The sequence below is a fragment of the Cupriavidus metallidurans CH34 genome, from assembly GCF_000196015.1.
Classification (GTDB): Bacteria; Pseudomonadota; Gammaproteobacteria; order Burkholderiales; family Burkholderiaceae; genus Cupriavidus; species Cupriavidus metallidurans.
On sequence record NC_007973.1, the window covers coordinates 914,554 to 1,142,360 of the forward strand.

General features: G+C 63.8%; 212 protein-coding genes, 5 tRNA genes and 1 riboswitch (2 of these 218 only partly in view). Of the genes, 135 read left to right on the plus strand and 82 right to left on the minus strand.

What is annotated here, in order from left to right; translation table 11 throughout:
* From RMET_RS04190 to RMET_RS04205, 4 genes are all read left to right on the plus strand, one after another.
* Positions 1–135: the 3' end of a YXWGXW repeat-containing protein gene (locus tag RMET_RS04190; protein ID WP_011515664.1), read on the plus strand. Its footprint begins 459 nt before the window's first position; only the last 135 of its 594 coding nucleotides appear in the window; its start codon lies off the left edge, out of view; its stop codon occupies positions 133–135.
* 450 nt (positions 136–585) lie between these two features.
* Positions 586–2,865: a TonB-dependent receptor gene (locus tag RMET_RS04195; protein ID WP_011515665.1), complete on the plus strand. Its 2,280-nt coding sequence runs from the start codon at positions 586–588 to the stop codon at positions 2,863–2,865.
* 79 nt (positions 2,866–2,944) lie between these two features.
* Entirely contained in the window at positions 2,945–3,631 is a 687-nt protein-coding gene (locus tag RMET_RS04200) for a Fe2+-dependent dioxygenase (RefSeq protein ID WP_011515666.1), read from the plus strand.
* A 5-nt stretch (positions 3,632–3,636) separates the two neighbouring features.
* On the plus strand, positions 3,637–4,722 hold the full coding sequence (locus RMET_RS04205; RefSeq protein ID WP_011515667.1) for an alpha-hydroxy acid oxidase: 1,086 nt from the start codon (positions 3,637–3,639) through the stop codon (positions 4,720–4,722).
* Positions 4,723–4,724: 2 nt separating this feature from the next.
* On the opposite strand, the gene RMET_RS04210 is transcribed toward RMET_RS04205, so the two are convergent.
* A complete protein-coding gene (locus tag RMET_RS04210) occupies positions 4,725–5,495 on the minus strand; it encodes an IclR family transcriptional regulator (protein ID WP_017516142.1) in 771 nt (256 codons plus the stop codon).
* Positions 5,496–5,654: 159 nt separating this feature from the next.
* Between RMET_RS04210 and RMET_RS04215 the strand changes: the two genes are divergently transcribed.
* The 7 genes from RMET_RS04215 (at position 5,655) to RMET_RS04240 (ending at position 12,673) form a co-directional block, all read left to right on the plus strand.
* Entirely contained in the window at positions 5,655–6,473 is an 819-nt protein-coding gene (locus RMET_RS04215; RefSeq protein ID WP_011515669.1) for an enoyl-CoA hydratase, read from the plus strand.
* 1 nt (position 6,474) lies between these two features.
* Positions 6,475–8,577 (plus strand): acetate--CoA ligase family protein, encoded by a 2,103-nt coding sequence (locus tag RMET_RS04220; protein WP_011515670.1) that lies wholly within the window; start codon positions 6,475–6,477, stop codon positions 8,575–8,577.
* A 59-nt stretch (positions 8,578–8,636) separates the two neighbouring features.
* Positions 8,637–9,608, plus strand: a complete 972-nt coding sequence (locus tag RMET_RS04225; RefSeq protein ID WP_011515671.1) for a tripartite tricarboxylate transporter substrate binding protein — start codon at positions 8,637–8,639, stop codon at positions 9,606–9,608.
* Positions 9,609–9,611: 3 nt separating this feature from the next.
* On the plus strand, positions 9,612–10,820 hold the full coding sequence (locus RMET_RS04230; protein WP_011515672.1) for an acyl-CoA dehydrogenase family protein: 1,209 nt from the start codon (positions 9,612–9,614) through the stop codon (positions 10,818–10,820).
* Entirely contained in the window at positions 10,820–12,016 is a 1,197-nt protein-coding gene (locus tag RMET_RS04235) for an acyl-CoA dehydrogenase family protein (RefSeq protein ID WP_011515673.1), read from the plus strand. Before RMET_RS04230 ends, RMET_RS04235 begins: the two co-directional genes overlap by 1 nt.
* A 226-nt stretch (positions 12,017–12,242) precedes the next feature.
* Positions 12,243–12,416: a hypothetical protein gene (locus tag RMET_RS33495; protein WP_155877841.1), complete on the plus strand. Its 174-nt coding sequence runs from the start codon at positions 12,243–12,245 to the stop codon at positions 12,414–12,416.
* Positions 12,416–12,673: a hypothetical protein gene (locus RMET_RS04240; protein WP_011515674.1), complete on the plus strand. Its 258-nt coding sequence runs from the start codon at positions 12,416–12,418 to the stop codon at positions 12,671–12,673. Before RMET_RS33495 ends, RMET_RS04240 begins: the two co-directional genes overlap by 1 nt.
* 246 nt (positions 12,674–12,919) lie before the next feature.
* Here RMET_RS04240 and RMET_RS04245 read toward each other — a convergent pair whose 3' ends face one another.
* The 3 genes from RMET_RS04245 to RMET_RS04260 all read right to left on the minus strand — a co-directional run bounded on the left by RMET_RS04245 (position 12,920) and on the right by RMET_RS04260 (position 15,367).
* Positions 12,920–13,810 carry a trypsin-like peptidase domain-containing protein gene (locus tag RMET_RS04245; protein ID WP_011515675.1) on the minus strand — a complete coding sequence of 297 codons (891 nt, stop codon included), beginning with the start codon at positions 13,808–13,810 and terminating at the stop codon, positions 12,920–12,922.
* Between the two features lie 508 nt (positions 13,811–14,318).
* Positions 14,319–15,242, minus strand: a complete 924-nt coding sequence (locus RMET_RS04255; protein WP_011515677.1) for an STM4504/CBY_0614 family protein — start codon at positions 15,240–15,242, stop codon at positions 14,319–14,321.
* A 35-nt stretch (positions 15,243–15,277) separates the two neighbouring features.
* Positions 15,278–15,367, minus strand: a tRNA-Ser gene (locus RMET_RS04260).
* Positions 15,368–15,606: 239 nt separating this feature from the next.
* On the opposite strand from RMET_RS04260, the gene RMET_RS04265 reads away from it, so the two are divergent.
* On the plus strand, positions 15,607–16,125 hold the full coding sequence (locus RMET_RS04265) for an outer membrane lipoprotein (RefSeq protein WP_011515678.1): 519 nt from the start codon (positions 15,607–15,609) through the stop codon (positions 16,123–16,125).
* A gap of 108 nt (positions 16,126–16,233) precedes the next feature.
* Here the strand turns inward: RMET_RS04265 and hemW are convergent, their stop codons facing one another.
* From hemW to RMET_RS04290, 5 genes are all read right to left on the minus strand, one after another.
* Positions 16,234–17,493 (minus strand): radical SAM family heme chaperone HemW, encoded by a 1,260-nt coding sequence (gene hemW / locus RMET_RS04270; RefSeq protein WP_008646062.1) that lies wholly within the window; start codon positions 17,491–17,493, stop codon positions 16,234–16,236.
* Complete coding sequence (gene rdgB, locus RMET_RS04275) at positions 17,490–18,104, minus strand: RdgB/HAM1 family non-canonical purine NTP pyrophosphatase (RefSeq protein WP_011515679.1); 615 nt, start codon at positions 18,102–18,104, stop codon at positions 17,490–17,492. The genes hemW and rdgB overlap by 4 nt, the downstream gene beginning before the upstream one ends.
* Before the next feature lie 18 nt (positions 18,105–18,122).
* On the minus strand, positions 18,123–18,839 hold the full coding sequence (gene rph / locus RMET_RS04280; protein WP_011515680.1) for a ribonuclease PH: 717 nt from the start codon (positions 18,837–18,839) through the stop codon (positions 18,123–18,125).
* Between the two features lie 81 nt (positions 18,840–18,920).
* Positions 18,921–19,835, minus strand: coding sequence for a PP2C family protein-serine/threonine phosphatase (locus RMET_RS04285; protein ID WP_011515681.1), 915 nt, complete (start codon positions 19,833–19,835; stop codon positions 18,921–18,923).
* A gap of 41 nt (positions 19,836–19,876) precedes the next feature.
* Positions 19,877–20,938 (minus strand): serine/threonine protein kinase, encoded by a 1,062-nt coding sequence (locus RMET_RS04290; RefSeq protein ID WP_008647046.1) that lies wholly within the window; start codon positions 20,936–20,938, stop codon positions 19,877–19,879.
* Between the two features lie 219 nt (positions 20,939–21,157).
* Here RMET_RS04290 and RMET_RS04295 point away from each other — a divergent pair, with 219 nt between their 5' ends.
* The 4 genes from RMET_RS04295 to RMET_RS04310 all read left to right on the plus strand — a co-directional run bounded on the left by RMET_RS04295 (position 21,158) and on the right by RMET_RS04310 (position 25,746).
* Entirely contained in the window at positions 21,158–22,093 is a 936-nt protein-coding gene (locus tag RMET_RS04295) for a YicC/YloC family endoribonuclease (RefSeq protein WP_008647044.1), read from the plus strand.
* Positions 22,094–22,097: 4 nt separating this feature from the next.
* Positions 22,098–22,748, plus strand: coding sequence for a guanylate kinase (gmk, locus tag RMET_RS04300; RefSeq protein WP_011515683.1), 651 nt, complete (start codon positions 22,098–22,100; stop codon positions 22,746–22,748).
* An 84-nt stretch (positions 22,749–22,832) separates the two neighbouring features.
* Positions 22,833–23,036 carry a DNA-directed RNA polymerase subunit omega gene (rpoZ, locus tag RMET_RS04305; RefSeq protein WP_006578656.1) on the plus strand — a complete coding sequence of 68 codons (204 nt, stop codon included), beginning with the start codon at positions 22,833–22,835 and terminating at the stop codon, positions 23,034–23,036.
* A 289-nt stretch (positions 23,037–23,325) separates the two neighbouring features.
* On the plus strand, positions 23,326–25,746 hold the full coding sequence (locus RMET_RS04310) for a RelA/SpoT family protein (RefSeq protein WP_029308276.1): 2,421 nt from the start codon (positions 23,326–23,328) through the stop codon (positions 25,744–25,746).
* Here RMET_RS04310 and greB read toward each other — a convergent pair.
* Entirely contained in the window at positions 25,743–26,303 is a 561-nt protein-coding gene (gene greB / locus RMET_RS04315) for a transcription elongation factor GreB (protein ID WP_011515686.1), read from the minus strand. The two genes, RMET_RS04310 and greB, sit on opposite strands and share 4 nt — an antisense overlap.
* A 124-nt stretch (positions 26,304–26,427) precedes the next feature.
* Here greB and RMET_RS04320 point away from each other — a divergent pair.
* The 4 genes from RMET_RS04320 to RMET_RS04335 all read left to right on the plus strand — a co-directional run bounded on the left by RMET_RS04320 (position 26,428) and on the right by RMET_RS04335 (position 27,555).
* A tRNA-Arg gene (locus RMET_RS04320) sits at positions 26,428–26,504 on the plus strand.
* Positions 26,505–26,701: 197 nt separating this feature from the next.
* Positions 26,702–26,968, plus strand: a complete 267-nt coding sequence (locus RMET_RS04325; RefSeq protein ID WP_029308275.1) for a hypothetical protein — start codon at positions 26,702–26,704, stop codon at positions 26,966–26,968.
* A gap of 163 nt (positions 26,969–27,131) precedes the next feature.
* A complete protein-coding gene (locus RMET_RS04330) occupies positions 27,132–27,371 on the plus strand; it encodes a hypothetical protein (protein ID WP_011515688.1) in 240 nt (79 codons plus the stop codon).
* A gap of 107 nt (positions 27,372–27,478) precedes the next feature.
* Positions 27,479–27,555: transfer RNA gene (locus RMET_RS04335), tRNA-Met, on the plus strand.
* A gap of 178 nt (positions 27,556–27,733) precedes the next feature.
* On the opposite strand, the gene RMET_RS04340 is transcribed toward RMET_RS04335, so the two are convergent.
* Positions 27,734–27,994: a hypothetical protein gene (locus RMET_RS04340; RefSeq protein ID WP_011515689.1), complete on the minus strand. Its 261-nt coding sequence runs from the start codon at positions 27,992–27,994 to the stop codon at positions 27,734–27,736.
* Positions 27,995–28,044: 50 nt separating this feature from the next.
* Positions 28,045–28,335 carry a hypothetical protein gene (locus RMET_RS04345; protein WP_011515690.1) on the minus strand — a complete coding sequence of 97 codons (291 nt, stop codon included), beginning with the start codon at positions 28,333–28,335 and terminating at the stop codon, positions 28,045–28,047.
* A gap of 244 nt (positions 28,336–28,579) precedes the next feature.
* Here RMET_RS04345 and RMET_RS04350 point away from each other — a divergent pair, with 244 nt between their 5' ends.
* The 3 genes from RMET_RS04350 to lpxO all read left to right on the plus strand — a co-directional run bounded on the left by RMET_RS04350 (position 28,580) and on the right by lpxO (position 31,351).
* Positions 28,580–29,992: a DUF2252 domain-containing protein gene (locus RMET_RS04350; RefSeq protein WP_008649736.1), complete on the plus strand. Its 1,413-nt coding sequence runs from the start codon at positions 28,580–28,582 to the stop codon at positions 29,990–29,992.
* A 26-nt stretch (positions 29,993–30,018) separates the two neighbouring features.
* On the plus strand, positions 30,019–30,330 hold the full coding sequence (locus tag RMET_RS04355; RefSeq protein WP_008649737.1) for a hypothetical protein: 312 nt from the start codon (positions 30,019–30,021) through the stop codon (positions 30,328–30,330).
* A gap of 118 nt (positions 30,331–30,448) precedes the next feature.
* On the plus strand, positions 30,449–31,351 hold the full coding sequence (lpxO, locus tag RMET_RS04360; protein ID WP_011515693.1) for a lipid A hydroxylase LpxO: 903 nt from the start codon (positions 30,449–30,451) through the stop codon (positions 31,349–31,351).
* Between the two features lie 59 nt (positions 31,352–31,410).
* Here the strand turns inward: lpxO and RMET_RS04365 are convergent, their stop codons facing one another.
* Together RMET_RS04365 and RMET_RS04370 are read right to left on the minus strand one after the other, a co-directional pair.
* Positions 31,411–32,889 carry a sensor domain-containing diguanylate cyclase gene (locus RMET_RS04365; protein WP_011515694.1) on the minus strand — a complete coding sequence of 493 codons (1,479 nt, stop codon included), beginning with the start codon at positions 32,887–32,889 and terminating at the stop codon, positions 31,411–31,413.
* A 114-nt stretch (positions 32,890–33,003) separates the two neighbouring features.
* Entirely contained in the window at positions 33,004–34,503 is a 1,500-nt protein-coding gene (locus RMET_RS04370; protein WP_231138495.1) for an aminotransferase-like domain-containing protein, read from the minus strand.
* Between the two features lie 178 nt (positions 34,504–34,681).
* Here RMET_RS04370 and RMET_RS32035 point away from each other — a divergent pair, with 178 nt between their 5' ends.
* Genes RMET_RS32035 through RMET_RS04385 form a run of 3 tightly spaced genes read left to right on the plus strand, consistent with a single transcriptional unit; the run spans position 34,682 to position 37,294 of the window.
* Positions 34,682–35,101, plus strand: a complete 420-nt coding sequence (locus RMET_RS32035) for a hypothetical protein (protein ID WP_029309924.1) — start codon at positions 34,682–34,684, stop codon at positions 35,099–35,101.
* Positions 35,085–36,704, plus strand: coding sequence for an NAD(P)/FAD-dependent oxidoreductase (locus RMET_RS04380; protein ID WP_011515696.1), 1,620 nt, complete (start codon positions 35,085–35,087; stop codon positions 36,702–36,704). The genes RMET_RS32035 and RMET_RS04380 overlap by 17 nt, the downstream gene beginning before the upstream one ends.
* Positions 36,701–37,294: a DUF1415 domain-containing protein gene (locus tag RMET_RS04385; RefSeq protein WP_011515697.1), complete on the plus strand. Its 594-nt coding sequence runs from the start codon at positions 36,701–36,703 to the stop codon at positions 37,292–37,294. The genes RMET_RS04380 and RMET_RS04385 overlap by 4 nt, the downstream gene beginning before the upstream one ends.
* A gap of 48 nt (positions 37,295–37,342) precedes the next feature.
* On the opposite strand, the gene RMET_RS04390 is transcribed toward RMET_RS04385, so the two are convergent.
* A complete protein-coding gene (locus tag RMET_RS04390) occupies positions 37,343–38,173 on the minus strand; it encodes a class I SAM-dependent methyltransferase (protein ID WP_029308270.1) in 831 nt (276 codons plus the stop codon).
* Between the two features lie 216 nt (positions 38,174–38,389).
* Here RMET_RS04390 and RMET_RS04395 point away from each other — a divergent pair, with 216 nt between their 5' ends.
* Both RMET_RS04395 and RMET_RS04400 read left to right on the plus strand, forming a co-directional pair.
* The gene (locus RMET_RS04395; protein WP_011515699.1) at positions 38,390–40,015 is read left to right on the plus strand and encodes a DUF342 domain-containing protein; all 1,626 of its coding nucleotides are present in this window, start codon (positions 38,390–38,392) and stop codon (positions 40,013–40,015) included.
* Positions 40,016–40,253: 238 nt separating this feature from the next.
* Complete coding sequence (locus RMET_RS04400; protein WP_011515700.1) at positions 40,254–40,667, plus strand: response regulator; 414 nt, start codon at positions 40,254–40,256, stop codon at positions 40,665–40,667.
* A gap of 466 nt (positions 40,668–41,133) precedes the next feature.
* On the opposite strand, the gene RMET_RS04405 is transcribed toward RMET_RS04400, so the two are convergent.
* The 3 genes from RMET_RS04405 to pepN form a co-directional block, all read right to left on the minus strand.
* A tRNA-Thr gene (locus RMET_RS04405) sits at positions 41,134–41,209 on the minus strand.
* 350 nt (positions 41,210–41,559) lie between these two features.
* Positions 41,560–42,576 carry a class 1 fructose-bisphosphatase gene (locus RMET_RS04410; RefSeq protein ID WP_008649749.1) on the minus strand — a complete coding sequence of 339 codons (1,017 nt, stop codon included), beginning with the start codon at positions 42,574–42,576 and terminating at the stop codon, positions 41,560–41,562.
* A gap of 66 nt (positions 42,577–42,642) precedes the next feature.
* A complete protein-coding gene (gene pepN, locus RMET_RS04415) occupies positions 42,643–45,336 on the minus strand; it encodes an aminopeptidase N (protein ID WP_011515702.1) in 2,694 nt (897 codons plus the stop codon).
* Positions 45,337–45,584: 248 nt separating this feature from the next.
* Here pepN and RMET_RS04420 point away from each other — a divergent pair, with 248 nt between their 5' ends.
* Positions 45,585–46,196 (plus strand): DUF4136 domain-containing protein, encoded by a 612-nt coding sequence (locus tag RMET_RS04420; protein WP_029308267.1) that lies wholly within the window; start codon positions 45,585–45,587, stop codon positions 46,194–46,196.
* A gap of 187 nt (positions 46,197–46,383) precedes the next feature.
* Complete coding sequence (locus RMET_RS04425) at positions 46,384–48,705, plus strand: NADP-dependent malic enzyme (protein ID WP_011515705.1); 2,322 nt, start codon at positions 46,384–46,386, stop codon at positions 48,703–48,705.
* Between the two features lie 152 nt (positions 48,706–48,857).
* Here the strand turns inward: RMET_RS04425 and RMET_RS04430 are convergent, their stop codons facing one another.
* The 6 genes from RMET_RS04430 to RMET_RS04455 form a co-directional block, all read right to left on the minus strand.
* Complete coding sequence (locus RMET_RS04430; protein WP_011515706.1) at positions 48,858–49,103, minus strand: hypothetical protein; 246 nt, start codon at positions 49,101–49,103, stop codon at positions 48,858–48,860.
* Between the two features lie 241 nt (positions 49,104–49,344).
* Positions 49,345–50,430, minus strand: a complete 1,086-nt coding sequence (locus RMET_RS04435; protein WP_011515707.1) for a porin — start codon at positions 50,428–50,430, stop codon at positions 49,345–49,347.
* 196 nt (positions 50,431–50,626) lie between these two features.
* On the minus strand, positions 50,627–51,148 hold the full coding sequence (gene uraD, locus RMET_RS04440; protein WP_011515708.1) for a 2-oxo-4-hydroxy-4-carboxy-5-ureidoimidazoline decarboxylase: 522 nt from the start codon (positions 51,146–51,148) through the stop codon (positions 50,627–50,629).
* Entirely contained in the window at positions 51,145–52,089 is a 945-nt protein-coding gene (puuE, locus tag RMET_RS04445; protein WP_008649761.1) for an allantoinase PuuE, read from the minus strand. Before puuE ends, uraD begins: the two co-directional genes overlap by 4 nt.
* Positions 52,090–52,270: 181 nt before the next feature.
* On the minus strand, positions 52,271–53,677 hold the full coding sequence (locus RMET_RS04450) for a nucleobase:cation symporter-2 family protein (RefSeq protein ID WP_011515709.1): 1,407 nt from the start codon (positions 53,675–53,677) through the stop codon (positions 52,271–52,273).
* A gap of 211 nt (positions 53,678–53,888) precedes the next feature.
* On the minus strand, positions 53,889–54,632 hold the full coding sequence (locus RMET_RS04455; protein WP_011515710.1) for a GntR family transcriptional regulator: 744 nt from the start codon (positions 54,630–54,632) through the stop codon (positions 53,889–53,891).
* A gap of 343 nt (positions 54,633–54,975) precedes the next feature.
* Between RMET_RS04455 and uraH the strand changes: the two genes are divergently transcribed.
* Positions 54,976–55,329 (plus strand): hydroxyisourate hydrolase, encoded by a 354-nt coding sequence (gene uraH, locus RMET_RS04460; protein WP_011515711.1) that lies wholly within the window; start codon positions 54,976–54,978, stop codon positions 55,327–55,329.
* A gap of 31 nt (positions 55,330–55,360) precedes the next feature.
* A complete protein-coding gene (locus RMET_RS04465; protein ID WP_011515712.1) occupies positions 55,361–56,569 on the plus strand; it encodes a urate hydroxylase PuuD in 1,209 nt (402 codons plus the stop codon).
* 166 nt (positions 56,570–56,735) lie between these two features.
* Here RMET_RS04465 and RMET_RS04470 read toward each other — a convergent pair whose 3' ends face one another.
* The 7 genes from RMET_RS04470 to xdhA form a co-directional block, all read right to left on the minus strand.
* Positions 56,736–57,311: a TMEM165/GDT1 family protein gene (locus RMET_RS04470; RefSeq protein ID WP_017512374.1), complete on the minus strand. Its 576-nt coding sequence runs from the start codon at positions 57,309–57,311 to the stop codon at positions 56,736–56,738.
* Between the two features lie 28 nt (positions 57,312–57,339).
* Positions 57,340–57,562: riboswitch (yybP-ykoY riboswitch) on the minus strand.
* 91 nt (positions 57,563–57,653) lie between these two features.
* Positions 57,654–58,835 (minus strand): fatty acid desaturase, encoded by a 1,182-nt coding sequence (locus RMET_RS04475; RefSeq protein ID WP_011515714.1) that lies wholly within the window; start codon positions 58,833–58,835, stop codon positions 57,654–57,656.
* Between the two features lie 210 nt (positions 58,836–59,045).
* Complete coding sequence (gene guaD / locus RMET_RS04480; RefSeq protein WP_029308265.1) at positions 59,046–60,380, minus strand: guanine deaminase; 1,335 nt, start codon at positions 60,378–60,380, stop codon at positions 59,046–59,048.
* Between the two features lie 83 nt (positions 60,381–60,463).
* On the minus strand, positions 60,464–61,528 hold the full coding sequence (locus tag RMET_RS04485) for an adenosine deaminase (protein WP_011515716.1): 1,065 nt from the start codon (positions 61,526–61,528) through the stop codon (positions 60,464–60,466).
* 44 nt (positions 61,529–61,572) lie between these two features.
* Positions 61,573–62,568 carry a xanthine dehydrogenase accessory protein XdhC gene (xdhC, locus tag RMET_RS04490; protein ID WP_011515717.1) on the minus strand — a complete coding sequence of 332 codons (996 nt, stop codon included), beginning with the start codon at positions 62,566–62,568 and terminating at the stop codon, positions 61,573–61,575.
* Positions 62,569–62,587: 19 nt separating this feature from the next.
* Entirely contained in the window at positions 62,588–64,939 is a 2,352-nt protein-coding gene (gene xdhB / locus RMET_RS04495) for a xanthine dehydrogenase molybdopterin binding subunit (protein WP_011515718.1), read from the minus strand.
* Between the two features lie 11 nt (positions 64,940–64,950).
* Complete coding sequence (gene xdhA / locus RMET_RS04500; RefSeq protein WP_011515719.1) at positions 64,951–66,447, minus strand: xanthine dehydrogenase small subunit; 1,497 nt, start codon at positions 66,445–66,447, stop codon at positions 64,951–64,953.
* A gap of 277 nt (positions 66,448–66,724) precedes the next feature.
* Between xdhA and RMET_RS04505 the strand changes: the two genes are divergently transcribed.
* Entirely contained in the window at positions 66,725–67,675 is a 951-nt protein-coding gene (locus RMET_RS04505; protein ID WP_011515720.1) for a LysR substrate-binding domain-containing protein, read from the plus strand.
* Between the two features lie 64 nt (positions 67,676–67,739).
* Here the strand turns inward: RMET_RS04505 and RMET_RS04510 are convergent, their stop codons facing one another.
* Positions 67,740–68,594, minus strand: coding sequence for an ABC transporter substrate-binding protein (locus RMET_RS04510; RefSeq protein ID WP_011515721.1), 855 nt, complete (start codon positions 68,592–68,594; stop codon positions 67,740–67,742).
* Positions 68,595–68,736: 142 nt separating this feature from the next.
* On the opposite strand from RMET_RS04510, the gene RMET_RS04515 reads away from it, so the two are divergent.
* From RMET_RS04515 to RMET_RS04545, 7 genes are all read left to right on the plus strand, one after another.
* Entirely contained in the window at positions 68,737–69,834 is a 1,098-nt protein-coding gene (locus tag RMET_RS04515) for a substrate-binding domain-containing protein (protein ID WP_011515722.1), read from the plus strand.
* A gap of 96 nt (positions 69,835–69,930) precedes the next feature.
* The gene (locus RMET_RS04520; protein WP_011515723.1) at positions 69,931–70,527 is read left to right on the plus strand and encodes a DUF4126 domain-containing protein; all 597 of its coding nucleotides are present in this window, start codon (positions 69,931–69,933) and stop codon (positions 70,525–70,527) included.
* A gap of 57 nt (positions 70,528–70,584) precedes the next feature.
* Positions 70,585–73,140, plus strand: coding sequence for an ABC transporter permease (locus RMET_RS04525; RefSeq protein WP_011515724.1), 2,556 nt, complete (start codon positions 70,585–70,587; stop codon positions 73,138–73,140).
* A gap of 15 nt (positions 73,141–73,155) precedes the next feature.
* Positions 73,156–73,599, plus strand: coding sequence for a group II truncated hemoglobin (locus tag RMET_RS04530; RefSeq protein WP_011515725.1), 444 nt, complete (start codon positions 73,156–73,158; stop codon positions 73,597–73,599).
* Positions 73,586–74,188 carry a DUF924 family protein gene (locus RMET_RS04535; protein WP_011515726.1) on the plus strand — a complete coding sequence of 201 codons (603 nt, stop codon included), beginning with the start codon at positions 73,586–73,588 and terminating at the stop codon, positions 74,186–74,188. The genes RMET_RS04530 and RMET_RS04535 overlap by 14 nt, the downstream gene beginning before the upstream one ends.
* Positions 74,189–74,289: 101 nt before the next feature.
* Positions 74,290–75,000, plus strand: a complete 711-nt coding sequence (locus RMET_RS04540) for a TetR/AcrR family transcriptional regulator (protein WP_011515727.1) — start codon at positions 74,290–74,292, stop codon at positions 74,998–75,000.
* The gene (locus RMET_RS04545) at positions 74,997–75,581 is read left to right on the plus strand and encodes an LOG family protein (RefSeq protein ID WP_011515728.1); all 585 of its coding nucleotides are present in this window, start codon (positions 74,997–74,999) and stop codon (positions 75,579–75,581) included. Before RMET_RS04540 ends, RMET_RS04545 begins: the two co-directional genes overlap by 4 nt.
* A 59-nt stretch (positions 75,582–75,640) precedes the next feature.
* Here the strand turns inward: RMET_RS04545 and RMET_RS04550 are convergent, their stop codons facing one another.
* From RMET_RS04550 to RMET_RS04585, 8 genes are all read right to left on the minus strand, one after another.
* On the minus strand, positions 75,641–76,138 hold the full coding sequence (locus tag RMET_RS04550) for a diacylglycerol kinase (protein WP_080672710.1): 498 nt from the start codon (positions 76,136–76,138) through the stop codon (positions 75,641–75,643).
* Positions 76,065–77,183 carry a glycosyltransferase family 4 protein gene (locus RMET_RS04555; RefSeq protein ID WP_011515730.1) on the minus strand — a complete coding sequence of 373 codons (1,119 nt, stop codon included), beginning with the start codon at positions 77,181–77,183 and terminating at the stop codon, positions 76,065–76,067. The genes RMET_RS04550 and RMET_RS04555 overlap by 74 nt, the downstream gene beginning before the upstream one ends.
* Before the next feature lie 99 nt (positions 77,184–77,282).
* Positions 77,283–78,320: a UDP-2,3-diacylglucosamine diphosphatase gene (locus tag RMET_RS04560; RefSeq protein WP_029308259.1), complete on the minus strand. Its 1,038-nt coding sequence runs from the start codon at positions 78,318–78,320 to the stop codon at positions 77,283–77,285.
* A gap of 72 nt (positions 78,321–78,392) precedes the next feature.
* The gene (locus RMET_RS04565) at positions 78,393–79,427 is read right to left on the minus strand and encodes an esterase/lipase family protein (RefSeq protein WP_011515732.1); all 1,035 of its coding nucleotides are present in this window, start codon (positions 79,425–79,427) and stop codon (positions 78,393–78,395) included.
* Entirely contained in the window at positions 79,424–79,969 is a 546-nt protein-coding gene (locus tag RMET_RS04570; protein ID WP_011515733.1) for an RDD family protein, read from the minus strand. The genes RMET_RS04565 and RMET_RS04570 overlap by 4 nt, the downstream gene beginning before the upstream one ends.
* 95 nt (positions 79,970–80,064) lie before the next feature.
* Complete coding sequence (locus tag RMET_RS04575) at positions 80,065–80,871, minus strand: DUF3106 domain-containing protein (protein ID WP_011515734.1); 807 nt, start codon at positions 80,869–80,871, stop codon at positions 80,065–80,067.
* 3 nt (positions 80,872–80,874) lie between these two features.
* The gene (locus RMET_RS04580) at positions 80,875–81,312 is read right to left on the minus strand and encodes a DUF3619 family protein (RefSeq protein ID WP_011515735.1); all 438 of its coding nucleotides are present in this window, start codon (positions 81,310–81,312) and stop codon (positions 80,875–80,877) included.
* Positions 81,309–81,875, minus strand: a complete 567-nt coding sequence (locus tag RMET_RS04585) for an RNA polymerase sigma factor (RefSeq protein WP_011515736.1) — start codon at positions 81,873–81,875, stop codon at positions 81,309–81,311. The genes RMET_RS04580 and RMET_RS04585 overlap by 4 nt, the downstream gene beginning before the upstream one ends.
* A 378-nt stretch (positions 81,876–82,253) precedes the next feature.
* Here RMET_RS04585 and RMET_RS04590 point away from each other — a divergent pair, with 378 nt between their 5' ends.
* The 7 genes from RMET_RS04590 to RMET_RS04620 all read left to right on the plus strand — a co-directional run bounded on the left by RMET_RS04590 (position 82,254) and on the right by RMET_RS04620 (position 89,887).
* A complete protein-coding gene (locus RMET_RS04590) occupies positions 82,254–84,017 on the plus strand; it encodes an acetolactate synthase 3 catalytic subunit (protein WP_008643327.1) in 1,764 nt (587 codons plus the stop codon).
* A complete protein-coding gene (gene ilvN / locus RMET_RS04595; RefSeq protein WP_008643328.1) occupies positions 84,017–84,508 on the plus strand; it encodes an acetolactate synthase small subunit in 492 nt (163 codons plus the stop codon). The genes RMET_RS04590 and ilvN overlap by 1 nt, the downstream gene beginning before the upstream one ends.
* 137 nt (positions 84,509–84,645) lie before the next feature.
* Positions 84,646–85,662 carry a ketol-acid reductoisomerase gene (gene ilvC, locus RMET_RS04600; protein ID WP_011515738.1) on the plus strand — a complete coding sequence of 339 codons (1,017 nt, stop codon included), beginning with the start codon at positions 84,646–84,648 and terminating at the stop codon, positions 85,660–85,662.
* Positions 85,663–85,874: 212 nt separating this feature from the next.
* A complete protein-coding gene (locus RMET_RS04605) occupies positions 85,875–86,528 on the plus strand; it encodes a phosphatidylserine decarboxylase (protein WP_029308257.1) in 654 nt (217 codons plus the stop codon).
* A gap of 25 nt (positions 86,529–86,553) precedes the next feature.
* Entirely contained in the window at positions 86,554–87,447 is an 894-nt protein-coding gene (gene pssA / locus RMET_RS04610; RefSeq protein WP_008643331.1) for a CDP-diacylglycerol--serine O-phosphatidyltransferase, read from the plus strand.
* A gap of 88 nt (positions 87,448–87,535) precedes the next feature.
* Positions 87,536–88,036 (plus strand): peptidoglycan-binding protein LysM, encoded by a 501-nt coding sequence (gene lysM, locus RMET_RS04615; RefSeq protein WP_011515741.1) that lies wholly within the window; start codon positions 87,536–87,538, stop codon positions 88,034–88,036.
* Positions 88,037–88,345: 309 nt separating this feature from the next.
* Positions 88,346–89,887 carry a 2-isopropylmalate synthase gene (locus RMET_RS04620; protein WP_008643333.1) on the plus strand — a complete coding sequence of 514 codons (1,542 nt, stop codon included), beginning with the start codon at positions 88,346–88,348 and terminating at the stop codon, positions 89,885–89,887.
* A 96-nt stretch (positions 89,888–89,983) separates the two neighbouring features.
* On the opposite strand, the gene RMET_RS04625 is transcribed toward RMET_RS04620, so the two are convergent.
* Positions 89,984–90,517: a hypothetical protein gene (locus RMET_RS04625; RefSeq protein WP_011515742.1), complete on the minus strand. Its 534-nt coding sequence runs from the start codon at positions 90,515–90,517 to the stop codon at positions 89,984–89,986.
* A gap of 213 nt (positions 90,518–90,730) precedes the next feature.
* Here RMET_RS04625 and RMET_RS04630 point away from each other — a divergent pair, with 213 nt between their 5' ends.
* The 45 genes from RMET_RS04630 (at position 90,731) to ureG (ending at position 134,846) form a co-directional block, all read left to right on the plus strand.
* A complete protein-coding gene (locus tag RMET_RS04630; RefSeq protein ID WP_029309926.1) occupies positions 90,731–92,008 on the plus strand; it encodes a branched-chain amino acid ABC transporter substrate-binding protein in 1,278 nt (425 codons plus the stop codon).
* 165 nt (positions 92,009–92,173) lie between these two features.
* Positions 92,174–92,443 carry a 30S ribosomal protein S15 gene (gene rpsO, locus RMET_RS04635; protein ID WP_008643336.1) on the plus strand — a complete coding sequence of 90 codons (270 nt, stop codon included), beginning with the start codon at positions 92,174–92,176 and terminating at the stop codon, positions 92,441–92,443.
* 465 nt (positions 92,444–92,908) lie between these two features.
* Complete coding sequence (gene pnp / locus RMET_RS04640; RefSeq protein WP_011515744.1) at positions 92,909–95,086, plus strand: polyribonucleotide nucleotidyltransferase; 2,178 nt, start codon at positions 92,909–92,911, stop codon at positions 95,084–95,086.
* 168 nt (positions 95,087–95,254) lie between these two features.
* Positions 95,255–96,259, plus strand: a complete 1,005-nt coding sequence (locus RMET_RS04645) for an NAD(P)H-quinone oxidoreductase (RefSeq protein WP_011515745.1) — start codon at positions 95,255–95,257, stop codon at positions 96,257–96,259.
* Positions 96,260–96,386: 127 nt separating this feature from the next.
* Positions 96,387–97,124: a triose-phosphate isomerase gene (gene tpiA / locus RMET_RS04650; RefSeq protein WP_011515746.1), complete on the plus strand. Its 738-nt coding sequence runs from the start codon at positions 96,387–96,389 to the stop codon at positions 97,122–97,124.
* 50 nt (positions 97,125–97,174) lie between these two features.
* A complete protein-coding gene (gene secG, locus RMET_RS04655) occupies positions 97,175–97,543 on the plus strand; it encodes a preprotein translocase subunit SecG (RefSeq protein WP_011515747.1) in 369 nt (122 codons plus the stop codon).
* 197 nt (positions 97,544–97,740) lie between these two features.
* Positions 97,741–97,825 (plus strand) — tRNA-Leu (locus RMET_RS04660).
* A 168-nt stretch (positions 97,826–97,993) separates the two neighbouring features.
* Positions 97,994–98,353, plus strand: coding sequence for an NADH-quinone oxidoreductase subunit A (locus RMET_RS04665; protein WP_008643341.1), 360 nt, complete (start codon positions 97,994–97,996; stop codon positions 98,351–98,353).
* A 6-nt stretch (positions 98,354–98,359) separates the two neighbouring features.
* Complete coding sequence (locus tag RMET_RS04670) at positions 98,360–98,842, plus strand: NuoB/complex I 20 kDa subunit family protein (protein ID WP_008643342.1); 483 nt, start codon at positions 98,360–98,362, stop codon at positions 98,840–98,842.
* Between the two features lies 1 nt (position 98,843).
* Positions 98,844–99,443 (plus strand): NADH-quinone oxidoreductase subunit C, encoded by a 600-nt coding sequence (locus RMET_RS04675; RefSeq protein WP_008643343.1) that lies wholly within the window; start codon positions 98,844–98,846, stop codon positions 99,441–99,443.
* 9 nt (positions 99,444–99,452) lie between these two features.
* The gene (locus RMET_RS04680) at positions 99,453–100,706 is read left to right on the plus strand and encodes an NADH-quinone oxidoreductase subunit D (protein ID WP_011515748.1); all 1,254 of its coding nucleotides are present in this window, start codon (positions 99,453–99,455) and stop codon (positions 100,704–100,706) included.
* A 211-nt stretch (positions 100,707–100,917) separates the two neighbouring features.
* On the plus strand, positions 100,918–101,418 hold the full coding sequence (gene nuoE, locus RMET_RS04685) for an NADH-quinone oxidoreductase subunit NuoE (RefSeq protein ID WP_008643345.1): 501 nt from the start codon (positions 100,918–100,920) through the stop codon (positions 101,416–101,418).
* Position 101,419: 1 nt separating this feature from the next.
* A complete protein-coding gene (nuoF, locus tag RMET_RS04690) occupies positions 101,420–102,715 on the plus strand; it encodes an NADH-quinone oxidoreductase subunit NuoF (RefSeq protein WP_008643347.1) in 1,296 nt (431 codons plus the stop codon).
* A 13-nt stretch (positions 102,716–102,728) separates the two neighbouring features.
* Positions 102,729–105,101, plus strand: a complete 2,373-nt coding sequence (gene nuoG, locus RMET_RS04695; RefSeq protein WP_011515750.1) for an NADH-quinone oxidoreductase subunit NuoG — start codon at positions 102,729–102,731, stop codon at positions 105,099–105,101.
* A gap of 18 nt (positions 105,102–105,119) precedes the next feature.
* Positions 105,120–106,184, plus strand: coding sequence for an NADH-quinone oxidoreductase subunit NuoH (gene nuoH / locus RMET_RS04700; RefSeq protein WP_008643351.1), 1,065 nt, complete (start codon positions 105,120–105,122; stop codon positions 106,182–106,184).
* A 71-nt stretch (positions 106,185–106,255) separates the two neighbouring features.
* Positions 106,256–106,747, plus strand: coding sequence for an NADH-quinone oxidoreductase subunit NuoI (gene nuoI / locus RMET_RS04705; RefSeq protein ID WP_008643353.1), 492 nt, complete (start codon positions 106,256–106,258; stop codon positions 106,745–106,747).
* A gap of 163 nt (positions 106,748–106,910) precedes the next feature.
* The gene (locus RMET_RS04710; protein ID WP_017512778.1) at positions 106,911–107,552 is read left to right on the plus strand and encodes an NADH-quinone oxidoreductase subunit J; all 642 of its coding nucleotides are present in this window, start codon (positions 106,911–106,913) and stop codon (positions 107,550–107,552) included.
* Positions 107,553–107,569: 17 nt separating this feature from the next.
* Positions 107,570–107,875, plus strand: coding sequence for an NADH-quinone oxidoreductase subunit NuoK (gene nuoK / locus RMET_RS04715; RefSeq protein WP_008643358.1), 306 nt, complete (start codon positions 107,570–107,572; stop codon positions 107,873–107,875).
* 61 nt (positions 107,876–107,936) lie between these two features.
* Positions 107,937–110,015: an NADH-quinone oxidoreductase subunit L gene (nuoL, locus tag RMET_RS04720; RefSeq protein ID WP_008643359.1), complete on the plus strand. Its 2,079-nt coding sequence runs from the start codon at positions 107,937–107,939 to the stop codon at positions 110,013–110,015.
* A 28-nt stretch (positions 110,016–110,043) separates the two neighbouring features.
* Positions 110,044–111,510 carry an NADH-quinone oxidoreductase subunit M gene (locus RMET_RS04725; protein ID WP_011515752.1) on the plus strand — a complete coding sequence of 489 codons (1,467 nt, stop codon included), beginning with the start codon at positions 110,044–110,046 and terminating at the stop codon, positions 111,508–111,510.
* Between the two features lie 19 nt (positions 111,511–111,529).
* Positions 111,530–113,005 (plus strand): NADH-quinone oxidoreductase subunit NuoN, encoded by a 1,476-nt coding sequence (gene nuoN, locus RMET_RS04730; RefSeq protein ID WP_011515753.1) that lies wholly within the window; start codon positions 111,530–111,532, stop codon positions 113,003–113,005.
* Between the two features lie 21 nt (positions 113,006–113,026).
* Positions 113,027–113,335, plus strand: coding sequence for a DUF2818 family protein (locus RMET_RS04735; protein ID WP_008643366.1), 309 nt, complete (start codon positions 113,027–113,029; stop codon positions 113,333–113,335).
* A gap of 48 nt (positions 113,336–113,383) precedes the next feature.
* The gene (locus tag RMET_RS04740) at positions 113,384–114,019 is read left to right on the plus strand and encodes an NUDIX domain-containing protein (protein WP_011515754.1); all 636 of its coding nucleotides are present in this window, start codon (positions 113,384–113,386) and stop codon (positions 114,017–114,019) included.
* Between the two features lie 206 nt (positions 114,020–114,225).
* Entirely contained in the window at positions 114,226–114,693 is a 468-nt protein-coding gene (locus RMET_RS04745; protein WP_011515755.1) for a DUF1178 family protein, read from the plus strand.
* Positions 114,694–114,784: 91 nt separating this feature from the next.
* Complete coding sequence (locus RMET_RS04750; RefSeq protein ID WP_008643372.1) at positions 114,785–115,987, plus strand: acyl-CoA dehydrogenase family protein; 1,203 nt, start codon at positions 114,785–114,787, stop codon at positions 115,985–115,987.
* 13 nt (positions 115,988–116,000) lie between these two features.
* Positions 116,001–117,119 (plus strand): acyl-CoA dehydrogenase family protein, encoded by a 1,119-nt coding sequence (locus RMET_RS04755; RefSeq protein WP_011515756.1) that lies wholly within the window; start codon positions 116,001–116,003, stop codon positions 117,117–117,119.
* A 65-nt stretch (positions 117,120–117,184) separates the two neighbouring features.
* Positions 117,185–117,634: a MaoC family dehydratase gene (locus tag RMET_RS04760; RefSeq protein WP_011515757.1), complete on the plus strand. Its 450-nt coding sequence runs from the start codon at positions 117,185–117,187 to the stop codon at positions 117,632–117,634.
* An 87-nt stretch (positions 117,635–117,721) separates the two neighbouring features.
* Positions 117,722–118,195: a MaoC family dehydratase gene (locus tag RMET_RS04765; RefSeq protein WP_011515758.1), complete on the plus strand. Its 474-nt coding sequence runs from the start codon at positions 117,722–117,724 to the stop codon at positions 118,193–118,195.
* Between the two features lie 602 nt (positions 118,196–118,797).
* Positions 118,798–119,766: a ubiquinol oxidase subunit II gene (gene cyoA / locus RMET_RS04770; protein WP_011515759.1), complete on the plus strand. Its 969-nt coding sequence runs from the start codon at positions 118,798–118,800 to the stop codon at positions 119,764–119,766.
* Positions 119,767–119,774: 8 nt separating this feature from the next.
* On the plus strand, positions 119,775–121,748 hold the full coding sequence (gene cyoB, locus RMET_RS04775) for a cytochrome o ubiquinol oxidase subunit I (RefSeq protein ID WP_011515760.1): 1,974 nt from the start codon (positions 119,775–119,777) through the stop codon (positions 121,746–121,748).
* A gap of 5 nt (positions 121,749–121,753) precedes the next feature.
* Positions 121,754–122,398, plus strand: a complete 645-nt coding sequence (gene cyoC, locus RMET_RS04780; protein WP_008643394.1) for a cytochrome o ubiquinol oxidase subunit III — start codon at positions 121,754–121,756, stop codon at positions 122,396–122,398.
* Positions 122,399–122,749 (plus strand): cytochrome o ubiquinol oxidase subunit IV, encoded by a 351-nt coding sequence (gene cyoD, locus RMET_RS04785; protein ID WP_008643397.1) that lies wholly within the window; start codon positions 122,399–122,401, stop codon positions 122,747–122,749.
* Positions 122,750–123,067: 318 nt separating this feature from the next.
* Positions 123,068–124,327 (plus strand): urea ABC transporter substrate-binding protein, encoded by a 1,260-nt coding sequence (gene urtA, locus RMET_RS04790; RefSeq protein ID WP_008643399.1) that lies wholly within the window; start codon positions 123,068–123,070, stop codon positions 124,325–124,327.
* A 100-nt stretch (positions 124,328–124,427) separates the two neighbouring features.
* Positions 124,428–126,065, plus strand: a complete 1,638-nt coding sequence (urtB, locus tag RMET_RS04795) for an urea ABC transporter permease subunit UrtB (protein ID WP_011515762.1) — start codon at positions 124,428–124,430, stop codon at positions 126,063–126,065.
* A gap of 1 nt (position 126,066) precedes the next feature.
* Positions 126,067–127,269, plus strand: a complete 1,203-nt coding sequence (gene urtC, locus RMET_RS04800) for an urea ABC transporter permease subunit UrtC (protein ID WP_011515763.1) — start codon at positions 126,067–126,069, stop codon at positions 127,267–127,269.
* On the plus strand, positions 127,266–128,114 hold the full coding sequence (gene urtD / locus RMET_RS04805) for an urea ABC transporter ATP-binding protein UrtD (protein WP_011515764.1): 849 nt from the start codon (positions 127,266–127,268) through the stop codon (positions 128,112–128,114). Before urtC ends, urtD begins: the two co-directional genes overlap by 4 nt.
* A gap of 2 nt (positions 128,115–128,116) precedes the next feature.
* Positions 128,117–128,809, plus strand: coding sequence for an urea ABC transporter ATP-binding subunit UrtE (gene urtE, locus RMET_RS04810; protein ID WP_008643406.1), 693 nt, complete (start codon positions 128,117–128,119; stop codon positions 128,807–128,809).
* A 108-nt stretch (positions 128,810–128,917) separates the two neighbouring features.
* Positions 128,918–129,799 (plus strand): urease accessory protein UreD, encoded by an 882-nt coding sequence (locus tag RMET_RS04815; protein ID WP_011515765.1) that lies wholly within the window; start codon positions 128,918–128,920, stop codon positions 129,797–129,799.
* Between the two features lie 34 nt (positions 129,800–129,833).
* Positions 129,834–130,136 carry an urease subunit gamma gene (locus RMET_RS04820; RefSeq protein ID WP_011515766.1) on the plus strand — a complete coding sequence of 101 codons (303 nt, stop codon included), beginning with the start codon at positions 129,834–129,836 and terminating at the stop codon, positions 130,134–130,136.
* 44 nt (positions 130,137–130,180) lie between these two features.
* Positions 130,181–130,816, plus strand: coding sequence for a HupE/UreJ family protein (locus tag RMET_RS04825; RefSeq protein ID WP_011515767.1), 636 nt, complete (start codon positions 130,181–130,183; stop codon positions 130,814–130,816).
* A 23-nt stretch (positions 130,817–130,839) separates the two neighbouring features.
* The gene (locus RMET_RS04830; protein ID WP_011515768.1) at positions 130,840–131,145 is read left to right on the plus strand and encodes an urease subunit beta; all 306 of its coding nucleotides are present in this window, start codon (positions 130,840–130,842) and stop codon (positions 131,143–131,145) included.
* Positions 131,145–132,863 carry an urease subunit alpha gene (ureC, locus tag RMET_RS04835; RefSeq protein ID WP_008643414.1) on the plus strand — a complete coding sequence of 573 codons (1,719 nt, stop codon included), beginning with the start codon at positions 131,145–131,147 and terminating at the stop codon, positions 132,861–132,863. Before RMET_RS04830 ends, ureC begins: the two co-directional genes overlap by 1 nt.
* 3 nt (positions 132,864–132,866) lie before the next feature.
* Positions 132,867–133,487, plus strand: coding sequence for an urease accessory protein UreE (gene ureE, locus RMET_RS04840; protein ID WP_011515769.1), 621 nt, complete (start codon positions 132,867–132,869; stop codon positions 133,485–133,487).
* Between the two features lie 33 nt (positions 133,488–133,520).
* Entirely contained in the window at positions 133,521–134,213 is a 693-nt protein-coding gene (locus tag RMET_RS04845) for an urease accessory protein UreF (RefSeq protein ID WP_011515770.1), read from the plus strand.
* A gap of 9 nt (positions 134,214–134,222) precedes the next feature.
* Positions 134,223–134,846, plus strand: a complete 624-nt coding sequence (gene ureG, locus RMET_RS04850; RefSeq protein ID WP_008643417.1) for an urease accessory protein UreG — start codon at positions 134,223–134,225, stop codon at positions 134,844–134,846.
* A 70-nt stretch (positions 134,847–134,916) separates the two neighbouring features.
* Here ureG and RMET_RS04855 read toward each other — a convergent pair whose 3' ends face one another.
* A complete protein-coding gene (locus RMET_RS04855; RefSeq protein WP_008643418.1) occupies positions 134,917–135,312 on the minus strand; it encodes a helix-turn-helix domain-containing protein in 396 nt (131 codons plus the stop codon).
* A gap of 270 nt (positions 135,313–135,582) precedes the next feature.
* On the opposite strand from RMET_RS04855, the gene RMET_RS04860 reads away from it, so the two are divergent.
* The gene (locus RMET_RS04860; RefSeq protein ID WP_011515771.1) at positions 135,583–136,272 is read left to right on the plus strand and encodes a hypothetical protein; all 690 of its coding nucleotides are present in this window, start codon (positions 135,583–135,585) and stop codon (positions 136,270–136,272) included.
* A gap of 8 nt (positions 136,273–136,280) precedes the next feature.
* Here RMET_RS04860 and RMET_RS04865 read toward each other — a convergent pair whose 3' ends face one another.
* Entirely contained in the window at positions 136,281–136,973 is a 693-nt protein-coding gene (locus RMET_RS04865) for a glutathione binding-like protein (RefSeq protein WP_008643421.1), read from the minus strand.
* A 165-nt stretch (positions 136,974–137,138) separates the two neighbouring features.
* On the minus strand, positions 137,139–138,401 hold the full coding sequence (locus RMET_RS04870) for an acyl-CoA dehydrogenase family protein (RefSeq protein WP_011515772.1): 1,263 nt from the start codon (positions 138,399–138,401) through the stop codon (positions 137,139–137,141).
* A 249-nt stretch (positions 138,402–138,650) separates the two neighbouring features.
* Between RMET_RS04870 and RMET_RS04875 the strand changes: the two genes are divergently transcribed.
* Positions 138,651–139,592 carry a LysR family transcriptional regulator gene (locus RMET_RS04875; RefSeq protein ID WP_011515773.1) on the plus strand — a complete coding sequence of 314 codons (942 nt, stop codon included), beginning with the start codon at positions 138,651–138,653 and terminating at the stop codon, positions 139,590–139,592.
* Between the two features lie 89 nt (positions 139,593–139,681).
* On the plus strand, positions 139,682–141,643 hold the full coding sequence (gene ggt, locus RMET_RS04880) for a gamma-glutamyltransferase (RefSeq protein ID WP_011515774.1): 1,962 nt from the start codon (positions 139,682–139,684) through the stop codon (positions 141,641–141,643).
* A gap of 141 nt (positions 141,644–141,784) precedes the next feature.
* On the opposite strand, the gene RMET_RS04885 is transcribed toward ggt, so the two are convergent.
* The 4 genes from RMET_RS04885 to RMET_RS04900 all read right to left on the minus strand — a co-directional run bounded on the left by RMET_RS04885 (position 141,785) and on the right by RMET_RS04900 (position 146,570).
* Positions 141,785–142,786 (minus strand): Bug family tripartite tricarboxylate transporter substrate binding protein, encoded by a 1,002-nt coding sequence (locus RMET_RS04885; RefSeq protein WP_011515775.1) that lies wholly within the window; start codon positions 142,784–142,786, stop codon positions 141,785–141,787.
* 295 nt (positions 142,787–143,081) lie between these two features.
* Positions 143,082–144,158: a phosphotransferase gene (locus RMET_RS04890; protein WP_011515776.1), complete on the minus strand. Its 1,077-nt coding sequence runs from the start codon at positions 144,156–144,158 to the stop codon at positions 143,082–143,084.
* A gap of 42 nt (positions 144,159–144,200) precedes the next feature.
* Positions 144,201–144,980: an oxepin-CoA hydrolase, alternative type gene (locus RMET_RS04895; RefSeq protein ID WP_011515777.1), complete on the minus strand. Its 780-nt coding sequence runs from the start codon at positions 144,978–144,980 to the stop codon at positions 144,201–144,203.
* 66 nt (positions 144,981–145,046) lie between these two features.
* The gene (locus tag RMET_RS04900; protein ID WP_011515778.1) at positions 145,047–146,570 is read right to left on the minus strand and encodes a 3-hydroxyacyl-CoA dehydrogenase; all 1,524 of its coding nucleotides are present in this window, start codon (positions 146,568–146,570) and stop codon (positions 145,047–145,049) included.
* 176 nt (positions 146,571–146,746) lie between these two features.
* Between RMET_RS04900 and RMET_RS04905 the strand changes: the two genes are divergently transcribed.
* A complete protein-coding gene (locus RMET_RS04905; RefSeq protein ID WP_011515779.1) occupies positions 146,747–147,388 on the plus strand; it encodes a glutathione S-transferase in 642 nt (213 codons plus the stop codon).
* 60 nt (positions 147,389–147,448) lie between these two features.
* Here RMET_RS04905 and RMET_RS04910 read toward each other — a convergent pair whose 3' ends face one another.
* Together RMET_RS04910 and RMET_RS04915 are read right to left on the minus strand one after the other, a co-directional pair.
* Positions 147,449–148,618, minus strand: a complete 1,170-nt coding sequence (locus RMET_RS04910; RefSeq protein WP_011515780.1) for a pyridoxal phosphate-dependent aminotransferase — start codon at positions 148,616–148,618, stop codon at positions 147,449–147,451.
* Positions 148,619–148,666: 48 nt separating this feature from the next.
* Positions 148,667–149,206, minus strand: coding sequence for a putative toxin-antitoxin system toxin component, PIN family (locus RMET_RS04915; protein WP_011515781.1), 540 nt, complete (start codon positions 149,204–149,206; stop codon positions 148,667–148,669).
* A gap of 40 nt (positions 149,207–149,246) precedes the next feature.
* Between RMET_RS04915 and yaaA the strand changes: the two genes are divergently transcribed.
* Both yaaA and RMET_RS04925 read left to right on the plus strand, forming a co-directional pair.
* The gene (gene yaaA / locus RMET_RS04920) at positions 149,247–150,032 is read left to right on the plus strand and encodes a peroxide stress protein YaaA (protein ID WP_011515782.1); all 786 of its coding nucleotides are present in this window, start codon (positions 149,247–149,249) and stop codon (positions 150,030–150,032) included.
* Between the two features lie 18 nt (positions 150,033–150,050).
* The gene (locus RMET_RS04925) at positions 150,051–151,193 is read left to right on the plus strand and encodes a M14 family metallopeptidase (protein WP_011515783.1); all 1,143 of its coding nucleotides are present in this window, start codon (positions 150,051–150,053) and stop codon (positions 151,191–151,193) included.
* Positions 151,194–151,288: 95 nt separating this feature from the next.
* On the opposite strand, the gene RMET_RS04930 is transcribed toward RMET_RS04925, so the two are convergent.
* The 3 genes from RMET_RS04930 to RMET_RS04940 all read right to left on the minus strand — a co-directional run bounded on the left by RMET_RS04930 (position 151,289) and on the right by RMET_RS04940 (position 154,214).
* Complete coding sequence (locus RMET_RS04930) at positions 151,289–152,083, minus strand: BspC domain-containing protein (protein WP_375199021.1); 795 nt, start codon at positions 152,081–152,083, stop codon at positions 151,289–151,291.
* Between the two features lie 251 nt (positions 152,084–152,334).
* Positions 152,335–153,207: an N-formylglutamate amidohydrolase gene (locus RMET_RS04935; protein ID WP_011515785.1), complete on the minus strand. Its 873-nt coding sequence runs from the start codon at positions 153,205–153,207 to the stop codon at positions 152,335–152,337.
* Between the two features lie 20 nt (positions 153,208–153,227).
* A complete protein-coding gene (locus tag RMET_RS04940) occupies positions 153,228–154,214 on the minus strand; it encodes a Bug family tripartite tricarboxylate transporter substrate binding protein (protein ID WP_011515786.1) in 987 nt (328 codons plus the stop codon).
* Positions 154,215–154,362: 148 nt separating this feature from the next.
* On the opposite strand from RMET_RS04940, the gene RMET_RS04945 reads away from it, so the two are divergent.
* The gene (locus tag RMET_RS04945) at positions 154,363–155,265 is read left to right on the plus strand and encodes a LysR family transcriptional regulator (RefSeq protein ID WP_011515787.1); all 903 of its coding nucleotides are present in this window, start codon (positions 154,363–154,365) and stop codon (positions 155,263–155,265) included.
* 52 nt (positions 155,266–155,317) lie between these two features.
* On the opposite strand, the gene RMET_RS04950 is transcribed toward RMET_RS04945, so the two are convergent.
* Genes RMET_RS04950 through RMET_RS04960 form a run of 3 tightly spaced genes read right to left on the minus strand, consistent with a single transcriptional unit; the run spans position 155,318 to position 157,992 of the window.
* Positions 155,318–156,493: a vWA domain-containing protein gene (locus tag RMET_RS04950; RefSeq protein ID WP_008641734.1), complete on the minus strand. Its 1,176-nt coding sequence runs from the start codon at positions 156,491–156,493 to the stop codon at positions 155,318–155,320.
* 16 nt (positions 156,494–156,509) lie between these two features.
* Entirely contained in the window at positions 156,510–157,103 is a 594-nt protein-coding gene (locus tag RMET_RS04955) for a GNAT family N-acetyltransferase (RefSeq protein ID WP_011515788.1), read from the minus strand.
* A 10-nt stretch (positions 157,104–157,113) separates the two neighbouring features.
* Complete coding sequence (locus tag RMET_RS04960) at positions 157,114–157,992, minus strand: AAA family ATPase (protein WP_008641739.1); 879 nt, start codon at positions 157,990–157,992, stop codon at positions 157,114–157,116.
* Positions 157,993–158,434: 442 nt separating this feature from the next.
* Here RMET_RS04960 and RMET_RS04965 point away from each other — a divergent pair, with 442 nt between their 5' ends.
* Together RMET_RS04965 and RMET_RS04970 are read left to right on the plus strand one after the other, a co-directional pair.
* Positions 158,435–158,779, plus strand: coding sequence for a c-type cytochrome (locus RMET_RS04965; RefSeq protein WP_008641741.1), 345 nt, complete (start codon positions 158,435–158,437; stop codon positions 158,777–158,779).
* Positions 158,780–158,792: 13 nt separating this feature from the next.
* Positions 158,793–159,191, plus strand: a complete 399-nt coding sequence (locus RMET_RS04970; protein ID WP_011515789.1) for a c-type cytochrome — start codon at positions 158,793–158,795, stop codon at positions 159,189–159,191.
* Between the two features lie 97 nt (positions 159,192–159,288).
* Here RMET_RS04970 and aroG read toward each other — a convergent pair whose 3' ends face one another.
* On the minus strand, positions 159,289–160,368 hold the full coding sequence (aroG, locus tag RMET_RS04975) for a 3-deoxy-7-phosphoheptulonate synthase AroG (protein ID WP_011515790.1): 1,080 nt from the start codon (positions 160,366–160,368) through the stop codon (positions 159,289–159,291).
* A 455-nt stretch (positions 160,369–160,823) separates the two neighbouring features.
* Between aroG and RMET_RS04980 the strand changes: the two genes are divergently transcribed.
* Positions 160,824–161,879, plus strand: coding sequence for a class I SAM-dependent methyltransferase (locus tag RMET_RS04980; RefSeq protein ID WP_011515792.1), 1,056 nt, complete (start codon positions 160,824–160,826; stop codon positions 161,877–161,879).
* Positions 161,880–161,934: 55 nt separating this feature from the next.
* On the opposite strand, the gene tldD is transcribed toward RMET_RS04980, so the two are convergent.
* The 3 genes from tldD to RMET_RS04995 all read right to left on the minus strand — a co-directional run bounded on the left by tldD (position 161,935) and on the right by RMET_RS04995 (position 168,508).
* Positions 161,935–163,395 carry a metalloprotease TldD gene (tldD, locus tag RMET_RS04985; RefSeq protein ID WP_008641746.1) on the minus strand — a complete coding sequence of 487 codons (1,461 nt, stop codon included), beginning with the start codon at positions 163,393–163,395 and terminating at the stop codon, positions 161,935–161,937.
* A 66-nt stretch (positions 163,396–163,461) separates the two neighbouring features.
* Positions 163,462–164,283 carry a carbon-nitrogen hydrolase family protein gene (locus RMET_RS04990; RefSeq protein WP_011515793.1) on the minus strand — a complete coding sequence of 274 codons (822 nt, stop codon included), beginning with the start codon at positions 164,281–164,283 and terminating at the stop codon, positions 163,462–163,464.
* 28 nt (positions 164,284–164,311) lie between these two features.
* Entirely contained in the window at positions 164,312–168,508 is a 4,197-nt protein-coding gene (locus RMET_RS04995; protein ID WP_011515794.1) for a YhdP family protein, read from the minus strand.
* Between the two features lie 330 nt (positions 168,509–168,838).
* Here RMET_RS04995 and glnE point away from each other — a divergent pair, with 330 nt between their 5' ends.
* Entirely contained in the window at positions 168,839–171,694 is a 2,856-nt protein-coding gene (gene glnE, locus RMET_RS05000; RefSeq protein ID WP_409365161.1) for a bifunctional [glutamate--ammonia ligase]-adenylyl-L-tyrosine phosphorylase/[glutamate--ammonia-ligase] adenylyltransferase, read from the plus strand.
* 25 nt (positions 171,695–171,719) lie between these two features.
* Positions 171,720–172,295, plus strand: a complete 576-nt coding sequence (rrtA, locus tag RMET_RS05005) for a rhombosortase (protein ID WP_035821499.1) — start codon at positions 171,720–171,722, stop codon at positions 172,293–172,295.
* 157 nt (positions 172,296–172,452) lie between these two features.
* Here rrtA and mprA read toward each other — a convergent pair whose 3' ends face one another.
* The 4 genes from mprA to RMET_RS05025 form a co-directional block, all read right to left on the minus strand.
* A complete protein-coding gene (gene mprA, locus RMET_RS05010) occupies positions 172,453–174,075 on the minus strand; it encodes an MprA protease, GlyGly-CTERM protein-sorting domain-containing form (RefSeq protein ID WP_011515797.1) in 1,623 nt (540 codons plus the stop codon).
* Between the two features lie 99 nt (positions 174,076–174,174).
* The gene (locus tag RMET_RS05015; protein WP_011515798.1) at positions 174,175–174,600 is read right to left on the minus strand and encodes a hypothetical protein; all 426 of its coding nucleotides are present in this window, start codon (positions 174,598–174,600) and stop codon (positions 174,175–174,177) included.
* Between the two features lie 36 nt (positions 174,601–174,636).
* Positions 174,637–176,406, minus strand: coding sequence for a DNA repair protein RecN (gene recN, locus RMET_RS05020; protein WP_011515799.1), 1,770 nt, complete (start codon positions 176,404–176,406; stop codon positions 174,637–174,639).
* Positions 176,407–176,486: 80 nt separating this feature from the next.
* A complete protein-coding gene (locus RMET_RS05025) occupies positions 176,487–177,404 on the minus strand; it encodes an NAD kinase (protein WP_008649331.1) in 918 nt (305 codons plus the stop codon).
* 100 nt (positions 177,405–177,504) lie between these two features.
* Between RMET_RS05025 and hrcA the strand changes: the two genes are divergently transcribed.
* The 3 genes from hrcA (at position 177,505) to RMET_RS05040 (ending at position 180,222) form a co-directional block, all read left to right on the plus strand.
* Complete coding sequence (hrcA, locus tag RMET_RS05030; RefSeq protein WP_008649330.1) at positions 177,505–178,551, plus strand: heat-inducible transcriptional repressor HrcA; 1,047 nt, start codon at positions 177,505–177,507, stop codon at positions 178,549–178,551.
* A gap of 110 nt (positions 178,552–178,661) precedes the next feature.
* Entirely contained in the window at positions 178,662–179,777 is a 1,116-nt protein-coding gene (gene hemH / locus RMET_RS05035; RefSeq protein ID WP_011515801.1) for a ferrochelatase, read from the plus strand.
* Between the two features lie 49 nt (positions 179,778–179,826).
* Positions 179,827–180,222 carry an RNA-binding S4 domain-containing protein gene (locus RMET_RS05040; protein WP_011515802.1) on the plus strand — a complete coding sequence of 132 codons (396 nt, stop codon included), beginning with the start codon at positions 179,827–179,829 and terminating at the stop codon, positions 180,220–180,222.
* Between the two features lie 51 nt (positions 180,223–180,273).
* On the opposite strand, the gene RMET_RS32040 is transcribed toward RMET_RS05040, so the two are convergent.
* Positions 180,274–180,429: a hypothetical protein gene (locus RMET_RS32040; protein WP_024569136.1), complete on the minus strand. Its 156-nt coding sequence runs from the start codon at positions 180,427–180,429 to the stop codon at positions 180,274–180,276.
* Positions 180,430–180,713: 284 nt separating this feature from the next.
* Between RMET_RS32040 and grpE the strand changes: the two genes are divergently transcribed.
* Both grpE and RMET_RS05055 read left to right on the plus strand, forming a co-directional pair.
* On the plus strand, positions 180,714–181,256 hold the full coding sequence (gene grpE, locus RMET_RS05050; RefSeq protein ID WP_011515804.1) for a nucleotide exchange factor GrpE: 543 nt from the start codon (positions 180,714–180,716) through the stop codon (positions 181,254–181,256).
* Positions 181,257–181,334: 78 nt separating this feature from the next.
* Positions 181,335–181,739 (plus strand): thioredoxin family protein, encoded by a 405-nt coding sequence (locus tag RMET_RS05055; RefSeq protein ID WP_011515805.1) that lies wholly within the window; start codon positions 181,335–181,337, stop codon positions 181,737–181,739.
* Here the strand turns inward: RMET_RS05055 and RMET_RS05060 are convergent.
* Positions 181,728–183,029, minus strand: a complete 1,302-nt coding sequence (locus tag RMET_RS05060; protein ID WP_029308226.1) for a phospholipase A — start codon at positions 183,027–183,029, stop codon at positions 181,728–181,730. The genes RMET_RS05055 and RMET_RS05060 overlap by 12 nt on opposite strands.
* Positions 183,030–183,185: 156 nt before the next feature.
* Positions 183,186–183,617, minus strand: coding sequence for a DUF1841 family protein (locus RMET_RS05065; RefSeq protein WP_011515807.1), 432 nt, complete (start codon positions 183,615–183,617; stop codon positions 183,186–183,188).
* 150 nt (positions 183,618–183,767) lie between these two features.
* Here RMET_RS05065 and RMET_RS05070 point away from each other — a divergent pair, with 150 nt between their 5' ends.
* On the plus strand, positions 183,768–184,706 hold the full coding sequence (locus tag RMET_RS05070; RefSeq protein ID WP_011515808.1) for a DMT family transporter: 939 nt from the start codon (positions 183,768–183,770) through the stop codon (positions 184,704–184,706).
* Positions 184,707–184,793: 87 nt separating this feature from the next.
* A complete protein-coding gene (locus RMET_RS05075) occupies positions 184,794–185,381 on the plus strand; it encodes a malonic semialdehyde reductase (RefSeq protein WP_008649321.1) in 588 nt (195 codons plus the stop codon).
* Positions 185,382–185,470: 89 nt separating this feature from the next.
* On the opposite strand, the gene RMET_RS05080 is transcribed toward RMET_RS05075, so the two are convergent.
* From RMET_RS05080 to RMET_RS05090, 3 genes are read right to left on the minus strand one after another with little or no spacing between them, the layout of a single operon-like run.
* A complete protein-coding gene (locus RMET_RS05080) occupies positions 185,471–186,196 on the minus strand; it encodes a Coq4 family protein (protein ID WP_011515809.1) in 726 nt (241 codons plus the stop codon).
* A gap of 29 nt (positions 186,197–186,225) precedes the next feature.
* On the minus strand, positions 186,226–187,194 hold the full coding sequence (locus RMET_RS05085) for an alpha/beta fold hydrolase (RefSeq protein WP_011515810.1): 969 nt from the start codon (positions 187,192–187,194) through the stop codon (positions 186,226–186,228).
* Positions 187,191–188,708: a flavin-containing monooxygenase gene (locus RMET_RS05090; RefSeq protein WP_011515811.1), complete on the minus strand. Its 1,518-nt coding sequence runs from the start codon at positions 188,706–188,708 to the stop codon at positions 187,191–187,193. Before RMET_RS05090 ends, RMET_RS05085 begins: the two co-directional genes overlap by 4 nt.
* Before the next feature lie 74 nt (positions 188,709–188,782).
* Here RMET_RS05090 and RMET_RS05095 point away from each other — a divergent pair, with 74 nt between their 5' ends.
* Entirely contained in the window at positions 188,783–189,412 is a 630-nt protein-coding gene (locus RMET_RS05095) for a TetR/AcrR family transcriptional regulator (RefSeq protein WP_008649315.1), read from the plus strand.
* A 21-nt stretch (positions 189,413–189,433) separates the two neighbouring features.
* On the opposite strand, the gene nth is transcribed toward RMET_RS05095, so the two are convergent.
* Together nth and rsxB are read right to left on the minus strand one after the other, a co-directional pair.
* Positions 189,434–190,078 (minus strand): endonuclease III, encoded by a 645-nt coding sequence (nth, locus tag RMET_RS05100; protein WP_011515812.1) that lies wholly within the window; start codon positions 190,076–190,078, stop codon positions 189,434–189,436.
* The gene (gene rsxB, locus RMET_RS05105; protein ID WP_011515813.1) at positions 190,075–190,914 is read right to left on the minus strand and encodes an electron transport complex subunit RsxB; all 840 of its coding nucleotides are present in this window, start codon (positions 190,912–190,914) and stop codon (positions 190,075–190,077) included. The genes nth and rsxB overlap by 4 nt, the downstream gene beginning before the upstream one ends.
* Positions 190,915–191,108: 194 nt before the next feature.
* Here rsxB and RMET_RS05110 point away from each other — a divergent pair, with 194 nt between their 5' ends.
* Positions 191,109–191,741: a TetR family transcriptional regulator gene (locus RMET_RS05110; RefSeq protein WP_011515814.1), complete on the plus strand. Its 633-nt coding sequence runs from the start codon at positions 191,109–191,111 to the stop codon at positions 191,739–191,741.
* A 78-nt stretch (positions 191,742–191,819) separates the two neighbouring features.
* Here the strand turns inward: RMET_RS05110 and RMET_RS05115 are convergent, their stop codons facing one another.
* Both RMET_RS05115 and RMET_RS05120 read right to left on the minus strand, forming a co-directional pair.
* A complete protein-coding gene (locus tag RMET_RS05115; protein ID WP_008649308.1) occupies positions 191,820–193,064 on the minus strand; it encodes a polyhydroxyalkanoate depolymerase in 1,245 nt (414 codons plus the stop codon).
* A 252-nt stretch (positions 193,065–193,316) separates the two neighbouring features.
* The gene (locus RMET_RS05120; RefSeq protein WP_011515815.1) at positions 193,317–194,513 is read right to left on the minus strand and encodes an amino acid aminotransferase; all 1,197 of its coding nucleotides are present in this window, start codon (positions 194,511–194,513) and stop codon (positions 193,317–193,319) included.
* Between the two features lie 197 nt (positions 194,514–194,710).
* On the opposite strand from RMET_RS05120, the gene uvrB reads away from it, so the two are divergent.
* From uvrB to iscX, 13 genes are all read left to right on the plus strand, one after another.
* Complete coding sequence (uvrB, locus tag RMET_RS05125) at positions 194,711–196,804, plus strand: excinuclease ABC subunit UvrB (protein ID WP_011515816.1); 2,094 nt, start codon at positions 194,711–194,713, stop codon at positions 196,802–196,804.
* Between the two features lie 94 nt (positions 196,805–196,898).
* Positions 196,899–197,120, plus strand: coding sequence for a hypothetical protein (locus RMET_RS05130; RefSeq protein WP_008649303.1), 222 nt, complete (start codon positions 196,899–196,901; stop codon positions 197,118–197,120).
* 50 nt (positions 197,121–197,170) lie between these two features.
* The gene (locus RMET_RS05135; RefSeq protein WP_008649302.1) at positions 197,171–197,410 is read left to right on the plus strand and encodes a hypothetical protein; all 240 of its coding nucleotides are present in this window, start codon (positions 197,171–197,173) and stop codon (positions 197,408–197,410) included.
* A gap of 49 nt (positions 197,411–197,459) precedes the next feature.
* The gene (locus RMET_RS05140; RefSeq protein ID WP_011515817.1) at positions 197,460–197,939 is read left to right on the plus strand and encodes a low molecular weight protein-tyrosine-phosphatase; all 480 of its coding nucleotides are present in this window, start codon (positions 197,460–197,462) and stop codon (positions 197,937–197,939) included.
* Entirely contained in the window at positions 197,939–200,050 is a 2,112-nt protein-coding gene (locus RMET_RS05145) for a site-specific recombinase (RefSeq protein WP_011515818.1), read from the plus strand. The genes RMET_RS05140 and RMET_RS05145 overlap by 1 nt, the downstream gene beginning before the upstream one ends.
* A 97-nt stretch (positions 200,051–200,147) precedes the next feature.
* Entirely contained in the window at positions 200,148–200,702 is a 555-nt protein-coding gene (gene iscR / locus RMET_RS05150; RefSeq protein ID WP_008649299.1) for a Fe-S cluster assembly transcriptional regulator IscR, read from the plus strand.
* A 75-nt stretch (positions 200,703–200,777) separates the two neighbouring features.
* On the plus strand, positions 200,778–201,998 hold the full coding sequence (locus RMET_RS05155) for an IscS subfamily cysteine desulfurase (RefSeq protein WP_011515819.1): 1,221 nt from the start codon (positions 200,778–200,780) through the stop codon (positions 201,996–201,998).
* A 56-nt stretch (positions 201,999–202,054) separates the two neighbouring features.
* On the plus strand, positions 202,055–202,456 hold the full coding sequence (iscU, locus tag RMET_RS05160) for a Fe-S cluster assembly scaffold IscU (RefSeq protein ID WP_008649297.1): 402 nt from the start codon (positions 202,055–202,057) through the stop codon (positions 202,454–202,456).
* A 71-nt stretch (positions 202,457–202,527) separates the two neighbouring features.
* Positions 202,528–202,848 carry an iron-sulfur cluster assembly protein IscA gene (gene iscA / locus RMET_RS05165; RefSeq protein ID WP_008649296.1) on the plus strand — a complete coding sequence of 107 codons (321 nt, stop codon included), beginning with the start codon at positions 202,528–202,530 and terminating at the stop codon, positions 202,846–202,848.
* Between the two features lie 64 nt (positions 202,849–202,912).
* The gene (gene hscB, locus RMET_RS05170) at positions 202,913–203,431 is read left to right on the plus strand and encodes a Fe-S protein assembly co-chaperone HscB (protein WP_011515821.1); all 519 of its coding nucleotides are present in this window, start codon (positions 202,913–202,915) and stop codon (positions 203,429–203,431) included.
* A gap of 9 nt (positions 203,432–203,440) precedes the next feature.
* Positions 203,441–205,306 (plus strand): Fe-S protein assembly chaperone HscA, encoded by a 1,866-nt coding sequence (hscA, locus tag RMET_RS05175; protein ID WP_011515822.1) that lies wholly within the window; start codon positions 203,441–203,443, stop codon positions 205,304–205,306.
* Between the two features lie 41 nt (positions 205,307–205,347).
* Positions 205,348–205,686 carry an ISC system 2Fe-2S type ferredoxin gene (gene fdx / locus RMET_RS05180; RefSeq protein WP_011515823.1) on the plus strand — a complete coding sequence of 113 codons (339 nt, stop codon included), beginning with the start codon at positions 205,348–205,350 and terminating at the stop codon, positions 205,684–205,686.
* Positions 205,687–205,708: 22 nt separating this feature from the next.
* Positions 205,709–205,903 carry a Fe-S cluster assembly protein IscX gene (gene iscX, locus RMET_RS05185; protein WP_008649279.1) on the plus strand — a complete coding sequence of 65 codons (195 nt, stop codon included), beginning with the start codon at positions 205,709–205,711 and terminating at the stop codon, positions 205,901–205,903.
* Between the two features lie 60 nt (positions 205,904–205,963).
* Here the strand turns inward: iscX and RMET_RS05190 are convergent, their stop codons facing one another.
* The 5 genes from RMET_RS05190 to prfB form a co-directional block, all read right to left on the minus strand.
* The gene (locus tag RMET_RS05190) at positions 205,964–206,860 is read right to left on the minus strand and encodes a hypothetical protein (RefSeq protein ID WP_017512714.1); all 897 of its coding nucleotides are present in this window, start codon (positions 206,858–206,860) and stop codon (positions 205,964–205,966) included.
* Between the two features lie 238 nt (positions 206,861–207,098).
* The gene (locus RMET_RS05195) at positions 207,099–207,803 is read right to left on the minus strand and encodes a glycine zipper 2TM domain-containing protein (protein ID WP_011515825.1); all 705 of its coding nucleotides are present in this window, start codon (positions 207,801–207,803) and stop codon (positions 207,099–207,101) included.
* Between the two features lie 277 nt (positions 207,804–208,080).
* The gene (gene lysS, locus RMET_RS05200; protein WP_011515826.1) at positions 208,081–209,628 is read right to left on the minus strand and encodes a lysine--tRNA ligase; all 1,548 of its coding nucleotides are present in this window, start codon (positions 209,626–209,628) and stop codon (positions 208,081–208,083) included.
* A 59-nt stretch (positions 209,629–209,687) separates the two neighbouring features.
* Positions 209,688–210,458, minus strand: coding sequence for an SDR family oxidoreductase (locus tag RMET_RS05205; protein WP_008649271.1), 771 nt, complete (start codon positions 210,456–210,458; stop codon positions 209,688–209,690).
* A gap of 135 nt (positions 210,459–210,593) precedes the next feature.
* Positions 210,594–211,698, minus strand: a protein-coding gene (gene prfB / locus RMET_RS05210; protein ID WP_104669723.1) for a peptide chain release factor 2 whose coding sequence is annotated in 2 segments (ribosomal slippage) — positions 210,594–211,616 and positions 211,618–211,698 — 1,104 coding nt in all. Because the reading frame shifts where the segments join, the coding sequence is not laid out codon by codon here.
* Between the two features lie 204 nt (positions 211,699–211,902).
* Here prfB and RMET_RS05215 point away from each other — a divergent pair.
* Positions 211,903–212,625, plus strand: a complete 723-nt coding sequence (locus RMET_RS05215; protein ID WP_011515828.1) for a M23 family metallopeptidase — start codon at positions 211,903–211,905, stop codon at positions 212,623–212,625.
* Between the two features lie 74 nt (positions 212,626–212,699).
* Here the strand turns inward: RMET_RS05215 and recJ are convergent, their stop codons facing one another.
* Together recJ and RMET_RS05225 are read right to left on the minus strand one after the other, a co-directional pair.
* Positions 212,700–214,400: a single-stranded-DNA-specific exonuclease RecJ gene (gene recJ / locus RMET_RS05220; RefSeq protein WP_011515829.1), complete on the minus strand. Its 1,701-nt coding sequence runs from the start codon at positions 214,398–214,400 to the stop codon at positions 212,700–212,702.
* Between the two features lie 46 nt (positions 214,401–214,446).
* A complete protein-coding gene (locus RMET_RS05225; protein WP_011515830.1) occupies positions 214,447–215,565 on the minus strand; it encodes a hypothetical protein in 1,119 nt (372 codons plus the stop codon).
* A 103-nt stretch (positions 215,566–215,668) separates the two neighbouring features.
* Here RMET_RS05225 and RMET_RS05230 point away from each other — a divergent pair, with 103 nt between their 5' ends.
* The 4 genes from RMET_RS05230 to RMET_RS05245 all read left to right on the plus strand — a co-directional run bounded on the left by RMET_RS05230 (position 215,669) and on the right by RMET_RS05245 (position 221,226).
* Positions 215,669–216,919 carry a lipoprotein-releasing ABC transporter permease subunit gene (locus RMET_RS05230; RefSeq protein WP_011515831.1) on the plus strand — a complete coding sequence of 417 codons (1,251 nt, stop codon included), beginning with the start codon at positions 215,669–215,671 and terminating at the stop codon, positions 216,917–216,919.
* Positions 216,912–217,661 (plus strand): ABC transporter ATP-binding protein, encoded by a 750-nt coding sequence (locus RMET_RS05235; RefSeq protein WP_011515832.1) that lies wholly within the window; start codon positions 216,912–216,914, stop codon positions 217,659–217,661. The genes RMET_RS05230 and RMET_RS05235 overlap by 8 nt, the downstream gene beginning before the upstream one ends.
* Positions 217,662–217,712: 51 nt before the next feature.
* Complete coding sequence (locus RMET_RS05240; RefSeq protein ID WP_011515833.1) at positions 217,713–218,540, plus strand: TatD family hydrolase; 828 nt, start codon at positions 217,713–217,715, stop codon at positions 218,538–218,540.
* 130 nt (positions 218,541–218,670) lie between these two features.
* The gene (locus RMET_RS05245) at positions 218,671–221,226 is read left to right on the plus strand and encodes a DNA internalization-related competence protein ComEC/Rec2 (protein ID WP_011515834.1); all 2,556 of its coding nucleotides are present in this window, start codon (positions 218,671–218,673) and stop codon (positions 221,224–221,226) included.
* Here RMET_RS05245 and RMET_RS05250 read toward each other — a convergent pair.
* Entirely contained in the window at positions 221,193–222,209 is a 1,017-nt protein-coding gene (locus tag RMET_RS05250) for a MurR/RpiR family transcriptional regulator (protein ID WP_011515835.1), read from the minus strand. The two genes, RMET_RS05245 and RMET_RS05250, sit on opposite strands and share 34 nt — an antisense overlap.
* Positions 222,210–222,507: 298 nt before the next feature.
* Here RMET_RS05250 and edd point away from each other — a divergent pair, with 298 nt between their 5' ends.
* The 4 genes from edd to RMET_RS05270 all read left to right on the plus strand — a co-directional run.
* A complete protein-coding gene (gene edd, locus RMET_RS05255) occupies positions 222,508–224,397 on the plus strand; it encodes a phosphogluconate dehydratase (RefSeq protein WP_011515836.1) in 1,890 nt (629 codons plus the stop codon).
* A gap of 171 nt (positions 224,398–224,568) precedes the next feature.
* On the plus strand, positions 224,569–225,084 hold the full coding sequence (locus tag RMET_RS05260; protein WP_011515837.1) for a gluconokinase: 516 nt from the start codon (positions 224,569–224,571) through the stop codon (positions 225,082–225,084).
* A gap of 225 nt (positions 225,085–225,309) precedes the next feature.
* Positions 225,310–226,785: a circularly permuted type 2 ATP-grasp protein gene (locus RMET_RS05265; RefSeq protein WP_011515839.1), complete on the plus strand. Its 1,476-nt coding sequence runs from the start codon at positions 225,310–225,312 to the stop codon at positions 226,783–226,785.
* 131 nt (positions 226,786–226,916) lie between these two features.
* Positions 226,917–227,807: the 5' portion of an alpha-E domain-containing protein gene (locus RMET_RS05270; RefSeq protein ID WP_011515840.1), read on the plus strand. The gene runs 63 nt beyond the window's last position; 891 of the gene's 954 nt are visible here — the first part of the coding sequence; it begins with the start codon at positions 226,917–226,919; its stop codon lies off the right edge, out of view.

The following is a 227,807-nucleotide window of genomic DNA, read 5'->3' on the forward strand; positions in this document are numbered from 1 at the left end:
TGGTCAGGCGGCCGGCATGAATGGGTCGCCGGCCAATGGGAAGCGCGGCGCGACAGCGCTTTCTGGGTGCCCGGGCACTGGTATCGCAACGGCGGCGGCTGGGCCTTCGCCGGGGGCGTCTGGCAACAGTATTGATTTGATGTAGCTTGAACCGCCCGGACCACGACGAGGTCCGGACGGGGACGCAGGAAGCCGTTCGGTGAAGGACGCTGCGCGGCGTTGGATCTAGGCTCCAAATGTCTGCATATAAGGTCAATCAGAGTGCTTGATAGTTGACAATGTAAATGCGAATAATTTACATTTACAAGCCTGTGCTTCCTGCCGTCACTTGATTCAATCGCAAATGCGAACACCCGCCTGACAAGGGCCAAGGCCAGCGCCAGTTGTTCCGGTTGGCCGTGACCCGCCATTCCACGAGAGTGAAAACGTTCTCGCGTCCCATCCGGACACGAGTGGGTATCCCTTTGCCTTGCAACACCGCATTCCCGCAATGAGGTGGCCGCGATCGAAGCTGGATCGCGGCCTGACTTCGACTGGCGCGGCAGCACTGAACGTCATTTCAAGTCATTCATGCTGGAGTCTTCCGTGCAGCAAAAAATCCTATCGAGTGCCATCCGCGTGCTGGTTTCTGGCGCGGCCTCAGCCGGTCTGGCAATCTCCGTGTCAGCTGTTCCGCTGGTCGTACATGCGCAAACCGCGCCTGAAGGTCAGAGTTCGGCTGGATCGGCCGACGACAGAAATGTGCTGCCGTCTGTCACGGTAACGGGCAAGGGTGTTCCAAACACCAATGACGCACCGACGGGGATCTCTCGTCTGCCGGAGACCATCAAGGAAACGCCCAAGACGATCAACGTCGTGCCCAAGGAGGTTATCGAGCAGCAGCAGGCCACTTCGCTCGAACAGATCCTGAAGAACGTGCCGGGCATTACGATTTCCACGGGTGAGGGCAACGGCGGGCAGAACGGCGACCAGTTCCGCATTCGCGGCCTTTCCGCCAAGGGCGACATCTATGTCGATGGTCTGCGGGACTTCGGCGCATACAAGCGCGACAGCTTCAACACCGAAAGCGTGGAAGTGATCAAGGGACCGTCGGGTGAGACGTTCGGCGTGGGCAATATCGGTGGTCTGATCAACCAGTCGACCAAGCGGGCGAACCTGAACACGAGCACCAGCATCGACCAGGGCGTCGGGTCGGCGTCGACGTACCGCACGACGGTCGACAGCAATATCCGCCTGAATGATACGTCCGCCGTACGTATCAACGGCGTGTTCCAGAATGGCCGTGTCGCGGATCGCGACCATGTCGACGACGACCGCCGCGGTATCGCCATCGATTTCGGCACCGGCCTCGGCACCAGCACGGAATGGCACCTGAATTACTCCTACCTGCACCGTAGCGGCGCGCCGGATTTCGGTGTGCCGCTGGCGCAGGGTGCGGATGGCATCTTCCGTCCGCTGCCTGAGTACAACGTACCGGGTTACGCGTCGTCGACGTCCTACGTCCGCAATACCGACCGCGACATCACCGACGCCCATATCGTCTCGTCGTCGTTCATGAAACGACTCGACAACGGCATCACCATCAACAACGACACGCGTTTCAGCTTCTACGAGCGCGATTTCTCGTCAACCAACCCGGCGTCGCTCAACTACGCGAGCCTGCAGCGGTTGCTGGCGGGCGGCAACGTGAGTTTGTCGTACGGCGCGGGCGGCGGCTCCACCTATCTGCAGCGCGGCTGGGGCATTCAGAACGTGCTGAGCGCCAAGGGCGAGTTCTATACCGGTAGCTTCCGCCACAAGGCCATGGTCGGCCTGGATACGATCTATCAGCGTGACCATCGCGACATGGGCACGTGGACGGGCCGCATGAACAACCAGACCGTCATGAACCCGATTTTCTACAACAGCCCGGGTGCGACGGTCAGTTATGGCGGCACCACGCGCGATGCGAACTCGATCGACGTTGGCGTATTCGCCAACGACCGCGTCTGGTTCAACGACCAGTTCTCGTTGATGGGCAGCCTGCGCTGGGACTACTTCCGCAGCGAGTATTCGACCAACGCGTCCTCGGTCGGTGGCGTATCCGATTCGAAGAAGCTGAGCCCGGCTATCAGCGCGATCTGGGAGCCGACCAAGGACTACATGTTCTACACGTCGTTCTCGCGCACCTATCGTCCGGTCGGGACCGATATCGCGGTGGCGGTCGGCGGCGTGCAGTCCGAGGTGCCGCAGAACGGCGTCAACACCGAGCCAGAGCGTGCCGACACGATCGAAGTGGGCGCCAAGCTGGATTTCCTCGAAAAGCGCCTGGGCGTGACCGGTGCGATCTTCCAGACGAAGAAGTACAACGCGTACACGGTTGACCCGATCACCGGAGACATCACCAACGGTTTCTCGGATTCGGGTGAAGGCCGACGCATCCGCGGCGCGGAAATTGGCCTGAGCGGGCGGATTACGAACAACTGGTCGGCCACGATGGCATATGCCTACCTGGACGGCATCGTCACCTCGGCCACGGCGCCTACCTCGATTGGCAATGTCGCCCCTGGCGTCTCGCGTCACAATGTGACGCTCTGGACCAGCTATGACATTCCGCACACGATCCTGCCGCTGCCCGGCCGGCTCACGGTGGGTGGTGGTCTCCAGTACGCCTCGGCCTATTGGGCGGACACCGCGAACACCGCGCGTATGCCCGATAACTTCTCGCTCGATGCGATGATCGGTTACAAGCAGGGCAAGTTTCGCGCGTCGCTCAATGCCTACAACCTGACGAATCGCCTGAACTATCAGTCGTCGTTCAACGTGGCACGTGCCGTACCCGCATCCGGGCGGACGTTCCTGTTTAACGTCGGCATGACGTTCTAACGCAAGTCGCGGGCTTCACGGAGCGGCTACCATACGCTTTCCGGCGCACCTGTGCCGCTCCGCCAAACCTTGAAGTGCCATGCTCATTCAGATACCCAATGTCCTCACGCCGGAGGAAGTCCGGTACTGCAGGCAACGGCTGGAAAGTTCGAACTGGGTCGACGGTCGCGTTACTGCGGGCGATCTCGCGGCCCAGTCCAAGCTCAATCTGCAGATTCCCGTCGATAGCGAGGTAGCACAGGAACTCGGCGAGTTCATCCTGACCGCGCTGGGTCGCAATGCCTCGTATCACTCCGCCGCGCTGCCTCTGCGCGTCTTGCCGCCGATGTTCAATCGCTATGAAGGCGGCATGACATTCGGCACGCACGTGGACAATGCCATCCGTACCGTGCCGGGCACCGGCGGGATGCGTATCCGCGCCGATGTCTCTAGCACGCTCTTCCTGACCGATCCCGACGAGTACGACGGCGGAGAACTCGTGATCAAGGACCTGTACGGTAGCCATACGGTGAAGCTGCCGGCCGGGCACATGGTGGTCTATCCTGCGTCGTCGCTGCACGCCGTGACTCCGGTCACGCGCGGCGCTCGCTGGGCTTCGTTCTTCTGGGCGCAATCGATGGTCAAGGACGACGGCCAGCGGACGATGCTCTACGAACTCGATCTGACGATCATGGAAGTCCGCAGGCAACTCGGCGACGACAAAGACGCCGTGCTCGCGCTGGTCAACCACTATCACAACCTGCTCAGGCGCTGGGCAGAGCTTTGACTCCCATGCAGATCCCCACCGACACTGTTTCGCTGCGTGACTACGAATATCGCTTTCACGAAAGGGTGGACCCGGCGATTCGCGCCTACATCGCGGGCGCGGCGGCCGATGCAGTAACGCAGCGCGAGAACGGTGCCGCATTCGAGCGCATCAGGCTGATGCCTCGCGCGCTTGTCGACATGTCGCAGGCATCGGCCCGGTCCGAACTGTTCGGCGAGACGCTCGACTATCCGATCCTGATTGCCCCAACCGCGTATCACAAGCTCGTCCATCCCGACGGTGAGCTGGCGACGGTTCAGGGGGCGTCCCTCACCCGCACCTGGATGACTGTCAGCACCCAGGCCAGCGTCACGCTGGAAGAGGTCGCGCGCGCATCCACCGCGCCACTCTGGTTTCAGCTCTACATGCAGCCACGTCGCGAGGATTCGCTGGCGCTGGTCCGCAGGGCGGAGCAGGCGGGCTACAAGGCGTTGGTGGTGACGATCGACGCTGCTGTCAGCGGCATCCGCAATGTCGAGCAGCGCGCGGGGTTTCGATTGCCCGATGGCGTCAGCGCGGTCAATCTTGCTGGGTTTGCCGCGAACGAGCCGATTCGCGCAAGCGTCGGGAGTCCGATCTTTCGCGGTATGTTGGCCCATGCACCTACCTGGTCTGACATCGAGTGGCTATGCGGACAGACCACGTTGCCGGTACTCGTCAAGGGCTTGCTCAATCCGGCCGACGTGCCTGCCGCGCTGAATGCGGGGGTGTCGGGCATCATCGTGTCGAATCACGGTGGCCGCGTGCTCGACACGCTTCCCGCCACGATCGACGTGCTGCCCGCTGTTGCCGCCGCCGTGGCTGGTGCCGTGCCGATCCTGCTCGACGGCGGCGTGCGGCGCGGTACGGATATCGTCAAGGCGATCGCGCTGGGTGCCTCCGCGGTACTGCTTGGCCAGCCAGTGTTGCACGCGCTGGCGGTCGGCGGGATGCCGGGCGTGGTCCATATGCTGACGCTGCTGCAAACCGAACTGGAAGCCGCGATGGCATTGCTCGGCAGGCCGACACTGCGCGATATTGATGCGTCGACGTTGATGGGCCGGACGGCGTAGCGCTATCCAGCCGGGTTCATCGTCGATAGCTCCCGCACCATCAACGCGCCGAGTTCGTCTCGGCGGCTTGCGTTCATGCGGCTGCTGATCGCGCCGAAGCTGATGGCCGCCGACGCGCCAAACGGCAACTGGAACGCGCATCCCACGCCGGAGACGCCTTCGGTGATGGTATCCACGATCTCCGCATAGCCCTTGCGTCGGCTTCTGGCTGCCGCCGCCAGTAGTCGCGAGATCGGCATTCCGGCTTCGGCATAAAGTGCGTGCTTGCGCTTGTGAACCTCGCGGATCGCGTCGTCCGACATTGCCGACATCAGCGCGAGGCCGCCAGCGCCGATGCCCAGTAGCCGGCGTTGGCCCGGCACCGTCGTGAACACGCGCACGGGGAACGGCCCTTCCTCGCGGTGCAGGCAGACCGTGAAGTCTCCTTGTGGCACCACCAGGAAGACCGTGTCGCCCGACACGCGAGCCAGCTTTTTCATCAGAGGCGCGACCAGATCGACGATTGGCGCCTTCTCCGCGGCGGCGGCGCCAAGCTGCATAGCGTCGATGCCGAGCCGGTAGCGCTTGCTGTGGATGTTGCGCTCGACGAAGCGTTCCTCCTCGAGCGAGCAGAGCAGCCGATATGCCGTCGGCCGCTCCAGGCCGCTTTCCGTGACGATATCCGCCAGCGTCGCGCCTTCTTCCTGATGGCGGGCCAGCAGCCTCAGGATTTCCAGCCCCCGGCGCAATGTTTGCGCGCCCGCGGTCTTCCTTCCCACCGCCTCATCGCGCATTTCTGTCTCTCCCTCGCTCGTACTCCGGGTTTTCTTGGTGTCCATATAGTGGTCAAAACAGTTGCTTGTGTTTGTATTGTGAAAATACCTGCTTTTACACTCGATTGGAATCACTCGACACAGCCAAGACGTCAAACCACATCGAACAGAGGAGCCGGGATGCCTTACACCACCATCGAAATCGAACAGCGCGACGCCGTGCGTCGCGTCTGGCTGGCGCGCGAAAGCGCCCGTAATGCGCAAAGCCAGCGGATGCTGGACGAACTGGATCACGCGATGTCCGAAGCAGCCACCGACGACTCGGTGCGCGTGGTGGTGATCGGCGGTCGCGGTGCGCACTTTTCCGCCGGGCACGATCTCAAGGAAGCGCAGGAGAAACGCGCCAACTTCACGGTGGAGGAGCGCTGGGCGTACGAAAGCGAGCGGTACTTCAACTACTGCATGCGCATCTGGGATTTCCCAAAGCCGACCATCGCGCAAGTGCAGGGCGCATGCGTCTCCGGCGGCTTCATGATCGCCAATATGTGCGATCTGGTGGTGGCTTCCGAGTCGGCGTACTTCTCCGATCCGGTCGGCCATTCGCTCGGCGCGGCGGCCACCGAGGTGCTGATTCATCCGTGGGTCATGGGGCTCAGGAAAGCCAAGGAAATGCTCTTCACCGGGGATCGGATCGATGCGGCTGAAGCGTTGCGCATCGGCATGGTGAATCGGGTGGTCGCGGAAGGGGAACTGGAAGCGCAAACCGATGCGCTGGCCGCCCGTATCGCCAAGGCGCCGCCGTTCGGCCTGCATCTGATCAAGCGCTCCCTGAACCGCACGCTGGACGCGCAGGGTCTTCGCTCGGCGCTGTCGGCGCACTTCGACACCCATCAGCTCTCTCATCTCGGGGAGGGGTTCCTGCGCGCGCGGGATGCCGGCCTTGCCAAGGCCATCGTCAAGAATGTCGCCGTGGACGCCGACAAGCAAGGAACCCGCTGACATGGCGCACATGCTCGAACCCCTGTTGAATCCCGCCTCCATCGCGATCATCGGCGCCAGCGACAATCCGGGCCGCATCGGCGGTATGCCGATAGACCTGCTGGTTCGATTCGGCTATGCGGGTGCCGTCTACCCGGTCAATCCCAAGTACGAGAACGTATTCGGCCTGCGCTGCTATCGACAGGTGGAAGACCTGCCCGAAGGCATCGACCTGGCGGTGCTCGCGATCGCGGCCGAGGATGTGACCGCGATGCTCAAGCGCTGCCACGCGCGCGGCATCCGCGCGGCGATCGTCTATGCGGCAGGCTTCGCAGAAGCCGGAGAAAGCGGCGCGGCCCTGCAGGACATCATGGAAGCCTATGTGAAGGAAAGCGGCATGTTGGTGGCCGGCCCGAACTGCATGGGCTTCGCCAACCTCAACACGCACGCCTATACGGCCTTTGCATCGGTATTCAAGACCGCGCCAGCGCAGACGGAGCGGGGGCGCGTGAGCCTGCTGACGCAGAGCGGCAACGTCTGCGCGGCGGTGTTCGCCATCGCCCGCGAACTGGGTGTGCCCTTCAGCCAATTCATCAACACGGGCAACGAGGCTTGCATCGACTACTCGGCGTACCTTGAGTACCTGGCTCAGGACCCGCAAACAGATGTCGTGATCGGCTATATCGAGGAACTGCGTGACGGCGCGAGGTTCATCGAGGCGGCGTCGGCGTGCGCGGAGGCGGACAAGCCGCTGATCATCTACAAGGCCGGCGAAACAGACAAAGGGCGCGAAGCCGTGCGCTCGCACACGTCTGCGTTGGCCGGCAACCAGGCGATCTATCGCGCCGCATTCTCCCAGCTCAATGTGATCGAGTGCCAGGACTTCGCACAGATGGCGCATATCGCCGAACTGGCGCGCTATCGCCAGCGGTCCGCTGGCCGGCGCGTTGCGATCGTCAGCATTTCGGGGGCAGTGGGGGCGATCCTGGCGGACAAGTGCATCGGCGCCGGGCTCGAGGTGCCGACGCTGCCGTCGGCGCTTCAGGATACGTTGCGGGCAGGCATTCCCGACTACGGCATGGTGTCGAATCCGATCGACGTCACTGGCAACGTCGTCAATGATCCCGGGTTCGTTCGCACCGCGCTCGGGGCGCTGGCAAGCTCCGATGCCGTCGATACCATCATTGTGTACGCGCCGGGCTACCTGCTGGACCGGATGGCCGACGATCTCGCCACCGTCGTGGCGGAGCACGGCAGGCTCATCGTCGCCGTCGACACTGGCCGTTCGACGCGGCGTGAATTTCTGCGCGATGCGGGCATTCCGGTCATGACCGATATCGGCATGACGATGCAGACGCTCGCGCCGTTCCTCCACTGGCACGAGCGTCGCGCCCGCAAGGCATGGCGCGTGCTGGCGCAGCCCGGCGCGTCACGCGCCGGTTCGACGCCAGCCGCGGCATCGCTTCCCGGGAATGAGTACGACGCGCGCGCGTGGTTCGCATCGCATGGCGTGCCGACGATCGACGAGCGCATTGCGACGAGCGCGGACGACGCAGCCGCAGCCGGTGCGGAGCTCGGATTCCCAGTGGCGCTGAAGGTCCTGAGCGCCGATGTGCCGCATAAGACCGAGGCGGGCGGCGTTCAGTTACGGCTCACCAATGCCGGTGCGGTACGCGAGGCGTTTCACGTCGTGATGGATAACGTGCAGCGTCATGTGCCAACCGCGCGCATCGACGGCGTGATCGTGCAACGGATGGCCGCGCAGGGCGTGGAGCTGATCGTCGGCGCGGTACGAGACCCCGTGTTCGGACCGGCCCTGACCGTGGGGTTGGGCGGCACGCTTACCGAGCTCTACCGGGACGTGACACATCGGCTGTTACCGGTGGATGCCACGGGCGCACGCGAGATGCTGCAAGAGTTGAAGGCATTCCCGCTGCTCGATGGCTATCGCAACGCGCCACTTCGGGATATCGACGGCGCTTGCGAAGCGATCGCTGCGTTCGGGCGTGCGTTCGTGGCGCTCGGGGAGACCGCCGGGGAAGCGGAGATCAATCCGCTGACGGTGCGCGAGCGTGGTCAGGGTGTGGCGATGCTTGACGCGCTGGTGCTTCCTGCGGCGCGCTAGTCCGTTCCAGCGATTCGAAACGTTCATCGAGAACTACGAAACTACAAGAGGAGACTGTCATGATCAAACGCATGATTGCAGCGTCGATGGTGATGCTTGCTGCCGTTGCCGCGACGCCCGTGACGGCGGCGGATGCCTATCCAAGTAAGCCGGTTCGCATCATCGTTCCATTTCCCCCCGGCGGTGCCGCTGACATCATGACGCGCGCGCTGGGCGAGCGCATGCGCAAGCAGCTTGGCCAGCCAATCGTGATCGAGAACAAGCCTGGCGCTGGTACCGTCATTGCGTCAGACTACGTCGCAAAGCAGGCGCCGGACGGCTACACGTTGCTGATGGCTGCGTCGTCGCTGGGCATCGCGCCAAGCATCTACAAGAACGTCAACTACGATCCGGTTCGGGACTTCGCGCCGATCACGCTGGTGGCTTCGGTCGTCCACGTGCTGGAAGTCAACGCCGCGGTGCCCGTGCATAGCGTGAAGGACTTGATCGCCTACATGAAGACGAGCGGCAAGGCACTCAGCTACAGCTCCGCCGGCACCGGAACGTCCACACACCTGGAGGCCGAACTGTTCAAGTCGATGGCTGTGGTGGACATGACGCATATCCCGTACAAGGGCAGCGCCCCGGCGCTGACGGATCTGGTAGGCGGGAACGTCCAGGTCATGGTGGATGCCTATGCGTCATCGGCGCCGTTCATCAAGGCCGGCAGCGTGCGTGCGCTGGCGGTGACCACGGCGAAGCGATCGGCCACGTTGCCGAACGTTCCCACTGTGGCTGAATCGGGCCTGCCCGGCTACGAAGCCATGCCGTGGCTGGGGCTGCTGGCGCCGGCGGGTACGTCGCCCGAGGCGGTGCAACGGGTCTACGTGGCCGTCCAGGAATCGCTCAAGGACCCGGCGCTGATCCAGCAATTCCGTGATCTCGGTCTTGACATCATCGGCAACACGCCCACGCAGTTCGCAGGTTTCGTCAAGCAGGATGCCGTGAAGTGGGCGAAGGTCGCAAAGGCTTCCGGCGCGCAGGCGGATTGAGTCATGCAGCTGACACTCACGGAAACGCAGACGTTGCTCGAGAGCAGTGCGCTGCATTGGCTGGCGGGCAATGCCGACGACATCCGGCAGGCCAGGGATGCGCGCGCGTACTGGCCAGCGTTCGCGGAAATGGGCTGGCTCGCCCTGCCATTTGCCGACGCCGATGGCGGCTTCGGCGGTGGCCCGATCGAGGTGGGGTTGCTCATGCGGGCGTTCGGCCGGTATCGCGTGGCAGCGCCCGGTTATCGGAGTGGCGTGCTGATGGCCGGCAAGCTCATCGCGGCACTGGGAAGCATGCAGCAGCGCGATACCTGGCTGGCGCCGCTGATCACAGGCGAGCGCTGTCTTGCGATGGCTCATACGGAGCCGGGGCGTGAAGACCCATGGGCGATGCCGGCGACCACGGCGACATGGGATCCGCGCGGCGAGCGATGGACGCTGCGCGGGAAGAAGTCGCTGGTTACGGGTGGGGCGGATGCCGATGCTCTGGTGATCAGCGCCTCGATTCATGCTGAGGGCGAACATCCTCGAATCGGCTTGTTCATCGTTCCGTCGGATGCTGACGGCATGACGTCGCGCGCATGCCTGGTCGCGGACGGCAGCCGCGCGGCAGACCTCGTGCTCGACGAGGTTTATCTGCCGGATGACGCCCGCTTGGGTCAAAACGCTCCCGAGCAGGAGATCGCCGAGGGCTTCATGACGATCGTTGCGGAGGCGTTGGTCGCTTCCTGCTGGGAAGCTGCTGGCGCGATGCGAGCGGCGCTGGAAGCAACCGTGTCTCACGTCACGCAGCGTGAACAGTTCGGTCGGCCGCTCTCCGCCCTGCAATCGGTACAGCACGGGCTTGCCGAAATGGCGGTCTGCTGCGAGGAAGCGGGTGCCGCTTGCGAACTGGCCGCGCTTCGCATCGCTGCGGACCGGCGGCTGGCACGCGATGCGGCATCGCTAGCCCAGTCCTGTACGGGCCGTGCCGCACGCTATGTTGCCGCCCAGGCCGTGCAGTTGCATGGGGGGATGGGCGTTTCGGAGGAGCTTCACGTAGCAGCGTTGTTCCGGCTGCTGACGCGCTTCCGGTTGCAGGATGGCCATGCCGACTGGCATTCGATGCAATTGGGGAATGACATGTACACCGGCGACTGGCGCATGAGCCAGACCTTGCTTGATCCGGCGACATCTGGCCAGGCTGTGGCGGCATATGCGGAGGCACACTGATGGATCTGCTGTTGACACCCGAACTTGTCGAGTTTCGGGACACCGTACGCGCTTTCCTGCGCGAGCATCTGCCTGCGGAACTGCGTCGGGGGCAGCAACTCACGACGGCGATGTATCCGGAGCCGGAAATCTCGGGCCCGTGGCAGGCACGTCTGCGTGAGCGTGGATGGCTCGTCCCACTGTGGCCCAGGGAGTGGGGCGGCACGGGATGGAGCAGTATCGAACGATTCATCTTCGAAACGGAATGCGCACTCGCTGGCGCGCCGCTTGTCCATCCGATGGGGGTGAGGCTGGTCGGGCCGGTGATACTGCGATACGGCACCGAGGCGCAAAAGCAGACATATCTGTCGCGCATCCTTTCCGGGCAGGACTACTGGTGCCAGGGATTCTCGGAGCCCGGCGCCGGTTCTGATCTGGCATCGCTGCGAACCCGTGCCGTACGCGATGGTGACCACTACGTCATCAACGGCAGCAAGTTGTGGACGACCCACGCCCACCACGCGAATCGCATGTTCGCACTCGTGCGCACCAGCACCGAAGGGCGGCGGCAGGAGGGCATCAGCTTCATTCTTATCGACATGGAAACGCCCGGGATCTCGGTTCGCCCGATTCCAACCATAGGTGGCGACCATGACGTCAACGAAGTGTTCTTCGACAACGTGCGCGTGCCCGTCGCCAACCGCATCGGCGCGGAGAACGAAGGCTGGCAGTGCGCGCGCTATCTGCTGGAGTTCGAGCGCGGGGCCGGCATCTTCAGTCCTCGCCTGCGCTCGCAACTCAAGCGGATCGGCGACGTGCTGGCGAGAGAGGCACAGTGTGATGGCGATACCACTGTCACTGCCTTGCGGCGGCTCCGGTTCGGAGAGGTGCGCGCCGATCTCGACGCCTTCGAGATGCTCGAATTGAAGACGATGTGTTCGGTGGCGCCGGGTGAGAGCCCCGGTCCGGTGGCGTCGGTCCTGAAGCTCCGCGCCAGCAGGCTGCGGCAGGCAATCAGCGAAATGGGGACGACGGTTGTTGGCGCCGAGAGCTTGCGATGGCGCGCGGACGACGCCCACGATGAGGAGCCTTCCGAAGACGAGGTGTTGCGCGCGTGTTTGCTGCCTGACTTCCTCAATGCGCGGGCCTACACGATCTTCGGCGGTGCGGCCGAGGTCCAGTTGGGCATTATCGCGAAGTCCTGCCTGGGGGCCTGATTCGGTGGAGCCGCCCGGGAGGCGGGCATATGCCGAGGGCAGTCCGACCGTCCGACTGTTTGCGAACGGAGGAATCTGGCGGAAGCGGTGTCCGTCGAGCGGTTGGCTGCAATCGGCTTGTACAAACCAGTTTGGTTCTCGTGTATTACAACTCGCCCAACCACATGGATCGGGTTCAGGCCCTTGGCGTGCTTGCCGATCTGTCTATCTATCCGACGAGGCACTGATGGAACAAGGTACCAAGCACGACGAAGAACCGAAGGACGAGCGCGGGTTGACCGCAAGGGATCGTGTGCGTCTGGTCAACTCGTACTTCGAGCGAATGGAGGCGCGTCAGGAGCAGCGGGCAAATGACCTGGCACTGTTGCAGGTAATTGGCTCGCTCCTGAAGAATCGGTAATGCGTGCGCGAGTTAGTCTGACCACACTGCGGCGGCTTGATCGGGTCGAGCTGGCCCGCAGCGTGAACCGTCCGCGTGGCGAGTGGCCGCCTACGATGGGCGTCGATGAATGGGAAGCCAAAGCGACGGAGTACCTTGCCCGGCTGTGTGGTCAAGAAGACTTGCCCGCTCCGCCGCCCGTCGCTAACCACAACGACGTGACGCACCGGTACAAGCCGAGTGCGTTCATGCACGGCATTGAGGTCGGTGGCAAATGAACTGAGAAACGTCAGTGCCTTTTGAGGCGGGCACTGTCGCAGTCGAGTCGTAGGAAACCGTCGCTCGTTAATCCAACGGGCCCAGCAGCAGGGCAGTCCATGCGTTGCCTGATGTTGCCTTCAGCGGGTGCCATGTGGCACCCGTTTTCGTTTGTGTGGCTGCGCGGCGATAGCGGGCGGCTGGGGCCGCGATCACCACAGGGCCGTGGCTAGGGCACGGGCGGCCCGGCGTGGGGCTTGTAGTGACTATGCTTGTGGCGCCAAATCAGCCGCCACTTGCGGTGCCGTCGTATCGACGTTGTGAGCCTTTAGAAAAGCGTCAATGGTTTCGACTACAGTGCCGGCCTTGAACACAATGCCAAGGTCAATCATCTCTTGCTGTTGTGCCATTGGTTGAACCTGGGTGGGGATCGGCACGGGGATGATCTGATTCAAATGGGTGCGGAAGAAGACGGCAGCGATGACTCCGACAAAGTAGAAGCGCGAACCGATGGCGAGTCCACCGTCTTTCGTCGCAAAGGAGCCTTGGTTGAGGATGAAGACGGGACTGCCGCTAGAGCCGCCGAATACCGATGCGTCGATTAGAAACCGGGGAGTACCTTCGAAGTCGACCTCCATGGGGCTTGCAGTTGTTCCGCGGCGAGCAACGGGAAGGAGGTTCTTACTGTCCCAGATCCCATTCGGATAACCGATGAACGTTACAGGCTCTACAGCGTCCAATTCCGCAAGTTGCTGCTGCGTGGGAATCATGCTCGTTTCCACGGCACGGAAAAATAGATCGGTTCCGTGATGTTGCTTCACGAATTCGAGCAATGGGACCAGCGGGCAGATGGCAATATCAACATCTTGATCGGGATGCCCAAACCACATACTCTGCCAATCCTGCTGACCTATATGCAGATTGAATCCGTCACCCAGCGTGGGCTGTCCATCCTTCTGCTTTAAGAATGAGAAGCGTCCCTCGCGCATGCCCGTCACGACATGCTTGTTCGTCACGACGAAAAGGGCCTGTTTGTCTCCTCCGAACTTGTGGCCGAAGAAGAATCCGGTGCCGGAGCCGCTCGAGCCATTGGCTGCCACGGTGTCGATTCGTACCGTGCTGAAGAAGAGCTGTTCAGAAATGGTTTTGACTTGCACGCGGACTTCCTATCTAGGGGAGGGTGGAGTTGCAGTAAGTCAGGATTCGATCGCTCGATTTGCCACCGAGCGATGCGTCTGAATGGTAGGGCTATTTCTTGTCAGCAGCGGGTGGGCGGTGCTTCTGGACGATTGCGCGGATTTCCGCGTCGAGGCTGGCCTGGTCCTGCCTACGCTTGGCTTCTGCCGATCTCTGCGCCTCTGCACCTTTCGGGTCGAACTTTCCACTAACGTAGTTCGCGGAGTTCTCCTCCGGAAAGTCCTCGAAGTATTCCGACCATTCACCCATAGCTGACCCCTTATTCGCGTTGTGTGGTGTGCTAAGAATCGGCCAAGCTGTTGCTGATGTCAACGACAGCAACAGTGCAGTCTACAAGGAACGGCAAACCCTGAATTTGTCGGGCTTGCCAGCTAACTGCTTTGCTGCCCTTGTGGTTCGGTCGGTTGGACTTGCCGCACTCTAGCCCATTGCGAGCAGGGCGGCAGCCAAGCACTGCGCGTAGGTCGCTTATTTCGTTGTTTGGTGTGCTTCCACCATGAATAGGATGGTCGTTGCCGTGAGGTTCAACGTGTACCGTGCCAAGTATTCGGGCACAGCAACAGGGTCGGTACCTTGCCCGTGGCCACCGTTCTTGTTTCGTACGGTCGGGACGCCGCTTTCGAGCAGGGAGCGAATGGACGAGAACTGCGAGTCGAAGTACGCAGGAAACAAACCATTGCTCATGCAGGTGGAGATTAGATTCTTCGCCGTGTCCGTTGGTTGTGTCCGCCAACCACGCAGACTGCAAATGGTCTTCATGGTGCTCTCAAATGCCTTCAGCGCGTCAACAAGGCACTCTTTGTAGCGCCCGTGCCGATAGTGCTCGTGGGCCTTCAGGAACTCTTCGTTCGCACCCTGGAAGCCCTTGTCACGCAGCACCGCTAGCGTTGGCTTAACTGCCTCCGCATGCAGGAACTCAGAATCGACGCGGATGATTTCACCGGACTCGAACTGGTAGCCGACTCCATGCTCCTTGAAGCGCTCATTGAGTTCAGCAACTGCCTCGGCAGTGTCGAGCTTTCGGCGGGTGTTGTTCAGATACGACCAGTTATCTGGAATGAATGAATGGATGATCTTGAAGCACAGTTCGACAACATCCAATGCACGCTCAACAGACGGCTCCTGCAGGAAGAAATTGAAGACGGACTCTTGATCGGATTTAGGGTACTTGATCAGTTCAAACACCCCAAACTCCCGGCAGAGAGTTTGCTTTACAAACTCGTACGCCTTTCCTGCGTGGTCAGAGCCGTAGTTGTCAGTGCCAAAGGCATCACTAATAATGTGAACGATCTGAACTCGCAGCGGATTCGGTAGCTCGTCGTAAGCGTAGACGTCCGGCATTTCGCCGCGAGCACGTTTCTGACGTTTGGAAAACAGATCGAAGACGCCCACAACCTATCCTCAGTGGCTATGTGACATTCGTGAAATGGCGGAAGCGGTGAGATTCGAACTCACGGATGGGTCACCCCATCGGCAGTTTTCAAGACTGCTGCCTTAAACCACTCGGCCACGCTTCCGGTGTCTGGAAGATTTGCGGGCATTGTAGCGTGACAGCGCGTATGCCCGGCCGCGCATTATACAGGGATGCGCGGGCTGGCAGTATCATGATGGAGTGGATTCGCTGTTTTGGAGTCGTTCTTCGAGTTGTCCGACTCAGCGGAACCTTGTCAGCCCATCGCGCCTCCTAAGAGAGGCGCGAATGCAGTCTCATACTGCAGGTTCGCTGTTTGTACAGGCGATTTGAGGAGAATACTTCATGCAAGAACAACGTAAACCGTGGCAGGTCCTTGGTGCTGCCGGTGCTCTGGCGCTGGTGGCCGGACTGGCCGGTTGTGCGCAGCCGGGCTATGGCGGTTACGGCAACTACAGCACGGCGCCGCCGCCGACTGGTTATCAACAGCCGGGAACCAACACCTATCAGGCGCCTGCCGGTTCGGTGTTCGTGGGTCGCGTGGAATCGATCGAGCCGGTCCAGACCACGCAGGGCAGCTCGGGCATTCTGGGCACCGTGATTGGTGGTGCAGCCGGCGGTTTGCTTGGACACCAGATCGGTGGCGGTTCTGGCCAGACCGTGGCAACGATCGTCGGCGCGGTGGGTGGCGCAGTGGCGGGTAATCAGATCGAGAAGCGGGCCGGGTCGAACACCAGCACTGCGTATCGCGTCAATGTCCGACTGGACGATGGCCGCGTGGCGACGGTGACGCAAAGCAATATCGGCAACCTGCGCGTCGGCGATCGCGCGCGAGTGGCCAACGATATGGCGACGGCGTACTAAGCCGATCGGATATCTCGATACATCGGCAAAAGAAAACGCCACGCGGCAATCGCGTGGCGTTTTTCATTCTGGCTCGACGCTCTCGTTGCGTCGTCCGTGTGGGCAACCTCAATCCTTCAGGAACATCTCCTGCAGGTCGTTGAGGAAGCGTCGGCCGAGTTCAGTCGGCTTGATCACGGTAGGGTCGGCGTCGAGCAGTCCCTTCTTCTCGGCTGCGGCAAGCTGCTTGCCGATCATGTGCAATGGCAGGCCGGTGTAGTCGTGGAAACTCGATGCCGGCACGCCGTCCGTCAGACGCAGCGCGTTGAGCATGAATTCGAACGGGAGTTCGTCAGCGCCGACTTCGCGCGCTTCCTGCACGGCGTTGCCAGCCAGGGCCTGCTCCATATAAGTGGCCGGGTGCTTGTGTCGCATCTGCCGCAGGATCCGGTTTGGAAACGAAAGCTTGCCGTGGGCGCCGGCGCCGATGCCGAGGTAGTCGCCGAAGCGCCAGTAGTTGAGGTTGTGGCGCGCCTCGCGATGCGGCTTCGCATAGGCCGATGTCTCGTAGTGGCGATACCCAGCCTGAGCCGTACGGGCCTCGACGATGTCCTGCATCTCGTAGGCGGTGTCCTCGTCCGGCAGCGCGGGCGGAAACTTCGCAAACAGCGTGTTCGGTTCCAGCGTCAGGTGATAGAGCGACAGGTGCGTGGTGCCGTACGACAACGCTGCGTCCAGGTCGCGCGCGCATTCGTCCAGGGTCTGCCCCGGCAGCGCATACATCAAGTCCAGATTGACGTTGTCGAAGTGCTTCAGCGCGATGTCGATGGCCGCGCGTGCCTCGCGCTCGCCGTGGATCCGGCCAAGCGCTTTCAAGTGGGCGTCGTTGAAACTCTGGATGCCGATCGACAGCCGGTTGATGCCGCTGGCGCGATAGCTTGCGAACCGTTCGGCTTCGAAGGTGCCGGGGTTGGCTTCCATCGTAATCTCGGCATCGGCATCGAGCGGTAGCAGCGCGCGGATGTCCGATAGCAGGCGGTCCATGCCAGCGGCCGACAGCAGGCTCGGTGTGCCGCCGCCGATAAACACCGTATGCACGGGACGTCCCCATACCAGTGGCAGCGATTGCTCAAGATCTGCGCGTAGCGCGTCGAGGTAGGCGTCCTCGGGAATCTCGTGGCTATCCGGCTTTCCCGGTGCCGCGTGCGAGTTGAAATCACAGTACGGGCATTTGCGCACGCACCATGGGATGTGCACGTAGAGAGAAAGCGGCGGCGAGCCGGGCAGGGCGATCTGGCCCGGCTTGAGCCAAAGCTTCTGGTTGTCGGCAGGGGATAGCGGCGAGGATGTGGCCGGCGTGCCACCGCCGACAGGGACGATCGGGATCATGCGCAGCTCTTGATGCCGGCGGTCTGCAAGCGGGCCACCAGTTCCTGCAGTGCCAGGGCACGATGGCTGATCGCGTTCTTCTCTTCGGCGCTCAGCTCGGCGGCCGTCTTGCCGACGCTGGGCAGCAGGAAGTGCGGATCATAGCCAAAGCCACCATTGCCGCGCGGGGCGTCAACCACCTCGCCGGCCCAGATGCCTTCGGCGATGATGGGGCGCGGATCATCGGCGTGCCGCACCATCACCAGCACGCAGTAGTAGTGCGCGCGGCGGTTCAGTTTGCCTGCCAGTTGCGAGATCAAGTGGGCGTTGTTGGCAGCGTCCGACTTTGGCTTGCCGACGGTCTGGGCATAACGCGCCGAGTACACGCCAGGTGCACCGTCGAGCGCTTCGACGCAGATACCCGAGTCATCCGCCAGCGCGGGCATTCCCGTCAGCCGTGCAGCGTGGCGGGCCTTGGTCAGCGCGTTCTCGACGAATGTGGCGAACGGTTCCTCGGCTTCGGGCACGCCCAGTTCGCCTTGCGGCACGACATCAAAGCCGAGCGGAGAGAGCAGCGCGCTGAACTCGCGCAGCTTGCCGGGATTGTTGGAGGCCAGAACCAGACGTTGCATCGACATATTCCCCTGCGCTTACAGCCCGAGCGCCTGCTTCTGGTGGCGCACGAGTTCGGCGATGCCGGCCTCGGCCAGGCGCGTCATGGCGTCGAGGTCGGCGCGGCTGAAGGGCGTGCCTTCGGCCGTGCCCTGGACTTCCACGAAGCCGCCACTGCCGGTCATGACCACGTTCATGTCGGTATCGCAGTTGCTGTCTTCGGCGTAGTCGAGGTCGAGCACCGGCACGCCATTCACCATGCCGACGGAGACGGCCGCCACGAAGTCGCGGATCGGGCTCGCCTTGATCTGGCCATCGCGCAGCATTGCGGATACGGCGTCGTGCGCCGCCACGAAGGCACCCGTGATGGCGGCGGTGCGCGTGCCGCCGTCGGCCTGCAGCACGTCGCAATCGAGGTGGATCGTGTATTCGCCCAGCGCTGCCAGGTCGAACACCGAACGCATGGCGCGCCCGATAAGGCGCTGGATTTCCTGGGTGCGGCCGGTTTGCTTGCCTCGGGCGGCTTCGCGGTCCGAGCGGGTGTGCGTGGCGCGCGGCAACATGCCGTACTCGGCTGTGACCCAGCCTTCACCGCTGCCTTTCTTGTGCGGAGGCACCTTTGCCAGCACGCTGGCGGTGCACAGCACCTTGGTATCGCCAAAGGCACTCAGCACCGAGCCTTCCGCGTGGCGGGTGTACTGGCGGGTCAGGGTGATGGGTCGCAGCGCATCGGCCGCGCGTCCGCTGGGTCGCATGTGGAGTCTTTCGTTAGAATCGGGTGAGACCGCGATTCTAACGCCGGCGAGCCTTGCGTGCCTGCCGGGACCCCCGGCGCCTCAGCGCATCAGGTTGCTGGTCTTGTCGATCGCCGCTCGAATTTCGGCAATCGAGCGTTCGATTTCTTCCTCCGACAGCAAATCGGTCTCGCTGCCCGTACGCTCGAGGATGGAGGTGGTGAACGCATTGAGCGGCAAGGTGTCGGTCAGCACCGCGTCGTCGTTCGGCACATTGGCGTCAGCTTCCCACATCATTGCGATCGCTGTGGTGTTATCGGCACCTTCGCCGGCGTTCGCAAGCGCCCGTTCGATCAGGTCAGGTATCGCATGGACCACCGAAAGATGGGTGACCTTGTCGACGATGATGTCTTCCTCAAGGCTGCCCCAGAGGCCGTCGGAGCACAGCAGCGCCACGTCGCCCGGGTTCAGCCGCACCGGGCCGCCGATGTCGATCAGCGGCAGGTTCGGTGAGCCGAGGCAGTTGTAGAGCTTGTTGCGTTCCGGGTGGTTGGCAACGTCCATCGGCAGCACGCGTTCCTGCTGCAGCAGATTCTCGATCTTCGAGTGGTCGCGCGTGCGGGTCAGCAGGGCGCCCTTGCGCATCAGGTAGAAGCGCGAGTCGCCGGCGTGCGCCCAGTGGATCTGGCCATGCTGGATCAGGCAGCACACCACAGTGGTACGCGGGATATCGGCCAGCCGGTTGGCTTCGGCATAGCGGTGGATCTCGCGATGCGCCAGCATGATCGTGTCCTGCAGAAAGTCGGCAGGATTCCGGATCGCCGGACGGGCCTGGGTTTGGAACTGGCGCGCCAGCGTCTGCAAGGCTTGCTGCGCGGCAACTTCGCCGAGCGCGTGGCCGCCAAGGCCATCGGCCAGCACCATCAGCAGGGCGTCGCGCGTGAAGCAGTAGCCCATGCGGTCCTGGTTGATACGGCGGCCGCCCTTGCGGCTTTCCTGATAGACGGAGAATCGCATGTTGGCTTAGCGGAATGCGTTATGTTCGTGCCGGTTTGGCATCAGTTGCCGCCGTGGCCTGCCTCGGTGGCGGGCAGGGCCTTCTCTTCGCGGCGGCGCAGCAAGGTCATGAAACGGCTGGTGGCGTTCAGGCGCTCGGTGACGGGGCCTGCGGGATTGGCGGCCATGGCCGCGGCCGACTGCTCGCCCAGCGCGTTCGATTGGTCGCGCAGCTCCTTCTGCAGCCGGAACACGCTTTGCGGGCGCTCGGCGGGTGTCAGGCGCAGGCACCACTCAACCAGATCGACCAGTCCGTTCGTGTAGGTGGCGCGCAGCCGACCGAACGACTCGGTCATGCGGTCTTCCTTCTCACGCTGGTTGGCCTCCTGCGGCGGCATTCCGGCCATGCAGGCATAGAGCGTGGCGCCCAGGCTGTAGATGTCGGTCCACGGGCCGAGGTCCGTATGCTTGCCGTAGAGCTCGGGTGCCGCGAACCCCGGGGTGTACATCGGCTGGAAACGTGATGCTTCCATGGTCAGGATCTGGCGGGCCGCGCCGAAATCAAGCAGGATCGGCGATTCGTCCTCGCGCAGGTAAATATTTCCCGGCTTGATGTCCAGATGCAGCAACTTGTGGATATGCACTTCCCGCAGGCCGCTCATCAGGTCGTGGAATACCTTGCGGATGAACCGTTCGCGGAGGACTTTGGCCTTGCCCTGCTGCCGGGCCTGCAGGATATGCTCCTGCAGCGTCTTGCCCAGCTCGTAGTTCATGACCATGTAGACCGTGGAATTCTCGCGGAAGAAATTCACCACGCGGACCACGCTGGGGTGCGAAATACGGGCCAGCGACCGTCCTTCCTCGAAGAAATACTTCAGGCCGAGGCGAAATGAGGCCACGTTCTCGTCCGGAACGACCGGGATCAGCTCGCCGGGACTGCGGCGGGCCAGTGACGACGGCAGGTATTCCTTGATGGCCACCGGGGCGCCCGTTTCGTCCGTGGCGAGGTAGACGAAACTGAACCCCCCACTGGCCAACTTCTTTACAATACGGTAGTTGGCCAGCAGCGTGCCGATTGGCAGCGGCGCGCTCTTGGACTGGTTAGCGCCCTTGGACTCTGTCATAGGATTCGGGACCTTATTTGCTCCCGGATTCTCCGGGCTAATCGGTCACTTGTAAAGAATTCATTGGCGGGGACTGTTGCCAAATATCCGCGCTTTTCTGCCTCTGTTTTCAGTTGATTTTTCAGGCGATCCGCCTGCCCCCGATCTTTTCGGGGAGCCGGTCGCCGCGCCTTACCCGGCGTTTTTCGATTATTCGATTTTTTCGCGAGATTACCGACGATGATCCACAGCATGACAGGCTATGGCCTGGCCACGGGCCAGGCACCGCTCACCAACGCCCAGGGCGAACCGAGTGGCCGTACCGCGTCGGTTTCGGTGGAGTTCCGCACTGTCAACTCGCGCTTCCTCGACCTGCTGTTCCGCGCGCCGGAAGAGTGTCGCGCCTTCGAGCCGGCCCTGCGCGAGATGCTGATGGGCGAGCTGTCGCGTGGCAAGCTGGAGTGCCGGATCAACCTCCAGCGCACCGACACCGGCGGCGCCACGCTGGCGCTGAACCAGACACTGCTCGACCAGATCCGTGCGCTCGAAGCCACCGTCGGGGCAACGTTTGCTTCGGCCGGCACGATGCGCATGGGCGAAATCCTGCGCTGGCCGGGCGTGCTGGTGGAGCCCGAACTGTCGCAGGAAGCCCTGCGCGATGCCGTGATGGGCGCCGCCCGGGAAGCGCTGAACCAGCTTCTGGAAGCCCGCCGCCGTGAAGGCGCGGCGCTCAAGGCCACGCTGGAGGAGCGGATCGACGCCATGCTGGCGATCGTCGAGCGCCTGACGCCGATGATTCCGCAGTTGATCGCCCACCACCAGGAAAAGCTGACCGAACGCCTGAAGGAGGCTTTTAACCTGGTCGCGCCGAACGGCATGCCGTCAATGAGCCGCGACGAGATTGCCGAGCGCATCCGCCAGGAAGCCACGGTCTACGGCATCCGCATCGACATCGCCGAAGAACTGGCGCGCCTGCAGACCCATCTCAACGAAACCCGGCATATCCTGAAGAAGGGTGGCCAGGTCGGTAAGCGGCTGGACTTCATGATGCAGGAGCTCAACCGCGAAGCGAACACGCTCGGCTCGAAAGCCGCCGCGAAGGAACTCGCCGATGCCTCGATGGAGCTCAAGCTCCTGATCGAGCAGATGCGCGAGCAGATTCAAAACCTCGAATAAGATCATGAGCGAAACGACCCACACCGCCATCGATACCGCCTATCCGGGCAACCTGTTCATGGTGGTGGCCCCGTCCGGGGCCGGCAAATCCACGCTGGTCAACGCGCTGCTGGCGCAGGACAAGGCAATCCGCCTGTCGATCTCGCACACCACGCGCAGTCCGCGTCCCGGTGAGCAGAACGGCCGCGAGTACCACTTCATCTCCGTGGACGAGTTCCGCGCCGCGCGCGATCGGGGCGAATTCCTGGAGTGGGCGGAAGTGCACGGCAATTACTACGCCACGTCCCGCGTCTGGATCGAGGAGCAGATGGCCCAGGGTACCGACGTGCTGCTGGAGATCGACTGGCAGGGTGCGCAGCAGGTGCACAAGCGGTTTTCGAACGCCGTCGAGATCTTCATCCTGCCGCCGTCGCTGACGGCGCTGGAAGAACGCCTCAAGAAGCGGGGTCAGGACGAGCCCAATGTGATCGTCCGCCGCTTGCTTGCTGCGGGTAGCGAGATGTCGCATGCATCGGAGTCCGATTACGTGATCATCAACGAGGTATTCGATGACGCGTTGAAGCAGCTGCAGAACGTCGTTCATGCAACCCGTTTGCGCTTTTCGTCGCAGAAAGCACGGCACGCCGAGTTGTTCATCGAGCTCGGAATTCACTAAAGCAGGCGCGCGGCCGGAAGGTTCCGGCCGCGTGCTGTAAAATACTGGCCTGTCGAACAGGTTTCATCCCAAGGTGGATTTGATATGGCGCGTATTACCGTCGAAGATTGTCTGAAACACATCCCGAACCGCTTCGAGCTCGCCCTCGCCGCGACGTACCGTGCACGTCAGCTCGTGCAGGGCCACACGCCCAAGGTCGAGGCAAAGGACAAGCCCACCGTGGTGGCGCTCCGCGAGATCGCATCGGGCCAGGTTGGCATCGAGATGCTGAAGAAGGTACCGACCTGATTGCCGGGACGGCCTGTGGTTCATCGTCGCTTCGCATATATGCGCTTTCAGCCGCGCGTTCCGCTGAATGACAGGGGCCGTCCCCATGACTTTCCCGCCGCCCGATCCTGCCGTTGCTCCGCCCGCCGAACCGGCGTCGCGGGCTCCGCATGGCCGGCCGGCGACCAGCGGGCAGTCCGCCTCCGCCACGACAGTGGGTTCCGGAGCGCCGCTGCCGGCTTCCTCCGCACTGGCGTCCACACCATCGCAAGCCGGACCGACCGGACGTAAGCGTCCAGGACAATCCACTGTGACTGCCCGTACCGGTGCTCCCAATCTTCCCGATCCGCTCGGCGACAACGTCGTCGGCGAGCGTGCCGTCGTACCGCCGATCCAGCAGGGCAAGTCACGCACCGCGTTGACCAACGAGCTCAATGCCGAGCCCGTGGCTGGCACGGTGCCCGCGGCTCCCGGTGGCGATCTGTTCATCGACGCCGTGCTGGCGCAGTCTTATCGGCACTTTTTCGGGCCGACCTCGCAGCCGGCGGTGCCGCCGCGCCAACAGGTCATCTCGATCACGCGGCTGATGGAGAAGCTCGCTTACCTGAAGCCTGCCGATCAGGCCCTGGTGCGCGAGGCATTCCAGTTTTCCGACGAGGCCCACCTGGGCCAGTACCGGCAAAGTGGGGAACCGTACATCACGCACCCGGTGGCGGTGGCCGAGCTTTGTGCCGACTGGAAGCTCGATGTGCAATCCATCATGGCGGCGCTGCTGCACGACGTGATGGAGGACCAGGGCATCACGAAGAGCGAACTGGCCGAGAAATTCGGTCCGAAGGTCTCCGAACTCGTAGATGGTCTGACCAAGCTGGACAAGCTCGAATTCCAGAGCCGGGAGCAGGCACAGGCGGAGAGCTTCCGCAAGATGCTGCTGGCGATGGCGCGTGACGTGCGGGTGATTCTGGTCAAGCTGGCCGATCGCACGCACAACATGCGCACGCTCGATTTCGTGCCGCCCGAGAAGCGGCGACGGATCGCGCTGGAGACCATGGAGATCTACGCGCCGATCGCGCATCGGTTGGGTCTCAATACGATTTATCGCGAGCTGCAGGAACTGTCGTTCAAGGTCGGCTCGCCATTCCGCTACGCCACGCTCGAGAAAGCCGTGAAGGCCGCGCGCGGCAACCGGCGCGAAGTGGTCAAGCGGATTCTGGAAGCCGCCCAGTCCGCGCTGGCCGGGGCCGGCATCGTGGCGGAATTGTCGGGCCGCGAGAAGACGCTCTACAGCATCTACCGCAAGATGCACGACAAGCAGTTGTCGTTCTCGCAGGTACTCGATGTCTATGGTTTCCGCGTGGTCGTGGAAACGCAGATGCACTGCTACATGGCGATGGGCGCGCTGCACGGCCTTTACAAGCCGATGCCGGGCAAGTTCAAGGATTACATCGCCATTCCGAAGATCAACGGCTACCAGTCGCTGCACACGACTTTGGTTGGCCCGTTCGGCACGCCGGTGGAGTTCCAGATCCGCACCCGTGGGATGCACCAGATCGCCGAGGCCGGCGTGGCTGCGCACTGGATGTACAAGCACCAGGCAGACCATGCCAACGATATCCAGCAGCAGGCGCACCAGTGGCTGCAGTCGCTGCTCGATATCCAGAGCCAGACCGGCGATTCGCAGGAATTCCTCGAACACGTCAAGATCGATCTGTTCCCGGACGCCGTGTACGTGTTCACGCCGAAGGGGCATATTCGGGCGCTGCCCCGCGGCGCGACGGCACTCGATTTTGCCTACGCGGTCCACAGCGACCTGGGCAACCAGTGTGTGGCGGTCAAGATCAACAACGAGCTTCTGCCGTTGCGCACGGAGCTCAAGAGTGGCGACATCGTCGAGGTCGTGACGGCGCCGTACTCGAAGCCGAATCCGTCATGGCTGGCGTTCGTGCGCACGGGCAAGGCGCGCGCGGCGATTCGCCACTACCTGAAGACCACCAAGCTCGACGAGGCGATCCAGCTCGGCGAGCGCCTGCTGGAACAATCAACGCGCCAGCTCGGCATCGAGCTCAAGGCGGTGCCACAGTCGGTCTGGGATCGCATGATCCAGTGGACAGGCAACAAGCTCAAGGAAGACATCTTCGCCGACCTCGCGCTGGGACGCCGTGTGCCCGCAGTGGTCGCGCGCCGGATGGAAATCCTGCTGCAGGAACTGTCGGGAGATGTCGATAGCGCGTTGCTGGCGGCCGTCCAGACGTTCGCGGGGGAAGATGCGCCGGCCGTGCCGATTACCGGCGACGAAGGCATGTCGATGATCTTCTCGGCTTGCTGCCGTCCGATCCCCGGCGATTCGATCGTCGGCTACCTCGGCAAGGGCGAAGGGCTGCAGATCCACGTGCAGGATTGCAAGGTGGCCAAGCGGCTGCACAGCAAGGACCCGGAGCACTGGATCGAGGTGATGTGGGCCAAGAAGACGACGCGCGCGTTCGACGTTTCGATCAAGATCATGGTCCGCAACGTCAAGGGTATCGTGGCCCGCGTCGCTGCGGACCTGACCTCCGCGGATGCCAACGTCGCGCACGTGGCGATGGAACCGCAGCAGGGCGGCCATCAGGAGGCTACCTACATGCAGTTCGTGATCCAGGTACAGAACCGCCTGCACCTGGCCAACGTCATGCGGGCGCTGCGCCGCAACCCTGATGTGATCCGAATCTTCCGCGACCGCAACGACGGCTAAGACTTCTGCGGGTAGCGGACTTCCAGAATATCGATCTGTTCGATGCCGGCCGGTGTGCGAAGCGGCACCGTGTCGCCCTCGCGCGCCTTGATCAGTGCCTTGGCGATCGGCGAAATCCAGCTTACGTGATTGCTGTCGAGATCGACCTCGTCCATGCCTACGATCGTGATCGTCGTTTCCTCGCCTGACTGATTGGCATAGGTGACCGTGGCCCCGAAGAAGATCTGATCGTTGTCGCCCTGCATCGAAGGATCGACGACTTCGGCCTTGTCCAGGCGACGGGTGAGGAAGCGAATGCGGCGGTCGATTTCGCGCATGCGCTTCTTGCCGTAAAGATAGTCGCCATTCTCGGAGCGGTCGCCGTTCGAGGCAGCCCACGACACGATCTGCACGATGTCCGGACGCTCTACGTCGATCAGGTGCATCAATTCGTCGCGCAAGCGCTTGTAGCCCGCGGCGGTGATGTAGTTCTTGGTGCCGGCGGGCAGTGGCGTGGCGCCTTCGGGAAGATCTTCGTCGTCATCGTTCGACGACTCTTTGACAAAAGCCTTGTTCATGGTCCGGATCACTTCATCGGGCTCTCATTATAGGAAGTTGCGACTGCCGAACCCTTCACATGAAAAAAATGCACGAAGGGGGTTCACAAAACTGAAAACTTCTATATAATCTCTTTTCTCGGTTGCGGCTGTAGCTCAGTTGGATAGAGTACTTGGCTACGAACCAAGGGGTCGTGGGTTCGAATCCTGCCAGCCGCGCCAACCTATACGAGAAAAGGGCTTCCAGAAATGGAGGCCCTTTTTTCATTTGCGCATTCGACGCAATCTTCATCTTCTCCTCCAGTATTTCCCAGGCTCTCGCGCCTATCCTTTCTCCAGTGGTGGATCTTCGAATCGGAATGCGTCGCGGCGGACCGGTTCCAGTTTCATATCGTCAGGACCTTCGAGGGAGGCGGCATATGCAGCAGCAAGCAGAAGAGTGGCGAGTGGAGGGTTATCGCGGCATGGATGCGTATGTGCTGGTGACGGAAGGCGCCGGTGCTGCAGGCAAGCGCTGCTGGGGCTATGAGGCACGCGTAGGTCAGGAAGGGATGGATCCCTCAGACGCCGGCGATACCGAACTCCTGTCAAGTGCTCCATCCTTCGTCACGCGCCATGCGGCGGAGGTTGCCGCATTCAGCGCGGCATATGCCCTGATCGACAAGTTGATTGGGCCGGTGCGCTGAGTCCGGCAGCAGCGGGTCAGCCATTGCGATACACGCAATGGCGCATATCAAGCCGAATCCGGCATCGTTTGATCGCGATCATTTTTGCTTCCGGGGATGACTCCTAGCCTGAATGTGAGGCGCGCCAGTACGTGCGCGTCAGCAGCAGAGAAGGGAGTTCACCATGCCCGAGTACGATGGGTTCAAGATCATCTACGAGGTCGTTGCCTTGCCGAAGGGCAAGTGGGCCATCATGATCGAGATCATTCGCCGTGAGGATGGCGAAGTGCTGATGGCATTGCACAACCCGTTCCCGCGCCAGCCGTTCGATACCAGGCTGGAAGCGCTGGATAACGTGAATCGCTATGTCGGTGCCACGATCGATGAATTCGAGGCCGCATCGCGTGCGAGCCGCGCCGCATAGGTGCACCTGGGAGGTGATGCTGGTGCAGTTCGCGCGGCCATTCTTAAAATTGGTGCAAGAAAGGCTTGCGATGCTCGTGCAACTACGTCATAATCTCTTTCTTCAGGCGCGGGGTGGAGCAGTCTGGCAGCTCGTCGGGCTCATAACCCGAAGGTCGCAGGTTCAAATCCTGCCCCCGCAACCAAGACCTTTATGTCTTGGGTCTAAGTCCTCAAGTTGTTCATCGGCCGTCCGGCCAACGTTTCCCAGTTATACGAATTGAAGTTGAGTGCGCGTAAGCGCGGCACTTTTTCATGCGCCGTGTTCGCATGCGCTGCGTAGAAGCTTGTGTCGTGCCTGTGTGTCGGAAGAGAGCTAGTGGCCTAGCCCTGAATCAGCGAAACAGCCATGGCGAAGGTATCGCGTACTTGAGGTTGATCCTCGCGATCAGCGGCGTCGATGCGATCTCTCAATCGCGACGTCAGCACGTCAAGGTTGCCGCCGGAGCAATGTCGCTTTGCCTCGCGCATGAGCTGCGTGAGTTCCTGGCCAACATCCGCTCCATCGAACGCACTGACGGACAGCGCCGAGATGCGCTCGAGGTAGTTGTTGACCAGCGCTTCGTCATGCTTCGGTTCAGGCATGGCCACTCCTTGTCGAGCGATTGAGAAACGTCTGGGCGCCGGTCAACGTGTTACCGGTCGCGCAGCAGATGCTCCGGTATCGTGGCGCGTCGGCGCACGGGTCTCAGCGCACGGTTCGGCCACAGTACATAGTTGGTGTGCGGGTCCATGGGCTTGCCGAAGTAGGAGACCCATACCTGCACACCTTGTTCGGTTTCGGCAACGATCGCAGCGACCGCGCGGGCCGCAGCGGAGGGGGACTTAAGCAGGTCCGACAGCGCTTCGACGCCTTGGACCACGTGATGCTTGACCCCTTTGAACCACACGTATTGACGCATGGCAGCAAGAAAACTTTTGGTCATGAAATTCTGATGTTCTCGTTGGCAATGCGAAACTCAGACCACAGCTTACACGGATAGTTGTGACAGATTTGTAGGGCCCCGTCTGATTTTCTGCGGGTGGTCAAGGGAATGTGACGCCAGGGCACTTTCACGCAGGCTGTACCCGGAGTGCGGCGCCAAATTGACAAGCTGTCGGCGTTCGCTTAGCGTGGTTGCATATGCTGCACAAATCAGAAATGTCGTAACGCTCAGACATGGAGGATGTGTGGAAAACGTGGCAGAAGTCGAAGAACGCCGCGCGCGCGGCAAGGCCCTGCGGCAGAAAGTGCAGCGACGTGATCACGCAGTGATTGGCAACGTCGACCGCGATCCGATTTCGCTGCTGGAAGAGAGTAGCGCCGGTCGCGTCTCTCGCCTCATCCCGCTGCGTTACGGGCGAATGATCGCTTCGCCATTCACGTTCTATCGCGGTAGCGCAATCATCCAGGCACACGATCTGGCCGGAACGCCGAACTCATCGCTCACGATGCAGATCTGCGGCGACTGCCACCTGATGAATTTTGGCGGCTTCGCCACGCCCGAGCGCGCGCTACTGTTCGACGTCAATGACTTTGACGAAACCAGCCCGGGACCATGGGAGTGGGACCTGAAGCGCCTGGCCGCAAGTTTTGTCGTTGCCGCACGCCATCTTCGCCACGGCGCCACTGCCGCCGACAACATGGTCTACCAGGTCGCCAACAGCTACCGTGACCGTATGGCCGAGTATGCGGAGATGGCCATTCTCGATACCTGGTACGACCGCATTACCTTCGAGCGCCTGCTCGAGTCCGCAGTCAACCCGGAAGTGCAGAAGCGCATCCGGCGCGCGATGGAGAGGGCCGCGGCGCGAACCCATGAATCGCTGTTGCCAAAGCTTACCGAACACGATGGGGACCGCTGGCGCATTCTCGATGCGCCGCCTGCGGTGTTCCATGTCCATGGCGCGCAAACGCTGTTCGAGACCGACGATGACTGGCTCAGCATCGACGATCCGTCCAAACTGATCGACCAATCCTTCAGCGACTACAAGTCGACGCTTGCGGCCGACCGGCGCCGGCTGCTCGACCATTTCAAGCTGCAGGACATGGCTTTCAAAGTGGTCGGCGTTGGCAGCGTCGGCACGCGCTGCCTGATCCTGTTGCTGATCGATGGCCACGGCAAGCCGTTGTTCCTGCAGGTCAAGGAGGCTACCAAGTCGGTGGTCGCGCGCTACTTCAAGTCGGCGGCTGTGTCGCACGAAGGCCGCCGCGTCGTGGACGGGCAGCGTCTGATGCAGGCGGCCAGTGACCTGTTTCTCGGTTGGTCGAAGGGGCCGTTCGGGCGCCATTTCTACATCCGCCAGTTGCGCGACATGAAGTTCTCGGTCGATATCGAACTCATGGACGCCGATCTGCTGGCGACCTACGGCCAGGTGTGCGGCTGGGTGCTGGCGCGCGCCCATGCCAAGGCCAGCGGACACGCCGCCGAGATCAGCGGGTATCTCGGCGCCAGCGACCGCATGGCCGAGTCCCTGATCGCCTATTCGAATGCTTACGCCGATCAGGTGGAACGGGATTACGATCTGTTCGTGAAGGCCTGTCGCTCCGGGCGCCTTGAAGCACGTACGGATGTTGATATGGCTGCAGATTTCCGCGTGTGACGATCGCTTGTCAGAGGAGGTTGCCGATGACCGAACAGATGCTGCTGCAACTGATGGTGGAGGTGGAGAAGGCCGATCCCATCGACTACGCAAACCTGCCGTTCGACGATGAAGCCCTGCGGGCGATGGCCTGCAAACTGATCGCCGAGCGTTCCACCGAACTCGAGACTTCCGGCATGTCGCATGAGGCGCTGCTGGCCACGCTTTGGGCGTCCACCGCCAAGCTCGTGCTCGAGAACATCGTGCTCAATGCCAGGCTGCTTACCCTGCAGGGCAAGTCGGATGACGCGCGAGTGCTGATCGACAGGATCTCCCGCCAGTCGCGAGGCAAGTCCTGAGTGCCGTGGGCAGGCAAAATGCCGCTTGAATCACACGAGTGCGCCCGGATCGCCGATTCGCTAAAATAGCGCGTTTCCCGCCCGGCACTCGGGCGGCGTCTGTCCTGGAGGATTTCGGGTGATCAAGTGGATTATCGTCGCGGCCTATCTGGGTGCCATCCTGTATGTGCACTTCCGCGGCAAGGTACGTCTGCCTTTTATGCGCCAGTTGCTGGATCATTCAGCGCTTGTCGCGCCTTTTAACTGCTTCATGTACATCTTCTCCGGAGTGCCGCGCACGCCGTACATTCCGGTCGAGCGGTTTCCCGATCTGGAGAAGATCCGTTCGGCCTGGCCGCAGATTCGTGACGAAGGCCTGGCGCTGATCGCGATGCGAAAGATCAAGGCCGCCGACAAGAACGATGACGCCGGATTCAATTCGTTCTTCAAGTACGGCTGGAAGCGCTTCTACCTGAAGTGGTACGAAGCGCAGCACCCGTCGGCGGAAGTGCTTTGCCCCAACACGGTCGCACTGCTGCGCGATATGCCATCGGTCAAGGCCGCGATGTTTGCCGAACTGCCGCCCGGCGGCAAGCTCAATCCGCACCGTGATCCGTTCGCTGGATCGCTGCGTTATCACCTGGGCCTGGCCACGCCGAATGACGATCGCTGCTTCATCGAGGTAGATGGCGAGCGGCATAGCTGGCGTGACGGGCAGGGTGTGGTGTTCGACGAAACGTACCTGCACTGGGCCGAGAACAAGAGCGAGACCGATCGCCTGATCCTGTTCTGCGATATCGAGCGGCCGATGCGCTACCGCTGGGCTGCCGCGGTCAACCATTGGTTGGGGCGCAAGGTGATGACCGCCGCCAGTTCGCCGAATGACGAAAACGACCAGACCGGCATGATCAACAAGCTGTTCCGCTTTGTCTGGCTCGGCGGTCAGTACCGTCGCCGCTTCAAGGCCTGGAACAAGAACCTGTACTACGTGACCAAGTTTGGCCTGATCATCGGTGGCGTGGCGTTGATCGTGTTTATCTGAGTGACGTGCGTCGCCGCAAACGAAAATGAAAAAGCCGGCTTAGCCGGCTTTTTTCGTACTCAGTCGTTCTGCGTCGCGCGTTCGTTGCCCAGCGCCTCGTAGTAGGCGCGCTTGGCGTCGTACATCCGTCTGTCCGCAGTTTTCACGGCATCGGTCAGGCGGTCTCCCTGCATGCAGGTGGCCGACCCGATCGAGAATGAAAGCCGCGCCCCGGGATAGAACTGGTTGTTGAGGACGACCACCTCTTCGATCTGCTCCACCACCGTCGCTGCACCCCGTTCGTCGCGTCCGGGAAGCAGCACCATGAACTCGTCGCCACCGGTGCGCGCAATGCATGCCTGTTCGCCCACGGCTTTCTTCAGCACTTCGCCAGTGCGGCGTAGCAGGCCATCGCCGTCCCCGTGGCCGAACTGATCGTTCACGGCCTTCAGTCCATTCAGGTCCACCGCGATCACGCTGACCGGCCACGGCCCCTTGCGGCCCAGCCGCGCCAGTTCATCCTCGTAGTACGCGCGGTTGTAGAGTTTGGTAAGCACATCGTGCTTGCCGAGGAACTCGACGTAGGCTTCGGCCTTCTTGCGTGCCGTGATGTCGGTCAGCGACACCAGCACCTGGTCCCAGTCAGCCTCTCGCCCCGGAAATACCGACCACTGCATGAACACGTCCACCGGGCGGCCGTCCAGCGCGTAGTTGATGACTTCGCGTTGCTGCCACAGCTTTTCATGCCAGAGGTCGACCAGTTGCTCGGCAAAGTGGATGCGCATGTCGTCGCGAAACACGTCGCCGAGTCGCGAAAGCAGGATTTCCTTGCTGGGTGCGCCGAACATCGCCAGCGTCTGCTGGTTGACGTCGAGCACGCGGATCTCCTGCATGCAGCGCGAGACGAAATCGGGGTGCACGTTCAGGAACGTGCGGAAATCCGTGATCCCTGCCGCGCGGACTTCGTCGAGCAGCATCTTGACCACGCTGAAATCTTCCACCCAGAGCGATACCGGCGAATGCTCGAACAGGCCCACGGCGTACTGCTGGGCCCGGCGCAGGTCACGTTCATTGCGCACGCGGGCCGTGATGTCCTCGATCGACAGCAGCACACGCGACCAGTCGTCCTCGTGCCCAGGCATGACGCGGGCCTCCAGACGGATGTCGAGCCGTTCGCCGTCGAGCGTGTAGTTGACGGTCTGGCTCGAGAAACGATTGTCGCCGTCCCACAGTTGTCCGAGTTCCTCGACGTGTTGATCGAACATGTCGTCGCGAAACACGGTGTGGAGGTTGGCAACCAGCGTATCCAGATCGACGGCGCGGAAGAGGTCCAGCGTCCGGCGGTTGACGTCGAGCACGCGAATTAGAGAAGAGCACCGTGCCACTTCCGAGGGGTTGTCGCGCAGGTGGCGGCGCAGATTGGTGACGCCATCGGCCCGCAACTGCGTGAAGGCCTGCCGCACCGCGCTAAAATCCTCCAGCCACAGCGAAACGGGCGCTAGCTGGAACAGCGTTCGATAGTCATCGTCGAGCCGCGAAGCGGCGGGTCCTTGCGCCAATTTTTTCTCCCCATTTTTTGTGTTCGGCGTATCGCGCAATAGGATAGGCGAGCGTGCCCGAATCGGGGAAGAAATCTCGCAAGAACGATGCTGGCGTTGGCATCGGCGCCACGTTCAGGCGGCCATGCGCCGAACCACGCCCGCCACGGTATCGAGCGCGCGCTCGATTTCCGGAGATCGAGGAATGCCGCAGTTCAGCCGCAGGTAGTGATTGAAGCGATTCGAGTTCGAGAACATGGCGCCCGGCATCACCCGGATGCCCTCGGCCAGCGCCTGTTCGAAGACCGCTTCCGACGAGATCGACTGGGGCATTTCCACCCAGAGATGCAGCCCACCGCGCGGCAGCGTCAGGCGGGTGCCTGACGGGAAGGTGGTCGCGATTCTCTGGGCCATCCATTCGCGCTGGGTTCGCAACTGGGTGCGCAGGCGACGCAGGTGACGCTCGAATGCCCCCGTGCCCATGAACTCGGCCACGGCGATCTGCGTCAGCATCTCGTTCGGGCGCGACAGGCCGAACTTGAGCATCTCCACGCGCGCCTGCCACTTGCCCGCCGTGATCCAGCCGAGCCGCATTCCGGGCGCCAGGATCTTATGGAGCGACCCGCAGTAGATCACGGAGCCCGTGGTGTCCCATGCCTTGGCGGCCGTCAGCGGCACTTCGTCGTCGAAGGTGGCCGAGCAGCAGTCGTCTTCGATCAGCGTGAGACCGCGTGTGGCGCACCAGTTCACCAAGCGCTGTTTGTGCGTGTCCGGCATGACGCAGCCGAGCGGATTCTGCAGGTTCGGCACCACGCAGACGGCCTTGATGTTGTCGTAGGTCTGGGCAGCCAGATCCAGCGCTTCGAGCGACATGCCGGTCTGCGGGCTGCAAGGAATCTCGAGCGCACGCATTCCCAGGCTTTCGAGAATCTGCAGCAGGCCGTAGTACGTCGGTGATTCCACGGCGATGACATCGCCCGGGTTCGCCACGGCCCGCAGGGCCAGCGTCAGCGCTTCGGTGCAGCCGTGTGTGACCACGATGTCCTCGGGCGCGACGTTGATCCGCGCGCGCAACGCGTGCCTGGCCAATGCCGCGCGAAACGCGGGGTGGCCGTCGAAGTCGACCGAACTGCCAAAGAGCATTGGGTATCGCCGCAGTGCCCGCGTGGCGGCATTGCGCAATGCGGCCGCCGGATACAGCTCCGGCGCCCCGCAGGCACCGCCGAAGTTGATCCGGTAATGCTGGCCGCGCGCCAGGATTGCGGAGATGCGCTGGTGGATGCCGACGTACTGCGCGGGATCCGGCAATCCGGTGGCCGGTTCTTCGATCGGGGCCAGCGAGGGCCGCGCAGGAGCACGCACGAAATAGCCCGAGCGCGGCCGCGCTTCGAGCAGGCCGGCCGCCTCAAGCTCGCGGCAGGCCTGGAGCGCCGTGGACAGGCTCACGTCGTGCAGCCCCATCAGCGAACGCACGGACGGCATCCGGTCACCCGGCGCCAGCGTGCCCACCGAAATCGCCTGCCGATAATGGCCAGCCACCTGCTGGTAGAGCGGGGCGGAGGATTGAGGCGATGCGGCGGGGGCAGGGCTGGCGGCGAGGTTGGCGGCGAGGTTGGCGGCGAGGTTGGCGTTCATGGGGGCATCTTCGCGCGATGGGGTGAAGTGGAACAGATACAGATGCGGTGTCTCTGTATCGTAACAGGGCGCAAGTTTGACATCTGTTCTGGTTGCGCTTGCGATGGCTTGTGCCTGTTGGCAAGGCGGGCGGCTCGGTAGCCTTGTTTGCATGATTTTGCGACCCAGGAGCCACGCCATGTCATTCATCAAGCCCGCCGAACCGACCGAACCGACCGAATTTCCCGGACCCGTTTCCCGCACCATCCGGCTGGCTGCCGGCCAGTGCTTTTTCGAGCACCTGCCAGCCGGCACGATCGTGCACGTCGAGGGCGGGTGCATTGTCGTGACCACCGCGCCGTGCTGGCTGGCCAGCGATATCGGCCAGGCCGCGTACACGCTGCATTCCGGGGGCGTGCAAGTGATCCAAGTCACAGGTTGGACCTGCTTGGCCGCGAAGGGGCCCGCGCACTGTCGAATCATGGTGCCGGCGCCGCGCCCAGGATGGTGGCGGCTGATAAAATCCCGCTTCGGCCGTTCTGGCTTCCTGCTGGGTAACTCCCGGCCACCAGACATCAAGGCCACAGAACCATCGGTACCCCATGCTACGTCTCAGTGAAGTCAAACTCCCGCTCGACCATACCGAAAGCGACCTGGATGCCGCCGTGCGCAGCCATCTCGCGCAGATCGGCGTCAAGGGCGACGGGCTCATCGGTTTTACCGTCTTTCGCCGCGCGCATGACGCGCGTAAGCGCGACGATATCAAGCTGACCTACATCATCGATATCGAGGTAAAGGACGAGGCCGCCGCCCTGAAGCGGATGGCTCGCAAACCGAACTGGAGCGTGACGCCGGACATGGCCTACCACTTCGTTGCCCGCGCACCCGAGGGCGGGCCGAAGTCGCGACCGGTGGTGATTGGCCTGGGCCCATGCGGCCTGCTTGCCGGCCTGATCCTGGCGCAGATGGGCTTCCGCCCGATCATTCTCGAGCGCGGCAAGGAAGTACGCGAGCGAACCAAGGACACGTTCGGACTCTGGCGCAAGAGCGTGCTGAACCCCGAGTCGAACGTGCAGTTCGGCGAAGGCGGCGCGGGCACGTTCTCCGACGGCAAGCTCTACAGCCAGATCAAGGATCCGAAGCACTACGGCCGCAAGGTGCTCAACGAGTTCGTGCGTGCCGGCGCGCCGGAGGACATCCTGTACAAGGCGCGGCCGCACATCGGCACGTTCCGGCTGGTGAGCATGGTCGAGAAGATGCGCGCGGAGATGCTGTCGCTGGGCGCGGAGATCCGCTTCGAGACGCGCGTGGACGATGTCGATATTGACAACGGCCAGGTGCGCGGGCTGAAACTGTCCACTGGCGACTATCTGCCTTGTGACCACGTCATCCTGGCTGTGGGCCACAGCGCGCGCGACACGTTCGAGATGCTGCATGAGCGTGGCGTCTTCATGGAGGCCAAGCCGTTCTCGCTGGGCTTCCGCATCGAGCATCCGCAAGGCTTGATCAACCGCAGCCGCTTCGGCAAGTTCGCCGGTAACAAGCTGCTGGGCGCTGCCGACTACAAGGTGGTTCACCACGCCAGCAATGGCCGCGCGGTGTACAGCTTCTGCATGTGCCCGGGCGGCACCGTGGTGGCCGCCGCGTCCGAGCCGGGCCGGCTCGTGACCAACGGGATGAGCCAGTACTATCGCGCCGAGCGCAATGCCAATGCCGGTATCGTCGTAGGGATCACGCCCGACGAGGACTTCCCGGGTGGCCCGCTGGCCGGGATCGCATTCCAGCGCAAGTGGGAAGAGCGCGCGTTCGCGCTGGGCGGCAGCGACTATCGCGCGCCGGGGCAACTGGTTGGCGACTTCATCGCCGGGCGTGCCTCGACGGCGCTCGGCTCGGTGGAGCCGTCGTACAAACCGGGTGTGACCCCGACCGACCTGAGCACGGCGCTGCCAGACTATGTCATCGACGCGATCCGCGAGGCGCTGCCCGAGATCGACAAGAAGATCGCAGGGTTTGCGATGCACGATGCGGTGCTGACCGGCGTGGAGACGCGCACGTCTTCTCCGCTGCGGATTCGCCGTGATCGGGAGAACTATCAGAGCATCAACGTGAAGGGGCTCTATCCCGCCGGCGAAGGTGCCGGTTATGCCGGGGGAATCTACTCGGCGGCGATCGACGGCATCGAAGTCGCCGAGGCCGTGGCTTTGAGCATCGCGAACGCATGAGCGTGAACACGACCGATCAGGCCAGGCCGGCGAATCCTGCCGATAACGATGGCATCATCGAGAACGTGCGCCACTGGTTGGCGCGCGCGGTGATCGGCCTGAACCTCTGCCCGTTTGCCAAGAGCGTGTACGTCAAGGATCAGGTCCGCTACGTGATCAGCGACGCGACGCGCGACGAGGACGTGCTGGACGATCTCGAGCGCGAGCTACGCCTGCTGGAAACGTCCGATCCGGAACAGATCGACACGATTCTGCTGATCATGCCGCACGCGTTGGGCGACTTCCTGGCCTACAACGACTTCCTGTATTTCGCCGATCGCCTGCTGCGTAGCCTGAAGCTCGAGGGTACGTTGCAGATTGCGAGTTTCCATCCGCACTACCAGTTCGAAGGCACCGAGCCCGACGACATCGAGAACTTCACGAATCGCGCGCCATATCCGATCCTGCATCTGCTCCGTGAAGACAGCATCGCGCGTGCTGCCGAAGCGTTCCCGGAGGCGGAGGACATCTACGAGCGCAATATGGAAACGATGCGCCGGCTCGGCCATGCAGGCTGGCTCGAATGGATGGCTGGCAAAAGCGATCTCTGACTTGATCTCGGGCGCGGTCTCCGATGCGTCCTCCGGCCGTGGTCCGGATCAGGGCGTGGTGAAGAATCGCTCGTTCAGTTCTTCCAGGCCGAGCGATTCCAGCACATTGTGCAAGCGCTCCGCGGGACGGCGGCGCGGCAAATCCTTGTACTGGGCGATGATCAGTTCGTTCTTCATCGAGTGTTCCCAGCCCACCAGCTCCGTCACGCTGACCTGGTAGCCGTGCGCTTCAAGCTGCAGGCAGCGCAGCACGTTGGTGACCTGGCTGCCGAACTCTCGCGTGTGCAGTGGGTGGCGCCAGATTTCCGTCAGCGGATTGCCGGCCAGCAACTTGCCTTTGTGCTTGCGCAGCACGCTCGCGACCTCGGCCTGGCAGCAGGGCACCAGCACGATGTGCCGCGCCTGCTTGGCCAGCGCGAAGTGGATCGCATCGTCAGTGGCCGTATTGCACGCGTGCAGGGCCGTCACGACGTCGATGGTCTGCGGCAATGCGGGCGACGTGATCGAATCGGCCACGGAGAGGTTCAGGAACGACATCCCACCGAAGCCCAGGCGGCTGGCCAGCGCCTTCGAGCTGGTCACCAGTTCTTCGCGGGTCTCGATGCCGTAGATGTGTGAGCTGTCCTTCAGGTCCTTGAAAAAGAGATCGAAGAGGATGAACCCGAGATACGACTTGCCCGCGCCGTGGTCCACCAACGAGACCGTGCCTTTTTCGTCCTTTACCTCGCGCAGCAGTGGCTCGATGAACTGGTACAGGTGATAGACCTGCTTGAGCTTGCGGCGGCTGTCCTGATTCATCTTGCCGTCACGCGTCAGGATGTGGAGTTCCTTGAGCAGTTCGATTGACTGGCCGGGACGGACTTCGTAGGTGCTGGACATCGGGGTGGTGCCTTGGGGCGGGGACATCGGAGGGCGCTAGTTTACCGAAATTGCGCACCCCCTACTTTTGTGGGCTCAAGTTCACACCGCCGGCGCCGTTGAACATGGATCGACGACAAGCACAGTTGGCGACGGATTCGGTGGGTCTTTGCGGAAAGTCCCCGGGCGATGGGCCCAGGCCGGCTGTTGCGACATGCAGCATAGAGGCGGGGACACATGACAGCCGACGCGGGGTTGCGCCTGGAACTCAGCCAGCCTGGGAGCCAGGTCAGGGCTTGCTTTACACCGGACGCGGGCCACTTGCCGCCCGATCGCGCCAGTCTGGACGCTTCCCTGGAAGCTTGCCTGGCCGAGCACGGCTGGCAGGGCGCGCGGCTGGACGCCGCTGCCGTGAGGGGCTTCCTGACGCAATGCCAACTGACCGATCGCGAGATTGACGCAGTGATCGGCAGCGTTCTGGATGGCGAATTCGAACTCGAAATCACGGCCGACAAGCTGCGGCTGTTGCTGACGCTGGTGAGCCCGGAAGGCGGCCGGCCAATCACGGCCGAAGAGATTGCCGCCGCCGCGGCTTCGATGGGGGTGGTGGCCTTGCTCGACAGCGCGGCGATCGGCGTTGCGCTGGAGGCCGGTAGCTGCGAGGGGCGCGAGATTGCGCGCGGCGTGGCGCCCCTGCAGGGCGAGACAGCACGCTTCGAGAGCCTCGTCCAGCCCCGCAGGCCTGTCCTGGCGGAGAACGAGGACGAGCGTGTCGACCTGCGCGATCTCGGTAGTCTCCTGCTCGTCAACCCGGGTACCGCGCTGATGCGCCGCACGCCGGCCAGATCGGGCAAGGACGGCATGGATGTGCTTGGCAAGCCGATTCCGGCCGACCCTGTGGTGGATACGCCCTACGCGTCCGATCTGACCGGCGTGGCAACCGATCCGAATGATCCACTGCTGTTGATCGCCGTGATCGCAGGCTCGCCCCGGGTGTTGCCACATGGTGTGATCGTCAGTCCGGTGGTCGACGTCGATGCCGTCGACCTGCATTCCGGCAACGTCAATTTCGATGGCTCGCTCCGCGTGTCGGGCGATATCCGCACCGGCATGTCGGTACGTGTCACCGGTGATGTGGTTGTGCAGGGGACGATCGAAGCCGCCAGCGTGCAGGCCGGCGGCGATGTGATCGTCAAGGGCGGCATCATCGGCAAGGCAGAAACCGCGAGCGGTGGCGCCCCGAGTGAGATTGCCAGCGTGCGCAGCAAGGGCTCCGTTCATGCGCGCTTCATCCAGAATGCGATCGTCGAGGCGGTGGCCGAGGTAATCGTGGAGAGCGGGATTCGGCAGAGCGACGTCTCCGCGGGCGAACGGGTGGTGGTTGGCGCGCCGACCGCGCCAGGCAGCATCAGCGGCGGGCGTACGCGGGCGATGCAGAGTGTCAGCACTGGGACCCTGGGCGCGCCGGCGGGTACCGCCACGACGGTGCAGGTCGGACTCAACCCGCTTGCCGACGAGCAGAAGGCGGAGCTGGAAGTCCGGCGCGGCAAGATCGTCGAGGAGCAGTGCAAACTCCAGCAACTTGTGGCGTTCTTTGCCAAGCACCCCGAACGCGCCACGGGGGACATTCGCGAGAAGGCGCGTGCCACGATGTACAGGATCAATCGCGACCTGTTCGAACTCGACGCGGAGATCGCCCACCTGGCCGAGCAGATGAAGCCGTCCGAGCAGGCGGAGATCGCGGTGGGCCGGCATATCCACGGCGGCGTGACGCTGCAGGTCGGCCACAAGGCGCTCAAAGTCATGGAAGACAAGCCGGGCGGCCAGATACGCGTGGTGGACGACCGCATCGCCGTGAACTGACGCGGGTGGCGCACCTCCCGTTCTTGTTTCCAAACGGACGCAGCGCGTTACGGGGAACGTGACACGTTACGCGAGTCGTAACGTCGCCGACCTTGGCCGCTCTGGCGTGATCGCCCGCCATCCCGCCTCCGGTAACGCATTGCCGCCACGCCGTACTGTCGTCCGGTGCGCACCACCGCTGGCACGACGTTTGCGCCATGTGTCTCCGCAGACAAACAGCGGAGCACAGGAGCACACCATGGGCGCGATCGTGATTGAGAGCCATCCACTGACCAGGCTGGGTATGCAACGCCTGCTTGAACGTATGCCAGGCATCGGCCCGGTGGAGAGTATTGATCCTGAGGGGATCCTGCTGTTCGCGCATAGTCTGGAAGACGTGCTGGTCATCTACGGCATGACAGTGGACGCCTTCGACAACTGGTATCTGCTGCGGCGCCTGCACCAGGCACTGCCTAATGCGCGCATCCTGCTGCTGTCGGACAACATATGGATGCATGTGCCGTCGTCGCTGCGCGCGTGTGGTGTGCAGGAGCATCTGCCGAAGTCGGCCTCGATCGAACGGATGGAAGCGGTGCTCATGCGTATGCTCGGAGACCCCGATGTCGCGGTCAATGCTCTGATGGATGACTCCATGTTCGGATCGCATCGATAGTCGGCAGGCTTGCGGACTGTCTTCGGGCAGCTAGTGCGCGGCCGTTGGGATGAGACGAATCGCATTCTGCAGGTCCCCCCGGCTTTTCACCGTTTCCCCCGCCTAGAATTTCCGTCATCCAATGTTGGATGGTCACTGGCAGGGAGGGAATGATGATGGAAATGGCTCTGGACGATCGGACCACGCGATGCGAGGTGGAGCTTGGTCCGATGTTGGCAATGACGCCTGTCGTGTCGTTGAGCGGCGATGGGGGGGCGGCCTATCGCTCGTCGATCATCTGGGGGTGACGCGATTCCTGTTGCGCGCAGGTCGTTCCAGTCAGGCTGGGGAAGTTCAGAGCAGATCGAGGCGGGACAAGCGGGGGATGTGGCAGCTGCGGATTATGTGGGCGTCGTCGTGCCCAAGTTATCTGTCGACTGCAAAGCAAAAAGGGCAACCCGTGAGGGTTGCCCTTTCTACTTTCAAGTGGTGCCGGAGATAGGAGTCGAACCTACGACCTTCGCATTACGAATGCGCTGCTCTACCAACTGAGCTACACCGGCGAAACCTTAAACTTGCGAAACCTGTTCTACCGCTTGGTCTCGATTTGCGCTGTTGCTTGCGAATCGATCGAATCGGATAGAGCCCGCAATAATATCAGCGACTTTTTATTTTGTGAAGCCCCCGGTGCGACTTTTTTCAACGTTCCGCCGTGGCAGTCCCTGTTCGGTGGGTGTTGCCAGCCGCGGCCGTGGGCGACCGATGGCAATCATCGCACGAGTGGCGCTCTCGTCGCGGGTGAAAAAACGGGCAAAGCCTGCCGCTTTTTTACGGATTGCCGTGCGGCTGTTGGCTTCAGCAAAGCAGACAGGGCGCCGAGGCGCCCTGTGCTTGTCGAAACCGGATCTACCCGTTACGCCTTGGCGGCGTCTTCCTGGTGATACCGCGTGACGCGCTCGACTTCATTCTTCGAACCGAGGATGACCGATACGCGCTGGTGGAGCTTGGTCGGCTCCACGTCCAGAATGCGCTGCTGGCCATTGGTAGCCGCGCCGCCCGCCTGCTCGACCAGGAACGCCATCGGATTGGCTTCATACATCAGGCGCAGCTTGCCCGGTTTCTCGGGCTCGCGCTTGTCCCACGGATACATGAAGACGCCGCCGCGTGTCAGGATGCGGTGCACGTCGGCCACCATCGAGGCGATCCAGCGCATGTTGAAGTTCTTGCCGCGCGGACCTTCGTCGCCGGCCAGGCACTCGTCGATGTAGCGGCGCACGGGCGGAGCCCAGTGGCGCATGTTGGACATGTTGATCGCGAATTCCTTGGTGTCTTCCGGGATCATCACATCGGACTGGGTTAGCACGAAGCTGCCTGCCTCGCGGTCCAGCGTGAACATGTGCACGCCATTGCCGACGGTCAGCACCAGCGTGGTCTGCGGGCCATACACGGCATAGCCGGCTGCCACCTGCTGGGTGCCCGGCTGCATGAAGTCATGCTCGGTCACGGTCTGACCGGGCTTGTGCATGTGCAGGACCGAGAAGATCGTGCCGATCGACACGTTCACGTCGATGTTCGACGAGCCGTCGAGCGGATCGAACAGCAGCAGGTATTCGCCCTTCGGGTAGCGGTTCGGGATCTCGTAGAACGAGTCCATTTCCTCGGACGCCATGGCAGCCAGATGGCCACCCCATTCATTGGCGTCGAGCAGCACCTCATTGGCGATCACATCGAGCTTCTGCTGCGTTTCGCCCTGAACGTTGCCGGTGCCGGCCGAGCCGAGCACACCCGCGAGGGCGCCCTTGCTGACGGCGTTGGAAATGGCCTTGCAGGCGCGCGCGACCACTTCGATCAGCAGCCGGAGTTCCGGCTCGATCGTGTTGTGCTTGCGCTGCTCCTCGACCAGATAGCGGGTGAGGCTGATGCGTGTCATGGTGGGGTTCTCCTTGGATGGCCGCAATTCTACATGTGTGCCGCTGCGGACATGCCACTTTCCGGGTCAGGCCGACAGGGCCTTGCTGACGATCTCGCGCACATCGCGCGACAGCGTCGACGAGGCGGCCACGCGTTCCAGCGCCGCGCGCATCCGTTCGCGCAGCGGCATCTCGTACTTCTGCCAGCGGTCCATGACGCGTGCCAGGCGCGCGGCCACCTGCGGGTTGATCGCATCCAGCGCCAGTACCTGGTCGGCCCAGAATGCGTAGCCCGAGCCGTCCTCGGCGTGGAACTGCGCTGGGTTGCCCGAGCAGAAGCTGAAGATCAGCGAACGGGCGCGATTCGGGTTGCGCAGATTGAAGGCCGGATGCTGCATCAGCGCGCGCACGGTATCAATGGTGCGCTTGCCCGCGTGCGGGCCAACTTCGCCGCGCTGCATTCCCTGCAGCGAGAACCACTTGTCGATGACCAGCGCGTCGTCCTCGAAGCGCTCGTAGAAATCGGCCAGCGCGTGTTCGCGGCCCGGTGCGAAGCTGTTGACCAGCGCAGACAGCGCGGCGAAGCGGTCTGTCATGTTGTCGCTCTGCTGGTAGTGGCGGTCCGCAAGTGCCTGCATGTCGGCGTCTCCGCTGTCGGCCAGATAGCCGAGCGCGAGATTGCGCAGCGCGCGACGGGCCATCGAGTCGGCATCGGGGCTGTATTCGCCCGGTGTCGCGTTGGCCTCGTATGCGGCCAGCCATTCGGCCTTGAGCGTGCGCGCCAGGCCTTCGCGCAGGAACAGACGTGCGCGGTGAATCGCCGTCGGGTCGGCCACGCCCATGCGTTCGGCCAGATAGGCCTCCGCGGGGAGCATCAGTGCCTGTTCGCGGAAGGCGGGATTCAGCGCGCCATCGGTGAGCACGCTGCGGAACGCCGACACCAGCGCCGGGTCGAGCTTCAGTTCACGATTGGCCTGGACGTCGGCCACCAGATGCAGTAGCGCGCGCGTGGCCAGGCGTTGGCCGGCTTCCCAGCGGTTGAATGCGTCGGTGTCGTGCGAGAGAAGAAATGTCAGTTCCGCATCGCTGTATTCGTAATCGACAACGACTGGTGCCGAGAAATTACGCAGCAGCGAGGGCAATGGCGCCTTGCCACCGCGAGGCAGGTTGATGAAGCGGAAGGTCTGCTCGGCCTGCGTGAAATCGAGCACGCGCGTGCTCGCGCCTGCCTTGGGTTCCCCTTCGCGTTGCAGCGGCAGGTCATTGCCTTCCGCGTCGATCAGGCCGAGCGCGAACGGGATGTGGAACGGTTGCTTGTCCGGCATGCCAGCGCGCGTTTCGATGCCGACCTTCGGGCAGCGCTGCGACAACGTCAGCGTCAGCGTGCCGGAGGCGCCGTCCCACGCGGTCTTGACCGTGACCACGGGCGTGCCAGCCTGGCTGTACCAGAGGCCGAACTGCTTCAGGTCGCGGCCGTTCGCGTCAGCCATCGCCGCGCGGAAGTCGTCGCATGTCACCGCCTGGCCGTCATGACGCTGGAAGTACAGGTCCATCCCCTTGCGGAAGCCGTCACGGCCAAGCAGAGTCTGGTACATCCGCACGACTTCGGCGCCTTTCTCGTAGACCGTGACCGTGTAGAAGTTGTTGATTTCCTCGTAGCTGTCCGGGCGCACCGGGTGGGCCATCGGACCCGCATCCTCGGGGAACTGCACCTGGCGCAGCACGCGCACATCCTCGATGCGCTTGACCGCGCGGCCCGATTCCGAGCCCATCATGTCGGCCGAGAATTCCTGGTCGCGGAACACGGTCAGGCCTTCCTTGAGCGACAACTGGAACCAGTCGCGGCAGGTCACGCGGTTGCCGGTCCAGTTATGGAAGTACTCGTGGGCCACCACCGATTCGATATTGGCGAAGTCGACATCCGTCGCGGTCTGGGCGTTGGCCAGCACATACTTGGTGTTGAAGATGTTCAGGCCCTTGTTTTCCATCGCCCCCATGTTGAAGTCGCCCACGGCGACGATCATGAAACGGTCGAGGTCAAGTTCCAGGCCGAAGCGCTGCTCGTCCCAGCGGATCGCGTGAACCAGCGAGTCCATCGCGTGACGCGTCTTGTCCAGGTCCTGCGGCTCGACCCAGACTTGCAGCAGCTTTTGCTTGCCCGATGCCGAAACGATGGTTTGCTCGATGCGCTCGAGCTTGCCGGCCACGAGCGCGAACAGGTATGACGGCTTGCGGAACGGGTCTTCCCAGACGGCTTCGTGTTTGCCATCCGGCAGATCGCGTTGCGAGAGCAGGTTGCCGTTCGAAAGCAGTACCGGGCTTGCGGCGCGATCGGCGCGCAGCGTAACGCGGTAGGTCGTCATCACATCCGGGCGATCCAGGAAATACGTGATGCGGCGAAAGCCCTCGGCTTCGCACTGGGTGAAGAAGTTGCCGTTGGAGACGTACAGGCCGGACAGCGTGGTATTGGCGGCGGGATTGCAGGCCGTGGTGATTTCCAGCGTGCCAGTTCCCGGCAGGCCAGTCAGGGTCAGCGAGTCGCCGTCCTGCTTGACGCCGGAGAACGGCTGGCCATCGAGGCGCACGCCAACCAGTTCCAGCTCCTCGCCGGCCAGAACCAGCGGCGCGTCGGCCGTGCCGGTGCGCTGGATCTTCAGCGTGCTGGTGACGACGGTACGCTGCGGATCGAGGTCGAGCACGAGATCCACGTGGTCGATGGCGAAAGCGGGCGGAGTATAGTCCTTGCGATAGACGGTGACGGGCGTATCGGTGCGCAGCATGGGGAATCCTGTCTTCGGAGTGACCGGGGGGGGCGGGCGGCGTGCTGAAGATTGCGACGGCCCTCGAAGCCCTCATTGTAGCCAAGGGGTTCGGGCAATGCGGGATGCCAGATGCGGCGTGGGAATTCAAAAGGGCTGTTCCTGTCTGAGGAAATGCAACCAAATCAGGAAGAACGAGGTATCAGGGAATGCGTGCATCAGGGAAAGCAGTGACGAAGTGGGGAAGACGAGGCGCCTTTTGGGCGCTGATGGCGCTGGGCTCGCTCTGGCTGGCGGGATGCGCCACCACGGTGACCACCGAGGTCACCGCGTTCCGGCAGGCCGGATGGCAGAACGATGCGCCGCGTACCTACGCGTTCGAGCACACGTCGCAGCAGGAAGAGCAACTTGAGCGCCAGACCTTCGAGCAGTGGCTGGCAGACACCTTGTCCGGACTCGGCTTCGAGCAGCGCCCGGCGGGCCAGGCACGCTATCTGGTGACGATGGACTACGACGCCGCGCCCGGGATTGCCCAGGTGGCGGAGACCGTCTACCCCGACCCCTGGTACGGACCTTGGGGGCCGTACTGGGGCCCTTATGGCGGGTATCGACCCTATGGCCCCTGGGGATGGGGCCCCGGCTACTGGCCGCCCCAGACCGTGATACGCGACGTGCCCGTGACCTATTCGAACGTGCGCGTCTATTTCAAGGATGCAGCCAGCGGCAAGCGCGTCTACCAGGTCACTGCCACCAATACGACCGAGAGTGGTAATCCGGCGGCGGTGATGCCCTACATGATCCGCAGCGCGTTTGCGGACTTCCCGGCCGAGAGCGGGCGGCCGCGTCGCGTGACGCTGGAGGTCGACAAGGACAAGAAGTAGCACGGCGCCGCGCAATATCCTTTCGCCGGCGGGGGCGAAAGGTATTGGCTACCGTACGGTAAAAGGAGTTTTGCGTCCGGTGGCGGCAAAATCTTCCAATCGGGCGTGCCAAAGCCCTGCCGCCGCGTGGCGGCTGGGCTAGAATGGCTCCTCGATTTTTTCCCGCCTTTACCCGGACGAGCAGAGAATGAGCAGCAAGACCACCGGTGATGCACCGCAACATGCCCCCAATAGTCCCGAAGCGCAACTGCGCCTGGCTGCGCTGGAATACCACCGCAGCCCGACCAAGGGCAAGATCCAGGTAACGGCCACCAAGGCCCTGTCCAATCAGCGTGACCTGTCGCTGGCCTACTCCCCGGGCGTGGCCTACGCCTGCGAAGAAATCCACAAGGACCCCGCGATGGCCGCCGAGTACACCTCGCGCGCCAACCTCGTGGCCGTGGTGACCAACGGTACCGCCGTGTTGGGCTTGGGCGACATCGGTCCGCTGGCCGGCAAGCCCGTGATGGAAGGCAAGGGCTGCCTGTTCAAGAAATTCGCCGGCATCGACGTGTTCGACATCGAACTCGATGCACGCGACCCGGACAAGATCGTCGAGATCGTAGCGGCGCTGGAGCCGACGCTTGGTGGCGTGAACCTCGAAGACATCAAGGCTCCCGAGTGCTTCTACATCGAGCAGAAGCTGCGCGAGCGCATGAACATCCCCGTCTTCCACGACGATCAGCACGGCACGGCGATCATCTCGACCGCGGCGCTGCTGAACGGCCTGAAGGTGGTAGGCAAGGACATCGCGAAGGTCAAGCTGGCCGTCTCGGGCGCGGGCGCCGCCGCAATCGCGTGCCTGGATACGATGGTCAGCCTGGGCGTGAACCGCGAGAACATCTACGTGGTCGACTCGAAGGGCGTGATCTTCCAGGGCCGCGACGCGAACATGGAGGCCAACAAGGCTCGCTACGCGCAGGACACGTCGGCCCGCACGCTGGCCGACATCGTCAAGGATGCGGACGTGTTCCTGGGTTGCTCGACCGCGGGCGTGCTGACCGGTGACATGGTCAAGACCATGGCCGACCGTCCGATCATCCTGGCGCTGGCCAACCCGGAGCCGGAAATCCGCCCGGAAGTGGCCAAGGCCGCGCGTCCGGACTGCATCATCGCCACGGGCCGTTCGGACTATCCGAACCAGGTCAACAACGTGCTCTGCTTCCCGTACATCTTCCGCGGCGCGCTCGATTGCGGCGCCACGAAGATCACCGAAGCGATGAAGCTGGCCTGCGTGAAGGCGATCGCCGAGCTGGCCGAAGCCGAACTGAACGATGCCGTGGCCGCAGCCTACGGTGGTCGTGAACTGAAGTTCGGCCCGGACTACATCATCCCGACGCCGTTCGACCAGCGCCTGATCGAGAAGATTGCACCGGCCGTTGCCAAGGCCGCCGAGGAATCCGGCGTGGCCACGCGCCCGATCAAGGACCTTGAAGCCTACCGCCAGCAACTGACCAGCTACGTGTACCACACCGGCATGATCATGAAGCCGGTGTTCACGGCCGCCAAGGCCGCGCCGAAACGCGTCGCCTACGCCGAAGGTGAAGAAGAGCGTGTGCTGCGTGCGGTGCAGGGCGTGGTGGACGAAGGTCTGGCCCGTCCGATCCTGATCGGTCGCCCGCACGTGATCCAGATGCGTATCGACAAGGCGGGCCTGCGTCTGCGCCCGGGCGTCGATTTCGAACTGATCAACCCCGAGGATGATCCGCGTTATCGCGCCTATCACGAGGAGTACCACGCGCTGCGCGGTCGCGACGGCGTGACGCCGGACATGGCCAAGGTGGCGCTGCGTCGTTCGAATACGCTGATCGGCACGATGCTGATGCACATGGGTGATGCCGATGCACTGTTGTGCGGCACGGTGGGCCGGTTCGAGGCGCATCTGGAACACGTGCGCGACGTGATCGGCCTGGCGCCGGGCGCCAAGGTGTTCGCGGCCATGAACGCGCTGATGCTCGAAAAGTACACGCTGTTCATCACGGATACGTTCGTCAACGATGATCCGAGCGCCGAGGAACTGGCTGCCATCACGCAGCTTGCAGCCGAGGAAATCGCACGCTTCGGCCTGCACCCGAAGGTTGCGATGATGTCGCACTCGATGTTCGGTTCGTCGAACCGCCCGTCGGCGCGCAAGATGCGCGACGCGGCCGAGATCCTGGCCCGCGTGGCACCGCAGCTCGAAGTGGAAGGCGAGATGCAGGGCGATGCGGCACTGGTCGAAGACGTGCGCCGTCATTTCCTGCCGGGCACCAAGCTGGCCGGCAGCGCCAATCTGCTGGTGATGCCGACGCTGGACGCCGCCAACATCGCGTTCAATCTGCTCAAGATCACGGGCGGCCAGGGCGTGACGGTGGGTCCGATCCTGCTGGGCGCAGCCAAGCCGGTGCACATCCTGAATCCGCAGGCGACCACGCGCCGTATCGTCAACATGACGGCCGTGGCCGTGGCGGAGTGCAACGCCACCCGCTGATGTTCACGATCTGAATATCTGCCGGAAGCAAAAAGAAACAGGGCCGCGAAAGCGGCCCTGTTTCATTGTCGGTGCGCTGGCACGTCTGCCGGAGTGTCAGCGCGTCGGCGGGTCAGTACGCACGGGTCGTGCCCTGTCTTGCCTACTACTCTCTACTGCAGCACGTTGTACTGCTCCCGCATCACCACGATGATCGAACGGGCCGCGGCCATCTGCTGTGCCAGATCGGTGAAGGTCTCCTGGCGAAAATCCACCTCGGCGCTCCAGTTGCAACCCGTATGGTCCGGCTGATGCACGCGCATTGCGTGCAACTCAACCTCGCCGCACTCCGGATTGTTGTCCAGGCACTGGCTCAGGATGGCCATCAGTTCCGACCGGGATTTCACATAGCGCCGCATGCGTCACCTCATTCGTTCCTGTTTACGTGGCCCAGCACAGAGGCCGGGAAACTAATCTAGGCAGCGGACGAAGGGCTTGCCAATTGAATCCGCCTATGGAGCAGTGGCTTCCCATCCTGCTTTGATTGCGCCTTGTTGCAATGCGGCGCAGCATTGTGACGCCTGTGTCATGGGGGCACGCAACAAAAAAGCCCGCCGGAGGCGGGCTTTACAACCAACGATCCGGCGGAATTTTCCGGGATCAGAAGCGGTGGCGAACGCCGACGCCGAAGGTGTCGCCGTGCTCGACGCCCGACACCTTGTCGTAGTAGTAGGCACCGTAGACGTCGGTGCGCTTCGACAGGTTGTAGTCGTAGGCGACGGCGAACGTATTGCGCTTGATGCCAGCAACTTCGTTCAGCACGCGGCCGTAGGTGTACGACGCCAGGATATTGCCTGCGCCAACCGGCACCGCGACGCCGGCCTGGCCGTCGATGTGCTTGATGTCGCCGCCATTGGTGCTCGTGTTGAAGTTGGTCTTGATGTACTGGCCTTGCAGGAAGGCCTTGACGATCTTGAAGTCGTACGTCACGCCAGCCTGGACGGCGGACTGCTTGTCGAGGCCCGCGAGATTGGCATTCTGCGGGTCAAACGGAGCAACGTCGAACTTGACCTGCTGGAATGCCAGCGTCGCCGCGAAGTTGCCGGAGAAGTAGGTCAGGTTGCCGCCCCACTTGTTCTTGCCGTTGTTACCGGGCGATTCGCCAAAGCCGTAGATGAAGTTCGCGGTCAGGCCACCGAAGTTCGGCGTCGAGTACAGCAGCGAGTTGTTCCAGCCCGAATCGCCCAGGATGCCCGGATCGGACACGCCGCCAACGTTTTGAGGCGTCGGGAAGTACGTGTGGAAGATCATCGGGCTGAACGTGTACGAGTCGACCAGCGGGTTGAACAGGATCGTCGACACGAAGTACGGCGTCGTGTTGCGGCCGATCTTCAGCGTGCCGTAGGTTTCGTTCGTCAGGCCGACGAAGGCATTGCGGCTGAACATCGAGTCGCCGGTGAAGCGGCCCATGCTACCGGTGTCGGGGCGGAAGAAGCCGTTCAGGTCGAAGATGGCCTTCGTGCCCATGCCCAGGTCCTCGGTACCCTTGATGCCCCAGTACGAGGTTTGCATGCCACCCGAGTTGACTACGTAGGCGCGGTCGCCCGAGCCCGGATTCTTGACGCCTCCGATGAAAGCATCGGCCATGCCGTACAGCGTCACGCTGGACTGGGCCATGGCCGCGCCGGAGAAAAGGGTGGCTGCGATCGCCGCCAGCTTGAGAGCCGGCTTGTACTGCTTCTTCATGTTTAAGACCTCCGTGGTTGTAATGCTGCTCAGAACGCTTGCCTGTGTGCTGGAACCTGCTGGGTTCTCTCTAGTTCCGTGCCTGGGCGGCGCGCTGGAATCGGCGCCGCCTGGCACGTTCTTGTCTCACAGTGATGCTCGATCTGCTGCTGAACGCTCCTGATTTCTCTCTCTTTTTTCGATGTGCTTTTTTTGGTCAGGCGGATACTAAGTCGTTCAGACGGAACTGCGCAATCCGATGAATCTGGTTGATGCAAGTTTGCAACTCGACCTCCGGGGCGTTTTCCAGGCGCCTTGCAAAAGCGTCGATGATGCCGTGCCGGTCATAGCCGCGGACCGCGAGGATGAACGGGAAGCCGAACTTCCGGTTGTAGGCTTCGTTCAGTCCCTGCAGGCGCTGGAATTCCTCGGGCGTGCACTGATCGAGTCCGGCGCCAGCCTGCTCGCGCGTGGATTCCGCCGTCAGTTCGCCGCGCACCGCGGCCTTGCCCGCCAGTTCCGGGTGAGCGCGCACGAGCTTGAGTTGCGCTTCCTGGCCCGCGGCATCCACGGCGCCGCGCAGGGCCGACGCCAGTTCCGCCGTATTGGCGAAGGGGCGCTTGCGCGCCGCCGTTTCGGCGAACCAGGGGGAGTGTTCGTAGATGCCGCCGAGGACCGCGATGAATTCGGCCTCGGGCATCGTGTTGAGTTGGGCGATCGTGTAGGTGGTCTGGCTCATGCGTGGCTCCGATAGGGGTGGGTTTCAATCCAGTGGCGGGCGATATCGACACGCCTGCAGATCCACACCTTGTCGTGAGACTGCACGTAATCCAGGAATCGCTGCAGCGCGCGGAAACGTCCCGGGCGGCCCAGCAAGCGGCAATGCATGCCGATCGACAGCATCTTCGGGCGGTCCTGGCCCTGCGGATCGCCTTCGGCGTAGAGCACGTCGAAGGCATCCTTCAGATACTGGAAGAACTGCTCGCCCGTGTTGAAGCCCTGGGGCGTGGCGAAGCGCATGTCGTTGGTGTCGAGTGTGTACGGCACCACCAGATGGGGCTTCTTCTGGCCACCCGTGATTTCCACATCGGTCCAGAAGGGCAGGTCGTCGCCGTAGTAGTCGGCGTCATAGAGCAGCCCGCCGTGCTCGACCACCAGCCGGCGCGTGTTGGGGCTGTCGCGGCCGGTGTACCAGCCCAGCGGCATCTCGCCGGTCAGCTCCTTGATGATCTCCATGCCGATGCGCATGTGCTCGCGCTCGATGGCTTCGTCGATGCCCTGGTAGTGAATCCAGCGGTAGCCGTGGCAGGCGATCTCGTGACCGAGTTCGACGAACGCGCGGGTCAGTTCCGGATGGCGCTGCAGCGCCATCGACACGCCGAAGACCGTCAGCGGCAGCTTGCGTTGCTCGAACTCGCGCAGCAGGCGCCAGACGCCGGCGCGCGAGCCGTATTCGTAGATGCCCTCCATGCTCATGTGTCGCGCCGGATAGGCGGCGGCACCAACGATCTCGGACAGGAACTGCTCGGATGCCGCGTCGCCGTGCAGCACGCAGTTCTCACCGCCTTCCTCGTAATTGAGCACGAACTGCAGCGCGATGCGCGCGCCGCCCGGCCAGCGGGCGTGCGGTGGCTGCGCGCCGTAGCCAATGAGATCGCGTGGATAGTTATCGTGTGTCATCTCTTTATTTCTGCTTCAGGAGAAACTGCCCGCCCCGCGGGAGCCATGCATCGAAGCGACCGGACTTACGCAAGGCGTATGCCAGAAACGCTCCCGTAGGGCTTGACAATCTGACATCGATCGGTATCGATTGTCGGTGTCAGATTGTCGCTATTGATTGTTGTAGTTGAATTGTTCGGAATCACTCCGTGCCGTGCGAGTTCGCGGCGGCATTGCGCATGGCTTCCTCGGCCGACTGGATACCGTTGAAGAACAGGTTCAGCGCCACGGCGACGATGGTGCCCAGCACGATGCCGCTGTGGGTGAACGGGTCGGTCCACTTGGGCAGGTACTGGAACAGCGTCGGCGACAGCGTCGGGATCATGCCGAAGCCGATCGAGATCGCAACGATGAAGAGATTGTGGCGGTTGCGATTGAAATCACACGAACCGAGGATGCGGATGCCGGTGGCGGCCACCATGCCGAACATCACGATACCTGCGCCACCCAGCACGAACTGCGGCACCGAGGCCACCACGTGGGCCATCTTCGGGAACAGGCCGAACGCGATCAGGATCAAGCCACCCGCCGCGGCGACGTAGCGCGAGCGCACGCCGGTCACCGTGACCAGGCCAACGTTCTGCGAGAACGACGTGTACGGGAAGGTGTTGAAGATACCGCCGATCACGGTGCCCAGGCCGTCTGCGCGCAGGCCGGCGGTCAGGTCGTCACGGCTGAGCTTGCGGCCGGTGATGTCGGACAGGGCCAGGAACATGCCAGTCGACTCTACCAGCGTGATCAGCATCACGATGCACATCGAGAGGATGGCGGTGAGTTCGAACTTCGGGATGCCGAAATGCAGTGGGGTGATCACGGCGACGTAGCTGGCTTCGTTGAGGCCTTCGAACGAGACCTTGCCCAATGCCATCGCCACCAGCGTGCCGATGATGATGCCGAGCAGCACCGCGCAGTTGGCCACCAGGCCACGACCGTATTTGCTCAGCAGCAGGATGACGGCGAGCACCAGGCCCGCGATGGCCAGGTTGCTGAGGTCACCGTAAGCGAGGTTGGGCACTTCCTTTGCCACGCCGTCGATCACGGCGCGCGTGGTCGGCTGCCCGCCACCGGCCCAGTTGATACCCACCCGCATCAGCGACACGCCAATCAGCGTGATCACCGTGCCGGTTACCACGGGCGGGAACAGTCCCAGCATCCGGCCCATCATCGGCGCGATCAATATGCCGAAGATACCGGACGCGATTACCGCGCCGTAGATGCCGAGCAGCCCGACGTTGGGATCGTTGCCGATGGCGATCATCGGCGCCACCGACGCGAACGTGACACCCATCATCACCGGCATGCGGATGCCGAATTTCCAGAAGCCGAAGGCCTGGATCAGCGTGGCCAGGCCAGCCGCGAACAGGTCGGCGTTGATCAGGAACGCGAGTTGATCCTTGGGAAGCTTGAGCGCACCGCCGACGATCAGCGGAACCGCAACCGTGCCGGCATACATCACCAGCACGTGCTGCAGGCCCAGGGCAAGCAATCGCCCGGAGGGCAACCGCTCGTTTGTGAGATCCGTGGGGACCGTGGTGCTTGCGGAATTCATGGGTGTGTCTCCTCTCCTTTGGATTTGGATGGGAACGCGCGCCGGGTTTTTTTCCTGGCCATTCGCCGGTGTCTCTTTTTGGTGGACTTCCGTCGATGACTCTTGTCCGGTCTCGTGCCTGGCCTCTAGTTGGGCGTCTTTCGGCAGATGAGACCGCTGGTTCTAGATCGGCAACAGGGGGTGGCTGTTGCCCGGCGGCGGGAACATTGCGCTAGGTGGAGCGGCCCAGCACACTGCGAAGATCGAAGTTGCCGGGCTCATCCGGCTGAACGCGTTCCGCGCAGGCGCCAAGGTGGTGCGCCATGCGCGTCTGGGCCAGGGCGGCGTCGCCCTGTTCCAGTGCATCGAGGATTTCGTCGTGCTCGTCGAACGAGCAGGCGTTGTGGCCCGGCGACTCCACGCTGGCAATCATCAGCGTGGTGCGCGACACCAGTCGGCGCATCATCGTCACGAGCAACTGGTTGCCGGACAGTTCGGCCAGCGCGGTGTGGAACTCGGCCGAGAGGCGGATCCAGCGTGGGCGCTCGTGCGTCAGGAAGGCCTGGCGCTCGTCATTGACCATCTTGCGCAGCGGGGCGATCACGGTGCGCACGTTGGGCAGGGAGGCGAGCTTATCGAGCACGGCGCGCTCCAGCATCTGGCGCAGTTCGAACATGTCGTGCGCCTCGTCCGTGGACGGGCTGGCGATGAACGCGCCGCGATTCGGCTCCAGATCGACCATGCCGTCGGCGGCCAGGCGCGACAGCACCTTGCGTACCGTATGACGGGCCGTGGCATAGATCTCGCAAAGCGAATGCTCGGTCAGCTTGGTCCGGGGAGGCAGCCGGTGCTCCATGATCGCGTCATAGATCTCGTGATACATGCGCTCCTCGACGGAGCCCTTGCGGGCCGGTTTGTTGTCGGTGAGCGCCGGCAGGGCGTCGGCCGCGGCAATAAGCTTGAGATTCTTGGACATCCTGGTCACTCGTAATGCAAGGTGGCGATGGTCGGCGATCGTAGCGAGTGGTTATCAAACCGACATCACGCGCCTTGATACCGATCATGCGGCCGTGCAGATCTAAAAATTGTTGACAATTATTTGGATATGCAAGCACCATTGTCAACAAAACCGCCTCAGGTTTTCGACAACTACGGGTATATACCGAGTTGTCATCAGGATGGCGCGGGCGCATTGTCGCCTCGCACCAATCCAGCGCCGGGATGCGTTGAAACACGTACCGAGCGGGCACCATTCCTCAAAATGGTGCTAGTGAAGGCAGCGGCGCCCCTCACAACCCACACCCCAAAGGAAGAACAGGATGGGACGCTTGACCACTCACGTTCTCGACACGGCAGCCGGGACGCCTGGCGCCGCAATGTCGATCACTCTCCATAAAATTGTCGACAATCGTCGTGAGACCCTGAAGAAGGTCACGACGAATCACGATGGCCGTTGCGACCAGCCGCTGCTGGAAGGCGCCGACCTCGTAGCGGGCGTCTACGAACTCGAGTTCGGCGCCGGCGACTATTTCCGTGCCCAGGGCGTCAAACTGCCCGAACCGGCATTCCTGGATGTGGTGACGCTGCGCTTCGGCATTGCCGATACCGCCGCGCACTACCACGTGCCGCTGCTGGTGTCGCCGTGGTCGTACTCGACCTACCGCGGCAGCTGATCAAGGCGGACGGGAATAAAGGAGACAAGTCATGGAAGGCTATATTCTCGACTGGGCCAATTTGCTCTTGCGTTGGCTCCACGTGATCACGGCGATTGCCTGGATCGGTTCGTCGTTCTACTTCGTCTGGCTGGACAACAGCCTGACGCGCCCCACGGCCAGCGACCTCAAGGACAAGGGTGTCGACGGTGAACTCTGGGCCGTGCACGGCGGTGGCTTCTACAACCCGCAGAAGTACCTGACCGCGCCGAAGAGCCTGCCGGAGAACCTGCACTGGTTCTACTGGGAGTCGTATTCGACGTGGATGAGCGGCTTTGCGCTGCTGGTGGTGCTGTATCTGTTCAACGCGAGCACGTTCCTGATCGACAAGAATGTGTACGACATGTCGCCCGGCGCCGCCGTTGGCTTTGCCGTGTCATACCTCGTGCTTGGCTGGGTGGTCTACGACTCGATCTGCCGTATCTTCGGCAAGAGCGACCGTACCGTAGGCATTCTGGTGGCGGTCTATGTGGCGGTCGCGGCGTTTGTGGCGTGCCATATCTTCTCTGGCCGCGCGGCATTCCTGCTGACCGGTGCAATGATCGCGACGATCATGAGTGCCAACGTGCTGTTCTGGATCATCCCGGGCCAGCGCAAGGTGGTGGCGTCGCTGAAGGCCGGCCAGCCGGTGGATCCGATCCACGGCAAGCGCGGCAAGCAGCGTAGCGTGCACAACACGTACTTCACGTTGCCGGTGCTGTTCGCAATGCTGTCGAACCACTACAGCATGACGTACGCGGCCAAGAACAACTGGCTCGTGCTGATCATGGTGATGCTGGCCGGCGTGCTGATTCGCCAGTTCTTCATCCTGAAGCACAAGGGCAAGATCAACTTCGCATGGCCGACCGCCGGCGTGGCCTGCCTGGGCGTAGTGGCATTCATGATCGCGCCGCAGCCGCGTCCGCAAGTTGCCAGCAATGCTGCCGGTGACGCCGCCAATGCCGTGAGCTTTGTGAAGGTTCAGGAAATCATCAACACGCGTTGCGTGCAGTGCCACGCCGAGCAGCCGAAGATGATGCCGACCGCTGCCAAGGGGATCAAGCTGGACTCCGCCGATGGCATCAAGGCGCACGCTCAGCTGATCTATCAACAGGCCGTGCAGCAGAAGGCAATGCCGCTGGGCAACGTCACGCAGATCACGGACGATGAACGCGCGCTGCTTGGCCAATGGTTCGAAGGCGGCGCGAAAACCACCAACTGATTTTTTGACCGAGCATCGGTGATCGACGGTCCGGAGGCTGTGCAGTCTGCAGCTGGCTGTTCCGGACCGGCGAGGGTTTGAGCGGGGCTTAGGCCCCGTTTTTTTATTTCTGGATCTGAATTGCTGCTCCCCACTCCCGCTGAGCGGACGAAGGGAGTCAGGATTCTCAGCCGCCGACGTTGAACAGCGCCAACAGACCCAGCACCAGGAAGATCGCAGCGGCGATCTTGTGCACCAGGGCGATTGGCATCTTATTGGCGAAACGGTCGCCCAGCAGGACGGCCGGGGCATTGGCGAGCATCATGCCGAACGTCGTGCCGGCCACCACTGCAATCACTTCGCCATGGAAGCGTGCGGCTAGCGCCACGGTGGCGATCTGCGTCTTGTCGCCCATCTCGGCGAAGAAGAACGCGATGATCGTGGTGCCCAGGATGCCGAGCGCACCCTTGACGGGTTTGGCTTCCTCGGCGTCGTCGAGCTTGTCCGGAATCAGCATCCAGCCGGCCATCGCAATGAACCCGAGGCCAAGAATCCAGCGCAGCAGGTCTACGCCGACCATGCCCGTGATCCAGCCGCCGAGCGCGCCGGCAAAGCCGTGATTGACCAGCGTTGCGATCAGGATGCCCAGAATGATGGGAATTGGCTTGCGGTAGCGCGCGGCCAGGACGAGCGACAGCAACTGCGTCTTGTCGCCCATTTCAGCGAGCGCGACGATGCCTGTGGAGACGAGGAACGATTCCATTTTTTGTCGTTTGAATAACCGGGCCGCAAATGCATCGCGAGATGCCAATGACGCACACCTTTCCCGGCCCGGCCAGAAAGGTGTGGTCATCGGTCTCGCCAGGCACTGGACACAAGGTCCTGGGCTGCGCACGCCATAACCGCCTGCCATGTCGGCATTTGGTCAAGTCTGTTGACGTACGCCCCTGTCTTCCGGGTGCCGCATTGCGCGGCGCGGTGAGATCAGGGCGGCTACTCCCCAATGGAAGGTCGCATTTTAGCGAGACTGGCGACCGAAGTCCACCCGTCTCGCTGTTTCTGTCAATTCAAGGGAATGTCGCTAACGCCGCCATTCCCGATGTGCTCAGACCGGAGTCGGAGCGTTTTCGCTGGTTTGGCGACCGCGGAAATCCGTCCAGCACAGCGCCTTGAAGTCGTAGAGCTTGCAGCGGTGGGCTGTATGGAAATACCAGCGCCACGAGAACTTCTCGATGATGATGCGACCCGGCAGTGCGTGCTCGAGCAGCGCCTGGGCGCGCTTGAGCTGGTACAGCGGGATGCTCATGTCCACGTGGTGGGCCGTGTGCTCCATGATGTGATGCAGGGCCGCGCCGATGCCGAAGTTGAAGCGCAGATGCACGGTCGTCGACACGAAAGGCTGGGCCTTCGCCCACATGGCCTTGGTGTCGTACCACGCCACGCTGGTATGCGTATGGTGGACGTACAGCACGAAGCCAACGGTGGCGTTCCAGATCAGGAAGGGCAGCACGAAGCCGGTGCCGACCAGCAGCAGCGGGGATTGCCCGGTGGCCACGGCCAGCCATACCAGCGCGCCGATCCAGACTGCGCCGAAAGCTCCCACGAGCGCGCAGTCCCACATGAAGATCGGGCGACGCGTCGCCATCTGGCGCTTGCTGGGGAAGAACAGCTTGAACCACCAGATCTCGATCAGGTAGTAAAGGCCGGCGCCAAGGCCGTTGCGGTAGATGCGCTCCAGAATCCGGCGGCTGCGCGGCAGCGCGCGGAATTCCTCGAGCGAGTAGGGCGCCCAGACGAAGTCGAAGCCCTTCAGGTTCGTGTAACCATGATGGACGACGTTATGGCCGACTTCCCAGAGGCTGTAAGGCGTGAGCGACGGCAGGAACGTGAGCCGGCCCAGCCACTTGTTCAGGCCACGACGGTCGGTCAGGCTCTGGTGGCAGGCATCGTGCCCAATGATGAACAGGCGCGCGATGATCAGTCCGGCCAGCACGCCGAGCCCAACCTTGGCCCACCAGGGTGATGCCAGGACCACACCGGCCAGTACGGCAGCGAACAGCGCGTAATCGAACGCGAACAGAAGCAGCGCGCGCGCGGTGCTGCGGCCGCCGAGGGGAATCAGCCAGCTGCGGATCGTCTTGCGATTCGGAAATGGGGCCTCGAAGGCGATTGGCTCCGGCAGGGGAATGTTCTTGGCCGGGCGTTTGGGGCGGTTCGTGCCGTGATTCGGCGCTTGCGAGATCGCGTCGGCGTCGGCCGGCGAGAGGGTGTCAGATGGGGCAGTCATCAAAGGTCTGGCGAGTCGGTATGCATGTGCGTCTGCCCGGATGGGCGGACTTTATATGCGTGACAGGCTAGAAGGCTTTGATGACCGTTGTGTTGATTATGGTCAATGCTCCGCGAGGGCGGATTCGCATTGAGACCAAAAAAGCACATCGACGGACCATGTTTGGGTGGAATCGGCCGATCCACACAAACATGCCCCGCCTAAGTCCGATCAGGCGGCGACCGGGCTAGTGGCTTCGCCCATGATGTAGACGTTCTCGATGACCCGGTCGTCGCCAAGCATCGCGAACGCGAACAACTGCTCTTCAAGCGTTTCCGAGCGGCTGCTGCGGCGGGAAATCAGCGGGGTGGCGTCCGGGTCCAGCACGACGAAGTCGGCCTCGCAGCCCACTTCGAAGCTGCCGATCCGGTCCTGCCAGCCGAGCGCCTCCGCAGCGGCGCGCGTGGCCAGGTAGAACATGCGTAGTGCCGTCAGGTGGTAGCCGCCCATCCGCGCCACCTTGTGCGCCGCGTTCATGGTGCGGAACATCGAGAACGACGTGCCGCCGCCAACGTCCGTCGCCAGCGTGACGTTCAGGCGATTCGCATCCGACTGGTGGAAGTCGTAGAAGCCGCTGCCCAGGAACAGGTTCGACGTGGGGCAGTGAGCCACGGCCGCGCCGCTGTCGGCCAGACGGCGGCGGTCATCCTCGTCGAGGTAGATCGCGTGGCCGTAGAACGCGCCCGGGCGCAGGAGCTTGTAGCGGTCGTACACGTCCAGGTAGCTGCGCGCATCGGGGAACAGCTCGGCCACCCATTTCACCTCGTCGCGGTTTTCCGCCACGTGGGTCTGGATGAAGACGTCGCTGTGGGCCTTCGCCAACTCGCCGCAGGCTTCCAATTGAGCCTCGGTGGAAGTCGGTGCGAAACGCGGCGTGATCGCGTAGGCCAGGCGATCGACGTTGTGCCATTTCGAGATCAGGTCGGCCGATTCACGCGCGCCGCTCTCGGCTGTATCGCGCAGGAAGTCCGGGCAGTTGCGATCCATCAGCACCTTGCCGGTGATCATCCGCATGTGGCGTTGCTGGCTGGCGGCGAACAGTGCGTCGGCCGATGCCGCGTGCACGGTGCTCCAGACCATTGCGGTGGTCGTGCCGTTGCGCAGCAGTTCGTCGGTGAAGAAATCGGCGACGGCCCGTGCATAGGCGGGGTCGCTGAAGCGGCGCTCCTCGGGGAACGTGTAGGTGTCCAGCCAGTGCAGCAGGCCCGGCGACGGCGACGCGATGATGTCGGTCTGCGGGTAGTGGATGTGCGTGTCGATGAACCCGGGCACGATCAGCTTGCCGCGATGGTCGACGACTTCGGCGCCTTGCGGGATATCGCGTGACAGGTCCGCGTAATTGCCGACTGCGGCGATGCGGCCGGCCTTCACGATCATGAGGCCGTCTTCCCAATACTGATAGGCGTCGTCGTGAAACTGCGGGTCACGCAGGAAGTGCAGGATACGGCCGCGGATTGCGCGGGTCACGGCGTTGTCGGCGCCAGATGCAGGGGAAGTCGTCGTCATCTTCATGTCTTCGGGGCGGCCGGTGCCTCGCCCGTTCGGTATTGCAACGGGCGAAGCATCCAGCGTTCTTGGAATGCGCCCGGTCAGGTCGTGGTTGTCACGTTGGCCGTCGCGGGCGGGGATGCGGGCGTGGCCGACCAGAAGTGGTCGACTTCAGCCAGGAATTCGGCCTTCTGCACGTCCGGCAGGAAGGCCGCTTCAAAACTGTTGCGTGCGAGCTTGTGGGCATCGGCCGCATCGAGCGGGAGTGCGTCGAACGATGCCTCCCAGTTCGCATTCATATAGCCGCCAAAATAGGCGGGGTCGTCCGAATGGAGCGTCACGGCCACACCGGCGTCGAGCAGACGCTTCATCGGGTGATCGCGCAGGTCGGGGTGGACCATCAGCTTCTGGTTCGACAGCGGGCAAACGGTCAGCGCCACGCGTTCACGTGCCAGGCGCTGCACCAGCGCCTCGTCCTCGATCGCGCGCACGCCGTGGTCGATCCGCTCGACCTTGAGGATGTCCAGTGCATCGGTCACGTACTGCGGCGGGCCTTCCTCGCCAGCGTGCGCCACCAGATGCAGGCCGAGTTCCTTCGCGCGGGCAAACACGCGCGCGAACTTCTCGGGCGGGTTGCCGCGTTCCGAAGAATCCAGTCCCACGCCGACAAAGCGGTCGCGATAGGGCAGTGCCGCCTCCAGCGTGGCCAGCGCATCCTCCTCAGACAGGTGGCGCAGGAAGCAGAGGATCATGCTGCTCGAAAAATCGTACTCGGTGCGTGCCTGAGCCAGTGCGTCGGCGATGCCGTCGATCACCGTGCCCATCGGCACACCACGCGCGGTGTGGGTCTGCGGGTCGAAGAAGATCTCGGCATGGCGGACGTTGTCGGCGGCGGCGCGCTTGACGTAGTCCATCGTCATGTCGAAGAAATCTTCTTCGGTCAGCAGCACGCTGGCGCCGGCGTAGTAGATGTCCAGAAACGATTGCAGGTCCGTGAAGGCGTACGCGGCGCGTAGCGCTTCCACGTCCGGATAGGCCAGCTTGACGTTGTTGCGCTGGGCCAGCCTGAAGATGCGCTCGGGTTCGAGCGTGCCTTCGATATGCACGTGCAGTTCGGCCTTGGGGGTACGGCGGATCTTGTCCGCCAGCGCGGCATCGATGGTCATGGGGCCTCTTGTCTTATGGCGGCAGCCGGATCACGGCTGCCCAGTTACGGATGCACCGCCTCCCGCCGGCTGGCGGCCAGCGCGGCTGCGCGCTGGTCGCGGACCTGGAGCAGTTGGGCGACGATGGCTACCGCAATCATAGCCGGTGCCTTGTCCGTGATGCCGGAGACCCCCATGGGACATGTCATTTCCGGAAAGCGCGCGGCGTCGATGCCGTGCTCGGCCATCCGGTGTTCGAACTTCGCGCGCTTGGTCTTCGAGCCGATCAGGCCGAAGTAAGCGAAATCGGTGCGGCGGAAGATCCGCTCGCAGAGGGTCTGGTCGAGCGCATGGCTGTGCGTCATGACCAGGAAATAGCTGCCTGCCGGGGCCTGGTCGACCACGGCTTCTGCCGTATCGGTCGCTTCGGCCTCGACGTTCTCGGGCAGGCCGGCTGGGAAGAGTGTGTCGCGTTCGTCGACCCAGTGCACGCGGCAGGGCAGCGTGGCCAGCACTTTGACCAGCGCGTGGCCGACATGCCCTGCGCCAAACAGCACGATGTGCATGTCGTTCGGCACCAGCGTGTCGATCCAGCTGTCGTCGGCAAGCTGCACCGACGGCAACAGGTCGCGGCTGGCTTCCGTGCGAACCGCTCCGGTCACCGGTACATGCCGCGCGAGTGCCTTGCCGGTCGCGAAGGCCGATTCCACCGCGTCGAGCCAGGCCAGATCGTCATGGGTCAGTACTTCAAACGCCAGGCGCACGACGCCGCCGCAGCATTGACCCAATGCGGGCCCAAGCGGAATACGCTCGATGCGGCGCTGCTCCCCGTTTTCGCCCTTTGCGATCATCTCTCGGGCGATGTCCATGCCGCGCCACTCCAGGTGGCCGCCGCCGATCGTGCCAACAAGGTCGTCGGCCGTCACCAGCATGCGGATGCCCGCCTCGCGCGGCGCGGAACCCTTGACTTCGACGATGGTGACCATCGCCACGGGCACGCCGGCGCGCACCCAGCGGGTGGCGTCGGCGAAGCGGAACGGTTTGAGGGGGGCGTCCTGCATGATCGGTCCTGGTATTGCGTCAGGCGGAAACCACGGCGGCCTGCACGGCCTCCACGGCGTCGAGGATCGCTTCGCTGGTGGCGGGCGCGCGCAGCGGCGGGTTGACCTTGTAGTCGCCCACCGCAGCAATCGCATCGCGGATCGCGAAGAACACCGAGAACGGCAGCAGTAGCGGTGGCTCGCCAACGGCCTTCGAGCGATGGATGCTGTCCTCGACGTTTCGGTTCTGGAACAGCCGCACGTTGAACTCTTCAGGGCAGTCGTTGATCGTCGGAATCTTGTAGGTCGAGGGCGCGTGCGTCATCAGCTTGCCGTTCTGGTTCCACCACAGTTCCTCTGTGGTCAGCCAGCCCATGCCCTGGATGAACGCGCCTTCCACCTGGCCGATATCGATGGCCGGGTTCAGCGACTTGCCGGCGTCGTGCAATGCATCGGCACGCAGCAGCTTCCATTCGCCGGTGAGCGTATCGACCAGCACTTCCGAGCACGCTGCGCCGTAGGCGTAGTAATAGAACGGGCGGCCCTGCAGCGCCTTCTGGTCCCAGTGCAGCTTGGGCGTGGTGTAGAAACCATCGGACCACAGTTGCACGCGGGCCACGTAGGCTTCGCGGGCAAGATCACCGAACGACTGGCGCAGCTCGCCAGCCACCACGAGGTCGTCGCCGAAGCGCACGTCTTCGACGGGCACGCCGGCCTTGCGGGCGGCGAACGCGGCCAGCCGCTCGCGGATCTGGCGGGCGGCGTCCTGCGCGGCCTTGCCGTTCAGGTCGGCGCCGGTCGATGCGGCGGTTGCGGACGTGTTGGCTACCTTGCTGGTGTCCGTAGCGGTCACGCGCACACGTTCCATGCGGATGCCGAGTTCGTGCGCCACGACCATCGCCACCTTGGTGTTCAGGCCCTGGCCCATTTCCGTGCCACCGTGGTTCACGAGCACCGAACCGTCGTTGTAGACGTGCACGAGCGCGCCGGCCTGGTTGTAGTGGGCCACGTTGAACGAGATGCCGAACTTGACCGGCGTGATGGCGATCCCTTTCTTGAGGATCGGGCTGGTCTCGTTGAACGCGCGCGTGGCGGCGCGGCGGGCCTTGTATTCGCTCGACGCCACGAGTTCGTCGATCAGCTCGTGGATGACGTTGTCTTCGACGGTCTGGCCATACGGCGTGACGTTGTTGTCCGTCTTGCCGTAGAAGTTGGCGCGGCGCACGTCGAGCGAATCCTTGCCCACGTTGCGCGCGATGTTGTCGAGGATGTACTCCACGGCGAACGCGCCTTGCGGGCCACCGAAGCCGCGGAACGCGGTGTTGCTCTGCGTGTTGGTCTTGCCGCAGTAGCCGTCGATCTGCACGTTCGGCAGCCAGTAGGCATTGTCGAAGTGACAGATCGCGCGCGTCATGACCGGACCCGACAGGTCGGCCGAGAAGCCCGCGCGAGACACCATCTCCACGCGCACGCCTTCGATGCGGCCGGCGTCATCGTGGCCGACATCGAAGTCGAACACGAAGTCGTGACGCTTGCCGGTGATCATCATGTCGTCGTCGCGGTCCGGGCGCAGCTTGACCGGACACAGCAGCTTCCACGCGGCCAGCGACGCGCAGCAGGCGAACATGGCTGATTGCGATTCCTTGCCGCCGAAGCCACCGCCCATGCGGCGGCACTCCACCAGCACCTGATGCGCGTGCCAGCCGAGCATGTGGGCCACGTGATGCTGCATTTCGGTCGGGTGTTGCGTCGAACACCAGACGTGCATGCCGTCATTCTCGCGCGGCACAGCGTAGGCGATCTGGCCTTCCAGATAGAACTGCTCCTGACCGCCCAGGTGGATCTTGCCGGCGTCGCGGTGGATGGCCGCGTCGATGTGGCGGGCAGGTTCGCCGCGCTTCAGGTGCATCGGCGGCAGCACATAGCTGCCTGCGGCGTGCGCGGCCTCGGGCGACAGCACGGGGGGCAGGTCTTCGTACTCGATGTCGGCCAGACGGGCGGCGCGGCGTGCCGCGTCATGCGACGTCGCTACCACGATGAAGATCGGCTGACCGATGAACTGAACGACGTCTTTCACCAGGATCGGGTCGTCATGGATGATCGGGCCGCATTCGTTGGCGCCAGGAATGTCGTCGACGGTCAGCACCGACACTACGCCGGGCGCCTTGCGCACGCGTTCGAGACCGACCGACTTCAGGCGCGCATGGGCGCGCGCGCTCATGCCGAGCGCGGCGTGCAGCGTGCCGGCCAGCTCGGGAATGTCGTCGGTATAGGTGGCGGTGCCTGCCACGTGCAGGTGGGCCGATTCATGCGGGCGCGAGATGCCCACTTGCGGCGCCGATTCGGCGGCGACGCTGGCGTCGAGCAGGAAAGGTTCGGTTTGCTTGTTCATGCAGGCTCTCCTCAGGCGCTCACGGTTTCACCGGCGCCGATGGCGCGGACGTTGACCATGGCGGCGGGCAACGCGCTGTCGCGTGTCTCCAGCCAGAAGCGATAGAGCAGGTTGGCGGCGCCCCGGCTGCGATAGTCGGCAGTGGCGCGCATATCGGTCAGTGGCGTGTAGTCCTGGCCCAGCGCCGCCATGCCGGCGCGCGCGGTGGCCTCGTTCCAGGGTTTGCCGGTCAGCGCATCCTCTGCCAGCACGGCCCGCTTCGGGGTGGCGGCCATGCCGCCGAAGGCGATGCATGCCGCCGTGACTATGCCGTTCTCGACCGTGATGCCAAACGCGGCGCACACGGCGGAGATATCCTCGTCAAAGCGCTTGGACAGCTTGTACGTGCGGAAATGCTGCGGCCCTTGCACCGGCACGCGCAGTCCGGCGACGAATTCGCCTTCGACCATGGCCGTCTTCTGGTAGGCCAGGTACAGGTCCTCGAGCGGCATCACGCGGCGGACGTCGCCACGTTGCAGCACGACTTGCGTGCCCAGGGCAATCAGCGCCGGCATCGAGTCACCGATCGGCGAGCCGTTGGCAATGTTGCCGCCCAGCGTGCCGGCATTGCGGATCGGCAGGGAAGCAAAGCGCTTCCACAGTTCCTCGAGCTCCGGATGGGCGGTGTTCAGCGCGGCATAGGCTTTTTCCAGCGTCACGGCGGCGCCGATTTCGATGAAGCCGTCGTGCTCGGCGATCTGGTTCAGATCTTCCACCTGACCGACGTAGAGCAGGTTGCCCAGTTCGCGGAACTGCTTGGTTACCCACAGGCCGACGTCCGTGCTGCCGGCCAGGATGCGGATGTTCGGCTCGGCGGCCTTGATCGCGCCGAATTCGGCGGCCGTGCGCGGGGCGTAGAAATGCTGGCCGCGCGCGTTGTAGTGGAACGTCTCGCCGCGCTTCAGGTTGCGCAGCGTGTCGGCGATCTGGCGGGGGTCGATGCGGTCGGCCTGCGGCGCGGGCAGGGCCATCATGCGCTGGCCGGCGTCGATGATCGGGCGATAGCCGGTGCAGCGGCAAAGGTTGCCGGTCAGGGCGTCGCAGATGGTCTGGCGCGGGGGCGGCTCGCCACCCGGGGTGTGCTGCTGGTACAGCGCCCACAGCGACATCACGAAGCCGGGGGTGCAGAAACCGCATTGCGAACCGTGGCACTCGACCATGGCTTCCTGCACGGGGTGCAGCGCACCATCTGCCTGACGCAGGTCTTCGACCGTGATCAGGGCCTTGCCGTCGAGCGTGGGCAGGAACTGGATGCAGGCGTTGACGGCCTTGAACTCGACGTCGCCGCTGTCCTGCAACTCGCCGATCACGACGGTGCAGGCGCCGCAGTCGCCTTCGGCGCAGCCTTCCTTGGTACCGGTGCAGCGGACATCTTCGCGCAGGTACTGCAGCAGGGTGCGCGTCACGGGGGCGTCAGATACTTCCTGGACCTGGCCGCGGTGGTAGAAGCGGATGGTTTGCGTCTCCATGATCTTCTCTCTTTCGGGGATGGCGGAAACATAGCACTGGCCCTTTGACGCAATATTCGGCCCATGTGATATGCCCCATCAACGCGCGCATCCGGCGGCGGCCCGGCCGGAGCCGCGCCAGTCCACGGGCCGTCTGGCGGCGATCTACGGGTCTTCCCGTAGATCGTCCGGACGGTGTGCCGGATTTGACCGTTTCGGGGGTGGCTGTCTTACACTATGCGCCGTTCCCATCCCCCACGCCACCCACGCCAAGCCATATGGCGGGCTGGCACCTGCCATGCACGGACGCGACCATCTCGATACATATCTACTGCGGGTGCTTCACACACTGCTGACTGAGCAGAGCGTGACACGTACCGCCGTGCGCCTCGGCCAGTCGCAGCCCGCCATCAGCAACACGCTCAAGCGGCTGCGCGAGATCACCGGGGACGCCATTCTGGTGCGCGGCAAGAGCGGCATGGTGCCCACCGAGCGCGGCCGCGAACTGCTGCTGCTGGCCGAGCAGAGTCTGGCCGCGATGGATCGCATCGCCCGCCCCCCGCAGCAGTTCGATCCCGCCACCACCACGCGGACGTTCCACCTTGGGGCGCCCGACTATCTTGACGCGTTCTTCCTGCCGAATATCGTCGAGCGCGTGCGGCGGCTTGCGCCGGGCGCGAAGCTGTTCGTCCACCCGATGACGCAGTCGACCGACTTTCTGGATGCGCTGGAGCAGGGCCATCTCGATATCGTGGTCGGCAACTGGCTGTCGCCGCCCGAGCATCTGCATATCTCGCCGCTGTTCGATGACGAGGTCGTCTGTATGCTCGGCGCGCAGCACCCGCTGGCGCGTCACGGGCTGACGCTGCGCCACTACCTGGAAATGCCGCATCTGGCGCCGGCGCCGTATGCGTCGATGCAGCGCAGCATGATCGACCAGGCGCTGGCGGAGCAGGGCTACAAGCGGAATATTCAGGTCACGCTGCCGTACTTCGGGCTGGTGCCCTACGTGCTGATGAAGACGGACATGGTGTTCACCACGGGCCGGCAGTTTGCCGCGCATTACGCGCAGTACCTGCCGATCCGCATGGTGCCGTCACCGGTGCAGTTCCCGCGCATGCGCTTCTACCAGCTCTGGCACGAGCGTTGCCATGCGGCGCCGGACGTGATGTGGATGCGGCGGATGATTGCCGAGGTCGCGACGGATCTGCCACAGCTTCCACGGCTGGAGGCCACCGGGGCGGGCTGAGTCCGGCGCCCCCGTGGTTATGCCGGGACTTCCGCGCCGTCCCGGCTTCGGTTGCGTCGCCTGGTTACTTTGCCTTGTAGTCGGGGAAGAAGAGTTGTTCGCCCTCGACCTTGTAGCTGGCAATCGCGTCCTGGCCTTCCTTCGACGTGACCCATTCGACGAACTTCATCGCGTCGGCGTAGTTGATGCCGGGGTGCTTGGCCGGATTCACGGCGATCACGCCGTACGGATTGAACATCTGCGGGTCGCCCTGTAGCACGATGGCCAGGCCGGTCTTCGCTCGATAGGCGCCGTAGGTGGCCCGGTCGGACAGCGTGTAGCCCGGGAGCTGGGCGGCCATCGTCAGCACTTCGCCCATGCCGAGCCCGGCGCTGACGTACCACGGCTGGCCCTTGGGCTCGATGCCAGCCTTCTTCCAGTAGTCCTTCTCCATCACGTCGGTGCCGGAATTGTCGCCGCGCGAGATGAACTTGCTGCCGCTGCCAGCCAGCCTCTTGAATCCGGCGATGACGTCCTTCCCGCCCTTCAGGTTGGCCGGATCGTTCGCGGGGCCGACGACGATGAAGTCGTTGTACATCACGTCCCGACGGTTGACGCCATAGCCGGCCGCGACGAATTCGTCTTCCATCTTGCGTGCGTGCACCAGCAGCACGTCCACGTCGCCCATCTCGCCCATCTTCATGGCCTTGCCCGAGCCGACGGCGATCACCTTCATGTTGATGCCGGTTTTCTGCTCGAACTTCGGCAGCAGGTACTTGAGCAGCCCGGAATTCTCGGTGCTCGTGGTCGTGGCCATTTTCAGGTCGGCGGCATTCGCTGTGCCATATGCTGTGGAGAGCACAACGAATGCCAGCGCGGCCGTGATGGCGGGTGAGGTGCGAAGCCGGCGGATCGGGTGGGGAAGACGGCGATCAGACATGTGCAATTCCTTCTCTTATGTTTTTGGAAACACAATTGCCATAGCGACGATGCTTCATGGAGAATGCGCGAATCGTCGTGGAAACCGAGGCACACGATTGTCGATGAGCCTGTAGACCTCGTAAATATGCAAGGCGAAACATATGACCTTCCGCTTTGACCTGTTCCCGGTCATTGCCGCCGATGACAACCCCCGCGCCAACGGCAAGGTGTTCCAGCTACTCAAGGCCGTGCGTGAAACGGGGTCGCTCCATCGGGCGGCACAGGAAATCGGACTTTCCTATCGTCATGCCTGGGGTGTGATGCGCACTTGGGAGGAGATGCTCGGCCGCTCGATGCTCGACATGGAGCGCGGGCGTGGCGCATCGCTGACGCGCTTCGGCGAACGGTTGCTACGGGCCGAACTGCGACTGCGCGAGACGATCGATCCGGCCGTGCAGAAGGCCATGGCGGATTTCCTGACCGATCTCGATGAGGCCGCGCGGCCTCAGACCGTGCTGCATTTCTCCGGCAGCCACGACCCGGCCGTGGAAACGCTGGCCGCCGCGCTCAGGGAAACGCCGGCGCCACTGCAACTCGATACCGTGTTCTGCGGCAGCGTGGAAGGGCTGGTCTGCCTGCAGGAGCGGCAGTCGGAACTGGCTGGTTTTTATGTCTCGCCGATCCAGATCGCTGGTTCGGTGGCGCATGTGACACTGCGCAAGTGGCTGCGGCCGGCCACGGTGCGGCTGGTGCGGCTGGCGTGGCGCGAGCAGGGCCTGATCGTGGCGCCGGACATGGCGCGCGAGATCCGCGACCTGCGCGATCTGGCTCGCACCGGCGCGCGCTTTATCAACCGCCAGCGGAGTTCGGGCACGCGGATGCTGTTTGATCAATTGCTGGCCACGCAGGGGTTGTATCCAGACCAGATTTCCGGGTACGACGATCCCGAGTTCAGCAATGAGAAGGTCGCCGAAGCAGTGCATTCGGGCCGCGCGCAGGTCGCCTTCGGCCTGCGCATGAACGCTGAAGCGCACGGCCTGGCATTCGTCCCGCTAACCCGCGAGGCCTACTATCTGGCGCTGCGCAAGAACGACCAGACCGCGCCGTGGGTGACCGCGCTGCTGTCGCTGCTTGCCGACCCGGCCTTCGCGCGGCGCATCGAGCAACTTCCGGGATACACGGCGGCGGAACCGGCTGGCATCCTGACGCCGCAGCAGGCGTTGCCCTGGTACGGTCCCGACGGCAAGGAAGGGGCTTGAGCCGGGCCTGAGAGGCGCCTGGGCGCAGGCGTATTACACTCTTCGCAAGTCCGCAGCGACAAATAGCGATAAACCGCGACAAACGCGAGGAGTGCAATGCTGGAAACCGCCGCGCTGGCCGCAGGCATGTCCTGGGCCAGCGGCATTCGTCTCTATCTGGCCGTGCTGACGGCAGGTGTACTGGCCCGTCTGGGCTGGCTCGACCTGCCGCCAGGCCTGCACGTGCTCGAGTCCTGGTGGGTGATCGGCATTGCCGGCGCGATGGCTGCGGCCGAGTTCGTCGCGGACAAGGTGCCGGGCTTCGACACGGTCTGGGATGGCATCCAGACCTTCATCCGCATTCCCGCCGGGGCGATCCTGGCCGCCGCCGCATTCGGCCAGCTCGATCCCCAATGGATGGTGGCGGCCGGCCTGATCGGCGGCACGCTTGCCGGCACCGCCCACGCGACGAAAGCGGGCACGCGGGCATTGATCAATGTGTCGCCCGAACCATTTTCGAACTGGGTGGCCTCATTCACCGAAGACATCACCACGGCCGGCGGGCTGCTGCTGGCGTTCTTCCTGCCCGTGGTATTCCTGATCCTGCTGGTCCTGTTCCTGATCACTGCCGCATGGCTGCTGCCGAAGCTGTGGCGTGGCGTGCGGCGTCTGCACGCCGGGCTGCGCGGCAACGCTGACAACCAGCGCCCCTAGCGCCCCTAGCGTCCCTAGCGCACCGATACACCGATAGATAACCTGAACCGATCGCCGATGTCTGCCGAAACGACCGTCAAAGCTTCTCAGCCGCGTTTTTCCGCCTGGCGGCAAGCCTTGCGCATGGCCCGCCGGGACTGGCTGGCCGGGGAACTGACGCTGCTGTTGTTCGCGCTAGTGCTGGCCGTGGCGGCGCTGACCAGCGTGGGCTTTCTGGCGGACCGGATGCGTCTGGGCCTGGAGCGCGACGCGCGGCAGATGATCGCGGCCGATGTGCTGTTGATTTCCGACCAGCCATTCGACGCGGCCTTCGCCGAGCGGGCGCAGCGTGACGGACTCCGGGTGGCGCAGACCGTCACGTTCCCGAGCATGGCAACGGCGCGCGTGAGAGGCGCGCCCGAGCATGCCGAAGCACCGAGCCAGCTGGCGGCGCTGAAGGCGGTGACCGACGACTATCCGCTGCGCGGCCGGCTCAAGGTGGCCAGTGCCCCGGGCGGCGCCGAGACGGTGGCGGAGGGCATTCCCGCCCCGGGCAAGGTGTGGGTCGACGAAGCGCTGCTGATCGCGCTAGGCCTGCATGTTGGCGACAGCCTGCAACTCGGCAGCAAGACGTTTTATATCGACCGGATTCTCACGCAGGAACTCGATCGTGGCGCGGGCTTCATGAACTTCGCGCCGCGTGTGTTGTTGCCGCTGTCCGACCTTGATGCGACGAAGCTGATCGGCTGGGGCAGCCGTGTGACATACCGCTTGCTCGTTGCGGGCTCCGATGTGGCAGGCGAGGAGTATCGGAAGTGGGCAACCGACGAAATCCAGCGCCGGCATCTGCGCAATACGCGCGTGGAGTCTCTGGAATCGGGACAGCCGCAGATGCGTGCCACGCTTGATCGCGCCGAGCGCTTCCTGTCGCTGGTGGCGGTGCTGTCGGCGATGATCGCGGCAGTGGCCATCGCGATGTCCGCCCGCCGCTACATGCAGCGCCACACCGATGCCTGCGCGGTCTACAAGTGCCTGGGCCTGTCACGCCAGCAGATCCTGACCGCTTTCGCGATCGAATTCGCGCTGCTCGGCCTCGGTGGCGCGGTGGTGGGCGTGGTGCTGGGCTATCTGGCGCACTATGGATTGCTGATGTCGCTCGGTGGGCTGCTGCAGGTGTCGTTGCCGCATCCGTCGGCGGTGCCCGCGCTGATCGGCGTGGCCGCGGGGCTGGTACTGCTGGTGGGCTTTGCATTGCCGCCGCTGCTGGCGCTGACGCGTGTGGCGCCACTGCGTGTGCTGCGACGCGATATCGGCGTGCCTCCCGTGTCCGTCTGGGTGGCCTATGCGCTCGGGCTCGGTGCTTTCGTGGCGCTGCTGCTGGTGGCGGCGCGTGACCTGAAGCTCGGGGTGACCACGGCTGGTGGGTTTGTTGGCGCGGGTATCGCGTTTGCGGTGCTGGCGCTGGGTCTGTTGCTCCTGCTATCTCGTGTGATGCGTGGCCGCGCGCGTGGCAATGTCGGCTGGCGCTTCGCGCTGGCCGTGCTCGAACGCCGCCGTGGCGTCACTGTGCTGCAGACCGTCGCGCTTGCCGTCGGGCTGATGGCGCTGTTGTTGCTGGGTATGACGCGCAACGACCTGATCGATTCTTGGCGCAACGCCACGCCGGCCAATGCGCCGAATCGCTTCATCATCAATATCCAGCCGGATCAGCGCGATCCGCTGCAGGCGATGCTGGCAAAGGATGGCGTGGAAGATCTGCTCTATCCGATGGTGCGCGGCCGCCTGACGCAGATCGGCAGCCGGCCGGTCCAGGCCGAGAGCTACCCGGAGGGACGCGCGCGCAATCTGGTGGAGCGCGAGTTCAACCTGTCGTACATGGACCAGCTTCCCGAAGGCAATCAAGTCACCTCGGGCCGCTGGGACGAAGGTGGCGCGTCGGTGGAAGAGGGCATCGCCAAGACGCTACATATCCAGCTTGGCGACACGTTGCGGTTCGACGTGGCCGGACAGACCGTCGAGGCACCCGTCACGTCGCTGCGTAAGCTCGACTGGGGCTCGATGCGCGTGAATTTCTTCGTGATTCTGCCGACGGCCAAGATGCAGGGTCTGCCCGAGACCTACATCACCGCGTTCCATCTGCCGCCCGCCAAGGCCGCGCTTGGCAATCAGCTTGCCGCTGCATTCCCGAACATCACAGTGGTGAACACCGACTTGATCCTGCGGCAGATCCAGCAGGTTCTGGACCAGGTAATCGCCGCCGTGGAGTTTCTGTTCGTCTTCACGCTGCTGGCCGGCGTGACCGTGCTCTATGCGGCGCTATCCGGCGCGCGTGACGAGCGCAAGCGCGATGCCGGGCTACTCAAGGCGCTGGGTGCGTCGGCGGCGCTGGTACGACAGACCCAGTACGCGGAATTCCTCGTGGTCGGCGGACTGGCGGGGCTGCTGGCCAGCGTCGGCGCTATCGGGGTGGGTTGGGGCCTGTCGCAGTACGTGTTCGATTTCCCGTACCGATTCAACATCTGGATCGTACCGGTCGGCGTGGTTTCTGGCATGATCTGCGCTTTTGCGGGCGGCTGGCTCGGATTGCGCGAGGTATTGCGGCAACCGGCGCTGGCGACGCTGCGCGACGTCTGATTTCCCTGTATCGCCATGAGCACCGAATCCACCAACCCGCCCGACGGGCAGTCCAACCAGCCCGAGGAGCAGCGGGAACAGATTACCGCGTACGAACTGATCGGCGGCGAGGCGCGCGTGCGCGAACTGGTTGATCGTTTCTACGACCTGATGGACCTGGAGACGGAGTTCGCCGGCCTGCGCGCGCTGCATCCGCCCTCGCTGGAGGGTTCGCGCGACAAGCTGTTCTGGTTCCTGTGTGGTTGGCTGGGCGGGCCGAACTACTTTATCGAGCGCTTCGGCCATCCCCGTCTGCGCGCGCGCCATTTGCCGTTCGAGATTGGCACCAGCGAGCGTGACCAGTGGATGCGTTGCATGGCACTGGCGATGCAGGACGTGGGGCTGTCGGAAGATCTGCAGATGCGGCTGATGCAGGCGCTTTTCCAGACTGCGGACTGGATGCGCAATGTCCAGCGATAACCGGATGCCGGCGGCCGCGCAGGCCGTGCTCGATTTCTGGTTCGGCTTGCCAGGTGCGCCGGAATGGAACATTTCGCGGCGCGAATGGTTCACCAAGTGCGTGAGCTTCGATACCACGGTCCGGGCGCGCTTCCTGTCGTACTGGCAGGCCGCGCATGACGGAGCCGAGGACGACTGGTTCGTGACGCCGGAGGGCGCTTGCGCCCGGATCGTGCTACTCGACCAGTTCCCGCGCAATATGTTTCGCGGCGATCCACGCAGCTTCGCCACCGATGGCAAGGCACTCGCGGCGGCCCGCCGGATGCTGGACCTCGGTTGGGGCCGCCAGTTGCCCACGCCGTGGCACCGCATGTTCTGCTACTTGCCGTTCGAGCATGCGGAATCGCTGGATGCGCAGGACATCGCGGTGCGGGAAATGATGGCCCTGCGCGACGACAGTGGCGGGAAAGTCGATGTGGTGGAGTGGGCCGAGAAGCATCGCGACGTCATCGCGCGCTTCGGCCGCTTCCCGCACCGCAACGCCGTGCTGGGCCGGGTGAATTCGGATGCGGAAGCCGCGTATCTGAAACAGCCGGGCTCGTCATTCTGAGCATCGACGCGTAGGTGCGGTTCTCGCCGCACGCCCGGGGGAGGCCTCGGACGCTATGCTTATAATCGCAACTCTGCCGATACAAAGTCGTTCCAACGCCCATGGAAGCCAAACCGCAAGCCGGTCCCCGTCGTACCCGGGATCGCATTCTCGACGTCTCGCTGCGCCTGTTCAATGAACTTGGCGAGCCCAACGTCACCACGACGACGATTGCGGAAGCCATGGAAATCAGTCCTGGCAATCTCTACTACCACTTCCGCAACAAGGACGACATCATCAATTCCATCTTCGTGCGCTTCGAGCAGGAGATGGAGCGTCGCCTCAAAATGCCGGAAGACCACAAGGCCACATTGGGGGAGAGCTGGGGCTATCTGCAGTACATGTCCGAGTTTCTGTGGAACTACCGTTTCCTGTATCGCGACATCAACGACCTGCTGGCGCGCAACCGGATGCTGGAGACCAACTTCAAGCGCATCGTCGATCAGAAGAAGCGCTTCGCGCTCGAGATCTGCCGCCAGTTCCAGGAAGATGGCGACATGGACGCCACGCCGGAACAGGTGGACGCGATCTGCACCAACATTGTCGTGATCGCCACGTACTGGCTGTCGTTCCAGTTCGTGCAGCACCCGCGCCAGTACAACGACCCCGAACAGATTCGCGGCTATCTGCATGGGTCGAGCTATCACATCTTCTCGATTCTCGCGCCGTACCTGCGTGGCAAGGCGCGCGAGGCATTCGACCAGCTTGCGCGCGAGTACGCGGCGGAGAAGGCCGCAGCGGATGCCGCAAAGCTTGAAAAGGACAGAAAGTGAAGTCGGTTTGTGTTTATTGCGGGTCGAGCCCAGGTTTTCGACCCGAGTACGCGGAAGCAGCGCGAGCGCTTGGGCAAGCCATGGCGGAGCGGGGTCTGGCCCTGGTCTATGGCGGGGGCAATGTGGGCCTGATGGGCATCGTGGCCGATAGCGTTATGGCGCACGGCGGTGCCGCCATCGGCATCATTCCAGAAGCGCTGATGCAGAAGGAGGTCGGCCATCGAGGCCTGACCGAGCTTCACATCGTGCGCAACATGCACGAGCGCAAGCAGATGATGGCGGATCGCGCCGATGCGTTCATCGCCATGCCCGGCGGCGTGGGCACGTTCGAAGAGCTGTTTGAAACGTTCACGTGGGCGCAGCTCGGCTACCACGACAAGCCTGTTGGCCTGCTCAACGTGGCGGGGTTCTACGACGGCATGCTCGGGTTTCTGAATCACGCCGTAAGCGAGGGCTTCCTGAAGCAGGTTCATGCGGACATGCTGCACGTGTCCACCGAGCCGGAGGATATGCTCGCCCGCCTGGCGGCGGCGCCGCGTGTGCACGTCGACAAGTGGCAGGAAGGCCGCGAGAAGGCCTGACCCTCCGCTCCCGGGATGCTGGGCGACTGGGCGACTGGGCGGTTGGCCGATCTGGCTGATCAGTTGAACAGCATCCCCACCCACCGCACCACGTGCGGTCCCGCGATGGCGGCCCACGTGCCGCCACAGAGGATCAACGCCAGCATCACCGCCGCGCTGCCGAAGTCCTTGGCGCGTTTGGACAGGCTGTGCCGTTCCAGCGAGATCCGGTCGATCGCGGCTTCCACGCTCGAGTTGAGCAGTTCCACGATCAGCACCAGCAGCAGCGTGCCCAGCAGCATCACGCGTTCGACGACCGTTGCCGGAATGATGAACGCGCACGGCGTGAGGATCACCACCAGCGTCAGTTCCTGACGGAACGCGCTTTCTTCCAGAATCGCATAGCGCAACCCCGATGCCGAGTTGATTGCCGCGTGCCAGGCGCGCGTCAGCCCCCGATTTCCTTTGTGTGGATTGCTGGCGATCGAATACTCGGACTCGACTTCAGCCGCCATGTGAGCGGCCGTCGGCCGGTGCAGCGACGGATCGGGCGGTAGCGTGTGATGAGGCTTGGCCATGATCTGGGGCGACTGGGGGCGCTGAATTGTCGGTTCCGCCCGTGCCTGTTGGCAGCGGACGCAAATGGGTGAGGAACTGCTCGGATGCGGCGCGCCACGAGAACTTCTCCGCGTGGGCACGTGCCGTTGCGCGGTCGATGCGCAGGGCTTCCAGGCAGGCCTCTCTCAGGTCTTCGTGCATCACGCCGGCCGGGCTGTTGCCGAGCACGTCGATCGGCCCGGTGACAGGGTAGGCCGCCACCGGCAGCCCGCTTGCCAATGCTTCGAGCAGGACCAGTCCGAACGTATCGGTGCGGCTCGGAAACACGAAGACATCTGCTGAAGCATACACCTTTGCCAACTCGGGCTGCTTGAGTACGCCGAGGTAGTTCGCTGACGGATAGCGCGCCTTAAGGCCGGCCAGCGCGGGGCCGTCGCCCACCACCCACTTCGAACCCGGCAGGTCGAGCTGCAGGAATGCCTCGACGTTCTTTTCCACCGCCACGCGGCCCACGTAGAGGAAGATCGGATGCGCGGTGTTCAGGACGTTCGCCCGTTGCGCGGTGAAAACATCGAGATCGACGCCGCGCGTCCACAGTACGCCGTTCGTGATGCCGTAATCCTGCAGATCCTTGAGCACCACGGGCGTCGGCGCCATCACTGCGCGCGCGGAGCCATGGAACCAGCGCAGAAAGCGGTAGGTCCACGCCAGCGGAATGCCGAAGCGCGCCTGCACATACTCCGGAAAGCGCGTGTGATAGGCCGTGGTGAACGGCAGGTCGTGCTGCATCGCGTAGCGGCGCGCGGCCAGGCCAAGTGGCCCTTCGGTGGCGATATGGAGTGCGTCGGGACGGAACGTGTCGATGCGCCGGCGCACCTTGCCCGAGGGCAGCAGCGACAGCCGGATCTCGGGATAGGTCGGGCAGGGGATCGTCTGGAATTCGAGCGGCGTGATCAGGTCCACGGTGTGACCCATGGCTTCGAGCTCGCGGCGGGTGGATTTCAGCGTGCGCACCACGCCGTTGACCTGTGGTTCCCAGGCGTCGGTGACAATCAGGACTCTCATCGAATCTCCTTGCTCAGGTGCGTTGTTGTTGTGACGAGCGGGCATCGCGCGCCATCCATGCAAAGGCGCGACTGCCGGGGGCGGGTGGTAAGGCAAGGATCAGGCAGCCAATTCGGCCGTGCGACGACGGCGGCGGCCTGCGGGGATCGGTGAATCGAGCAGCGTGGTCCAGTAGACGATCTTCAGTTCGCCTTCCATGGTCTCCACGAGGGCGGACAGGCTTTCCACCCAATCACCGTCGTTGCAGTAGAGCTGGCCATCGACATCGCGGATCTCGGCCTTGTGGATGTGGCCGCAGACCACGCCGTCGCAACCGCGCCGGCGGGCTTCGTCGACCATCGCGTGCTCGAACGAGTTGATGTAGCTCACCGCGTTCTTGACCTGATGCTTCAGGTATTGCGAGATCGACCAGTAATCAAACCCGAGCCGCGCACGCACGCGGTTGAAGTGGCGGTTCAGCGCGAGGATCATCGTGTACGCCGAATCGCCCAGGTAGGCCAGCCACTTCGCGTGTTGCACCACGCCGTCGAACAGGTCGCCATGCACGACCCACAGGCGTTTGCCGGTGGCGGTCACGTGGACCGCGTCTTCGCGCACCGTGATATCGCCGAATGCCATGCCGTCGAACTGGCGCGCCACTTCGTCGTGATTGCCCGGCACGTAGATGACGTCGGTGCCCTTGCGTGCCTTGCGCAGCAGCTTCTGCACGACATCGTTGTGGCTCCGAGGCCAGTACCAGCCACGACGAAGCTGCCAGCCGTCGATGATGTCGCCGACGAGATAGAGCACGTCAGATTCGTTGTGTTTGAGGAAGTCGAGCAGGTATGTAGCCTGGCAACCCGGCGTGCCCAAATGGATGTCGGACAGCCAGATCGCGCGGTAGCGGTGCGTGGGATGTTCCACGGGCGGCGTGGGTGTGGAACTGGGTTCGTTGGGGGCGCGTTGGGTGTCTCGGGACGGATCGCTGATGTCGCCGGTGTTGCTAGTGTTGCGGGAAGACGCGGCGGTCAGGTCGGCCGGTGTCGGCATGAATGCCGCGAGCGCGGCTGACAGCGGTAGCGTGGCGTCAGGCTTGCCGCGCAGTCGCAGCGCGACATTCGTCAGACGTCCGCGGGCGAATCGGATGGATGGAATCATGGCGGCCCCGGTATCGGCGATGGCTGCATTGAGCCAGTGCGCCATGACGGAGCCGTGACGGAAACATGAATGTCACATGAACCTTGCCGAGGCGTTTCCGTGGGGCAACGATAGGGCTGAGTCCGATGTCGCAGCGGGTTGTTTTCGCAGTGTCGCGAGGCCATCCAGCGTGGCCTGCACCGCGCGTGGATCGCGCAGCAGCGAGACGTGCCCGATCCCGCTCAATGGGATATGGCGCGCGCCCTCGAGCCAGGCCGTGTCGGCGGGGCCCGCGATCGAGTCGTGCCAGCTGAAGACCGAGATCATGCGACCGCGCATCGCGGGGCTCTCCGCCTCGGCCAGGTTCGTCAGCCATGGGCTGGCCCAACGCATCTGACGGGCGTTCGTTCCAGCGCCGAAGGTGGCCAGCGGGCAGCCGCGATGCGGGCTGCCAAGCGTCACGATGCCGGCGCATGGCACGGATTCTCCTGCTGCATCGGCCATTACCTGTGCCGCGCGGGCTGCCAGCCCGCCCATGCTGTGGCAGACCAACAGCGGGGGGTGGCCGGTGCGCGCACGGAGGTCGCGCATTCGTGCGAGCAGGGCGGCGGCGTAGTCGTCGATATCGCCGAGCACCGGCGTCAGGTCGATGCCCTCGCAACGGTAGCCGGCGCCGGCGAGCGCAGGAGCCAGGTCGAGCCAGACCGCGTGATTGCAGCCATAGCCGTGGACCAGTAACACAGTGGGGGTATCAGGTAGCGGATCGGTTGGCTGCGCGAATGTCAGCCGCGAACGGAATGGCTGCAACCAGTCGAACATCCGCAGGATCGCGCGGCACTCGGCCAGGTAGCACGACATCGCGTGGCGCCAGCTCAGCGGCCCTGGGGCAGGAATGTCGTCAGGCCGCTGCGGCCGGGCCGAATCGGGAATGGCGAGCCCGGCCCGGGTCACTAGAAAGGCGATCGCGACGCCGATGCCGAAGGCGACCAATGCGCCCGCGATGCTGGCCAGAAGCGCTGCAGGCCAGGACCAGTCCGCCCCGGCGGCTAGTGCCGCCGCGAGCCCGCCGACTGCTGCCGCCTGCACGACGACAGCGATGCGGCGCAGCGCGGCGGCCGTCAGGCTCATGGTTTCGATGCGGGCCGCAGGTCGACTAGCCGGGTGCCGGCCAGACGGTCATGAAGAAACTGCCGGCGCGGGTCGAGCCAGGCCAACGAGATCCAGATCAGCAGGCCAATCGCCAGTACGCCAATGAACGGACCCTTGGTCAGCCCGAGCGCATGGCCGACCGTGGCGGCCGGAGGCAGCCACAGCCATGCCAGTGCGAAGCGAAACAGGCTTTGCGGCCACCGGGGCGGGGTACCGGCCGCTGTTTCGAGCCGGATGCGCCAGGTCTGCATGGCCAGGGTCTGGCCGTTCCGCTGCCAGAACCAGGAGAAATAGAAGGCCAGGACGAGGAACATCCAGGCCTGATCGACGTATGGGCGGTCGAGCCCGACCTGTTGCAACAACGGCCGTGCAAGGATGTACACCGCGCTGGCGGCCATTAGCACGCCGAACAGCAATACGCCTTCGTAGAGCATGCAAAGCAGGCGGCGGCGCAGCGGCGGTGTGCGCGGCATCGAATTGGAAGCGGGCTGGGGAGAAATGGCAGGCGTGGCAGCTGGCATGGCGCAAGGCGTGAGCGATAAGCGGCCATTATGCCAAACACGTCGAGCGCGACGGCTCAGGCGCGGTCTGGCGGTCAGCGCGAGACGGCTGGCCGTTACTGGCGCGGGGTGTCGGTGGTGTCGAAGGTGGTGGCCGCTTCGCCGGTCACGGGAGGCGAAAGCGCGGGCGGGGTCGCCGGCGCGGGTGTCGTGGCGGCGGGCGCGGTGGGGGCGGAAGCCGCGGCGACCGCCGCAGCCGATGCCGACGACGGCGCCGGGGTAGCCTGGGCCGCGGATGCCGGGCCGGCTACGGCTGCCGCGCCGCTGGCGGCCTTTTTCTCAGGTCGGAGCTGTCGGCTGGTATCGGCCGGCGGGCGCTTGCCCGATGGCAGCGCGCTCACGGTCCCGGGCCGGCGCGGCACCTTCTCGGCTGCGGCCAGCTTCTTTTTCTGTTCTTCCGGAAGCTGCTGGTACCGATCCCACGCCTCTGCCTTCGTCTCAGGCGGCAGCGTGCGCGTGATCTGGTAATTTTCGCGAGCCAGGCGGCGTTGCTGCGGGGTCAGCTTGACCCATTCGGTCATCCGCTCCTGCAGGCGTTTCTGTTCCTCGGGCTTGAGCTTCGGATAGCGTTCGGCGATGCGTTCCCACTTGTGCCGATTCAGTTCCGGTAGTGTTTCCCAGATCGGCTGGAGTGGAGCGAGCGCCTGCTGGTGCGCGGGCGACAGCTCGAGCCAGGTCGGGTGTGCATTGGTGATCGGATGCGGCGCGGCCGGCTGGCTGGCGGCAGGGTTCTGCGCTTGCACCGCCGATGTGGCAAAGCCGCCGCAGAGCGCAGCGACAAGTGCAGCGACGGCGGGGCCGGCAGCCCATAGTCTGGCAACCCGGCGGTGAAAGGCGTCGGCGAGGTGTCTTGCGCGGGCCATGTCTTATTGCCCGCGCTTCAGGTACACGTGGAAGCCCTGATCCGCGTATGCCGTCGGAGGCAGGTCGTCGAGCAGCATCGCCGTATCCACGTCGGCGAGTTCCTCGACGCGCTTCTGCTGCTGCCAGTGGTAGATGCCGATGAGTCCGGCGCCGAGCGCCACCAGCGTCCAGACGAGCGCGAGCTTGCGCAGCCATGCACCGGCACGGTGCAGCGGCGTGTCGTCTTCTTCCTCGAAGGCGTAGCCGTGATGGCCGCCCGGCAGGGCAAGTTGCGGCACATGTACCCGCACTTCGGCTTTCTTCGCGGCAAGCGCCATGCGCCGCGCGGCGGCGAGCCGTTCGGCAACGTCCGGCGACAGTGCATCCGCCGAGGCATCAAGTGCCAGGCGAATCTCGTGGGCGAAGCGCCGTTCCTGGATATCTCGTTCGTTTCTGCTCATAGTCGGACCCCCCGCGCGCGCAAGGCTTGCGCCAGAGTATGCGTTGCACGGGAACAGTGCGTCTTGACGCTGCCCTCGGAACAGCCCATCACGGCTGCTGTTTCGGCTACGTCCATATCCTCCCAGTAACGCATCAGGAAAGCCTCGCGTTGACGCGTGGGCAGACGCTGGATTTCCTGCTCGATGATATGCATGACCTGCGCGCGTTCGACCTTGTCGGCGCTGCTTTCTGCCATCTCGGTGCCGGCTTGGGCCTCCAATGTGTCGAGCAGGTCGCTATCGTCGCCCTCGCGCTCGTCGCGCAGGTTCGAAAAAAGCGTCACCCAAGTGTTGCGCACCTTCTGGCGACGGAACCAGTCGTGGATTGTGTTCTGGAGGATGCGCTGGAACAGAGGCGGGAGTTCTGCGGCAGATTTGTCGCCGTATTTCTCCGCCAGCTTGATCATGGCGTCCTGCACGATGTCCAGCGCGGCTTCGTCGTCCCGCACGGCGAACACGGCCTGCTTGAAGGCGCGTCGTTCCACGCTGGCGAGAAAGTCGGAGAGTTCCTGATCGGTGGCCATGCAGGCAAATACAGCAGTTGGGCGCGGGGGCCGGGCCGAATGTGCCGCCTAAGTCCTGCGACACTTCTAAAATGTCTGCGATGCTAGCAAAAAACACATGGACTCTGCCACTGCTGTATGCAAGTGCAGACATCATCGCAATCAACCAGTCACCGGCCGTTGTGCCGCCGCCGCATGGTTCCTGCAATTTGATGTGAATTGCCCATAGACCGCCGTGGTGCATTGCAGTATCATCGATGGTTCACGACATCAGTGGTTGTCTCATCGGACCGCTTATGAGGCGGTCTTCTCATGCAGACGCGCACCGCTTGAACCCGAGCCAAAAGCCCGGCAGAGAGCATCCAAACAATTTTTTGCCGAAAATTGCAAAGGACTGAAATGAACATGCCCAGCGCGGAATTTTCCCACGCCGATAGCAATTCATCCTCCGCTCGCGAAATGATCGGAGCGGAAATCCTCGTCAACGCACTTGCCGAAGAAGGCGTCGAATACGTCTGGGGTTATCCCGGCGGCGCAGTGCTCTATATCTACGACGAGCTCCACAAGCAAACCAAATTCGAACATATCCTGGTGCGCCACGAGCAGGCCGCCGTCCATGCCGCTGACGGGTACGCCCGTGCGACCGGCAAGGTGGGCGTTGCGCTGGTGACCTCGGGTCCGGGCGTGACCAATGCCGTGACCGGCATCGCTACCGCCTATCTGGATTCGATTCCGATGGTGGTGATCACCGGCAACGTGCCGACTCACGCGATCGGTCAGGATGCATTCCAGGAATGCGACACCGTTGGCATCACGCGCCCGATCGTCAAGCACAACTTCCTCGTGAAGGACGTGCGTGACCTGGCCGCCACGATCAAGAAGGCGTTCTTCATTGCCGCCACCGGCCGTCCCGGCCCTGTGGTGGTCGATATCCCGAAGGACGTGTCGCGCAACAGCTGCAAGTACGAGTATCCGAAGTCGATTGACATGCGCTCGTACAGCCCGGTGAACAAGGGCCATTCGGGTCAGATCCGCAAGGCCGTGGCGTTGCTGCAATCGGCCGAGCGCCCGTACATCTATTCGGGCGGTGGCGTGGTGCTGGCCAACGCAAGCGAAGAGCTGCGCGAGCTGGCCGCGCTCACCGGTCATCCGGTCACCAATACGCTGATGGGCCTGGGCGCGTTCCCCGGCACGAGCAAGCAGTTCGTTGGCATGCTCGGCATGCACGGCACGTACGAGGCCAACATGGCCATGCAGAACTGCGACGTGCTGATTGCCATCGGCGCCCGATTCGATGACCGCGTGATCGGCAACCCGTCGCACTTCACTGCGCAGGCCCGCAAGATCATCCACATCGACATCGACCCGTCGTCGATCTCGAAGCGCGTCAAGGTGGACATTCCCATCGTTGGCAACGTCAAGGACGTGCTGCAGGAACTGATTTCCCAGATCAAGACGAGCGATATCAAGCCCAAGCGCGAGGCTCTGGCCAAGTGGTGGGAACAGATCGAGAAGTGGCGCTCGGTGGACTGCCTCAAGTACGACCGCAGTTCCGAGATCATCAAGCCGCAGTACGTGGTGGAAAAGATCTGGGAACTGACGCACGGCGACGCATTCATCTGCTCCGACGTGGGCCAGCACCAGATGTGGGCCGCGCAGTTCTACAAGTTCAACGAGCCGCGTCGCTGGATCAATTCCGGTGGCCTCGGCACGATGGGCGTGGGTCTGCCGTACGCAATGGGCATCAAGAAGGCATTCCCGGACAAGGAAGTCGTCACCATCACTGGTGAAGGCTCGATCCAGATGTGTATCCAGGAACTGTCGACCTGCCTGCAGTACGACACCCCGGTCAAGATCTGCTCGCTGAACAACGGATATCTGGGCATGGTGCGCCAGTGGCAGGAAATCGAGTACGACAATCGTTACTCGCATTCCTACATGCAGGCATTGCCCGACTTCGTCAAACTCGCCGAAGCCTATGGCCACGTGGGGATGCGCATCGAGAAGAGCTCCGATGTGGAACCCGCGTTGCGCGAGGCTTTCCGACTCAAGGACCGTACCGTGTTCCTGGACTTCCAGACCGACCCCACTGAAAACGTGTGGCCAATGGTTCAGGCTGGCAAGGGTATCTCCGAAATGCTGCTTGGCGCGGAGGACCTGTAATGCGACACATCATCTCGGTCCTGCTGGAGAATGAACCCGGCGCGCTGTCGCGCGTGGTGGGCCTGTTTTCGGCACGTGGATACAACATCGAGACGCTGACGGTGGCACCCACCGAAGACGCGTCGCTGTCGCGGATGACCATCGTCACCACCGGTTCGGACGACGTGATCGAGCAGATCACCAAGCACCTGAACCGTCTGGTGGAAGTGGTCAAAGTGGTGGACCTGACCGAAGGCGCGCACATCGAGCGCGAGCTGATGCTCGTGAAGGTGCGTGCCGTAGGCAAGGAGCGCGAGGAAATGAAGCGCACCGCCGACATTTTCCGTGGCCGCATCATCGACGTGACCGAAAAGACGTACACCATCGAGCTGACCGGCAACGGCGGCAAGCTGGATGCGTTCCTCGATGCCATCGACCGCACCGCGATCCTGGAAACCGTCCGTACCGGCGGTTCGGGAATCGGCCGCGGCGAGCGCATCCTGAAGGTCTGACCGGCGCCCCCGGCAGCTACCGGCCAAAAGCCGACACGCAGTATCCCGAAGCAGCGCAGCGCGCTCAGTCCAGAATTGGCAAACGCGCGCTTCGCCGCCACCCAATAAGCAGATTTTGAGAAATTGAAGGAACCATCATGAAAGTGTTTTACGACAAGGACGCCGACCTCTCCCTCATCAAGGGCAAGAACGTCACCATCATCGGCTACGGCTCGCAAGGCCACGCCCACGCGCTGAACCTGAAGGATTCGGGCGTGAACGTGACCGTTGGTCTGCGCAAGAGCGGCGCGTCGTGGAACAAGGCCGTGAACGCCGGCCTGCAGGTCAAGGAAGTGGCCGAGGCAGTGAAGGGCGCTGACGTGGTCATGATCCTGCTGCCGGACGAGCAGATCGCCGACGTGTACAAGAACGAAGTGCACGCCAACATCAAGGAAGGCGCCGCGCTGGCCTTCGCCCACGGCTTCAACGTGCACTACGGCGCCGTGATCCCGCGTGCCGACCTGGACGTGATCATGATCGCCCCGAAGGCCCCGGGCCACACCGTGCGTTCGACGTACGCGCAAGGTGGCGGCGTGCCGCACCTGATCGCCGTGCATCAGAACAAGTCCGGCGCTGCCCGTGACATCGCTCTGTCGTACGCTACCGCCAACGGCGGCGGCCGCGCCGGCATCATCGAGACCAACTTCCGCGAAGAAACCGAAACCGACCTGTTCGGCGAGCAAGCCGTGCTGTGCGGCGGTACCGTCGAGCTGATCAAGGCTGGCTTCGAAACGCTGGTGGAAGCCGGCTACGCTCCGGAAATGGCCTACTTCGAGTGCCTGCACGAGCTGAAGCTGATCGTCGACCTGATCTACGAAGGCGGCATCGCCAACATGAACTACTCGATCTCGAACAACGCCGAGTATGGTGAGTACGTCACCGGCCCGCGCGTGGTGACCGAAGAGACCAAGAAGGCCATGAAGCAGTGCCTGAAGGACATCCAGACCGGCGAATACGCCAAGAGCTTCCTGCTCGAGAACAAGGCTGGCGCCCCGACGCTGATCTCGCGCCGTCGCCTGACCGCCGAGCACCAGATCGAGGAAGTGGGCGGCAAGCTGCGCGCGATGATGCCGTGGATCGCCAAGAACAAGCTGGTTGACCAGTCGAAGAACTAAGCAGTACCGGGCGAAGCAGGGCGCCGTGGCGTCCTGCGCACCCTGGAAGCCGCCGGGCTTTCCGCCAGATCCTGTGTTGCAGGAGACATTCTGGCGGGGGCCGGGCGGCTTTTTGCTATCCTTGTCGGGCTTTTCAGGCCCAGGCCTGATCTTTTTTCTTATCTTTCCTTCGCGGCGCTCCCTGCCCACGGAAATCACCGAACATCTTCTGCATGAATTATCCTCATCCGCTGATCGCCCGTGAAGGCTGGCCATTCCTGGCCGGCGCATTCATTGTCTCGGTGCTGGTGCATATCAGCGCGGGCTTCTGGGGCGCTCTGCCGCTGTGGATCGTCACGCTGTTCGTGCTTCAGTTCTTTCGCGATCCGCCTCGGCCGATTCCGTCTGCGCCAAACGCAATCCTGGCGCCTGCCGATGGCCGCATTGTCGTGGTTGAGAAAACGCAGGACCCGTACGCGGGCCGCGAGGCACTGAAGATCAGCGTGTTCATGAATGTGTTCAACGTGCACTCGAACCGCTCGTCGCTCGATGGCAAGGTGGAGAAGCTCGAGTACTTTCCCGGCAAGTTCGTCAATGCCGATCTCGACAAGGCATCGATGGAGAACGAGCGCAATGCCGTCGTGATCCGCCGTGCGTCGGATGGCCAGGTGGTGACGCTGGTGCAGGTGGCTGGTCTGGTGGCGCGCCGTATCCTGTGCTACATCAATGTGGGCGACATGCTGTCGCGTGGTCAGCGCTACGGCTTTATCCGTTTCGGTTCGCGGGTGGATGTGTACCTGCCCACGGATGCCCGTCCGCGCGTGACGATTGGCGAGAAAGTTTCGGCGTCGGCGACCGTGCTGGCTGATCTGGATGTGCGGGCGTAAGCGCGCCTGCTACAGGGGACACTGAATGGGTGCCTTCAATCGACGCAACAAGCGCGTCAACAACGGTAACGTGACGCACCTGCGTCCGTTTCGCCGTAACCAATTGCGCAACGACAATGCGTATGACCCGGACGAGCACGATCTGGAGTACGTGCGTCCGCGCCGTCGTGGCATTTATCTGCTGCCCAACGCCTTTACCACCGCTGCATTGTTCGCAGGCTTCTTTGCGATCGTGCAGGCGATGAACATGCGCTTCGACGTGGCGGCCATCGCAATCTTTGCGGCGATGGTGCTCGATGGCATGGATGGCCGCGTGGCCCGCATCACGAACACGCAGAGCGCGTTTGGCGAACAGTACGATTCGCTGTCGGACATGACGTCGTTCGGCGTGGCGCCGGCTCTGGTCATGTATGAGTGGATCCTGCATGACCTGGGCAAGTGGGGCTGGATTGCCGCCTTTGTCTACTGCACTTGCGCGGCGCTACGACTGGCGCGCTTCAATGCCAATATTGGCGTGGTCGACAAGCGCTTCTTCCAGGGGCTGCCGAGCCCGGCTGCCGCGGCGTTGGTGGCGGGCTTTGTCTGGCTGGCGATCGACAACAAGCTGCCCGTCAAGGAGCTCTGGATGCCGTGGGTCGCATTCGGCATCACGCTCTATGCCGGCTTGTCGATGGTGTCCAATGCGCCGTTCTACAGCGGTAAGGCACTGGATGTGCGCTATCGCGTGCCGTTCGGCATGATGGTGCTGGTACTCGTGCTGTTCGTGGTCGTGTCTTCCGATCCACCCGTGGCACTGTTTGGCCTGTTCGTCGCCTATGCGATTTCAGGTTACCTGCTTTGGGCATGGCGAACGCTGCACGGTCAGCGTGGCGGCGTCGACAAGTCGCGCGCGCCGGGCAACGGCTCAGGCGGCAACTGATCCAACGTAGGAATAAAGGCGCTTTCGGGCGCCTTTGCTTTTCTGTAGTCTGTGCGTTGTACGTTTCACCCACCCTCAGGAGCACATCATGGGCATGTTTGACTTCATCAAGGAAGCGGGAGAGAAGCTGTTCGGCAAGGGAGAGGCCAAGGCGGCCCAGGATGCGGCTGTGGCCGATCCGTCGACGGACAAGGTCGATGCCGCCAACCGTGCGGCTGGCGATGCCATCGAGGCTTATATCGCGCAGATGGGACTGTCCGCGACGGGGCTGACAGTCACGGTTGACGGCTCGCAGGGCAAGGTCACGGTCTTTGGCGTGGCGGCTGACCAGGCAACGCGCGAGAAGATCATTCTGTGCTGCGGCAACGTGGAAGGCGTGGATTCGGTCGAGGACAAGATGTCTGTCAACGTCGAATCGGACGAGTCACAATGGCACACCGTCGTGAAGGGCGACACGCTCTGGGCGATCTCCCAGGCCGCCTATGGCAACGGCGCCGAATACAACAAGATCTTCGAGGCCAACAAGCCGATGTTGTCGAACCCGGACAAGATCTACCCTGGTCAGAAACTGCGGATTCCGCCGAAGTGAGTCGCTGGCAGATATCGGGAATGATGCGGTTGCACACACGCGCCAAACCGGATATAGTCGCCGACATGATTTCGCGCCAGACCCTAATCGCTCGCACCATTCTAGGTGGCCTACTAGGCCATCAGGTCGGGTTGCGCGCGCGCTAAGGGTCACCAATCGCCTTAACGCGGAATCACCAGGATTCTTTCGAACGCCCCGGCCTGCATCGTTGCACGCCGGGGCGTTTTGCATTCTGACGCGATTGTCCGGCAGCAAGATTGAGATCGGGACAGCACGGCACAACAGGGTACAGCCCAGGAGCTCCACAAAATGTCTGACAAACTCATCATTTTCGACACCACCTTGCGTGACGGCGAGCAGTCGCCCGGCGCGTCCATGACCCGCGAAGAGAAGATTCGCATTGCGCGTCAGCTTGAACGCCTGAAGGTCGACGTGATCGAGGCCGGTTTTGCGGCAAGCTCCAATGGTGACTTCGAGGCCATCCGCTCGATCGCCCAGGTGGTCAAGGATTCGACGATATGCTCGTTGGCCCGTGCCAATGACAAGGACATCGCTCGTGCCGCCGAGGCGCTCAAGCCGGCAAACTCGTTCCGTATCCACACGTTCATCGCCACCTCGGCGCTGCACATGGAAAAGAAGCTGCGCATGACGCCGGACCAGGTTTATGAGCAGGCACGTCTGGCCGTGCGCTTCGCGCGCCAGTTCACGGACGACATCGAGTTCTCGCCGGAGGATGGCAGTCGCTCGGACATGGACTTCCTGTGCCGCGTGCTCGAAGGCGTGATCGCCGAGGGCGCCACCACGATCAACCTGCCCGACACCGTGGGCTATGCCGTGCCAGAAGGCTATGCCGAGTTGATCCGCTCGGTGCGCGAGCGCATTCCGAACTCGGACAAGGCCGTATGGTCGGTGCATTGCCACAATGACCTCGGCATGGCCGTGGCAAACTCCCTGGCTGCTGTGAAGCTCGGCGGCGCGCGCCAGATCGAGTGCACGATCAACGGCCTTGGCGAACGCGCGGGTAACACCAGCCTGGAAGAAGTAGTGATGGCCGTGAAGACGCGCCGTGACTATTTCAACATGGATGTGGGCATCGACACGACCCAGATCGTGCCGGCCTCAAAGCTTGTGTCGCAGATTACCGGCTTCGTCGTGCAGCCGAACAAGGCCGTGGTGGGCGCTAACGCGTTTGCCCATGCATCCGGCATTCACCAGGATGGCGTGCTCAAGGCGCGCGATACCTACGAGATCATGCGCGCCGAGGATGTGGGCTGGACGGCCAACAAGATCGTGCTTGGCAAGCTCTCGGGCCGCAATGCGTTCAAGCAGCGTCTGCAGGAGCTTGGCGTCCAACTCGAAAGCGAAGCGGAGATCAATGCGGCATTTGCTCGCTTCAAGGAGCTCGCCGACCAGAAGGCCGAGATCTTCGACGAAGACATCATGGCGATCGTCTCCGATGAAGAGCAAGAGCACGCCAATGAGCACTATCGCTTCATCTCGCTGTCGCAGCGCTCGGAAACGGGTGAGCGCCCCCATGCTCGCGTGGTGTTCAACATTGATGGCAGCGAGCAGACCGGCGAAGCCGAAGGCAATGGTCCGGTGGACGCCACGCTGCACGCGATCGAAGGCAAGGTCAACAGCGGTGCCGAACTGGTGCTGTACTCGGTGAACGCGATCACCGCCGGCACGCAGGCCCAGGGTGAAGTCACGGTACGTCTGTCGAAGGCGGGCCGTATCGTCAATGGCGTGGGTACCGACCCGGATATCGTCGCCGCATCGGCCAAGGCCTACCTGGCCGCGCTGAACAAGCTGCACGACAAGGCTGTGCAGAAGATCAACCCGCAGATCTGATCCCGAATCCTGCGATGCCGCTGGCGGGGCTCACAAGGCCCCGCCATCATGAAACGCCCGCCAGTCGCGTATCCCGCGATGGCGGGCGTTTTGTCGTCAGCGCTCAGGGCGGTCGCGCAAGGGGTCGGGTGTCACCAGTGTCTGGCGCAGCACGCCCGTATCGTCGAACATGAAGTTGAACATCGAGTACCACTGGTCCTCGTGGAGGAAGCGGTAGCTCCAGGCCTCCTGCTTCAGGCGCGGGTAGTACTCGATCGGCTCGCGCGGCGCGCCGAAGTGTTCGAGCACGTCCTTCTTGGTCCAGGCATTGACCTTGGCCTTGTACAGTTCGGTCGTCGTCAGCATCTGGCGGAAGTTCGTCAGCTTGTCATCCCGATCGAAATCGGCCGCGTAAGAATACTCGCCGAGCGGCTGCTTCGAATAGAACCAGCGGGTTGTCCCGTCATCGAGCTTGTAGACATCGGTGGGTTTGCCGAATGCGGCCTGTACGGCGCTCTGCGGTTGGCCGATGAGCTTGAGTCCGGAGTCGACCGGGGCAAGGACGGTGCAGGCGCCCAAGGCGAGGGTGGCCAGGACGGCCCACAGAATTTGAAGCAGATGGCGGCTGCCACGCTGGTAACGGGAGGTCATGGCTTCAGGCTTGGCACATGGTGGATGCGAGTGGCGGCAGTTTAGCCGCACCGGTCGCTTCGTGTGAATGCCACGTTGCTTCTTTCAGATTCGTCTGCCTAGTCGCAACAAACTTCGCCGATCTAGTGGCATCTGGCGACGATCGATGAAGATTGCCGGTCCGGGCGCATCTGCCTTAACATCGCTCGCTTTGCTGGGTAACTGAGGAAGGCGATGGCCTGGATTCGAGGGAACAGATTGCGCGTCTGGATGGCTGCTGCGCTGTTTTGCGCGGCGGCAGCAGCGCAGGCGCAGACTGGCGCGCCAATCCGCCTGGGCATGATCGATGGCCTGTCCGGCCCCTTCGCCAACGCTGGCGAGGCCGTAGTGCGCAACCTGCGTATCGCCATCGAGCGCGTCAACGCTAGCGGCGGCGTCAAGCTCCCCGACGGGCCGCATCCGTTCGAACTGGTTACGTTCGATAGCAAGGGCAATGTCGATGAAAGCCTGATCCAGTTCCGCAGTCTGGTCGACAAGCGCATTCCGTTTGTGCTGCAGGGGAACAGCTCGGCCGTGGCCAGCGCGCTCGTAGGGGCAATCAACCGTCAGAACGCACGCCAGCCCGATGCCCGCGTGCTGTTCCTGAACTATTCGGCCGTTGATCCATCGCTGACCAACGAGAACTGCAGCTTCTGGCATTTCCGTTTTGACGCCAGCGCGGATATGCGAATGCAAGCGTTGACCGAGGCCATCCGAAGCGAGCGTTCGGTGCGCAAGGTCTACCTGATCGACCAGGACTACAGCTTCGGCCATCAGGTGGCGCGTTCGGCGCGTGAAATGCTGGCGACAAAGCGTCCGGATATCCAGATCGTCGGCGACGAGTTCCATCCGATCGGCAAGATCAAGGATTTCGCGCCGTATATCGCCAAGATCAAGGCGAGCGGCGCCGACGCGGTGATCACCGGCAACTGGGGCAATGATCTGACGCTGATGGTGAAGGCCGCGCGCGAGGGTGGCCTGAATGCGCGCTTCTACACGTTTTATGGCAACGGGCTCGGTGCGCCGGCAGCGATGGGTGACGCGGGTGTGGGCCGGGTGCTGGCCGTGGCGGAATGGCACCCGAACGTAGGCGGGGCGGCATCCGATGCGTTCTACCAGTCGTTCCGGGCGCGCTATCCGGATCCCAGGGATGACTATGTGCATCTACGCATGCAGATGATGGTGGAGATGCTGGCGCGGGCTATCGAGCGCGCTGGTTCTACCGACGCCGTAGCCGTGGGCTACGCGCTCGAGGACATGCGTTTCACCAACGCGTTTCACGAGGCCACCGTGCGGGCGGAAGACCACCAGGTCCTCCAGCCGCTTTATGTCTCGGTCATGGCGAAGCGGGGTGGCGATGTCCGCTTCGACAATGAAGGCTCCGGCTACGGATTCCGCACGATAAAGAAGCTCAAGACCGCCCAGACCACACTGCCGACCACGTGCCGTATGGAGCGCCCGCCGCGCAATTGAAGCGGGCCCCGCCACGGACTTCGCCACAGGCGGGAATTCGGCTATAATGCGCGGCTGTCGTCCTCAAGCCACCCGGCTGGATGGCGACAGATGCCTCAAGTCATTCAGGCACGACGCAGGTGGCGCATCCCGCGCTGCAGCGTTCGCAAGTGAAAGGAAATCATCATGGCAACTGCCAATATCAACAAGTCCGAGATCATCGCGAAGTTCGCTCGCGGCACCAACGACACGGGCAGCCCCGAAGTTCAGGTCGCTCTGTTGACGACCCGTATCAACGAACTGACCCCGCACTTCAAGGCCAACATGAAGGATCACCACAGCCGCCGCGGTCTGCTGCGCATGGTGAGCCGTCGCCGTCGCCTGCTGGACTACCTCAAGGCCAGCGATGCCGATCGTTACCGCGCCCTGATCGAAGCCCTGGGCCTGCGTAAGTAAGGTCTGCGGATGGCAGCACGAATCCTGCGGAAGTTGCACGCGCACGATTTCACGTGAGGCCGCAATGCCTGCGTCAGCACTGCTGAGGCAGGCATTTTGCTTTTCTGGTCCAGTGATTGATGCGCTGGGCCAAGGTTGATAGTGATGTTTGCTTCACTCGAAAGTCGGGCGTTGATGCCCGGCGCCGTTGCGCCAAGTCGCGCGACGGAGTAAGTTACCTCGCTCTTTATCGCGCATTTTTGCGCATTGACACTGGAGTCGGCACCAAGGAAACGGGGTTTTGTGTCATTCCATCGCGGGTTGCATCGTCCACGTGCCTTCACGGACGGTGGCGCGATGGAATGGCATAGCACTTCCCTGGGACTGCGGACCGGATTACCTCCGGCAGTTCGCCTGCCGCTGCGAGCGCAGGCGTCGCCGATCGTGCATGTGTGCGGCCGGCAAGCATGAAATCAAGGAACGCTCATGACCATGTTCAACAAGATCGTCAAGGAATTCCAGTGGGGCCAGCACACGGTCCGCATGGAAACCGGCGAAATCGCGCGCCAGGCATCTGGCGCCGTGATCGTCGACGTGGAAGACACCGTGGTGCTGGCCACCGTGGTGGCAGCCAAGAGCCCGAAGGCGGGTCAGGACTTCTTCCCGCTGACCGTCGACTACATCGAGAAGACCTACGCTGCTGGCAAGATCCCCGGTGGCTTCTTCAAGCGTGAAGGCCGTCCGTCGGAAAACGAGACGCTGACCTCGCGCCTGATCGACCGTCCGCTGCGTCCGCTGTTCCCGGAAGGTTTCTACAACGACGTGCAGGTGGTGATCCACGTGCTGTCGATCAACCCGGAAATCCCGGCTGACATCCCCGCGCTGATCGCTTCGTCGGCTGCGCTGGCCGTTTCGGGTATCCCGTTCAACGGTCCGGTTGGCGCTGCCCGCGTCGGCTACAAGGACGGCCAGTACCTGCTGAACCCGACCCGCGCGCAAATCGCCGCGTCGGATCTGGACCTGGTGGTCGCCGGTACCGAACGTGCCGTGCTGATGGTGGAATCGGAAGCCCACCAACTGTCGGAAGACGTGATGCTCGGCGCCGTGGTGTACGGTCACGAGCAAATGCAGATCGCGATCAACGCAATCCACGACCTGGTGCGCGAAGGCGGCAAGCCCGAGTGGGACTGGGCTCCGGCTCCGAAGAATGAAGCGCTGATCGCCAAGGTTAGCGAGATTGGCCTGCCGCTGCTGCAGCAAGCCTACCAACTGCGTCAGAAGTCGGCGCGCAGCACCAAGCTCAAGGAAATCTACGCAACGGTGCAGGCCCAACTGGCCGAGGCCGGCGTGGAAGCCGACAAGGTGGAAGTGGGCAACGTCCTGTTCGACCTCGAGGCGAAGATCGTGCGCGGCCAGATCCTGGCTGGCGAGCCGCGTATCGACGGCCGCGACACGCGCACCGTGCGCCCGATCGAAATCCGTTCGTCGGTGCTGCCGCGCGCGCACGGCTCGGCGCTGTTCACCCGTGGTGAAACGCAGGCACTCGTGGTGGCCACGCTCGGCACCAAGAGCGATGAGCAGATCATCGACGCACTGGCCGGCGAGTACCGCGATCGCTTCATGCTCCACTACAACATGCCTCCGTTCGCCACCGGCGAAACGGGTCGCGTTGGTAGCCCGAAGCGTCGTGAAATCGGTCACGGCCGTCTGGCCAAGCGCGCGCTGATCCCGGTGCTGCCGAAGGACGACGAGTTCGCGTACACGATCCGTCTGGTGTCGGAAATCACCGAATCGAACGGTTCGTCGTCGATGGCTTCGGTCTGCGGCGGCTGCCTGGCGCTGATGGATGCTGGCGTTCCGGTGAAGGCGCACGTGGCCGGCGTGGCCATGGGCCTGATCCTGGAGGGCAACAAGTTTGCCGTGCTGACCGACATCCTCGGTGACGAGGATCACCTCGGCGACATGGACTTCAAGGTGGCCGGTACCGACGCGGGCATTACCGCGCTGCAGATGGACATCAAGGTCCAGGGCATCACCAAGGAAATCATGCAGGTGGCGCTGGCCCAGGCCCGCGAAGGCCGCATGCACATCCTCGGCGCGATGCAAGGCGCAATGGGTCACGCTCGCACCGAACTGTCGGCGCACGCTCCGCGCATGATCACGATGAAGATCCATCCGGACAAGATCCGCGAAGTGATCGGCAAGGGCGGCTCGACGATCCAAGCACTGACCAAGGAAACCGGCACGACCATCGACATCCAGGAAGACGGCACGATCACGATCGCGTCGACGTCGACCGACGGCATGGCCGAAGCCAAGCGCCGCATCGAAGGCATCACCGCGGAAGCCGAAGTGGGCAAGATCTACGCCGGTACCGTGCTGAAGCTGCTGGACTTTGGCGCCATCGTCAACATCCTGCCGGGCAAGGACGGTCTGCTGCATATCTCCGAGATCGTCAACGAGCGCGTCAAGGACATCAAGGACTGGCTCAAGGAAGGCCAACAGGTTCGCGTCAAGCTGATCCAGGCCGATGAAAAGGGTCGTCTGCGTCTGTCCCTGAAGGCAGCGCTGGCCGAAGAGGGCGGCAGCATCAGCCCGATCGCGCAAGGCGATGCACCGGCCGCGGCACCTGCCGCCCCGGCATCGCCCGATCAGCAGCAGTAAGCTGACGGCGAACGCGGTCACCGCGTAGCACCCATGAAAGCGGCTGGCGATGTCCAGCCGCTTTTTTGTTTACACTGCCGGTCAGTTCGCTATCCGGTTCGCCTGCGACACGTGCGTCAGCAACGCCATCGCGCGCGATGCAATCCAAGACATTAATGAGGAGTCATCATGAAAGCCATCGAGATCCGTGAATACGGCGCCCCCGAAGTCCTGCAGGAAACGCAGCGTCCCGATCCGGAGCCGAAGGCCGGTGAAATCCTGATTCGTGTGGCGGCTGCTGGCATCAACCGTCCCGATGTGTTCCAGCGCACCGGCAACTATCCGGTGCCGCCCGGTGCGTCGGATCTTCCTGGTCTCGAGGTCGCAGGTGTGGTCGTTGGGGGAGACCTTTCGCATCCCGCCAATCGCTTCGGCCTGAAAGCTGGCGACCGTGTCTGCGCGTTGGTGCAGGGCGGTGGTTACGCCGAGCTGTGCACGGCGCCGATCGAGCAATGCCTGCCGGTACCCGAGGGCCTCACCGATATCGAAGCGGCTGCGCTACCCGAGACGTTCTTCACGGTGTGGAGCAACGTGTTCGATCGTGGTCAGCTTGGCAAGGGTCCGCGTGGCGCGGCCGAAACGCTGCTGATCCAGGGTGGGTCTAGCGGCATCGGTACCACGGCAATCCAGATCGCCAAGGCACTTGGCTTCAAGGTCTTCGTGACGGCCGGCAGCGATGACAAGTGCAAGGCGTGCGAGTCGCTCGGCGCGGATCGCGCGATCAACTACAAGACGCAGGATTTCGTGGCCGAAGTGAAGGCGCTGACCGAAGGGAAGGGCGTCGACGTGATCCTCGATATGGTGGCGGGGTCCTATCTCGCGCGTGAACTGTCGTGCATCGCCGATGACGGCCGCATCGTGATCATCGCGCTGCTTGGTGGCGGCAAGGCGGAAATTCCCCTTGGCGACATCCTGCGTCGACGCATTACCATCACCGGTTCCACGCTGCGCCCGCGTCCGGCTTCATTCAAGGGCGCCATTGCGCAGGCGCTGCATCAGAACGTCTGGCCGCTGCTGGCATCGGGCAAGATCAAGCCCGTGATCCACAAGGTGTTCCCCGCAGCACAGGCCGCGGATGCGCATCGCCTGATGGAGTCGAGCGAGCATATCGGCAAGATCGTACTGACCTGGTAAGCCATGCTTCTTGCTGTGGGCCCGTGATCACTGGCGGGTCCGGGATTACCTGCGATTGCCCGCACATGCTGGCGGGCCCCTCCTGACCACGCTACAATAGCCGGTTTGATTTAAAGAGGGGACCCTTGTGAGACAAAAGCTGGTCATCGGCAATTGGAAGATGCATGGCAGCCTGGCCGCCAACGCGGCGCTGCTTGAGGGTATCAAGGCTGCGCCTGCGCGCGCGAAGCTGGCGGTCTGCGCGCCGTTCCCCTATCTTGCCCAGTGCCAGACGCTGTTGTCCGGTTCCCAGGTTGCCTGGGGTGCTCAGGATGTGTCGTCCGAGGCCCGTGGTGCCTTCACCGGTGAAGTAGCTGCCTCGATGCTGGGTGAGTTTGGTTGCGGCTATGCGCTCGTCGGCCATTCAGAGCGTCGTACCTACCATGGTGAAACCGACGCGGTAGTGGCTGCCAAGGCACTGCGCGCGCTGGAATTCGACATTGTTCCGGTGGTCTGTGTTGGAGAGACGCTGGCCGAGCGCGAAGCCGGTCAGACCGAAGCCGTGGTTGGTCGTCAGTTGCAGGCTGTACTCGATGCGTTGTCTATCGAGCAACTGGGTCGCATTGTTCTGGCCTATGAGCCCGTCTGGGCGATCGGTACGGGCAAGACGGCCACGAGCGCGCAGGCCCAGGAAGTTCATGCGGCGCTACGTGCGCGGGTCACGGCGAAGGATGCCGGTGTTGCAGCACGCATGGCCATTCTGTATGGCGGTAGCGTCAAGCCCGACAATGCAGCTGAATTGTTTTCCATGTCCGATATTGACGGGGGGCTTATTGGTGGCGCCTCCCTGAAGGCGGATGATTTCCTCGCGATCGGCAACGCCTGAATGCCGGACGCGACTGTCTGATCAGGCAAGTTCGAAACGACTTTAACCAAATGGCAATCTTCAAGACTTTGTTGGTAATCGTGCAGGTCCTGTCCGCGCTCGGCGTGATTGGTCTTGTTCTGCTGCAGCACGGCAAGGGTGCCGATGTCGGTGCGGCGTTCGGATCGGGCGCCTCTGGCAGTCTGTTCGGCGCTACCGGATCGGCGAACTTCCTGTCACGTACCACGGCCGTTCTGGCGGCACTGTTCTTCTGCTGCACCCTGGGTCTGACGCTGCTGGGCAACTACAAGCCCTCGGCATCCCTGGGCGTGATGGGCGCGGCGCAGCAGTCGGCGCCGGCCGCTGCGGCACCTGCTTCCGCGCCTGCAGCAGCTGCAGCATCGGCCTCCGCGCCGGCGGCTCCGGCCGTGCCGAAGTAATTGCAATAATTGAACAGTGTGTCCACGGATTCCTGATTTTATTTGCAGTTGTGCATTGAACAAATCGGGAATCCTAGTTAGAATGCAGGGCTTGAAACGATTCCCCAGCGACGGGGCGAAAGCCGAAGGACAAACTCCTCGGCAGACGTTCCAGAGGGTATAAAAACCCAGCGCAAGGCAACATTGTTTCTCCCCCAGCCGACGTGGTGAAATTGGTAGACACGCTATCTTGAGGGGGTAGTGGCGAAAGCTGTGCGAGTTCGAGTCTCGCCGTCGGCACCAAACAACTTGATCGGAGTTCGTGTTGCGTATCTTCAAGATGCGTCGACATGTCCTCCGGCAGTCCGCAGGGCGGCGCCGTAGCTATGACGGGATGGCGCTTGGGGTGGGCAACAGGACGCCGCTATAGCTGGTGCTGTTGACAACATTCCAGATAAGGCTGGCCGCATCTTGACTCTCGAAGCCTACTTCCCCGTCCTCATCTTCATCGTCTTTGGCGTCGTGCTCGGTGTGGCACTGATGGCCATCGGTCGAATTCTCGGTCCCTACAAGCCTGACGCAGCGAAGCTGTCGCCGTACGAGTGCGGCTTCGAAGCGTTCGAGGATGCGCGCATGAAGTTCGACGTGCGCTACTACCTCATCGCCATCCTGTTTATCCTGTTCGATCTCGAAACTGCCTTCCTGTTTCCGTGGGGCGTCGCCCTCAAGGACATCGGTTGGCCGGGATTCATCGCCATGGGCGTGTTTCTGCTGGAATTCATCGTGGGCTTCGTCTACATCTGGAAAAAGGGCGCGCTCGATTGGGAGTGATGTGAAATGGCAATCGAAGGCGTTCTCAACGAAGGCTTTGTCACGACGACCGCTGACAAGCTGATCAATTGGACCCGTACGGGTTCCCTGTGGCCCATGACGTTCGGTCTGGCCTGCTGTGCAGTGGAAATGATGCACGCCGGCGCCGCGCGTTACGACATGGACCGTTTCGGTGTGATTTTCCGCCCGTCGCCGCGTCAGTCCGACGTGATGATCGTGGCAGGCACGCTGTGCAACAAGATGGCCCCCGCGCTGCGCAAGGTGTACGACCAGATGGCCGAACCGCGCTGGGTGATCTCGATGGGGTCGTGCGCCAACGGCGGCGGCTACTATCACTACTCATATTCGGTGGTGCGTGGCTGCGACCGCATCGTGCCGGTCGACATCTATGTTCCGGGCTGCCCGCCGACGGCGGAAGCGCTGATCTACGGCGTGATCCAGCTCCAGAACAAGATCAAGCGTACCAATACTATCGCGCGCAAGGGCTGATATGGCGAACCTGGATACCCTCAAGGCTGCGCTCGAAAAGGTCCTCGGCAAGCGCGTGCAGAACCTGATCGAGGCCACCGGCGAACTGACGCTGATCGTCAAGGCCGCCGACTATCTCGAAGTCGCGCGTCTGCTGCGTGACGATCCCTCGCTGCGTTTCGAACAGCTACTCGACCTGTGCGGCGTGGACTATTCCGACTACGCCGAAGGCGCCTGGGACGGCCTGCGCTTTGCCGCTGTCTCGCAGCTGCTGTCGGTAACGCACAACTGGCGTCTGCGTCTGCGCGTGTTCGCGCCGGACGATGATTTCCCGGTGCTGCCGTCGGTCATCAACGTCTGGAACTCGGTGAACTGGTTCGAGCGCGAAGCGTTCGATTTCTACGGCATCGTGTTCGAAGGCCATCCGGATCTGCGCCGTATCCTGACCGACTACGGTTTCGTCGGCCACCCGTTCCGCAAGGATTTCCCAGTCTCGGGCTACGTCGAAATGCGCTACGACCCGGAACAGAAGCGGGTCATCTACCAGCCGGTGACGATCGAGCCGCGCGAAGTCACGCCGCGCGTGATTCGCGAGGAAAACTACGGCGGCACGCAGCACTGAGATCGCGTCATGGCAGATATCAAGAACTACACCCTCAACTTCGGCCCCCAACACCCTGCAGCGCACGGCGTGCTGCGTCTGGTGCTTGAACTGGACGGCGAAGTCATCCAGCGCGCCGACCCCCATATCGGCCTGCTGCATCGAGCCACCGAAAAGCTGGCCGAGCAGAAGACCTGGATTCAAAGCGTCCCCTACATGGATCGTCTCGACTACGTGTCGATGATGGTCAACGAACACGCGTACGTGATGGCGATCGAGCGCTTGCTGGGCCTCGAGGTGCCGATTCGCGCCCAGTACATCCGCGTAATGTTCGACGAAATCACCCGTCTGCTGAACCACCTGATGTGGATCGGCTCGCACGCGCTGGACGTGGGTGCGATGGCGGTGTTCCTCTACGCGTTCCGCGAGCGTGAGGACATGTTCGACATGTACGAGGCGGTGTCGGGCGCGCGTATGCACGCGGCCTACTACCGTCCGGGCGGCGTCTACCGCGACCTGCCTGACACGATGCCGCAATATCGTGCGTCGAAAGTCCACAACGAGAAGGCCATCAAGGTCATGAACGAAGCCCGTTCGGGCTCGCTGCTGGACTTCATCGAGGACTTCACGAACCGTTTCCCGACCTATGTCGATGAATACGAGACGCTGCTGACCGATAACCGTATCTGGAAGCAACGTCTGGTCGATATCGGTGTGGTCACGCCGGAGCGTGCGCTGCAGATGGGTTTCACCGGTCCGATGCTGCGTGGCTCGGGTATCGAGTGGGATCTGCGCAAGAAGCAGCCGTACGAGGTCTACGACAAGATGGACTTCGATATCCCCGTGGGTACGGCGGGCGACTGCTATTCGCGTTACCTGGTGCGTGTTGAAGAAATGCGCCAGTCGAACCGCATCATCAAGCAGTGCATTGACTGGCTGCGTCGCAACCCGGGTCCGGTGATTACCGAGAACCACAAGGTGGCGCCGCCGTCGCGTGTGGACATGAAGTCGAACATGGAAGAGCTGATTCACCACTTCAAGCTCTTCACCGAAGGTATCCACGTGCCGGCAGGCGAGGCCTACGCAGCGGTGGAGCACCCGAAGGGCGAGTTCGGCATCTATGCGATTTCGGATGGCGCGAACAAGCCGTACCGTCTGAAGATCCGTGCCCCGGGCTTTGTCCACCTGGCCGCGCTCGACGAAATGGCCAGGGGACACATGATTGCGGATGCGGTCACGATCATCGGTACACAGGACATCGTGTTCGGCGAGATCGACCGCTAAGGGATACCGGAAGACGAGTATCCCGTCACAGGCCGTTGCCCGGACGACGTTCCGGGCGTGTTCGGCCGGCCCCGGCTGTAACGGTGGCGGCAGGCGATGCCTGCAACGGATCGGCAGGGACGCGAAGGGGCGTCCGGGCCGGCAGAACATGGCAGCGACGGCTGCAAACTAGCGGAGCCCCGCGCGGCTTCGCCGTATTACTGCAATGACCATGCTATCAGCAGAAGCTCTCAAGGAAATCGATCGCGCGATCGCGAAGTATCCGGCCGACCAGAAGCAGTCGGCCGTGATGGCGGCACTCGCCGTGGCACAGGGCGAGGTGGGCTGGGTTTCCCCCGAAGTCATGCAGTTCGTCGCCAGCTACCTCGAAATGCCGCCTGTGTGGGTGGAAGAGGTGGCCACGTTCTACAACATGTATGACACCAAGCCGGTGGGCAAGCACAAGCTCGCCGTCTGTACCAACCTGCCGTGCGCGCTGTCGGGCGGCGAGCGGGCTGGCGAATACCTGAAGCGCAAGCTCGGGATCGACTATAACGAGACCACCGCCGACGGCTGTTTCACCCTGAAAGAGGGCGAGTGCATGGGCGCGTGCGGCGACGCACCGGTGATGATCGTCAACAACACCCGCATGTGCAGCTTCATGAGCGAGCAGAAGATCGACGCACTGGTCGAAGAGCTCAAGTCCGAAGCCGCCGCCAAGGGGGACAAGTAACATGACCTCTCTGCATGACCGTCATATCAAGCCGCTGATTCTGGCTGGCCTGGACGGCAAGAACTGGCACCTCGAAGACTACGTGAAGCGTGGCGGCTACAAGCAGCTCCGCCGCATTCTCGAGGAAAAGGTAACGCCCGAGCAGGTGATCGCCGACGTCAAGGCGTCGGGTCTGCGCGGCCGTGGCGGTGCGGGCTTCCCCACCGGCCTGAAGTGGAGCTTCATGCCGCGTGCGTTCCCGGGTCAGAAGTACCTCGTCTGCAATACCGATGAAGGCGAACCGGGCACGTTCAAGGATCGCGACATCATTCGCTACAACCCGCACGCGCTGATCGAAGGCATGGCCATCGGCGCGTACGCGATGGGCATCACCGTGGGTTACAACTACATCCACGGCGAAATCTGGAACGAATACAAGATCTTCGAGGAAGCCCTCGAAGAAGCGCGCCGCGCCGGCTTCCTCGGCGACAACATCCTGGGTTCGGGCTTCAACTTCCAGTTGCACGCCCACCATGGCTACGGCGCATACATCTGCGGCGAGGAAACCGCGCTGCTGGAGTCGCTCGAAGGCAAGAAGGGCCAACCGCGCTTCAAGCCGCCTTTCCCGGCCAGCTTCGGCCTGTACGGCAAGCCGACCACCATCAACAATACGGAAACGTTCGCCGCGGTGCCGTTCCTGCTGGAAGTCGGCCCCGAGAACTACCTGAAGATGGGCAAGCCGAACAACGGCGGCAGCAAGATCTTCTCGGTGTCGGGCGATGTGGAGCGTCCGGGCAACTACGAGATCCCGCTGGGCACGCCGTTCGCAACGCTGCTGGAACTCGCGGGCGGCATGCGCGGTGGCAAGAAGATCAAGGCGGTCATTCCGGGCGGTTCCTCCGCCCCGGTGGTGCCGGGCGACCTGATGATGGCATCGGACATGGATTACGACTCGATCGCCAAGGCCGGCTCGATGCTGGGCTCGGGCGCCGTGATCGTGATGGACGAAACACGCTGCATGGTGCGTTCGCTCCTGCGCCTGTCGTATTTCTACTTTGAAGAATCGTGCGGCCAGTGCACGCCGTGCCGTGAAGGCACCGGCTGGCTCTATCGCATGGTGAATCGCATTGAACACGGAGAAGGCCGCCAGGAAGATCTGGACCTGCTCAACAACGTCGCGGAAAACATCATGGGTCGCACTATCTGCGCACTCGGCGATGCAGCGGCGATGCCGGTACGCGGCATGCTCAAGCACTACTGGAAGGAGTTCGAGTATCACGTCGAACACAAGCAGTGCATGGTCCCGGCCTATTCCTGAAGCGTGGCAGAACATGGTTGAACTCGAGATCGACGGCAAGAAGGTAGAGGTTGCGGAAGGCAGCCTCGTGATGGAAGCGGCCCAGAAGCTGGGCACGTACATCCCGCACTTCTGCTACCACCGCAAACTGTCCATCGCGGCGAACTGCCGCATGTGCCTGGTTGAAGTGGAGAAAGCGCCCAAGGCGCTGCCCGCCTGCGCCACCCCGGTGACGCCAGGCATGAAGGTTTTCACCAATTCTGAGAAGGCTGTGAAGGCTCAGAAATCGGTGATGGAATTCCTGCTGATCAACCACCCGCTCGACTGCCCGATCTGCGATCAGGGCGGCGAATGCCAACTCCAGGATCTGGCGGTGGGCTACGGTGGTTCGGAGTCGCGCTACAAGGAAGAGAAGCGTGTGGTGTTCCACAAGAATGTGGGCCCGCTGATCTCCATGGAAGAGATGACCCGCTGCATCCACTGCACTCGCTGCGTGCGCTTCGGCCAGGAAGTGGCCGGCGTGATGGAGCTGGGCATGCTGGGCCGCGGCGAGCACTCGGAAATCACGACGTTCGTCGGCCAGACCGTGGATTCGGAACTGTCCGGCAACATGATCGACCTGTGCCCGGTCGGCGCGCTGACCAGCAAGCCGTTCCGCTACTCGGCCCGTACGTGGGAATTGGCACGCCGCAAGTCGGTGTCGCCGCACGACGGCCTGGGTGCCAACCTCGTGGTCCAGACCAAGAACCAGCGCGTGATGCGTGTGGTGCCGCTGGAGAACGAGGACATCAACGAATGCTGGATCTCCGATAAGGACCGCTTCGCCTACGAAGGCCTGAACAGCGCCGACCGTCTGACCCGCCCGATGCTCAAGCAGGGTGGCGAATGGATGGAAACGGACTGGCAGACCGCGCTCGAATACGTGGCCAATGGTCTGGCAAGCATCAAGCGCGATCACGGCGCCGACCAGATTGCTGCGCTGGCCAGCCCGCACAGCACGCTGGAAGAGCTGTTCCTGCTGGGCAAGCTCGTCCGTGGCCTGGGCAGCGACAACGTCGACTTCCGCCTGCGTCAATCCGATTTCTCGGCCGCACTGAAGGGCGCGCCGTGGCTCGGCATGCCGGTGGCCGACGTCAGCACGCTGCAACGCGCGCTGGTGATCGGTTCGTCGCTGCGCAAGGATCATCCGCTGCTGGCGTCGCGTCTGCGTCAAGCCGTGAAAAAGGGCACACGTGTGGCCGTGATCGGCGCGGGCGGTGAAGACCTGCTGATGCCGGTCGCCGCGCGTATCAATGCTGCCCCGTCGGGCTGGACCGCCGCACTGGCCGGCGTGGCCCGTGCCGTGGCCGCCGCCAAGGGCGTGACCGCTCCGGCCGGTACCGAAGGATTCGACGGTGGCGATGCCGCGAAGGCCGTGGCCGATATGCTGCTGTCGGGCGAACGCCGTGCGGTGTTCCTCGGCAACGAAGCCGTCCGCCACCCGCAGTTCTCGTCGCTGCACGCTCTGGCGCAGTGGATCGCCTCGGAAACGGGCGCGACGCTGGGCTTCCTGACCGAGGCCGCCAACACGGTCGGTGGTTATGTTGCTGGCGCCCTGCCACAGCAAGGCGGTGCCAACGCACAGGCCATGCTCGATGCGCCGCGCCGCGCGTACATCGTGCTGAACGCCGAGCCCGAGTTCGACGCCGCCGATGGCCGCAAGGCACTGGCCGCGCTGAACCAGGCCGGCACGGTCGTGGTGCTGTCGCCGTTCCGTTCGGAAGCCGCGTTGCAATACGCAGACGTGATCCTGCCGGTCGCGCCGTTCACCGAAACCGCAGGTACGTTCGTCAATGCCGAAGGCAAGGCGCAGAGCTTCAACGGCGTGGTACGCGCGCTGGGTGAGTCGCGTCCGGGCTGGAAGGTGCTGCGCGTGCTGGGCAACCTGCTGGAAGTACCGGGCTTCGACTTCGACACGGCTGAAGCCGTGCGCGACGCCGCGCTGGCTCGTCCGGTCGCCGAGCAACTGAACAACTCGACCGATGCCCCGATCCGCGTGACGGCTGCTGCCGCCAACGGTGTCGAGCGTATCGCCGATGTGCCGATTTACCACGCCGACCCGATCGTGCGCCGTGCCGACTCGCTGCAGCTTACCGCCGCCGCGCGCCGTGCGATGCAGGTGTCGCTGTCGTCGGATCTGTTCGCCAAGCTGGGCGTGCAGGCTGGCGATCCGGTGCGTGTGATGCAGGATGGTGCCAGCGTGGTGCTGCCGGCCGCTCTCGAAGCGACGCTGCCGGCAAACACAGTGCGCGTGCCGGCCGCCACCGAGGCTGCCGTGACGCTGGGTGCGCTGTTCGGCAATGTCACCGTTGAGAAAGCCATCGACCTGCCGGCCGGCAACAACGCGGCCGCGACGGCCACCGCATAAGAAGAGCGAGAAAGCAACATGATCGACTGGATTACCTCGCAAGGTCACGACATCTTCGGCATGTACTGGACGCCGCTGTGGATTCTTATCCGCGCGGTGCTCATCGTGGTGCCGGTGCTGCTGTGCGTGGCCTACCTGATTCTGTGGGAGCGCAAGCTGATCGGCTGGATGCACGTGCGTATCGGCCCGAACCGCGTGGGTCCGCTGGGCTTGCTGCAGCCGATCGCCGACGTGCTGAAGCTGCTGCTCAAGGAAGTCATGTTCCCGTCGCAGATCAACCGGGGCATGTACCTGGTGGCTCCGCTGATGGTGCTGATGCCCGCAGTCGCTGTCTGGGCGGTGATTCCGTTCCAGGCCGAAGTGGTGATGGCCGATATCAACGCTGGTCTGCTGTACGTGATGGCCATCAGCTCGGTGGGCGTCTATGGCGTGATTCTGGCTGGATGGGCCTCGAACTCGAAGTATGCGTTCATCGGTGCGATGCGTGCCGCGGCGCAGATGGTGTCGTACGAAATCGCCATGGGCTTCGCCCTGGTGACCGTGCTGATGGTGTCGGGCAGCCTGAACCTGTCGCACATCGTGAACGCCCAGAACACCGGCTACTTCGCCAACATGGGCCTGAACCTGCTGTCGTGGAACTGGCTGCCGCTGCTGCCGATGTTCGGCGTGTACTTCATCTCGGGCGTGGCTGAAACCAACCGTCACCCGTTCGACGTGGTGGAAGGCGAATCGGAAATCGTGGCCGGCCACATGATCGAATATTCGGGCATGACGTTCGCGCTGTTCTTCCTGGCCGAGTACATCAACATGATCATCATCTCGACGATGACCTCGCTGATGTTCCTTGGTGGCTGGGCACCGCCGTTCTCGAGCGCGCTGACCAATGCGATCCCGGGCTTCTTCTGGCTGGTGATCAAGGTATTCCTGCTGCTGTCGGTTTTCATCTGGATTCGCGCTTCGTTCCCGCGTTACCGCTATGACCAGATCATGCGTCTGGGCTGGAAGATCTTCATTCCGCTGACCGTGGCTTGGCTGATCATTGTGGCGATCTGGATCAAGTCGCCGTGGAACATCTGGCACTAAGAGGCCAGGCGATGGTGCGTCACTGCCAGAGGCAGGGCGCGCCGCGCGGAAATACTTAGGAAGCAATCGTCATGCTGCTCGCCATCAAGGACTTCTTCAACAGCCTGCTCCTGAAGGAACTCTTCAAGGGTATGGCTTTGACCGGCCGCTATCTCTTCGCGCGCAAGATCACAGTCCAGTTCCCGGAAGAGAAGACGCCGATGTCGCCGCGTTTCCGCGGCCTGCACGCACTGCGCCGCTATCCCAATGGGGAAGAGCGTTGCATCGCCTGCAAGCTGTGTGAAGCGGTGTGCCCGGCATTGGCTATCTCGATCGAATCGGACGTGCGTAACGACGGCACCCGCCGCACCACGCGCTACGACATCGACCTGACCAAGTGCATTTTCTGCGGCTTCTGCGAAGAAGCTTGCCCGGTTGACGCGATCGTCGAGACGCACATTCTCGAGTATCACGGCGAAAAGCGCGGTGACCTGTACTTCACCAAGGACATGCTGCTGGCCGTTGGCGACCGCTACGAGCCGCAGATCGCCGCAGCCAAGGCTGCGGACGCGAAGTACCGTTAAGCGTATCGACGCAGGGCGGGAGCAGGGCGCTTGAGGCGCCGGCTCCCGAAAGCGAAATTGAATCGGTCCCGCAAGGGGCCAACAGAAGGATGCCGCGAGCACGCGTGGTCACCCCGAAAGGGGGGCTGTGTGCAAGCGGCCCAAAGAGGATCCGATAGGGACCATGGAACTCACGACCACCATCTTCTATGTCTTTGCCTTGGTGCTGGTGCTGTCCGCACTGAAAGTCATCACGGCAAAGAACCCGGTGCATTCCGCACTGTTCCTCGTCCTGGCGTTCTTCACCGCCGCAGCGATCTGGATGATCCTGAAGGCGGAATTCCTCGCCATCCTGCTCCTGCTCGTGTACGTCGGCGCCGTGATGGTGCTGTTCCTGTTCGTCGTGATGATGATCGACATCGACATCGAGCATCTGCGGCGCGACTTCTGGACCTACGTGCCGATGGCCTCGATCATTGGCGCGCTGATCATCGCCGAAATGGCGATCGTGCTCGTGCGCAACTTCATCGGCACGACCAACGCCGTGCTGCCCCCGGGCGCGCAGGATCCGAACTATTCGAATACCGCCGCGCTGGGCAAGCTGATCTACACCGACTACATCTACGCGTTTGAAGTGGCCGGCATCATCCTGCTGGTGGCCATCATCGCCGCCGTTGCACTGACGCTGCGTCGCCGCAAGGACGTGAAGGCACAGGACGTTGGCGCCCAGCTGCGCGTGCGTCGCGACGAGCGCGTGCGTCTGGTGAAACTGCCGGCCGAGGGCCGGGCCGAAGCGGATGCCGCGGCAGCCGCCAACAAGAACTAAAGCCCGGAGAAACTGCTGTGCTCTCTCTCGCCCACTTCCTCGTCCTCGGTGCGATCCTGTTTGCGATCAGCATCGTTGGCATCTTCCTGAACCGCAAGAACGTGATCGTGCTGCTGATGGCGCTCGAACTGCTGCTGCTTGCGGTGAACATGAACTTCGTCGCCTTCTCGCACTACATGGGCGACCTGGCTGGTCAGGTTTTCGTTTTCTTCATCCTCACGGTGGCCGCCGCCGAGTCGGCAATTGGTCTGGCAATCCTGGTTGTGCTGTTCCGTAACCTGGACACGATCAACGTGGACGACATGGATACCCTCAAGGGCTGATTCATGACCGCATCCACATTGAACCAAGACTGCTCCCCGATCGCACACCAATAAGCGTCCTATGGCAACCACGCTCAACCCCAACCTGCTGCTGGCGATTCCGCTGGCGCCGCTCGCCGGCGCCGCGATAGCTGGTCTGTTCGGTACCAAGTTCTTCGGCACGTTTTCCTCGGAGTCGCGCGGCGGCCGGATCGTGGCGCATTCGGCAACGATTCTCGGCGTCGCCATCGCTTTCGTCCTGTCGGTGATGGTGCTGCTCGACGTGCTCAACGGCGCGGGCTACAACGCCACCGTGTACGAGTGGATGACGATCGGCAGCCTGAAGATGGAGGTCGGCTTCCTGGTCGACTCCCTGACCGCGATGATGATGGTGGTCGTGACCTTCGTCTCGCTGATGGTGCACATCTACACCGTCGGTTACATGGAAGGGGACCCCGGCTACAACCGATTCTTCGCCTACATCTCGCTCTTCACCTTCTCGATGCTGATGCTGGTGATGAGCAACAACTTCCTGCAGCTGTTCTTCGGCTGGGAAGCGGTGGGCCTGGTGTCGTACCTGCTGATCGGTTTCTGGTACACCCGCCCGACGGCGATCTTCGCGAACCTGAAGGCGTTCCTGGTCAACCGTGTGGGTGACTTCGGCTTCATCCTCGGTATCGGCCTGCTGCTGGCATACAGCGGCAGCATGAACTACACGGATGTCTTCGCTACCCGCGAGCAGCTGGCTACCGTGATCTTCCCGGGTACCGACTGGATGATGATCACCGTGGCCTGCATCTGCCTGTTCATCGGCGCGATGGGCAAGTCGGCGCAGTTCCCGCTGCACGTCTGGCTGCCTGACTCGATGGAAGGCCCGACCCCGATCTCGGCACTGATTCACGCGGCAACCATGGTGACCGCCGGTATCTTCATGGTGGCGCGCATGTCGCCGCTGTTCGAACTGTCGGACACCGCGCTGTCGTTTGTACTGGTCATCGGCGCGATCACCGCGCTGTTCATGGGCTTCCTGGGCATCATCCAGAACGATATCAAGCGCGTGGTTGCTTACTCCACGCTGTCGCAGCTCGGTTACATGACCGTCGCGCTGGGCGCTTCGGCTTACTCGGTAGCCGTGTTCCACCTGATGACCCACGCGTTCTTCAAGGCACTGCTGTTCCTTGCCGCGGGCTCAGTGATCATCGGCATGCACCATGACCAGGACATCCGCAACATGGGCGGCCTGCGCAAGTACATGCCGATCACGTGGATCACGTCGTTGGTCGGTTCGCTGGCCCTGATCGGCACGCCGTTCTTCGCGGGCTTCTACTCGAAGGACTCGATCATCGAGGCGGTGGCCGAATCGCATATCGCTGGCTCGGGCTTCGCGTACTTCGCGGTGCTGGCCGGTGTGTTCGTGACCGCCTTCTATTCGTTCCGCATGTACTTCCTGGTGTTCCACGGTGAAGAGCGCTTCGGCAAGGCCGATGACCACCATGGCAACCACCATGACGAGGAAGTCTCGCACGACCATCACCACGGCCTGGCTCCGGGCCAGAAGCCGCATGAGTCCCCGTGGGTCGTGACGCTGCCGCTGGTGCTGCTGGCCATCCCGTCGGTGATCGTTGGCGCCATCGCCATCGAGCCGATGCTGTTCGGCGAGTTCTTCAAGCATGGCGTGGCCTTCAAGGACGTGATCTTCGTCGGCGAGAACCATCATGCGATGGAAGAGCTGAAGGAAGCGTTCCATGGCTGGGTGCCGATGGCGATTCACTCGCTGACGACGCCGGTGCTGTGGCTGGCTATCGCAGGCGTGGTGCTGTCGTGGTTCTTCTACATGAAGCGCCCGGACATCCCCGCGGCGATCAAGCAACGTTTCTCCGGTCTCTACAAGCTGCTGGACAACAAGTACTACATGGACGCGATCAACGAAGCGGTTTTCGCTCGCGGCGCGCGCCTGCTGGGTACCGGCCTGTGGAAGGGTGGTGACCAGAGCTTCATCGACGGCCTGTTCGTCAATGGTTCGGCCCGCGTGGTGGCGTCGTTTGCTGCGGCCAGCCGCTACCTGCAGTCCGGTTATATCTACCATTACGCTTTCGCGATGATCATCGGCATGTTGGTGCTCCTGACGCTGACGATCACTGGCGTGATAGGCACCAAGTGATAGGCACCAAAGCAAGGAAAACATAGAAATGGTTCTGTCTTTCGCAATCTGGCTGCCTATCTTCTTCGGGCTGGTGGTATTGATGTTCGGCTCCGACCGAAGCAAATGCTTCGTGCGCTGGATGGCGCTGTTCGGTGCTATCGTCAGCTTTGCCGTCACGCTGCCGCTGATCTTCCACTTCGACACCGCTTCCGCTGCGATGCAGTTCGTCGAGCAGGCGACGTGGATCGAACGCTTCAACATCCAGTACCACCTGGGTGTGGATGGCATCTCGATGTGGTTCGTGGTGCTGACCGCATTCATCACCGTGATCGTCGTGATCTCGGCCTGGGAAGTGATCACCGAACGCGTGGCCGAGTACATGGCCTCGTTCCTGATCCTGTCAGGCTTGATGGTCGGTGTCTTCTCGTCGCTGGACGGCCTGCTGTTCTACGTGTTCTTCGAAGCCACGCTGATCCCGATGTACATCATCATCGGTGTCTGGGGCGGCCCGAACCGCGTGTATGCGGCGTTCAAGTTCTTCCTCTACACGCTGCTCGGCTCGCTGCTGACCCTGGTCGCGCTGCTGTACCTGTACAACAAGACGGGCTCGTTCGACATCCTCACCTGGCATCAGGCCAAGTTGACGATGAACGAGCAGATCGCGATCTTCCTCGCGTTCTTCATGGCCTTCGCGGTGAAGGTGCCGATGTGGCCGGTGCACACCTGGCTGCCGGACGCCCACGTGGAAGCGCCGACCGGCGGTTCCGTGGTGCTGGCGGCGATCATGCTGAAGCTGGGCGCCTACGGTTTCCTGCGGTTCTCGCTGCCGATCGCCCCGGACGCCAGCCACTACCTGGCCCCGTTCATCATCACGATCTCGCTGATCGCCGTGATCTACATCGGCCTCGTGGCACTGGTCCAGGCCGACATGAAGAAGCTGGTGGCGTACTCGTCGATCGCTCACATGGGTTTCGTGACGCTCGGTTTCTTCATCTTCAATGAAATCGGCATCGAGGGCGGCATCATCCAGATGATCTCGCATGGTTTCGTGTCGGGCGCGATGTTCCTGTGTATCGGTGTGCTCTATGACCGCGTGCACTCGCGCCAGATCGCCGACTACGGCGGTGTGGTGAACGTGATGCCGAAGTTCGCGGCGCTGTCGGTGTTCTTCGCGATGGCCAACTGTGGCCTGCCGGCTACCTCGGGTTTCGTGGGCGAGTTCATGGTGATCCTGGGTGCTGTCAAGTTCAACTTCTGGATTGGCCTGCTGGCCGCCACGGCCCTGATCTTCGGCGCGGCTTACTCGCTGTGGATGGTCAAGCGCGTGATCTTCGGCGATATCGTGCACGAGCACGTGCGTGAACTGGTGGACCTGAACAAGCGTGAATTCTTCATGCTCGGTCTGCTGGCGATCATGACGCTGTACATGGGTCTGTACCCGAAACCCTTCACCGACGTGATGCACGCATCGGTGGTGAACCTGCTGTCCCACGTGGCACAGTCCAAGCTGTAAGCGGGGGAGAGAAATCAACATGCAATCGTCCTCTAGCCTGGCCCCGGTGGCGCCAATCATTTTCCTGGCGATCGCCATTGCGGCGATCAACTGGATCGACCTAGCCCGCGGCAAGAACCGCACCAGCGTGGCGTACCCGCTGTCGCTGCTGACTACACTGGTGCTGACCGCTTGGTTCGGCATCGACGCGGCAGGCGGCGAAACGCACTACGCGTTCGCCAACCTGGTCGTGATCGACCCGATGGCGAACGTGCTGGCTGCGTTCTGCTCGCTGGGTATGCTGCTGACGCTGATCTACACGCGTAGCTATCTGGCCGAACGGGACATGTTCGCAGGCGAGTTCTACATGCTCGCGCTGTTCACGCTCGGCGGTCAGATCGTGATGATCACCGGCAACAACTTCCTGACGCTGTACCTGGGTCTGGAGCTGCTGTCTCTGTCGTCGTATGCGCTGGTTGCCCTGCGCCGCGACTCGCGCGTGACGTCCGAATCGGCGATCAAGTACTTTGTACTGGGCGCGCTCGCATCGGGCTTCCTGCTCTACGGCATGTCGATGATGTACGGGGCCACCGGTTCGCTGAACCTGGGTGAAGTGTTCCGCGTGGTCGAGTCGGGCCGCGTCAACACGACGATGCTGGCCTTCGGCGTGGTGTTTATCGTGGCCGGTGTGGCCTTCAAGCTGGGTGCCGCACCGTTCCATATGTGGATCCCGGACATCTACCAGGGTTCGCCGACCGCTGTGACGCTGCTGATCGCTGCTGGTCCGAAGGTTGCCGCATTCGCGCTGATCATCCGCCTGCTGGTGGAGGGCCTGCTGCCGCTGGCGACCGACTGGCAGGTCATGCTGGTGATCCTGTCGATTGCTTCGCTGGTCATCGGTAACCTGACGGCTATCGTTCAGACAAACCTGAAGCGGATGCTGGCGTACTCGACGATCTCCCACATGGGCTTCGTGCTGCTGGGCATGCTTTCGGGCGTGGTGGCCAACAAGGCCGACGGCGCAGTGAACGCCTACAGCTCGTCGATGTTCTACTCGATCACGTACATGCTGACCACGCTGGGCACGTTCGGCCTGATCCTGGTTCGCACGCGCAAGGGCTTCGAGGCAGAAACGCTCGACGATCTGAAGGGCATGTCGCGCCGTCATCCGTGGTTCGCGTTCCTGATGCTGGTGATGATGTTCTCGATGGCCGGCATTCCGCCGACCGTTGGCTTCTATGCCAAGCTGTCGGTGCTGCAGGCGGTCGTGTCGGCAGGTATGAGCTGGCTGGCCGTGCTGGCAGTGGTGTTCTCGCTGATCGGCGCGTTCTACTACCTGCGCATTGTGAAGCTGATGTACTTCGATGCACCGGTTGGCGAAGAGCCGCTGGAAGCTTCGACTGGCCTGCGTTCGGTGCTGAGCCTGAACGGCTTGGCCGTGATCCTGCTGGGTCTGTTCCCGGCTGGCCTGATGGACCTGTGCTTCCAGGCCATCCGTGCTACGCTGGCGTCCTGATTTTTCAGGCAAGGTGACGCAATGAGTTCCTCGGCAGGTGGTTGGTTTGTCATCCTTTTGGCACTGGTGTGTGCCAACCTGCCGTTCGTCAACCAGCGCCTGTTCGCCGCGGTGGGCCTGAAGTGGGCCCGCAAGCCGTTGTGGCTGCGCCTGGTGGAACTATTCATGTGGTACGTGGTGGCTGGCCTTGCCGGCTTCGCAGTGGAAGCGAGCCTCGGCAACGCCTTCCCGCAAGGCTGGCAGTTCTACGCCATCACCGCCTGCATGATGCTGGTGTTTGCCTTCCCCGGCTTCACCTGGCAATACCTGGTCAAACATCGCACGGCCTGATTGCGGCCAGACCCTCGCGCCGGGGCCCGTGCCACACCCGGAGCGTTCATGATCGACAAGACCCCAGCCGTATCGTCCGAAGAGCGTGACGATCACCTCAGGGAAACTTCCGTCGCTTCCGCGACCATCCATCGCGGCAAATTCCTCACCCTCAAGCAAGACATCGTGCGCCTGCCCAATGGCAAGCAAGCCGGGCGCGAGTACGTGCTGCATCCGGGCGCAGTCATGATGATCCCGCTGTTCGACGACGGCACGGTGCTGATGGAGCGCCAGTTCCGCTACCCGATCGGTGAAGTGATGCTCGAATTTCCGGCGGGCAAGCTCGATCCGCAAGAGGGCGCGCAACGCTGTGGCGAGCGCGAGTTGCTCGAGGAAACCGGCTACACCGCGCGTCGCTGGGATTACCTGACGCGGATCCACCCGGTGATTTCCTACTCGACCGAGTTTATCGATCTGTTCCTGGCGCGTGATCTGACCGCCGGCGAGGCGGAACTCGACGATGGCGAGTTCCTGGAAACCTTTATCACGCCGGTGGGCCAGGTGATCGATTGGGTACGTCAGGGCCGCATTACTGACGTCAAGACGATCATCGGCGCGCTCTGGCTGGAGAAGATCGTCTCTGGCACCTGGCAGCCGGGCGAGCAAAGCGAGCCTCCGTTTCCTGACAATCGCAGCATCGGCTGAAACGGCGCATAACTGCTAAGCTACTGCGCCGCCTTGCAGGCTTGAGTCTGCCTCAGCGCCAGTCTCCGCATGGGGTTTTCCCTTGCTCCGGCGTAATTGTGTTTAGGACGCATCCTGCCAGGCAAAAACGGTCAGCGAAAAAATTAGCACGACCGTTCACAAAATTTCGATTCACGGCTAATATTGCCCGACGGGCTGGAAAGATCATGAAGGTGCTCGACCTGCGCTGTGCGCAAGACCATCGTTTCGAGGGTTGGTTTGCCTCGGAGGAAGATGCGCAATCGCAGATTTCGCGTGACCTCGTCCAATGCCCGGTCTGTGGTGACCATGCCGTCTCCCGCCTGCCCAGCGCGCCGCGCCTGAATCTTTCGGGTGCCACCGCCAAGCCGGCGCAGACGCAGGTCCGGAACGCCGAGGAAGGCAAGGCCGACGCGCAGCAGATGATGCAAGCGCTGCAGGCCCGCTATCTGAAGGCAGTCCGGCAGGTACTGGCGCAGACCGAGGACGTGGGAGAACGTTTCGCCGAGGAAGCGCGGCGCATGCACTACGAGGAAGCGCCGGAGCGCGGTATCCGCGGTTCGGCAACGCCGGAAGACGTGCAGGCGCTGGCCGACGAAGGCATCGAGACCTTTCCGCTCATCGTGCCGGATGCGCTGAAGCAGACGGCCCACTGAACAAGCATCCTGTGCCCGGTTTACCTCGCGCAGTGATGCGCGAGGTAAAACAAACGGCCGGCGCCCGCCGGCACCACCAATGGAGACGGGCATGGATCTCAATTACTCGGCGGCCGACATCGCCTTCCGTCAGGAAGTGCGTAGCTGGCTCGAAGCCAACCTGCCGGCGGAAATCCGCGAAAAGGTACTCAACCACCGCCGCCCCAACCGCGACGATCTGGTGCGCTGGCACAAGATCCTGGCTGGCAAGGGCTGGTCCGCGCCGCACTGGCCGGTCGAGTTCGGTGGCACGGGCTGGAACGCCACGCAACGCCACATCTGGGACGAGGAAAATGCCCGCGTCGGCGCGCCTGGCGTGCTGCCGTTCGGCGTGGCGATGGTCGCGCCCGTGATCATGAAGTACGGCAATGCAGAGCAGAAGTCGTACTACCTGCCGCGTATCCTCGACTGCACCGACTGGTGGTGCCAGGGCTATTCGGAGCCGGGTTCGGGTTCGGATCTGGCTTCGCTGAAGACCCGTGCCGAGCTGACGTCGGATGGCAAGCACTACATCGTCAACGGCCAGAAGACCTGGACCACGCTCGGCCAGCACGCCGACATGATCTTCTGCCTGGTGCGCACCGACCCCGAGGCCAAGAAGCAAGAGGGCATTTCGTTCCTGCTGATCGACATGAAGACGCCGGGCATTACCGTGCGCCCGATCATCATGCTCGACGAAGAGCATGAAGTGAACGAAGTCTTCTTCGACAACGTCAAGGTGCCGGTCGAAAACCGCGTCGGCGAGGAAAACCGTGGCTGGACCTATGCCAAGTACCTGCTTGGCCATGAGCGTACCGGCATTGCGCGCGTGGGTAACTCCAAGCGCGAACTGGGCTTCCTGAAGCGCGTTGCCCGCCAGCAGCAGAAGAACGGCAAGCCGCTGCTCGAGGATCCGGTGTTTGGCGCCAAGGTTGCCGCGCTGGAAATCGAACTGATGGCGCTGGAGATCACCGTGCTGCGCGTGGTGTCGAGCGAAGCCGCTGGCAAGGGCCCCGGCCCCGAGGCATCGATGCTCAAGATCAAGGGCACCGAGATCCAGCAGATGCTGACCGAACTGATGGTCGAAGCGGTCGGCCCGTACGCCCAGCCGTTCGATCCGGCGTACCTGGAGTGCGAACACGAGCACGCCGTGACCGGCTATGACGACGCCGCCCCGCTGGCCGCGTACTACTTCAACTATCGCAAGACCTCCATCTACGGCGGTTCGAACGAAATCCAAAAGAACATCATCAGCCAGATGATTCTGGGGCTGTGAGGAGACACGCAACATGAACTTCAATCTCAGCGACGAACAGAAGCAACTGGCCGACGCGATTCGCCGTTTTGTCGAGAAGAGCTACGACTTCGAATCGCGCAAGAAGAACATCAAGGGCGCGAATGGCTACGGCGAGCAAGCCTGGGGCGGACTGGTCGAACTCGGCCTGACCGCGCTGCCGGTGCCCGAAGCGCAAGGTGGCTTCTCCGGTACGGCTGTCGACATGATGGTGGTGCAGCAGGAACTGGGCCGCGGCCTGGTGGTGGAGCCGTACTTCGCGACGGTGGTGGCCGCGCAGGCGCTCAAGCTGGCCGGTGGCCAGGAAGCGCTGCTCGAGCAGGTGGCTGGTGGCGAACTGAAGCTGGCCACGGCATTCAACGAGCAGCAGGCACGCCATGAACTGAACAACGTGACCGTGACGGCCAAGGGCGGCAAGCTCAACGGTCGCAAGGTCGTGGTGACCCACGGTGCCCAGGCCGACAAGCTCGTGGTGTCGGCACGCACCAGTGGCGCCCAGTCGGACCGTGACGGCATCTCGCTGTTCCTGGTCGACACCAAGGGTGCTGGCGTCAGCGTCAAGGACTACCGCACGATCGACAACCTCCACGCGGCCGACGTGACGTTCCAGGATGCACCGGCCACGCTGATCGGCACGGAAGGCAAGGGCTGGGATGTGCTCGAGGCCACCGCCGACTACGCCGCGGTGCTGCTGTGCGCCGAAGCCGTTGGTGTCATGGATACGCTCAACGCCGCCACGCTCGAGTACGCGAAGACCCGCCAGCAGTTCGGCGTGGCCATCGCGCGCTTCCAGGCGCTGCAGCACCGCATGGTCGAAATGATGATCCATGCGGAGCAGTCGCGTTCGATCACGCTGCTGGCCGCGGCGCGCTTCGACGAGGCCAGCCCCGAGGAGCGCCGCCGCTACGTGTCCGCCGCCAAGGCGCGCGTCGGCGTGGCAGCCCGCTCGGTGGGCCAGGAAGCCGTGCAGATTCACGGCGGCATGGGTGTGACCGACGAGCTGCCGGCCGCGCATATGTTCAAGCGCCTCACGCTGATCAATACGACCTTCGGCGATGTGGACCACCATCTGGGCCGCTTCGCCAGCCAGCCTGGCTTCCAGGAAGCTGCCTGAGTATTGCGTAAGTGTTCAAACCGCGCCGGTGACCCCGAGCGCGGTTTTTTTCATTGGAGGACTTGATGTCCAAGATGTATTTCGAGGATTACGTCGTCGGCAGCGAGCACCCGCTCGGGAGCTATACGGTGACCGAAGAGGAGATCATCAGCTTCGCGCGCCAGTACGACCCGCAACCGTTTCACGTCGACAAGGCCGCTGCAGAGCAGAGCATCTACGGTGGGCTGATTTCCAGCGGCTGGATGACCTGCGGCATCATCATGCGCCTGCTGGTGCAGTCGATGGGGGATCGCTCCACCAGCATGGGGTCGCCCGGCGTGGATGAAGTCCGCTGGATCAAGCCGGTCTATGCCGGTGACACCCTGACTGCTGTGCTGAGGATTCTGGAAGCGCGTCCGTCGAGCTCCAAGCCTGATCGCGGCGTGGTGATGACCCAGTGGGTGGCCACCAACCAGAAGGGCGAGGTTGTGTGCACGGTCAAGGGCATGGGGATGTACAAGCGCCGCCCGGCCTGACGCACGCCGTTTGTTCACTTCCCTCTGCCGCACGCGGGAGAAGGAAGGGCTACCCAACCAGAAAAGAACGACAAGGAGACAAGCACCATGCGTACTATCGCATCGTTGGAAGAACTGGAGTCGCTGCAGGGCGAGGAAGTGGCTGTCAGCGACTGGATCGAAATCACGCAGCAGCAGGTGAACCTGTTTGCCGAGGCCACGGGCGATCACCAGTGGATCCATATTGACGTCGAGCGTGCCAAGCGTGAGTCGCCGTTCGGCGCGCCGATCGCGCACGGCTTCCTGACCCTTTCGCTGTTGCCCCAGCTCATGCAGAACGCAATCCACATGGAAGGCGTCAAGATGGGCGTTAACTATGGTCTGAATCGCGTTCGTTTCACGTCGCCGGTGCCGGTCGGCAGCCGTCTGCGAGGACGCGTGAAGCTGCTCAAGGTCGAGCGGCTGGACCCGCTGCCGAATGGCCTGGTCGGTGCGCAGTCCACCTGGGAGGTGACGATCGAGCGGGAAGGCGCGGATCGACCGGTCTGCGTGGCGGAATCGATCAGTCGACGCTACTCCTGACGTATCCGATTCGTCAGCACTGTCGCTCGACAATGAGGGCCGCGAGATCGCGGCCCTTGTCATTTGTCCAGCGAAATCGTGGAAAAACAAGCAACCACGAGATGACTGTTACCCCGTTGCGACAGGTCAAGGAATTGTCCGATTAAAAGAACAGTGTTTCTGTTGTGTCTGGGTTTACCCGTAATGTTGCGTTGCGGTACAGTCCCGCCCACGATGTTTTATGTAATGCGATATCCGCTCGGAGACCGTTCTCACTGCGCTGGTGAGGCGGTTGAAGCAAGAGGATGTGGCGTGAACATCGTGACACAACGCTCGTTCCGGTGGCAGTTCCGAACCGGAACAGACGCAGTTCAGGCAGTCGGTCACCTCAGCGCACGCACCCGCCCCCTCAGGCGCGCGCACGCAGTCGTCAGTTGCTGTCCAAGCCGCGTTCATGGCGTTGCCCGGCCGCATGGTCCGCAGGCGTTTGCATCGCCCATTTCGCAGCGCCAGCTTTGGACACGTCCTCCGGTTTTCCCCAGCCCAGCCCGCCAGTTGCCCCGTGCAGCAGGTAGGCGGTGCCACGCTTGTGCACAGGCGTGGCGCAACCAGACCGTCGTGACATGAAGAAACCGAAAATGCCGCCCCTGATGCGGTACCTGCCTTGCCTTGGCCTGCTCCTGTTGGCCGGCTGCGACTTCGCGCTGATGAACCCGAAAGGGCAAGTCGGCGTCGACATCAAGGGCATCATCCTGATCGCCACCTGGCTGATGCTGCTGGTCGTCGTACCGGTCATCATCCTGACGCTCGTGTTTGCGTGGAAGTATCGCGCCAGCAACACGTCTGCTGAATACGATCCGAACTGGTCGCACTCCACCCGCATCGAAGTGGTGGTTTGGCTGATCCCCTGCCTGATCATCATCGCGCTGGGCATCATCACCTGGAAGTCGTCGCACGATCTCGACCCGTACAAGCCGCTCGAGTCGAACGTCAAGCCGGTGACCGTGGAAGCCGTGGCGATGAACTGGAAATGGCTGTTCATCTATCCGGAACTGAAGATCGCGACGGTGAACCAGCTCGCGCTGCCGGTGAACACGCCGGTGAACTTCAAGATCACGTCGGATTCGATCATGAATTCGTTCTTCATCCCGCAACTGGGTAGCCAGGTTTACGCCATGGCTGGGATGGAGACCAAGCTGCACCTCATCGCCAATGAAGCCGGCACGTTTGACGGCATGTCCGCCAACTACAGCGGCGGCGGCTTCTCGGGCATGAAGTTCAAGGCCATCGCCATGTCGAACTTCGAGTTCGACAAGTGGGTGGAAAAGGTGCGCGCGTCCGAAAAGCAGCTCGCGTCCGAGGACTACAAGGTCCTGGCCAAGCCGAGCGAAGCGGAACCGGTGACGTACTTCGGCAAGGTCGAAGACGGTCTGTACACCGGCATCCTGCATCAGTACATGGGCGGCGACGGCCATGCAATGGCCCGCGAAGGTTTTGATGGCGGTCCGGTCTGCACGTCGCGTAACACGCTCGGTGAAGAGCGGGTGTCCATGGCCACGCCGGCCAAGCCGGCGCTGGGCGCGCAAATCTAGGAGCAATGATGTTTGGCAAATTGAGTTTGTCGGCGATTCCGTTTCATGAGCCGATCATCATGATCACGCTGAGCTGCGTGGCCCTTGGCGGGCTGGCGCTGCTCGGTGCGATCACGTACTTCAAGAAGTGGGACTACCTGTGGACCGAGTGGATTACCTCGGTCGATCACAAGCGCATTGGCGTGATGTATTCGCTGGTGGCGCTGATCATGCTGCTGCGCGGCTTTGCCGACGCCGTCATGATGCGTACCCAGCTGGCGGTTGCCACCAACGGCTCCACCGGCTTCCTGCCGCCCGAGCACTATGACCAGGTGTTCACGGCCCACGGCGTGATCATGATCTTCTTCGTGGCCATGCCGCTGATGACGGGTCTGATGAACCTCGTGGTGCCCCTGCAGATCGGCGCGCGCGACGTGGCGTTCCCGTTCCTGAACACGCTGAGCTTCTGGCTGTTCGTGGCCGGCGCGATGCTCGTGAACGTCTCGCTGGGCGTTGGCGAATTCGCGCGTACCGGCTGGCTGGCCTATCCGCCGCTGTCGGGTCTGGACTACAGCCCGGGCGTGGGGGTGGACTACTACCTTTGGTCGCTGCAGATATCAGGGTTGGGGACATTGCTGACCGGCGTGAACTTCCTGGTGACCATCCTGAAGATGCGCGCCCCGGGCATGACGCTGATGCGCATGCCGGTGTTCACCTGGACGGTCCTGTGCACCAACGTGCTGATCGTGGCTGCCTTCCCGGTGCTGACGGTGTCGCTGGCACTGCTGGGCCTGGACCGCTACTTCGACATGCACTTCTTCACGAACAATGGCGGCGGTAACGCCATGATGTACGTGAACCTGATCTGGATCTGGGGCCACCCCGAGGTCTACATCCTGATCCTGCCGGCGTTCGGTATCTTCTCGGAAATCATCTCTACGTTCTCGGGCAAGAAGCTGTTCGGCTACAAGGGGATGGTGTATGCCACCAGCGCGATCATGGTGCTGTCGTTCATCGTGTGGCTGCACCACTTCTTCACGATGGGCTCTGGCGCCAACGTGAACGCGTTCTTCGGCATCACGACGATGATCATCTCGATCCCGACGGGCGTGAAGATCTTCAACTGGCTGTTCACGATGTACCGTGGCCGCGTGCAATTCACGTCGCCGGTGCTGTGGACGCTGGGCTTCATGATCACGTTCGTGATCGGTGGCATGACCGGCGTGCTGATGGCCGTGCCGGCTGCTGACTTCGTGCTGCACAACAGCCTGTTCCTGATTGCTCACTTCCACAACGTGATCATCGGCGGCGTGCTGTTTGGCTACCTGGCCGGCGTGACCTACTGGTGGCCGAAGGCCTTCGGCTTCAAGCTGAACGAGCGTCTGGGCAAGTGCGCCTTCTGGTGCTGGCTGGTGGGCTTCTACTTCGCCTTCATGCCGCTGTACGTGCTGGGCCTGATGGGCATGACCCGTCGTCTGAACCACACCGACAACCCGGCCTGGACGCCGTGGCTGCATCTGGCCGTGGTGGGCGTGGTGTTCGTGGCGCTGGGCATCTTCTTCCAGGTGCTGCAGATCGTCGTGTCGATCCGCGACCGCAAGAAGCTGGCAGACGTGACGGGCGACCCGTGGGGTGGCCGCACGCTGGAATGGGCAACCTCGTCGCCGCCGGCGTTCTACAACTTCGCGCACACCCCGGTGGTGCGTGACCTGGACGCGTTTGCCGACATGAAGGCACGTGGCGAGACGATCCGCACGGATGGCTTCGAGCAGATTCACATGCCGAAGAACACCGCGGCTGGTTTCTACATGGGTGCATTCAGCCTGGTGCTGGGCTTCGCGCTGACGTGGCACATCTGGTGGCTTGCCGCCGTGGGCCTGATCGGCATGGTCGTGGCGTTTATCCGCCGCGCCAACGATGACCACATCGATTACTACGTGCCGGCCTCCGAGGTCGAGCAGATCGAAACGCGCTACCAGCAGCGCATTGCTGCCCAGGGCTGATAACCATGTCGACAGAAGTTCTTGACCGCTTCGGGGCGAAAGCCCCCGCGCATGCGCACTCGCACGACGAGGCGCACGACCACGCGCATCACGACACCAGCGAGAACACCGTCTTCGGTTTCTGGCTGTACCTGATGAGCGACTGCATCTTGTTCGCGTGCCTGTTCGCCGCCTTCGCCGTCCTGCGCGGCGAAGTGGCGGGTGGCCCGTCGGGCAAGGAGATCTTCGAGCTCAACTACGTGCTCGTGGAAACCGCCATCCTGCTGTTCTCGTCGATCACCTACGGCTTTGCCATGGTGTCGATGCAGAACCATCAGAAGGGCCGCGTGATGTTCTGGCTGGGCGTGACGTTCCTGCTGGGCGCCGCGTTCATGGGCATGGAAATCAACGAGTTCGCGCACCTGATTCACGAGGGTGCCGGCCCGAGCCGCAGCGCGTTCCTGTCGTCGTTCTTCACGCTCGTGGGTACCCACGGTCTGCACGTTGCCAGCGGCATGCTGTGGATGCTCGTGCTGATGTGGCAACTGTCGAAGAAGGGCCTGACCCCGGTCGTGGCCAAGCGCCTGAACTGCCTCAGCCTGTTCTGGCACTTCCTGGACGTGGTCTGGATCGGTGTGTTCACCGTGGTCTACCTGATGGGAGCAATGTAAATGGCACAGCAACACGCTTCGACCGCCGCTCACGGCGCGTCGCATGGCCACAGCAGCGTCAAGTCGTATGTGATTGGCTTCGTGCTGGCGGTGATCCTGACCGTGATTCCGTTCAAGATCGTCATGGACGGCACGATGGAACGCGGCACGATGCTGTGGATCATCCTGGGCATGGCGGCCGTGCAGATCGTCGTGCATCTGAAGTACTTCCTGCATCTGGATGGTTCGAACGGTCAGCGCTGGAACGTGATGGCGCTGCTGTTCACGGTACTGATCCTGTTCATTGTGCTGGCCGGTTCGCTCTGGATCATGCACAACATGAACGCCAACATGATGCCGTGGATGAAGTAACGGATCATACGGTCGTTTGAAAAACGGGGCCTTTGGGCCCCGTTTTTTATTGGCCACGGTGCGCAACGCACCGGCATCGGCCACGGCTGCACCGGTTCACGCCGGACCGCACCCGAACGGCGCTGCACATTCGCGGTGCGCCGGCGGATTTCCCTCTGGCCCCGCCGGCGGCACCAGCGTGGTGCGGCACGGTCCCCCTCCCGTCGATTTGTCACGTAATGGTGACCCGGTCACGCGTGTTTCCCTTGGCACGCTAGTTGCAGATGTGCTCTCCGGGGTGCGTAGTCCCTAATCACATACGACAAACTGGGAGCTGCAATGAAACGACGTGACATGCTGAAGCTGTCGGCGGTGGCCGCCGCGGCGATGATCGGTACCAGCCCGCTGATGGCGCAGACCAAGGAGCCGATCAAGGTCGGCATCCTGCATTCGCTATCGGGCACGATGGCCATCTCCGAAACGTCGCTCAAGGACGTGGCGCTGATGACGATCGACGAGATCAACAAGAGCGGCGGCGTGCTGGGCCGCAAGCTCGAGCCCGTGGTGGTGGACCCCGCTTCCAACTGGCCGCTCTTCGCGGAGAAGGCGCGTCAGCTCATCACCAAGGACAAGGTGGCGGTCACGTTCGGATGCTGGACGTCGGTATCGCGCAAGTCGGTGCTCCCGGTCTATGAGGAAACCAACGCGCTGCTGTTCTACCCGGTGCAGTACGAAGGTGAGGAGATGTCGAAGAACGTGTTTTACACGGGCGCGGCACCCAACCAGCAGGCGATCCCGGCGGTGGAATACCTGATGAGCAAGGAGGGCGGCGGTGCGAAGCGCTTCTTCCTGCTGGGTACCGACTACGTCTATCCGCGCACTACCAACAAGATCCTGCGTGCGTTCCTGAAGAGCAAGGGCGTGGAGGACAAGGACATCGAAGAGGTTTACACCCCGTTCGGTCATAGCGACTACCAGACCATCGTCGCCAACATCAAGAAGTTCTCGCAGGGTGGCAAGACCGCCGTGATCTCCACGATCAATGGCGACTCGAACGTGCCGTTCTACAAGGAACTCGGCAACGCCGGCCTGAAGGCCAAGGACGTGCCGGTGGTGGCCTTCTCGGTGGGCGAGGAAGAACTGCGCGGCATCGACACCAAGCCGCTGGTGGGCCATCTGGCTGCATGGAACTACTTCATGTCGGTCAAGAACCCCGAGAACGAAGCGTTCAAAAAGCAGTGGGCCGCGTGGGTCAAGGCCAACAACCTGCCGGGCGGCGACAAGCGCGTGACCAACGACCCGATGGAAGCTACCTACGTGGGCATCCATATGTGGGCGCAGGCCGTGAAGAAGGCTGGCAGCACCGATCCGGACAAGGTGCGTGCCGCGATGTACGGCCAGACCTTCAAGGCGCCCGATGGCTTCACGCTGACGATGGGTGACAACCACCATCTCTACAAGCCCGTGATGATTGGCGAGGTCAAGGGCGACGGCCAGTTCTCGGTGGTGTGGAAGACGCCGAAGCCGGTCCGCGCGCAACCGTGGAGCCCGTTCATCGCCGGCAATGAAGGCAAGGCGGACAAGGTGGCGGGGAACTGACGGTCTGTTGCTCCCACTCCCGTGCTCGGGAGTGGGAGCAAACCACAGGTGAATGCCAACAACCCCAAGATGCGATCCATCGCGCGAACCAGGCTCCTGAATGCACCGACCCAATATCCGTACATGGCTGCGTGTCATGCTCGCCGCGCTGCTGCTGGCCGCGGCACCGTTGTGGGCCGCCACGCCGCTGACGCAGGCCGACCTCAAGCCATTGGCCGAGGATGACTACGATGCCAAGACCGCGGCGCTGAACAAGCTCACTCAGGCGCCGGCGGAGCAGGCCGGCCCGATCCTGAAGGCCTTGCAGGATGACGCGCTGCAGTACGCGCCCTCAGTCGGCATGGTGCGCCAGGATGGCGACAAGACCGTCGACGCGGTCACCGGCAAGCCGGTCATCGTGAAGGCGGACGAGCTCGAATCGCTGACGCTGAATAACAGCCTGCGCGCCATCGTCGATAGTGCCGCGAGCAGCCTGGAGCTGCAGTCACCGGACATCGCGGTGCGCACGCAGGCCATCAGTACGCTGTTCGATCAACCAGAGAACGCTTCGCGTGCGGCGGTGGAGGCCGCGCGCAAGGCCGAGGCCGATGCCGGACTGCGGGCGAGGCTCGACGTGATCTGGGCCAACACGGTTCTCGCGCAAGGTGCCGAAGCGGGCCGGGACGCGCGTATCGAGGCGATTCGCATCCTCGGCCACGACAGCAATCCGCAATCGCGCCAGAAGCTGATGCCGCTGGTCGAGCGCGACGCGGCCGGCAAGTACAAAGAGGCCGACGAAGGCGTGCGCGTGGCCGCGCAAGTGGCCATTGACCAGTTGCGGACCGAACAGCGCCGCGCCGAACTGCTCGGCAACCTGTTCGCGGGTCTGAGCCTTGGCAGCGTGCTGCTGCTGGCGGCGCTGGGTCTGGCGATCACGTATGGGCTGATCGGCGTCATCAACATGGCGCACGGCGAGTTTCTGATGATCGGCGCCTATGCCACCTACGTGGTGCAGACGCTGTTTCGTGCCTGCGCGCCCAATGCGTTCGACTGGTACCTCGTGGCGGCCGTGCCTGCGTCCTTCCTGGCTGCCGGAGCCGTCGGTTTCGCGCTCGAGCGAATCGTGCTGCGCCATCTCTATGGCCGCCCGCTGGAGACGCTGCTGGCCACGTTCGGTGTCAGCCTGCTGATGATGCAGGCCGTGCGTACGATCTTCGGCGCGCAGAACGTGGAAGTGGCCAATCCCGCGTGGATGAGCGGCGGCATCGAGGCACTCGCCGGGCTCGTGATTCCGTACAACCGCATCATCATCATCCTGTTCGCGCTGGGCGTGGTGACGGTGGCATGGGCCGTACTGAATCGCACGCGCCTGGGTCTGTTCGTGCGCGCCACGACGCAGAACCGCACGATGGCGGCCTGCGTGGGCGTGCGGACGTGGAAGGTGGACAGCTACGCGTTCGCATTTGGCGCCGGCATCGCGGGGCTCGGCGGTTGCGCGCTCTCGCAGATCGGTAACGTGGGCCCGGACCTGGGGCAGGCCTACATCATCGACTCGTTCATGGTGGTGGTGCTGGGTGGCGTCGGGCAGCTGGCGGGCACGATCGTGGGCGCGTTCGGCCTCGGCATCATCAACAAATTCATCGAGCCGTTCTATGGCGCGGTGCTGGCCAAGATCTTCGTCCTCGTGCTGATCGTGCTGTTCATCCAGAAGCGGCCACAAGGACTTTTCGCGCTCAAGGGGCGCAGCGCGGAGGCCTGACATGAGCAGCTTTTCCTCGAAATCCGGCAAGTCATTCACGCTATCCGTGCCGGAACGCCAGCCGCTGTTCTCCACGCGCATGTGGATGGCGATGGCGGTACTGACCGTGGTCGTGGCGATCGGCGTGCCAGTCTGCGCGCTGGTCGTGCCGGAAGGCCACGCGCTGCATCTGTCGGCCTATGCCTTGACGTTGATCGGCAAGATCATGTGCTTCGCGCTGGCGGCCATTGCGCTCGATCTGGTGTGGGGCTATTGCGGCATCCTGAGCCTCGGCCATGGTCTGTTCTTCGCGCTGGGCGGGTATGCGATGGGCATGTACCTGATGCGGTCGATCGGTCGCGATGGTGTCTACAAGAGCGATCTGCCCGACTTCATGGTGTTCCTGGACTGGAAGGAGCTGCCGTGGTTCTGGCATGGCACCGAGCACTTTCCCTACGCATTGCTGCTGGTGGTACTGGTGCCGGGCGTGCTGGCGTGGCTGTTTGGCTTCTTCGCGTTCCGGTCCCGCATCAAGGGTGTGTACCTGTCGATCATCACGCAGGCTATGACGTACGCCGCGATGCTGCTGTTCTTCCGCAATGAAACGGGCTTCGGCGGCAATAACGGCTTTACCGACTTCAAGCGCATCGCCGGTTTTGCCGTGGCTGCGCCGCAGACGCGTGCCGCGCTGTTCGTGCTGACGTTCCTTGCACTGCTGGCCGGATTCGTGGCCTGCCGCTACATCGTCACGTCCAAGCTCGGCCGGGTGGTGACCGCCGTGCGCGACGCGGAGATGCGCGTGATGTTTTCGGGCTACAACCCGCTCGGGTACAAGCTGTTCGTGTGGACGTTCTCGGCTGTGCTTTGCGGCATTGCCGGAGCGCTGTACGTGCCGCAGGTCGGCATCATCAACCCGAGCGAGATGTCGCCCGCGAACTCGATCGAAATGGCGGTGTGGGTCGCCGTCGGCGGGCGCGGCACGCTGATCGGGCCGGTAGTGGGGGCATTCCTGGTCAACGGCGCGAAGACGATGTTCACGGCCTACTTCGCGGAGTACTGGCTATTCCTGCTCGGCGCGATGTTCGTGCTGGTGACGCTGTACCTGCCAGATGGCGTGGTGGGCCTCTGGCGACGCCTGCGTGATCGGCGCACTTCGAAGGTAGAAACCGGAGCCGCCGATGAAGCGGAAGCCGTGGTGGCGTCGCAGCAAGGGAGCAAGGCATGAATTCGGTACTGGGTGAAGGCAAGGCGGAAAGCGGGGATGCCACCGGGCTGGGCCGGATCGTCGAACCCGGCGTCATCGACACCACGCACGGTCCGATCCTCTACATCGAGGACCTGACCGTTCAGTTCGACGGCTTTCGCGCGCTGAACAAGCTGTCGTTGTCGATCGATCACGGTGAACTGCGCTGCGTGATCGGCCCGAATGGCGCCGGCAAGACCACGATGATGGATGTCATCACCGGCAAGACCGGGCCGCGCAACGCCAACGTGACCGGGCGTGTGTTTCTGGGGCAGACCATCGACCTGATGCGGCTGACCGAACCGCGCATCGCGCAGACCGGCATTGGCCGCAAATTCCAGAAGCCGACCGTGTTCGAGCAGCACGCGGTCTGGGAGAACCTGGAACTGGCGATGAAGGCCGACAAGCGCTGGTGGGCGTCGCTGCGTGCCCGGCTGACGCTGGAGGGGCATCGTCGCATCGAGGAAACGCTGGCGCTGACCGGGCTCGAGGACGAAGCCTATCGCCCTGCGGGCTTGCTGTCACATGGCCAGAAGCAGCGGCTCGAGATCGGCATGTTGCTGACGCAGCAGCCTCAGCTCCTGCTGCTCGACGAACCGGTGGCCGGCATGACCGACGAGGAAACCATGCAACTGGCCGCGCTGCTCAACAGTCTGCGCGGTAGCTGCTCGATGATGGTGGTCGAGCACGACATGGAATTCGTCGCCGCGCTGGCCGGTGACGCTGGCACGGTGACCGTGCTGGCGGAAGGCAGCCTGCTGGCCGAAGGCACGCTCGACGCCGTGAAGCGCGACGAACGCGTGATCGAATCCTACCTGGGAAGATAACGATGCTGCAGGTCAACGCAATCAATCAGTTCTACGGCGGCAGCCATATCCTGCGCGACGTATCGTTCGAGGTGCCACATGGCAAGCTGACGACGCTGCTGGGCCGCAATGGGGTGGGCAAGAGCACGCTGCTCAAGTGCCTGATGGGCGTGGTGCCCACGCGCAGTGGCAGCATCAGCTGGGACGGCAAGGCGCTGGAAAAGAAGGCGCCTTACGAACGTGTCTCGGCGGGGCTGGCCTACGTGCCGCAGGGCCGCGAGATCTTTCCCCGGCTGACCGTCGAGGAGAACCTGCTGATTGGCGCCGCCAGCCGGGCGAGGCCATCGGGCGTGCCCGACCGCATCTATCAGCTGTTTCCTGTGCTGCGCACGATGCGCCAGCGCCGTGGCGGCGATCTGTCGGGTGGTCAGCAGCAGCAACTGGCCATCGGCCGGGCGCTGATGAGCGAGCCGCAGTTGCTGATTCTCGACGAGCCGACCGAGGGCATCCAGCCGTCGATCATCCAGGATATTGGCCGTGCCTTGCGGCTGCTGGTGGACGAGTTCGGCATGACCGTGCTGCTGGTGGAGCAGTACTACGAGTTCGCGCGGCACCTGGCCGACCACTACGTGGTGATGAGTCGTGGAGAGGTCGTGGCCAAGGGCGATGGGGCAACGATGGAGCAGGACGGCGTGCGCGCGCTGATCGCGGTTTGAGCGTGCATTCAAACGACCCTGATGGCTCTCCGGGCACCTTTCTGTGACGGCTGCCACGCGCTATGATCTGGCGCACCGGCCCCCGCCTGAACCGTCTTGCCATCTTCGATGCGCCATCCGGATTTTCCATCGCAACTCGCCATGACATCAGCCTGGCATGCCAGCCTGCGCCTGCGCTTTGCCGCACGCGCCGGCCGGACCGCCATGGTCGAGCGGCGCCACGAGGGGCCGCTGCGGGTGCAGAAGCCGCTCTATCCCGAAGGGGAAATTTGCCACGGGGTGGTGCTGCATCCGCCCGCCGGCGTGGCGGGCGGCGATCGTCTCGACATCGACATTGCCGTGGCATCGGGCGCCCATGCCGTGCTGGCCACACCGGGTGCTACCAAATGGTACAAGTCGCTCGGCCGCGATGCAGCGCAGCATGTGCGGATCGAGGTGGCGGCCGGCGGGAAGCTCGACTGGCTGCCGCAGGAGAACATCGTGTTCGACGATGCCCGTGCCCGGATCACGACGGACGTGGTGGTGGCACCCGGAGGCAGCGCGATCGGCTGGGACGCCGTGGTGCTGGGCCGCCAGGCGTCGGGCGAGCGATGGGCCAGCGGCGCGTTATGGCTCGACACTCGCGTGGGTGACCCGGACCGCGCGCTGTGGATCGAACAATCGCATTTCGATGGCGCGTCACCGTTGCGTGGTGCCGTGGCCGGCATGGATGGACTGCATATCCTCGGCACACTCTGGGCGATCGGGCCGGGCGCCACGCAGGAGCTGGCAGAAGCGCTGGCCGAACATCTGCCATATCGTGCCGATCTACGCGCCGGCGTGACCTGCCTGGCCGGATATGGCACGGCCACGGCGCAGTCGATGCTGCTGCTGCGCGTGCTTGGCAGCGATATGGAAGCGGTGCGCCACCTGATGATCGATGCGTGGACCGTGCTGCGCCAGCCGATGCATGGCGTGCCGGCCAGGCCGCTGCGCCTGTGGTCGACCTGAGAACCCAATACCTCGAACAACAAGGAATCCGATCATGGAACTGACGCCGCGCGAGAAAGACAAGCTGCTGATCTTCACCGCCGCGCTACTGGCCGAACGCCGTCGCGCGCGCGGTCTCAAGTTGAACTACCCGGAAGCGGTGGCGCTGATCACCGCCGCCATCATGGAAGGCGCGCGCGATGGCCGCACCGTGGCGGAACTGATGCACGAAGGAACCACCGTGCTCGCACGCGAGGACGTGATGGATGGCGTGGCCGAAATGATCCCCGAGATTCAGGTGGAAGCCACGTTCCCGGACGGCACCAAACTGGTCACCGTGCACCACCCGATCGTCTGAATCCGCGTCACCGTCGCAGCCATTCACAAGAAGAGGAAAACCCTATGCACCGCATGCTCCGTTCCCGCCTGACTGCAGGCGTAGCGATGTCGCTGGCCTCCGTCTCTGCCTTCGCGCATCCCGGCCACGACGCCGCCACCGTTGGTGCCAGCCTCTGGGCCGGCCTGGCCCACCCGTTCACGGGCGCCGACCACCTGCTGGCGATGGCCGCCGTGGGCGTGTGGAGCGCGCTGGCAAGTTCGCCGCGCAGCGCCTTCGGTCAGACATCGAAGATGGATCTGATGCGCTTGCCGCTCGCGTTCGTGGCAATGATGCTGGTGGGTGCCGCGCTCGGTCTGGCTGGCGTGACGCTGCCGGCCGTCGAGCCGATGATCGCCGTCTCGCTGCTCGTGATCGGACTGCTGGTAGCCGCACGCGCGCGTCTGTCGGCATGGGCAGGCATGGCGATTGTCGGCGGCTTCGCGCTGTTTCACGGCTATGCGCACGGTGCTGAGTTGCCGGCCACTGCTGCGGCACTGCCCTCGGTGCTGGCGTATGTGGGCGGTTTTGCCGTGGCCACGATGACACTGCACGTGCTCGGCATCGGCGCGGGGGCGTTCCTTCGTCGTCACGCCGGCTGGCTGGCGCGCGTGGCTGGCGCTGGGGTGGCGCTGTACGGCGTCGGCCTGCTGGTCGCCTGATCTTCCCCCCAGGAGCTTTCGCGATGATTCCCGGTGAACTGATGCCGCTCGACGGCGAGATCGAACTGAATGCGGGGCGTCCCACGGTCACCGTGACCGTGGCCAACACTGGCGACCGGCCGGTGCAGGTCGGCTCGCACTTCCATTTCTACGAAACCAACGCCGCGTTGTCGTTCGACCGCGAGGCCGCGCGCGGCTATCGCCTCGACATCGCCGCCGGCACGGCAGTGCGCTTCGAGCCGGGGCAGTCGCGCACGGTACAACTCGTGGCGCTGGACGGTGACCGCATCGTCTATGGTTTCAACGGCAGAATCATGGGAGCACTCTGATGAGCGTGAAGATCTCCAGGCAGGCCTATGCCGAGATGTTCGGCCCGACCACGGGCGACAGGTTGCGTCTTGCCGACACGGACCTTGTGATCGAAGTCGAGCGCGATTTCACGATCTACGGCGAGGAAGTGAAGTTCGGCGGCGGCAAGGTGATTCGCGATGGCATGGGCCAGAGCCAGCGCATGTCGAAGGACTGCGTCGACACGGTGGTCACCAACGCACTGATCATCGACCACTGGGGCATCGTGAAGGCCGATATCGGGCTGAAGCACGGGCGCATCGCGGCAATCGGCAAGGCGGGTAATCCGGATATCCAGCCGGGGGTGACGATCATCGTCGGGCCGGGTACCGAGGTCATCGCGGGCGAGGGGATGATTGTCACCGCTGGCGGCATCGACACGCACATCCACTTCATCTGCCCGCAGCAGATCGAAGAAGCGCTGATGAGCGGCGTGACGACGATGATCGGCGGCGGCACCGGGCCGGCGACGGGCACCTATGCGACGACCGTGACGCCGGGCCCGTGGTACATGGAGCGGATGCTGCAGGCGGCCGATGCGTATCCGATGAACATCGGCTTTCTCGGCAAGGGCAACGCCAGCCTGGCGGCGCCGCTGACCGAGCAGGTGGAGGCGGGCGCCATCGGCTTGAAGCTGCACGAGGACTGGGGCACCACGCCGCAGGCGATCGACACCTGCCTGTCCGTGGCCGATGCCACCGATACCCAAGTGGCGATCCACACCGATACGCTCAACGAAGGCGGTTTTGTCGAGGCGACGATTGCCGCGTTCAAGGGCCGCACGATCCATACGTATCACACCGAGGGCGCGGGTGGCGGCCACGCGCCGGACATCATCAAGGTTTGCGGCGAGGCTAATGTGCTGCCGTCGTCGACCAATCCGACGCGCCCGTACACCGTGAACACGCTGGACGAGCACCTGGACATGTTGATGGTCTGCCATCACCTGGATCCGGCCATTGCGGAGGACATTGCGTTCGCCGAGTCGCGCATCCGTCGCGAGACCATCGCGGCCGAGGACATCCTGCATGACCTGGGCGCGTTCTCGATGATCTCGAGCGATTCGCAGGCCATGGGCCGCGTGGGCGAGGTGATCATTCGCACGTGGCAGACCGCGCACAAGATGGCCGCGCAGCGCGGCAAGTTGCCCGGCGATCCACACGATGCGCGTGGCGGGCACGACAACTTCCGCGTCAAGCGCTATATCGCCAAGTACACGATCAATCCAGCGCTCACGCACGGTATCGCGCACGAGGTGGGGTCGATCGAAGTCGGCAAGTGGGCGGATCTGGTGTTCTGGAAGCCGGCCTTCTTCGGCGTGAAGCCGAGCCTGATTCTCAAGGGCGGCATGATCGCGGCGGCGGCGATGGGCGATCCGAATGCCTCGATCCCGACACCGCAGCCGGTGCACTATCGTCCGATGTTCGCTTCGGCCGGCGGGGCGCTGCCGAGATCGTCGCTCACCTTCGTCTCGCAGGCGGCGCTGGCGGCGAATGTCGGCGAGCGCTATGGCCTGGCCAAGACGCTCACCGCAGTGCGCGGCACGCGTACCGTCAGCAAACGCGACATGGTGCACAATGACTGGCAGCCGCACGTCACCGTGGATCCGGAGACTTACCAGGTGGTAGCCGATGGTCAGCTGCTGACGTGCGAACCTGCCACTGTGCTGCCGATGGCGCAGCGCTATTTCCTGTTCTGACCCGTGATCAAGATCGACAAACACCTGCCCGCTCCGCACGGCATCGCGCCGGTACTCGTGCGCCGCGCGCCGAAGCTCGTCCTGCCGTTCGGCGAACGCAGCAAGAGCCGCCTGCGAGCCATCCTCGACAACGGCGCCGAGGCTGCGTTGTTCCTGCCGCGCGGCACCGTGCTGCGTGGCGGCGATCTTCTGGTGGCAGAGGATGGTACCTTCGTGGAAGTGCAGGCCGCGGCGGAGTCGGTGCTGCAGGTCACTGCGCCCGACCCGCTGGCGCTGATGCGCGCAGCCTATCACCTGGGCAATCGCCACACGCCGGTGGAGGTCGGGCGCGATTACCTGCGGCTGGAGTATGACTCTGTGCTGGCCGACATGCTTGCCCGACTGGGCGTGCAAGCCGAGCGCGCGGACCTGCCGTTCGAGCCCGAGGCTGGCGCCTATGGCGGCGGCCACAAGCACGGGCATGATGCGACGTTCGCGGAGGACTACGCGGCGGCGCAGGCAGTGTTCCACGAGCATCATGGGCACTCGCACTCGCACTCGCACTCGCACTCGCACTCACATGACCATGACCATGACCATGACCATGATCACGTGCATGACGAGCATTGCGGTCACAAACATTGAGTTGCGCCTGACAGCGTCAGCAGAGCCATCCCCATGACCGCGCTCCCCCAGCTCATCTCCCTGCTGCACCTTGCCTCGCCGGCGCTCCCCATCGGCGGCTTCAGCTATTCGCAGGGACTGGAGGCGGCCATCGATTGCGAGTTGGTGCGGGATGCGACGACTGCCGAACGCTGGATTCGCGACAACCTCCTGCATGTGCAGGCCCAATGCGAGGCGCCTGTCTGGCTACTGCTGCATCGCGCGTGGCAGACGCAGGACCACGCCTCCGTGCGGCAATGGAACGACTGGTTTCATGCCACCCGGGAAACATCCGAACTGCGGCTCGAGACCGAGCAGATGGGCTGGTCGCTGGCGAAACTGATCGCGCAGATGGGTTGGGGCGACGATGCGTCCCGCGACCTGCTGCGCGACATGCGACCGGTCTGCCTGCCCACGGCGTTTTCCTCGGCCTGCGTGGCGCTAGGTATCGCTGCGCGTGAAGGCTTGGCCGCGTATCTCTTCAACTGGGCCGAAAACCAGGTGGCAGCCGCCATCAAGGCGGTGCCGCTCGGCCAGGTGGCGGGCCAGCAGATGCTGCTTGGCTTGCATCAGGCGGTGCTCGGCACCGTCGATGAAGCAGTGTGCCGCGCCGATGCGGTGCCACCATTGCTTTCCACGTTCTCCCCGATGCTAGGCGTACTGTCGGCGCGTCACGAGACGCAGTACTCCCGGCTGTTCCGATCCTGAGATCCGATCATGACTCGTACCAAGAAAAACCCTCCGTTGCGCGTTGGCGTGGGCGGCCCCGTCGGCTCCGGCAAGACCACGCTGCTCGAGATGCTGTGCAAGGCCATGCGCGACCGCTATGACCTGGTGGCGATCACCAACGATATCTATACGAAGGAAGACCAGCGCCTGCTGACGATCTCGGGCGCGCTGCCGGCCGAGCGGATCATGGGTGTGGAAACGGGCGGGTGTCCTCACACCGCGATCCGCGAGGACGCCTCGATCAACCTCGAGGCCGTCGATCGGATGCTGGCGAAGTTTCCCGATGCCGATGTGGTGTTCATCGAATCGGGTGGAGACAATCTGGCTGCGACGTTTAGCCCGGAGCTTTCCGACCTGACGATCTATGTGATCGACGTGGCGGGCGGCGAGAAAATCCCGCGCAAGGGCGGGCCGGGCATCACGAAGTCCGATCTGCTGGTTATCAACAAGACCGATCTTGCGCCCTATGTTGGTGCATCACTGGAGATCATGGAGAGCGACGCCCGCAAGATGCGCGGCGAGCGGCCCTTTGTGATGGGCAGTGTGAAGTCGGGGCAGGGACTTGACCAGGTGATTGCGTTCATCGAGCGGCAGGGCATGCTCGACGTGTAGCCGTGTAGCCGTGTAGCCGTGTAGCCGTGTAGCTACGCGGGCTCCTCCCCTCATCCCTTCGCGCTGCTGGCTAGGCGATCTTGCGCAATTGTTTTCGCGCGAGCGCTCTTGCCACGCCGGCCACCACATCGCGGTCAGTGTCGCTGAGTTCCGTCATATAGCGCAGCGTGGCCTGTACCGCTGGTGATATCTCCGGGTTGAATGGCGCGCGTGCCGGCTCGACCGGCGCGTCCGCGCAATGACTGGAGAAATCCAGCATCACACTCGGCGCGACACCCAGCGTGTCGGCAAGCGTGCAGATGTTGTACAGCGCAACATTGCGCGTGCCGCGTTCGATTCCGCTGAGGTACGATCGCGCGAGTCCGCTTTCGAGCGACAGCGCTTCCTGAGACCAGCCGCGCTGCTTGCGCAACCAGGTCAGATGCCGCCCGAACAGCTTGAGTGGATCCCCGGTCATAAGGTGCATTGTGGATATTAGGTCGCTACGTCGCCCGAGGCTAAAGGGTTTGACCTGTCGATCACGACAACTTATAGTTCGTCGTTCTATCGGTGCCAGATCTGCATTTCAAGGGATGCGCCCACTCAAGGGTGCGGCGCCGATCGCATGGACCGGACGGTTTCACGCCGTGCCGAAACGGGGCAGTAGCGCATTGGCGATCGGGCGGAAAGCCGCGTCGTATCGCCGTTGCGCATTCAGGGACCACTCGCGTCCCAGACTCCGTTCAGAGGGAATGTCATGCGGATTTACACGTTCTTCCATGCTCACCATCGCGGCGATCTGCCGCACCTCAAGACTGCCACGACAAACGGTTTCGGTCACTGCTTATGTGTCATTCCGACAACGGCAGGGCTCGGTCACTCTTGCGATTACATCCATCTGCGTGCCGGTGATTGCTATCCGGTCACGGTAGCCGGGCACCCGGAATGGTGGGCTTGCCTGCAAGGCGGCCTGCGCGTGCTCGATGGCGATGCGGAGCGCGCGGTGCTGGCCTGCGGTGATATTCATACCCCCGAAGTGCACCAGGCGGTCGAGTTACAGGCCGTGGTCGACAGCGTGCTGGTTCGCGCCATCCCACAAGCCGGCGAGGCCGGGCACTGCAATGCCGGCGCCGCCGAATTCATTGCGATCGATGCGGGCGAGGCCGAGTGGGCGCAGCATCTTCACGCGCGCGGGCTGGTCTGGGGTGTCTGCCATCGGGGCGTGCTCAACCTGCAATGGCGGGGCGGGGCGAGCGGCGGCGAAGTTCAATCGACCTACCTTCAACCGGGCATGGCCTTCGCGCCAGAGCCTGATGACGACTACTGCATCGATGCGATGCTGTCCGGTGCCGGGCTGCTCTGCTGCATGCAGCCGGCACCGGCACCGGCACCGGTACCGGTACCGTCAGACGCATACGCCCCGCAGGGCGAACGACAGGCCGCCTGACGCCGGCATTAGCGACGCTGGTATTGCGTGGCGCCGAACAGGACCTCGCGCTCCTTGTCGCCCTGCAGCGGCTTGCGTGCGCTGGCCAGGACCTCGACGCCGCGCTTGACCGCTGGACGTTCCGCGATGTCGTTGAACCAGCGCTTCAGGTGCGGATAGTCGTCCAATTCCACGCCCTGGTTCTGCCAGCTGCGCAGCCACGGGAACGTTGCGATATCGGCCACGGTGTAGGTGTCGCCTGCCAGATACTTGTGCGTCGACAACTGCTTGTCGATCACGCCGTAGAGGCGCTTGGCCTCGTTGGTATAGCGATTGACGGCGTACTCGATCTTCTCCGGCGCGTAGATGCGGAAGTGGTGCGCCTGACCCAGCATCGGGCCGACACCGCCCATCTGGAACATCAGCCACTGCAGCGCCTCGTACTTGCCGCGCACGTCCTCGGGCAGGAACTTGCCGGTCTTGCCCGCCAGGTACAGCAGGATCGCACCCGATTCGAACAGCGAGATCGGCTGGCCGTCCGGGCCGTCGGTGTCGACGATCGCCGGGATCTTGTTGTTCGGGCTGATCTTGAGAAAGTCCTCGCCGAACTGGTCGCCGGCGCCGATGTTGATCGGATGGACCCTGTACTCGAGGCCGCACTCCTCAAGCATGATGTGGACTTTATGGCCGTTCGGTGTGGGCCAGGTGTAGGCGTCGATCATCTGCAACTGTCTCCATGGAAGATTCGCCGGGGCATTAGAGCACGAAAGAAATAACCCTGTTGGGCATGGATGATCTGTTCGTGGGATGGTGCTTCGGTGTCCAGCCCGGCAAGAAAAAAAGCCCGACAGTGACCTGTCGGGCTTTCCTGTTTCAGCGGCAGCGCATCACGAGCCGCGCGTGATCGGCATCTGGATGCTGTCCGGGTTCAGCTTCATGTGCTTGGCCAGTTCCAGCTTGGCGATCGCATTGCGGTGTACCTCGTCCGGACCATCGGCCAGACGCAGCGTGCGCTGGTGCGCCCACCAGTTGGCCAGCGGGAAGTCGCCCGACACACCCGCGGCGCCGTGCACCTGGATGGCCCAGTCGATCACGCGCAGGGCCACGTTCGGCGCCACCACCTTGATCATCGCAATCTCGGCCTTGGCAATCTTGTTGCCGACCGTGTCCATCATGTACGCGGCCTTCAGCGTCAGCAGGCGCGCCATTTCGATGTCGCAGCGGGCTTCGGCGATGCGTTCCTGCGTCACGCCCTGGCGGGCGATCTGCTTGCCGAATGCCACACGCTCCAGACTGCGCTTGCACATCAGTTCCAGTGCGCGTTCCGCCACGCCGATGCTGCGCATGCAGTGGTGGATACGGCCCGGGCCGAGGCGGCCCTGGGCGATCTCGAAGCCGCGGCCTTCACCCAACAGGATGTTGCTGACCGGCACGCGCACATTCTTCAGTTCGATTTCCATGTGGCCGTGCGGAGCGTCGTCGTAGCCGAACACCGGCAGGAAGCGCTTGATGGTGATGCCCGGGGTATCGGCCGGCACCACGATCATCGACTGCTGTTCATGACGGCCAGCATTCGGATCGGTCTTGCCCATCACGATGTAGACCTTGCAGCGGGGATCGCCGGCGCCCGACGACCACCACTTGGTGCCGTTGATCACGTAGTGATCGCCATCGCGTTCGATGCGGCACTCGATGTTCGTGGCGTCCGACGAAGCCACGGCCGGCTCGGTCATCAGGAACGCCGAGCGGATCTCGCCGCGCAGCAGGGGCTCCAGCCACTCGTCCTTCAGTTCTTCCGAGGCGTAGCGCTCGAGCGTTTCCATGTTGCCGGTATCGGGCGCGGCGCAGTTGAACACCTCGGCCGACCAGGGCACACGGCCCATGATTTCGCACATCGGCGCGTATTCGAGGTTCGACAGCCCTTCCGGCGCGCGCTTCGAACGCGGCAGGAACAGGTTCCAGAGCCCGGCTTCACGCGCCAGCGGCTTCAGTTCCTCGATCACCTTGGTCGGAATCCACGCGTTGCCGGCCGCGCGATTGGCCTGGATCTCGGCGTAGAAGCGCTTCTCGTTGGGGTAAATGTGCTGGTCGAAGAACGCCAGCAGCCTGGCCTGCATTTCCTTGACCTTGGGCGTGTACTCGAATTGCATGAGGTCTCCTCGGTTACCTTTTGGGTGTGGTACCAGGCACGGTGTGCCGACGTTGGTTACTCTAGCGGAACCTGATCAATAAGAAAAATGAATTTTCTAGATTGGTCAGTATCAATATCCTGCATTCCGTGACAGAATGCATTCACTACAAACTGACGTCGTGTCGATCGGTTGCCGGCTGGCCCCAATGCCCGCTGCGCGATCTGGCGTGCGTCTCGTGCCAGTCAAGCATTCGCGCAGGAAGGTGCCATGCAGCTCAGCCGGATCGATCTCAATCTCTTCGTAGTATTCGACGCCATCTACAGCGAGGGGAGCATCACCGCTGCCGCGCGCCAGTTGAACCTGACGCAGCCGGCCGTGAGCCACGCGCTGGGCCGGCTGCGCACGCTGTTCGACGATCCGCTGTTCGAGCGCCGGGGGCAGGGCATGGCGCCGACGCCGCTGGCCCGTTCGTTGGCCGGGGAGGTGCGTGGGGCGTTGCAGTCCTTCGCCCGGACGCTGCAGGACACGCCGCACTTCGACCCCACCAACACCACGCGCCGGTTCACCATCGGCATGCGCGACGCGCTCGAGTCCACGCTGCTGCCGCCGCTGATGGCGCGCGTGACCGCGATGGCGCCGCACGTGGAGATTGCGGCGATTCGCTTCGACCGGCGCGAGATGGAGTCCGAGCTGCTGGCCGGCACGCTGGACGCCGCGATCGACATCCTGCTGCCGGTATCGCCGGCGATCCATCACGCCGCGTTCATGTCCGATCCGATGGTGGTGCTGGCGCGGCGCGATCATCCGCTGGTCAAGAAGGAGCTGACGCTCGAGCGCTATCTCGCGGCCGAGCACGTGCACGTGTCCTCGCGGCGGCGAGGCGCGGGGCTGGAGGACCAGGCGCTGCATCGCATGGGCCTGACGCGGCGGGTGCGCCTGCGTTGCCAGCACTATGCAGCCGCGTGCCGGGTGGTCAGTTGCACCGATCTGCTGGCCACGCTGCCGCTGCGCTACGCGCGCATCGCCAACGAGCCCTATGCCAACCGCCTGCTGTCGCTGCCGTTCAAGGTGCCGTCGCTCGAACTGCATCTGTACTGGCACGCGGGCGGCGAGAACGACGGCGCGAACCGCTGGCTGCGCGAGCAGCTGATGACGGTGATGGAATCGCTCGGCAGTGGCATGACGGATGTCACGTCGGCTGCCGAGTAACCCCGGGTTAACGTTGTCAGACAAACGCCGATTTCAACAGCGGGTGTGATCGCCAAGAATCGCCGGATCTTCTCGACAGGAGGGACGGCATGGCTGACACACTCATAGCGACTTCAACAGGATCTTCCGCGCAATCTGTCGCGCAGCGTGCCGCGAACCGGCACTGGCGCGGCGCGCTGGCCGGGGCGATGGTTTCCCTGCTGGCCGCGTCGCTATCAGGCTGCGGCACGGTGGACAAGGAGGCGGGGACGTCCGCCGCATCGACCGACCCGGCCACGGGGACGGTGCCGGCGTCTACCGGGGCCGTGGCGTCAGCCGGGTTGCCGCCCGCCGCCGAAGTTGCCTCGGGCTACCGCCCGGGGATGACCACGACCTATGCGCAGAAGCATATGGCCGCGGCCGCGAATCCACTGGCCACGGAGGCAGGTCGCGAGATGCTGCGTGCTGGCGGGTCGGCCATCGATGCCGCCGTGGCGATGCAGGCAGTGCTGACGCTGGTCGAGCCACAGGCTTCCGGGATCGGTGGCGGCGCCTTCATCATGTACTGGGACGGCAAGCGCGTGCAGACCTATGACGGCCGCGAAACGGCACCCGCTGGCGCCACCGAGAACCTGTTCATGCGTGCCGATGGCAAGCCGATGGAGTTCTCGGCGGGGCAGATCGGTGGGCGCTCGGTCGGCGTGCCGGGTGTATTGCGCGCGCTGGAGCTCGCGCATCGCCAGCACGGCCGCTTGCCGTGGGCACGCCTGTTCGAGCCAGCCATCGCGCTGGCCGACAAGGGCTTTCCGATCTCGCAGCGCCTCTATACGCAGGTTGCCGCAGACAAGTTTCTGACCGGCTCCCCCGAGATGAAGGCGTATTTCCTCGACGATCAGGGCAAGCCGAAGCCGGTCGGCACGCTGGTCAGGAATCCGCAGCTCGCGCAGACATTGAGGGAGATCGCCAGACACGGGCCGAACGTGTTCTACAACGGCCCCATCGCGCATGACATCGTGGCCAAGGTCAACGCTCATGCGAATCCTGGCAGCCTGTCCGTGGCCGATCTGAAGGGGTACAAGGCCAAGGAGCGCCCGCCGGTCTGCACGAACTACAAGGCCTGGAAGGTCTGCGGGATGCCGCCGCCTTCGTCGGGTGGCATCGCTATCGCGCAGATTCTCGGCAACCTCGAAGCACTCGAAAAGCGCGATCCGCGCTACGCGCTGGCAAAGCTCAAGCCGGCGCAGGTCAATACGCCGGCGGGGTTCGAGGCCAATCCGCTGGCGGTGCACGCCATCTCGGAGGCCGACCGTCTGGCCTACGCGGACCGTGGGCTCTACGTGGCCGACGCCGATTTCGTGCCTGTAGACGTGGGCGCGCTCGTGAATCCGCAATACCTGGCCGAGCGTGCCGAACTGATTGGCGAGAAGAGTATGGGCAAGGCCGAACCGGGCACGCCGCCCGGGGTCAACGTTGCCTTTGCGCCTGACCGCTCGCCACCGCGCATTTCCACGTCGCAGGTGGCGGCGGTGGATGACCGTGGTGGCGCGTTGTCGATGACCACGACGGTCGAGTCGTACTTCGGCTCGCACATCATGGTGCGCGGCTTCATGCTGAACAACCAGCTGACCGACTTCTCGTTCAACCCGACCGAGAACGGCAAGCCTGTGGCCAATCGGGTGCAGGCTGGCAAGCGGCCGCGCTCGTCGATGGCGCCGACGCTGGTGTTTGACCGCAAGAGTGGCAGGCTGGTGGCGGCGCTTGGCTCTCCGGGCGGTTCGCAGATCATCGAGTATGTCTCGAAGACGCTGGTCGGCCTGCTCGACTGGAACATGGACGTGCAGCAGGCCGTGAGCATGGCGAACTTCGGTAGCCGTAACGGCCCGACGGAAGTCGAGCGCGGGCTGGTGACGCCTCAACTGGTGCAGGCGCTCAAGGATCAGGGCCATCAGGTGGCCGAGATCGAGATGACCAGTGGCACGCAGGCGATCATGCGCAAGGCGGGCCCGAATGGTCGGCCAGTCTGGGCTGGCGGCGCTGATCCACGGCGTGAGGGCGTGGCGCTGGGCGATTGAATGCTCGCGGATTGCACCCCTCTCCCGCGCGGGAGAGGGGCCGGCGGAGAACGCTGGCGCTTCAGGTTCCTGTCATGACTGGCCAATGAAGAACGGGCGCGAATATCGCGCCCGTTCTTCATGCATGAGCCTTCGCGGCAATCAGGCGTCCAGCTTCACCCCGGCCGCCTTCACCACCTGTGCCCAGCGCTTCTCCTCCGTCCCGAACCACTTGCCGGTCTCGGCCGGCGACATGGTCACGACTTCGGCGCCTTGCCCGGCCAATTGGGCGCGGATCTCCGGTGTGCGGATGATGCGGATCAGCTCGGCATTGATCCGCGAGACGATGGCATCCGGCATTCCGGCTGGCGCCATCACGCCTTGCCACGTTCCCGATTCGAAATTCGCCACGCCGCTCTCGGCGATGGTGGGCGTCTGGCTGACCAGGGCCATGCGCGAGCGTTTCGACACCGCCAGCAGCTTGAGTTTGCCGGCCTGCACCTGCGGCCAGGTGGCCAGCATCCCGTTCATCAGCACCTGCGCGGTGCCACCCACGGTATCGGAAATGGCCTGCGATCCGCCCTTGTAGGGCACGTATTGCCACGCCGCGCCGGTGGCCTGCTGCACGGCTACGCCGGCCAGGTGCGGTGCGCTGCCGATCGCCGTGACCGCGAAGTTCAGGGTCTGCTTGTGCGACAGGGCAACCAGTTCCTTGAGATTGCTGACCTGCACGGACGGGTGTACGACCAGAAGGTGCGGGGAGTAGGCCAGCATGGCTACGCCCTTGAGGTCCTTGTTCGGATCGAAGGTGAGTTTCGTGTAGACCGACGGGCTGATCGCCAGCGCGCCGACATCGCACAGCAGCAGCGTGTGGTTGTCCGTGCCGGCCTGCGCGACCATCGCCGCGCCGATATTGCCATTGGCGCCCGGACGGTTGTCGACCACGATCGGCTGGCCCAGTGCCTCGCCGAGCTGCTTGCTGATCAGGCGCGCGATGATGTCCGACGAGCCGCCGGCCGGGTAAGGCACCACCAGCCGGATTGGCCGGCTAGGCCACTTGTCCTCGGCCCAGGCGGAGGTGGGGGCGAGGATGCCAGCGGTACCGAGGGTGCCAAGGGCGGCCAGGCCCGAAGCCTGGCCAAGGAATTGGCGGCGAGAGGTCATGCTGTGTCTCCAGTCAACACTTATCATAGGATGTCGTACAACTAGGGCCAAGTGTAGACAGGAATCTGGCGGGGGTCTATCAGGAAAATACGGAGATGGGCGGGATTTTCGGCGTTGATACGGCTGGGCGGCAGGCTGTGTATTCAGTCGTCGGATGACTTCGGCACTGCTTCGCGGGCTTGTTTTTCCCCCGGAGTGGCCCCTCTTTCACGGAAGGAAGAGGGGCCCCGGGGCGCGCATCGGATCAAGTGTTACCTATGTGCTTGAACCCCTGTGGCCGATGCGCCGGGCGCCATCAGGCGCCCGACTTCTGCGCGTAGGCCCAGCCCATCTCGGCCATCGGTCGCGCGCGCTTGCCGGCGTCCGTGGCCTGTGCCGACGATGCGGTGCCATCGACCACGCGCTTCATGATGCCCTGCAGGATGCCGGCGATGCGGAACATGCTGAACGCCAGATAGAAATTCCAGTCGCCCGTGATCTGGCGGCCCGTGCGCTGCTCGTACAGGCGGCGATAGGTGGCCTCGTCAGGGATGCCAAGCGCCTGGTAGTCGAGCCCGGCGATGCCGCGGAACTGGCCCGGCTGGATATGCCAGCTCATGCAGTGGTAGCCGAAGTCGGCCATCGGATGGCCCAGCGTGGACAGTTCCCAGTCCAGCACGGCCAGCACCTTGGGCTCGGTCGGGTGGAACATCAGGTTGTCCAGGCGGTAGTCGCCATGGACGATGCTGGTCAGGTCCACATCCTCCTGCGGAATATGGTCTGGCAGCCAGGCCATCAATTGGTCCATGGCCGGGATCGACTCGGTTTCCGACAGCTTGTACTGCTTGCTCCAGCGTTCGATCTGGCGCTGGAAGTAGTTGCCCGGCTTGCCGTAGTCGGCCAGCCCGATCGCCTTGTAGTCCACCGTATGCAGCGCAGCGATGACGCGGTTCATTTCGTCATAGATCGCACCGCGTTCGGACTTGGTCATGTCCGGCAGGGACTGGTCCCACAGCACGCGGCCACCGACGAACTCCATGATGTAGAACGCGCGGCCGATCACCTCTTCGTCCTCGCACAGCGCGAACATGCGGGCCACGGGCACGTCGGTGCCGGCCAGCGCCGCCATCACGCGATACTCGCGCTCGATGGCGTGCGCGGAAGGCAGCAGTTTCGCCTTCGGCCCCGGCTTGGCACGCATGACGTAAGTCTGGCCCGGCGTGATCAGCTTGAAAGTCGGGTTCGACTGGCCGCCCTTGAACTGCTCCACGGTCAGCGGGCCCGCGAAGCCGTCGACATGCTCCCGCATCCAGGATTCGAGGGCGCCGACGTCGAAACGCTGCTGGTCGGCCACGGGGCGGGTGCCTTCAAAGTGCGATACGTTGGTGCTCATGCTGTCTCCGGGTGTCCTTATGTGTTGTGTCTTCTCGGGGGCTTAGCGGTAGTTTGGCTTGCGCTTCTCAAGGAACGCGCTGATGCCTTCTCCACCGTCCTTGTGATGCAGTGCGGCCACGAAGCTGTCGCGTTCGGCGGCCAGGTGCTCGGTCAGGGTCGCGGTGCCCGCGTGGTTGATCAGCGACTTGATGCCGCTGACCGCGTTGGGCGATTCCTTAGCCAGGTTTTCGGCGATGCGCAGCGCTTCAGTCAGGGCCTGCCCCGGGGCCGCTACGCGATTGACGATGCCGAAGTGCGCCAGGCGCGCCGGATCCACCGGTTTGCCTTCCATCATGATCTCGCTGGCAAGCTGGCGCGGCAGCATACGCGCGATCTCGTAGGAGCCGCCACCGTCTGGCGTCAGACCGACCTTGACGTAGGCCATCACGAACTTGGCATCGCTGGCGGCCACGACGAAATCGCAGGCCAGCACCAGCGAGAATCCTGCGCCGGCGGCCGGGCCCTCGACCGCCGCGATGATCGGCTTGGGGAAGGCGTGGAACGACTCGATCCACTGGTTGAGGACTTCGATGCTGTCCGCCTGCACCGAGGGTGGCTGCGAACGGTTGCCGAGCAGCCGGTTCAGATTGCCGCCGGCACAGAACACGCCATCGGCACCCGTCAGGATCACGGCGCGGATCGAATCATCGCGGGCGGCGACTTCGAGCGCTTCCGCCGAAGCGGCGTAGATGTCCGGATGCAACGCGTTACGCGCTTCGGGGTTGGAGATGGTCAGTACGAGCGTCGAGTCGACGCGTTCGGAAAGTAGTTGGGCAGTCACGACAGCCTCTTGATCTGGCGGAAATGAAAAAGGCGCCCCGTGTCTCGTCGGGGCGCCTGCGTGGGGTCAGGCTTCTTCGGTCAGCAACGACAGGCCAAGTCCGGCGCGGCGCCACAGCCACGGGCTCGGACGGTAGCGCATGTCGCCGGTCAGGCGGTTCAGGTTGCGCAGGACTTCAAGGATCAAGTCGGCGCCGATCGTATCGCCGAGTGCCAGCGGACCTTTCGGATAGCCCAGGCCCAGGTGCACGGCCAGGTCGATGTCGGTCGGAGTGGCGATGCGTTGCTGCGCGATGTCGCTGGCGATGTTGACGATGCAGCTGATCACGCGCTGCGCGACGAATCCGGCCGAATCGCGAATCACTGTCACCGGCACGCCGTCGCTGGCGAACAATCCGTGCGCGGCGTCGCGTGCGGCGGCGCTGGTGGCCGGCGTGGTCATCAGCGTGCGGCGCTTGGTGGCTTCGAACGGCATCAGGGTGTCGATGGCCACCACGCGCGTGGCGTCAAGGCCTTCCTCGAGTGCAGCGGAGGTCGCGTCCAGACCCAGCGGCGTCACCACGATCAGCGCGTCAGCCGGCGGCTGGTTGCCAGCCTCGACCGTGACACCCAGGGCGGTCAGCAGCTTGACGGTCATCGCATGGCCACGCGCGTTGGCGCGGCTCACCCACACGCTGGCAGGGCGCGCATCCGGCACCGGCGCGGCGGCGGGTACCTGTTTCTGGCCGTTGGGGTAGGCGTAGAAGCCCGCGCCGGTCTTGCGGCCGAGCAGGCCACCGACCGAACGCAGCGACGTGATCGGCGACGGACGGTAACGGGGCTCCTGGTAGAACTGGTTGTAGATCGACTCCATCACCGGGTGCGACACGTCAAGACCGGTCAGGTCCATCAGCTCGAACGGGCCCATGCGGAAGCCAGCCTGCTCGCGCATGATGTTGTCGATGTCGACGAACTCGGCCACGCCTTCCTGCGCAACCTTGAGCCCTTCGATGTTCATGCCGCGGCCGGCGTGATTGACGATGAAGCCGGGCATGTCCTTGCAGCGCACCGGCGTATGGCCCATGCGGCGCGACAGTTCCATCAGGCGGTCGCCCACGGCCGGGTCGCCCGAGATGCCGTCCACGACTTCCACCACCTTCATCAGCGGCACCGGATTGAAGAAGTGATAGCCGACCACGCGACCGGGCTTCTTCGCGCCCACGGCGATGGCCGTGATCGACAGCGACGAAGTGTTCGACGCGATCACGGCATCTTCGCGCACGACGGCTTCGAGCTTGGCCACCAGGTCACGCTTGACATCGAGCCTCTCGACGATGGCTTCCAGCACCATGTCGCACGCGGTCAGGTCTTCCAGCGCGGCGCAGGCCTTCACGCGGGCCAGCGCGGCCTCGCCGTCGGCGGCGCTCATCTTGCCTTTCTCGGCCAGCTTGGTGAAGGTATCCTGCAGATACTGGCGTGCTGCCGCCACGGCCTGGGCATTCGTGTCGAACAGGTTGACGGTCAGGCCAGCCTGCGCGGCGATCTGGGCGATACCGCGGCCCATGGCGCCAGTGCCGACGATGCCGAGCGTTTGGATGGTGGAATTGCTCATCGTTCGTCCAAAAAAGATGTGGTTAAATTAGCACGATCGTACGTTTTTTGCACTTGCCGCGACAGACGGGGCGCGCACGCCGCGTGCGCTGATCGGACAGAAACGGCAGTGCGGGGAACGATGAGGCGACTCCGGGTCGACTCCGACGATCTCACACTACTACGGAGAGAGACAACATGCTGAAGCTCTGCGGCTTTGCGGCCAGCAACTACTACAACAAGGTCAAGCTGGCGATGCTGGAGAAGAACCAGCCATTCGAGGAAGTGCTGGCCTGGCTGGGGCAGACCGACCTGCAGGCCTCGCCGCTCGGCAAGGTCCCCTACATCATCACCGATGCGGGCCCGTTGTGCGAGTCCGAGGTGATTGACGAGTATATCGAGGCGGCCTATCCGGGGTCGCCGCTGCTGCCGAAAGACCCTTATCAGGCTGCCAAGGTACGCGAGGTCATCACGTTTCTGGAGTTGTACCTGGAACTGACCGCGCGTGAACTCTACCCGGAAGCGTTCTTTGGCGGCAAGGTCAGCGACAGCGTCAAGGAGCGCCAGCGCAAGCTGCTCGAGCGGTACATCCCCGGCTTCGCGAAACTGGCGAAGTTCTCGCCCTACATCGCGGGGGATACCTTCACGCTGGCCGATTGCGCCGCTATCTGCCACCTGCCGCTGATCTCGTCGTGCACGAAGATCATCTACGGCGAAGACCTGCTGGCCGGACTGCCGGCCAAGGACTACCTGAAGGCGATGGCCGAACGTCCGTCCGTGCAGAAGGTCAACGCGGATCGCAAGGCGAATCTGGAACAGATGGCCGCCAGGAACAAGTAAGAAGGGGGATCACCCCACTTCCACGTTGTGGGAGTGGGGCGCGCAAACCTCCGATTCGGATCAGAGCTTTGCCAGACGATCCAGCGCCAGCTTCAGCGTCTCTTCCTTCTTCGCGAAACAGAAGCGCACGACACCCGATTCACGCGGCGTGGAGTAGAACGCCGAGACCGGAATCGCGGCAACGCCGATTTCGCGCGTGAGCCACATCGAGAAATCGGCCTCGCTCATATCGGAGATCGCCGAGTAGTCGACGCACTGGAAGTAGGTGCCGTCCGATGGCAGAAGCTTGAAGCGCGTGCCGGCCAGGCCCGCACGGAAGTAGTCGCGCTTGGCTTGGTAGAACGCGGAGAGGTTCAGGTACGGGGCCGGGTCGGCCATGTAATCCGCCAGCCCGTACTGCACCGGCGTGTTCACCGTGAACACGTTGAACTGGTGGACCTTGCGGAATTCGTTAGACAGCGCGGCCGGGGCGGCCACGAAGCCGACCTTCCAGCCCGTCACGTGATAGGTCTTGCCGAAGCTCGACACGACAAAGCTGCGTCGCGCCAGTTCGGGATGGCGTGCCACCGACTCGTGCTGCTGGCCATCGTAGACCATGTGCTCGTAGACCTCGTCGGACAGCAGCAGGATGTCGGTGCCGGCCAGCAGGTCGGCCAGTTGCTGCATGTCCTCTTCGCGCCAGATCGTGCCCGTCGGGTTGTGCGGGGTGTTGATCATGATCATGCGCGTGCGCGGCGTGATCGCGGCGGCCAGCTTGTCGAACGGGATGCGGAACAGCGGCGCTTCCAGCGTCACGGGCACGGCCGTCGCGCCGGCCAGTTCGATTGCAGGCAGATAGCTGTCGTAGCACGGTTCCAGCACGATCACTTCGTCACCCGGATGCACGGCGCAGAGGATGGCGGTCAACAGGCCCTGCGTGGCGCCCGCGGTCACCGTGATCTCGGTATTCCAGTCGTAGGTGTGTTCGTACAGCTTCGCGATCTTGGCGGCAATGGCCTGGCGCAGTTGTGGCACACCGGCCATCGGCGGGTACTGGTTGTGACCGGTGCGCATTGCGTGCGTCACGGCGTCGACGATGCGCGGGTCGCAGTCGAAATCCGGGAAGCCCTGGCCGAGATTGACGGCGTTCTTTTCGGCCGCCAGCGCTGACATCACGGTAAAGATCGTGGTGCCCACGTTGGGCAGGCGCGACGGGGGCGGATTCAGCGGGGCGAGGTTGGATTCAGCCATGACGGAGCTTGAAAGAGTAGAAGCGGGGCAATCAGCCAGAGCGACATTCTAGCCGCGATCATCGGGCGGCACCCATGCCGCCAGCCAGCCGCCGAATGCCAGCGGCGGCAGCACTTCCACCCCGCTGGAGCGGCGCAGGCGGCTGCGGAGCTTGAGCACTGCCTTGTCCTTGGACACCAGCAGCGCCGCGCGCGAGAAATGGGCGAGTTCGATGAACTTCTGGTCGTCGGTGTCCTTGCACTTGGGCAGGCGGATCGCGTCAGCGTCTTCCTGGGTGGGCACCGGTTCTAACGTGGTGAAGCGGTCGACCTCCGCGAGCGCCGCGTCGATATCGACGGCAAAGCGGGTGAACTGGGGATAGGCCAGCACCCGGCGCAGCTCCTCGCGGCAGTCGGCGCGGATCACCGGTGCGATGGCGCCGGCCGCCAGCGCGGCCCGGATCGGTTCCACATGCGGGTCGCGGAAGACCAGCAGGTCTACCCAGATATTGGAGTCGAGGACTACCCGGGGTGCGGAAGTGACGGAGAGGGCGCCGGCATCAGGGCCGGCGCTGGAGTTGGCATCGTGGCCGGTGTGGGTGGTGTGCATTCGCTACAATCTGGTCTTTGTTTCTGCCCCCGATTTTGCCATGCTCATCGTCCTGTCTCCCGCCAAGTCCCTGGACTACGAGACACCCCCACGCGTCAAGTCCCATACGCTACCGCGTTTCATCGACCGCTCGGCCACGCTGATCGAGCGCCTGCGCAAGCTCGCCCCGCAGGATGTGGCATCGCTGATGGATATTTCCGACAAGCTCGCGGTGCTCAATGTCACGCGTTACGCGGACTGGTCGCCCGAGTTCACGGCCGCCAACAGCAAGCAGGCCGTGCTGGCCTTCAATGGCGATGTCTACGACGGCCTCGATGCGAAGACGCTGTCGACCGACGACCTTGCCTTCGCGCAGAAGCACATCCGTATCCTTTCCGGCCTCTACGGCGTGCTCCGGCCAATGGACTGGATGCAGCCGTATCGCCTGGAAATGGGCACGCGGCTCGACAACGCCGCTGGCAAGGACCTCTACGCGTTCTGGGGCGACGACGTCACGGCGTTGATCAACAAGGACATGGCCGAGCTCAAGCACGAGGGCTCGCTGACGCTGGTGAACCTGGCGTCCGAGGAGTATTTCAAGGTAGTGCGCCCGAAGGTGCTGGCCGCGCGCGTGATCACGCCCGTGTTCGAGGACTGGAAGGGTGGCCGCTACAAGATCATCTCGTTCCACGCCAAGCGCGCGCGTGGCACGATGGCCCGCTACGCGGTCACGCATCGCGTGACGGATCCCGCGCAACTGAAGCGCTTCAACGAAGACGGCTACGCCTTCGACAAGGCCGCGTCCGACGATGCCCGTTGGGTATTCCGCCGCCGCCTGGAAGACTGAGAACCAAGGAGCTACTTCATGACCTCAGCGCTGCATATCTCCACGCTGTTCGACTCGGGTGCGATCGAAGTCGAAGCCCTCGATCGTGCCGACGACATCCGCCTGCGTATCCGCGCCGATTCGCACGCCGACTTTCGCCAGTGGTTCCACTTCCGGCTGCAGGGCGCGGCCGGGCAGGACTGCAAACTCCAGTTTCTGAACGCGGGCGAATGCACCTACCCGGACGGCTGGCGCGACTACAGCGTCGTGGCCTCCTATGACCGGGCCCACTGGTTCCGCGTGCCGACGCGCTACGACGGCACCACCATGACCGTCGACTTCAAGCCTGAACACGACAGCGTCTGGTTCGCGTATTTCGAACCGTATCCCGAGGAGCGGCACCTTTCGCTGCTGGCCTCCTGCCAGCGTTCGCCGCTGGCGAAGCTGTCGCACCTTGGCAGCACCGTCGATGGGCGCGACCTGACCTGCGTGACGCTGGGTCAGCCAGGGCCGGGCAAGAAGACGGTCTGGATGATCGCGCGCCAGCATCCGGGCGAAAGCATGGCCGAGTGGTTCTGCGAAGGCGTGCTGCAGCGCCTGACGGGCACCGGCATGTGGGCGGGTGATCCTGTGGCGCGCAAGCTGCTCGATCGCGCCGTGTTCCATATCGTGCCGAACATGAATCCGGATGGTTCGGCGCGCGGCAACCTGCGCACGAATGCCGCGGGCGCCAACCTCAATCGCGAATGGATGCAGCCGAGCCTCGAGACGAGCCCCGAGGTGTACCACGTGCGCCGGGCGATCGAAGCCACTGGTGTCGATCTGTTCTTCGACATTCATGGTGACGAGGCGCTGCCGTACAACTTCGTAGCCGGCAGCGAGATGCTTCCTGGCTTTACCGCAGCCCAGCGCGACCAGCAGTCGCGCTTCATCGAGGCGTTCAAGCGGGCCACGCCCGACTTCCAGGACGTGCACGGCTACGCTGCAAGCAAGTACAACGCGGACGCACTGAAGCTTGCCTCGAAGTACATCGGCCATACCTTCGGCTGCCTGGCCCTGACGCTGGAGATGCCGTTCAAGGACAACGCCGACCTGCCAGACCCGGTGCTGGGCTGGAACGGTGCGAAGAGCGGCCTGCTTGGTACGTCGATGCTGCAGGCGGTGCTGGAGTATCTGGGCTGACGGACGCGATCAGGGTTTGAAGCGCCAAGCGCTCCCTTTCCCGCAAGCGGGAGAGGGAGCCGGACCTGCGTCTCAGTCGCAGTCGGCGCAGGGCCTTACTGCTTCTTCTTGGTTGTCGTCTTGGAAGATGTGCTCTTAGAGGACGATGTCGATTTGGACGTCGAGCTTGCCTTGCTGGACTTCGACGACGTCGACGCCTTGGCGGTGCTCTTGCCTTTCTTCTTTTTCGAGTGCGATGTGGCCACGGCGGGTGCCGCAGCCGGTTCGCTGATCGTTTCGCCGCTGCTGTTGAGCAGTTCGTACGCGAGCATCATGCCGTTGTCGTAGCCGCAGCGGACCTTGACCGGTTGCCATTGCGGTTCCCCCGAGCGTCGGTGCGCGCTGGCAGCGAACGTCACGACAGAGCTGACGACGACGGACTGCTTGCCCGACGAGAACCGGCTTTCCCAGCGCTCCTCGGTGGCCTGATCCTGGGTGAGCGCGCCCGTGGGGATCTTCAGCGCGTCATAAGTCGCCGACCGCGGCACCACCCAGCTGGCGTGCGCGGCGCAATCGGCTACGTCGGCCGATGCATTCTCCGTCTTCATCAACTGATCGCGCATTTGGGCGCGATATTCGGCCAAGCTCACGCGGCCCCTGTCGGGCAGCGTGACCGTCGTCGTGGGCGGGCTCTTGCCGTTGGCGGTCGGGGTCTTGGCGGCCGTCGCCGAGGCTGGGCCGGGGGCTACGGGAGTGGAGGTGCTGGCAGCGGGCGAGCCGGGCTGGCCAGCCACGGCTGTGGTCTCGTCCGTCGGTGCGGTGGCGCAACCGGCGAGTGCGATCGCACCGGCCACTGCGGCAGACAGCATACGCAGCCGGCTGCCGAACAGTTCGGAAATTCGTCGGATCACGGGGTCGTCTTTGCTCGGTGAAGCAAGGAGGGGTTAGTGAAGGATTGCCATGATAGAGGAATCCCCCGCGGCAAAGTTCCTAAATGTTGTTACCCTTCATTCTAATTGCTCGCAACCGTCGCGATCCCCGTGGATTTGGGTGTGTGCGATAGCAGAGAATTGCCGAGTCACGCAACTCTGGCGAACCCCGAGGCACGCGTGCTGCGTGCCTCGGGGCAGGGCACCATTGCGGCAGCCCTTTGATCCGTCGGTCAGATCGTGCGCGCGAAGCGCAGCAGCTCGTCCATCAGCGCGTTGAGGTCGCGCTTGAGCTTGTCGAACCCGGCGCTGTGCGTCAGGCCGACTTCATCCATGTACAGCTTCCGGTTGACTTCCAGCTGCAGGCTATGGCGGTTGGCCTGGGGCTGACCTACCACGCGCACGATTTCCACGCCCTTGTAGGGATGGTTGCGCCACACGTCGTAGCCCATTTCCTTGAGTACGCTCTCCACGCGATCGGTGAAGCGCGTGTCGCAAGTCGTGCCGTCGCGGTCACCCACCACGAAATCCGGATGCTGCAGGCCCGGGTGCTCGGTCGCGTATTGCGCGGCCTCGCTCGGCATCGAGTGGCAGTTGATGTGCCACACGCGGCCGTGGCGGGCTACGGCCTGGTCGGACAGACGCTGCAACTGGGCGTAGTAGGGCAGGTAATAGTTGTCGATGCGCGCCTGCAGTTCGGCCACGCCGAGCTTGCGATCGTAGATCGGCTCGCCGGTGTCCAGCACGCGCCAGACCAGGCCCTTGCCGAGGCGCGTCTTCGAAGTTTCCTGCTTGGCGCCGGGCCACGGCGCGTCGAGCAGGGCTTCGTCGATCTCCTCGAGACCGCGGTTGGCGTCTAGGTAGCTGCGCGGAAAGCCCGCGCAGAGCAGCGGGATACCGCGCGCGGGCGCGTCGGCGTAGAGCTCGTCCACGAACGTGTCTTCCGCCTGCCGCAGCAGCGGCAGGGGCAGGTTGCCGGCGAAGCGGAAGTCCGCCGGGTACGTGGTGCAGCTATGGGGGGAATCAAGAAAGAGCGGGCCGCACTCGCCTTCCGGCATGTGCAGGAAGTACGGGCTTTCCGCGGTCTTTCGGTCTGCTTCGGTCATGCTGGGTTACCGGTCCGTGATTAGTCCAGGGAGATCTTGGCGGCAGCGGCCACGCGCTTGTTCTTGGCTACTTCGGTGGCGATCTGCTGCGCGAAGTGCTGCGGCGTGTCGCCCACCGGCGTGGCGCCGAGTTTTTCGAGCTTGGCGCGCACTTCCGGCATGGCCAGCACTTTGATGGCGGCGGCGTTCAGCTTGGCCTGGATGTCGGCCGGCAGCTTGGCCGGGGCGATCAGGCCGAACCATGCGGCGTCATTGACTTCGGGCAGGCCCAGTTCGGCGAAGGTCGGCACGTTCGGCAGCGCGGCCACGCGCTTCGGCGCAGCCACGGCCAGCGCGCGCAGCTTGCCGCCTTCGATGAACGGCAGCGACGACGGCAGGTTGTCGAACAGCACCTGCACCTGGCCAGCCAGCGCATCGTTCAGCGCGGGGCCCACGCCCTTGTAGGGCACGTGCAGCAGTTCGGTCTTGCTGCTCATCTTGAACAGCTCGCCCATCATGTGCGACACGCTGCCGTTGCCGGCCGAGCCGTAGGCGATCTTGTTCGGTTCCGATTTGGCCAGCGCGATGAACGACTTCATGTCGGTGGCCTTCACGTTCGGGTTGATGCTCATCACGTTCGGCACGGAGGCCAGGTTCGTGATCGGCGTGAAGTCCTTGGTGGCGTCGTATTGCAGGCGCGGGTACACGGCCGGGTTGATGCCGTGGGTCGATGCGGTGGCGATGCCGAGCGTGTAGCCGTCCGGCGTGGCCTTGGCCAGGTAGCCGGTGCCGATGCTGCCGCCGGCGCCGCCGCGGTTGTCCACCACCACGGCCTGGCCCAGTTGCTGGCCGAGCTTGTCGGCGACGATACGCGCGACGATGTCGGTGGTGCCGCCAGCCGGGAACGGCACCACGAGCGTGATGGGCTTGGTCGGATACGTGCCTTGCGCCAGGGCGGGCAGGGTCAGGCCGGCGGCCGCGAAGGTGGTGGCGGCGGCGAGGATCTTGAGCAGGGGACGGCGTTGCATCGTCGGGATTCCGGTGGGGATTCAGGGAGCGGAACTCAGCAAAAGCTGAATTCTTTGGCTCTCATGATTCTGCTTGCCGATGCAAGATGCGTGCAAACGAAATAAAATCCCCAGGTCATTCCAAATGGTATTGAATTAAAGGTGCTCTATGCGACGCTTATGCCCGTCGCTGACGGAATTGCAGGCATTCGAAGCCGCTGCGCGGCACAACAGCTTCACGCTGGCCGCCCGGGAGCTCCACGTCACGCAGGGGGCGGTCAGCAAGCAGGTGCGCAGTCTCGAGGCGTTTCTGGGTGTCGAACTGTTCGAGCGCGTGCGCCAGCGTCTGATGCTGACCGGCGCGGGGGAGCGCTATCTGGAGCGTATCCGGCCGAGCCTGAACGAGATCGAGGCGGCCAGCGTGGAGTTGATCGCGCGCAAGGGGCGGGGCGGCATCCTGCATATCGCCAGCATGCCGACGCTCGGCGCCAAGTGGCTGATTCCGCGGCTGCCGCAGTTTTTCGCCCGGCATCCCGAAGTCACGCTGGAGTTCGTTCCCCATGCCCAGGGCTACGATTTTTCCCAACCTGATCTCGATGCGGCGATCCGCTTCGGCGACGGCGTCTGGCCGGGAAGCCTCGCCGACTATATGACTGGACGCGAAGTGCTGCCGGTGTGCCGGCCGGGATTGCTCGCGCAGGAGTCTGGGGGCGCGGTTGCATCAGCCGAGGGTTTGCTGCGTTATCCGCTGCTGCATCACACCACGGTGCCGGAGGCGTGGCCAGACTGGCTGTCCGAACTGGGGGTGTCCACGCGCCAGGCATGGAGCGGGGCACGTTTCGATCAGTTCTCGTTGCTGACACAGGCGGCGGTGTCGGGGCTAGGCATCGCGCTGATTCCGCGCTGCCTGATCGAAGAGGAGATTGCCACCGGCACGCTGGTGGTGGCGCATGCCGCGCGCGTGCTGGCCAAGAAGGGGTATTACCTCTGCTATCCGGAACAGAAGGCTCACCTGCCGGCGCTGCAGACGTTCCGGGCTTGGTTGATGGAAGGTGTCGACGTGGTGGCGTAGCGGCCCGGCAAGCGCTCATTCCAGGCGCTAACTCCGGGCGCTACGTCATCCACTATTTCGACAGTACTTTCATCGCTGCCTCGAGTCCCGCGATCGTGACCGGGTACATGCGGTTCTTCATGATCTGGTTGATCACGGTGATCGACTGGCGGTACTGCCAGAGGCCTTCCGGCTCGGGGTTCAGCCACACGAAACGCGGGAACTGCTCGATCATGCGATTGAGCCACACGGCGCCGGCCTCGGCATTGTTGTACTCGACCGAGCCGCCCGGCTGCAGGATCTCATAGGGGCTCATCGTCGCATCGCCGACGAAGATCACCTTGTAGTCCGGCGTGTACTTGTGGATGAGATCCCACGTGGCGATCTTCTCCGCATGGCGGCGGCGGTTGTTCTTCCACACGTAGTCGTAGAGACAGTTGTGGAAGTAGTAGTACTCGAGGTGCTTGAACTCGGTCTTGGTGGCCGAGAACAGTTCCTCCACGCGCTTGATGTGGTCATCCATCGAGCCGCCGACATCCATCAGCATCAGGACCTTGACCTTGTTGTGGCGCTCGGGCCGCAGCTTGATGTCGAGCATCCCCGCGTTGGCGGCGGTGGAGTGGATCGTATCGTCGAGATCGAGTTCGGTGTCGGCGCCCTCGCGCGCGAAACGGCGCAGGCGGCGTAGTGCCACCTTGATGTTGCGCGTGCCGAGTTCGACCTGGTCGTCGTAATCCTTGTACGCGCGCGTCTCCCACACCTTGATCGCGGTGCGGTTGCCCTTGGACGGGCCACCGATGCGGATGCCCTCGGGGTTGTAGCCGCCGTGACCGAACGGCGAGGTGCCGCCCGTACCGATCCACTTGTTGCCGCCCTCGTGCTTTTCCTTCTGCTCCTCGAGCAGTTGCTTCAGGCGTTCCATCAGCTTGTCGAGGCCGCCCATGGCCTCGATCTTGGCCTTTTCCTCGGCCGACAGCTCGCGCTCGAGCGTCTTCTGCAACCAGTCGAGCGGGATGTCGCTCTTCCAGTCGATCAGGCTCTCCACGCCCTTGAAGTAAGCGGCGAAGGTCTGGTCGAACTTGTCGAAGTGCTTCTCGTCCTTTACCAGCGTCATGCGCGACAGGTAATAGAACTCGTCGATCGACGGCGCGATAACCTGCGCGCGCAGGGCTTCCAGCATCGTCAGGTACTCCTTGACCGATACCGGCAGCTTGGCGTGGCGCAGCGAGAAAAAGAAATCGATCAGCATGGGAAACTCTCCCCGGTCAGCGCGGACGGTCGAGCTGGAACTGCAGGTGCGCACGCACGGTGGGCCATTCGCTGGCGATGATCGAGAACACGACCGTATCGCGGAACGAGCCATCCGGCATGCGTTGATGGTTGCGGAGCACGCCGTCCTGCTTGGCGCCCAGGCGTGCGATGGCGGTGCGGCTCTGGTGGTTCATCCAGTGCGTACGGAATTCCACGGCGATGCAGTCGAGCGTCTCGAACGCATGGCGCAGCAGCATCAGCTTGCATTCGGTGTTGAGCGCGGTGCGTTGCACGCGCCGTGCGTACCACGTCGAGCCGATTTCAACCCGCCGGTTCTTGCCGTCGATGTTCATGTACGTGGTCATGCCGGCCGGGCGGCCGTTGGCATCGAGCACGGTGAACGGTTGCATCGAGTCCTGCGTCTGCAGGTCGAGCCGGCGCTTGATCTCGGCTTCCATGCCTTCGGGCGAGGGCACCGAGGTGTACCAGAGCCGATGGAGTTCGCCATCGACCGCGGCTTCGCGCAGGCCTTCGGCATGGTCCATCGACAGCGGCGCAAGCGTGGCGTGGCTGCCGGACAGCGTCACGGGTTGAACGAACCTCGACATCGTGCTGTCCTCAGCGGTTGGCGCGGTTCATGAACACGAGACGTTCAAACAGGTGCACGTCCTGTTCATTCTTGAGCAGCGCGCCGTGCAGCGGCGGGATCGCAGCCTTGCGGTCGGGGCTGCGCAGTGCCTCGGCGGGAATGTCCTCGGCCATCAGCAGCTTGAGCCAGTCGATCAGCTCCGACGTGCTCGGCTTCTTCTTCAGGCCCGGCAGGTTGCGCATCTCGTAGAACGATTCCATCGCGGCCGCTACCAGCTCGCGCTTGATGCCGGGGTAGTGGACGTCGACGATCTGCTGCATCGTCTCGGCATCCGGGAACTTGATGTAGTGGAAGAAGCAGCGGCGCAGGAAGGCGTCCGGCAGCTCCTTCTCGTTGTTCGAGGTGATGATCACCAGCGGGCGATGCTTCGCCTGGATCAGTTCGCGCGTCTCGTAGACGTAGAACTCCATGCGATCGAGTTCGCGCAGCAGGTCGTTCGGGAATTCGATGTCGGCCTTGTCGATCTCGTCGATCAGCAGCACCACGGGCTCGTCGGCCTCGAACGCTTGCCAGAGCACGCCCTTGACGATGTAGTTGGCGATGTCGTGCACGCGGTTGTCGCCCAGTTGGGAGTCGCGCAGACGCGACACGGCGTCGTATTCGTACAGGCCCTGCTGGGCCTTGGTGGTTGACTTGATGTGCCATTGCAACAGCGGCATACCCAGTGCAGCGGCCACTTCCTCAGCCAGCATGGTCTTGCCCGTGCCGGGCTCGCCCTTGATCAGCAGGGGGCGCTGCAGCGTGCGTGCGGCATTGACGGCCAGCTTCAGATCGTCGGTGGCAACGTATTGGGCACTACCTTCGAACTTGACCTGCTGGGACGGATTGGCGTTGGCGGTGGTGGACATGGGCGGTCTGATCGTATTGCAAGGGGCGTGGTTGGCAGACAATCGGAAACAATGGCTTAGGGCCAATGATCCGGTCGGGCAACAACCGGCATGAACAATCGGAATTTCGGTCGGAATGGGCCAGTATAAGAGCAGATCGGGATTCGCGTTCAGTGGGGGACACCCCAAGGCCGTTCTGTGGACTGGCGCGTGCACGCTGCGGTACAATGCGCCGGTTTGACGCGCCCCTGGTCACAATATCTCCCCCTCATACCCGGCAGTTCTGTCACTGAGACATGGCAGTTCACCGGGAGGCGGCGACAGCGCGAGATGGTTGCAGAATGGTGTGGAAGCACCCGCGGCACATCAGCACTTACCGCGATTTCAGATCCCCGTTCCCAAAGCCGTTTCGCCCTGCAGGGCAGTCACACGCGGTTTAAACACTTCCCACTCAGCTAAGACAATGAAAAAGCTCCTCACGATGGTGGTGTTGGGCGCGGCCGCAACGGCTGCGCAGGCCCAGGACAAGGGCAACGTGGACGCCGCCAAGGACAAGGTCGCAATGTGCATTGGCTGCCATGGCATTCCTGGCTACCGTGCATCGTTCCCCGAGGTATATCAGGTGCCCATGCTTGGCGGCCAGAGTGCCAAGTACATCGAGAACGCGCTCAAGAGCTACCAGAAGGGTGATCGCAAGCATCCGACCATGCGCGGGATTGCCGACAGCCTGTCCGACAAGGACATCGCCGCCGTGGCTGCGTACTACTCGCAGCAGAAGCGCGACACGCAGAACAATCCGCTCAAGTAAGAGGCCCCTGACCATGAAGATGCTGAAAGCTGTTTCGTTCACGCTGGGTGCTGTCGCGCTTGGCGCCGCTGCCACGTCCGCCTCGGCGGCAGATATTGCCGCTGGCAAGGCGCTGGTGGAAAAGGGTGGATGCGTGGCGTGCCACGGCAAGGATCTGAACGCGCCGATCTCGCCGGACTATCCGAAGCTGGCCGGCCAGCACCAGGACTACATCTATCACGCCCTGTTGTCCTACCAGATCAGTGGCAACCCGCTGGTGGGCCGCAACAATGCGATTATGGCCGGCCAGGTCAAGAGCAACCCGGCCGTCACCGGCAAGGACGGCAAGCCGCGGGAGTTTACGCGCAAGGAGTTGAAGGATATTGCCGCGTATATCGAATCGCTGCCCGGCGATCTGGTGCTGAAGAAGTAAGTCGGAAGACGTCAGCCGCTTCGATTCCGTCGCAAGGGAATCGAAGCAAAAGAAAAAGCCGCTCATTCGAGCGGCTTTTTTCGTTCTGCAGTGCGGTTCAGTTGCCGCTGCCGGTCACCAGACGGCGCTGCTTCACGGCGTTGGCCAGCGTCTCCAGTACGGCCACGGAGTCATCCCAGGCGATGCAGGCGTCGGTCACCGACTGGCCGTAGGTCAGGTTCTCCACCGGAGTGCCCTGCACATGGTCCTGTCGGCCGGCTACCAGGTGCGATTCCACCATGACGCCGACGATGCGCTGCTCGCCGCCGGCGATCTGCTTGCCAATGTCCTCGCAGACCGGGATCTGGTTCTCGTGCTTCTTGCTGCTGTTGGCGTGCGAGGCGTCGATCATCAGGCGTGCGGCCAGGCCGGACTTCGAGATCGCGTCGCAGGCTTCCTGCACGCTGGCCGCGTCGTAGTTCGGTGTCTTGCCGCCGCGCAGGATGATGTGGCAGTCCTCGTTACCCGAGGTCGACACGATGGCCGAGTGGCCGCCCTTGGTTACCGACAGGAAATGGTGGGGCTGCGAGGCGGCCTTGATCGCGTCGACGGCGATCTTCACGTTGCCGTCGGTGCCGTTCTTGAAGCCGACCGGGCACGACAGTCCGGAAGCGAGTTCGCGATGCACCTGCGACTCGGTGGTGCGCGCGCCGATCGCGCCCCAGCTCACCAGATCGGCGATGTACTGGGGGCTGATCATGTCCAGATATTCCGTCCCCGTCGGCACGCCCATTTCGCTGATATTCAGCAGCAGTTCGCGGGCGGTGCGCAGGCCGTCGTTGATCTTGAAGCTGCCATCCATGTGCGGATCGTTGATCAGGCCCTTCCAGCCCACCGTCGTGCGCGGCTTCTCGAAGTAGACGCGCATCACGATCTCGAGCTCGCCCGCGAAGCGGTCGCGCTGCACCTTGAGCAGCTTGGCGTATTCCAGGGCCGCGCGCGTGTCGTGAATCGAGCACGGGCCGATGATGACGATCAGGCGGTCGTCCATGCCGTGCAGAATGCGATGCATGGCCTGGCGGGCGCCATAGATCACGTCGGACGCAGCCTCCGAGCAAGCAAACTCGCGGATCAGGTGCGCGGGCGGCAGCAGTTCCTTGAGTTCTCGAATACGCAGGTCGTCGGTGTTCTTCAGCATGATGGCTCCGGGTTTGTGAGGTCGTGAGTCTGATCTGGAATTGCGTTGCGGCGGTGGCGGGGATAAAAAAAGCCGCCAGGGTCGCTGGCGGCTTTTTTTAGTATTCGGGGCTACTTGCAGCTATCCCTCTCTATCCGCCAGCGGTGTGAGATGCCAAAAAAAGTAAAAGTAAAACTTGGCGGACATGGCGGAAATCGGATCGGCTGTAGTCAGCTTGTGTCGGTTATGCGGCAATGCGTGAAATTTATGCTGCGGTGCGCGATCAAAAGGCATTTTATTGCGCACTCGCGGGAGAAACCACGGGGTGCAATCGCCGCTCGCACGACAACGAAGCATCTTTATATCGCTTTTCAACGAAGATGGCAAGCGGCCAATCGATAGATTTAAGCAATTGCAGAGTACCCATGCTTCCTATAGTGGAATCACAAGAACAAGGTGGAGGGAGGGTACCCATCATGCCAGTCGATGAAGCAAGGCTGAATGCCTTCATGGAGAAATTCGTCCATGACATCGGTGCCGTGATGCACGCGGCGACAGTGGTGTTGGGCGACGAGCTTGGGTTGTACAAGGCGCTGGCCGAAAAACCGATGACCGCCGACATGCTGGCGGCAAAAACCCGCACGGATGCGCGCTACCTGCGCGAGTGGCTGTCAGCGCAGGCCGCCAGCGGCTACGTCGAATACGACGCGGACACCGACAGTTTCTCGTTGAACGAGGAACAGGCGCTGGCGCTGGCGCAGGAGGGCAGCCCCGCGTTCATTCCCGGCGCATTCCAGATTGCGGTGGCGCAGTTCCGCGCGATTCCGAAGATGGTCGACATCTTCCATAACGGCAGAGGGCTTGGCTGGCACGAACACGACCCGGCGCTGTTCCATGGTACCGAGCGGTTCTTCCGCCCCGGCTACGCGGCACATCTGGTCGGCGAATGGATTCCGTCGCTGGAAGGCATCGACGCCCGGCTCAAGGCGGGGGGCATGGTGGCTGACGTGGGGTGCGGGCATGGTGCCTCGACGATCATCATGGCGCAGGCCTATCCGGCTTCCACGTTTCGCGGCTTCGACTACCACGAGCCGTCGATCCGGTACGCGACCGAGTCTGCCAGACGTGCTGGCGTGAGCAACCGCGTGACGTTCGAAGTGGCGGCGGCCAAGGATTATCCCGGTAGCGGATATGACCTCGCGACGGTCTTCGACTGCCTGCATGACATGGGCGACCCGGTTGGCGCCGCGCGGCACATCCGCGAATCGCTGAAGCCCGACGGGTGCTGGATGATTGTGGAGCCGTTTGCCAATGACCGGCTGCAGGACAACCTCAATCCGATCGGGCGCGTGTTCTATTCGGCGTCGACATTCATTTGCACGCCGGGATCGCGGTCGCAGGAGGGGGCAATGTGCCTGGGAGCGCAGGCCGGTGAGGCCCGCATGCGTGGCGTGACGGAGCAGGGCGGCTTCGGCAGCTTCCGCCGCACGGCGCAGACGCCGTTCAATCTGGTGTATGAGGTGAGGCCGTAGTCTTGACCAGGCGGCACCCCTCTCCCGCAGGCAGGAGAGGGGCGAACTTCGGCCGTCAGGCCGTGCCACCCACCGTCATGTTCTCGATCCGCAGCGTTGGCTGACCCACGCCCACCGGCACGCTCTGGCCTTCCTTGCCGCAGACGCCCACGCCCGAATCCAGGCGCATGTCGTTGCCGATCATCGTGACGTCCTTGAGCGATTCAGGGCCGTTGCCGACCAGCGTCGCGCCCTTGACCGGGTACGTGATCTTGCCGTCCTCGATCATGTATGCCTCGCTGGCCGAGAACACGAACTTGCCGTTGGTGATGTCGACCTGACCGCCGCCGAAGTTCACGGCATAGAGGCCGCGCTTGACGCTGGCGAGGATTTCCTGCGGATCGCGGTCGCCGTTAAGCATGTAGGTGTTGGTCATGCGCGGCATCGGCAGTGCGGCGTAGCTCTCGCGGCGTGCGTTGCCGGTGACCGGCATCTTCATCAGGCGCGCGTTGAGCGTGTCCTGGATATAGCCGCGCAGGATGCCGTCCTCGATCAGCGTGGTGCACTGCGTGGGGTTGCCTTCGTCATCGAGGTTCAGCGATCCGCGGCGATTGGCGATGGTGCCGTCGTCGACCACGGTCACGCCCTTGGCCGCCACGCGCTCTCCCATGCGGCCGGCAAACGCCGAGGAACCCTTGCGGTTGAAGTCGCCCTCCAGGCCGTGGCCCACGGCTTCGTGCAGCAGCACGCCGGGCCAGCCCGGCCCGAGCACCACGGTCATCGCGCCAGCCGGGGCGGGACGCGCCTCCAGGTTGACCAGCGCCGACGACACCGCTTCGTCCACGTATTTGCGCAGCAGGTCGTCGGTAAAGTAGCCGTAGGCATAGCGGCCGCCGCCGCCCGAGGAGCCGATCTCGCGCCGACCGTTCTGTTCGGCGATGACGGTCACGGACACGCGCACCAGCGGACGCACGTCGGCGGCGATCACGCCGTCGCTGCGCGCCACCAGCACCACGTCGTACTCTCCGGCAAGGCCGGCCATGACCTGCACCACGCGCGGATCCTTGGCGCGTGCCAGCTTTTCGATCTTCTCGAGCAGCGCCACTTTCTCGGTGGCGGTCATCGAATCGAGCGGATCGTTCGGCGCGTAGAGGTTGCGGCCCGTGTGCGAGGCGAGCGAGCCCGCCACCTTGACGCGCCCGCCGCCGCTCTTGCCGATCGTGCGGGTAGCCGCGGCGGCCTGGCTCAGGGCCGGCAGGCTGATGTCGTCGGAGTATGCGAAGGCGGTCTTGTCGCCCGAGACGGCGCGCACGCCAACGCCCTGGTCGATGCTGAAGCTGCCCGACTTGACGATGCCTTCCTCGAGGCTCCAGGCCTCGTTGCGGGTGTGCTGGAAATACAGGTCGGCGTAGTCGACCTTGTGCGTGAAGATGTCGGCCAGCACGCGCTGGAGCTTGGCTTCATCGAGCCCGTACGGCGCCAGCAGCAGTTGCTGGGCGGTGGCCAGGTTGCGGATTCCGAGATCGCCAGCGTTCATGATTGTCCTTTTCGATACCCCGTGGCGGTCTGCCACGGTGGCCTGCAATGTGAATTTCCGTCAATCCTACAGCACGCGGTGACGCAGTGCCGGCAGGTTCTGACGCACTTCGGCAAGACGGGTCGGGTCGACCGTACCCGACACTATGCCTTCGCCCTCGGGCAACACGCCCATCAACTCGCCCCACGGATCCACCAGCATCGAGTGACCCCAGGTGCGGCGGCCATTTTCGTGCTTGCCGCCTTGTGCCGCGGCCAGCACATAGCACTGGTTTTCGATCGCGCGGGCGCGCAGCAGGATCTCCCAGTGAGCCTGGCCCGTGGTGTAGGTAAAAGCCGCCGGCATCAGGATCAGGCTGACATCGTTCTTGCCCGCCAGTCCGCGATAGAGCTCCGGAAAGCGCAGGTCGTAGCAGACCGACATCGCCACCCGTCCGCACGGCGCATCGAAGGCCACCGGTGTCTTGCCGGCCAGGATCGTGCGCGATTCGTCGTAGCTCTCGGTGCCCTTCGTGAAGCCGAACAGGTGGATCTTGTCGTAGCGCGCCACGCGGCGGCCATGCGGATCGAAGGCGAGCGACGTGTTGTAGACGCGCGCATCGTCGTTGCACCACATCGGCAGCGTGCCGCCCACGAGCCAGACGCGATGGCGCCGCGCGGCATCGGCCAGGAAGCTCTGCACCGGACCGTCGCCATCCTGTTCGCGGATGGCGACCTTGTCGGTCTCGTGGCGGCCCATCATGCAGAAGTACTCAGGCAGCAGCACCAGTTCGGCGCCGCCGCGCGCGGCCTCGGCGATCAGCGCATCGGCACGCGCGAGGTTGTCGTCGAGCGTGATGCCGGTGACGGTCTGGATGGCGGCAACGCGCATCGGGGCAGTGGCAGTCATCTTGGCTTCCTTCTCTGGAGCAGGGCCTTCAGCGCGGATAGGCGCCGGAACGCTCCTGGATCGGCGGTTGCGTCTTATTGTCTTCCACTTTGGTGACCTTGGGGTCGGCCCACGATCCGGACACGCGGTAATGCTGCGTGAACACCTTCGAGATCTCGTCGGCGAACATCAACTGGGCGGCCAGCGTGCCGATGCCCAGCACCGGATTGATGAACGCGGCGGCCACTGACGTGGTGGTGGCGTTGATGCGCGGCGTCACGGCCACTTCCAGGTCCTGCGTCTCGTGCAGCAGGTCCGCCGTGCCAGACATCGAGGCCATGGCCTGGCCACTCTTGAACTTGAACTCTTCGATCTTGCCCACGCCGTTTTCGATCGTGCCGGTGCCGTTGAGGCTGTCGAACACCATCCCCCGGCTCGAGAGCGAGCGGAAGTCGAGCGTGGCGAAGCGCAGCAGGCTTTGCAGGCTTAGCACGCCGAGCAGCCGCGCGGCACCCGGGTCGACGCTCAGGATCTGGCCGTTCTCGATATTCAGTTTCAGGCGACCCGAAAGCGTGGGGTAGTCGATCGACATCGGCGAGCCGCGCCAGGCGATGCGACCCTCGAACGTGCCCTTGCCATCGCGCAGCGTGTGGGGCAGGCCCATGCGTTCGAGCACGTCGCCTCCGTTGCGGATGTCGAGCTTGAAGTTCAGCAGCGTGCGGCGGCCTTCGGTCGAGGAAGCATCGCCCTGAGCCGCCGCTTCACGCAAGCGCCTTGGCAGGCGCCAGGAGCCATTGCCGGTGAGCTTGGCGCCCGGCTGTTCGATGGTCAGGCTGTCGAGCGTCCAGACCGGCTGGTTGTCGTCATGGCTCGTATGGGCCTTGACCTCGAGCTTGCCGAATTCACGGCCGTGCAGGACGAACCTGTCGACGCTCAGGTCGAGCGCCGGCATTTCCTCGACGCTGCGCGTGATGGCTTCGGTCATGTGGCCGTCATCGGTGGCGTCGGGGATGTCCAGATGCGCGAGCCGCACGGTGAGCATCCCGGACGGATTGCTCGCGTTGCGGCGCCACTGTCCGGTGCCGGCGATCTGGCGCGAATTGATCTGCATGTTCCAGCCGCCGTCGCCGCGCTCCCGGCCGGCATCGAGCGAAACGTCATCGAGACTGCGGCCGAACGCATCGAGCACCTTGGCGCGCACCGTCATGCGATCGGGCAGGAATGGCGACGAACGCCCTATGTCACCGGCGGGTTTGTCGCCGCCTTTGTTATCCGGGTCGCTGAGCAAGGCGCGCCAGGCATCGACATTGAGCCGGTCCGTGGTCATCGCCACCGTGACGCCGCTGGCAGGCTGGGGCGCCGATTGCCCAAGGCCGATGCCGCCGGACACGACTTCCAGCGCATCGCCGCCACGGCGCAGCACATAGCGCGCGCTGGCCGCATTGCCGAGTTGCACAGTGACTTCGTCCAGGCCCGCGCGGCCGGGCGCGGTCGACGGTCGCAGGTCGAAGCGCAGTGGCATGTCCTGCGCGGCGGTCTTGGCCAGCGGCGCTGGCAGGTCCAGCGCGAGTCCGTTGAGGCTGGATGCCACCTCCACCTGCAGATGCTTGTCGTGAACGCCGACCACGGCGCTGTAGGCGGTGGCCCCGTCGATGCGGCTGCCGAGGGCTGACATTTCCGTGCCGAGCGCCTCGCGCAGGCCCTGGGCCGTGGCCGTGCCGCTGACTGTCACGCGTGTGGTGCCGTCTGGCTGCGTGCCGCCGCCGAGGCGAGTCTCGCCACCGACAAATCGGCCACGCACGTTGTCGAGTCGGAAGCCGTGTTCGTCGAAGGCCACCGCGCCGGTGGCGCCGTAGAGCGTCGGCAGTTCCGGGAACAGGGTTACGTCATTACCGGGGAAACGGAACTCGCCGTTGACCTTCGAACCCGCCGTGTGATTGAGCGGCAGGTCCAACTTGAGCTTGAGCTCGCCATTGCCCGGCGCGTGCGACGTCTCGGTGACGTTGGCCGTCCATTCCTTGACCGGGCTGGTAGCCACGAAGCGCAGGAAGCTCTGCACCGGGCCGCTGGCGCTGCCGTCGACCTGCAGATGGCCGTGGTCACCCATGTCCTCGATGCGCCCGCTGACGTCGCGCAGGGTTACGCCCTGGATACCCGCCACGCCCGCGCGCTTCGCCAGGAACGACATGCTGCCCCGTTCGAACATCACCGTGCCTTCGATGTCCGTGAATTCGGGCCATGCCGTGCCGGCCTTTTGCCCGCTTGCGCCATTGGGGCCGGTTTCGTCTGGTGCGATCTGGTAGTTCACACGGCGCACCGGCACTTCCAAGCGGAAGTCGCCAGCCTTGGCCAGCGGCGGATGGAACGGGAAGTGGGTGAGGTCGCCCTTGACCAGAAACTTGACGTCGTGCGCTTCGCCGCCGACCAGCGCGCCCGCCAGATAGTGGCGGGTGGCTGGCAGCGTGAGCGGCATGTAGCGCGGGACACGGTTGGCCTGGGCGCGTTCGAGTTCGCCAGTCAGATCGGCCACGCCGGCGTGGCTGTCGCCTCCTTGGCGCCAGGTGCCGCGCACTGTGCCGGCAGTATCGGCGTTGGCGAACTGGATACCATCGGTACGGACCACGAGCTTGTCGCCCTCGTGCGTCCAGCGCACTTCGCCGCGCAGCGTGTCGAACGGCAGGCGTGGATCCTCGAACACACCCGGGAAGATCAGGGCGCCGCCGGTAGTGTCGACCCTCGCCACGCCCTGCTTGTCGTCGAAGTTGAAGCTGCCCGAGAGCTGGCTGAAGCCGGGCGTGCCGGCGCGCGGGAGGCCGTCCGCATCCACGGCCGGCACGGCGGGTTGGCCATTCACGGAAACGTTGCGCAGCGTGCCCTGCACGTTGTAGTGCTGGGTGCCAGGGGTGCGCGACAGCAGGCCGGCGCGGTCGCGCGACCACGCGACGTCGAGATTGTCGATATGGCCCGCCGGCTGCAACGCGCGGAGCTGGCGCAGCACGGCGGTGTCCAGCGGCATCGACGTGGCCAGCGCGCGCAACGTGTTGAGGTCGAAAGTCGGCGCGCGCAGTGCGAACTTGCGCAACTGGCCGGAGCTGTCACGGTTCCAGTCGATCGTCACCTTGCGCATCCCTTCGCGCCACGACGCGTCCGCGTTGGAAGGCGGGCCCGCCTGCGGCTCGGCCTGCCAGAGCAGGGTGTCGATGGTCAGCTGGTGGTTGCCGTTGCGGTCGCTCTTGTGCAGTAGCAGGGCCTGGGCGTTGGCCAGCTTGAGTGGCTCCGGCGCCCCAGCCAGATGCAGGTCGACGCCAGATGCACGCAGCCGCATCTGGCTGCGCTGTATATGTCCGCCACGGAAGTCGACGGTGCCGTCGGTGCTGAAGACGCCATCCTCCACGCTGTCGAAGATGGCCAGATAGCGCTGCACGACCGGCAATTCGAGCTGGTTGAAGGCCCAGCTTGCCTGACCGGTCCAGTGCTGCCAGTTGCCCGTGCCGTGCAGGTAGTCGTGGCGCAGGTTGGCCTGGAATACCAGCGGTCGCGGCGCCAGCGCGGCGCTGCGCGCCTCGAGCCGCACAATGTGCTGGGCGCCATCGCGCTCGGTGGTGAAGTGGATGTCCGCCACGTCGAGCTGGGGCAGCCGGGCCTTCTCGTCCAGCCAGCGCAGGTTACCGCTGATAAGGTCGATGCGTCCCTGGGACAGCAGCCAGTGCAGGAAGGGATCGTCCTGCGCGCCGGTCTTTTGTGTTTCCACAGGCACACCGGCTACCAGCAGCTTGCCTTCGGGAGTGCGGCGGATCAGCACGTCGGTACGGTCGGCCGTCAGGCTGACGAACTGCAGCGCCATCGTCGGCACCGATTGCCACGACAGTTTGCCGTCGAGCGACCCGGCGGCCAGCAGCACGCGCTGCTGCGCGTCCACCGCGCGTACGTCGCGGGCACGGAACGCCGGATGCCAGCCATCCCAATAGGTGTCGAGTTCGCCGATAGTGAGGCGCGCGGAGAGCGCGGTCGACCCCTGGTGTTCGAGCCATTCGCGCGCGGTGTGGGCCTGCGGCCAGAGCACGAAGCGGATCAGCAGCACGGCGACGATCGCCAGTGCGAGCAGCGCCGCCACGACGCGCACGATCATCCGCCAGAGTCGCGGCCAGACCGGATGGCGGATGGCTGTCCACAATCCGATCCAGAGCCCGCGCAGCGTAGCGCGGACGAACGCCGCCGCCCGGCGACCAGCGCCAGGTGTGGGCATCGAACTCCGGGGAGCAACGGCAAGCGCGACTTGGTCTTCGCCACCTGCACGCGGAGATGCGGAACCGTCGTGTGGAGCGGTAGGGCGGCTGGACATGGGCAGATTATCCGACAATACTAGCCGCTCTCCAAAGTGGTGCGCACGCGAATGCCGCGTGTTGTCACGGCGCCTGCTGCGAAATTGCAAAAAGTAACTGGAATGACTGTCCCTGATCCGACGAGTTCCGCCGAGGGCAATGCCCCGGCTTCGACTGACCTGCAGCGCACGGCAGATGGCGCAGGAACCACTTCGAATGTGACATTACCCGGCGAGGCCGGTCCGATCGGCAACATGGCCCAGGGGGCCTATGCCACGATCGCGGCTCAGGGGCTTGCCGCCGCGGATTGCGAAGGCCATGTATTGTACTCGGCTGCGTACTCTCATTACGCACGTCGAGTGCTCGCGGCACGCCCGGGCCTGCCGGCAATCGTCGGCGAGGCCGCCGCGACACCGGTGTCCCGCGCATGGATGGAGTCGCGGCTGCAGGCGCTGGTCGCGCCGTCCGCCGATGCGGAGGCCGCCGCGGCTCAGGCACTGCGCCGGTTGCGTGCCGAGGTCATGTGCGTGCTGATCGAGCGCGATCTGCGTGGTCTGGCCACGTTGGCGGAGATCACCGGTGCGATGACGGACCTGGCGGAGCTGGCGATCCAGTTCGGCCTGCGCGTGCTCGGCGCGGACCTTGGTGCGACCTATGGGCGCCCCATCGGCGAGCAGAGCGGCGAGGCGCAGGAACTGGTGGTCGTGGGCATGGGCAAGCTCGGCGGGCGCGAACTGAACGTCTCGTCCGACATCGACCTGATCTTCCTCTATGACGAGGATGGCGAGACGCAGGGCGGACCGCGCAGCCTGTCCAATCACGAGTACTTCATTCGCCTTGGCCGCCGGCTGATCACGCTGCTGTCCGAGGTCACGGCTGATGGCTACGTCTTCCGCGTCGATATGCGCCTGCGCCCCAATGGCGACGCGGGGCCGCTCGTCTGCAGCTTCGGGATGCTCGAGGAATACCTGGTGGTGCAGGGCCGCGAGTGGGAACGCTATGCCTGGATCAAGGGGCGTGTGGTGTCGGCCTGCGATACGCCGCACGCCGAACGCGTCGCGTCCATGCTCTCGCGCCTGACCACGCCGTTCGTATTCCGGCGTTACCTCGACTACGGCGTGATCGCGGCGATCCGATCGCTCCATGCCCAGATTCGCGCCGAAGCCGCCAAGCGCAGCGGTGGTCTGGCCGGGCACGGTGTGAACCAGCGCTCGTTCAATATCAAGCTCGGCCGTGGCGGCATTCGCGAAATCGAGTTCATGGCGCAGGTGTTCCAGTTGATTCGCGGTGGCCAGGACCCCGCGCTGCGCGTGCGGCCGACGCTCGAGGTGCTCGACGTGGCCCTGGAACGCAACCTGTTGCCCGCCGGGCAGGCACTGCAGCTTGCCGATGCCTACCGCTTCCTGCGTCAGCTCGAGCACAGGCTCCAGTATCGCGACGACGCCCAGACGCATCACCTGCCGACGTCGGATGAGGAGCGCGTCGCCGTGGCGCAGATGATGGGCTATGCGGACTGGGAAGCGCTGGTCGCGCAGATGAACGCGCTGATGGACCCCGTGGCGCAGCAGTTCGAGGCGACGTTCACCAATCCGGATACGCCGGAGTGCGAGGCGCTGTGGCCCGCGCTGGTGCGTGAGGAGCAGAGCTCCCGCGCCTCGCAGGACACCCCGGGCGATGGCGAGGAGACCGATCCCGAATCGTCGCCATGCCAGCGCCTGCAGACCGCGGGCTTTAGCGACTGCACGGGCCTGTACGACCGGCTCCGCGCGATCGCCACGTCGATGCGCTATCGCGCGTTGTCCGAAACCAGTCGCTCGCGTTTCGACCAGCTCGTCAACCGGGCGCTCGATCTCGCGGCCAAGCAGGACGATTCGGACAGCACGATCGCGCGCTTCCTCGATTTTCTCGATGCGATCAGCCGGCGGGCGTCGTATCTGTCGCTACTGTCGGAGTATCCGCAGGCAATGGACCGCGTCGCGCAGACGCTGCACGCATCGCGCTGGGCCGCAACCTACCTGACGCGCCACCCGCAACTGCTCGACGAACTGCTCGATGCCGACGCGCTGGCCGGAGCGCCGGACTGGCCTGCTTTCCGCGCGCGGCTGAGCGAACGGCTGCAGGCGTCGGACGGCCAGATCGAGACGCAGATGGATATCCTGCGTCGCGAGCACCATGCCGAAACGTTCCGCATCCTGTTGCAGGATCTGCAGGGGATGCTCACCGTCGAGCAGGTGGCCGACCGTCTTTCCGATCTGGCCGATGCGATGCTCGACGTCACGCTGCAGGCCGTGTGGCGCCAGTTGCCGACGCGCCACTGCGACACCCCGCGTTTCGCGGTGATTGCCTATGGCCGGCTCGGCGGCAAGGAGTTGGGGTACGCGTCCGATCTGGACCTGATCTTCCTCTACGACGACGATCACGAACGTGCGCCCGACGTCTATGCGGCCTACGCGCGCCGCCTGATCACCTGGCTGACCAGCCATACCGCGGCGGGCATGCTGTTCGACGTGGACACGCGTCTGCGGCCCAACGGCGCGGCCGGGTTGCTGGTGACCAGCTTCGACGCGTTCCGACGCTACCAGTTGCGTGAGGGTGACAACGCCGCATGGGTCTGGGAACACCAGGCCCTGACGCGCGCCCGCTTCTGCGCCGGCGCCCCGGAAATCGGCGCCCGTTTCGAGGATCTTCGCGAAGAGATCCTGCGCCAGCCGCGCGATGGTGCCGCGCTGCGCGGCGAGATCGTCGAGATGCGCGCCAAGGTGTCGGAGGGGCATCCGAACCCGACCGACCTGTTTGACCTCAAGCATGATCGCGGCGGCATGGTCGATATCGAGTTCACCGTGCAGTACCTGGTGCTGCTGCACAGCGGCGCGCATCCGGAACTGACCCGCAATGCCGGCAACATCGCGCTGCTGCGTATGGCGGGCGTGCTGAACCTGATCGACGCCAGTCTCGCGCAGGCCGTGGGCGACGCGTACCGGCTGTTCCGCGCGCGCCAGCACAAGCTGCGGCTCGATGGGTTCGACCAGGCGCGGGTGCCACCGGAGAGCGTGCGCGAACAGGCCACGCAGGTGCGCACTCTGTGGCGCGCGGTATTTGGTGAAGGCTGAGCGCGCCTTGCCGGGCTGGCCGGCCATGCTCGCCGCAGTGGCGGGTGTGGCGGCGTTGGCCGCGTTGTTCACGTTTGTGCCGTGGATGCACGCGCACGGCCTCTATCTGCGCGATGCCGTGCGGCTAGAGGGTCAATGGTGGCGCCTGGTCACCGCGATGTGGGTGCACCTCGACACCAGACACTATCTCTCCGATGTTGCCGCCACAGCCGGGCTCATGCTGTTGGCCGGGCGCGAGGCGCGGGTGCGTGAGTCGCTGACGGTGCTGGTGGTCTGCGGACTGGCCGCCCAGTTGGCGTTGCTCGCGATGCCGGCGGTAGGTTGGTATGGCGGACTGTCTGGGGCTACACACGGGCTTGCGCTATGGACGGCGTTGCGGCTGCTGCAGGCACCCGGCTGGTCGCGCCTGATTGGCGTGGTGACGTGCGTGATCGTGCTGGGCAAGGTCTGGCTCGAACAGTCGTGGCTCGCGGCCGTGGTGTTCGATCCGTCGTGGGGGTTCGGCGTGGTGCGCGGCGCGCACGCGGCGGGCGCCGTGGCGGGATTGGGCTGCTGGTTGCTGCAGGAATGGTGGGTGGCGCGTGGGAAGCGTGAAGGATAGTTGAGCGGTTGTCGCCCTTCCAGCCAGCCGGCGAGCAGCGCAAATTGCCAGCCTTCGATTTTGATACTCCCGCGGTGTTCTGCCGCGACTCTGCTGGCAGGAAAGGGGAAGGGGCAGAGGCAGAGGCAGAGGCAGAGGGCAAGGGCCCGCTACGTGGTCATGTCCGCTTCACTCCCACCCGTCGCCGTATCGCGAACCCCATCACACCGATCACCAGCAACAAGGCAGCGCTCCACGGCACCATCGCGCCGCCACCACCCCCGCCGCCACCGCTGCCAGTCGACGTCGATGTGGAACTGGCCGGCGTGCCAATTGCCGCCGCCAATGCAGCATCGGCATCCAGCAGCCCGGCGCCACATTTGCCGACATTGCTGCCGGTGGTGCAGAACGTGTTGGCCGGGTGCGGACGTGCCGAACTCTGCAGAGCAGTCGTGACCTGGGCCGGCGTCAGTGCGCCATTCACCGCGAACATCAATGCGACGACGCCCGACACCATCGGTGTCGCGAAACTCGTGCCTTGAGAACTGACGATCGTGTAGTTGCCGATGGTCGTCGCGCCATCGTTCGAGAGCGTCCGGATGTATGACTGGCCGCCCACCGCCGTGCAGACTGGCTGACCCGCGATGGTGCCGACCTTCGAGTTGCCGCAGCCGCCGCCCGGCGCGCTCAGCGTTACCTGCGTCCCGAAGTTGGCGTAGCTCGCGTTCTCGCCATCGTTCGCGTGCGCGGTCACGGCGACCACGCCGGAGCAGTCGGCGGGGGCTTCCACGGGACCGGCCGAGTTGCCGGCGGCGGCTACCACCACCACGCCCGCTGCATTGAGATCGTTGATCGCCTGTTGTTCAATCGTCGAGCACGTGCCACCACCCAGGCTGACATTGATCACCCGCGCCGGGGTCGGGTTGTTCGGCACATTTGGCACGCTCAGGCCGCCGGCCCAGCGCATGCCGTCGACGGTGTCGGACAGTAGCGCGCCGCAGCGCCCCGATACCCGCACTGGCTGAATCCGTGCCGACCAGTCCACGCCGGCGATGCCGAGGCCGTTGTTGGTCAACGCGCCCAGCGTGCCGGCCACGCGTGTGCCGTGCCAGGTGCTGGCCTCTGGGCCGGCCGAGCCGTCAGGGCAGGTGACGCCGGATGGGACGTAGTCACCGGGATCCGTGGCGTCGCTGGTGCGCGTCGCGCCGTTCGTCGATACGAAGTTGTAGCCGGCGATTATCCGGCTGGCCAGATCGGGGTGGGGCAGATACCCGGTATCGACCACCGCGATCACGACGCTGCTACTGCCGCGCGTGCGGTCCCACGCCTTCGGCAGGTTGACGCCGCCAACTACCTGCGATGGCGGGCCAAGATACGTCTGGTTGGTGGCGAATTCGGGGTCGTTCGGAATCGTGTCATGTAACCGCAGCCATCGGTCCGGCACGGCGTCGGCGATGCGCGGATCGTTGCGCAGCCGCTTCGCGACGGTCTCGGGGTCGTCGCCACGACTGTCCTTCACGGTCAGCAACTGCATGGCGCCGGACATCGGACGCTTGACGGTCAGGCCGAGCCCCGTGCTGGAGGCCACCTGGCGCATCCGGGTGGTGTCGGCGGGGGTGTCGACGGTCTGGCTGCCGTCGCGCCATCGCACGATGTAGTTGCCGGTGTAGACCGGGGCGCGGCGCGCTGCCGTGCCGGTATCGGCATGGGCGGCAGGGGCGTGAGCAAGGGCCGCGCCGATGACCAACAGCGCGGCTGGCGCGGCGGACGTGAGCCGGGACTTCAGCAACCTGTACGGCATCATCGCTCCTTAAGGGGCTTTGTCGGCTAGAGCTTGGCGAGGCAACCGGCGATGCGAACTGCTGAGGTACTCGGCTCTCAGATTAGGCGATGCTGAACCTTATTGCTGGGGCATGTCGCGGCCAACCGGCATGGACCGGTGGGGCTTCAACATGCGGTCGGGCGTTGCCGATTCCACGCGCGGCGCGGCCTGCAGCGTGGCGACGGCCTGGTCGGCGGTGATGTCGGGGGATTTTGTGATCGCGGTGACCAGCCAGACCCCTCCCGACATCGGGCGCTTGACCACATAGCGCACCGGCCCCTCGACCGCTGCCAGCAGCTTGCCGGCGTCTTCCGACGTTGTCACATCCGGCGGCGTGAACTTGACGAGGATGTCACCGATCGCACGGTCGTCCGTAATGCTGCCGCGCGGCGGCGCGAATGACTTCGATTCCGAGGCGCAGCCCGACACTGCCGTCACAGCCAGCGCGGCAAAGGTGGCCGCGACGACGCGGCGGTGGAGCGATGGCGACTTGCCATGGGTCATCGGTTTGAAACTCCTGTGTGGTTCGGCGTGCCGGAATCAGCCGGCCGCGCGGCGCGGGCGCTTGCCACTGGCTTCGCGCGGCGAGTTGGCCGCTTGGGCTGCCTTGGTGCCTTGCGCCAGCATTTCCTCGGCATGTTGCATGGTCGTGGCAGTGACCGTGGTACCACCAAGCATACGCGCGGTTTCCTGGACGCGGCCATCCGTATCGAGTGTCCGGATGCGCGACCGCGTCACCGGTCCGCCATTGTCGCCTCCGGCCTTTCTGTCGTCCTTGCTGGTTTCCTTGCTGACCAGCAGGTGGGTCCCGGCCTGCGCCGCCACCTGTGGCAGGTGCGTGACGCAGAGTACCTGCCGTGAACGTCCGAGTTCCTGCAGGCGGCGTCCAACCACTTCGGCCACCGCGCCGCCGATCCCCGTATCCACTTCGTCGAAGATCAGCGTTGGCGTGGGCGCCGCCTCGCTCGTGATGACCGAAATCGCCAGGCTGATCCGCGCCAGTTCGCCACCCGATGCCACGCGGGCGAGCGGCCTGGGGCTCACGCCGGCATGGCCTGCCACCAGGAACTCGATCTGCTCGAGCCCGTGGCTCTGGCCTTCCTCGAGCGGATGCAATGCCACGGCGAACGTGCCACCGGCCATCGACAGGCCCTGCATCGCATTGGTAACCGCGGCGGACAAGGCTTCGGCTGCCACCTTGCGCGCGCCCGACAGATGCTGGGCGAGGGTCAGGTAGGCAGCGCGCGACGCGGCTTCGCGCGCCAGCACCTTGTTGATGTCCTGGGCGGCCTGGAGGTCGTCAAGTTGCTGGCGGCGGGCCAGCAACTCGTCGGATAGCTGTTCCGGCGGCAGACGATACTTGCGGGCGGTGGCGTGCAGCGCCTGCATGCGCTCTTCCACGGCCTGCAGCCGTTCTGGATCGAGTTCGAGCCGGTCGACATAGCGGTTCAGGGAGTGCGCGGCTTCCTCGACCTGCACCAGCGCCGGCTCGAGCGCGGCCAGCACGTCGCGCAGGCCCGGGTCGACATCGGCCAGTTGCTGGAGCCGGTGCACCACGCCGTTGAGCACGGAGGTCACTGCGCCGTCCGATTCGGATAGCGCGTCGAGCGCGGCGCGGCTGCCGTCGATCAGGCCCGCCGCGTGTGACAGGCGGTTGTATTCGCCCTGGATCTCTTCCCATTCGCCCGGCTGCGGCGCGAGCTTGTCCAGCTCGCCAACCTGCCATTCGAGCCGCTCCCGCTCGAGTTGCATCTCGCGCGACTGGTGCTCGACCGCCTCGCGCTGCTTGACGCAGGCGCGCCACACACGCCAGGCCTCGGCCACGGCGGCGGATTGTTCGGTCAGACCTGCGTGGGCGTCGAACAACTGGCGCTGAGCATCCGGGCGCAGCAGCAACTGGTGCGCGTGCTGGCCGTGGATATCGACGAGCTGGTCGCCCACCTCGCGCAACTGCGCCAGCGTTGCCGCGGCGCCATTGATGAAGGCCTTGCTGCGGCCGCTGGCGTCGACAGTCCGGCGCAGCAGCACGGTGCCGCCGTCGTCGTCTTCCATGTCGCTCGACAGTTCGCGCTCGGCCAGCCACGCATCCAGCGCTGAGTGGGTGTGGAAGGTGGCACTGATGCTGGCACGTGCCGCGCCTTCGCGGACCACGCCTGCGTCGGCCCGTTCACCTAACACCAGGGCGAGCGCGTCGATGAGGATCGACTTGCCCGCGCCGGTTTCACCCGTGAAGACGGTAAAGCCGGCGGAGAAGTCGAGGTCGAGCGTGTCGACGATGACGAAGTCGCGGATCGAGAGGCTGCGCAGCATCGTGGGCGGTGAGCGGTGGCGGGTAAGGGCGGTAAGGTCGGGTAACGAGGATCAGGACGGAACGTTGAGGCGTCTGCGGATCAGAGCCGGTTGTCTTCGGTCGGATACTCGTGCCAGTGCAGCTTCTTGCGCAGTGTGGCGTAGTAGTTATATCCCACTGGGTGCAGCAGGTTGATGGTCTTGGCCGAACGGCGTACCACGATGCGGTCGCCGGGCAGCAGCGAGGCCAGCGCCTGCATGTCGAAGTTGACGCTGACATCGCGCGCGCTGGCCACTTCGATCGTGACCTCGGCGTCGTACGGCAGCACGATGGGCCGGTTCGACAGCGCGTGTGGCGCGATCGGCACCAGCACCAGGCCGGACAGCGTCGGGTGCAGGATCGGACCCCCCGCGGCCAGCGCGTAGGCGGTGGAGCCGGTGGGCGTGGAGACGATCAGGCCGTCCGAGCGCTGGTTGTACATGAAATAGCCGTCGACCGAGACCGCCAGTTCGACCATGCCGGAGATCCCCGAGCGGTTCACCACCACATCGTTGAACGCCAGCGCGGAGAAAATCACCGAGTCGTCGCGGATCACGCGCGACTCCAGCAGCATCCGGGTTTCGGCCTCATACCGGCCGGACAGCATCTCGGGCAGTGCCGTGGAGATGGCATCGAGCGGGATGTCGGTCATAAAGCCCAGCCGGCCGTGGTTGACGCCGATCACCGGCACATCGTGCCCGGCTAGCTGGCGGGCCAGCCCGAGCAGCGTCCCGTCGCCGCCCAGCACCACCGCCACATCAGCTTCGCGGCCGATCTCGTCGGGGGTCAGCACCGGGTAACCTGTCAGCCCGGTAGCCATTGCGGTTTCGCGTTCGAACACCACATCCTGTCCGTTACGGGAGATGCAAGACGCGAGTTCTTCCAGCGGACCTTCGATGCCAGCGGTCGAATGTCGGCCCACCAGGGCTACAGTCTTGAACGGGGGGCGCGCGGCGCCGGTCTTGTGGGGGGCAGACATGCCGGGATTAGACCATACCGGCATGATCGTTGTCAGCACTGGGCCGCCGCCGCTCCAGGTGACGCCTGAACCGCCAAAGTTTGATTAAAATCGGGGCATCATGGACGAACGTTCAAAAAAGCTTCTCAAGACCCTGATCGAGCGATACATCGTCGAGGGGCAGCCCGTGGGCTCGCGCACCCTGTCGAAGTTCTCGGGGCTTGATCTCTCGCCGGCCACCATCCGCAACGTGATGTCGGACCTCGAGGAGATGGGTTTCATCGCCAGCCCACATACCTCGGCTGGCCGAATCCCCACGCCGCGCGGGTACCGGCTGTTTGTCGACACGATGCTGACGGCGCGCCCGCTGGAGCGCGCGCCGGAGTTCAGTGCCGAGTTGGCGGAGCTGACCGGCCAGATCCAGGGGCAACTGGGTGGCCAGCAGTTCGGGCCGCAGCGCATGATCACGGCGGCAGCGCATACGCTTTCGAATCTTTCTCATTTCGCTGGCGTGGTGATGACGCCACGGCGCGCGCAGTCGTTCCGTCAGGTGGAATTCATGCGGTTGTCTGACAAGCGCATCCTGCTGATCATCGTCAGCCCGGAAGGGGATGTGCAGAACCGCATCATCCAGACCGACCTGGCGTACACGCCGGGCCAGCTCATCGAGGCGGCGAACTTCTTCAACTCGCACTATGCGGGCATGAGCTTCGACGCCGTGCGCGACCACCTGCGCGTGGAGTTGCAGGACCTGCGCCGCGACATGTCCGCGCTGATGCAGGCGGCGGTCGAGGCGGGCAGCAGCGCAATGGCCGAGGACAACGAGCAGGTGTTCATTTCAGGCGAGCGCAAGCTGCTGGAAGTGGAAGACCTGTCATCGAGCATGGACAAGCTGCGTCGCCTGTTCGACGTGTTCGAGCACAAGACGAGCCTGCTGCAGCTGCTCGATGTGTCGAGTCACGCGCAAGGCGTGCAGATCTTCATCGGCGGCGAAAGCCAGCTTGTGCCGATCGAGGACATGGCCGTGATCACCGCGCCATACGGGGTGGATGGCCAGATCGTTGGCACCCTGGGCGTGATCGGCCCCACGCGGATGGCCTACGAACGGGTGATCCCGATCGTCGATATCACCGCGCGGCTCCTGTCCAGCGCGCTCAGCCAGAGCTGAGCCACGAACTATTGACACGGTGGACGTGTCTGTCCTGAGTCGGCCGCCTGCAACGGCTTGCGGCCGGCCCCAGATTCGCCAGCGCCCCCGGCAGTCCCAACGGAAACCCTATGACGTTTTCGCCTGAACCGGCACACCAGCACGGCCAGCCGCCGCGCACCGCGATCCTGCTGATCAACCTCGGCACCCCGGACGCGCCCACGCCTAAGGCGGTGGGGCGCTACCTGAAGGCGTTCCTGTCCGACCCGCGCGTGGTAGAGATCCCGCGCCTGGCCTGGCTGCCGATCCTGCACGGCCTGATCCTGCCGTTCCGCTCGCGGGCGTCGGCCATGAAGTACGAGTCGATCTGGCTGCGCGAGGCGCATATGACCGGGTCGCCGCTACTTGTGTATACAGAGCGCCAAGCTCATGCGCTGCAACTGTTGATGCAGCAGCAGGGTCACGACGTAACGGTGGCCTGTGCGATGCGCTATGGCAATCCGTCGATCGAATCGGTCATGGAAGCGCTGCGCCGGCAGGGTACCGAACAGATCCTGTTGCTGCCGCTGTATCCGCAGTTCTCCGGCACGACCACGGCCACCGCTTTCGACGAGGCATTTCGTGTCCTGTCGACATGGCGCAACCAGCCCGAGTTACGGCTGGTCAAGCATTTCCACGATCACCCGGCGTATATCTCTGCGCTGCACAAGCAGGTGGGCGGCTATTGGGCCCAGCATGGCAAGCCGGACTTCGCGCGCGGTGACAAGCTGATTCTGTCGTTCCACGGCCTTCCGCGCCGGTTGCTGGACCTGGGTGATCCCTATCACTGCGAGTGTCTGAAGACCGGTCGTCTGCTCGGCGAGGCGCTGGGCTTGCAGCCCGGCCAGTTTCAGGTGACGTTTCAGTCTCGCTTTGGCAAGGCGGAGTGGTTACAGCCCTACACGGCGCCGACGCTGGCCGAACTGGGCAAGGTCGGGACACAGCGCGTGGACGTGTTCTGTCCCGGCTTTCCGGCCGACTGCATCGAGACGCTCGAGGAGATCGCGATGGAGGGGCAGTCGGAATTCCGCTTGGCCGGCGGCCAGGATTTCCATTTCATCCCGTGCCTCAACGATGCCGAGGCGTGGATCGCCGGATTGGCGGATATTGCATTGCAGCATTTGCAGGGGTGGCCGCTCAATGTTCCACATCCCCACGAACTGGAAGCGAGACGCTCCCGCGCGCAGGCGCGTGGCGCGGGAGCCTGAGGCCGTAACGGCAGTCACGGGCGGCCACGGCTAGTAACGGACGGTAATCATGCAAGTCGATTTCGAACCCGATGCGCGGCTGCGCATCGACAAATGGCTCTGGTGCGCGCGCTTCTTCAAGACGCGCTCGCTGGCTGCCGAGGCGGTGGAGCGGGGCCGCGTGAGCGTCAACGGGCAGCCCTGCAAGAACTCGCGCGAGGTCAAGCCGGGCGACACCGTGATATTGGAGGCGCATCAACAGCAATGGGAGGTGGTGGTCAAGGGCGTGGCCGCGTCACGCGGGCCGGCGCCGATCGCCCAGACGCTCTATGCGGAGACCGAGGAAAGCCAGGCCAGGCGCCAGACAGACGCGGAACGGCGGCGCTTCCAGCACGAGCCGGCCGCGCAGATGCACGGGCGACCGACCAAGCGCGACCGGCGCAGAATCGACGGCTTCAAGGGGTGATGGTTGCGGCTAGCCGGGGCGGGGCGCTCCGGCTGGCCGTAATGTGGCGGGTTAGCGGACGTACTGGACGAGGTAATGCTTGAATACGGCCTTGCCGCTGCCATACTCGGTGTCGCGCGGGGCAACCGTATCGGACAGGCAGATGAAGACCGTCATGGCCGAGAGCGCGGCAATCAGGCAAAGGGTAACGACTGGCAGCTTGTGCATGGCGAACCTTCCGAAGGATGCACCAAAATGATCCACCTCTCTGCTCCCGTTATTTTTGACATTTTTTATTAAGTGAATCTTAGTGTGTGCGATGCAGCAAAGCAATGACGGCTCGATTTCATCGGGCAAGGCTTTGTAACGACGTATTTCTGCGTCTCTGAACCTCCACACTTGAAAAATCGGGGACTGACACCAACTGCGGCTAGACTTGCCGGTTTGACACCCGACTCACCCGATGGCCTGCCGCCAGAGCGGGCCGTGCTTTTGTTTTGATACGAATCGACATGGAAGAACAGAACCAGACGCCAACCCCCAATACGCAGGCAGCCGAGGACGCCGCCCGCACGCCGGAAGCCGGTGCCGACGAGGTGGGCCGCCTGACGCAACAGGTGGCCGAACTGGAAGCCAAGGCGAAGGAACACTACGACATGTTCCTGCGCGCCACGGCGGAGGGCGAGAACATCCGCCGCCGTTCGCAGGACGAAGTGGCCAAGGCCCACAAGTTCGCCATCGAGAGCTTTGCCGATAACCTCGTGCCCGTGATGGACAGCCTGCAGGCCGCGCTGGCCGACGGTACCGGTGACCTCGGCAAGCTGCGCGAAGGTGTGGAACTGACCGCACGCCAGCTGGCCGCCGCGTTCGAACGTGGTCGCATCGTCGAAGTGAACCCGGTGGGCGAGAAGTTCGATCCGCATCGCCACCAGGCCATCTCGATGGTGCCGTCCGAGCAGGAACCGAACACCGTGGTCAACGTGCTGCAACGCGGCTACATGATTGCCGACCGCGTGCTGCGCCCGGCGCTGGTGACCGTCTCGGCGCCGCGCTGAGCGCGAGTCGTCCGCATACGGCAGTACGAAACGCCCGGGCCATTGGCGCCGGGCGTTGTCGTTTCAGGAGCGATCGAAATGTCTGAAGAAAACCAGCCGCACCTCGATCACCGCGCGTTCGAGGCGCTCGACATGGCCGAAGTCGATGGCGAGAACATCGACGCGGCAATCGCCAACGCTGGCGACGATCTGGTCTGCGTGTTCTTCTGGGGTGTGGACTGCTTCAACTGCGAGATGGCCAAGAAGGCGATCCTGGCCAATCCCGAACCGATTCGCGCGCTCGACCTGCGCTGGCTACATGCCAACGTCTATGCCCATCCCGAACTGGGTCGGCGCTTCGGCCTGCATGGGATTCCCGTGTTCATGTTCTTCCACAAGGGCAAGAAGCTCGGCCGCGCGACGGGCTGGCACGGCCATGGGCAGTTCTCGGCGGCCGTGGGCAATGCGCGGCTCAAGGCCAGCGGCAAACCGCTAGCGGGATAGCGCGTAGCCCAGGCGGATCTGCCAGGGCGTCTTCTGGTTGTAGTTGAGCAGGCTTTCGCCATAGCCATAGAAGTAGCCCAGCATCAGGTAGCCAGCCGTGCCCGGAATCAGGCGAGAAAGCGGGTAAGAGGCCTGCGCGTCGACGCTACCGTACATCTGCCGCGTGCCCTTGCGCAGCGTGGCGGCGAATTCCCACGAGTCGGGCTTCCCGTAGGCCAGGTTCAGGTCCATGTAGCCACGATAGTGCGCGATGTCCTCGTTCTCGCTTTTCTCCAGGTACGCATAGACTTTGGGCGCCACGCGCCAGTGCCAGTCGTTCTGGTCGCCAAAGTACATCGTCGGCTTGAGGAACAGCGTGTTGATGCTGCGCGAGTCGGCACCGGCCCGGCCATTCGACTCGTGCTCGAAGCCCGAAGCGATCGACAGCCGGCTGATCACGCTGTTCTTCACACCCGTGTCGGACAGGTAGTAATACAGGCTCGGACGATAGTTGGTGTCCTCGAACGGCTTCGAGGCGCTGTGCAGGTCCCATAACGAGAACTGCGTGTAGGCGAAGTAGAGGTTGTCGATGAAGCGCTTCGACGCCGGATCCTTGCCCTCGTAGATCCGGAACTTGAAGCTGAGCTGAAACTTGGCGTTGGCCCCGTCGTGCGCGCCGAACATGATGTACATCGGCTCGTTGAAGGAAAGCCGTTGCGCGTCGCGCAGATCGGCTGGCGCTGGGGTGGATGCGGGGACATTCTCGGCCGATACGACCGGGGTGACCTGACCAGCGCTGACAGGCGCGACGGCCACTTTCGGTTCGGCCGGCGTGCCGGCGACCACTGGCGCAGTAACTGTGGCCGGGTTTGCGCCCGGCGCCTGGTTCAGCGTGATCAGGACCGGCGCGGCGTCGATCCCTGAGATGTCCAGGCGGACCACTCCACGCAATGTCGTAGGCCATTCCCCGCGGAAGCTGACGGTCTGGTGCTCGCCTTGCCGCAGGTTCAGGACGGTTGGCCCCTTGCCGACGCGCTTGAGCGTCATGGGTGCCGGTGCCACAAGGTCTCCAGAGGCCGACACCTCAAGGGAGTCCGGTACGGCATAGCGCCGCATGTCCCGATCCCCAGTGATCAGCAGGGTCAGTGTGAGGGGCTGAGTGGCATCAATGACACGCGGCGGCTGCAACACGGATACTGCGGCATCGGCTGGCGTGGCGTGGAACAGGACGGCCGACGAGGCCAGCGTAGGCAACAGCAGGCGGAAGGCCGTGCGTGGAAGTGCAACACGGCCTGACACGTAACGTGGCATCGGGAGCAATAAGCGCCGCACCGGCGGGATATCGACAGCACTCCGGTGACGTGGACGCGACAAGAGTTGCGATGCCCGCAAGCGTACCATGTGTGGCGCGTGCGGCATGTGACGAATGGTTAGCCACGGGGCGTGGCCAAACCGGGTGGGTGCGGATCAGCCGGCGGCCCGGCGTCGGATATCGTCCACGTAGGCCTGCCCGTCCGGCGGCATGCCGTTGCGCTGCGCGTTCCAGAGCATCTGGCCGAGTGCTTCCATGATCTGGTGCTGGGCCTCGTGCGGTGAATCCAGTCGGCGGCTCAGTGCCTCGTAGGCGGCGCGGATGCCGGGCGGCTGGTCGATCGAGACCTGTTCGGAGATCGACAGATGCATCGCCAGGTGCAGGAACGGGTTGGTCTGGCCGCCTTCCGGCGTGTAGTCGCGCGCAAGCGCGCCTTCAGTGTCGGTCAGCAGGGACTGGTACTCGGGATGCTGGTCGATCCAGTCGACCGCGATCGCTTCAAGCGGCGTGAGGACGTTGCCCGCGACGCGCTTCTGCCAGGCTTCGCAGAAGAACCGGCGGACTTCTTCTCTTGAGGGATTGAACATGATGGCCGCTATTGTAGTGCAGCGGTCGCGGCTCTGCCGACGGGGCCCCGCGCATTAGTAGAATGCGGAAGTTTGTTCGCCGCCGTTCAATACGCTGACAAACTATCGCGAACAAACTTCAGCCCCTGCCATTTTTCAGATCCGCCACCGATGACTGCATCCGCCACCGGCACCCTGGGCCACGCCCGCGACAAGCTCGCGGGCGTGTTGCTGATCGCGCTCTCCGCCAGCGCCTTCGGCGCCATGGCCATCTTCGCGCGTTTTGCCTATGCAGCGGGGGCGGACGTCTATGGCCTGCTGGCCGTGCGCTTCCTGCTGGCCGCGATTGCGATGGGCTTCGTGATGCGCGCCAGGGGGATCAGCCTGCCGCCGTGGCGCCGCGTGCTGGCGCTGGCGGCGATGGGCGGCATCGGTTATGTCAGCCAGTCGTATTGTTTTTTCACGGCGTTGAACTACGCGCAGGCCAGCCTGGTGGCGCTGCTGCTGTATCTCTATCCGCTGTTCGTGACGATCCTGGCCGCCGTCTTCCTGAAGGAGCATCTGACCACTTCCACGGTGATCGCACTGGTGCTCTGCTCGGTGGGCGCGGGTTTGACCGTAGGTGGCGGCGAGGGCAGTTCGCTCGGCATCGCCCTTGGGGTGGCCGCGGCGGTGATCTATTCGATCTATATCGTGGTGGGCGCGCGCGTGACGGCAGGCGTCAATGCCATTGCCACGACCACGGTGATCTGTACGGCGGCGGCACTGGTCTATGTGACGCTTGGGCTCTTGCGCGCGGGAGCCGGCGTGCCGCCGCAATTTCCGGCCAGTGCAGGCGGCTGGCTGGCGTTGGTGGCCATCGCGCTGGTATCGACCGTGCTCGCGATCCTGACGTTCTTCGCCGGACTGCAGCGGCTCGGTGCCTCCAAGGCATCGATGCTGTCGACGCTGGAGCCTGTGGTGACCGTAGTGCTGGCCGCCGTGCTGCTCGGCGAACACATCGGCCCGACGCAGGCCGTCGGGGGCGGGTTGATCCTCGCGGGAGTGCTCTGGCTGACACGCCGGGCCAGCGGTACGCCCCCACTGAAGGGTTCCGACGAACGGAATTGAACGGGTTCGTCAAAGCGCTTGTGGGCGCACGGCGGACGCTTGGGTACAATCGCGCTTTCTTTCATCACAAAACCCGGAAAACGCGCAATGAAATCCGTCGATCAGGCAGTCCTTGCACAATTGTTCACTGAAGCCCGCACCCACAACGTGTGGCAAGACAAGCATGTGGATGATGCGCTGCTGAAGCAGATCTACGAAGCGATGAAATTCGGTCCGACCGCCGCAAATGGCTCGCCGGCACGCATCGTGTTCGTGAAGTCGGCGGCCGAGAAGGCCCGTCTGGTCGAGTGCGTATCGGCTGGCAATGCTGACAAGACTCGCTCGGCGCCGGTGACCGCGATCATCGCGTTTGACCGCAACTTCCACGACCAGCTGCCGAAGCTGTTCCCGCACGCCGATGCGCGTTCGTGGTACGCCGGCAACGACGAGAAGATTGCCCGTGACGCGCTGATGAACAGCTCGCTGCAAGGTGGCTACTTCATCCTGGCCGCCCGCGCACTGGGTCTGGACTGCGGCCCGATGGCGGGTTTCGATGCCGACAAGCTCAACGCCACGTTCTTCCCCGACGGCAAGTGGGCGGTCAACTTCCTGGTGAACCTGGGCTATGGCGAGGCCGACAAGCTGTTCCCGCGTGGTCCGCGCCTGACGTTCGACGAAGCCTGCCGCATCGTCTGACGCGCCGCTGACCCGAAACAAAAAGCGACCCATCGAGGTCGCTTTTTTGTTGGCGCGTGGACGGCTCAGGGGCGCACGGGCTCAGGGGCTCAGGCCGACCATTCCTCCATCGGATTGCAGGCGAGGTATCGCTTTGCTTCCGAGATGCCAAGCCGCTCCCGGGCCGCGTCGATCGGCTCGTTCAGCAGCACATCGTAGTCTTCGGCCAGCAGCCACTTCGCCCGCTTGCCCAGGCGGTAGCCTTCGAGCACTGCGCGCGCGAACGCGAGGCTGCCGGTCAGCCGCCAGCTCTTCAGGGCAGCGGCGACCGCGATGAAGGCCCAGCCCTTGCCGCCGGTCTGCGCATAGCTGAATGCGACCAGCGCCGCCTCGCCGAGACTTTCATCGGCACGGTAGCCGGTCAACACGTGCCAGATATCGTGGATGTCCCGTGTGCGCCGACCGAACCACATATACGCGTCCTCGACCACCGGTTCCTGGTTCAGGTTCGAGACCTTCGCCAACCCATCCGCGCTATAGCCAGTCTTTTCGAGAAAACCACGGTACGCCGCGCCGACCGTTCCCGGGGCAAAGCTGGCGATGTATGTGGGATCGCAGAGTCGCTCGGCCAGTTCTTCTCGCAGGTAAGCAAGGCGGCGGCCTTCCGGCGTGCTCAGCAGACGGCTGTAGTTCTTCGGCATGCTCGGGCCGTTGAGCGCCCGCATGATGCGGAAGACCTGCTCCGTGTCGTGGCCGTCCGCCAGCAGTTTGCGGATGGCATCGAAGGCGGTGGGCAAGTCCCGCTTGTAAGGGTTGAAACCGGTCGAAGCGGCCATCGTTGGGCTCCTATTTTCGGGCGGGCGGATCAGGCGGACACTGGCTCGTGCAGTTGCAGTGCCGCGTTTCGGACAAAATCCACGCTGGTATCGATCGCGGTAACTGGCAGCATATGCCCTCCGCTTACCAATGTCAGCCTGGCGCCAGGGACCTTCGCGGCGAATGCCTCGCCGTTCAGCTTGTAGTCGAGGATGCGGTCCTCGCGGCCGTAAAGGACGTGGATCGGCATCCTCAGCGTGCCATAGTGCGGCACGACGGCAGGCAGGCTCGAGGCTGCGCCGATCAGGTCTTCCGAGGCACCAAGGAAATGGCTCGGGCGCATTGCCAGCAGGCCGCCGCCGCGCATGGGGAAGTCGTCGGGCGCGCGGTCGGGGCCGAAGACGATGTCCATGACCTGCTCGCGATTCCTGATCGACATCGGGATCAGTAGTGTCCACGCCAGCAGCTTTCGCTTCCATGCGCTCGGGATCGTCATTGCCTCGAACACGGGCGAGATATGCTCGGGCGGATGCGTCAGCGGGGCGATCAGGGCCAGGCCGCCCACACGCTCGGGGTGGCGACTCGCCAGGGTCAGCGCAATCGCGCCACCCAGCGAGTGGCCGACCACCAGTGGCTTGTCGAGGCCCAACTTGTCGATCAGGGCGGCCAGCGTGTCGGCCTGCGCCGGCAGGTCGGCAGGGGTGCCGGGCGCGCGCGTCGAGTATCCGGCGGCAGGCCGGTCGATGGCCACCACCCGGAAATCGCGGGCGAGCGGTTCGATCATCCCGTAATCGAAGTTGCCAAGCTGGCCGGACAGGCCATGCACCAGCAGTATGGCGGGGCCAGTGCCGCGCTCGACAACATGCAACTGCGCGCCAGGGACGTCAATGAAACGCCCGGTCGGCGGCAAGGCGGCTTCGATCTTCCGGGTGGTGCGCCACGTGTACAGGAACAGCGCGAGGCCGATCAGTACCAGCAGCCCAACGACGGCGACGACGACGGAGAGCAGGGCGTTCACGACTGCACCTCCGCCAGGGCATCTTCCTGCGGCAAGGTCGCGGCGCCTTGTCTATCAAACTGCAGCACGCCATCCGCGATGCGGCCATGGCGAATGGTCATCATATCCATGAAGTAGTTCTGGTAGACGCGCCACGGCCGGCGGTCGCCCTGCCGGGGCAGCACGCTGGCGGCGCGTTGCACGTAGCCCGAAGAGAAGTCGAGGAATGGCATGGTCTGCACGGTTGGATCAACGTGCGGCACGGCGGAGCGGTAGCCGTGGCGATCCATGTAACGCAGCAGCCGGCAGACGTATTCGGCGGTCAGGTCCGCCTTGAGCGTCCACGATGCATTGGTGTAGCCGAAGGCCAGCACGAGATTGGGCACATCGCTGAGCATCATGCCTTTGTAGGCCATCGCCTCGGCCGGGCGGCGCGGCACGCCATCCACGGTGACGACGATGTCGCCCAGCATGTTCAGCTTCAGGCCGGTGGCCATCACCACGATGTCGGCCGGCAAGGTCTGACCCGAGGCCAGCACGATGCCGTCCTCGGTGAAACGCTCGATGGTGTCGGTCACGATCGAGGCGCGGCCCTCGCGGATCTCGCGGAACAGGTCGCCGTCGGGCACCAGGCAGACGCGCTGGTCCCACGGCTTGTAGCGCGGCGTGAAATGGGTGTCGACGTCATAGCCGGGCGCAAGCTGCTCGGCCGCCATGCCGATCATCCGGGCCTTGACCTTCTCGGGTTTGCGGCGGGCAAGCTGGAAGAAGAACATCCCCAGCAGCACGTTCTTCCAGCGCGTGGCCGCGTAGGCCAGCCCTTCGGGCAGCATCCGGCGCAGCTTGTGAGCGATCGCATCCTGGCCTGGACGCGTGACGATATACGTGGGCGACCGCTGCAGCATCGTCACGTGGGCCGCGGTTTGCGACATGGACGGTACCAGCGTGACGGCCGTAGCGCCGCTGCCGATTACCACCACGCGTTTGCCGGCATAGTCGATCGACGGGTCCCAGAACTGTGGATGCACCATGCGGCCACGGAAGTTCTCCTCGCCCGGAAACGTTGGCCGGTGTCCCTCCGCGTAGCTGTAGTAGCCGGCGCAGACGTAAAGGAAATGCGCGCGCAGGCGGACCCGGCTGCCATCGGCGGTGCGCTCGGCCTCGATCGTCCAGCAGGCAGAGCGGCTATCCCAAGCCGCGCTGACCACCTTGTGCCCGTAGCGGATGTGCTTTGTGATACCCGCCTCGTCGGCGGTCTCGCGAATGTACGACAGGATCGACGGGCCATCGGCAATTGCCTTGGCGCCTCTCCAGGGCTTGAAGCGGTACCCCAGGGTGTACATGTCCGAGTCGGAACGGATGCCCGGGTAGCGGAACAGATCCCAGGTACCGCCCATGGCCTGCCGGGCTTCCAGGATGGCGTAGCGCTTGCCGGGGCAGCGGTCCTGCAATTGTCGGGCGGCGCCGATACCGGACAGGCCGGCGCCGACGATCAGAACATCAAGGACTGCGTCATCAGAAGTGGGGGCGGTCATGACGGGAACCCGGATCAGTGGCATTTCTGACAACATAGGTTGTCAGAAGCAATCTGACAATAGGGAATGTCATAATGGCGCCCATGACTACCGAGCTCTCTCCCGCGCGCCGCTACCGTGGCGCCGAAGCCGAAGAACGGCGCGCCCAGCGCCGCGGGCAACTTATTGCCGCGGCCGTACAGGTCTATGGCGAGCGCGGCTACCAGAACGCGACAGTCAAGGCCGTTTGTGAGGCCGCCGGTCTTACCGAGCGGTACTTCTACGAGTCATTCGCCAACAGCGAGGCCTTGCTGCTGGCGTCGTTTCAAACAGTCACGGACCTGTTGCTGCAGAAGATCGAACTGGCCGGCGAAGCGGCCGGCGGCGATGGCGAGCACCGCGCATTGGCGATATTGCGTGCCTACTTCGGCACGCTGCAGTGCGAGCCCCGCTCGGCGCGGGTCTTTCTGGTGGAGATCCGGGGTGTCAGCAAACTGGTGGATGAGGCGCTCGGCCTCTCGCTGCGCGATTTCGGCGGGCTGCTGGCGCGTGTGCTGATGCCGGAAGGCAAAGAGCCGGATCCGATGCTGCTGGCCGGTGTGGCTGGCGGCATCATTCATGTGGCGCTGCACTGGATCCGTCACGGCTATGCGCCCGATGTCGATACCGTTGCGGCGACGGCGCTGCAGCTGGCGCTGGTGCTGAAGGATCGTCAGCGTTCCTGACGACCGGCGACTGGATACCGATTACTGCTTGGGCGCGGGCGTTTTTTCCTTGAACTCGCAGAGGGGTTCGATCGCGCAGTGCCAGCACTCGGGCTTGCGCGCCTTGCACACGTAGCGACCATGCAGGATCAGCCAGTGGTGCGCATCGTGCAGGAATTCTTTCGGCACGACCTTCAGCAGCTTCTGCTCCACTGCATCGGGATTCTTGCCGGGCGCCAGGCCAGTACGGTTCGATACGCGGAAAATGTGCGTGTCCACGGCGATCGTCGGCTGGCCGAACGCAACGTTGAGCACCACGTTTGCCGTCTTGCGGCCGACGCCGGGCAGCGACTCCAGCGCCTCGCGCACCGGCGGCACCTTGCCGTCGTACTTCTCCACAAGAATGCGGCACGTTTCCATTACGTGCTTGGCCTTGGTCTTGTAGAGGCCGATCGTCTTGATGTAGTCGATCAGGCCCGCCTCGCCAAGCGCCAGGATCTGCTGCGGCGAATGCGCAACCGGGAACAGCAGGCGCGTGGCCTTGTTGACGCCGACATCGGTGGCCTGCGCGGAGAGCAGCACCGCGATCAGCAATTCGAACGGCGAGCTGTACTCCAGCTCCGTGGTCGGCGTCGGATTGACCTCACGCAGGGTTTCGAAGATGGCGCGGCACTTGGCGGAGTTCATGTCGAAGGGTTGTTGTTGTCCTGCTTGTTTTCCTGTTTGTTGCCCTGCTCGCCGGCCGGTTCGTGCGTGGTCATGCCAAGCTTTGCCCGCCGTGCTTCGGCAGCGTCGATCTGCGCCTGGACGGCCGGCGAAACGTTCTCAGTGTTGAGCGGCCGGGCCGCAGCCTGCTTCTGTCGCGCGCGTTCAATGGCCGCCTGGATGATCGCCTTCTTGCGCGCCTGGGCTTCCTGTTCCGCGGTGTTGGCGACGGGCTCGGCCTGCAGCGCCTCGAGTTTGGCCGCGGCCTTGGCGGCCAGCCTTGCATCGTTTTCCTCGCGCTCCCGCACCAGCCGCACGCCGCGTGCGGCGTAGCGCGCGTGTGCCGCGTCGGCCTGTTCCTGTGACCACGCAGCCCATCCCGTTTGCTCGCCGGTGACCGGAATCATCTCGATGCAGTCGACCGGGCAGGGCGTCACGCACAAGTCGCAGCCCGTGCACCAGTCTGGCAGGACGGTGTGCATCTGCTTGGGCGCACCGACGATGGCATCGACTGGGCAGGCCTGGATACACAGCGTGCAGCCGATACAGAGCGATTCTTCGATCCGGGCGACCGCGCGGGGTTGCTCCACGCCGCGTTCCGGGTCGAGCGGCTGTGGCGCGACGCCGAGCACCGCTGACAGCCGCACGATGCCTTCGGCGCCGCCCGGGGGGCAACGGTTGCTTGCCGCTTCACCGCGCGCCATGGCTTCGGCGTAGGGGCGGCAGCCATCGAACCCGCACTTGGTGCATTGGGTTTGTGGCAGCAGGGCTTCAAGGCGATCCGCCAGGCTGGCGGCGGCTGAGGGGGTGGTAGTCACGACTGCGAAACGTATATCGAGGGACGGCTGGAATTTGGCACGCTTCTGGCGAGCGTGTGCGCGGCAAGGATTATCCCCGATTTCGTCGCGGGCCAGAAAAAGCGATGATGCGCTGCGTCACCTGTTCGGGGAGGAGCAGGGCGACGCGACATTGCTGTGTGCCATAATCCGCGCAACTCACAGACCAGGAATTCATGTCAAACGAGCCAAGAACCAAGCGGGACCCCGAGGGCACGCGCCGGCGCATTCTGGCTGCGGCCACGGAAGAGTTTGCCAAGGGCGGGCTGGCCGGCGCGCGCGTCGACCAGATCGCACGCCGTGCCGAGACCAACGAGCGGATGCTGTATTACTACTACGGCAGCAAGGAGGGCTTGTTCCTGGCGGTGCTCGAAAAGCAGTATGCGGAATTTCGCGCGGACGAGGAGCGTCTCCACATCACCGACGAAGACCCGGTTGCCGCCGTCCGCACGCTGGCCCGCTTCGTCTGGGACTGGTATTACAAGCATCCGGAGTTTATCCGGCTGGTGAACAGCGAGAACCTGCACGAGGCGCGGCACCTGAAGAAGTCCGCGCAATTGCATCAGCTCGTCAACCCGGTGGTCGACGTGCTGGCCGACATCATCAAGCGAGGACAGAAGCGGGGCCTGTTCCGCGATGACATCGACGTGCCGCAGTTCTATCTGACCATCTCGGCGCTCGGCTATTACGTGCTGTCGAATCGTTACACGATCAGTGCCGTGATCGGCCGGGACGTGGCCTCGGAGGAGGAGCACGATCGCTTTGCCGATCTGCATACCGAGATGCTGCTGTCGTACCTGAAGCGCTGAAGCTGTCGCCGGCATCGGCAGATAAAAAAACGCCCGCGAGTCTTCGCGGGCGTTTGACTTTGATGCGACGCGCGACGGTCAGGCGCGGTACTTGCGGATGAAATCGCGCAGTTCCGGATAGACGCTATCGCGCCAGCGGCGGCCCGAGAAAATCCCGTAGTGGCCGCATTTCTCGGCGGTCAGGTGTTGCTTGCGGGTTTTCGCGATACCGGTGCACAAGTCGTGCGCGGCAGCGGTCTGGCCGGCGCCCGAAATATCGTCGAGCTCGCCTTCGATCGTCAGCAGGGCAGTGCTCTTGATGTCCTGCGGACGCACGGGCTCGCCGTCGACGACCCACGTGCCATTGGCCAGGCGGAATTCCTGGAACACCGTGCGAATCGTCTCAAGGTAGTACTCGGCCGCCATGTCGAGCACGGCGTTGTACTCGTCATAGAACTTGACGTGCGCCTCGGCGTCGTCGGACCCGCCCTGGACCAGGCTCAGGTAGTAGTCATAGTGCGATGACACATGGCGGTCCGGGTTCATCGCCACGAAGCCAGCGTGCTGCAGGAAGCCTGGATAGACGCGGCGGCCGTGGCCCGGGTAGTTGGCCGGCACCGTGTAGATGACGTTGTTCTCGAACCACTCGTAGGACTTGTTGGTGGCGAGCGAGTTGACCGCCGTTGCGCTCTTTCGCGCATCGATCGGGCCACCCATCATCGTCATGGTGCGCGGGGTCTTCTCACCTGCCGACGCCATCAGCGAGATCGCGGCGAGCACCGGCACAGTCGGCTGGCACACGGAGATCACATTCAGGTTCTCCGCGCCAATGTGACGGATGAACTCCTGGATGTAACGGATGTAGTCGGACAGATGGAACTCACCATGCTCCACCGGCACCATGCGGGCGTCCACCCAGTCGGTCACATAGACTTTGTGGTCCTGCAGCAAAGTACGCACGGTATCGCGCAGCAGCGTGGAGTGGTGACCGGACAGCGGCGCGCAGACCAGCACGACCGGCTCGTCCTTGAGCAGCTTGATGGTGTCCGGATCGTCCGCATAGCGCTTGAAGCGCACCAGCTTGCAGAACGGCTTGTCCAGGATGGTTTGTTCGACGATCGGAATGTCGCGGCCATTCGAACGGACGGATTTGATGTTGAATTCCGGCTTTTCGTAGGCTTTTCCCAATCGGTACAGCAGTTCGTAGCCTGCTGCCAGCCGAGGGGCGCCGGGGACCAGTGAAAGGGGGCTGAGGGGGTTCGTAAATGTCTTTGCAGTCGCTTGGGCCCACGCGGTAAGCGGGTTCAGCATCGTGCGCTGGAATTCATGCAGTTGATAAAGCATGGGGGTACCTGTCTAGCCTTTCTTGTCGCCAACGGATGTCGTGCAACCGATTATGCACGGAATAGAACGATCGTGCTTTGCAGCATAAACCTCATCGTTGTACCTGCAAGTGGGGAAGACAATAGGGCATTTGCCTATATTCCAGATGACATTTCCGAGCGGCCAAAGAAAAAGGCGACCGGAGTGGCCTCCAGGTCGCCTTTCGCTGCCGGATGCCACATTTTGGTGCGGCACCCGTTCGATGTTGCCGGTTTAGTAGACGGCGGCGATCGCGTTCACCACGGCGTCGATGTTGCGGCTGTTCAACGCTGCCACGCAGATGCGGCCCGTGCCCACGGCGTAGATGCCGTGTTCGGTGCGCAGGCGGTCAACCTGGGCCGAGGTCAGGCCCGAGTACGAGAACATGCCGCGCTGGGCCTTCACGAACGAGAAGTCGCCCGGCACGCCCTTGGCGGCCAGCTTGTCGACCAGCGCATGGCGCATCAGCTTGATGCGGTCGCGCATTTCGGCCAGTTCCTGCTCCCACATGGCGCGCAGTTCCGGGCTGTTCAGCACGGTGGCCACCACAGTGCCGCCGTGGGTCGGCGGGTTCGAGTAGTTCGTGCGGATGACGCGCTTGATCTGCGACATCACGCGCTGGGCTTCTTCCTTGCCCGTGGTCACGATCGACAGGGCGCCAACGCGCTCGCCGTACAGCGAGAAGCTCTTCGAGAACGAGCTGGAAACGAAGAACGGCAGGCCCGACTCCGCGAACAGGCGCACAGCGGCGCCGTCCGGCTCGATACCCTCGGCAAAGCCTTGGTAGGCCATGTCCAGGAACGGGATCAGGTTACGTTCCTTGACCAGTTCCACGACCTGCTTCCACTGGGCTTCGTCCAGGTCCACGCCGGTCGGGTTGTGGCAGCAGGCGTGCAGCACGACGATCGTGTTGGCCGGGTACGACTTCAGCGATTCCACCATGCCGGCGAAGTTCAGGCCGTGGCTGGCAGCGTCGTAGTAGGCGTAGTTGACCACAGGGAAGCCGGCAGCTTCGAACAGCGCGCGGTGGTTTTCCCAGCTCGGATCGCTGATCGCGACCGACGCGTTCGGGTACAGGCGCTTCAGGAAGTCGGCGCCGATCTTCAGGGCGCCAGTGCCGCCGAGTGCCTGAGCCGTCACCACGCGGCCTTCGGTGATCAGGGGCGATTCCTTGCCGAACAGCAAGGTTTGCACGGCCTGGTCATAGGCGGCGATGCCTTCGATCGGCAGGTAGCCGCGCGGCGTGGCGGTCGTCAGGCGGGCCTTTTCGGCCTCCTGCACGGCGCGCAGCAGCGGAATTTTCCCTTCGTCGGTGAAGTACACGCCAACGCCCAGGTTCACCTTGGTGGCGCGGGTATCGGCATTGAACGCTTCATTCAGGCCCAGGATCGGGTCGCGCGGGGCCATCTCGACGGCAGAAAACAAACTCATTTGGGATCTCGTGGTCAGCTGTGTAACAAAACGGAGGGCGTAGAATCGCTTCGACTGCGCAGTGGCTGCAGCGGAACCTGGAACACACTCCTGACAGAACCTGACAGCAGCGTCGGGCAGACTGTGCTTGAACCAAGCCGCGCAACCCCAAGATTCTAGCGTATCCGCCAGTTTTCCTCAGGTATTTCCCTACGTTTATGACGAACCTTGCTGAAGCCGCCCCCGCCCTGGATGAAGACAAATTCGTCACGTTTCCGGGGTCTCCATTCCAGCTTTATCAGCCGTATTCGCCGGCGGGCGACCAGCCGGAGGCGATCCGCCAACTGGTGGAGGGCGTGGAGGACGGCCTGTCGTACCAGACGCTGCTGGGCGTGACCGGCTCCGGCAAGACCTTCACGATGGCCAACGTGATCGCCCGGATGGGCCGGCCGGCCATTGTCTTCGCGCCAAACAAGACGCTGGCGGCACAGCTGTATTCCGAGTTCCGGGAGTTCTTCCCGCGCAATGCGGTCGAGTATTTCGTCAGCTACTACGACTACTACCAGCCCGAAGCCTACGTGCCGCAGCGCGACCTGTTCATCGAAAAGGACTCGTCGATCAACGAGCATATCGAGCAGATGCGGCTGTCGGCGACCAAGAGCCTGCTGGAGCGGCGCGACACGATCATCGTCGCCACGGTGTCGGCGATCTACGGTATCGGCAATCCGAGCGAATACCACCAGATGATCCTGACGCTGCGTACTGGCGACAAGATCAGCCAGCGCGATGTCATCGCCCGCCTGATCGCGATGCAGTACACGCGCAACGAGACCGACTTCCAGCGCGGCACGTTCCGCGTGCGCGGCGACACGCTCGACATCTTTCCGGCCGAGCACGCCGAGATGGCGGTGCGCGTCGAACTGTTCGACGACGAGGTGGATTCGCTGCAGTTCTTCGATCCGCTGACCGGCCGCGTGCGCCAGAAGATTCCGCGTTTCACGGTCTATCCCTCGAGCCACTACGTGACGCCGCGCGAAACGGTGCTGCGCGCGATCGAGGACATCAAGGTGGAGCTGCGCGAGCGGCTGGATTTCTTCTACAAGGAGAACCGCCTCGTAGAGGCGCAGCGGCTCGAGCAGCGTACGCGGTTCGATCTGGAGATGCTCACCGAACTGGGCTTCTGCAAGGGCATCGAGAACTATTCGCGCCATCTGTCGGGCGCGAAGCCGGGCGAGCCGCCGCCGACGCTGGTTGACTATCTGCCGCCAGACGCGCTGATGTTCCTGGACGAGTCCCACGTGCTGATCGGCCAGTTAAACGGCATGTACAACGGCGACCGCGCGCGCAAGACCACGCTGGTCGAGTACGGCTTCCGCTTGCCCTCGGCGCTGGACAACCGACCGCTCAAGTTCGACGAGTACGAGCGCAAGATGCGCCAGGCGGTGTTCGTGACAGCCACTCCGGCGAACTACGAGAAGGAGCACGCGGGGCAGGTGGTCGAGCAGGTGGTGCGGCCGACGGGCCTGGTCGATCCGGTGATCGAGGTGCGGCCCGCCACGACGCAGGTGGACGACCTGCTTGGGGAGATTCATCAGCGGGTCAAGGTCAATGAGCGTGTACTGGTAACGACGCTGACCAAGCGCATGGCGGAGCAACTGACCGAATTCCTTTCGGAAAACGGCGTGAAGGTCCGCTACCTGCATTCGGACATCGATACCGTCGAGCGCGTGGAAATCATTCGCGACCTGCGGCTTGGCACGTTCGACGTGCTCGTGGGTATCAACCTGCTGCGCGAGGGGCTCGACATCCCCGAGGTGTCGCTGGTGGCGATCCTCGATGCGGACAAGGAGGGCTTCCTGCGCGCCGAGCGTTCTCTGATCCAGACCATCGGGCGCGCCGCGCGTAACGTCAATGGCACGGCCATCCTGTACGGCGATCGTATGACCGACTCGATGAAGGTGGCGATCCGGGAAACCGAGCGTCGCCGCGAGAAGCAGATGGCCTTCAACGAAGCCAACGGCATCACGCCGCGAGGCGTGGTCAAGCGCATCAAGGACATCATCGACGGGGTCTACAACGCCGACGACGTCAAGGCCGAACTGACGGCCGCCGCCGAGCGGGCCAGGTACGAGGACATGAGCGAAAAGCAGGTGGCCAAGGAGATCAAGCGCCTGGAGAAGCAGATGCTCGACCACGCCAAGAACCTGGAGTTCGAAAAGGCGGCCCAGGTGCGCGATCAACTCGCGAAGCTGCGGTCGCAGGTGTTCGGGGCTGGGGCCGAAGGCGATCATCTCCTGCCGCCGTCCGCGTAAGAGGTCGATCGGGGATCACCCCGAGCCACGGCGTATCGCCGGCATCCTATAGTGGTTGGGGCGGAGACGCCGGATCACGGACAAGGAGCACACCATGGTGAGTCAGTTCGAATATGGTGGTTATGCGGTAGTGGCCCGTGCAGTCCCGCACGCGGGCGGTGGGTTTGCCGGGGTATTGACGATTGCCGACGCGTTCGGCGAGCCTGGCGGCCCGACTTTCGAGACGGAAACCGGCACGGCGCATTCGCCCGAGGCTGCGCTTGCCCTGGCGGAAGCCGAAGCCATGCGTACGATCGACGCCGGTGAAGTGAACTGACGGGCCGGCAAGGCGAAGCATCCGGAAGCGCAGGTCGCAGGAGACAGGCAATGGCCTATAGCAGTGAGTGGAAGAAGAGGGTTTTCGAGACGCACGAGATTCAGGTGCTGGTGAAACCCCGTTCACCGATCGCATGGGAATACACGGTGCGGGTGTGCCGCAAGGGCACGAATATCCGCGCTGCCAGCACGATGGTGGAAACAGCGCCACCCTCCGAGCGGTACGGAACGCCCGAAGAAGCCGAGGCGGCCGGATTCGCACGTGGCAAGGCGATCGCCGAGCAACTCTGACCGGGCGAAGTCGTTTCGGCGTCAGTCGGCAGGCGGTAGAATCGCGCCGATGAAAAAGTACGCCATTTTGATGTGTTGCATGGGCAATATCTGCCGTTCCCCGACGGCGGAGGGTGTCCTGCGCGCCAAGCTCGAGGCCGCCGGCCTTGCCGATCTGGTCGAACTCGATTCGGCCGGCACGCATGACTATCACGTGGGCAGGGCGCCCGACGCGCGCAGCCAGCGCCATGCGCTGCGACGCGGCTACGACTTGTCCGCACTGCGTGCCCGGCAGGTGGTCGTGGCGGACTTCAGCCGCTTCGACCTGGTGCTTGCGATGGACCAGGCCAACCTTTCGGCGCTGCACGCGCTCCATGCCGATGCCGGCGCCGACAAGCTGCGCCTGCTGATGAGCTTTGCCACGCAGCACAACGCCGAGGAAGTGCCCGACCCGTACTACGGCGAGGGCGATGGTTTCGAGCGCGTGCTGGACTATATCGAGGATGCCTGTGACGGCGTGATCGAGATGTTGCGGAAGCGGCTGACCTGATGCTGCGTTCCCTGTTTCGAAAGTGGCGCGAGTCACGCAATGCCAGCCTGCAGCTGGATGCCATCCTGGCCGCGGCCGACCCCGATGCGCTGCTCGCCGACCGAAATCAATGGCTGATCGAACTCGCCTACTGGCTGCGCCGGGACGGCAATCTCGATGCCGGCGCGGAGGCGGGCGGGGCCGGCAGCCGCAGTTTCCCGGTCCATGTTCGCCTGCGTTACCTGCTACAGGTGCTGGCCCGGCATCCCGACTGGGCCGACAGCTTCGCCCGCACGGTCCGCTCGATCGTGCGCGACAACGATCCGACCTCGCTGTTCTGCGATACCGGCGTGGCCTCCCACCCGGGGATCTGGAGCGAGATGGCAGACCGGCTCCAGGCGCGCTTCCTGCCGCCGCCTCCGAATCGCAGCGATATGGCAGGTCTGTTCGCGCTGCTGTTTGTCGATGAGAACGACGCTGACTGGGTAGAGGCACTCGACGACGAACTGGTCGAGCGGTTTGCCCAGGCGCTGCTGGTGGGCGCCGAGGATGGTGCGGATGGTGGTGCGGAAGAAGGCGATGGCGTCAAGCGCCTGCGCAAGGCGCGCGAGGCGACGCTGACGGCCAGCATCCAGGTTCTGGTGAGCCAGGTGAGGGCGACGGGGCTGAGTCAGGCGATCCGCAGCCGCCTGCGCGGGCGCGTGGACGAGACACCGTTCTTCCGCCTGGACCGCGCCGTCGCGGCATTGTGCGAGGACGGACTGGCGCACGATGATGGTGCATTCGTCCATCGGCTCAATTACTTCCGCGGCCTGCTCGACGGTTGCCACGCAGCCGCGCGCCAGGTCTACGAGGATCTCGAGGAAAACGGTGTCTCCGTAGAAGTGGTGTTCCAGATCGAGCGGATGAAGGCTCGCCTGGCACGTATCGATCTGCTCCTCACCGCATGGGTTGATCCCTCGCACCATGGGCGGCACGCGCACCTGATTGCCGAGTTGATCCGGTCGACGCAGGCGCGGCGCAGCGTCGGGCATCTGATGAGTTCGTCGTTCGCGCAACTCGCGCGCAAGGTCGTCGAGCGTTCGGCCGAGAGCGGCGAGCACTACATCACGCGCGATCGCAAGGAGTATCGCGAACTGATGCGCGCCGCGATGGGCGGTGGTCTGGTTACCGTCCTTACCGTCTACCTGAAGTTCCTGATCTACGGGCTTCACCTGGACAAGTTCATCGAAGGCTTCCTGGCCTCGCTGAACTACGCGGGCAGCTTCCTCGCGATCCATTTCGCACATTTCACGCTGGCCACCAAGCAGCCAGCCATGACCGGGCCGGCGCTGGCGCACCGGCTCGACGGCGCGGGGCGGCCGGAAGGGCGCGAGATTTTCGTCGACGACACGATCGCCATGATCCGGTCAAATGCGGCCGCGATCTTCGGCAACCTGTCCGTGGTGTTCCCGGTGGCGCTGGCGATCGAGTGGGGCGTGGGCAAGGCGTTCGGCGCCCACTTACTGACGCCCGCGAAGGCGATCGCGACGATCGAATCGTTCTCGATCCTGGGTCCCACGCCGCTCTATGCGATCTTCACGGGCGTGCTGCTCTGGCTGTCGAGCCTGATCGCGGGATGGGCCGACAACTGGTTCGCGCTGCATCGCGTGCACGACGTCATGGCCTACAACCGGCGCTTGCGCTATGTGCTCGGTCAACGCGGTGCGATGCGCCTGGCCGATTTCTGGAAACGCAATCTCTCGGGCATCACGGCCAACGTGTCGCTGGGCTTCCTGCTTGGGCTGGGGCCGGAGATCCTGAGCTTCTTTGGTCCGCACATGGAAGTGCGTCATGTGACGCTTTCGACTGGTTCGATCGGCGCGGCCATTGGCGTGCTTGGGCTCGATGCGCTGCGCATGCCGTCCCTGTGGCTAGCGGTGGCGGGGATCGCGCTGATGGGGGTGTTGAACGTGGCGGTGAGCTTCGCGCTGGCTTTCAACATGGCGCTGCGCTCGCGCAACCTGCGTCGGGTCGACCGGCGGGAAGTGGTGCGGGCGGTGCGTCAGCGCATTCTCCGGCATCCGCTTTCATTGCTGATTCCGCCGCGTAAAGCGCCGGATTCGGCACCCGAGGGAAGCCCGTCGTTATAGCGAGTGGAACACTGCATTGCAGCAAGGGGTACTTGACTGATTTAGTCGGAAAATCTTATACTCGACCGAAATCCTCAAGTATTCCTCCCCGAGCATCATGAGACTGACCACCAAAGGCCGTTTCGCGGTAACCGCCATGATCGACTTGGCCATGCGCCAGGATCAGGGTCCTGTCACCCTGGCAGGCATCAGTCAACGTCAGAAGATCTCCCTGTCGTACCTGGAACAGCTGTTCGGCAAGCTGCGCCGCCACGAAATCGTGGAGAGCGTGCGTGGCCCGGGCGGCGGGTACAGTCTCGCCCGCAAGGCCGAGGACGTCACGGTGGCGGACATCATCATCGCCGTGGACGAACCGCTCGATGCGACGCAGTGCGGGGGAAAAGGCAATTGTAACGGAGATGACGGCAGCGGACGCTGCATGACCCACGAACTGTGGGCCACGCTGAACCAGAAGATGGTTGAGTATCTCGACTCCGTCTCCCTGAAGAATCTGGTCGACCAGCAGCGCGCCCGCCAGCCGGCGGTGCTGCACGACATGCGCGAAGACGCCGCGCAGCAGCCGGTCGCCGTGTCCCGTGGCAAGGCGGACAAGCAGGAAAAGCCGGCACGCCCCCGCGTGGTCAATTCGGTATTCAGCCTCGCGCAGTCCTGAGCAGGGATTTCGCGGCTGCAGTAAACTATCGGTAGACATTAAGCGATTAGCTGTACCTATAAGGCAGTCATAACGATGAGCACCACCCCACATTTCCCGATCTACATGGATTACTCGGCAACGACGCCGGTGGACCCGCGCGTGGCCGACAAGATGATTCCGTACCTGCGCGAGCAGTTCGGTAATCCGGCGTCGCGTAGCCACGCGTATGGCTGGGACGCCGAGCGCGCCGTGGAAGAGGCGCGCGAGCAGGTGGCCGCGCTGGTCGACGCCGATCCGCGCGAAATCGTCTGGACGTCGGGCGCGACCGAGTCGGACAACCTCGCCATCAAGGGCGCGGCGAATTTCTACTCGGGCAAGGGCAAGCACATCATCACCGTGAAGACCGAGCACAAGGCCGTGCTCGATACCACGCGCGAACTGGAGCGTCAGGGCTTCGAGGTGACGTACCTCGACGTCAAGGATGACGGCCTGATCGACATGGATGTGTTCAAGCAGGCGATTCGCCCGGACACGATCCTGGTGTCGGTGATGCTCGTGAACAATGAGATTGGTGTGATCCAGGACGTCGAGCAGATCGGTGAGATCTGCCGCGAGAAGGGCATCATCTTCCATTGCGACGCCGCGCAGGCGACCGGCAAGGTGACCATCGACCTGAGCACGCTGAAGTGCGACCTGATGTCGTTCTCGGCCCACAAGACCTATGGTCCGAAGGGCATCGGCGCGCTGTATGTTCGCCGCAAGCCGCGCGTGCGCATCGAAGCGCAAATGCACGGCGGCGGTCACGAGCGTGGCATGCGTTCGGGCACGCTGGCCCCGCACCAGATCGTCGGCATGGGCGAGGCATTCCGTCTGGCCCGCGAGGAAATGGCCACGGAAAACGAACGTATCCGGATGCTGCGCGACCGCCTGTGGAATGGTCTGTCGAGCATGGAAGAGGTGTATCTGAACGGTTCGATGGAACACCGCGTGCCGCACAACCTCAACGTCAGCTTCAACTTCGTCGAGGGTGAGTCGCTGATCATGGCGATCAAGGATGTGGCCGTGTCGTCGGGTTCGGCCTGCACGTCGGCTTCGCTGGAGCCGTCGTACGTGCTGCGCGCCCTTGGGCGCAATGACGAACTGGCGCACAGCTCGATCCGTTTCACCGTGGGCCGCTTCACGACCGAAGCCGAAATCGACTACACCGTCGAACTGCTCAAGAACAAGATCGGCAAGCTGCGCGACCTGTCGCCGCTGTGGGAAATGTTCAAGGACGGCGTCGACCTGAATTCGATCCAGTGGGCCGCGCACTGATTGCGGCACACGTAAAAAGAACAACCCCATTAAAAGATTGATTAGAGGTAGCCAAAATGTCTTACAGCAACAAGGTTCTCGACCACTATGAAAATCCGCGTAACGTCGGTTCGTTCGACAAGAACGACGACGCGGTGGGTACCGGCATGGTCGGCGCCCCGGCCTGCGGCGACGTGATGAAGCTGCAGATCAAGGTGAACGAGGCGGGCGTGATCGAGGACGCCAAGTTCAAGACCTATGGTTGTGGTTCGGCGATCGCCTCGTCGTCGCTGGTGACCGAGTGGGTCAAGGGCAAGACCGTGGACCAGGCGCTGGAGATCAAGAACACCCAGATCGCCGAGGAACTGGCTCTGCCGCCGGTGAAGATCCACTGCTCGATCCTCGCCGAGGACGCCATCAAGGCGGCCGTCGATGATTACAAGAAGAAGCACCCGGGCGCCGAGCAGAAGGCTGCCTGATCCGGCGTAGACGGTTTGCATGACCGCGCGTGGCAAGTGGGTCGCGCGCGGTGTTCGACAGCAAGGCAAAGATGATCTCAATGACCGAAAAGGCGGCCAAGCACGTCGCCCGATACCTGGAACGCCGCGGCAAGGGCGTGGGCCTGCGCGTGGGCGTGAAGACGACTGGCTGTTCGGGTCTGGCGTACAAGCTTGAGTACGTCGATGAAGTGCTGCCCGAAGACCAGGTGTTCGAAACGCACGGCATCAAGGTGATCGTGGACCCGAAGAGCCTGCCGTACATCGACGGCACCGAGCTGGATTTCGCACGCGAAGGGTTGAACGAAGGCTTCAAGTTCAACAACCCCAACGTCAAGGACGAGTGCGGCTGCGGCGAGTCGTTCCGGGTCTGACGGCTTTTGCCGCGAGGCATGCAACAGGGGGCGGCATAGCCGCTCCTTTTTGTTGGGGAAGCTCTTGAAAGACGATTTTTTTGCGCTGTTCGGGCTGCCTGCCCGTTATGAAGTGGACGAGGCCGCGCTGGACGCGGCCTATCGCACGGTCCAGTCGCAGGCACACCCGGACCGTTTCGCCAATGCGGGCGATGCCGAGCGGCGCGTGGCCATGCAGTGGGCCGCGCATGCCAACGAGGCATACCGGACGCTGCGCCAGCCGCTCAAGCGCGCGATCTATCTTCTGCATCTGCGGGGCGTCGATATCCAGGCCGAGAGCAATACGGCCATGGCACCCGAATTCCTGATGCAGCAGATGGAATGGCGCGAGGCGCTGCAGGATGCCGTCGACGGCCGCGCGGTGGATCAGCTGGATCGCCTGCTGCGCGATCTGCGTCAGGAAAAGCTCGAACGCCATGCGGCGCTTGGCGCGCTGCTTGATGCAGACGACAACGGCGCCGCTGGCGAGGCGGCACGACAGCTAATGTTTATCGAGAAGATCGAACACGACGCGAGCGAGGCGATCGATCGTCTCGAGGAATAAAGAAATACCATGGCACTGCTCCAGATTTCCGAACCCGGCATGTCGCCGGCGCCCCATCAGCGCCGATTGGCCGTGGGTATCGACCTTGGCACCACCAACTCGCTGGTGGCCGCCGTGCGCAACAGCATTCCCGAAGTCCTGCCCGACGAGCACGGCCGCGCGCTGCTGCCGTCCGTGGTGCGTTATTTGCCGAATGGCAACGCGCATATCGGCTACAAGGCCCAGGACGAGGCCGTGCGCGACCCCAAGAACACGATCATTTCGGTCAAGCGCTTCATGGGCCGTGGCGTGCGCGACGTGGCCAATATCGAGCACAGCCTGTACGACTTTGTCGATGCGCCGGGCATGGTCCAGCTGAAGACCGCCGCCGGCATCAAGAGCCCGGTGGAAGTCTCGGCCGAGATCCTGGCCACGCTGCGCCAACGCGCGGAAGACTCGCTTGGTGATGAACTGGTCGGTGCCGTGATCACTGTGCCGGCGTACTTCGACGATGCGCAGCGTCAAGCCACCAAGGATGCCGCTCAACTGGCGGGCCTCGAGGTGCTGCGCCTGCTCAACGAGCCGACCGCCGCCGCGATTGCCTACGGTCTCGACAACGCCGCGGAAGGCATCTACGCCGTATATGACCTGGGCGGCGGCACCTTTGACATCTCGGTGCTCAAGCTGACCAAGGGTGTGTTCGAAGTGATGTCGACGGGCGGAGATTCGGCGCTCGGTGGCGACGACTTCGACCAGCGCCTGCTGTGCTGGATCGTCGAGCAGGTCGGTCTGCAACCCTTGTCTGCCGAAGACTCGCGTCTGCTGATGGTGCGCGCCCGCGCGGCGAAGGAAGCGCTGTCGTCCAGTGACAGCACGGTGATTGACGCCGTGCTGACGAGCGGCGAGATCGTGCATCTCACGCTGGATGCCGATACCTTCATACAGATCACCGCCAATCTGGTGCAGAAGACGCTGACGCCGGTACGCAAGGCGCTGCGTGACGCCGGTGTCGGTCCCGAGGACGTGAAGGGCGTGGTCCTGGTGGGCGGCGCCACGAGAATGCCGGCAATCCGCAAGGCGGTGGGTGACTACTTCGGTCAGCAGCCGCTGACCAACCTCGATCCGGACCGGGTTGTGGCGCTGGGCGCGGCCATGCAGGCCAACCTGCTGGCCGGCAACCATGCGCCGGGCGAGGATTGGCTGCTGCTCGACGTGATCCCGCTCTCGCTGGGCGTGGAAACGATGGGTGGGCTGGTCGAGAAGATCGTCCCGCGCAACAGCACGATTCCCGTGGCGCGCGCGCAGGAGTTCACCACGTTCAAGGACGGCCAGACCGCAATGGCGATTCACGTGCTGCAAGGCGAGCGCGAGCTGGCCAGCGACTGCCGTTCGCTGGCGCGCTTCGAACTGCGCGGCATTCCGCCGATGGTGGCCGGCGCGGCGCGTATCCGCGTGACCTACCAGGTGGATGCTGACGGCCTGCTGTCAGTGTCGGCCCGCGAGACCGGTTCCGGGGTGGAAGCATCGGTGTCGGTCAAGCCTTCGTATGGCCTGGCCGATGACGATATCGCCCGCATGTTGCAGGAGAGCTTCCAGGAAGCCGAGCACGACATGAAGAACCGCGCGCTGGCCGAGGAACGCGTGGAAGCCGCGCGTCTGGTGGAAGCCACCACGCGTGCGCTCGAAACCGACGGCAACCTGCTGTCCGCCGACGAGCGTGCCGCAGTCGACGAGTTGATGGCCAATGTGAGCGAAATCGCCAAGGGCGAGGACCATCGCGCGATCAAGGCGGCGGTCGAACGCCTCTCGCAAGGCACCGACGAGTTTGCCGCACGCCGCATGGACCGCTCGATCAAGAGCGCGCTGGCCGGCAAGAAGGTTCAGGAAATCGGCTGAAGGCGGCGCTACCCGCGCCGCGGAAAGACAACAGGATAGAAATGCCACAGATCATCGTATTGCCCCACGTCGAGTTGTGTCCCGAAGGGGCTGTCTTCGAAGCCAACACCGGCACGAGCGTCTGCGACGCGTTGCTTGCCAATGGCATTGAGATCGAGCATGCGTGCGAGAAGTCGTGCGCCTGCACCACCTGCCACGTGATCGTGCGCGAGGGTTTCAATTCGCTCGAAGACGCCGAAGAAAAGGAAGAAGACCTGCTCGACAAGGCATGGGGTCTCGAGCCGAATTCACGCCTGTCGTGCCAGGCGCTGGTGGCGGACGACGACCTGACCGTCGAGATTCCGAAGTACACGATCAACCATGCCAAGGAAGGCCACTGAGCCTGACGCCCGGAGTTTCCTCATGAAATGGACTGATACCTACGATATCGCCGCCGCGCTGTACGACAAATTTCCGGAGGTCGATCCGCTGACGGTGCGCTTCACGCAACTGCGCCAGTGGGTGCTCGAACTCGACGACTTTAGCGATCTGCCCGAGCGTTCGGGCGAGAAGATCCTGGAGGCGATTCAGGCAGCGTGGATCGAGGAAGCGCAGTAAGCCTGCGTGACCTTTGAGAAAAAAGCACGGTGATCATGCCGTGCTTTTTTGTTTTCCGCGTCAGAAGCGGTAGCCGATACCGCCCATGATGATGTCCGTGTCCCGGTCATAGCCGGTCACCGTCCGGTTCCACGACAGGCGTGCTGACCATTGCTGGTTGATCCGGTAACTGGCCGACATCGTCATCAGCCCCGACCACCGCGACGGTGTCTCGGGTGCGGCCTGGCCGTGATCGCTCAGGTCGATCGCGTAGTAGGGCCCGGCGCCAACGCCCAGCGTCAGCTTGTCGTTGAAGAATGCGCGCTCCACCCACAACTGCGCGGCCACGCCATTGCGGCGCAATGCGGCGTTCTGGCCTTCATTGATATAGCTCACCGTGCCTGACAGGTAGCGGCTCAGGCCGCGCCGGTATTCGATCGCTTTGGCGAACGACGTTTCCGAATTGAACGTGTTCACGATGGTCCCGCCCAGGAAGACGGTGAATTCATTCTGCGTGACGTTATTCGTGCGAGACGGGGGCGGCACCACGGGTCCGCCGCGATCGCCACGATCGAGCTGGTAGCCCACGCCGAGCAGCAGCGTATTGGTCTTGATGCTCGACCGCGTCTGCGCGCGGTTGTATCGCGCCTGCACCATCCACGGGCCGCCGTTGACATACCAGGTGGCTGACAAGCTGGCCAATGCGCCCCAGCCGTGGTCGTTGTCGGAGCCATTGCCTGAGCTTCGGCTGGTGGTGTCGAAATAGCGATAGGGGCCAATACCGACGGCGACGTTGAAATTCCGGTCAGCAAATGGATAGCGCCACCAGAGCTGAACGCTGTGACCATCGCGATGGTGGTCGGGGATATGGCCTTCGTTCAGGTAGGAGAACGATGCGTACCAGTTCTCGGACAGATTGTGCTGGTAGCTGTAGGTGTAGCCGTAGCTGGATTCACCACCCTGGTCGGAGCGTTGCAAGCCTCCTAGTACAAGCACCTCCTGTCCGTGGACGGGTGTCATCCACGCGGTGGCGCTCAACAACAGGACTGATATGCGTAGACGGTGCGACAGAAAAGACAGAACTTCAGACAACAACATTACAAGTGGCCAGCAAAGAAATCGGGCCATCTTAACAATGAGGGCCGGCAAAAAGCCAGCCCCTGGTTCAAGGTTGCGCCAGATCAGAGTCTTGCTGATTGGCTTGAACGCGCTGCTGTCAGCCCGTCACCAGCACACCACGCTCGAGGTGCACGCGCTGTCCAACTTCCACACCCGGAGGGTTCTGGTAAGTGAACGTGCGGCGCGAGCCGTCGTCCATCTGCACGCTGACGCGGTAGGACTTGTTCGTGTTCAGCTTCTTCTCGGCATAGTTGCCGCCGAAGCCGCCGGCTGCCGCGCCCGCGACAGTCCCCAGTATGCGGCCATTGCCGCTGCCGATCTGGTTGCCGAGCAGGCCGCCCACTACCGCACCACCCACCGCGCCAAGACCGGAGGTCGGCTTTTCAGATTCCACCGCTTGCACGCCGGTTACATGGCCAGCCGTATGGCTGGCCCGTGCGGCGGTATTCGGCTCGGTCTGCGACGGTTGTTGTTGTTGTTGTTGTTGTTGTTGTTGCTGCTGCTGCTGCTGGGCAGGCGCCTGTGGCATTGCGTTTTGGGCGTACTGCCTGTCATAGGCCGGCGGGCGTGTGGTCGAGCCGGGTGCAGGTGTTTGCGTCTCCGCTTGCGTGGCGGGTTGCGCGTTGTACTGTGCCGCGGTGGGCTCGGTGCCACCTTGGTTGGCCTTGCTGATCGGCAGCACACCCGTGATCGCTGCCACGGCCGCGAGGCTGGCAACGACGATCGACACAGCCGCCGCGCCAATCAGCGGATTCAGGCGGCGTTGGGTCGGCAAGGAGGGGAGGGTTTCCGGACCAGACATTTGCTTGTTCTCCAGGTCACCGCATGCGCAGTGGATAGTTTTAAGTTTGGCCGATACCGGGGCGCATTACCGTTCGTTTTTGTAAGCATCTGTAGTCGAAAAAATGCTTGGCAATCAATGGCTTATATCTGTGCTCGATCATCGTTGACGACCACGTTGTAACAATCGGGCACGCGATGTGCAGTGGCCGGGCGCCCCAACAAAGCAAAAGCCCCGCGTGGGCGGGGCTCTCGTTCAAGGTCATATTCTCACCGGCCGGTGGGACCGGCCTTGAGAATCAGTCCTCGCGGCGCAGGTGCGGGAACAGGATTACGTCGCGGATGTTCGGGCTGTCGGTCAGCAGCATCACCAGGCGGTCGATGCCGATACCGCAGCCGCCTGTCGGAGGCATGCCGTACTCGAGCGCGCGGATGTAATCGGCGTCGAAGTACATCGCTTCCTCGTCGCCCGCATCCTTCTGCTCGACCTGCTTGCGGAAACGTTCGGCCTGGTCTTCCGGGTCGTTAAGCTCGGAGAAGCCGTTGGCGATCTCGCGGCCCGTGATGAACAGTTCGAAGCGTTCGGTAATGCCCGGCTGCGTGTCCGAGCCGCGCGCCAGCGGCGATACCTCGACCGGGTAGTCGACGATGTAGGTCGGTTCCCAGAGTTGCGCTTCGGCGGTTTCCTCGAAGAGCACCAGTTGCAGCGTGCCCAGGCCGGCGTTCAGGAACTGCGGCGCGCTGGTATTGATCTTGAACTTGTTCTTGAGCTCGGCGCGCAGGAAGTCGGCATCGGCAAGCTGCGCGTCGGTGTATTCCGGCGCGTACTTCTGGATCGCCCCGCAGATCGTCAGGCGATGGAACGGCTTGGACAGATCAAGTTCGCGGCCCTGGTACGTCACCGTGGCGCTGCCACGCGCGTCAATTGCGGCCTGACGGATCAGGTTCTCGGTGAAGTCCATCAGCCAACGGTAATCCGTGTAGGCCGCGTAGAACTCCATCATCGTGAACTCGGGGTTGTGGCGCGGGCTCACCCCTTCGTTACGGAAGTTGCGGTTGATTTCGAACACGCGCTCGAAGCCGCCGACGATCAGGCGCTTCAGATAGAGCTCGGGCGCGATGCGCATGAACATCTGCATGTCCAGTGCGTTGTGGTGCGTGATGAACGGCTTGGCCGCCGCGCCACCCGGAATCGGGTGCAGCATCGGCGTTTCCACTTCCATAAAGCCGGCATCGGCCATATGGCGGCGGATCGACGAGATGGCCTGGGTGCGGGCGCGGAACGTGCTGCGCGTTTCCGGCGAGACGATCAGGTCCACATAGCGCTGGCGGTATTTGGTTTCCTGGTCGGCCAGGCCATGGAACTTGTCCGGCAGGGGACGCAGTGCCTTCGACAGCAGGCGCAGTTCGCGCACCTGCACCGACAACTCGCCCTTGTTCGTGCGGAACAGTTCTCCGCGCGCGCTGATGATGTCGCCGAGGTCCCAGTGCTTGAACGCGGCATAGACGTCTTCACCGACCTTGTCGCGCGTGATGTAGAACTGGATCTGGCCGCTGCCGTCCTGGACCGTGGCGAAGCTGGCCTTGCCCATCACGCGCTTGAGCATCATGCGTCCGGCGATGGACACTTCCACGGGGCTGGCTTCCAGCGTGGCCTGGTCCGTTTCGCCATACTGCGCGTGCAGCGCGCCGGCCTGGTGCGTCGGCTGGAAATCGTTGGGGAAGGCCACGCCTTGCTGGCGCAGGGCCTGCAGTTTCTCGCGCCGCTCGGCGATGATCTTGTTCTCATCTACGGCAAGCCCTTCGGTGGTGGGCGTGGCGGCTTGGGCGCGGGTCGGTTCGGTCATGATGTGAGGTTCGATCGCGCGGCGCGGAGCGTCGCGCGGGTTCGGTTCAATGTATCGGTTCAGTATTTGCGGATGTCGTCGAGTTCGGTGGTGCCGAAATCGGGACGGGCCAGATAGGCCACGATGCGCCGGGCGGTATCGTCAGGCGAGGCGAGCTGTTCGTTGTCCTTGAGGTCGCGGAAGCGTTGCACCTGGGCGAAATCCGCGCCGCGGATGGTTTCCTGCATTCCGGTATCCACCACGCCCGGCGCCAGCGCCACGGCGCGCAAGGTGCGCGGCTCGGGCACGCTCGCGTACTCGGTGTTCACCGAGCGGATGAACATGTCCAGGCCAGCCTTGCCGGCGCAGTAGGCAGACCACCCCGGTACGGGGTTGCGCGCGGCGCCCGACGAGATTGCCAGCACCTTGCGCGGGCAATCGAAGCGCACCGTATGTTCGATGAACGCACCGGTCATGGTCATCGGCGTGACCAGGTTGGTCTGCAGATGCGGCACCAGCGTGCTGTCATGCAGTTGCGTGATCGGACCGATCGGCTCGACGACCCCGGCGTTCAGGATCAGGGTGATGCTGGCGGGCGCCTCTTCCACGGCATCGAGCACGCTCGCCAGCCAGCCGGCCGACGGGCCAGGCTGCGACAGATCCTGCAGATGCCAGGCCACGCGCACGCCGCTGGCCGTAGCCTCGGCCTCGAGCTCGGGGTTGCGGCTGCGCGCCACGCCGATTACGCGGTTGCCGGGTACCAGCAGCGCGCGAACCAGGGCGGCCCCCAGGCCGCGCGAGGCGCCGGTGACGATGTAGAGATGGGTGGAGCGGGGCGTTCCGGTGGTCATGTGAGTGGACCTTGTTCAGTGAGATGGCATCGGAATCACCGCGCAGGCCCCGAGTTTGTCCGGGGACATTGCGCGGCGACGTCTATCTGCAATCTTCGGCAGAAATTGCCAGGACCTGAGTATCAGGCGTCTGGATTACAACCCCTGTTTCAGGCTGGCCTCGATGAACGGGTCGAGGTCACCATCCAGCACCTTCTGGGTGTTGGACATTTCCACGTTGGTGCGCAGGTCCTTGATACGGCTCTGGTCCAGCACGTACGAGCGGATCTGGTGGCCCCAGCCCACGTCCGTCTTGCCGGCTTCGAGCTTGTCGGCTTCCGCCTGACGCTTGCGCATTTCATGCTCGTACAGGCGCGACTTCAGCATGGACATGGCCTCGGCGCGGTTGCGGTGCTGCGAACGGTCGTTCTGGCACTGCACGACGATGCCGGTAGGCATGTGCGTAATCCGCACGGCGGAGTCGGTCTTGTTGATGTGCTGACCACCGGCACCCGACGCGCGGTAGGTATCCACGCGCAGATCGGCCGGGTTGACCTCCACCTCGAACGAATCATCCACCTCGGGGTAGACGAAGACCGACGAGAACGACGTATGGCGCCCGCCCGACGAATCGAACGGCGACTTCCGCACCAGGCGATGCACACCGGTTTCCGTGCGCAGGTAGCCGAACGCGTATTCGCCCTCGACCTTGATCGTCGCGCTCTTGATGCCGGCTACGTCGCCTTCGGATTCTTCCAGCACTTCGGCCTTGAAACCCTTGCGCTCGCAGTACTTCAGGTACTGGCGCAGCAGCATCGACGCCCAGTCGCAGGCCTCGGTGCCGCCGGCGCCCGCCTGGATGTCGATGAACGCATTGGCCTGGTCCATCTCGCCCGAGAACATGCGGCGGAACTCCATGTCCGCCACCAGGGCCTCGAAGCCAGAGACGTCGGCCTCGATGGATTCGAGTGTCTCGTCGTCGCCTTCCTCGCGGGCAAGCTCGAACAGCTCGTCCGTGCCGTTGAGGTCGTCGGTCAGCTTGCCGAGTACCTGCACGACGCCTTCCAGCGCCTTCTTTTCCTTGCCCAGGTCCTGGGCTCGCTTGGGGTTGTTCCAGACGTCGGGGTCTTCGAGCAACCCGTTGACTTCATCCAGCCGGTTTACTTTGACATCGTAGTCAAAGATACCCCCGTAGATCTTCCGTCCGGGAACGGAGATCGGAGATTGCACCGGAGATAGCGTTCAGGCGTTCTGCTTCCATGTTGTAGTGTTCTTGCGCTTCAAAACCGGGAATTATAGCGGATTGACGGGGCAAATCCGGGGTGGGGCGGACAGTTCTCGCAACGAAAATGCGAACCGTTCGCGCAGCGAACGGTCTATTCGCGGAGCCTTCTCGCCGCTTCGGCGACAATAACGCCCGAACCGCGCCCACCCCGGCGCCATTTTTCAGGAGTAATTCCGGCGCATGAATCGAACGCACCACGCCAATCTGCAGACCCGCCGCCGTGCCCTGGGCGCGCTCGGCAGCCTCGCCGCGATTTCCCTGTCCGCCCTGCTGGCAGCCTGCGGCACCACGCCGACCGAGCCGGCTCCGGACGGCTTCTACCGCGTCGAGCGTGGCGATACGCTGTATTCGATCGCGCGCCGGAACAAGCGCTCGGTGTCCGAACTGGCACGCTGGAACAATATGTCGAACACCAACCAGATCGAGGTTGGGCAACTGATTCGCGTTCGTCCGCCCGGCGGGGCCTCCACATCGGCGGCGACGACGCCGCAGTCCGACAAGCCCGCGCGTCCCGTCCAGGACATGCCGTCCGCCAAGCCGCCGGCCAGTTCGATCAGCCTGCAATGGCCAGCCGATGGCCGTGTCTCGGGCCGTTTCGCGCCGCCGGCGGAGAAGGGAATGCGCATCGAGGTACCGGCTGGCGGCAAGGTCCGCGCGGCCGCGCCGGGCTGGGCGATTCACGTCGGCACGCTGCGTGGCTACGGCATGTTGGTCATCGTCAAGCACAACGACGACTGGCTGACCGTCTACGGCAACCTGGACAAGCCGCTGGTCAAGGAGGGCGATCGCGTTACCGCTGGTCAGGAGATTGGCAGCATGGCGCAGGCCGCCGAACTGCATTTCGAGGTGCGCGGCAACGGTCGGCCGCTCAATCCGGCGAATTATCTGCCTTCTCGGGGCTAGGGGGTAAGAGCCGCCTGTTAGGCGGTTCGCTTCCCTCTCCCACAGGCGGCAGAGGAGAAAACAAGCGGCTGCCCTTACTGCGCGTGCTCGATCACCAGTTGCACCCGGGTCATTCCGTTGAATGTGTTGTTGTCGAGCCGGTAAGCCACCATCGCGCTGGCGCCATCAAGCGCATCGGCATGGTTGAACCAGATGGCGTCGAAGCGCTGGCTGCCCCGACCGAGCTGGAGTTTCAGGTGCTTGCCCTTGAGCACGGTCTGGCGCAATACGTCGAACTCGCCGCAGAACGTTGGTGCCGGGAAACCCTGGCCCCAGACCTGACCTTCCAGCAGGGTGACGAATTCCGGGCTGAAGCACGCATCCTCGATATCGCCATCAGTCTCGATCACACGCGCCAATTGGTCATCGGTCAGCCATTCGCGGCCAACTTCCTCAAACGCGCTGACAAAGGTGTCGAAGTCCTTGGCGCGCACGGTCAAACCGGCCGCCATCGCGTGTCCGCCGAACTTGACCAGCAGTCCCGGGTGGCGCTTCGACACCAGATCCAGCGCGTCGCGCAGGTGAAAACCGGGGATCGATCGCCCTGAACCCTTGATGTGCTCCTCGTCGCCGGGCGCGAACGTGATGGTCGGGCGGTGGAATTTTTCCTTGAGCCGCGATGCGACGATGCCGATCACGCCCTGGTGCCACGTGTCATGGAACACGCTGACGGTGTGACGCGATGTCGGGTCCAGCCCGGCTAGCGGCTGTTCGAGGATCTGAAGTGCTTCCTGCTGCATTCCAGCCTCGATATCGCGCCGCTCGCGGTTCATGCCGTCCAGTTCCTGGGCGATTTCCCAGGCGCGATTGGCGTCGTCGGTCAGCAGGCACTCGATGCCGAGCGACATATCCGCCAGCCGGCCCGCCGCATTCAGACGCGGGCCCAGGCCGAAGCCGAGGTCGAACGTGTTTGCGCGCGAGGCTTCGCGGCCGGCGGCACGGAACAGTGCCGCCACGCCGGGATGCATCCGTCCTGCGCGCATGCGCTTCAGCCCCTGGGCCACCAGAATCCGGTTGTTCGTGTCCAGTTTGACCACGTCGGCCACCGTGCCCAGCGCCACGAGGTCCAGCAGGGTTTGCAGCGGCGGCTGGGTGGCCTGGGTGTACACGCCGCGGCGGCGCAACTCGGCGCGCAGGGCCAGCAGCACATAGAACATCACCCCGACACCCGCCAGGTTCTTGCTCGGGAACTCGCATCCCGGTTGGTTCGGGTTCACGATCACCGCAGCCTCGGGCAACGTCTCGCCGGGCAGGTGGTGGTCGGTCACCACGACGTCGATGCCGCGTGCGTTGGCGGCCGCCACGCCGTCGACGCTGGCGATGCCGTTGTCGACCGTGACGATCACGTCAGGATGTTGCCGGGCCGCCAGTTCGACGATCTCCGGCGTCAGCCCGTAGCCGTACTCGAAGCGGTTCGGCACGATGTAGTCGACGCGCGCGCCCAGCATGCGCAGCCCGCGCACGCCCACCGCGCAGGCCGTGGCGCCATCGCAATCGTAGTCAGCCACGATCAGCAGCTTGCGATTCGCGGCAATCGCGTCGGCCAGGTACTCGGCCGCATGGCCGATGCCTTTCATGCTGGCCGGCGGCGCCAGTTCGGGCAGGTCCGTGGCCAGTTCGGAGGGTTGGGCTACGCCGCGCGCGGACAGGATGCGCGCCAGCGTCGGATGCAGACCCGAGGCCGCCAGGGCCTTTGCGTGTTCGTCGGAGAAGGAGCGGATGGCAATCCGGGTCATGTGGCGTTCGCGTTCGAATTCGTCAATGTGATGTCAGGCCGCCGGGTCAGGAGACCATGGCCAGGTCGGACAGCAGGGCGCGCCAGTCTCCGCGCGAGCCCAGCCCGCGCCAGAACTTGCGCAGGTCGGCCCGTGTGACGGTGAACTCGGCAAAGTGGTTTTCGCCGCCGAGCACCAGCGTCACGGCCTGAATCCGGCCCTCGCCGAGCGCGTCCAGCACCGGCGCGAACCATTCGGCGTCGAGCGTGTGCATCCGCTCCAGCCACAGCCCCCAGTCCGCAGCGATATGGGCCTCGGTGGCGCTGTCGAGCAGCGTCATGACCGAGCCATCGGTATCGGCGATGTCGGCGAAGCGGGCCGGCTGCGGCCCCAGGCGGCTGCCACCGGCCAGGCCCAGCCCGGCCAGGAACGGATCGTCGGTCAGCACCGTGTCGGCCAGCTTGCGCGCCGCGTTGGCCCTGCCGCCGCCGTGCAGCCACACGGAATTGACGGTCAACCGTCCTTCGGCTTCGCGCGCCTCGTTCACCGGGTGCCCGTGCCAGGTCATCTGGATTTCGTTCTGCAGGCGGCGCCAGTCGCGCGCTTTCGGGCCAGCCTGCATCCAGATATCGATATTGCGGCCCGTGGCGCGCACCGGCGTGGTCGCGGTCAGGTCCCCGAACATGCCATCGGGGATGTACCAGCGGGCGGGGTGGGGGGTATCGATCGTGATGCCTGCCTCGTCCAGCAGACCGGCGATGGCGGCGTGCAGGGCGGCTGTCTCGTCGGGGCGGATGTCGAGCTGATCCGGGTGCATCAGCACCAGGTGATCCCGCGCGGCATGGATGTGGACTGGCTGCAGGCAGGCCCAGCCGCCTTCCCCGGCGGCCTGCGTGGGGGGCGGGGTGGCGCCGCGGTGGTCCGCCAGCCGCATGAAGGGCGCAGTCGGCACTCGCGTGGTATCCAGCCCGGCCCGTCCGGCCAGCCAGCGCTCCTGCGGCAGGGTGCGCAGGTAGGGATCGTCGTGCGTCTCGCGAGGGCCGGGGGTGGCGCGCGTCAGCAACTTTCCGAGCGCCGGCAACTCCAACTGCCGCAACAGCGCACCGGGCACGACATCGTCCGAGGCGTCGTCGCCGGCACCGGGCGGGACGGAAAAAGGCACAATCAGGGTCAGGTGCGTCATCATGGTTGGCGAGATTGTAAACTCCCGGCTGGCCGGCGCCAGTTTCCCGTGACCGGATAACCGATAAACTGCCGTCGGCGCTTTTCCTCGAACAACAGGACTCCTCTTGAACTTTCCTTACGAATGGCAGATCGGCTGGCGCTACACCCGCGCGAGCAAGCGCGCCAGCCGCAATACGTTCATTTCATTCATTTCGATGATTTCGATGATGGGCATCGCGCTTGGCGTGGCCGCCCTGATCGTCGTGCTCTCGGTCATGAACGGCTTCCAGAAGGAAGTGCGCGATCGGATGCTGTCGGTGCTGTCGCACATCGAAGTCATCGGCGCCGCGCCGCTGACGGACTGGCAGAAGACGGCCGCCGAGGCCCTGCGCAACAAGGAAGTGGTGGGCGCCGCGCCGTATGTGGCGGCCCAGGCCATGATGACGCGGGAAGACGTGGTGCGCGGCGTGCTGCTGCGCGGCGTGGACCCCGCCGAAGAGCCCAAGGTGTCGGATATCGCCAACCAATTTCGCGCCGGCAGCATGAACGCGCTGGCGCCGGGTGGGTTCGGCATCGCACTCGGCAGTGAACTGGCCAATGCACTGGGCGTGCGCGTGGGCGACAAGGTGATGCTGGTGGTGCCGCAAGGCACGATCACGCCGGCCGGAATGCTGCCGCGCCTCAAGCAGTTCACCGTGGCCGGCGTGTTCTCGTCGGGTCACTACGAGTTCGATAGCGCGCTGGCGCTGATCAACATCGGCGATGCGGAAACGCTGTTCCGCCAGAGCGGACCCACGGGCGTGCGACTGAAACTGCAGGACATGCAGCGCGCGCCGCAGGTGGCCCAGGAGCTGGCGGGCACCATGAGCGGCGACCTCTACCTGCGCGACTGGTCGAAGCAGAACCGCAACTGGTTCGCCGCCGTGCAGACCGAAAAGCGCATGATGTTCATCATCCTGACGCTGATCATCGCCGTGGCCGCGTTCAACCTGGTGTCCACGCTGGTCATGACCGTGACTGACAAGCAGGCCGACATCGCGATCCTGCGCACGATGGGCGCCCAGCCGCGCTCGATCATGAAGATCTTCATCGTTCAAGGCGTGGCCATCGGCTTCATCGGCACCTTGCTCGGCGTATTGGGCGGCACGCTGATCGCCACCAATATCGACGTGATCGTGCCTTTCATCGAGCGGATCCTGCATGTGCAGTTCCTGCCCAAGGACATCTACTTCATTAGCGAATTGCCTTCGGACCCGCGCATGAACGACATCGCTACCATCGGTATCATTTCCTTCGTGCTGGCGTCGCTGGCCACGATCTACCCGAGCTGGCGCGCCTCGCGCGTGAACCCGGCGGAGGCGCTGCGCTATGAGTGATACGACGCTGCTCCCCGAAGCCTCATTCCAGGCCGGCACCCAAGGCCCTGGCACGCCAACCGGCACGCCGGTCCTGCTGGGCGAGGGCCTGACCAAGCGTTTCAAACAGGGCGGCCTGGACGTCGAAGTCCTGCGTGGCGTCGATGTGCGCGTTGACGCTGGCGAGAAGGTGGCCATCGTCGGTGCTTCCGGTTCGGGCAAATCGACACTGCTGCACGTGCTGGGCGGGCTCGACAACCCCGACGCCGGCCGCGTGGCGCTGCTGGGCAAGCCGTTCACGGCGCTGCGCGAGAAGCAGCGCAATATCGTGCGCAACCGCTCGCTGGGCTTCGTCTATCAGTTTCACCATCTGCTGCCGGAGTTTACGGCGCTCGACAACGTGGCGATGCCAATGCGCATCCGCGGCCTGAGCGAGCCCGCCGCGCGCGCCGAGGCGCAGGCCGTTCTTGAGCGCGTGGGGCTTGGCGGCCGCTCGAAGCACCGCCCCGGCGAACTCTCGGGCGGCGAGCGCCAGCGCGTGGCAATTGCCCGCGCGCTGGTCGGAAAGCCGGCCTGCGTGCTGGCCGACGAGCCGACCGGCAACCTTGACGACCACACGGCAGGCGGCGTGTACGACCTGATGCTGGAGCTGTCACGCACGCTGGGCACGAGCTTCGTGATCGTCACCCACGACCTCGACCTGGCTGGCCGTTGCGACCGCGTGCTGCGGCTGCGCGACGGTCACTTGCATCAAGAGCGTTGAGCGCCGGTAGCCAGCCCACAGTCTTCCCTTCGCTATCATTCAGCCCCCGCCATGTGGATCGACACGCACTGCCACCTCGACGCCAGCGAGTTCGATGCCGACCGGGCTGACGTCACGGACGCGGCTGCGGCTGCCGGTGTGACCGGCATTGTGTTGCCGGCCGTGGCAGTGGCGAACTTCGACGTGGTGCGTGGGCTGGCGCATACCGACCCACGCTGTGTCTATGCGCTCGGCATCCACCCGCTGTACTCGCGGGCCGCCGGGCAGGCCGATCTCGATGAACTGCGCCGCCAGGTGACGGCGTCGATCGACGATCCGCGCCTCGTTGCCATTGGCGAAATCGGGCTCGACTTCTTCGTGCCTGGGCTCGACGCCGCCCATCAAACCTGGCTGTACGCGGAGCAGTTGAAGATCGCGCGCGACTTCGACCTGCCCGTGCTGCTGCACGTGCGCAAGTCGCAGGACCAGATCCTGGCGCAACTGCGTCGCGCGGGCGTGCGGCAGGGTATCGCCCATGCGTTCAACGGCAGTCACGATCAGGCGCACCATTACGTGACCCACGGCATGAAGCTCGGATTCGGCGGCAACGTGACGTTTTCCCGCGCGCGGCAGATCCGCCGCCTGGCCGCCGAATTGCCGATCGAGTCGATCGTGCTGGAAACGGACGCGCCCGATATCGCGCCCGCCTGGCTTTCTGACGATCAGTTCGGCGAGCAGCACAAGGCCCGCAACACGCCTGCGGAAGTGGTGGGCGTGGCGCGCGTCATGGCCGAGCTGCGCGGCGTCTCGGAACGAGAGCTTGCCGACACCATGTGGCGCAATTCCGTGGCCGCGCTGCCAAGACTGGCGGCGTTCGCGGATGTCATGGCCCCTCGCTAGGCGGCCCTCAGCGCTCCGCGCGCAGATTTAACCTTCTGACACACCAACGTATCGCTCGGTCACGTTTCCCAGCTGTCAATCGCAGTACAAATAAGCCCTTCAGCAATCAGATGCGGGGGCGTGCCTTGCTATGCGTGCAGTGCTGCTCGCGTTCGTGGTGGGCTGCTGGTGGTTGCAGCAGCAGGCGGCACTGCCGGGGCCATGGGATTGGGTCGTTTGGGGGTGTTTTGCGCTGGTTGGACTGTTTGGGGTTTGGGGGGTGCGCGGGCGTGGGGCGCGGTGGGTAGTCTGGGCTCGATGGTTGGTGAGCCTGTCAATCGCGGCAATCGTGGGGTTGGGTTGGTCGGCGTGGCGGGCGGACATGCGGCTCGGTGCCTGGCTGGACCCGTCACTGGCAGGGCGTGATCAAATCATCGACGGTGTTGTCAGCGGATTGCCGGACGCGGCCCCGCACGGCACGCGGTTCCTGTTCACGGTGGAGAGCGGGGCGTCGGGTGGCGTGGCGATGGGAGATCGCCACGCAGGGGTGGCGCCACTGTCAACAGCGCCATTGCCGCCCAGGGTATTGCTGACGTGGCGAGATCCGCCGGAGGTGCTGCAGCCCGGCCAGCGCCATCGGTTGACGGTCCGTCTGCGCAGACCGCGCGGTCTCGCGAATCCGCATGGTTTCGACTATGGCTACTGGCTGCTTGCCGAAGGCATCGGGGCGACGGGCTATGTACGCCACGGTCAGTTGCTGAATCGTGATGCCGCGATGCCGTTGTCGATCCGGATCACGCAGTGGCGGGCCGGATTGCGTGACCGCTTGTGGGCGGCGTTGCCATCCGATGCGCAATACCGGGCAGTGCTCGTCGCGCTGGTGATCGGTGATCAGCGGGGCATTGGGCAGGCGGACTGGGATGTGTTCCGGCGCACCGGCATCTCCCATCTGGTCAGCATCTCCGGGCTGCACATCACGATGATATCGGGGGCAGTTGCGGCGCTCGCGGGCATGCTTTGGCGCCATTCGTTCGGCATCGGACGCAAGCTCCGGCGGCCGCTGCCGCTGATCTGGCCCGCGCAGAAGGTGGCGATGGTGGTAGCGGTGCAGACGGCGCTCGGCTACGGGCTGATTGCGGGCATGCAGATCCCGGCGCTGCGCACGGTATCGATGCTGATGGTCGCTGCCGTGGCGCTGTGGAGCGGGCGGATGCCACCGCCGACGGTAGTGCTCGCCTGGGCGGCGGGGATCGCGGTAGCCATCGACCCATGGGCGGTGATGTCACCGGGCTTCTGGCTGTCATTTGGCGCGGTGGCGGTGATCTTCCTGGGCGCGCGGGGCGACGGCAGTGGGGATGGAGGGGCGGTGGAGGAGCGGCAGGCGGATCCGAAAAGCTGTGTGAGCCGCTGTGTGAGCCGCTGGGTGAGTCGGATTGGCGGCGTGGCTGCCGAGGCGGCGCGCACGCAATGGTCGGTGACTATCGGGCTCGTACCGTTGACGCTTCTGCTGTTCGGGCAGGTCTCGGTGGTATCCGTGTTCGCCAATGCCGTGGCGATCCCGGTGGTTAGTCTGCTTGTTACGCCGCTGGCGCTTGCTGGCGCGGTGTTGCCGCCTGGCTGGGCTGCGCCGCTGCTGTGGATCGCCCACAAAGCGCTGGAGTGGTTGGTTGGGGGACTCGCGTGGCTGGCCGCGCCCGCGTGGGCAGTATGGGAGGCCGCGCACCCGGGTCCGGTGGCGACCGGGCTGGCATTGGCTGGTGTCTACGTCCTGCTCATCCCCCGTCCGTCGGATGCGAAAGGTGCCAGGCGAGTGCAGATCGTGCCGCGCTGGTTGGGCGTGCTGCTGATGGTGCCGATGCTCTCGGCCGGGCCCGAGCCGGTGGAGGAAGGGGAAATGCGTGTGACAGCGCTCGACGTCGGGCAGGGTGCAGCCGTGCTTGTGGAAACGCGCCGTCACGTGCTGCTCTACGACACTGGGCCTTCGTATGTGTCGGGTGCCAGCGCAGGTGGTCAGGTGATCGTGCCTTATCTCCGCGCGACCGGGGTGCGGCATCTGGACATGCTGATGGTCAGCCATGAGCATGACGACCACGCGGGCGGCGTTGAAGCCGTGCTGCAGGCCGTGCCGGTAGCGCGGGGGCTGACGGCGGAAGGACCTGGGAACAAGCCACTGCCAGGCTTGCTGCAGGGGCGCGCGTGGCAGCCGTGTCTGGATGGCGTTGCGTGGCGTTGGGATGGCGTGGACTTTGAGGTCCTGCACCCGACGGAAGAGGGTCTGGCGCGCCAGCGCTTGTCGGCCAACGCCCGGAGTTGTGTGCTCCGCGTGGCAACGGCGCAGCGCAGCCTGCTGCTGACCGGCGACATTGGTGTATCGGAGGAGCGGCGGCTGATCGATAGCGAACTAGGTGAGCGATTGCGTGCGGATTTCCTGCTGGTGCCGCATCACGGCAGTGGCACGTCTTCACATGCGGCATTCCTGCGGGCTGTACAACCCGAAGTGGCGGTGTTTCAGCTTGGCTTCGCGAACCGGCACAGGCATCCGCGTGAAGATGTCTGGCGGCGGTACGCGCGTGCGGGCGCGGCGCGGTATCGCACCGATGAAACCGGCGCGGTGTCGATCGTCACGGGCGGCGGCGACTACGTGGTGACGTCGTTCCGTCAGCAACAGCGCCGTTATTGGCGAGACGCGCCGCCCGCGCCACGGTGAGCGGCGGGCTTGGTCGTCTTGTTGGCAGGGCTGTCGGACTTAGTCGGGCGACGCGCCGCCCGGCTCGGTTTGATTGACTGTGATGTCGCCTCGGATGCAGTTGTGGCCGAGGCCGCTGCTGGGGTCTTGCCCAGCGGCGCCGGATCGGCACCCGCAATCCGGCGCTCGCGCAGATGTGCCTTGGCTCGCTGCAGGCCTGCGGCGACCGAGTCGGCACGATCTAGCGCCACGCCTGCGGCCAGCACGTCGCCGAGCACGAGATGGCAGATGCGCGAAGTCATGGGCGTATAGACCTCGCTGTCCTCTTCGACGTCGGAGAAGACGCAGACGTCCGCAAGGCGGGCGAGCGGTGATCCGCTATGGGTCAGCGCCAGCACGCTGGCGCCGCTGCTGCGTGCCAGAGTGGCGGCGGTGAGCATGTCCCATGTGCGGCCGCTGTTGGACACCAGCACGGCGACATCGCCCGGACGCAGCAGCGCTGCGGACATGCTGAACACGTGCGGGTCCGAGTAAGCCGTGGTGGGAATGCCCAGGCGGAAGAATTTGTGCTGGATGTCGAGCGCAACGATGCCCGAGTTGCCGCAGCCATAAAACTCGATGCGGCGCGCCCCGGCCAGTAGCCGGATACCGTGCTCGATCTGGTCGGCGGACAGTGCGTTTCGCACGGACATCAGCGTGGCGATGGTGCGGTCGAACACCTTGCCGGCGATATCGGCGGGCCGATCGTCGGCTTCCACGTCCTGGTGAACGAAGGGCGTGCCACCCCCCACATTCTGTGCGAACTGAAGCTTGAACTCCTTGAAGCCGTCGTAGCCAAGCGCGGCGCAGAAGCGGGCGATCGTCGGCTGCGAGACGCCGGCCCGGTCCGCCAGTTCCGGCATGGTCAGTCGGATGACGCTCGCACCGTGTCGTGCCACGTAATCGGCCAGGCGGCGTTCGGACGGGCGTAGCGAGTCGTAGACGGCAAGGATTCTGTCGCGCATGGTGAGGGAGTGCGGGATCGTGCGTAAGGGTATTGGGGGGGCGCCGGTTGTGCCGGTGCCCCTGGGCTGGCTTCAGTGCAGCCTCGGTAATGTAGAGATTCTACACAGATTGCGAGGGTTGCCGGAAGGGTTTGCGCCGGGGGGTGTGCTCGGGATTTACCCGGATTTCCCATAGAATTGCCGCTTGCCCTGAGGCTCCTGTCTTCCGGTAGCGTGAATCTCATGGATATAATGTAGAAATTCTACATGCCGAGCGTCCAATGGATGCCTCGGTTTCCCCACCAGGAAGAACTCCAACATGTCCCAAGCCGTTCTTGCCGAGGTACTGGCCGTCACGCAACGTATCGTCGACCGCAGTCGCGCCAGCCGGGCGGCCTATCTAGCCAGATGCGAGCGCGCCCAGCAGGAACTCGGGCCCTTGCGCGGCATGTCCTGCGCGAACCTTGCCCACGGCTACGCCGCACTGCCTTCGGACGATAAGCTCAAGCTGCGGGTCGAACATGCCCCGAATCTCGGCATCGTGACCGCCTACAACGACATGCTGTCCGCCCACCAGCCCTATGAGCGTTACCCGGCCGTGATTCGCGAGGCCGCGCGCGCCGTGGGTGGCGTGGCGCAGGTGGCGGGTGGCGTGCCGGCCATGTGTGACGGGATTACCCAGGGCAACGCCGGCATGGAGTTGTCGTTGTTCTCGCGCGATGCGATCGCGATGGGCACGGCCGTTGCGCTGTCGCACAACACGTTCGATGCAGCGCTGATGCTGGGCGTGTGCGACAAGATCGTGCCGGGTTTGCTGATGGGGGCGCTGCAGTTTGGCCATCTGCCGATCGTGTTCGCCCCGGCCGGGCCGATGGCAACGGGCCTGTCGAACAAGGAAAAGGCGCGTGTGCGCCAGCTCTATGCCACCGGGCAGGTCGGGCGCGATGCGTTGCTGGAGGCCGAATGCGCCGCCTATCACGGCGCGGGTACCTGCACCTTCTATGGCACCGCCAATAGCAACCAGTTCCTGATGGAGATCATGGGCCTGCACATGCCCGGCTCGGCGTTCGTGCATCCGGACAGCGGCCTGCGTGACCCGCTCACCGCCGCGGCAGCCCAGCGGGCGCTGGCCCTGATCGCTCGCGGTGACGCCTATACCCCGCTGGCGAAGATTGTCGACGAACGGGCGATCGTCAACGCGATGGTTGGCCTGCTGGCCACTGGCGGCTCGACCAACCACACGATTCACCTGGTGGCGATGGCGCGCGCCGCCGGCATCCTGATCGACTGGAACGATTTCGACTGCCTGTCAGCGATCACGCCATTGCTGGCGCGTGTGTATCCGAATGGCTCGGCCGATGTGAACCATTTCCACGCAGCGGGCGGCGTGGCCTATGTGATTGCCCAACTGCTCGACGCCGGTCTGCTGCACGAGGACGTGCAGACCGTGGCGGGCCCCGGCCTGAAGCGCTACACCGAGGAGCCGGTCATGAACGATGGCGTGCTGCGCTGGCGGGCTGGCCCGGCCACGAGCGGGGATGAGTCGGTGCTGGCGCCAGCGTCGGCGCCGTTCTCACCCGAGGGGGGGCTGCGGCTGATGGCGGGCAACGTGGGGCGCGGGGTGATCAAGGTCTCGGCCGTGGCCGACGAGCACCGAGTGGTCGAGGCGCCGGCGCGAGTCTTCGATTCGCAGGAAGCGCTGCAGGCCGCCTTCGAGGCAGGCGAACTTGATCGTGACGTAGTGGCCGTGGTGCGCTTCCAGGGCCCGAATGCCAATGGCATGCCCGAGTTGCACCGGCTTACCCCCGCGCTTGGCGCGCTGCAGGATGCCGGACGCAAGGTCGCGCTGGTAACCGATGGCCGCATGTCGGGCGCGTCGGGCAAGGTGCCCGCCGTGATCCATGTCGGGCCGGAGGCGCTGGCAGGCGGGCCGCTGGCTCGGGTGCGCGACGGCGACGTCATTCGCGTGGACGCATTGGCGGGCACGCTCGATCTGGTGGGTGATGCTGCCACCCAGGCTGACTTTGCCGGGCGAGTGCCGGCAGCGGCGCCAGTCGACGAATTCACCCGTTTCAGCATGGGCCGGGGCCTGTTCGGCCTGTTCCGCCGCCATGCGCGGGCCGCCGAGGAGGGGGGCAGCGCGCTGGACCTGTCCGAAGCCGATGCTCTGGCACCCGCTGTCCAAACGGCGTCCGCCGTCGCACAATAGGCGGGCCGTCAGGCGGCGCTCGCGCCAATCATTCCGTTTCTCTTGCGTACTCTTCCGGGGTGCCCGGCAGCACGCGCTGCACCCCGGAAGCACCTTCGCGCCACATCGACGTGGCCGAAGGCTACCGACAAGGATGGCAACACCATCCGACACATGATCGATGGAGCAGACATGATCTATATCCTGATGGGCGTTTCCGGCAGCGGCAAGAGCACGGTCGGCCAGATGCTGGCGGACCGTCTTCATTGCGGTTTCCACGACGCGGACAGCTTCCACAGCGACGCCAACAAGGCCAAGATGCACGCCGGCATCCCATTGACCGATGACGACCGCTGGCCCTGGCTGGACGCGATGCGGGCCGCCATCGACGCCGCCCGCGCCGAGGGCCGCACCCACGTGTTCACATGTTCGGCGCTGCGCCAGGTCTATCGGGACCGCCTGCTGCCGGCCGACGGCGGCGTGACCTTCGTGTTCATGAAGGGCGACGCCTCGACGATCGGCAGCCGCCTGTCCGCGCGCACCGACCATTTTTTCAATCCCGCGCTGCTCCAGAGCCAGTTCGAGACCCTGGAGGAGCCTTGCGACGCGCTCGTGCTCGATATTCGCCGCACTCCCGAGGCACTGGTCGAGGATATTCTGGAAAAATGCCCGCCGGCATCGGCCGCCTGTTCCGGGAAGGCGCCCTGAATAACTTGTGGCTGGCAAGCATCTTGCTAAATCGTTTCTGTGTGCCGGCGCGTGTCACTTGTGTGCAACCCCTTGCGGGTTCAGCCGGTACGGATATGCTGAAGGAGTCGACTCGACAAGGCATCGATAAACGGGCGGCGGCGGTTGGTATCAGGCAGTAACCGGGAGACAACCACCGGAGGACAACCGCGGCAAGGCGCCCAATTTCACGAAGGAGCGGCCATCATGGCGGCGCGGTTTTTCGACGAGATGCTGGAAGGGCGAGAGGACGGAGCAACCGAGGCCATCGAGGCCGGGCGGGCGCTGCCGTCGGGGGCGGTCAGGCCCCACTACCGGAACTTTGCCGAATGGCTGGGACGGCAGTCCGCGGCGACGATGAGCAACAAGCGCGCGGAAGCGGATCTGATCTTCCGGCGCGTGGGTATCACCTTTGCCGTCTACGGCGACAAGGATGAGTCCAACAGCGGGACCGAGCGGACCATTCCGTTCGACGTGATCCCGCGCATTTTCCCGGCCAGCGAGTGGGGCACGCTCGAGCGCGGCCTGCGGCAACGCGTTGCGGCGCTAAACCGCTTCATCCACGACATCTACCACGGGCAGGACATCATCCGTGCCGGCGTGATTCCGCCGGACCAGATCTACAACAATGCGCAGTACCGCCCGGAAATGCTGGGCATCGACGTGCCTCGTGACATCTACGCGCACGTGGCCGGCATCGACGTCGTACGTGCGGGCGAGGGCGAGTTCTACGTTCTCGAAGACAACCTGCGGGTGCCATCGGGCGTGTCGTACATGCTCGAGAACCGCAAGATGATGATGCGGTTGTTCCCCGATCTGTTCGCCCGCAACCGCGTGGCCCCGGTGGCGCACTATCCCGATCTGCTGCTGGACATGCTGCGCAGCGTGTCGCCGCAGAATATCGCCGATCCGACCGTCGTCGTGCTCACGCCGGGCATGTATAACTCAGCCTATTTCGAGCACGCGTTCCTGGCCCAGCAGATGGGCGTCGAACTGGTGGAAGGCAATGACCTGTTCGTCGAGGACGACCACCTCTACATGCGCACCACGCAGGGGCCGCAGCGTATCGACGTGATCTACCGGCGCGTGGACGACGATTTTCTCGATCCACTCGTTTTTCGCCACGATTCCGCGCTGGGTGCGGCCGGGCTGCTCTCGGTCTACCGTGCCGGCAACGTGACGATCAGCAATGCGATCGGGACGGGCGTGGCCGACGACAAGTCGATCTACCCGTACGTGCCGGACATGATCCGCTTCTATCTCGGCGAGGAACCCATCCTGTCGAACGTGCCGACCTACATGTGCCGGCGTCCGGATGATCTGCAGTACGTGCTCGACCATATGCAGGATCTTGTGGTCAAGGAAACGCATGGCGCCGGCGGCTACGGCATGCTCGTGGGACCGGCTGCGACGCGCGCGGAGATTGACCAGTTCCGGGAGGTCGTGAAATCGCGCCCCGAGCAGTACATCGCGCAGCCGACGCTGGCGTTGTCGACTTGTCCGACCTATGTCGATGCGGGCATCGCGCCGCGCCATATCGACCTTCGCCCGTTCGTGCTGTCGGGCAAGGAGGTGCGCATGGTGCCGGGCGGGCTGACGCGGGTGGCGTTGAGAGAGGGCTCGCTCGTGGTCAATTCGTCCCAGGGCGGCGGTACCAAGGACACCTGGGTGCTGGAACGCTAGGAAGCCGTTTCAGAATGATTCTGGCGTCGTTGCGCGGCCTTGCCGTACCGCTTCACCCTGGCCAGAACCGCTTCGCTTCAATCTGCAACGGCTTCTAAGTCCACAGACGCTGTTTGCCGGGAGATTTCACCATGCTGAGCCGTACCGCCGACCACCTGTTCTGGATGGCCCGCTATACCGAACGCGCGGAGAACACCGCGCGCATGCTCGACGTCAACTACCAGACTTCGCTGCTGCCGCAATCGGCGGAGGTGGCCGAACAGGGTTGGTGGGCAATGCTCGATATCTCCGAATTGACCGAGGCCTACGACCACAAGTACGGCCTGCTGCACCGTGACGACGTGATCGACTTCATGGTGCGCGACATGACCAATGTCTCGTCGATCATGAGCTGCCTGCGTGCGGCACGTGAGAATGCGCGCGCGGTGCGTGGATCGCTGACGACCGAGGTCTGGGAGACCATCAACACCACCTGGCTCGACGTCCAGCGCATGATCGCCGATGGCGAGCTGCATGAGGATCCCTCGCGCTTCTTCGAGTGGGTCAAGTTCCGCTCGCATCTGGCCCGTGGCGTCCAGTTCGGCACCATGCTCAAGGACGACGCGTTCCACTTTATGCGGCTTGGCACCTTCCTGGAGCGGGCCGACAACACCGCGCGGATTCTCGACGTCAAGTTCCAGGCCTCGGGCCGCGATGATAGCGATCCGAACCGCGAGCAGAACGATTTCTATCACTGGGCGGCCGTGTTGCGGTCGGTCTCCGGCTTCGAGGTCTATCGCAAGATCTACCGTGCCGTGATCACGCCGCAGCGCGTGGCGGAACTGCTGGTCCTGCGGCCCGACATGCCGCGTTCGCTGGTTTCCAGCATGGACGAAGTGGTCGCGATCCTGGCGCTGGTGTCGAACCAGCAGTCGGCGGAGACCGAAAGGCAGGCTGGTAAACTTCACGCAGACCTAAAGTACGCGCGCATCGACGACATTTTCGCCGTCGGCCTGCATGCCTACCTGACCAGCTTCCTGGAG

Excerpts from the sequence above, each read along its gene's own strand:
- RMET_RS04200 (WP_011515666.1), top strand. The coding sequence starts at position 2,945 with ATGCTCATTCAGATACCCAATGTCCTCACGCCGGAGGAAGTCCGGTAC.
- RMET_RS04205 (WP_011515667.1), top strand. The coding sequence starts at position 3,637 with ATGCAGATCCCCACCGACACTGTTTCGCTGCGTGACTACGAATATCGC.
- RMET_RS04210 (WP_017516142.1), bottom strand. The coding sequence starts at position 5,495 with ATGCGCGATGAGGCGGTGGGAAGGAAGACCGCGGGCGCGCAAACATTG.
- RMET_RS04215 (WP_011515669.1), top strand. The coding sequence starts at position 5,655 with ATGCCTTACACCACCATCGAAATCGAACAGCGCGACGCCGTGCGTCGC.
- RMET_RS04220 (WP_011515670.1), top strand. The coding sequence starts at position 6,475 with ATGGCGCACATGCTCGAACCCCTGTTGAATCCCGCCTCCATCGCGATC.
- RMET_RS04225 (WP_011515671.1), top strand. The coding sequence starts at position 8,637 with ATGATCAAACGCATGATTGCAGCGTCGATGGTGATGCTTGCTGCCGTT.
- RMET_RS04230 (WP_011515672.1), top strand. The coding sequence starts at position 9,612 with ATGCAGCTGACACTCACGGAAACGCAGACGTTGCTCGAGAGCAGTGCG.
- RMET_RS04235 (WP_011515673.1), top strand. The coding sequence starts at position 10,820 with ATGGATCTGCTGTTGACACCCGAACTTGTCGAGTTTCGGGACACCGTA.
- RMET_RS33495 (WP_155877841.1), top strand. The coding sequence starts at position 12,243 with ATGGAACAAGGTACCAAGCACGACGAAGAACCGAAGGACGAGCGCGGG.
- RMET_RS04240 (WP_011515674.1), top strand. The coding sequence starts at position 12,416 with ATGCGTGCGCGAGTTAGTCTGACCACACTGCGGCGGCTTGATCGGGTC.
- RMET_RS04265 (WP_011515678.1), top strand. The coding sequence starts at position 15,607 with ATGCAAGAACAACGTAAACCGTGGCAGGTCCTTGGTGCTGCCGGTGCT.
- hemW (WP_008646062.1), bottom strand. The coding sequence starts at position 17,493 with ATGATCCCGATCGTCCCTGTCGGCGGTGGCACGCCGGCCACATCCTCG.
- rdgB (WP_011515679.1), bottom strand. The coding sequence starts at position 18,104 with ATGCAACGTCTGGTTCTGGCCTCCAACAATCCCGGCAAGCTGCGCGAG.
- rph (WP_011515680.1), bottom strand. The coding sequence starts at position 18,839 with ATGCGACCCAGCGGACGCGCGGCCGATGCGCTGCGACCCATCACCCTG.
- RMET_RS04285 (WP_011515681.1), bottom strand. The coding sequence starts at position 19,835 with ATGCGATTCTCCGTCTATCAGGAAAGCCGCAAGGGCGGCCGCCGTATC.
- RMET_RS04290 (WP_008647046.1), bottom strand. The coding sequence starts at position 20,938 with ATGACAGAGTCCAAGGGCGCTAACCAGTCCAAGAGCGCGCCGCTGCCA.
- RMET_RS04295 (WP_008647044.1), top strand. The coding sequence starts at position 21,158 with ATGATCCACAGCATGACAGGCTATGGCCTGGCCACGGGCCAGGCACCG.
- gmk (WP_011515683.1), top strand. The coding sequence starts at position 22,098 with ATGAGCGAAACGACCCACACCGCCATCGATACCGCCTATCCGGGCAAC.
- rpoZ (WP_006578656.1), top strand. The coding sequence starts at position 22,833 with ATGGCGCGTATTACCGTCGAAGATTGTCTGAAACACATCCCGAACCGC.
- greB (WP_011515686.1), bottom strand. The coding sequence starts at position 26,303 with ATGAACAAGGCTTTTGTCAAAGAGTCGTCGAACGATGACGACGAAGAT.
- RMET_RS04325 (WP_029308275.1), top strand. The coding sequence starts at position 26,702 with ATGCAGCAGCAAGCAGAAGAGTGGCGAGTGGAGGGTTATCGCGGCATG.
- RMET_RS04330 (WP_011515688.1), top strand. The coding sequence starts at position 27,132 with ATGCCCGAGTACGATGGGTTCAAGATCATCTACGAGGTCGTTGCCTTG.
- RMET_RS04340 (WP_011515689.1), bottom strand. The coding sequence starts at position 27,994 with ATGCCTGAACCGAAGCATGACGAAGCGCTGGTCAACAACTACCTCGAG.
- RMET_RS04345 (WP_011515690.1), bottom strand. The coding sequence starts at position 28,335 with ATGACCAAAAGTTTTCTTGCTGCCATGCGTCAATACGTGTGGTTCAAA.
- RMET_RS04355 (WP_008649737.1), top strand. The coding sequence starts at position 30,019 with ATGACCGAACAGATGCTGCTGCAACTGATGGTGGAGGTGGAGAAGGCC.
- RMET_RS04370 (WP_231138495.1), bottom strand. The coding sequence starts at position 34,503 with ATGAACGCCAACCTCGCCGCCAACCTCGCCGCCAACCTCGCCGCCAGC.
- RMET_RS32035 (WP_029309924.1), top strand. The coding sequence starts at position 34,682 with ATGTCATTCATCAAGCCCGCCGAACCGACCGAACCGACCGAATTTCCC.
- RMET_RS04380 (WP_011515696.1), top strand. The coding sequence starts at position 35,085 with ATGCTACGTCTCAGTGAAGTCAAACTCCCGCTCGACCATACCGAAAGC.
- RMET_RS04385 (WP_011515697.1), top strand. The coding sequence starts at position 36,701 with ATGAGCGTGAACACGACCGATCAGGCCAGGCCGGCGAATCCTGCCGAT.
- RMET_RS04390 (WP_029308270.1), bottom strand. The coding sequence starts at position 38,173 with ATGTCCAGCACCTACGAAGTCCGTCCCGGCCAGTCAATCGAACTGCTC.
- RMET_RS04395 (WP_011515699.1), top strand. The coding sequence starts at position 38,390 with ATGACAGCCGACGCGGGGTTGCGCCTGGAACTCAGCCAGCCTGGGAGC.
- RMET_RS04400 (WP_011515700.1), top strand. The coding sequence starts at position 40,254 with ATGGGCGCGATCGTGATTGAGAGCCATCCACTGACCAGGCTGGGTATG.
- RMET_RS04410 (WP_008649749.1), bottom strand. The coding sequence starts at position 42,576 with ATGACACGCATCAGCCTCACCCGCTATCTGGTCGAGGAGCAGCGCAAG.
- pepN (WP_011515702.1), bottom strand. The coding sequence starts at position 45,336 with ATGCTGCGCACCGATACGCCCGTCACCGTCTATCGCAAGGACTATACT.
- RMET_RS04420 (WP_029308267.1), top strand. The coding sequence starts at position 45,585 with ATGGCGCTGGGCTCGCTCTGGCTGGCGGGATGCGCCACCACGGTGACC.
- RMET_RS04425 (WP_011515705.1), top strand. The coding sequence starts at position 46,384 with ATGAGCAGCAAGACCACCGGTGATGCACCGCAACATGCCCCCAATAGT.
- RMET_RS04430 (WP_011515706.1), bottom strand. The coding sequence starts at position 49,103 with ATGCGGCGCTATGTGAAATCCCGGTCGGAACTGATGGCCATCCTGAGC.
- RMET_RS04435 (WP_011515707.1), bottom strand. The coding sequence starts at position 50,430 with ATGAAGAAGCAGTACAAGCCGGCTCTCAAGCTGGCGGCGATCGCAGCC.
- uraD (WP_011515708.1), bottom strand. The coding sequence starts at position 51,148 with ATGAGCCAGACCACCTACACGATCGCCCAACTCAACACGATGCCCGAG.
- puuE (WP_008649761.1), bottom strand. The coding sequence starts at position 52,089 with ATGACACACGATAACTATCCACGCGATCTCATTGGCTACGGCGCGCAG.
- RMET_RS04450 (WP_011515709.1), bottom strand. The coding sequence starts at position 53,677 with ATGAATTCCGCAAGCACCACGGTCCCCACGGATCTCACAAACGAGCGG.
- RMET_RS04455 (WP_011515710.1), bottom strand. The coding sequence starts at position 54,632 with ATGTCCAAGAATCTCAAGCTTATTGCCGCGGCCGACGCCCTGCCGGCG.
- uraH (WP_011515711.1), top strand. The coding sequence starts at position 54,976 with ATGGGACGCTTGACCACTCACGTTCTCGACACGGCAGCCGGGACGCCT.
- RMET_RS04465 (WP_011515712.1), top strand. The coding sequence starts at position 55,361 with ATGGAAGGCTATATTCTCGACTGGGCCAATTTGCTCTTGCGTTGGCTC.
- RMET_RS04470 (WP_017512374.1), bottom strand. The coding sequence starts at position 57,311 with ATGGAATCGTTCCTCGTCTCCACAGGCATCGTCGCGCTCGCTGAAATG.
- RMET_RS04475 (WP_011515714.1), bottom strand. The coding sequence starts at position 58,835 with ATGACTGCCCCATCTGACACCCTCTCGCCGGCCGACGCCGACGCGATC.
- guaD (WP_029308265.1), bottom strand. The coding sequence starts at position 60,380 with ATGACGACGACTTCCCCTGCATCTGGCGCCGACAACGCCGTGACCCGC.
- RMET_RS04485 (WP_011515716.1), bottom strand. The coding sequence starts at position 61,528 with ATGACCATCGATGCCGCGCTGGCGGACAAGATCCGCCGTACCCCCAAG.
- xdhC (WP_011515717.1), bottom strand. The coding sequence starts at position 62,568 with ATGCAGGACGCCCCCCTCAAACCGTTCCGCTTCGCCGACGCCACCCGC.
- xdhB (WP_011515718.1), bottom strand. The coding sequence starts at position 64,939 with ATGAACAAGCAAACCGAACCTTTCCTGCTCGACGCCAGCGTCGCCGCC.
- xdhA (WP_011515719.1), bottom strand. The coding sequence starts at position 66,447 with ATGGAGACGCAAACCATCCGCTTCTACCACCGCGGCCAGGTCCAGGAA.
- RMET_RS04505 (WP_011515720.1), top strand. The coding sequence starts at position 66,725 with ATGCACGGACGCGACCATCTCGATACATATCTACTGCGGGTGCTTCAC.
- RMET_RS04510 (WP_011515721.1), bottom strand. The coding sequence starts at position 68,594 with ATGTCTGATCGCCGTCTTCCCCACCCGATCCGCCGGCTTCGCACCTCA.
- RMET_RS04515 (WP_011515722.1), top strand. The coding sequence starts at position 68,737 with ATGACCTTCCGCTTTGACCTGTTCCCGGTCATTGCCGCCGATGACAAC.
- RMET_RS04520 (WP_011515723.1), top strand. The coding sequence starts at position 69,931 with ATGCTGGAAACCGCCGCGCTGGCCGCAGGCATGTCCTGGGCCAGCGGC.
- RMET_RS04525 (WP_011515724.1), top strand. The coding sequence starts at position 70,585 with ATGTCTGCCGAAACGACCGTCAAAGCTTCTCAGCCGCGTTTTTCCGCC.
- RMET_RS04530 (WP_011515725.1), top strand. The coding sequence starts at position 73,156 with ATGAGCACCGAATCCACCAACCCGCCCGACGGGCAGTCCAACCAGCCC.
- RMET_RS04535 (WP_011515726.1), top strand. The coding sequence starts at position 73,586 with ATGTCCAGCGATAACCGGATGCCGGCGGCCGCGCAGGCCGTGCTCGAT.
- RMET_RS04540 (WP_011515727.1), top strand. The coding sequence starts at position 74,290 with ATGGAAGCCAAACCGCAAGCCGGTCCCCGTCGTACCCGGGATCGCATT.
- RMET_RS04550 (WP_080672710.1), bottom strand. The coding sequence starts at position 76,138 with ATGGCCAAGCCTCATCACACGCTACCGCCCGATCCGTCGCTGCACCGG.
- RMET_RS04555 (WP_011515730.1), bottom strand. The coding sequence starts at position 77,183 with ATGAGAGTCCTGATTGTCACCGACGCCTGGGAACCACAGGTCAACGGC.
- RMET_RS04560 (WP_029308259.1), bottom strand. The coding sequence starts at position 78,320 with ATGATTCCATCCATCCGATTCGCCCGCGGACGTCTGACGAATGTCGCG.
- RMET_RS04565 (WP_011515732.1), bottom strand. The coding sequence starts at position 79,427 with ATGAGCCTGACGGCCGCCGCGCTGCGCCGCATCGCTGTCGTCGTGCAG.
- RMET_RS04570 (WP_011515733.1), bottom strand. The coding sequence starts at position 79,969 with ATGCCAGCTGCCACGCCTGCCATTTCTCCCCAGCCCGCTTCCAATTCG.
- RMET_RS04575 (WP_011515734.1), bottom strand. The coding sequence starts at position 80,871 with ATGGCCCGCGCAAGACACCTCGCCGACGCCTTTCACCGCCGGGTTGCC.
- RMET_RS04580 (WP_011515735.1), bottom strand. The coding sequence starts at position 81,312 with ATGAGCAGAAACGAACGAGATATCCAGGAACGGCGCTTCGCCCACGAG.
- RMET_RS04585 (WP_011515736.1), bottom strand. The coding sequence starts at position 81,875 with ATGGCCACCGATCAGGAACTCTCCGACTTTCTCGCCAGCGTGGAACGA.
- RMET_RS04590 (WP_008643327.1), top strand. The coding sequence starts at position 82,254 with ATGAACATGCCCAGCGCGGAATTTTCCCACGCCGATAGCAATTCATCC.
- ilvN (WP_008643328.1), top strand. The coding sequence starts at position 84,017 with ATGCGACACATCATCTCGGTCCTGCTGGAGAATGAACCCGGCGCGCTG.
- ilvC (WP_011515738.1), top strand. The coding sequence starts at position 84,646 with ATGAAAGTGTTTTACGACAAGGACGCCGACCTCTCCCTCATCAAGGGC.
- RMET_RS04605 (WP_029308257.1), top strand. The coding sequence starts at position 85,875 with ATGAATTATCCTCATCCGCTGATCGCCCGTGAAGGCTGGCCATTCCTG.
- pssA (WP_008643331.1), top strand. The coding sequence starts at position 86,554 with ATGGGTGCCTTCAATCGACGCAACAAGCGCGTCAACAACGGTAACGTG.
- lysM (WP_011515741.1), top strand. The coding sequence starts at position 87,536 with ATGGGCATGTTTGACTTCATCAAGGAAGCGGGAGAGAAGCTGTTCGGC.
- RMET_RS04620 (WP_008643333.1), top strand. The coding sequence starts at position 88,346 with ATGTCTGACAAACTCATCATTTTCGACACCACCTTGCGTGACGGCGAG.
- RMET_RS04625 (WP_011515742.1), bottom strand. The coding sequence starts at position 90,517 with ATGACCTCCCGTTACCAGCGTGGCAGCCGCCATCTGCTTCAAATTCTG.
- RMET_RS04630 (WP_029309926.1), top strand. The coding sequence starts at position 90,731 with ATGGCCTGGATTCGAGGGAACAGATTGCGCGTCTGGATGGCTGCTGCG.
- rpsO (WP_008643336.1), top strand. The coding sequence starts at position 92,174 with ATGGCAACTGCCAATATCAACAAGTCCGAGATCATCGCGAAGTTCGCT.
- pnp (WP_011515744.1), top strand. The coding sequence starts at position 92,909 with ATGACCATGTTCAACAAGATCGTCAAGGAATTCCAGTGGGGCCAGCAC.
- RMET_RS04645 (WP_011515745.1), top strand. The coding sequence starts at position 95,255 with ATGAAAGCCATCGAGATCCGTGAATACGGCGCCCCCGAAGTCCTGCAG.
- secG (WP_011515747.1), top strand. The coding sequence starts at position 97,175 with ATGGCAATCTTCAAGACTTTGTTGGTAATCGTGCAGGTCCTGTCCGCG.
- RMET_RS04670 (WP_008643342.1), top strand. The coding sequence starts at position 98,360 with ATGGCAATCGAAGGCGTTCTCAACGAAGGCTTTGTCACGACGACCGCT.
- RMET_RS04675 (WP_008643343.1), top strand. The coding sequence starts at position 98,844 with ATGGCGAACCTGGATACCCTCAAGGCTGCGCTCGAAAAGGTCCTCGGC.
- RMET_RS04680 (WP_011515748.1), top strand. The coding sequence starts at position 99,453 with ATGGCAGATATCAAGAACTACACCCTCAACTTCGGCCCCCAACACCCT.
- nuoE (WP_008643345.1), top strand. The coding sequence starts at position 100,918 with ATGCTATCAGCAGAAGCTCTCAAGGAAATCGATCGCGCGATCGCGAAG.
- nuoF (WP_008643347.1), top strand. The coding sequence starts at position 101,420 with ATGACCTCTCTGCATGACCGTCATATCAAGCCGCTGATTCTGGCTGGC.
- nuoG (WP_011515750.1), top strand. The coding sequence starts at position 102,729 with ATGGTTGAACTCGAGATCGACGGCAAGAAGGTAGAGGTTGCGGAAGGC.
- nuoH (WP_008643351.1), top strand. The coding sequence starts at position 105,120 with ATGATCGACTGGATTACCTCGCAAGGTCACGACATCTTCGGCATGTAC.
- nuoI (WP_008643353.1), top strand. The coding sequence starts at position 106,256 with ATGCTGCTCGCCATCAAGGACTTCTTCAACAGCCTGCTCCTGAAGGAA.
- RMET_RS04710 (WP_017512778.1), top strand. The coding sequence starts at position 106,911 with ATGGAACTCACGACCACCATCTTCTATGTCTTTGCCTTGGTGCTGGTG.
- nuoL (WP_008643359.1), top strand. The coding sequence starts at position 107,937 with ATGGCAACCACGCTCAACCCCAACCTGCTGCTGGCGATTCCGCTGGCG.
- RMET_RS04725 (WP_011515752.1), top strand. The coding sequence starts at position 110,044 with ATGGTTCTGTCTTTCGCAATCTGGCTGCCTATCTTCTTCGGGCTGGTG.
- nuoN (WP_011515753.1), top strand. The coding sequence starts at position 111,530 with ATGCAATCGTCCTCTAGCCTGGCCCCGGTGGCGCCAATCATTTTCCTG.
- RMET_RS04735 (WP_008643366.1), top strand. The coding sequence starts at position 113,027 with ATGAGTTCCTCGGCAGGTGGTTGGTTTGTCATCCTTTTGGCACTGGTG.
- RMET_RS04740 (WP_011515754.1), top strand. The coding sequence starts at position 113,384 with ATGATCGACAAGACCCCAGCCGTATCGTCCGAAGAGCGTGACGATCAC.
- RMET_RS04745 (WP_011515755.1), top strand. The coding sequence starts at position 114,226 with ATGAAGGTGCTCGACCTGCGCTGTGCGCAAGACCATCGTTTCGAGGGT.
- RMET_RS04750 (WP_008643372.1), top strand. The coding sequence starts at position 114,785 with ATGGATCTCAATTACTCGGCGGCCGACATCGCCTTCCGTCAGGAAGTG.
- RMET_RS04755 (WP_011515756.1), top strand. The coding sequence starts at position 116,001 with ATGAACTTCAATCTCAGCGACGAACAGAAGCAACTGGCCGACGCGATT.
- RMET_RS04760 (WP_011515757.1), top strand. The coding sequence starts at position 117,185 with ATGTCCAAGATGTATTTCGAGGATTACGTCGTCGGCAGCGAGCACCCG.
- RMET_RS04765 (WP_011515758.1), top strand. The coding sequence starts at position 117,722 with ATGCGTACTATCGCATCGTTGGAAGAACTGGAGTCGCTGCAGGGCGAG.
- cyoA (WP_011515759.1), top strand. The coding sequence starts at position 118,798 with ATGAAGAAACCGAAAATGCCGCCCCTGATGCGGTACCTGCCTTGCCTT.
- cyoB (WP_011515760.1), top strand. The coding sequence starts at position 119,775 with ATGTTTGGCAAATTGAGTTTGTCGGCGATTCCGTTTCATGAGCCGATC.
- cyoC (WP_008643394.1), top strand. The coding sequence starts at position 121,754 with ATGTCGACAGAAGTTCTTGACCGCTTCGGGGCGAAAGCCCCCGCGCAT.
- cyoD (WP_008643397.1), top strand. The coding sequence starts at position 122,399 with ATGGCACAGCAACACGCTTCGACCGCCGCTCACGGCGCGTCGCATGGC.
- urtA (WP_008643399.1), top strand. The coding sequence starts at position 123,068 with ATGAAACGACGTGACATGCTGAAGCTGTCGGCGGTGGCCGCCGCGGCG.
- urtB (WP_011515762.1), top strand. The coding sequence starts at position 124,428 with ATGCACCGACCCAATATCCGTACATGGCTGCGTGTCATGCTCGCCGCG.
- urtC (WP_011515763.1), top strand. The coding sequence starts at position 126,067 with ATGAGCAGCTTTTCCTCGAAATCCGGCAAGTCATTCACGCTATCCGTG.
- urtD (WP_011515764.1), top strand. The coding sequence starts at position 127,266 with ATGAATTCGGTACTGGGTGAAGGCAAGGCGGAAAGCGGGGATGCCACC.
- urtE (WP_008643406.1), top strand. The coding sequence starts at position 128,117 with ATGCTGCAGGTCAACGCAATCAATCAGTTCTACGGCGGCAGCCATATC.
- RMET_RS04815 (WP_011515765.1), top strand. The coding sequence starts at position 128,918 with ATGCGCCATCCGGATTTTCCATCGCAACTCGCCATGACATCAGCCTGG.
- RMET_RS04820 (WP_011515766.1), top strand. The coding sequence starts at position 129,834 with ATGGAACTGACGCCGCGCGAGAAAGACAAGCTGCTGATCTTCACCGCC.
- RMET_RS04825 (WP_011515767.1), top strand. The coding sequence starts at position 130,181 with ATGCACCGCATGCTCCGTTCCCGCCTGACTGCAGGCGTAGCGATGTCG.
- RMET_RS04830 (WP_011515768.1), top strand. The coding sequence starts at position 130,840 with ATGATTCCCGGTGAACTGATGCCGCTCGACGGCGAGATCGAACTGAAT.
- ureC (WP_008643414.1), top strand. The coding sequence starts at position 131,145 with ATGAGCGTGAAGATCTCCAGGCAGGCCTATGCCGAGATGTTCGGCCCG.
- RMET_RS04845 (WP_011515770.1), top strand. The coding sequence starts at position 133,521 with ATGACCGCGCTCCCCCAGCTCATCTCCCTGCTGCACCTTGCCTCGCCG.
- ureG (WP_008643417.1), top strand. The coding sequence starts at position 134,223 with ATGACTCGTACCAAGAAAAACCCTCCGTTGCGCGTTGGCGTGGGCGGC.
- RMET_RS04855 (WP_008643418.1), bottom strand. The coding sequence starts at position 135,312 with ATGCACCTTATGACCGGGGATCCACTCAAGCTGTTCGGGCGGCATCTG.
- RMET_RS04860 (WP_011515771.1), top strand. The coding sequence starts at position 135,583 with ATGCGGATTTACACGTTCTTCCATGCTCACCATCGCGGCGATCTGCCG.
- RMET_RS04865 (WP_008643421.1), bottom strand. The coding sequence starts at position 136,973 with ATGATCGACGCCTACACCTGGCCCACACCGAACGGCCATAAAGTCCAC.
- RMET_RS04870 (WP_011515772.1), bottom strand. The coding sequence starts at position 138,401 with ATGCAATTCGAGTACACGCCCAAGGTCAAGGAAATGCAGGCCAGGCTG.
- RMET_RS04875 (WP_011515773.1), top strand. The coding sequence starts at position 138,651 with ATGCAGCTCAGCCGGATCGATCTCAATCTCTTCGTAGTATTCGACGCC.
- ggt (WP_011515774.1), top strand. The coding sequence starts at position 139,682 with ATGGCTGACACACTCATAGCGACTTCAACAGGATCTTCCGCGCAATCT.
- RMET_RS04885 (WP_011515775.1), bottom strand. The coding sequence starts at position 142,786 with ATGACCTCTCGCCGCCAATTCCTTGGCCAGGCTTCGGGCCTGGCCGCC.
- RMET_RS04890 (WP_011515776.1), bottom strand. The coding sequence starts at position 144,158 with ATGAGCACCAACGTATCGCACTTTGAAGGCACCCGCCCCGTGGCCGAC.
- RMET_RS04900 (WP_011515778.1), bottom strand. The coding sequence starts at position 146,570 with ATGAGCAATTCCACCATCCAAACGCTCGGCATCGTCGGCACTGGCGCC.
- RMET_RS04905 (WP_011515779.1), top strand. The coding sequence starts at position 146,747 with ATGCTGAAGCTCTGCGGCTTTGCGGCCAGCAACTACTACAACAAGGTC.
- RMET_RS04910 (WP_011515780.1), bottom strand. The coding sequence starts at position 148,618 with ATGGCTGAATCCAACCTCGCCCCGCTGAATCCGCCCCCGTCGCGCCTG.
- RMET_RS04915 (WP_011515781.1), bottom strand. The coding sequence starts at position 149,206 with ATGCACACCACCCACACCGGCCACGATGCCAACTCCAGCGCCGGCCCT.
- yaaA (WP_011515782.1), top strand. The coding sequence starts at position 149,247 with ATGCTCATCGTCCTGTCTCCCGCCAAGTCCCTGGACTACGAGACACCC.
- RMET_RS04925 (WP_011515783.1), top strand. The coding sequence starts at position 150,051 with ATGACCTCAGCGCTGCATATCTCCACGCTGTTCGACTCGGGTGCGATC.
- RMET_RS04935 (WP_011515785.1), bottom strand. The coding sequence starts at position 153,207 with ATGACCGAAGCAGACCGAAAGACCGCGGAAAGCCCGTACTTCCTGCAC.
- RMET_RS04940 (WP_011515786.1), bottom strand. The coding sequence starts at position 154,214 with ATGCAACGCCGTCCCCTGCTCAAGATCCTCGCCGCCGCCACCACCTTC.
- RMET_RS04945 (WP_011515787.1), top strand. The coding sequence starts at position 154,363 with ATGCGACGCTTATGCCCGTCGCTGACGGAATTGCAGGCATTCGAAGCC.
- RMET_RS04950 (WP_008641734.1), bottom strand. The coding sequence starts at position 156,493 with ATGCTGATCGATTTCTTTTTCTCGCTGCGCCACGCCAAGCTGCCGGTA.
- RMET_RS04955 (WP_011515788.1), bottom strand. The coding sequence starts at position 157,103 with ATGTCGAGGTTCGTTCAACCCGTGACGCTGTCCGGCAGCCACGCCACG.
- RMET_RS04960 (WP_008641739.1), bottom strand. The coding sequence starts at position 157,992 with ATGTCCACCACCGCCAACGCCAATCCGTCCCAGCAGGTCAAGTTCGAA.
- RMET_RS04965 (WP_008641741.1), top strand. The coding sequence starts at position 158,435 with ATGAAAAAGCTCCTCACGATGGTGGTGTTGGGCGCGGCCGCAACGGCT.
- RMET_RS04970 (WP_011515789.1), top strand. The coding sequence starts at position 158,793 with ATGAAGATGCTGAAAGCTGTTTCGTTCACGCTGGGTGCTGTCGCGCTT.
- aroG (WP_011515790.1), bottom strand. The coding sequence starts at position 160,368 with ATGCTGAAGAACACCGACGACCTGCGTATTCGAGAACTCAAGGAACTG.
- RMET_RS04980 (WP_011515792.1), top strand. The coding sequence starts at position 160,824 with ATGCCAGTCGATGAAGCAAGGCTGAATGCCTTCATGGAGAAATTCGTC.
- tldD (WP_008641746.1), bottom strand. The coding sequence starts at position 163,395 with ATGAACGCTGGCGATCTCGGAATCCGCAACCTGGCCACCGCCCAGCAA.
- RMET_RS04990 (WP_011515793.1), bottom strand. The coding sequence starts at position 164,283 with ATGACTGCCACTGCCCCGATGCGCGTTGCCGCCATCCAGACCGTCACC.
- RMET_RS04995 (WP_011515794.1), bottom strand. The coding sequence starts at position 168,508 with ATGCCCACACCTGGCGCTGGTCGCCGGGCGGCGGCGTTCGTCCGCGCT.
- glnE (WP_409365161.1), top strand. The coding sequence starts at position 168,839 with ATGGCCCAGGGGGCCTATGCCACGATCGCGGCTCAGGGGCTTGCCGCC.
- rrtA (WP_035821499.1), top strand. The coding sequence starts at position 171,720 with ATGCTCGCCGCAGTGGCGGGTGTGGCGGCGTTGGCCGCGTTGTTCACG.
- mprA (WP_011515797.1), bottom strand. The coding sequence starts at position 174,075 with ATGCCGTACAGGTTGCTGAAGTCCCGGCTCACGTCCGCCGCGCCAGCC.
- RMET_RS05015 (WP_011515798.1), bottom strand. The coding sequence starts at position 174,600 with ATGACCCATGGCAAGTCGCCATCGCTCCACCGCCGCGTCGTCGCGGCC.
- recN (WP_011515799.1), bottom strand. The coding sequence starts at position 176,406 with ATGCTGCGCAGCCTCTCGATCCGCGACTTCGTCATCGTCGACACGCTC.
- RMET_RS05025 (WP_008649331.1), bottom strand. The coding sequence starts at position 177,404 with ATGTCTGCCCCCCACAAGACCGGCGCCGCGCGCCCCCCGTTCAAGACT.
- hrcA (WP_008649330.1), top strand. The coding sequence starts at position 177,505 with ATGGACGAACGTTCAAAAAAGCTTCTCAAGACCCTGATCGAGCGATAC.
- hemH (WP_011515801.1), top strand. The coding sequence starts at position 178,662 with ATGACGTTTTCGCCTGAACCGGCACACCAGCACGGCCAGCCGCCGCGC.
- RMET_RS05040 (WP_011515802.1), top strand. The coding sequence starts at position 179,827 with ATGCAAGTCGATTTCGAACCCGATGCGCGGCTGCGCATCGACAAATGG.
- RMET_RS32040 (WP_024569136.1), bottom strand. The coding sequence starts at position 180,429 with ATGCACAAGCTGCCAGTCGTTACCCTTTGCCTGATTGCCGCGCTCTCG.
- grpE (WP_011515804.1), top strand. The coding sequence starts at position 180,714 with ATGGAAGAACAGAACCAGACGCCAACCCCCAATACGCAGGCAGCCGAG.
- RMET_RS05055 (WP_011515805.1), top strand. The coding sequence starts at position 181,335 with ATGTCTGAAGAAAACCAGCCGCACCTCGATCACCGCGCGTTCGAGGCG.
- RMET_RS05060 (WP_029308226.1), bottom strand. The coding sequence starts at position 183,029 with ATGCCACGTTACGTGTCAGGCCGTGTTGCACTTCCACGCACGGCCTTC.
- RMET_RS05065 (WP_011515807.1), bottom strand. The coding sequence starts at position 183,617 with ATGTTCAATCCCTCAAGAGAAGAAGTCCGCCGGTTCTTCTGCGAAGCC.
- RMET_RS05070 (WP_011515808.1), top strand. The coding sequence starts at position 183,768 with ATGACTGCATCCGCCACCGGCACCCTGGGCCACGCCCGCGACAAGCTC.
- RMET_RS05075 (WP_008649321.1), top strand. The coding sequence starts at position 184,794 with ATGAAATCCGTCGATCAGGCAGTCCTTGCACAATTGTTCACTGAAGCC.
- RMET_RS05080 (WP_011515809.1), bottom strand. The coding sequence starts at position 186,196 with ATGGCCGCTTCGACCGGTTTCAACCCTTACAAGCGGGACTTGCCCACC.
- RMET_RS05090 (WP_011515811.1), bottom strand. The coding sequence starts at position 188,708 with ATGACCGCCCCCACTTCTGATGACGCAGTCCTTGATGTTCTGATCGTC.
- RMET_RS05095 (WP_008649315.1), top strand. The coding sequence starts at position 188,783 with ATGGCGCCCATGACTACCGAGCTCTCTCCCGCGCGCCGCTACCGTGGC.
- nth (WP_011515812.1), bottom strand. The coding sequence starts at position 190,078 with ATGAACTCCGCCAAGTGCCGCGCCATCTTCGAAACCCTGCGTGAGGTC.
- RMET_RS05110 (WP_011515814.1), top strand. The coding sequence starts at position 191,109 with ATGTCAAACGAGCCAAGAACCAAGCGGGACCCCGAGGGCACGCGCCGG.
- RMET_RS05115 (WP_008649308.1), bottom strand. The coding sequence starts at position 193,064 with ATGCTTTATCAACTGCATGAATTCCAGCGCACGATGCTGAACCCGCTT.
- RMET_RS05120 (WP_011515815.1), bottom strand. The coding sequence starts at position 194,513 with ATGAGTTTGTTTTCTGCCGTCGAGATGGCCCCGCGCGACCCGATCCTG.
- uvrB (WP_011515816.1), top strand. The coding sequence starts at position 194,711 with ATGACGAACCTTGCTGAAGCCGCCCCCGCCCTGGATGAAGACAAATTC.
- RMET_RS05130 (WP_008649303.1), top strand. The coding sequence starts at position 196,899 with ATGGTGAGTCAGTTCGAATATGGTGGTTATGCGGTAGTGGCCCGTGCA.
- RMET_RS05135 (WP_008649302.1), top strand. The coding sequence starts at position 197,171 with ATGGCCTATAGCAGTGAGTGGAAGAAGAGGGTTTTCGAGACGCACGAG.
- RMET_RS05140 (WP_011515817.1), top strand. The coding sequence starts at position 197,460 with ATGAAAAAGTACGCCATTTTGATGTGTTGCATGGGCAATATCTGCCGT.
- RMET_RS05145 (WP_011515818.1), top strand. The coding sequence starts at position 197,939 with ATGCTGCGTTCCCTGTTTCGAAAGTGGCGCGAGTCACGCAATGCCAGC.
- iscR (WP_008649299.1), top strand. The coding sequence starts at position 200,148 with ATGAGACTGACCACCAAAGGCCGTTTCGCGGTAACCGCCATGATCGAC.
- RMET_RS05155 (WP_011515819.1), top strand. The coding sequence starts at position 200,778 with ATGAGCACCACCCCACATTTCCCGATCTACATGGATTACTCGGCAACG.
- iscU (WP_008649297.1), top strand. The coding sequence starts at position 202,055 with ATGTCTTACAGCAACAAGGTTCTCGACCACTATGAAAATCCGCGTAAC.
- iscA (WP_008649296.1), top strand. The coding sequence starts at position 202,528 with ATGATCTCAATGACCGAAAAGGCGGCCAAGCACGTCGCCCGATACCTG.
- hscA (WP_011515822.1), top strand. The coding sequence starts at position 203,441 with ATGGCACTGCTCCAGATTTCCGAACCCGGCATGTCGCCGGCGCCCCAT.
- fdx (WP_011515823.1), top strand. The coding sequence starts at position 205,348 with ATGCCACAGATCATCGTATTGCCCCACGTCGAGTTGTGTCCCGAAGGG.
- iscX (WP_008649279.1), top strand. The coding sequence starts at position 205,709 with ATGAAATGGACTGATACCTACGATATCGCCGCCGCGCTGTACGACAAA.
- RMET_RS05195 (WP_011515825.1), bottom strand. The coding sequence starts at position 207,803 with ATGTCTGGTCCGGAAACCCTCCCCTCCTTGCCGACCCAACGCCGCCTG.
- lysS (WP_011515826.1), bottom strand. The coding sequence starts at position 209,628 with ATGACCGAACCGACCCGCGCCCAAGCCGCCACGCCCACCACCGAAGGG.
- RMET_RS05205 (WP_008649271.1), bottom strand. The coding sequence starts at position 210,458 with ATGACCACCGGAACGCCCCGCTCCACCCATCTCTACATCGTCACCGGC.
- RMET_RS05215 (WP_011515828.1), top strand. The coding sequence starts at position 211,903 with ATGAATCGAACGCACCACGCCAATCTGCAGACCCGCCGCCGTGCCCTG.
- recJ (WP_011515829.1), bottom strand. The coding sequence starts at position 214,400 with ATGACCCGGATTGCCATCCGCTCCTTCTCCGACGAACACGCAAAGGCC.
- RMET_RS05225 (WP_011515830.1), bottom strand. The coding sequence starts at position 215,565 with ATGATGACGCACCTGACCCTGATTGTGCCTTTTTCCGTCCCGCCCGGT.
- RMET_RS05235 (WP_011515832.1), top strand. The coding sequence starts at position 216,912 with ATGAGTGATACGACGCTGCTCCCCGAAGCCTCATTCCAGGCCGGCACC.
- RMET_RS05240 (WP_011515833.1), top strand. The coding sequence starts at position 217,713 with ATGTGGATCGACACGCACTGCCACCTCGACGCCAGCGAGTTCGATGCC.
- RMET_RS05245 (WP_011515834.1), top strand. The coding sequence starts at position 218,671 with ATGCGTGCAGTGCTGCTCGCGTTCGTGGTGGGCTGCTGGTGGTTGCAG.
- RMET_RS05250 (WP_011515835.1), bottom strand. The coding sequence starts at position 222,209 with ATGCGCGACAGAATCCTTGCCGTCTACGACTCGCTACGCCCGTCCGAA.
- edd (WP_011515836.1), top strand. The coding sequence starts at position 222,508 with ATGTCCCAAGCCGTTCTTGCCGAGGTACTGGCCGTCACGCAACGTATC.
- RMET_RS05260 (WP_011515837.1), top strand. The coding sequence starts at position 224,569 with ATGATCTATATCCTGATGGGCGTTTCCGGCAGCGGCAAGAGCACGGTC.
- RMET_RS05265 (WP_011515839.1), top strand. The coding sequence starts at position 225,310 with ATGGCGGCGCGGTTTTTCGACGAGATGCTGGAAGGGCGAGAGGACGGA.